Below are 230,686 nucleotides of genomic sequence, written 5' to 3'. Positions count from 1 at the left end.
GCTGCTGGCGGAATCTGCGGCACTTCAGGTCAGCTACTACAACCAATTGGAAAACGGAGATTTTGAGACACCGGCTGCGACACGAAGCACCGGTTATCAGCCGTATTATTTCAATGGAACCCCGGGGCTGATATGGAAAACTACTGCCTCGGATGCGCAGATCGAATATGTCAGTGCTGCCACAGATAAGTATGACAAAAATACAGGAAAGACACATGCGCGGCAGTCCCTGGATTGGCATAACGTAGAGGCAGCAGCCAGTGAAACACAGTTTGCAGAATTGAATGCAAACGAACCAGGTGCGCTGTATCAGGATGTATTGACCACACCGGGGGCGAAGCTGTACTGGCAGCTGTATCATCGGGGGCGTGGAACAACAGCCTATGACAGCAGTCAGACAGATACGATGTATGTGTTGATCATGTCTACAAAACTGGCAAAACAGTACCATGTGGATACTCAGAGTGCCGTACAGGATGTCATAGCAAATGTACGGAGCAACACCGGGAAATATCCGGGAGCATCCGTAGCAACAATTACGGATGATAATGTAAAGTGGTATCGTCACACCGGGGACTATGATGTCAGCGAAAATCAGTATCTGACCCGTTTTTTCTTTGTGGCAGGCGAAACAGCCTATGACAAAAGTGGACGCAGTGATGCAAAAGCAGGAACGGTTGGTAATCATCTGGATGATGTATCGTTCAGTGAGACGCTGCCGGATCCGAATCCGGATACCGGTCATCTGCAGATCACAAAAACAATACGTGGTCTGCCGGAGGACAATGCAGCGGATTACAGTCTGCAGTTAAAAATCACTGCACCGGATCAGAAGGAGAAGCTGGTAGCATTAAATCAGTTCAGCCGTAATGAGGATGGTTCCTATTCCTGCACATACACAGAGACAAATGTGGCAGCAGGAACGTATCGTATTGAAGAAATCCTGCCTTCCGGTTTGCCGGATTATCGGGTAGATTCCACGTTTAACGGCGAAGAGGCAACGAAAGGAACTGTCACGGTGCAGGATCAGAAAACAGCCACGGCTGAGATCGTAAACACATACACCTACGATATTGTGCTGCCGCCAACCGGAATTCAGGGGACAGCAGCTCCGCTGGCTGCTGTGTTTATGATACTGTGTGGAGCAGGTACGGGATATCTGATTTTTTTCAGGCAGAGAAAATCGTTTCGCTGAAAAGAATGCGGATCAAGGATACAGATAGCATTTTGTAGGGATAATGACAGAAAAGTTGAAAAATGGAAGAAGTATCATGATGTGGAAGAGATTTTGAAAATTAGAGGAAATGAAAGGAAAGGAAACAGAATGGGCAGGCGATCCATGCGCCCGGATTCAGAAAGCCTGTGTGCGCAGTGGCGGTGGTTTCTGATCCGTTTGTTGATCCTCATCGGTATTTTATATCTGTTGTTTGGCTGTATATTTGGAATTACCACAGTCAAAAGCGAGGATATGGCGCCGCGGATCAGCGCCGGAGATCTGGTATTGTATTATCGTCTGGATAAACAACCGTTGGCGGGGGATATCATAATCTGCAACAAGAATGGGAAGCAGTATGTAGATCGCGTCATTGCGAAAGGAGGCGATTCGGTAGAAATTACAGAGGAAGGAACGGTAAAAGTGAATGGAAGTATTGTGCTGGAGCAAAATATTTTTTATGAAACACCGCAGTATGAGAGTGAGGTGAAATACCCGCTGCAACTGCAGGAAGGGGAATGTTTTGTTCTGGGAGATCACCGGGAAGGAGCAACGGACAGCCGCTATTTTGGAGCGGTGGATACACAGGAGATAAGAGGAAAAATCATTACCGTGATACGACGGAATCAGTTATAAAGGAAGGTAAGAGAATATGAACAATAAAATGATTGGATGTGTATCTGCAATGACAATGGCAGGAGTAATGGCGTTTGGCGGATTTCAGGTTCCGGCAATGGCAGCCACCGGAGGCAATGATGGTGTTGTCCGCTTCCAGAAGGTGCTGGAGATGCAAAAGGCAGCAGGCGCCAGTGTACCGGATGTGACCTATACTTATACGATTGTTCCCGGGAACGGGATTGGAGCGACAGCCACATCGCCGGAGGTCAAGCCGGGTGTCGGTACACCGATTGTTTCGGATGTATCTTACACAAATACAGATACGATCACACAGCAGGAAGTAGTAAAAACAGCAGCTATTACATTTCCGGAGGGAACTTTCCGCGCACCTGGTATTTATCGTTATGTACTGACCGAAAGTGCAAATTCAAATACCGATATCACGGATGTAGACGGCAATGTACGTTATCTGGATGTTTATGTAGTAAATGATAATGTGAATGGCGGCTGCAAAATCGATGCTTCTGTATTTACCGAGGCGGCCGTGTCTCCGACTTTTTCCGGTGATAAGCAGGCACAGTACGGAGAGAAAAATAGTGAGATCACAGATGCGTATCAGACCTATGAGCTGAGCCTGGATAAGGTTGTGGAAGGTAATATGGGTGACAAGAACCGTAAATTTAATTTTACGATCAATTTTAGTGGTCCGGCAAATACATCCTTCACCTTTGGTAATGAACTTATTACGCTGGATAGTAATGGATCTGGTTCTGTGAACCTTCAGTTGTCACATGAAGATGCAGCAGCAGAGATTACAGGTATTCCGTCCACAGTTACTTATACGGTAACAGAGAATCTGAACAGTTCTGAAGGTTATGATACCGATTTTGCCGTATCGAAAGGAACCGGTACTTCCCAGGCAGTGGCAAAAGATGAGGCAGCAAGTGATGCCGCAAAAGTAACGGCGCAGCAGCAGACTGTGACAAAAGCCGATAATGCGGTAACGGTAACCAATCGCCGTGTGGCTGCCTCTCCGACCGGTGTAATGCTGAGTATAACACCATATGCATTATCGGCAGGTCTGGCTTCTCTCCTGGGAGCACTGTTTTTCCGCAGAAAAAAATTATCTTGAAAAAAGAAACAATATCATGCAGCCGGTGGGCGAAAATGTCAGAAAAAACGGTAAGGGCAGCGAATAGTGTAGTAAGCGTTTTTACAGGCTGTCTTATGGCGGTATTATTTCTATATGGTGGCTATTCGCTATGGGATACCTGGCGCATTTACCACGGCGCTTTCGTGGATGATGAACTGATGGAACTGAAGCCGGTAAAGGGGGAGGATGCGAATCCGTCCTTACAGGATCTGCAGAACATCAATGCAGATGTCTGTGCCTGGCTGACGATTGACGATACTGGCATTGATTATCCGGTAGTCCGGGGAAAAGATGATATGGAATATATCAACAAAGATGTTTATGGAAACTTTGCCCTGTCAGGATCTATTTTCCTGAGCAGTGCCAATCAACCGGATTTTACAGATCCTTATAACCTGATTTACGGACATCATATGAGCAATGGTGCCATGTTTGGCGATGTGGTGGAATTTACGGACGAGGTGTACTTTACGGCACATGAGACCGGCACATTGTATCTGCCGGAGGAAACCAGGTCGATTACAATCTTTGCCTGCGTGGAGGCGGAAGCCACAGACAGACGAATCTATGGCTATATCGCAGAACCGGACACAACCGGGCAGATGCAGGAACTTTTGTCCTATGTGAAGGAACATGCTGTGCAGTATCGGGATATCCGGGTGACAGGGGAAGATTCCGTTGTTGCCCTGTCCACTTGTGCGGAGTCTGCCACAAACGGAAGGGTGGTGTTATTCGGAAAATTGGAGAAGGTTTCTGAATAGACAAAAAGACGAATGACCGGAAAGGAGGTGCGTGAAAAACACATGAAACAGAAGACGATGAGCCGGTCTAAGATTGTGCAGTGTGATTTTGGGAAAAAAGATGCCAGGATGAATGAAAAAATCAGTGAAAATAGAAAACGAGGTGTCCTGTTGCTGTTGCTGGTTGTGCTATTCTGGTTTGTTCTGCTGGCAGTAGTGCCAGCCATGGCAGCGGAGAAAACCTGTCTGGTATCCGTTCCGGTGTCGGTGCAGCTGACAGGAACTGCAGTCAGTGGACAGACAGAGAATACACCGGTTTTTACCGTGGTAATGGAAGCTCAAAACGAGCGGAACGAGCTTCCGTTGCCAGAGCAGAACCAGATACAGATGGGAGCGGATGGGAGCGGAACATTCGATGCCATTCTGTATACAACACCGGGGGATTATCAGTATCATATCCGCCAGCTTGCCGGTACGGATCAGAATATTGAGTATGATGTCACGGAGTATGATGTGACAGTACGTGTTCTGAATGTGGAAGGCGGTGGGCTGGAAGCTGAAGTGTGGGCATTAAAATCCGGTCAGCCCGACAAACAGAGCCGGATTGTTTTCCATAATAAATGGAAAACAGAGACAACTCCGGGAACTGTGACGGAGCCGGCACAGACTGGTGTTAAAACGACGACAATGATGCGGACACCCAAAACAGATGACATTCAGCGGCCGGCAGTATATGTTGTGATGATCATTGCCGCAGCCGGGATTGCGATTGGTGTCAGTTTATACCGTAAGTACAGAAAAAAAGAAGAACTGTAAATGCAAAGAAAAGGAAGCACTTTCCCTGACAGGCGATTACTGGCTGACAGGGCAGGTGCTTCCTTTTTCAATTTACAAAACTTTCCGGGATATGGAGAGCGCACATGCTCAATCATTTGGTTTATAGTAAAAATGTCCAAACAAACGCTCTGTTTTCACTACATTGATAAAGGCATTCGGATCAGCTTCTTTCACTACTTTCCGGACTTTTTTACTCTCTGCACTGGAGACGACAGAGTATACTACCTGTCGTTCTGTATGCTCATAAGGTCCTTCGCCATCCAGAATGGTGGCACCGTGATTGGTAGCTTTTGAGATAGCCTGATATACCTGTTCTCCATGATTGGTGACAATGAAAAATGTCTCCTGCTGGTATTTTTTGTACAGAGTGTGCAGCACCTGTGTAGATGCAAACTGGAAAAGGATGGAGTAGAGCGCCTTGTCCCATCCAAACATAAATCCTGCGGCAACCAGAATGACTGCATTCAATCCGAGAATGATATTAAAGGCATCCATTCCTTTTTTCTCAGACAGATAGATGGAGATAAAATCCGTTCCTCCGGTGGTAGAACCCGTCAGCAGACAGAGACTGATAGCAAAACCATTGATAATGCCTCCGAAAATACTGATCAGCAGGACATCAGAAGTAATAGCAATGCCTGGAATCAGGTCCGTAAGTACACTGGTCAGTACAATACACAGACAGGAGTACAGGGTAAATTTTTTCCCGATAAAGCGGAAACCGATGTAGATAGGAATGGCATTCAAGATCACATTGATCACCGTGTAGGGCAGAGCAAGTCCCAGATACATCTGTGCCCCGCGCTGGATCAACAGGGAAAGTCCTGTGGCACCGCCCGGATACAAACCTCCGGTGCGTACAAAGGATTTGATATTTAACGCCATCAGTACAGAGGCAAGGCATACGACCAGCAGTCGCTTCAAATCTTTTTTTAAATCAAATTTCAAAATAAATTCCTCCTTAATAGTGGTTCCGGCCGCCTGCATGTAGTTGGAATCTGCACAAAAGCACCCTTTTCGCTGCTTTCCACCATATGGTCGATGACATCCAGCACATGTATAGCCAGGGAAGCGTTTGTACGGCTTTCACGTTTGGTGAAAATTGCGTCTGCCATTTCGGAAGGTCCGAGTCCACGGCTGTTTTCTTCGTAAGAAAAACCATAATTCAGTATCTCAGGTGCGGGATGATCTTCAAAATTTTTCTGTGCAGGAAGAAAGATCACATTGCCTCCGAAGGTATTCGGATCGGTCAGCTTCAGGATACCCTTTTTTCCGTAGATCATAAAATGTGCCAGATCATGAATCACACTGTCACCGTTAATGGACAGGGTTCCGGTGATTTCATGTTCCATTTTTAATATCGAAAATACCTGGCTTTCATTTGGATAGGAAATCTTCTGACCGAAGGTCGGACTGTCCGGAAAGGTATTTGTGCGCTGTGGGGCAAGATTCCGGACCAGAGCGGATACTGATTCCACCGGTCCCAGCAGACTGACCAGGGCCGTCAGATGATACACGCTGTAATCATAGCAGATACCGCCGCCGGGCATACATAGAAACGGTGATACGCCGGAGAGATAATCAAGATCCCGGTTGGCACAGATGTCAAAGGATGTGACTTCACCGATCAGACCGTCATCAATGGCTTTCCGTGCAGTCTGTAAGGCAGCTCCCAGAAAGGTATCCGGTGCAGAACCAAGGTACAGCCCTTTGCTTTTTGCAAGGCATTGCAGATTCATGGCACTCTGTGCGGATAAGGTCATAGTTTTTTCTGTATACACATGCTTCCCGGCTTCCAGTGCCTGACGGATCAATATTTCGTGTGTCGGTGCCGGAGTCAGGATGACGACCATATCAATAGAAGGATCTTTTAAAATCTCTTCGTAGGTGCAGCCTTTGATCCCATACGCATCTGCCTTTGTTTTCGCGTGTTCTAAGTGGTTTGCACAGCAGGCAGTTACATTTAAATTATCAAAATGATGGATCATATTTTCCAGATAAATATCGCTGATGGCTCCACAGCCGACAACAGCTGTATTCAAGATTTGCTGTGTTGTATTCATGTCAGAAACCTCCCGGTAAAAAGTGTGTAGATTTGCAGAGATGCACAGAAGAATATGTCATGCATTGCATGACGTGCATCTCACAGCAAGAATGCCGATGGCATTCTTGAAAATAGTTGCATTTGTAAATCTATGTGTGGGTATAAGGGAATCCACAATATAATGTTTAAAAATGTTCCGGGTGCTCCCGCATATATTCCCGAAAAACTTCTAAAAACAGCGGTACTGCCGGATTGCTTATTTCGTGTTCCCAGGCAATGGCCAGATCCAGTGTATCATTGCTGCTATCCAGCAAAGTAAAGGCCAGATTATTCGCATGCATATAGCTGCGGCTGCGATAAGGCAGAATGGAAATGCCGGTGCCTGCTTCCACTGCCTGCAGCAGATTTTCATACAGATCAAACTGTTCTGTGATACGAGGATGGAAACCGATCTGTGCACACAGCTCCATGATGCGCTGGTTCATGTATCTGGCATGTTCCGGATGAAAAACGAGGAATGGTTCCGTGGAGAGTTTGTCATAATCCAGAACCATTTTCTGTAACGCAGGATGATCTTTCCGAGTAACCAGACAAAAAGCGTCGGATTGGATTTTTTTGACATCCAGAGTAGAAATCTGCTGCAGATCCGGCATCATGGAATAATAGATATCCGCATCTTGTCGGGCAGCTGTCTCGGATATCTGTAAAGCATCCTGGCGCATCAGTTTGATTTTTATATGAGGATAGCGGATGTGAAACTGATTTACTACCTCCGGAAGAAACTGGTGGGTGGGAGCAGAAAGATGGCTGATACGCAGTACGGAAGGCTGTTCTTTTGCCAGATCCAGTTTTTGTTTTGCCTGTCCCATTGCATCGAGAATGGATTTTGCATCTTCGAGAAATAATTCCCCGCTGTCTGTCAGAGTGACTTTTTTTGTGTTTCGGACAAAAAGTTCTGTATCCAATTCCTTTTCCAACATTTTGATCTGATGGCTGATGGCAGGCTGGGTCAGATAAAAATCCTGGGCAGCCCGGGAAAAATTGCGATATTTAGCTACTGCGATAAAATAGGTCAGTTGTTTCTGATCCATAAGTACCTCCACTTTGATGGCGTGATTATCTGGTTAAATCAGCGTAAATTTCATGTTTGTGATCAGTTATAAAAAATATTTATCAATAATGCAAAAATATATGAATTTCACAAAAGAAAATCTTCATGTTACAATCAATGTAACACAAAAGAGGTTAGGTGTAAACGAAAATTATGCACGAAAAATATCAGGTGTTTCCCCACCGAAGTGATTGGTTTTCGTACAAAAGCAGAGGAGGTAAATTCAATATGGCTTTTCAGGTTATGGGAGTTACTGCAGGAAGAAAAAACAGTAATTCAGAAATTTTATTAAAAGAGGCACTGCTTGTCTGTCAGGAGATGGGAGCAGAGGTCAGAATGATCAATTTAAAGGATTACAATATCATTGACTGTAACGGATGTACATCCTGCACCATGGGAATGTCTATGGGAAAATATACAGGATGTTCCCTGGATGATGCAGATGATAAAAAGAAGATTATGGATGTGATGTTGAATCAGGACGCAGTTATTTTTTCGGCACCGACGTATGATCTTATGCCGTCATCCTTATTTTTGAAATTCATGCACAGAAATCTGGCATATGAATCAGCATTTTTAACAAAAATCGGAGCGATTGAGCCGAGAGACCGTGTGGGCGCGCTGATCGCAGTGGGTGGTTCTACCCGTTCCTGGCAGTCCATGGCACTGGAGTGCATGCAGGCAACTACATTTACAAACAGCTTTAAAATCGTGGATATGTACATGGCTACGCAGGTTCCGGCACCGGGACAGGTTCTTCTGTATGATGAAAAAATTGCACGCGCAAGAGAAATTGGAAAAAATGTTATGGAAGCACTGAATACAAAACCGGAAGAGCGGAAATGGCTGGGAGATCCGGATTACGGATGGTGTCCGAACTGCCACAGCAATTCACTGTGTCTGGGCGAGCCGCAGTGGAAAGGTTTGCAATATCCGATCGAGTGTACCGTATGTGGCGCAGGCGGAGATCTGGAGCGAACCCCGGATGGTAAATGGAAATTTGTCATCGCGGCTAACGGACTGGAGCGTGACCGTACCACAGAGGAAGGCCGTGGTGTCCATTGTGATGAAATCGCCGAGACACAGGGAGGATTTTTCATGGATCCGAAGAAACGGGAAGAAGTTGCGGCAAAATTACCAAAATATAAAGAACTGAAATTCCCGGAACTGGATTAATTCGATATTATTTTTAAGAAGAGGAGAAATTATGGCATTTACACATTTATTAAGTCCGATGAAAGTCGGCAACAAAGTATACAAAAACCGTATCGTAAGCGCACCGATGGCGTTCAGTCTGGTAGCTCAGAATCCAATGGCAGCAGAAGTTTCCTATCGTAAATTGGAGGGACCGGCAAAAGGAGGCAATGCCTGTGTTATTCTTGGTGAGACAGATGTCAACTTCCGTGACGCAGTGCGTATCCCGGGCTTCAAACCATTTGATTTTGCAAAACCGGAAGAAGATATGGCGACATTCCAAGCGGTAAAAACGTATGCTGACCGTATAAAAAAACATGATTGTATTGCACTGGCTGAGCTGGTTCATTGTGGAAAAGAAAAAGTTCCGTTCAACGATCAGCAGGAAGCGATCGGACCGGTTGACTGTGTAAACTCCGCAGGTGTTCCGGTTCGTGCAATGACGAAGGATGATATGGATCGTATTGCAAATGATTTCGCAGTGGCAGCTGTTTATATGCAGAAAGCCGGATTTGACGGAATCCTCGTTCATGGCGGACATGGATTTATCTTTACACAGTACCTTTCCCCATTAATGAATACACGTACCGATGAGTACGGTGGATCTCTGGAAAACCGTGCAAAATTCCCAATTCAGATCTGCAAAGCAATCCGTGAAGCGGTTGGCCCGGATTTCCTGTTTGAACTTCGTATCGACGGAACCGATCACCAGCCGGGTGGAATCACACCGGAAGAAACCGGAGAATTCATCCAGATGGTAGAACAGTACATTACATCTGTACATGTTACCTGTGGTATTTATGAGGAATCTGTAAAATCCGGCACAGAGTCCAGTATGTTCCATGAACACGGACTGAATATCGGACCGGCTTCTATTATTAAGAAATATACATCTCTGCCGGTAGGCGCAGTCGGTGGTATCAACTCCCCGGAGCAGGTAGATCAGGCGATTGCAGATGGCAAGATTGATTTCGCAATTTTCGGACGTCAGATGCTGGCAGACCCGGATTTTGCACAGAAATGCATGAATGGTGATGAAGCACAGATCCGTCGTTGTTTAAGATGTTATAAATGTTTCCCGGGATCTCCGGAGGAAGGCTATGATGATCTGCCATTTACCAGTGAACAGCTGGCTGTATATGTAGGCCACTGTACCATTAACCCGATGGCACATCTGCCATTTGACATTGAGCAGCTTCCGGCAGCAGAAAAAGGTTCTCAGAAGGTTCTGATCGTAGGTGGCGGTATTGCAGGTATCCAGGCGGCCATCACTGCGGCAGAACGCGGACATAAAGTAACTTTGGCAGAAAAATCTGATAAACTTGGCGGATTGCTGTATTTTACAGATGTGGATATCGACAAACCGGATCTTCGCAATTTCAAAGATATGATGATCCGCGAAGTAAAACGTCATGATGTGGAAATTCTTATGAATACAGAAGTGACACCGGAATTTGTAAAAGAGTTTGCACCGGATGCAGTAATCCTTGCAACAGGTTCTGTTCCGGCATGCCCGCCGATCAAGGGTATAGAACATGCACATCAGGCGATGGCTGTATATGACGGAACCTGTGAACCGGGCAAAAAAGTAGTCATGATCGGTGGTGGTCTGGTTGGATGCGAGACAGGACTTTATCTGCAGAAAACAGGACATGAGGTAACTGTAGTAGAGATGCTTGACCGTGTGGCAAATGAGTCTTTTGGTATGTACCGCGAGGCTCTGGTATGGGAGATGGAGAAAAATGATATGACCATGCTTCCAAAAACAAAGTGTCTGGAGATTACACCAAACAGTGTAAAGATTGAAAATGCAGATGGTGTACAGGAACTTCCGGCAGATACTGTATTGTATGCACTTGGTATGAAATCTGTAGATTACAGTGCCTTGAAAGAAGCTGCCGGAGAGGCAGAGGTATTTGTTATTGGTGATGCAATCCATCCGGGAAAAGTAGACCAGTGTACGAGAACCGGCTATATTGCAGCTCTGAAAGTTGGTGCAAGTGAGGAATCTGTGGCTTATATCCAGGAGTAGATCTTGCTTGTGTAGTTGAAAAAAGAGAAATCCGGCAATTTTGTCTCGGTCGCTAGCAATCGCTTCCTGAGAAAAAATTGCCGGATTTCTCTATTTATACGGTGAAGTATATGGATTTTTCAACTGAGGATATGCTCCATTTTGCCTGCATCCTCCCCATTTACACAGTGAAGGATAGGGCTTTTTCATCCACGACGGCGCTGCGTGACAGCTAAACGCCACTTCTGCGAGTTAAAAGATGATGGAAGGTATGTAAAACTTGCAGGGAAACGGTTAGCGTGATAGGATGATTACAAAGAGAATACAGAAAATACTAGAAATTTGAAGGAATTACCACTGTGAAAAAAGCAATGAAATCCACGATGGTAGTTGCCGTTCTGGCGACAATCATATTTACAATATTATATAGGACAACAGAAAATAGTGTGATGCTGTCACTGGCTATTACAGCGGGAACCATCAGTTATCATTTTGTTATACGTTATGTGGTGGCAGGTATTTTCAATAGTGTGATGCAGAATCGGGCAGATTTGTCAAAAACATGGTATCAGCAGAGAAGATGGGAAGAAAAATTGTACAAGAAGCTGCATGTAAAGAAGTGGAAAAGTAAGATGCCAACTTATGAACCGGAAAATTTTGATCTGAGGATACATACACCGGAAGAAATTGCAGGAGCGATGTGTCAGGCGGAACTAAGCCATGAAGTAATTGTGATATTCAGTTTTCTTCCATTGCTTACAGTTCCTGCATTTGGCGCTTTCTGGGTATTCCTGATCACATCTGTGCTGTCAGCCATGATAGATTTGTCCTTTGCTATCATGCAGCGGTATAACAGACCGAGAATTATGAAATTATGTAAAAGAAGGAAGAAAAACTAGCACGATAGGAAAAAGTATCAGTGGGATTGTTGGATCTCCTTCTTTTTTTGCAAATAATTGATGAAAAAATATCAAAAACAGTGTTATAATGAAAAAAGTTTCTCAAAAACACACATAGAAAATACATAAGAGGAAGTACAAGACATTATGACATTACGAGAACTGAAAATTGGAAAAAGTGCAGTAATTAAAACCGTAGGTGGAGAAGGTGCCCTGCGTCAGCATTTTTTAGATATGGGAATGATTCCGGGAGCAGAAGTGACGGTAGTAAAGCTTGCCCCAATGGGGGATCCGATGGAACTTCAGATTCATGGATATGAACTAACTCTGCGTCTGGAGGAAGCAGATCAGATTGAGATCGATCCGATCGGAAAACGAAGCAATGAGCACCAAAGAACGGTGAAGGAACTTGGCTCAAAGCATCCGGGCATCGGTGAGACCGGAAAGTTTCATTCGAAAAAAGATGAAAATCCATTGCCGGAAGGCACAAAACTGACCTATGCGCTGGTGGGCAATCAGAACTGCGGAAAAACGACTTTGTTTAATCAGCTGACCGGATCGAATCAGCATGTAGGAAATTTTCCAGGTGTTACGGTTGACAGAAAGGATGGTTCGATCAAAGGACATCCGGAGACAGATGTGACGGATCTGCCGGGTATTTATTCCATGTCTCCGTACAGCAGTGAAGAAATCGTATCCAGGAATTTTGTGCTGGATGAAAAGCCAAAAGCAATCATTAATATTCTGGATGCGACGAATATTGAGCGAAATCTGTATCTGACGATGCAGCTTCTGGAGATGGATATCCCGATGGTAGTTGCCCTGAATATGATGGATGAAGTGATCGGAAATCAGGGCTCCATAGATGTCAACGGCATGGAAGCACTGCTTGGTGTTCCGGTGATTCCGATATCGGCAGCTAAAAATCAGGGTGTGGACGAGCTTGTCCGTCATGCATTACATATTGCAAAATATCAGGAGCGACCGCTTCGTCAGGATTTCTGTGATAAAAATGATCATAACGGATCCGTGCATCGTTGCATTCATGCAGTGATTCATCTGATTGAAGATCATGCACAGGCAGCACAGATTCCGGTGCGATTTGCGGCAACCAAAGCGATTGAGGGAGATCACCTGATCCTGGAGCAGTTAAAGCTGGATCAGAACGAGCGGGAGATGCTGGAGCATATCGTGCAGCAGATGGAGACAGAACGTGAAGTTGACCGGAGTGCAGCGATTGCTGATATGCGGTTTGATTTTATTGAACGTCTGTGTGAACAGACTGTGGTAAAACCAAAAGAGAGTAAGGAACGTATCCGGAGTGAGAAGATTGACCGGATTCTGACAGGAAAATACACGGCGATCCCGTGTTTTGTAGGAATCATGGTACTGGTGTTTTATCTGACCTTCAATGTGATCGGGGCAGGTTTGCAGACCCTGCTGGAGATGGGAATCGATAAGCTGGCTGATATCGTGGATGCGGCGATGACAGCAACCCATGTAAATGGAGCTATGCACAGTCTTGTTATTGACGGTATTTTTAACGGGGTTGGAAGTGTGCTGAGCTTTTTACCGATCATCGTGACACTGTTTTTCTTCCTGTCTCTGATGGAAGATAGTGGTTATATTGCCAGAGTGGCCTTTGTCATGGACAAATTGCTGCGCAAGATCGGACTTTCGGGTCGAAGTATTGTACCAATGCTGATCGGATTTGGTTGTACCGTTCCAGCGGTTATGGCAACACGAACCCTGACCAGTGAGCGGGATCGGAAGATGACGATTCTGTTGACTCCATTTATGAGTTGTACAGCAAAGCTGCCGATTTACTCGTTCTTTGTCAGTGCATTTTTCCCGAAACGCGGTGGCTTTATCATGGCAGGATTATATTTGCTTGGCATCGGTGTCGGAATTTTGATCTCATTCCTTTATAAAGGAACATTATTTAAAGGCGAGCCGGTTCCGTTTGTTATGGAGCTGCCGAATTACCGCCTGCCGGGGGCAAAAAATGTGACACAGCTTCTGTGGGAAAAAGCAAAAGACTTCCTGCAGCGTGCATTTTCGGTTATTTTTATTGCAACGATCGTGGTTTGGTTCCTGCAGAGTTTTGATCTGCATATGAATATGGTAACGGATTCCGCAGACAGTATTCTGGCAGCAGTGGCCGGTGTGCTGGTGCCGGTTTTCCGTCCACTTGGTATGGGCGACTGGAGGATCTGTACTTCCCTGATCAGCGGTTTTATTGCAAAAGAGAGTGTGGTATCTACGCTGGAAGTGCTGTTTGCTGGAAGTATCGGTACGGTGATCACATCCCTGACAGCAGCCTCAATACTGGTATTCAGCCTCTTGTATACACCATGTGTGGCAGCCATTGCATCAATCAAGCGGGAACTTGGAACAAAATGGGCCATCGGTGTGGTGATCTGGCAGTGTGTGATTGCATGGCTGGCAGCACTGGTGGTACACCTTATCGGTTTGATGATCGGGCTGGTTTAGAAGAATATGTCAGCTTTCGCTGACCAGAATCACGCACCAAGTCTCACGTGCGTTCGATTTGAACTGAGCAGAAAAAGGGCGTAGGTCATAGCAATATGACCTGCGTCTTTTTATTGTGTGAAAAACATATGTTTGGTATAATGAGGTTATAATTTCAGGAAAGGAACAGACAGCATATGAAGTTTTTTCATTTATCGGATCTTCACATTGGATTAAAACTGATCAATCGGGATCTGCGCGAAGATCAGGAATATATTTTTCATCAGATTGCAGAACTAGCAATACGGGAACGGCCGGATGCGCTGGTGATCGCGGGAGATATCTATGATAAAGCGGTTCCATCAGCGGAAGCTATGGAAGTGCTGGACGGATTTATTGAGGAGCTGACACGGAATCTGCCGGAACTTGTGATTATGATGATCAGCGGAAATCATGACAGTGCAGTCCGGGTCAACTGTTATCGAAGTGTGCTGGCGCGACAGAGACTTCATATGATCGGTCTGCCACCGGTTCAGCCGGAGGAGTATATTGAAAAAGTAGTTTTGCGGGATGCATATGGTTCCGTGAATTTTTACCTGCTTCCCTTTGTGAAACCATCCATGGTGAAATTGATTACCGGCACAGATGAAAAAGGAAATAATCTGTCTTATGATGAGACGTTGCGACGGATGCTTGCAAGGGAAGAGATTAATATGGCGGAGCGGAACGTGCTGGTCAGTCATCAGTTTTATCTTCCGGCAGGAAAAGAAGCAGAGGAAGTAGAACGTATGGATTCAGAAATTCGAACAGTGGGAAATATTGATGAAGTATCGGCAGAAATTTTGCACCTATTTGATTATGCGGCACTTGGACATATCCACAAGCCGATGAAACTGGGGAGTGAATGCATCCGTTATTGCGGAACAATGCTGGCGTGTTCTGTCAGTGAGGCAGGACAGCAAAAAGGTGTGATCGAAGTGGAACTCGGAGAAAAAGGAGAGGTGCAGACCCGGATACTGCCCCTGCATCCGTTGCGCCAGATCAAGGTGCTGCGGGGAACCGCAGAGGAAATACTGGCACAGGCATGTGAGGATTATGTATCCGTAACACTGACGGACACACCGGATTTTGATACCCAGGACCGGTTGCGGGCTGCATTCCCATATCTTCTGGAAATCCGCAGAGATACGTTATTACAGCGGGATTATGCAGGAGCATTGCGGGCTCAGGAAAAACTGGATCCGTATGAAGTATGCTGTTCGTTTCTGGGGGATGCTCCGGATGAAGAAAAAGCCATATTGCAGGAAATTGTCAATACTGTATTCACGGAAGGAGAGACAAAATGAAACCATTAAAATTAACGATGCAGGCATTTGGTTCTTATGTCACTCCGGGAACAATTGATTTTGAACGAACGGAGCAAAATCTGTTTTTGATCACCGGTGATACCGGTGCAGGTAAGACAACGATCTTTGATGCTATTGTATTTGCGTTGTATGGAGAAGCAAGTTCCGGAATGAATAAGAAGAATGGAAATGAGCTGCAGAGCCAGTATGCAGATCCGCAGATTTCACCTTTTGTGGAACTGACTTTTTCTGAGGGGGATGGCATCAGCCGGCAGATTTATACCGTGCGGCGTACCCCACGGCATATCCGGCCGGTAAAGCGTGGCCATGGAACAACAGAAGAGAAAGAGACGGTATCCCTCATCCTGCCGGATCAGACAGAATTTTCCCGAAACAAAAAAGAGACGGACGAAAAAATTGTAGAAATCCTGGGACTGACGAAAGGGCAGTTTATGCAGGTGGCTATGATCGCACAGGGTGAGTTTATGGAACTGCTGCGGGCAAAATCAGATGATAAAAAAGTGATTTTTCGAAAACTGTTTCATACGGAACCCTATCAGAAAATAGTGGAAGAACTGAGGATAAGATGCAAAGAAAAGGAGAAGGATATCGGAGAAATCCGAACGGTATGTCAGACCGAGGTAGGACATATCTCTGTGCCGGAAGAATATGAGCGCAGGGAGGAAATACAGGAACTGCTCATCAGGGTTGTGGATTCCAGGCGGTTTCATGCAGAGGATATGGAACTGCTGTTAGGAGAATTACAGCAGATGTGCGGGTATATACAGGCAGGACTGCTGGGAATACAGGAGGCCGCAGAAGCGGCAGAACAGGCACGCAGTCAGGCGCAGGAGCGTTTAAACAGGGCAGAGCAGCTGCAGCAGGCATATCAACAGCTTGAGGAGGCGGAAACTGTGTTGCAGCAATGCAAAGAGAACGCCGGAGAGATGCAGAGACTGGAACAGCAGATACGGACAATCCGTAATGCATGGGAGATTTTTGACTGTTTTGAACTGGTTCAGACTAATGAGAAAACCGTAGAACAGACAGAGACAGAACTGAAAAATCTGGAAGAGCGGCTGCCGGAGCTGGTACAGCGGGCTGAAGAAGGCACAAAGCTGGAAGAAAAAGCAGGAGAAGCGAATCGAAAGAAAAACAGTGTGTACAGTCGGGTATCTGAGCGGGTTGGTCAGGCTCTGAAGCAGTTTCAGAAGATGAAAGATACACAGAAAGATCTGGAAGGGCAGCAGAACGATCTGGATCAGGCAAAGCAGAATACCAAGGCGGTGCAGGAACAAAAGGAACAGCTGACGGCACAGATCGCAGACTGGAAAAAGCAGGAGATGGAGAAACAGGCTGCACCGATACAGCTTGCACGCTGGGAAAGTCAGCAGAAAAGTGTGGAGCGTCTGAATCAGGAAGTGGCAGATACAAAAGATCTGGAAGAAGCATGGAACCGTCAGAAGAAAACGGTGGTGACGACACAACAAAAATTCCGTGAGGCGAGTCTGGAATATCGGCAGGAGCAGGAACGATACGAAGCTATGCGCCAGATATTTTTCAATATGCAGGCAGGACTTATCGCAAGGGAACAGCTGAAACCGGGACAGCCCTGTCCGGTGTGCGGATCCCTGGAACACCCGGCCCCCTGTGAACTTGCGGAAGAACACAGCACACTCACCCGGGAAAAACTGGATGAGATGAGTGTTTCCGTAGAAGAACGGAGAAAGGAGCAGGAGAGCTGTGCTTCAAGCGCGGAGGCGGCACTGGAACTGGCAAATGAGAAAGAAAAGCAGCTGAAGGAAGCGTTGGAGCGGCTGTTCGGACATTTGCAGGAGCATGGATGTGAGATTCTGGAAGCAGTGGAACTGGCACTGGCAGAAGCCGTGGTACAGGATGAAATGCAGCAGTTGAAAGAACAGGAACAACAGGTAAATGCAGAGGTTGCAAAACTGAAACAGGCACAGCGTCATCTTCAGGAGGCAGAGGAAGAGACAGAGAAGCTGGAAACACAGTATAAAGCAGCACAGCAGAAAGAACAGGAAATTCATGTTGCTCTGGAAGGCAATCGTGCGGTATTAAAGCAGCTGCAGAGGGAACAGAGTTATACGTCCAGAGAAGCTGCACAGGCAGAGCTAGACCTTGCAAAAAAAGAAAAGGAACAGGCAGAACGTGCATATGAAGAAGCTTCCAAGGAGGCGAAGCGGGCGGGAAAAGCACGGAATGAAGCAAAGGCACTGCAGAAGCGTTACCGGCAAGACCTTCCGAAGCAAAAGGAACAGGCGTTACAGTGCCGGCAAAAATATGAGGCACGGATGGCTGCCTTTGGTCTGACCACGGAACAGTGGCAGGCTGTTACACAACAGTATACACGCGAAGAGGCGGATTTGTTTCAGAAAAAACTGGATGCTCATAAAGCGCAACAGGCGCAGGCACAGGGACGTTATACTTCTGCGAAGGAACAGATCGGAGCCCAGGGAAAACCGGATCTGGAAGTATTGCAGCAAAACCTGCAAGAGGCAGAACAGGTGTGGAAAAGCCGGCAGGAAGAGCGGGAGCAGTGGGGCACCTATGCCCGTGTCAACAGTGAAAGCTATGCCCGTCTGATGCCGAAAATGGAAGAACGCGCACAGATTCTGAAGGAGCATCAGCAGATCAGTGACCTGTATCAGCGGTTGTCCGGAAATATCAGCGGATTCCGTATGGACCTGGAGACTTTTGTACAGCGACAGTATCTGGAACGGATCCTGTATGCCGCCAACCGGCGTTTCCTGGAAATGTCGGCAGGACAGTTTGAATTGCGGATGTATGATCTGGATAAGGCCGGTGAGGGAAAAAATCACGGACTGGATCTGATGGTATATTCCGCTGTGACGGGAAAAGTACGGGAAGTGCGTACTTTATCCGGTGGAGAATCCTTTATGGCGGCACTGTCTCTGGCACTTGGAATGGCAGATCAGATCCAGGAGAGTTCTGCAGCGATACATCTGGATGTGATGTTTATCGATGAGGGATTCGGGTCACTGGATGAACATTCCCGCAATCAGGCGGTCCGTGTATTGCAGGAAATGGCAGGCGGCAGCAAAATGATCGGTATTATTTCCCATGTGACAGAGCTGAAGCAGGAGATTGATGACCAGCTTCTGGTCATCAAGGATGAAAGCGGAAGCCATGTGCGCTGGCAGATCAGCTGATCAATGTGGCATATGATATGACAGAACGGTCCGTTGCGGTTTTGACTTTGTATGAGCATGGATGGAAAACACCGCAGCTTCCAGGAACAGGTTGAAAAACAGCCCGATTATCGGTATGATGTAAGAAATGAGATTATAATTAATAATGATACTATGATTTTTGAGGAGGAATACAACGTGAAAGTTTTAATGTTAAATGGAAGTGCGAAAGCAAATGGAAATACCTATGCATCTTTGCTGGAAGTAGGCAGACAGCTGGAAAAAGAAGGGATTGAGTATGAAATTTTCCAGATGGGCGGGGAACCGGTCAGAGACTGTCTGGGCTGCGGTCAGTGTACAGAGAACGGCTGTGTGTTTGCAGATGACAAAGTAAATGAGTTTGTTGCAAAAGCAAAAGAAGCAGATGGGTTTGTATTTGGTACACCGGTGTATTATGCACATCCAAGTGGAAGAGTGATGTCCTTCCTGGACCGGGCATTTTACAGCAGCGGAAGTGCTGCATTCGCATTTAAACCGGGTGCATCTGTGGCAGTAGCACGCCGTGGCGGAACCACAGCATCTTTTGATGCCATGAATAAATATTTTGGAATCTGTCAGATGCCGGTAGCAGGTTCTACTTACTGGAATCAGGTGCACGGAGCTGTTCCGGGAGAAGCCTGTCAGGATGAAGAAGGTATGCAGACCATGCGGAATCTTGCGCGTAATCTGGCGTGGATGATGAAATGTTTTGCAGCAGGAAAAGCAGCCGGAGTGGAACTGCCACAGACGGAGCGGGATTATAAGACGAATTTTATCCGTTAAGCAGAACCGTATGGTTATGCTGGTAATGTAAAAGGTGGGGCATATGGCAATATTAGGAATTGATCTTGGAACAACAAACTCGTTGGGGGCTGTATATCGAAACGGGAAAGTGGAACTGATACCGAATCGTTTCGGTTCTTTTTTGACGCCAAGTGTGGTAAGTGTCATGGAGGATGGCAGCGTGGCAGTTGGTCAGATTGCAAAGGAACGTCTGATCACACATCCGAAAGATACCGCTGCTTCTTTTAAAAAGAAGATGGGAACGACACAGAACTATGTGTTGGGCGGGCGGAATTTTCTGCCGGAAGAGCTGTCTGGATTTGTGATCAGTGCTATCGTGGAAGATGCCAGAAATTATCTGCAGGAGGATGTGGAAGATGTTATTATCTCTGTGCCGGCATATTTTCATGACAAACAACGAGTGGCAACAAAACGGGCAGGGGCTCTGGCCGGTGTAATGGTAAAACGAATTATCAATGAACCAAGTGCTGCAGCACTTGCATCCTATTTTGATACCAGACAGGAACAGTTGTTTCTTGTTTTTGACTTTGGCGGAGGTACGCTGGATGTTTCTATCGTGGATTGCTTTGACACAATGGTGGAGATTCTTGCAGTTTCCGGAGATAATCATCTCGGTGGAGATGATTTTAATGAAGCCATTGCCGGTGGCTTCCTGAAAGAGCATCAATTGCAGCAGAAATATCTGAGTGAAACGGAGTATGCCATTTTATTGCGTCAGGCAGAAAAGTGTAAAATAGCATTATCTGTGCAGCCGGAAGTTAAAATGACGGCTGTGCTCGGCGGTCAGACTTATCAGAGTGTGTATACAAATGAACGTGTGATGAGAGAAAGTTCTGGCATCTGGAAACGCATGCAGTGCGTGCTTCGACATGCCCTGCAGGATGGAAGAGTGAGTCTTGAGGAGATCAATGCGGTAATTTTAGCGGGCGGATCCGGGAAAATGCCGTTGGTGCAATCTTATATGGAACAGCTGTTTGAACAGACGCCACTAGTAACCGGGTTCAGTGATCAGCTGATCGCCCGTGGGCTTGGTCTTGTCTGCGGTGTGATGGAACGAAAAGATGAGGTCAGGGATTATGTACTGACAGATATCTGTCCGTTTACGCTGGGAACCAGTGTAAATAATGATGCGGATCATCAGCATCCCTATATGAGTGCGATCATTGAGCGGAATACTGTGCTGCCCTGCTCGCGGGTGCAGCGGTACTATACGGTGTCGGATTATCAGTCAGAGGTAAAGGTTGATATCCGGCAGGGGGAGGAACCTTATGCGGAGGATAATCTGCAGCTGGGAGTGCTCAAGGTACCGATTCCGAAAAAGAAAAAAGGGGAAGAATGTATTGATATCCGTTTTACTTACGATATTAATGGTATTCTGGAAGTGGAGGTAACGGTTGTTTCCAACGGAAAGAAGGTTTCAAAAATCCTGTCACAGAATATGGATGAAAAAGAAATTAAAAAGCGGATGCAGCAGTTACAGAAACTGAAAATTCATCCAAAGGATATGACAGAAAACAGGTTGATGAAGGAACGGTTACAGGTTCTTTTTGAAGAATCACTTCCGGAGACAAGGGAGAGGATTCTCTCTTATATTGAGTATTTTGATCAGATTCTTGCCAGTCAGGATCCACGCAGGATCCGACGTTATCGGGAATTACTGGAACAGGTCATTGTTTCCCTGGAAACATATGACCCTTTCGAAGGAATGTTGGAATTCCCTGAGTGGAAGGAAGAAGATGAAGGAGAAGGCGGATCGGAATAGATAGGAAACTCGATATGCAGACAGAAGTGAAAACCAAAAGAAAGCAGAGATATATGGAGGAATAAGAAATGGATAAAGCTCAGGCCTATGCAGTTTTACGCATAGAACCGGGATGTACCCAGGAAGAAATCAAAGAAGCGTATGCAGCGCTGTCCAGACAATATCATCCAGAGGAATATCCGGAAGAATTTCAACAGATTCATGATGCATATAGAATGCTGCGCAGACAGGAACAACGGCAGCATACAATACACCCGGTTACTGTTACAGGAACAAAAGAAGCAGATTCACAATCAGCGGATATTAATGCATTAGAGGAAACAGAGTTACAACCGGTTGAGGTCAACGTGACAGAGGAAGCTGATCCGGAAACAAGTTCCGGCGTGTCTGCAGAACAGGAACTGGAAGAACAAACAGAAAATCCAGAGCAATCGGAAGCTGTTCCACAGTATGATTTTGATGAAGTGATAGAAGAAGAACAGCGTGAGGAAGAGCAGAAACAGATTTATTTTATCCAGAAAGCATTGATAGAAATGGAAATGCTGCTGAAACCACAATATTGCAATAAGGTGAAACTGTTTCAGGAATATTTTCGAAAAGCAGAGTACCAGGAGATCCTGAAACAGCCGGTATATATGGGAATGTTTGCAGAACTTTTGGAAAATAGCCGGCTTAAGCCGGTAATTTACGATCATATCATTGATTATTACCGGTTTCGCGGTCTGAATCCGGAAGATATGTATGAAGGAGCAGCAAAGCTTTATCGTGTACTGGATGAAAAACGTGGTATGAAGAAAAAGAAAACAGGAACATTGCAGACCGTTATATTGGTCGGAGCGGTGGCAGGAGTTCGTGCAGGAACACGTTCTGTATCATCTGATTCCGGCGCAGGAAAGCTGTTTGGCTTTCTGGCTGTGCTGGTAATTGTGATCGCATTGATGTTTCTGCTGTATCGCCAGCTGTATAAGAATCATTCCGGTCTGTTTGCACAGGCAATCACTGCGGTGCTTCTGACAGTTTCACAGTTTATTGTGTTGATGGGAGATTTCTATGCACCGTTGATGGGGACGGATGCGGGAACCGGTCTGGCTGTGATTTTGTTTTTGCTGGGTGGTGTCTGGATAATTGGTGTTGGGATTGCTGCGGTTGTAAAAAAACTGCTGTTTTTGAAAAAATAGTTAAAAATGTTTCAATGAAAGGGCGTGTGAAAAACGGAAAGTTTTTCATGCACCCTTTTTATCTTTTCGAAACAGATAAAGCTCAATACAAATGCAAATAAACTGACAATACTTAGTAAAATAAAAAAATGACAGAAAAGTATTGACAAATAAGTGGAGATGCGTTACTATAATCTCAACAAAAGAACTAAGAAACAGAGGTACAGACCAATGAAATGAGAATGGAAAATTCATAATTTAAGAACAGGAGGTACAGTCCAAAAGGAACATAAACAATAAATTTATAATCTGAGAAAGTTGAAGGTGTAGACAATGAAATTACTGGAAATTCATTAAAAGCCCGGTCGGAAGAAAAATTATCGATCGGGCTTAAATTTTGTCTTTTTACACATCTGCAAGAATCATTGCAAAATATCCCCATTCCCAATACAGGGATTCAAAACTGTTTTCCAGATACTCATAAATATCATCATCATCATAGCCGGTCATGCGCGTCAGAATGACAATGGCATCACGGATATCGTTGCATGTCAGGGTATGCTCACCGGAAAGCAGCCAGGACAGAAAAATGCTGTATCGAATGGCTGCGTATTCCATTCCAATCCATTGCAGATGGATCAGCATGCCGTTCAGATCATTGTCCGGAAGCAGAAGATCTGCGAAAATTTCATTGGACAGAAATGCCCGCAGCAGAGGTGCGTGCTTGTCCCAGTGCGCTCGGAACAGTTTCCATTTTTGAGACAGATCAGCCGGATAACTATTTGTGGAAATGTTGCCGGCAAGATCCAGAAGCGGTGTCAGAAATTCCTCATAAAGACCTTCTTTCTGGTAATTGACAGCCAGATCTTGTAGCAGTTCATTACATTCATACAGCATGTCTTCCGTAGAAAACTTCATGTTAGTAATGGCAGCCGAAAGTTGTGTCTGGGTTTCGGTGGAAAAGTAGTCTGCCAGTAAGATCCCGGACAGAGCAGTTGTCGGAAGTTCAGACAATATATAAAAGCTTTCCAATAATGACAGCTCCGGGCTGTAATCCGGACATTGTACAATCTGAAGAATGTGATCCCGTACTTGAAACAGAATCTGTTCTTCCGGGGAAAGCGTGACAATCTCAGAAATTTTTGGAAACAGAAGTTGTGGCTGCATCTGCCAGAGATCCAGAACCGCAGGGCAGCCAGGCATCAGAGAGGCTTCTGTATGGGTGGCGAAATGGTGATATTCGCGCGGAAACATTGTGCAGGTTTCAGAAAGAATGTCATCTCCGTGATGCAGAACAAGACGGCAGAGTTTATTTTTGCATAGAAAAGGACATTTTTTCTCCTCATTCAGAGTAATCATATGCTGGTGTTCTCTGAGAGATGTGTAATCAGACAGCACTTTGTGCAGGTATGGCATATCATTTGGGGGTGTTGTATGGCACCAGCGGTCATAGGTCGTGTCATCAACGCCAATGTTCCATTCCTGACAGCAGGTGATGGGACATTTGTCTGCAATGCAGATAAAATTTTTATAATAGCTCGGGTAATATGTTTTCATAATCAGTAAACTCTTTCTAAATAACTGTCTGTATTGTAACATAATAATACACAAAAATGTATCTGAAAAAGGAGGAGGCACTCATATTAAAACAGGTGATTTTCTGAGCTAAGACCTTATGATATAAGGAATTTCCAGGTTTTGTGCAATTTGTACAGGCAGGAAAAAAGTGGAAAAATCAGGATTGACAGCGCACAGACTGCTCACTATACTGAGGATACATCAAAATCACAGGCATGAAACATTCTGTTTTCTATCTGCCTGTACGGATATTCTATCTGTTATATATATCCGATCTGCATCCATGAATGCAGATAATTCTTTAATCTGGCCGGTTTGGCAGCAACAACCCATTTTTGATGAAGTGAAAAACGGAGGAAAATGCGAATGTCCGCTTTACTATCAGGATAACTGGATCGTATTTTCGAAACCGAAGGAACGAGGTGAACACATATGTAATTATAACTGACATAAATAAAAGTAAAAATCGCATATAAGAGCGGAAAGAAATGAAGATTTGACATTCTGTATCGACGAAAAAAGGAGAGACAGAATAAAAACAGAAAGAAAAAGAGGAACTAGAATGAAGAAAAAACAGTTAACGATTATGCTTGGAGCCATGACCCTTGCACTGCTTCTGGGTACTGCTCCAGTGGTACAGAATGTGGCAGCGGCGGGACTTCCTGTCTCAATCAGCCAGAAAGCAAAGCAGGATGCACTGGAGCATGCTGATATTATTGACAGTCTGAAAAAAGGATCTGTTGCTATCCGAAAATATGATATGACAGCAGCACAGGCAGCAGGAGATTATTCGGAGGATATGTATGTGGCAACAGGAGAAAAAGATACGGTGGCTGAACAGAAATTGGCAGATTATGCCATGGAAGGTGTGCAGTTTTCCTGTCTGAGAGTAGGTAATATTGAGACACACAGTGTTCAGAAAGGAACAGAGACATCCGTGGAACTGATCTATGAGATTCCGGAAAAACTGGCAGATATTTTGAAGCTGATGAAGGGAAATGCGGTTGATATGAGCAAACAGGGGGAGGCATATCCCTGCCACAATACCGGTGTGTTGCATTATACCGGACAGCAGATTTCAGATGCACTGGAAGCTATTTTAAAAGCGGATGAAGTAGCTGCGAAAAATGCGTTAGAACACTATTTGTATGATTATGGGACATTGGATGCCACTACAGATCAAAAGGCAGCTTCCGGTGTTTGTAACCTGCCAAAGACAGATAAAAACGGTTATACCCATTTGGACAATCTGGAACTCGGTCTGTATCTGTTTGTGGAAACAGAAGTGCCGGAACAGGTGACCGACACGGTTAATCCATGGTTTGTGCAGCTTCCATTTACCAGTGCAGATGGAGATATGTGGCAGTATGATATGAATGTTTATCCTAAAAACCAAAGTGGGAATCCGACCCTGGACAAAAGTGTCAGAAACGCATACAGCAATACATTATCTGTAAATGAACAGGTGCCTTCCGGGACAGATAAAAATACAAGCGTCCACGCAGGAGAAGCGTATATAGCTGGAAATGATTCTGAGGCATTGATCGTATACAACCGGGAAGCGCAGAGTGCGGATCTGACAGATGCTGCTTATGTGGCAAACCGTGGAGGTTATACAGCAGATGGAGTGACAGCAGGCAAAGACGGCAGTGGATACAGTACGGATTATATGTACCGGGATACGACTACGGCATCTGAAGGAGATCTGCTGGATTATATTCTGGTCTCTAAATTGCCGCATATTACGTCAGAAGCTACATTCCTGAGTGAATATACATTTCAGGATACATTATCCGGAGGAATTACATACAACAAAGATGTGAAAATTGCATTTTATGACAATGCCATGGATGCAAATGCAAATAATACGAAAAATGCAAAGGTACTGTGGAATCTGAATTCAGGGGATTATACACAGCATTATGTGGATGTGACCGTTACGAACCCGGATACGGGAGTACAGAATGCAGATGGTTCCACACGGTTGGCGGTAGCACTGACAGAAGATGGTTTGCGGGCAGTGAACGGTGTGGATGCAGCAGGAAAACAGATAGAAAGCCTGTCGGATTACTATATGGTTGTGTACTATACAGCGACGGTTAAGTCCGATGCATCAGTTGTACTTGGAGATGAAGGAAATCCAAATCATGTAAATCTGGTCTGGAGTCGTACTTCAGATGGATATTATAACATGCTGGAGGATCAGAATTATGTATATACATACGGCCTGGATCTGACCAAGACCTTTTCCGACCAGAAAGGAAAGTTTGAGCATGTAAAATTCAAACTGTACAACAGTACAGATGGTTATTATGTCATGGCAGAAAAATCAACAACAGAGGATGGTGTGTATTACGTTGTCGGAAAGACAGTCAATGAGGAGCAGGCCACTGAATTTATACCAAATGCAGACAGCGGGAAACTGCTTGTAAATGGGGCAGAAGCAGACAGCTATCAATTGACAGAGATTGCCACGGATAAGGGATATCATCTGCTCAAAGATCAGATTAAAATCGATATTTCCGCGACAGATCGTGATATTATCGCATCGGTTGCCGGGGTGACCGGAATGGATGCAGCAGCAGTTGAGGCTGTTGTGAATCATTATCAGGGTGGAATTTATGATGAAAATGGAAATCTGGTTACTGCGCAGCGGGATGAATTGACAGGGGCTATGGCTGGAGGACCGGCATTGGAATCTGCCAATGGAAGAACGATCGGAAAGACAGATCTGTATGTCGGAACGATTCAGAATGCATTTGCAAAAATAGATGATAAGGATGCGCTTATGACAGATCAGAATCAGGCGGTATTACTTACTGTGAACAATACAAAAGAATTTTTGCTTCCGCAGACCGGTGGAAAAGGGCTTTATCTGATAACAATTGTGGGTGTTATTTCAGTGGCAGGCGGCTGCTATCTTGTAACACGAAAAAGAGAAAAAGCAAAGATGTAAATTATAAATAATTTATGAAAAAAATAATCAGAATCCTGCCGATTATTATCGGAAGCATGATGTTGCTGTATCCGTGGATTGGAAACTGGCTTTATGATCATGCAGTTCGTTCACAGGCAGCCGGATATGAAAAGGTACTTATAGAGAAATCGGAAACGGAACTTCAAAACTGCATTCTGGCAGCACAGAATTATAATGAAGAACTGAAAAAACGTCAGAACGTGATGATCTATCCACCACAGGAGCAGTCTTTGAATCATGAAGCTTATGAAGCAGTATTGTGTATGAATGCGGAAGGTCTCATGGGATTTATTGAGATTCCTCAGATTCATATATATCTGCCGATTTATCATGGGACATCAGAGCATGTTTTGCAACTGGGAGCCGGGCATCTGGAAGGTTCTTCACTTCCAATTGGCGGTCTTGGTACGAAAGCAGTGATTTCTGCACATACAGGAATGAATGCAGCACCGATGTTTAGTGATCTGTCAGAATTGCAGCCGGGGGATGAATTTTTTCTTCATGTACTGAAACAGAAGCTGGTGTATGAAGTATGTGATATAGAAGTGGTTTTACCGGAAGAAACGCAGATACTGGGAGCAGAACCGGATCGGGATCTGGTAACGCTGCTGACCTGTACACCATACGGACAAAATACGCACCGGCTTCTTGTAACGGGTCAGCGAATTGCAGACGATGCGCAGACAGACGTAGCGCATAAAGCAGATAACAGACAGCGCAGAGGATGGAAATCCCAGTGGATGACGAGTTATGCAAAGGCAGTCTGTTTCAGTGTAGGGATACTGTTTGTTCTATACTGTGTATGCAGGGTTGTTCATATCGTTCAGATACGGAAGAGAAAGAATATGATGTGCGGTCAGAAGTAACAGAATTCAGAAACGAGCAATCAAGATGAAGTACAAAAGAATATTGGAAAAGAAAGAGATGCGGAAAAAAATAGTCGGCTGGATTGTGATTTCCATGGGAGTCGGGATGCTTATCCTGCCGGACTATGAAAATTGGAAAGCAGATTGTCAGGAACAAGCACGGATACTTGCTTTTTTACAGAAAAATACTCCGGAAGATTGTTCGAATGGTATGCAGGAAGAGGAGATTACAAGAAAAAATCAAAGCAGTGAAGCGGAACCTATTGTACCGGAGGAAACTTCGGAAAACCAAGGCGGAATATTCCCACGTGATGAAACTGTTAGAATAGAAATCCTTGCGTATAATGAAAAACTGGCTTCCGGTGGTCAGCGGGAAGTTTTTACTGCAGAAAATATTACAAAGGCACCGGCATTTCTGAATAGATATTGTGACGATATGTTTGGCTATATAGAAATTCCAAAAATAGACTGCAGAATATCGCTGTATCTGGGGAGTTCTGATCAGCATATGGATTTGGGGGCCGCAGTGCTTGGCGGCACCTCACTTCCAGTGGGCGGACAGAATACAAACTGTGTAATTGCCGGGCATCGCGGCTGGAAACATCGTGCATATTTTAAACGGATAGAAGAACTTGAGCCAGGGGATGAGGTTCTGGTGACAAATCCGTGGCAGTGTCTACACTACCGGGTGGCATATACGGAGATTATTTTGCCGACAGACAGTGAGAAATTGGAGATACAAGATGGAAACGATATGATAACATTGCTGACCTGTCATCCGTATCGTTCCGGTGGAAAATACCGGTATATAGTGTATTGTTTCCGTTCAGACGGTGAACAGAAGCTGTCGTCGGAACTGCCGGGAACAGGGAATGAACAGAATCTGCTGCGAAGGGAAGAGATGCAGACAGCTAAAGACAGTGGGGAAGATCTCACTTCTGTTGCAGACATTGGGCGGGAGAGTGCTTTTCGACGAGCTGGAAAAATGCTGGTATTCATTTTGTTGATTGTACTTTGTATGTGGAAGGGGAGGCCTGTTTTTCAGAAATGCAGATACAGGACAGAGCAGGAGCATATGGAGAGGAAAAAAGGAGGATATTTTGCACAGCAAAAGAAGGATAAAAAGAGATAAAAAGAATTGTGTTCAGCCGGAGGCATATGGCAGGATAGTGAAAGTTAGATGGGGATATCTGATACTTTTGGGTATTTTATTTTCGCTGGAGGTGGCAGCATTTTCGGCAAATGCCCAGGAATTGCAACCCGAGCGTATGCAGGCTATTAAGAAGGCGGACAATCAGGCCTCTGTCAACTGGAAACTGGTTTCACAGGAAATTAATGAAAAAAACGAATATGTGTATGATGGAGATAAGACAGATGATACCATGTCAGACCGGGTATTGCCGAAAATCAGTGATGGAAGCTGGGGATATGTCATGAATGGAAAAGTACAGGAAACAGCATCTGTCAATGCAGCAAATCTTGCAGGCTGGTGGCATGTAAAGAACGGCTGGGTGGACTGGTCGGATGGAATTTTGGAGACTGCTGATGGATGGCACAAGTATGTGGGTGGAAAACAGGAAGTAACAGCAAATGAGACAGTGGAAAGCAATCCCGGGGGATGGTTTTTTTTAAAAGATGGTACCGTCGACTTTTTCTATACAGGTCTTGCACAGAACGAGAATGGAATTTTCTGGATGAAAGCAGGGGGCTTTGATACAGAAATGACAGGTGTTGTTCCTGATACGATCGGAGTAACAAAGGACGGTTCTGGATGGCTTTATTTACATGGTGGTATTTTTGATGCAAATGCGGATACCATTGCTGCAAACGAAGCAGGATGGTGGAAAATCCGGAATGGTCTGGTGGACTTTTCCTACACAGGTCTGGCATATAATGAGACCGGATGGTATTACCTGCAAAATGGTCTGGTAGACTTTGGATATTGCGGAGCTGTCCAAAATGAGTTTGGAATCTGGTACGTGGAAAACGGGCGTGTCGATATGGCGTATGATGGAAGGGCTTATGGATACTATTTTTCAGGTGGAAAAGCGCAATAAGGAGAGAAAAATATAATGAAGACAAAAGGAAAAAGTATATTTTTTATTTGTCTGGCTATGATTGTCAGCAGCGTTATACTGTTTTCGGTGATATACTCGGGACAAATGGTTTCAGCAGCACAGCGGGTAGAAACGTATAAAGACAATGGGGAAGATGAATCTGAGATGACTCAGGAAAGCATACAAAGTCAGGAGAAAACGGTCAGGGAACAGGCAGAATATATGGAGGAGCTGGAGGAAGAACAGAATATTGCACATTCAGAAATACTGGAAGTGATGGGGGTGCGAAATGCGCTGGCAGTAAAAATGAATACGATAGAACGGGCATTGCAGACAATGACACTGACCAAAAGCCCACAGAAGATGTTTGCGGCTTATTACGCAGATGGAACATTCAACGGTCAGGAATCAGTGTTATATCTGAATCAGGAGGTGGTGTGGTGCCTGGAACCTTCCGAACTGGTCGGAAATGTCGGAAAAGGAGTTACATATGCATTGGCAGATCCGGGGGATGCGGCGCAGTGGCTGCAGAATAGATACGGGTGGAGTTGGAACAAAATTAATAATCTGGCAAAAGCTGTGTGTTTTGCAAAGCAGTATTTTGGAGATCATGGTCTGTGTGGATATGCATTGGTACAAGATCTGATCTGGTCTGAGATTCAGCCCTATGAAGATGCAGGTGAAACAGGGTATTATCTTCTGACGAACGGTGCAGGGAATACTACATATCAGTGTGAGCATCTGAATACAAGAGAAAAAGTGAATGAGGCGATCCAGGCAGTCTGGCAGCAGTTCTATGCGTATAATACATTGCCATCTTATCAGGGGAAAACTATTTCAGTGATGCCGGGTCAGACCTGCTGGATTCCGGATACAAATGGCGTGACAGATAAAACAAGTTTCATTGTTCCGGATGGTGTACAGGTGATACCTGGATGGCATGAGAATCATGGCGGTATCTGGCTGAAGGCTGATGAGAGCCTTGCGGGACGTACCGTAACAGTGAATCTGTATAAAAATGAAATTCCGGCAGGATCAGAGGGGATATTGGTGTATGGAGCTACGGATAAGAAGCGGCAGTCAGTGGGAATGTGGTCTGGTGCAATATCACCAACTTATGGAAGTTTTCGGATTATCTGCGAACGGGATGCTTATTTGAATGCAAGGTATGAGGCCAGAGATGCAGTGGCACCTTCCATTGATCTTCATATTCAAAAAACGGATGCCCAGACAGGAAAAAATCTGGCAGGAGCTGTCTTTGAAATATCTATGGATGGTCAGAAAGTGGCATCTGTTGTGACAGATACAGAAGGAAAAGCAGCTTATCATTGGAGAGGAGAAGTGTTGTATACTTCTTATTATGAAAGTGTACAGCCAGTCAATATGTTTTCTGACTGGAAAAGTGCATATGAAGCTGCGCGTCGTGATGTGAAGCAGCAGGTACAGGATGCTGTGACACAGTTGAAATCTGCAACTACTCATATTTGGCGGGTGGAAGAAGTGCAGGCACCGGAGGGATATGCCAGAAATGAAGAAGTCTGGGAACAGACATTTGATCTGAATACACTGGCAGTGGAAGTTCAGTATACAAATGTGCCGGAAAATGGTTATCTCAAATTGCAGAAAGTATCCGGAAATCCGGAAATAACAAAGCATAATCCATGCTATAGCCTGGAAGGAGCAGAGTATGGGGTATATCAGTGTCTGGAGGATGCGCAGAAGGATGTGGGAAGAATCGTGACATTAAAAACAGATGCAACAGGTGCATCCGATATGCAGACAATATGTGCGGGAATTTACTATATAAAAGAAGTAACTGCATCATTAGGGTATCAGTACTGTGCGGAGCAGACAGAAATCGGACTTCCCGAAGGAATCCATCGTGTAACAGTGAAAAGTGAGGAGACAACCGAAGTGAGGTGTGTGGAAGAACCGGCAGGAAAAACGCTGCTGTTGAACTTGCAAAAATATGAACAGGAGCATGGAATGACGGTAGGTCCGGGAACAGCTTCTTTGCAGGGTGCAGTGTTTGCACTGGAATATTATGCAACGACAGATCCTTTGCATGATAATATGCCGCCCGTCCGCACCTGGTACTATCAGACAGATAATAATGGACAGATCTACAGTACAGGGGAAGCGTATCTGGTGCCGGAACTGACAGAAAGTGATGGCAGTGTGTTATGGTCGGATGAACTATACAGAGAAGAAAATGGAAACGTGTTTTATCCAATTGGTACCTATCGTATACGAGAGATTTCTGCACCAAAATATTTTAAATTAGAAGGGAATATGCATTTTGTTGAAAATACTGACGTCTGCCCGGATGTAAAGACAGGATTAGACGCGGTGCTGCGTCAGCCGTATTCCGGAGCATCAGCAGAATTATATGCAATGGGGAAAAAATCCCATGGGGAGATTTTGATACAGAATCTGTCTGTCCATGCTTATGACAAATTGCACTATGGTTCTATTACTCTGTATAAAACAACTGCGGACGGAAAGAAGCGACCACTGTCCGGCGTTGAATTTCATATGACTGGCCAGACAGATCAGGATACCTATACAGCAGTCTCAGACGAAAATGGCAAAGTAGTATGGGATCACCTTGCACCACAAGTGTATGTGATTACAGAGGTGAAAACCGCAGAAGGGAAAAATCTGTTGCAGGACAGTATCGAGGTAAAACTGCCGATGGAGATGAACCTTGAAGATCTGGTTAAAAACGGACAAAAGGAAGAGGATGCCGTTTATGATGTTATGACCGGAAAATACTGTTTTTATGATCTGACGTATCGCATAGGAAATACAGCGATTCTGGAAATGCCGTTTACCGGCAGAAGAGGGTGGAAAGTTTATGGAGTTCTTATTTGTGGATTAGTGCTACTGGCAGCAGGCATAGTCTTCCAAAGACACAAATCAATTTAAGTAATCAATTTAAGTTAATTTTATCTGGAAAAATTATTGGAAAAATGGTTGACGTGATGCGGATACTTGTGCTATATTAGATGAGCGATGGAAGTAGGTCTTTTTTTTATGCCTAAAATTGAATGTACATGATTTTTCATGGACACACAGTTGCAAAGAAATTTAATGGAGGTGGAAAGTTGTGCGCGTAAAGATTACATTGGCATGCACAGAGTGCAAACAGCGTAATTACAACCTGACTAAGGATAAGAAAGCTCATCCTGAAAGAATGGAAGTAAACAAATATTGCAAATTCTGTAGAAAGCATACATTACACAAAGAAACCAAATAATCCGGCGATGCAAAGGATGTGACAAAATGGAAGAAACCAAAAAGAATGATGTTCAGAAAAAGAACTGGTTCGCTGGTCTGAAATCTGAATTCCAGAAAATTGTCTGGCTGGACAAAAAGTCACTTGGGAAACAGACCGTAGCAGTACTTGTCGTTTCCGTGATCCTGGGTGCGATTATTGCAGTACTGGATCTTGGTATTCAGTATGGCATTGATTTCCTTGTAAATCTGTAGGAAGGCAAAGGTGAGTTTTTATGGCTGAGGCGAACTGGTATGTGGTTCATACTTATTCCGGATATGAGAATAAGGTAAAAGCAGACATTGAGAAAACAATTGAAAACAGACATCTGGAGGATGAGATCCTTGAGGTTCGTATCCCGATGCAGGATGTTGTTGAAATGAAGAACGGTGCGAAGAAGCAGGTTCAGAAAAAAATGTTTCCTGGATATGTGCTCATCAATATGGTAATGAATGACGATACATGGTATGTTGTCAGAAATACCAGAGGTGTTACCGGGTTCGTAGGTCCGGGGTCGAAGCCGGTGCCACTCACGGAAGCTGAGATGAGACCGTTGGGAATCAAAGAGGAAAATGTGGTAGTTGACTTCAAAGAAGGCGATATGGTAACGATCATTGGTGGCGTATGGAAAGACACTGTAGGTGTGATCCAGAGCATGAATGAGAGTAAACAGATCGTAACTATCAATGTAGAGCTTTTCGGTCGCGAAACACCGGTAGAAATAAGTTTCGCAGAAGTGAAGAAAATGTAAGCGTAAGTAAAGGAACGATTACGAAAAATTCAAAGGAGGCAATCTCAAATGGCAAAAAAAGTAGAAGGATATATCAAACTGCAGATTCCTGCTGGTAAAGCTACACCGGCTCCTCCAGTTGGTCCTGCACTTGGACAGCACGGCGTAAACATCGTAGAGTTTACAAAACAGTTCAACGCAAAGACAGCTGATCAGGGTGATCTGATCATTCCTGTAGTTATTACAGTATATGCAGACAGAAGTTTCAGCTTCGTTACAAAGACTCCGCCAGCACCGGTTCTGATTAAGAAAGCATGCGGAATCAAATCTGGTTCAGGCGTACCGAACAAAACTAAAGTTGCTACTATCACAAAAGCTCAGATTAAAGAAATCGCAGAGCTGAAAATGCCAGACTTAAATGCAGCATCCTTAGAGAGTGCTATGAGCATGATCGAAGGTACAGCAAGAAGTATGGGTGTTACTGTAGCTGAGGACTAATTAACAAATATAAGTGGGAGGGTCCTCTCCCGATACAACCACAGGAGGTTATAATTCATGAAAAGAGGAAAAAGATATGTCGATGGAGCGAAAAAAGTCGACAGAACAGTTCAGTATGAGAGTGCAGATGCAATCAAACTTGTAAAAGAAAACGCTACAGCAAAGTTTGACGAGACCATCGAGCTTCACATCCGTACAGGTTGTGATGGACGTCACGCTGAGCAGCAGATCCGTGGTGCTGTTGTACTGCCGCACGGAACAGGTAAAACCGTTCGTGTTCTGGTATTTGCAAAAGGCACAAAAGTAGATGAGGCTCAGGCAGCAGGTGCTGATTTCGTTGGTGGAGAGGAATTGATTCCGAAGATCCAGAACGAAGGATGGCTTGATTTTGATGTAGTAGTAGCTACACCGGATATGATGGGTGTTGTTGGACGTCTTGGTCGTGTACTTGGACCGAAAGGATTAATGCCAAACCCAAAAGCTGGTACAGTAACTATGGATGTTACAAAAGCTGTTAACGATATTAAAGCAGGTAAGATTGAGTACAGACTGGACAAAACAAATATTATCCATGTGCCAATTGGAAAAGCATCCTTTACAGAAGAGCAATTAGCGGACAACTTCCAGATCCTTATGGATGCCATCATCAAAGCAAGACCAAGCGCATTAAAAGGTCAGTATCTGAAGAGCGTAACAATGACTTCAACAATGGGACCTGGTGTTAAATTAAACACTGCTAAATATGTGTAAAAAGTTTTGAATTGTTGTTGACATCACGTTAATACAATGATATAATCACACCGTTGTGTGAAAACATGACGGTGTGTAATCGAAAGATTACAAAATTGCCGAAGACAGCAGGTGCCATTGTGGCGTAAACGCAGAACCTGCCGAGGGAATTTACAAAACATGATATGTTTATGTAAAATGATGATTCTCTCTCTGTCTGCATGGCAGGGGGATTTTTTTATGTAGCATGGAAAGTGATTACTTCCTATGTGAATGGATTCCCGTTTTCGTCTGAGGAAACAAAATTTAAGAAGGAGGTGCACGATTCGTGGCAAAAGTAGAACTGAAACAGCCTATCGTTCAGGAAATCGCAGATCAGATTGATGGTGCACAGTCTGTTGTAGTTGTAGACTACCGTGGACTTACCGTATCTGAGGACACACAGTTACGTAAAGAATTAAGAGAAGCTGGTGTTTCTTATAAAGTATATAAGAATACATTAATGAATTTCGCATTCAAAGGCACTGATTTTGAAGCACTTGCACCGGTTCTTGAAGGACCAAACGCAATTGCAATCTCAAAAGAAGATGCAACAGCTCCGGCAAGAATTCTTGCAAAATTTGCTAAAACAGCTCCGGCACTTGAGATTAAAGCTGGTGTTGTAGAAGGCGATTATTATGATGCAGCAGGAATGCAGACAATCGCAAGCGTTCCGTCCAGACAGGATCTTCTTTCTAAATTACTTGGAAGCATCCAGTCTCCGATCACAAACTTCGCTCGCGTTATCAATCAGATCGCAGAGCAGGGTGGCACTGCAAACTGCGAGCCAGCAGCTGCTGAAGAAACAGCAGAAGAAGCTCCGGCAGCAGAAGAAGCACCGGCAGAATAATCCGGTCACTAAGTTGCATCAGGCAGCTTAAAATATGAAAACAAAAAAAGATGAAAATATCGAAAATTGGAGGTAAAGAATAATGGCAAAATTAACAACCGCAGAATTTATTGAAGCGATTAAAGAGTTAACTGTTTTAGAGTTAAATGATCTTGTAAAAGCATGTGAAGAAGAGTTTGGCGTATCTGCAGCAGCAGGCGTTGTAGTTGCAGCAGCAGGCGGAGACGCAGCAGGCGCAGCTGAGGAGAAAACAGAGTTCGACGTTGAGTTAACAGAGGTTGGCCCGAACAAAGTTAAAGTTATCAAAGTTGTTCGTGAGTTAACAGGTTTAGGCTTAAAAGAAGCTAAAGCTGTTGTTGACGAGGCTCCGAAGATGGTTAAAGAGGGTGCTGATAAAGCAGAAGCTGAAGACATCAAAGCTAAACTTGAGGCTGAAGGCGCTAAAGTTACTCTTAAATAATTTTATAAAAATTATTCGCACCAACCGGGAAACCGGTTGGTGTTTTTTTTGCCCGAAAAGTAAAAATAATCCTTGACTAGAAAAAGGGCATGTGCTATTATGGTAAATGCACTATTGTGGTTTGATGGGGCTTTGTGCGCCCTTTTCAGGGATAGAAAAAGAAAACGAGAGGTGAAGCGTCAATGGAGAAAAACAGGATACGTCCGGTCATAAACGGAAAAAGTTTGCGTATGAGTTATTCGAGACAAAAAGAGGTTCTGGAAATGCCAAACCTGATTGAGGTTCAGAAGAATTCCTACAATTGGTTTTTGGAAGAAGGACTCAAAGAAGTGTTTGCGGATATTTCGCCGATTGCTGATTACAGTGGACATCTGAGTCTGGAATTTACAGACTTTACATTGTGCGAAAAGGATGTAAAATATTCCATTCCAGAGTGTAAAGAGCGTGATGCGACATATGCAGCTCCTTTAAAAGTAAAGGTAAGACTTTATAATAAAGAAGCAGACGAGATCAACGAACATGAAATCTTCATGGGTGATCTGCCGCTGATGACAGAGACAGGTACATTTGTAATTAACGGTGCTGAGCGTGTTATTGTAAGTCAGCTTGTTCGTTCCCCGGGTATTTATTATGGAATCGCCCATGATAAAATTGGAAAAGAATTGTATTCCTGCACTGTTATTCCGAACCGTGGTGCATGGTTGGAATATGAGACAGACTCTAATGATGTCTTCTATGTTCGTGTTGACCGTACCCGTAAAGTGCCGATCACAGTTCTGATCCGTGCACTTGGTATTGGTACAAATCAGGAAATTATTGATCTTTTTGGTGAGGAACCAAAGATTATTGCAAGTTTTGGAAAAGACGTTGCTACAAATTATCAGGAAGGTCTTTTGGAATTATATAAGAAAATCCGTCCGGGTGAGCCGCTTTCTGTAGAAAGTGCAGAGAGTCTCATCATGGCTATGTTCTTCGACCCGAGAAGATATGATCTGGCAAAGGTTGGAAGATATAAATTTAATAAAAAATTAATGCTGAAAAACCGCATCAACGGACATGTACTGGCAGAGGATGTTGTGGATCCGAGTACAGGTGAAGTGCTGGCAGAAGCAGGTCAGAAAGTTGACCGTGAACTGGCAGATACAATCCAGAATGCGGCAGTTCCGTATGTCTGGATTCAGACAGAAGAGCGTAACGCAAAAGTTCTGTCCAATATGATGGTTGATCTGCGCCATTATGTAGATGTGGATCCGAAAGAAGTCGGTGTTACAGAGCTGGTTTATTATCCAGTGCTGGCACAGATTCTGGAAGAAAATGCAGAATTGGAAGAAATCAAGGATGCAATCCGCAGAAACATCCATGATCTGATTCCGAAACATATTACAAAAGAAGATATTATTGCTTCTATTAATTATAATATGCATCTTGAGTATGGCATTGGTAATGATGACGATATTGATCACCTTGGAAATCGTCGTATCCGTGCGGTAGGTGAGCTGCTTCAGAACCAGTATAGAATTGGTCTTTCCCGTCTGGAGAGAGTAGTTCGTGAAAGAATGACTACTCAGGATCTTGAGACAATCACACCACAGAGTCTGATCAATATCAAACCGGTTACAGCTGCTGTCAAAGAATTCTTTGGTTCTTCCCAGCTGTCACAGTTTATGGATCAGAACAACCCTCTTGGTGAGCTGACTCACAAACGTCGTCTGTCTGCATTGGGACCAGGTGGTTTGTCCAGAGACCGTGCAGGATTCGAGGTTCGAGATATTCACTATTCTCATTATGGAAGAATGTGTCCGGTAGAGACTCCTGAGGGACCGAACATCGGTCTGATCAACTCTCTTGCATCTTATGCAAGAATTAATGAGTATGGTTTTGTTGAGGCACCATATCGTAAAATTGATAAAACAGATCCTAAGAACCCGCGTGTAACAGATGATGTTGTATACATGACAGCGGATGAAGAGGATAATTACCATGTAGCACAGGCGAATGAGAAACTGGATGAAAATGGATACTTTGTTCGTAATTCTGTATCTGGTCGTTACAGAGAAGAAACACAGGAGTACGACAAGACATTATTTGATTACATGGATGTATCTCCGCAGATGGTATTCTCGGTTGCTACCGCACTGATCCCGTTCCTTGAGAACGACGATGCGAACCGTGCATTAATGGGAGCAAACATGCAGCGTCAGGCTGTACCGCTTCTGACTACAGAGGCACCGGTTGTCGGTACAGGTATGGAGCCGAAGGCTGCTGTCGATTCCGGCGTTTGTGTTGTTGCAAAACGCGCCGGCGTGATTGAACGTGCATGCTCCAATGAAATTACAATCAAATACGACGATGATGGAAGCAAAGAGACCATTAAACTGACAAAATTCTCTCGAAGCAACCAGTCTAACTGCTATAACCAGAGACCAATTGTGTTTAAAGGAAACCATGTAGAGGCTGGACAGGTTATTGCTGATGGTCCGTCTACTTCAAACGGAGAACTTGGTCTTGGTAAGAATCCGTTGATTGGATTTATGACATGGGAAGGCTATAACTACGAGGATGCTGTACTGTTAAGTGAGCGTCTGGTTCAGGATGATGTTTACACATCTATCCATATTGAAGAGTATGAGGCTGAAGCTCGTGATACAAAACTCGGACCGGAAGAAATTACAAGAGACGTTCCGGGTGTCGGTGACGATGCACTGAAAGATCTGGATGAGAGAGGTATTATCCGTATCGGTGCCGAGGTTCGTGCCGGTGATATTCTGGTTGGTAAAGTGACTCCGAAAGGAGAGACTGAACTGACAGCTGAAGAGAGACTGCTTCGTGCAATTTTTGGTGAAAAAGCCAGAGAAGTACGTGATACTTCCTTAAAGGTACCACATGGTGAGTACGGTATCGTTGTAGATGCAAAAGTATTTACCCGAGAGAATGGTGATGAGTTATCACCGGGTGTGAACCAGGCTGTTCGTATTTACATCGCTCAGAAGAGAAAAATTTCTGTTGGTGATAAGATGGCTGGCCGTCATGGTAATAAGGGTGTCGTTTCCCGTGTACTTCCGGTAGAAGATATGCCATTCCTGCCGAATGGACGTCCACTGGATATCGTATTAAATCCGCTGGGTGTACCTTCCCGAATGAATATCGGACAGGTGCTGGAGATCCATCTGAGTCTTGCAGCAAAAGCACTTGGATTTAATGTTGCAACACCAATTTTTGCCGGTGCAAAAGAGACTGATATCATGGATACTCTGGATCTGGCAAATGATTATGTCAACTTAACATGGGAAGAGTTCAAAGAGAAACATGAGCAAGAACTGCTTCCGGAAGTTCTTGATTACCTGTATGAAAACAGAGAACATCGTGAACTCTGGAAAGGTGTTCCGATTTCTCGTGATGGAAAAGTAAGACTGCGTGATGGACGTACCGGTGAGTATTTTGACAGCCCGGTAACTATCGGACACATGCATTACCTGAAACTGCATCATTTGGTAGACGACAAGATCCATGCACGTTCTACTGGTCCTTACTCTCTTGTTACACAGCAGCCTCTGGGTGGTAAAGCTCAGTTCGGTGGACAGCGTTTTGGAGAGATGGAGGTATGGGCACTTGAGGCTTACGGTGCAGCATACACACTGCAGGAAATCCTGACAGTAAAATCCGATGATGTTATTGGCCGTGTAAAAACTTACGAAGCAATTATCAAAGGTGATAATATTCCTGAACCGGGTATTCCTGAGTCCTTCAAGGTATTGTTGAAAGAGTTACAGTCTCTTGGTCTGGATGTGACTCTGGAAGACGAAAATGGTGAGGAAGTAAAACTGCTTGAAACAAGCGAATATGGAAATACAGACCTGAATGCTATTATTTCCGGAGATAGAAACTTCAATTATGAAGAAAAAGAATCTTTTGGAGCAATGGGCTTCTCAAAACAGGAATTTAATGAAAATGAAGAACTGGTTGATGTAGAAGAAAATCAGGATGATTCCGATACAGATGATTTTATGGATGCATTTGACGATAGCATTCTTGATGAAGAATAAGAGGAAGGAGCGTTGTAAATGCCAGAAACAAACAATAAAGAAGTCGGCACAAACATAGCGTTCGATGCCATCCGCATCGGATTGGCTTCACCGGAAAAAATATTGGAATGGTCCCGGGGCGAAGTAAAAAAACCGGAAACCATTAATTATAGAACTTTAAAACCAGAAAAAGACGGTTTGTTCTGTGAACGTATTTTTGGACCGAGCAAAGATTGGGAATGCCACTGCGGTAAATATAAAAAAATCCGTTACAAAGGCGTTGTCTGCGATCGATGCGGAGTTGAGATTACAAAATCCAATGTTCGTAGAGAGCGTATGGGACATATTGAGCTGGCTGCTCCGGTATCTCATATCTGGTACTTTAAAGGTATTCCTAGCCGTATGGGATTAATCCTTGATATTTCTCCTCGTACGTTGGAGAAAGTTCTGTATTTTGCTTCTTACATCGTTCTGGATAAAGGCGAGACAGACCTGCAGTATAAGCAGGTTCTGTCCGAGGCGGAATATCAGGAAGCATACGAGAAATACGGAAATACATTCCGTGTGGGTATGGGAGCTGAATCTATCAAAGAACTTCTGGAAGCAATTGATCTGGAGAAAGATTCTGTAGAACTGAAAGCTGCATTAAAGACTGCTACAGGTCAGAAACGTGCAAGAATCATTAAAAGACTGGAAGTTGTAGAAGCATTCCGCGAGTCTGGCAACAGACCGGAGTGGATGATCATGACAGTTATTCCGGTTATTCCACCAGATTTACGTCCGATGGTACAGTTGGATGGTGGACGTTTTGCGACATCCGATCTGAACGATTTGTATCGTCGAATCATCAATCGTAACAACCGTCTGAGAAGACTGTTAGAACTCGGTGCACCGGATATTATTGTGCGCAACGAGAAACGTATGCTTCAGGAAGCTGTTGATGCACTGATCGATAATGGTCGTCGTGGAAGACCTGTTACCGGTCCTGGAAACAGAGCATTAAAATCTCTGTCTGATATGCTGAAAGGTAAATCCGGACGTTTCCGTCAGAACCTGCTCGGTAAACGAGTTGATTATTCCGGACGTTCCGTTATCGTAGTTGGACCGGAATTAAAGATTTATCAGTGCGGTTTGCCGAAAGAGATGGCAATCGAGTTGTTCAAACCATTTGTAATGAAAGAACTGGTTGCAAACGGAACAGCACATAATATTAAGAGCGCTAAGAAAATGGTAGAGAAACTTCAGACAGAAGTATGGGACGTTCTGGAAGAAGTTATCAAAGAGCATCCGGTTATGCTGAACCGTGCTCCTACACTGCACAGACTTGGTATTCAGGCATTTGAACCGATTCTGGTAGAGGGTAAAGCAATTAAACTGCATCCGCTCGTTTGTACCGCATACAATGCCGATTTCGATGGTGATCAGATGGCTGTTCATCTTCCGCTTTCTGTGGAAGCGCAGGCAGAGTGCCGGTTTATGTTACTGTCACCAAACAACCTGTTAAAACCGTCCGATGGAGGTCCGGTAGCCGTTCCTTCTCAGGATATGGTACTTGGTATTTATTATCTGACTCAGGAGAGACCAGATTCTCTTGGTGAGGGACATTACTTCAAAAACTTGAACGAAGCAATTCTTGCATATGAGAATGGCTATGTAAAATTACACTCCAGAATCCATGTACGTGTAACAAAGAAAATGGCAGATGGAACAGAAAAGACCGGAACGGTTGAGTCCACATTGGGACGTTTCATTTTTAATGAGATTCTTCCACAGGATCTTGGTTTTGTGGACAGAAGCATTCCGGAGAATGATCTGGTTCTGGAAGTTGATTTCCATGTAGGTAAAAAAGGATTGAAACAGATCCTTGAGAAAGTTATCAACATTCATGGTGCTACCACAACCGCTGAGGTTCTGGATGACATCAAAGCAATGGGTTATAAATACTCCACAAGAGCTGCTATGACCGTATCCATTTCCGATATGACCGTACCGGCGAAGAAGCCGGCACTGATCAAACAGGCTCAGGATACTGTGGATCTGATTACAAAGAACTATAAGCGCGGACTTATTACAGAAGAAGAACGTTACAAAGAGGTTGTTGAGACTTGGAAAGAAACCGATGATGAGCTTACACATGAGCTGTTATCCGGACTTGATAAATACAACAACATCTTCATGATGGCTGATTCCGGAGCCCGTGGTTCTGATAAACAGATCAAACAGCTGGCTGGTATGCGTGGTTTGATGGCCGACACAACTGGTAAGACAATTGAGTTGCCGATCAAATCAAACTTCCGTGAGGGACTGGATGTATTGGAGTACTTTATGTCTGCACATGGAGCTCGTAAAGGTATGTCCGATACAGCACTTCGTACTGCCGATTCCGGATACCTGACCAGACGTCTGGTTGATGTATCACAGGATCTGATCATTCGTGAGACAGATTGCTGTACAGACAGAAGTGAGATTGCAGGAATGTATGTAAGTGCATTCATGGATGGAAAAGAGGAAATCGAAAGCCTTCAGGAGCGTATCACAGGACGTTTTGCCTGCGAAGATATCTGCGATGCAGATGGAAACGTATTGGTGGCAGCAAATCATATGATTACACCGAAACGTGCAGCTCTGGTTATGAGTAAAGGTGTAGATGAGAACGGAGAACCGCTTGAAAAAGTTAAAATCCGTACAATCCTTACCTGCCGTTCCAAAGTCGGTGTTTGTGCAAAATGCTATGGCGCAAATATGGCAACCGGTCAGGCCGTACAGGTTGGTGAGGCAGTAGGTATCATTGCTGCTCAGTCAATCGGTGAGCCGGGTACACAGCTTACGATGCGTACATTCCACTCCGGTGGTGTTGCAGGTGATGATATTACACAGGGTCTTCCTCGTGTTGAGGAGCTTTTTGAGGCAAGAAAACCGAAAGGACTTGCCATTATCACAGAGTTTGCCGGTGTTGCTAATATCAAAGATACAAAGAAGAAACGTGAGATCATCGTTACAAGCCCGGAAACAGGTGAGACAAAAGCATACCTTATTCCTTACGGTTCCAGAATCAAGATCACAGACGGTGCTTTCCTTGAGGCTGGTGATGAACTTACTGAAGGTAGCGTAAATCCACACGATATCCTGAAAATCAAAGGTGTTCGTGCAGTTCAGGATTACATGCTTCAGGAAGTTCAGCGTGTATATCGTCTGCAGGGTGTAGAAATCAATGATAAGCACGTTGAGGTTATTGTTCGTCAGATGTTGAAGAAGATCCGTATTGAGAATAACGGAGACTCTGATTTCCTGCCGGGAACAATGGTTGATTTCCTTGAATATGAGGAAGAAAATGAAAAGTTAGCTGCAGAGGGAAAAGAGCCGGCAGAAGGAAAACAGGTACTGCTTGGTATTACCAAAGCTTCCCTGGCTACCAACTCATTCCTGTCAGCTGCATCCTTCCAGGAGACAACAAAAGTTCTGACAGAGGCAGCAATCAAAGGTAAGATTGATCCATTGATCGGTCTGAAAGAGAATGTAATCATCGGTAAACTGATTCCGGCCGGAACAGGAATGAAGAGATATCGTTCCATTCATCTGGATTCCGATATTGATGAGAATGCAGAACTTGATGTAGACGATTTAATGGGTGAAGATATTTTCACTGAAGAAGATGTGGAAATCAATGAGACAGATTTAGATTCTGATAACGATGTTACTGATGAGATTCCTGTGGAAGAAACAGTGACAGAAGAGTAAGCAGAACAAAAATAATACTATATAGAAGAAGCGGTGTCGGTGATGACACCGTTTTTTCTGTCTTTCTGATAGAAAAATACGTGAATTGTATATGTTTATGTATAAAAACAGAAAAAATGGTAAAATTTAAAAAAGATGCTTGACAAGTGCGAAGTCAGTCACTATACTATTTTAGTGTGCATAAAAGTGCACAGGAAACTTTTTTACAAAATATACAGGAGGTGAATAGAATGCCAACATTTAATCAGTTAGTAAGAAAAGGTCGTCAGACAACTGCAAAAAAATCTACAGCACCTGCATTACAGAAAGGTTACAACTCTTTACAGAAGAGACCTACAGATGCATCTTCTCCGCAGAAGAGAGGTGTTTGTACAGCAGTTAAGACTGCAACCCCGAAAAAACCTAACTCAGCTCTTAGAAAAATTGCCAGAGTTCGTCTTTCTAACGGAATCGAAGTAACAAGCTATATTCCGGGTGAAGGTCATAACTTACAGGAGCATAGTGTTGTTCTGATCCGTGGTGGTCGTGTAAAAGACTTACCAGGTACAAGATACCATATCATCAGAGGAACACTGGATACAGCAGGCGTTGCAAACAGACGTCAGGCTCGTTCCAAATACGGCGCTAAGAGACCGAAAGCAGGCAAATAGGACCTGTAAAAGACCAATAGTATCACAAACAGAACTATTGTAAGTGTTGGAATTCTTTTTATCGACGATAACAGATAAAGATAGATGTTCCCAGCATGAACACATTAGAAAGACACATGTGAGTACCGTTGAATTAATCGATTAAGAAACTGCTGTGAAAGACAGCAAGCCAAGACCATGATTAAGGAGGGAAGTACCGTGCCACGTAAAGGACATAATCAGAAAAGAGAAGTTTTAGCAGATCCTATGTACAATAACGTAGTAGTTACAAAGCTTATCAACAACATCATGTTAGATGGTAAGAAAGGTGTAGCTCAGAAAATTGTATACGGAGCTTTTGATCGTGTTGCAGAGAAAACCGGAAGACCGGCTCTCGAAGTATTCGAAGAGGCTATGAACAATGTTATGCCTGTACTTGAAGTAAAGGCTAGACGTATCGGTGGTGCAACATATCAGGTGCCGATCGAAGTAAGACCGGACAGACGTCAGACACTTGGACTGCGTTGGTTAACAATGTTCTCCAGAAAAAGAGGAGAAAAAACAATGGCAGACAGACTGGCAAATGAGATTATGGATGCAGCTAACAATACAGGCGCATCTGTAAAACGTAAAGAAGACATGCACAAGATGGCAGAAGCAAACAAAGCATTCTCCCATTTCAGATTCTAAGAGGAGGAAATCACCATGGCAGGAAGAGAATATCCGCTTGAGAGAACCAGAAATATTGGTATCATGGCTCATATTGATGCAGGTAAAACTACATTAACAGAGCGTATCCTTTATTACACTGGTATTAACTATAAAATTGGTGATACTCACGAAGGTACTGCTACCATGGACTGGATGGAGCAGGAGCAGGAGAGAGGTATCACAATTACTTCAGCTGCTACAACATGTCACTGGACACCGCAGAAAGAAAATAAACCTGCACCGGGTGCGAAAGAGTACCGTATCAACATCATTGATACTCCAGGTCACGTTGACTTTACAGTAGAAGTAGAGCGTTCCCTTCGTGTACTGGATGGCGCCGTTGGTGTCTTCTGTGCAAAGGGTGGTGTAGAGCCTCAGTCAGAGAACGTATGGCGTCAGGCAGACACATACAATGTACCACGTATGGCATTCATCAATAAGATGGATATCCTTGGTGCAAACTTCTACGGAGCAGTAGACCAGATCCGTGAGCGTTTAGGTAAAAACGCAATCTGCTTACAGCTTCCAATCGGAAAAGAAGATGACTTCAAAGGAATCATCGACTTATTCGAGATGCAGGCTTATATCTACAACGATGAGAAAGGTGAAGACATCAGCATTGAGCCGATTCCGGAAGATATGCAGGATGAGGCAGAGCTTTACCATGACGAGTTAGTAGAGAAAATCTGCGAGTTAGATGATGATCTGACAATGATGTATCTGGAAGGCGAAGAGCCGTCCGTTGAGCAGTTAAAAGCTGTTTTAAGAAAAGCTACATGTGAGTGTACAGCTGTACCGGTTTGCTGTGGTACTGCTTACAGAAACAAAGGTGTACAGAAACTGTTAGATGCTGTCGTAGAATTTATGCCGGCACCGACAGATATTCCAGCTATCAAGGGTGTTGACCTGGATGGTAATGAGATTGAGAGACATTCATCTGATGATGAGCCGTTCTCCGCTCTTGCATTCAAGATCATGACAGACCCGTTCGTTGGAAAACTTGCATTCTTCCGTGTATACTCCGGTACAATGAATTCCGGTTCTTACGTACTGAATGCAACAAAAGATAAAAAAGAGCGTGTTGGACGTATCCTTCAGATGCACGCTAACAAGAGAACTGAGCTGGACAAAGTTTACTCAGGTGATATCGCAGCAGCAGTTGGATTTAAGATCACTACAACAGGTGATACAATCTGTGACGAGCAGCATCCTGTAATCTTAGAGTCCATGGAGTTCCCAGAGCCAGTTATCGAGCTTGCTATCGAGCCGAAGACAAAAGCTGGACAGGGCAAGATGGGTGAAGCTCTTGCAAAACTTGCAGAGGAAGATCCTACTTTCCGTGCTCATACAAACACTGAGACAGGCCAGACAATCATCGCCGGAATGGGTGAGTTACATCTGGAAATCATCGTTGATCGTCTGCTTCGTGAGTTCAAAGTAGAGGCAAACGTTGGTGCTCCTCAGGTTGCTTACAAAGAGACATTTACAAAACCTGTTGATCAGGAATACAAATATGCAAAACAGTCCGGTGGACGTGGTCAGTACGGACACTGTAAAGTTAAATTCGAGCCGATGGATGCAAACGGTGAAGAGACATTCAAGTTTGAGTCCGCAGTTGTTGGTGGTGCCATTCCGAAAGAGTACATCCCGGCAGTTGGAGAAGGTATTGAAGAAGCAGCTAAGGCTGGTATCATTGCTGGATTCCCGGTTGTAGGTGTTAAAGCTACAGTTTACGACGGATCTTATCATGAGGTCGATTCCTCTGAGATGGCATTCCATATTGCCGGATCTATGTGTTTCAAAGAGGCTATGCAGAAAGCAAGCCCGGTTCTTCTTGAGCCGATCATGAAAGTAGAAGTTACTATGCCGGAAGAGTACATGGGTGACGTAATCGGTGATATTAACTCTCGTCGTGGACGTATCGAAGGTATGGATGACCTTGGCGGTGGAAAGATCGTTAGAGGTTATGTACCGCTGGCAGAGATGTTTGGATACTCTACAGACTTACGTTCCAAAACACAGGGACGTGGTAACTACTCAATGTTCTTCGAGAAATATGAGCCGGTTCCGAAGTCTGTACAGGATAAAATTATTTCCGCAAAAGCAAAATAAAACTTGAAATACTTTGACCTTTTTAATATAATCGAAGTATCGAGTGATAAGATTCAATTAAGAATTATGAATGCCGAAGGCATACAATTTTAAGGAGGACGCAAAAATGGCAAAAGCTAAATTTGACAGAAGCAAACCACATTGTAATATTGGTACAATTGGACACGTTGACCACGGTAAAACAACTTTAACAGCTGCTATCACTAAAGTATTAGCTGAGAGAGTAGAAGGAAACGAGAAAGTAGATTTCGAGAATATCGATAAAGCTCCGGAAGAGAGAGAGCGTGGTATCACAATTTCTACAGCTCACGTTGAGTATCAGACAGCAAAACGTCACTATGCACACGTTGACTGCCCAGGCCATGCTGATTATGTTAAAAACATGATCACTGGTGCTGCTCAGATGGATGGTGCTATCCTTGTAGTAGCTGCTACAGACGGTGTTATGGCTCAGACAAAAGAGCACATCCTTCTTTCCCGTCAGGTAGGTGTACCTTACATCGTTGTATTCATGAACAAATGTGATATGGTAGATGATGAGGAGCTGCTTGAGTTAGTAGAGATGGAAATCACAGAAGTTCTGGAAGAGTATGACTTCACAGACTGCCCGATCATCAAAGGTTCTGCTTTAAAAGCTCTGGAAGATCCGATGGGCGAGTGGGGCGATAAGATCATGGAACTCATGGATACAGTTGATGAGTATATTCCGGATCCGCAGCGTGCAACAGATCAGCCATTCCTTATGCCAGTAGAGGATGTATTCACAATCACAGGTCGTGGTACAGTTGCTACAGGTAGAGTAGAGCGTGGTACTCTTCACATCAACGAGGAAGTTGAAATCGTTGGTATCAAAGAGGAGATCCAGAAAACAACTGTTACTGGTATCGAGATGTTCCGTAAACTGTTAGACGAGGCTCAGGCTGGTGATAACATCGGTGCATTACTTCGTGGTATTAAGAGAGAGGACATCGAAAGAGGTCAGGTTCTTACAAAACCAGGTACAGTAACATGCCATACAAAATTCACAGCTCAGGTTTACGTACTGACAAAAGATGAGGGTGGTCGTCATACACCGTTCTTCAACAACTATCGTCCGCAGTTCTACTTCAGAACAACTGACGTAACAGGTGTTTGCAACCTTCCAGAAGGCACAGAGATGTGCATGCCTGGCGATAACGTAGAGATGACAATCGAGCTCATCCACCCAATCGCTATGGAGCAGGGTCTTACATTCGCTATCCGTGAAGGTGGACGTACTGTAGGATCAGGACGTGTTGCTACAATCATCGAGTAATCACGAATAAGCATAAATTAAGGACTTCCAGAAATGGGAGTCCTTTTTTTGATACGAAAATGATACTAATTTTTTACAATAAAATGATTTAAACGTTCAGTAGTTTATTGACAGTTACTTGGGTAAAGAGCATAGATGCTTTGAAACATCAGTTATTAGAATAGAAATAATACATATTGTTACTGCTTAATAATAAGCGAGATAGCATTTTTAGAATGCGTATGTTAGAATATAAATGATGATAAGAAATAGGAAATTAAAAAGATAAAAAAACAGTGTATTGGGTTACAATATAGAGGGCAGGTATATTTCTGTGGAGGGGGGACAAAAATTTGAAAAAGAGAATGGTGGCAATTTTATTATGTGTAGCAATGGCTGTAGTTAGTCTGACAGCATGTGGAAATTCAGATAAAGCAAACGATAAAGATAATGTATCTGCGGGATCAATTAGTGAAACAGATACTTCAAATAATACAAATAGTCCCAAAGCGGAACAAAAGGAAGATCAGATAGATTACATTCAGGCGGAGTATCGAATCATAGATGCAAAAGAATTGTATGTAACTGCAGATAACTTGGAAGCAACAACGGATTCCGATGGTAATGAGACATATATTAATACAGAAAATTACACAAATCAGAATGTGTGTGACGATAGAGATAAAGAAACAGTGTTGCAGCAATTGATGGCTTCACTATGCGGTATTGCAGGTGCCATTGATTTAGATACTGCCAGAAATGAAGGAGTATTCGATAATGTAACTGAAGATGGTGCAATGGAGCCGGTAGCATTTGTTGGCGCACCATGTATAGATGAGAATGGAACTGCATTAGGTGATACAGCACCAGTATTTCGAAAAGTATTTGACGATGAGATTTTGAATGATCTTTTTGCTTATAAGCCGGATTACGAGCTTGTAGAGGTAGACGGCGAGGATGAAAAATGGTATAAATTTACATGGAGTCTGGAGACAACCTATGAAAGTATTTATGCGGAATCTTATTTGCAGGAACTTGCTGGTAAAAAATCTGCGCTTCAAACTGCTGTGAAAGAGGCAAACAATGGCAGCGATACGATTGAATTAACCGTGTCTCCTGAGACTGTGGCAAAATGTCTGGATAAATATAATCTGGATGAGGGTTACTGGTTTGTATTTAATGGTCTGGAAGATTATAATGCGGCTTCCTGGAATTATGATGTGATGTATAACGGTGTTCGTTATACATCAACCGTGACAAATGATGATGTAAAAATCATGTTGGAGATAAATGGTGAGCCACAGACGGTCATTATGCAACAGTGGTATACAGACCTGTTGTTAGACAAAAATCCAGAGCTGACGACAAAGGAAGAAGCGTTCTTTGGCAGTGAAAAATATCAAAGTATTGCGTATTCTGAAGGAAGAATGCTGAAACTGGAACAGAACTCAAAAGCTGCATTTGAAGCTTGTGGATTTAAGATAGATGAGTACAGATAAAAAAGGAAGGATCATATTATGACACAACAGAAGCTGATTGCCAGTATCGAGCAATATCAGCCATATAACGTGCAGGAAGAAATGGATAAATCGCTCATTCTGGAGTGGATAAAAAATAATAACAACGCATTTTTGCGTGAAAATACCGTGGCACATATGACAGCATCTGCTTGGGTGGTAAATAATGTCAGAAGCAAAGTGCTGATGGTTTATCATAATATTTATAATTCCTGGTCATGGTTAGGCGATCATGCAGATGGTGAGACAGATCTGTTATCCGTGGCAATTCGCGAAGTAAAAGAAGAGGCTGGTATTTCTAATGTGCTTCCAGTGTCTGAGGATATTTTTTCTTTAGAATCGCTTACGGTAGACGGGCATTGGAAAAATGGAAAATACGTATCAAGTCACCTGCATTTTAATGTGACATATTTATTGGAAGCTGATTCAGAAGAAGCAGTTTCGATAAAGGCAGATGAAAATAGTGGTGTGGCATGGTTTGCACCGGAAGAGGCATTGGCAAAATCTACGGAGCCGTGGTTCGTGGAACATGTATATACGAAACTGATAGAGAAAGCCAAGCAACTGTATTTATAAGAAATAAGAAAGTAGTGAAAGTATGTTACAAATCTCTGTTTTGCATATAGCATAATATTTCTGTACTTCAATATAATTGCAATTGTAACAAACGAAAAATGTATGCTGACCAAAAAGTAGTTTTGGAAAAACAGATAGAAAAGAGGATAAGTATGAACGAATTATATGAATTGATTGAGCAAAAAATAAAGGAGTCAGGTTATCCAAGAGAGATTTCCGGGGAAGCGGTATACAATGATATCTGTGATCAGATTGAGGGCAAGGAGAATGGCATATATCTCCTTTTATCAAAATTTGAGGAAGATGTGATTTTTGAATACCATATTACAATCCGTGACGAGGATTTTAATCTTGGAATCCTGACAATGCGCACCCCGGAAGGCACATTTGAAGTAGATTTTGATGCATAAAACTTTATGTTATAAATACTGCTTTGCATCAGACGTAAGAAGCGCAGAGCAAAATGATTATTTTAATTTATAAAAATAAAATGCAGATTAGTGAAAAATATTCTGCAGGAAATTATTATATGAGCAAGCAGCAAAAGCGGGTTGCAAATGTCTGTTTTGCTAAAGGGAAAAATTCAAACGTAGTTTTGAAATAGTAGGAGGAACTATGGATATCAAAGAACAAATTCATGTATTATCAGAAGAGATGATTGAAAACTTAGGAAAGCTGGTAGCGGTTGATTCCCAACTTGGCACACCGGAAGAAGGGAAGCCATTTGGAGAAGGACCGGCTGAAGTGCTCAGTGTAGGATTAAAAATAGCAGAAGAACTCGGTTTTCACACCGTAAATCTGGACAACTATTGTGGTTATGCGGAAATGGGCGAAGGGGAAGAAATCGTAGGAATCGCAGGACATTTGGACATCGTGCCGGTTGGTGGAGATTGGAGTTATGATCCTTTTGTGTTGACACGTAAGGGGGATTATGTGTATGGTCGTGGAACGACAGATGATAAAGGTCCGGTGATCGAGGCTCTTTATGCGATGAAGCTGCTCCGAGATTCCGGTGTGAAGCTGAATAAACGAGTACGTCTGATCATGGGATGCAATGAGGAGACCGGTTCTAAATGCATGGAACATTACAACAAAGTTGAGGAGGAGTTATCCTGTGGATTTACACCGGATGCGAATTTCCCATGTATCCATGGTGAAAAGGGCCATATGTCCATGATGGCATATTCCAAACATACCAAAATTATTTCTATGAATGGCGGCTTTGTATCCAATGCGGTGTGCGATAGTTGTACAACCGTGATCCCGGCAGACATCGGTCTGAAAGAAAAATTGGAAGCAGCATTTGCTGATACAAAGCTTCAGGAGTATCAAGTAACGGAAGAGAATGGTCAGATTGAAATTTATGCAAAAGGTGTTCCGGCGCATGCCAGTACACCGGCACTTGGTATCAATGCAGCTGGTGTGACATTTGAGTGTCTGGAAAAAGCCGGATTTGAAGATGATTTTGTAAAATTCTATAATACACACCTTGGAACTTCCTGTGATGGAGCCGGAGTTGGTTTGAAATGTGAGGATGCCTACGGCAACCTGACGTTCTGTAATGGAATTGTAAAAACAGAGGATGGTGTGATTTCCTGTAGCATTGACATTCGAGTGCCGGTTACTTTAAAAGAGGCAGATGTACGCAAAATGTGTGAGGGAAGACTGGAAGATGAAAATGGCCGAATTGAGATAGAAGAAATCGGTGATCCGCTGTTTTTCCCGCGGGAATCCCCACTGGTAGAAGCGCTGTACAAAGCATATGTGGATGTGACAGGGGATACAGAGCATGAACCGATGGTGATCGGTGGTGGAACCTATGCAAAATCTCTGAAAAATATCATTGCGTTTGGACCGGAAAAACTGGATATAGATTATCATATTCACAGCGCTGACGAATTTATTCTGGTATCTGAAATGGAAGAAGCGGTTCTGATTTATATGGAAGCTATTAAAAATCTGCTGGCAATTTGAGCATGGTTTTGCACCGGCCAAACGAAGTGTAGATGTGCAGTGATTGTGAGAAGCGTAAGCTGACATACGCTTCCCGGAATCACGCTCCAAGTTTCATGTGTGTTTGACTTAAAGAACCAGTAGCAAAGAGGATTGCGAATGAACGCTTTTACGGAACAATTAGAACTGTTTGATGATTATGTAAACTTGTGCCAATGACAGAATATTTTGAAAGTTAAAGAAAAATTAAGTTTTCTCCTTTGTAAAATCTAAGTTGTATTTTCTATAATGTAGATGATTTATAAGAAAAATACAATTTCAGCCTAAGATTTCTTCCATTATTACAGGTGATGAGGAAAAGTGAAAGAAAATAATCGCTGTTGGGAAGAAGCTTTGTCTGTACATTTTTAGAAATCTGAAAGGGGAAACAGGGGATGAGAGCTTTTATTTTAGTAATACTGTCCTTGCTTTTGGGCATATCTGGCAGTCGACAGCTGGCAAATCAGTTCAGTACGGCGAATATGTCACAGACTTTACAGGTTGCACTGGCGCAGGGGGTAATGATTGAAAATATAGATACGCATGGTGGCTTTCATGGAGATGGACAGTCGTTGACAGTCTGGAAGTTTGATGATAATTCTATATTAGAACAGATTTTGACAGATCCTGACTGGAAAGAATTGCCAATGACGGACAACTTAGAAGCATTGCTTTACGGCGTAGTTTATGATACCGGGTTATCTATAACAGAAATTGGTCCATGTGTTGATTTTTCTGAGGAGCAGCTGCCGCAGATTCAGAACGGTTATTATTATTTTGTGGATCGCCAGGCTGAATCAGAAATGCAGCACAGCGATGCACAGATCATGGAGCGGGCATCCCTTAATTTTTCAATTGCGCTTTATGATGTGGATACGGATACCTTATATTATATCGAAGTGGATACATGATATCCGCTTTCATGCAGTAAGCAGGAACAGGCACAGGGCAATTATTCTGTGCCTGTTTTTTTGCGTTATTTCCGTTGAGAAGATGCCCACTTCTGCAAGTGGAAAGTAATAACATATTAAAAGTATGGAATAAGAATTATTTGCCAAGCCGGGATAAAATGTAGTACAGTAGAACAAGACGAAGTTCCGCATAACGGATGTGAGAAGACGCCCACTCTATAGTGGGTGAGCAACAAACTGATAAGAAATACAAAAGAAGAAGGGAAATATTAACATGGGATATCTGGGAGCGATTAACGAAACATCCTATCTGGCTGTTCCAAATGCACCTGTTTATCGAAAAATTATGAGGTGTTTTTATCGTGAATATGAGAAGATGCATTTCCAATTGTATAAAGAAGATGTGCTGAAAATGGTAAAACAGGATGAAGCGTTTCAGAATTATTCAATGGAAGCGTTGATACCGGATCTGGAAGCATTGGTCAAATGGAAAAATCTGACACCGATTCAGGATCCGGGAAAAGTATATACGATAGCGGATTATAAGAATAAACAGTATCGATATACGATGTCGGAATATGCGGTTGAGATTGAACGTCTGACGGTGCGACTGGAAAATCTCTTTCTTGAATCCGGAAATCTGTCAACAAACTTTTTTATAAGGTTGGAGAAAAGTTTGGAAGATATGGAGCAGATGTCGTATGCCAGCTTGAAAGAAATAAATGAATGGTGGGGACTTTTGCAGGAAGATTTCAAACGTCTGAATCAGAATTATCAGGATTATCTGAGAGATTTCTATTCCGGGAAGGCAGACCGCCTGATGAAATCCGTGGAGTTCGTTGTTCATAAAGATAAATTTATCAAGTATCTGAATGAATTTGTGCAGGAATTGCAGCATCATTCCAAACATATGGAACAGCTTCTGTCTAAAAATATGGCATTGATGGAGTCGGATATTTTGGAGAAAGTAATTGCAAGCGAGATGGATATTCCACATGCAATGCTGGTGGCACATGGAAATGCAGAACCAAGTATCCGGGAAAATGTTGTGGGAAAATGGAATTCCCTGAAAAACTGGTTCCTTGATTCACCGGATCGTGAGTGCGAATGTAAAAAAGTTTTGAAAATAACAAACGATATTATCCGAAATCTGATCCGGAATGCAGCTCTGATTGTACAGATGCAGAACTGGGGAATCAGTCGAAAGGATGATTATCGTAAGTTCCTGGAACTTTTTTTAAAATGTGATGAACTGGAAGAGGCACATTGTCTGTCAGCACATGTGTTTGGTGTACAGAAAATAGAGCATTTTAAGGTGAATGAGCCGCGGGAAGAAGACCGTATTAATCAGAGTGTTTATGAGGAAATGCCGGTAGAATTTTTACTGAAACCTCATACGCGAAATTACCGGGAGAAAAAAAGCAGAAATGGTTTTACAGATAAATCTGTGGAAAAAATGATGCAGAGAAAGCAGTATCTGGATCAGGCAGAGAAGCAAAAAGAAATTGTAATGCATTATATAAAGAATGGAAAAATTGATTTCTCAGAAATTGAGGATGTGATTTCAGCAGATACAAGAACCGTTTTTCTGCAGTGGATCACACTGGCAAACATGAGTTCTCAAAAGAGAGGAAGTACAGAGTATGGTCAGCAGTATCATTTATGTCGTAAAAAGGGATCCTGTGTTTTGAAATGTGAGGATGGGGATCTGACGATGCCTGAATTTATACTGGAGTTTGAAGAGTCATGAATGAAGTGAGAACGTTATTTGAAAATTTTTGGATCTGTAAAGACAGTGATAAAGAAACTTATTATAGAGTGAAGCGAGATATCCCGAATTTTCAGAAATTTATCAGAGAACAGTTAGGATGGAAACTGGCCCACACAGAAAGTCTGCTGAAACTGGAAAAAATTCCGGCCCATGCAGAAGCGTTTATGGGAATTGAAGAATTTACAGATTTAAAAGATTACTGTATTTTGTGTGTACTTCTGATGTACCTGGAAGATAAGGCAGAAGGAGAACAGTTTTTATTATCGGAATTGATAGATTATGTGGAGACACAGTTGAAAGCATATATGGAAGTTGACTGGACTTCATTTACTCAGAGAAAATCGCTGGTGCGGGTGCTGCAATTTATGGAAAAACTGCAAATGCTGCGGGTATATGAAGGAAAAAGTGAAGGCTTCAGTGTGCAGGCCGGTCAGGAAGTGCTGTATGAAAATACCGGTTATTCCCAATATTTTGCAACCAGTTTCCCGGTAGATATATCCGGCTATACATCCTGGGAGGATTTTGAAAAAAGTGATTTTGAAGAGTTTGAGGAAAGCAGGGGAACGGCCCGGATTAACAGAGTATATCGGCAGCTGGCCGTATGTCCGGCGTTGTACTGGGATAAAAACGATGATGCGGATGCGTTATATCTGAAAAATCAGAGACAGTGGGTGGCAAAATATCTGGCTGAAAATATGGGTGGTCATTTAGATATTTATAAAAATGCAGCATTTCTGTGCCTGGAGGCGGATGACTGTTATGGTGTTGTGCATCCAAGAGATGCCATGCTTCCGGAAGTAGTGCTTCTGGTGTGTGCGGAAATCCAGAAAGGGATGGAAGCAGGGAAAATAAAAAAAACGGAGAATGAATGCATTGTAATGGGGAACGCCATGTTTACGGATCTGCTGCGATTTTGCAGGGAAAAGTGGAGACAGGGCTGGAGTAAGGAATACCGGGAAATGGATGAGAAAAAATTTATAGATACGGTATATTTGTATATGAGTCATTGGATGTTGCTGAAAAAGGAAGGAACAAACGTGATTCTTTTACCGGCAACTGGCAGACAGACCGGATATTATCCAGGAGATTTTGTGGAAAAACAGTAATAAGATTCTCGGATTTTTTAAATGAAAGCTTCTGAGAGCAGATGTACATGACAGGAGAAGAAAAATGACAGATCGTTGGAAAATGCATCGTATCGGTTTCGTGAATTTCTGGTTATACGATGAGGAAGAATTTGAATTTGAAGATGGAAAGTTGCTGCTTCGAGGGCAGAATGGATCGGGAAAGTCTATTACAACCCAGAGCTTTATTCCTTTTGTGCTGGATGGAGACCGGACACCGAGCCGTCTGGATCCTTTTGGATCCAGTGACCGGAGGATGGAATATTATTTTCTAGGGGAAGAAGGAAGAGAAGAATCCACGGGATATCTGTTTTTGGAATTTAAAAAAGAAGAATCAGAAGAATATCGCACGATTGGTATCGGTCAGCGGGCCAAACGTGGAAAATCGATGGATTTCTGGGGATTTGTCATACTGGATGGAAGAAGAATCGGGTATGATCTGTGGTTATACAAAGAAGTAGGATCTGCAAAGATACCGTTGGATAAGAGGGAACTGAGGGCAGAGCTTGGCGAACAAAATTTTTATACAGACAGTCAGAGTGAGTATAAGAAACATGTCAATCAGTATGTCTTTGGCTTTCGAAAGGCAGAACAGTACGAGCAGTATATAAAATTACTGGTAAAGGTACGTGCTCCGAAGCTTTCCAAAGAATTTAAACCGACGAAGGTGTATGAGATTTTGAATGATTCCCTGCAGACATTGACGGACGAGGATCTGCGGGCTATGGTTGATGCCATGGAGAAAATGGATGAGATTCAAGATAGTCTGGATATGCTGAACAGAGCATTTTCAGATGTAAAGATCATACGAAATGAATACACCAGATACAATCAATTTATGCTTGCAAAGAAGGCACAGGTTTATCTGAAACGGAAACAGAATGTGGATGTGCTGCGTGGAGAACTGGATGCAGAGGAAGCACAGCAGAACCGGCGGGAAGAAGAACAGCGTACATGCAGTCAGCGACGGAATCAGTTAGAGGACGAAAAAAATTTGTTGCTGACGGAACGAAACGGATTGATGGATACAGATCTGGAGCAGATGGATCAGAAACTTGAGACAGCCAGAATACAGAGAGATGCGGCCCGTGAAGACGAAAGACACTGGGAAGAAAAAATTCAGGAATGCAAAGAACAGATTTTTGCAGGGGAACAGCAGCTGAAAGATATTCAGGGAAAACTGGAAGAAAAGCAGCAGAAGCTGACAGAACAAAAGGCAGCATTACAGGAAGAGCAGGAAACGCTTCAGTGGGAGCGGCACAGTCATGTGATTCGGTTGATGGAGCAGGAAAATATTGCGGCCGCAGATGAACTGATGAACAGTCTTGATGTCTTCAAACGCCTGCTGGATGTATGCCGGAAGACATTGCGGGAGTATGCGGAGATTATTCAAAGATATGATGAGGCTGCCAGACAGTCAGAAATCAGTAAAAAGCAAAAAATTGACGGGGAACAGAAACTTGATCTGGCACAGCAAAATGTTGTTCAGTGTATCGAAGCGTGGACTACAGATATTTTCGCAGCAGAGAAAAATGCAGAGGAATGGCATCCGGAGCATAAAGTATTGGAAATTGTTGAAAGTAAGATCAAAGAGTATCAGAGTGTGGAAGATGCAGGTGAAATACAGGAAATCCTGCGTAATGATTATGAGCAGCAGCGGCAGCAGCTGGCAGATATCAGACAAAAATATGGTTATGAACAGAAGCGGCAGCGGCAGGAACTGGCAGAAGTACAGCAGGAACTGGAAAACATCCGGAAACAGGAAGAGCTGGAGCCGGATCGGGATGATGCCTGTGTCCGTTCCCGCATTTCTTTGCAAAAAATTGGAATTGAGGCGGTTCCATTTTATAAAACAGTGGAATTTGCAGACGGATTAGAAGAAGAGGCGAGTGCAAGGCTGGAGGCACAACTGGAAAAAACAGGAATGCTGGATGCCCTGGTTGTGGCGGAACATGATTATGAGGTATTGATTCAGAAATGTCCGGAATTTTTGGATACGGTACTGTACGCAAAAAGAGCGGGAACTTCAGATTTCGCAAAGCTTGTGGTAAACAGAAATATTTCAAAATCATTGCAGGAATCGGTGGAGCGTATTCTGAGTAATATTCATGAAATCAAAAATACGGAAAGTGGAATTTATCTCGGAACGGACGGTTGTTTTCGCCAGGGGATTTTGAGTGGAAAAGCAGATAAAACAGGATCTGCCGAGTTTGTAGGCGTGCTTGCACGAAAACAGCGCAAGGAGGCAAAAATACTTGAACTGAAGAATCATATTGTAACACTGGAAGCTGCCATCCGTGAAATTTCAGAGAAATATCAAAAGGTGCAGGACAGAATGGAACTGCTCTGGCAGGAGTACCAGAATCTGCCGGGATTTTCAGCGTTAAATACTGCACTCCGTGAGGAGAAAGAATGTAATCTGGTATTAGAACATCTGAGCCGGGCATATGCAGAGGCAGATAAACGGGCGCAGATTTTAAGTCAGAAGAAAAACCAGAAGTATCAGATGGTATTGAAACAGTGTGCGGCATTTCCGTACAGCCGGACGCAGGAGGCTTATGAGGAAGCGGCAGAGTGCGTCGTGACTTACCGTGATATCTGTCAGGAGGCAAAACAGACAATCATACAGATTCATAATGCACGAGAGCAGTATCGTGACCGGGAAGAGCGGATTGTCCTGGCGGAACAAAATATAGATGAAGCTTTTGTGCAGAAGCGAAAACAAGCCGCAAGAGTAGATCAGTATACGGTTCAGATTCAGCAGATTGAAGAGTATATGAACAGTCCGGAGATTATCCAGAAAGCTGCCAGACTGAAGACAATCAGAGAAAAGTTAAATAGTATTGAGACAGAGCGGGAAAAACTTGGACAGAGGTTGGCCGTTCTTCAGAATAAGATGCAATCTTATATGGATACGATACCGGGGAAAAAGGAGCAGCTTCGCAACCTTATTCTGGAAGAGACGTGTTTGAAATCCTATTTTGAGGAAGAACTTTCTTTGAAACTGGTATTGGAAGCGGGGAATGGAACGATATCAGAATGTGCGGAAAAAGCGGTTCGTCTGTGGCGGGAAAGTGACAGAAACCGTGAAGCAGGAGATATGCTGCAGGCTTTATACCAGGTGTATCAGCGACATAATGGCAGCCTGACCAATTATGGTACATCGTTGGAGGAATGTTTTGGTGACATTAATACGGAAAACACCGTGACGGATGCAATTCGGAAACGCGTGAGAGTCGCTTCCGTATGGAATGGTAAAAAGGTATATCTGGAAGAATTTTATCGTATTCTGAAGTCTGCAATTGAAGAAACTGAGTTGCTGATACAGGCAAAAGACAGGGAATTGTTTGAAGATATTCTGTCACAGACCATCAGCCAGCAGTTGACAGACCGGATTGCAGAAAGTAAAAAATGGGTGACAGACATGTCTGTGTTGATGAAGCAGATGGACACATCCATGGGGCTGCATTTTTCCCTTGAATGGAAACCACGTAAGGCCGAAAATGATGCAGAACTGGATACATCTGAATTGGAGCAGATATTGCTCCGGGATCGGGAACTTCTGACAACAGATGATATTGAAAAAGTAGCTGCTCATTTCAGAAGTAAAATCCGAACAGAAAAGCAGAAAGTGGAAGAAGCCGATGGCATGATCAATTATATGGATCTGGTTCGTGATGCGCTGGATTATCGCAAATGGTTTGAATTCCAGATGTTTTACCGGAAAACAGAGGAGTCGAGGAAAAATCTTACCAATGCAGCATTTAACCGGTTCAGTGGTGGTGAGAAAGCCATGGCGATGTATGTTCCGCTGTTTGCGGCAGTAAATGCCCAGTATCAGAAGGCAGAGTATAAAGATCATCCACGGATGATCGCACTGGATGAGGCGTTTGCCGGTGTAGATGACAAAAATATCAGCAGTATGTTTGAACTGGTACATAAACTTGATTTTGATTATATTATGAATTCTCAGGCATTGTGGGGATGTTATGAAACAGTCAATAGATTGAAAATAGCAGAACTGGTAAGACCACAGAACTCGAAAGTGGTTTCAGTGATTCACTATACCTGGAATGGACATGAGAGGATATTGGATGTGCAGTAAGGAAAAGACTTGTGCGGAATATCTTAGGAGTAAGCCGGAACTGGAACGATGCATCAGACAGTTAAAAAAGAAATGGTTATCCTTTGGAAAAGTAACAGGAAACATTATCCTTAAAAATGCGTCGGAACAAGAGCGGCAGGCGGTAGGAGGTATTCTTGGGAAAAGATTCTATGAAAAGGATATCCGTTTTTCCTGTTCTGATTTTGAGCATGCGTTGCAGAAATCCTGTTACGGACCGGTTGAGATAAAAGGGGTACTGGAAGAATATTTTCAGGAAACACTGGTTACAAATCAGGAAAAGACAGTGAGAAAAGAAGAAAAAAAACACCGTTTTCTGATGGCGATAAGAGAATATATGGCAGAGATTTCAGATGAAAAATCGCTTGTGTATTTATGGAGTCTGAAACTGGAATCGGACAGAGTATATGGATATCAATTGCTGATGAAAGAATATTATAATGATCCGGATCAGGCATTGTTGTTAATGCAGCAAGTGGGCAGAGGATGGACGGTATTGGAGCGGTATCAAAAATCAGGAGAAATGTATCCATTGGCTGTATTTGCAGCAGAGGTGACCGGAAATCCGCATTTTTTTGACCGAAACACAGTTGCGGGACAGCTGCTCATGCATCTGATCTGTTATGCGTCAGGAGCGGATCTGCCGGAAAATGCACATCATTGGAGAGAACGGCTGGAGGCGGTGTGTATCGTTTCAGATAACCTTTCTTCTATGATACATGCCTATGGCTTACATTTGCGCACAGGAAAACAATGGCATCCGGCATATGAGGCTTTTTGTCAGTTAAAGCAACCCTGCGTAGTCACAATGGAAAACCTGCAGGGGATAACGGGAGCATCCGCAGAACATAACCGGGCCTATATTGTGGAAAATGAAATGGTATTCAGCTATCTGATCAGTCAAATGGAAGATGAAGAAGTTACCTTGTTATGTACTTCGGGACAGCCACGGACGGCAGCGTTAAAATTGATCTCGCTGCTTCTGGCGGAAGGGACAGAGCTATTTTACAGCGGAGATATTGACCCGGATGGCGTGCGGATTGCTGAAAGGCTGTGGAAAAAATTTGATGGCAGGATTCATTTATGGAGAATGGAAGCGTCAGATTATAAAGCGTGCCTTTCGAAAGAAACTTTTGGACCGATCGGAAATTCCAAGCTGGATGGTCTGGAGCATCCGCAGTTGAAAATAACAGCAAAAGTGATGAAAAATAGAGGACTATGCGGATATCAGGAAAATATTTTGCAAGACTTGCTGACAGATATCAAACAAAGCGATAAAGTAAAATAGAAAGAGGAAGAGAAATATGGACGATTTTTTATACATTTTGAAGCTGCAGCTGGAAGGTCGGCTGAGTGATGAGCAGATTACGGATCAGATGCATATTTATGAGGATTATATTCAGGAACAGCTGGCAGGCGGCAAGACAATGGAACAGGTTATGCGCAAACTTGGAGATCCGGAAAAAGTTGCGGATATGATCGTAGAACATTATGAGAAGCTGGAAAGACAGCAACAGCGGGAAAACATTGGGAATATGACCGCAGATGAGATTAATGCCAATGTACAAAATCCGGAACATGGATTTCATGCAGAATTTATCGAAAATGAAGGATGGGATGTCCGGATTGGAAAACTAAAACTAAATACATGGTACGGAACACTGATTATTTTAGGAGCAGTTCTTGGTATTTCTATTCTGATATCAGAAATCATGCATTAAAATCGAAAAAAATATCTGGTGGTTTATATGATGAAATGTCATGAGGTTGGGGTCAAAAGATGCCATACGAATTGTTCCGTACTTCGTACTCTCACAATTCTACCCAATATTCGCATATCGTGGAATAAAATTGTTAATAAAATAACAAAATGAAAAATAAAATGACCAATGGGAAACATTGGTCATTTTAAGGGGAGTATAAATAATTAATAAGGGGTATAATTGAAAAGAATATTGAAGGGAAGATTCTTTTCAATTTGAATTATATAGCATTTGATAAGAAATTGCAAATAATTTAACAAACTTTTTCTGCGAAATTCACTTAAATTTCAGGCAAATTTTTCCATGAATAGAAAAAGAAAAAGTTAGCATACTACACCTGTAAAAACAAAACAGGAGGAATCATACAATGGCAAAAAAATATATGTCTGAAAATGATTACAAAAATGCTGACTACACAAATGGATACGCCAAAAATGAGGCAGATAAGGCAACTGACAAGGGGCAGAATAAGGCTCAGAATAAATCTCAGAACAAGAACAGTACGAATTATTCCGAAAACTGTGGCAAGAATTCTTCTAATGCAAACAGGAACTGCCGTTAGTCAGGACAAGGTACAAACTGCTGAAAAAAGGCATATGATAAAATAACCGAAGGCGGTTAGAAAGCAGAGAAAAGGCGGGCTGCATGACGGTCTGCCTTTTTTTCGTTCATTGACGAAAATAAATCGAGTTTTATAGCATAAAAATAGAAAGGGGAAAGGAGATATGGGATTATGTCTGATCAGCTCGAAAGAAATCAGTGAATATCGGCGCAGGTGGAATGCCATGCTAGTCGATCTGCGGAATCCAAAGGCTTACCGCCAGTGGCATATACCGGAAGCACAGAATGTGCCATTGGAGGAACTGGAATTATTTATGGAGCAGGTTCCAAAAAGCAGACTGGTGATTTTTTACTGCCAGTATGGTAATACAAGCATTCAGGAAGGATGCCGGTATGTAAAACGTGGATACCGGATCTGTTCAGTCGCAGGCGGTATCGATGCGTATCGTGCGTGTGAACTGCAACTGTACAAGGGGAAAGTATTACACGAGGAGAAGAGTTATATTGACAGCATAAATAAGAAACGATTATAATATTTACAAATAACAAAAGATAGCAGGAGAAAAGTGATGGAATTACAGCAATTTATTTCGCCCTGTCATTTCGGTATGGAGGCAATTCTTAAACGGGAAATTTATGATCTGGGATATGATATTGTCAAAGTAGAAGATGGCAGGGTTACATATGAAGGTGACATGGAGACAATCTGCCGGGCAAATATTCATTTGCGGACAACGGAGCGTGTACTTTTAAAGGTTGGAGAGTTCCATGCAGAGACTTTTGATGAATTATTTGAAGCAGTAAAAGCAATTCCATGGGAGAATTATCTGCCGGTGGATGCAAAGTTCTGGGTGACAAAGGCATCTTCCGTAAAAAGCAAGCTGTTTAGTCCATCTGATATTCAGTCTATTGTAAAAAAAGCAATTGTAGAACGATTGAAGCAGCACTACGGTGTGAATTGGTTTGAAGAGACAGGTTCTTCTTACCCGTTGCGTGTATTTTTGAATAAAGATGAAGTGACCATCGGAATTGATTCTTCCGGAGAATCTCTGCATAAGCGTGGATATCGTGTGTTGAGCAGCAAAGCACCGATCACAGAAACACTGGCAGCAGCTATGATCATGCTGACACCATGGAAAGCTGACCGCATTCTGGTGGACCCGTTTTGCGGAAGTGGAACGATTCCTATCGAGGCGGCGATGATCGCTGCAAATATCGCACCGGGCATGTCACGGACATTTCTGGCTCAGACATGGAACAATCTGGTTCCGATGCAGCTGTGGAATGACAGCTTTGAGGAAGCAAAAGAGCTGGTAACTACTGATATTGAGACAAATATCCAGGGATATGACATTGACGGGGAGATTATCCGTGCAGCCCGTGACAATGCAAAGCGTGCCGGTGTGGATCATCTGATCCATTTTCAACAGCGTCCGGTAAGTGAATTGAAGAATCCGAAAAAATATGGTTTTGTCATTACCAATCCGCCTTATGGCGAGCGTTTAGAGGAAAAGGAAGCACTGCCGAAGCTGTATCGTGAGATTGGGGAAGCATTTGCCGGTCTGGACAGCTGGTCAGAATATCTGATTACTTCTTATGAAGATACGGAACGTTGTATTGGTAAGAAAGCAGACAAGAAACGGAAAATTTATAATGGTATGCTGCGGACAAATCTGTATCAGTACATTGGTCCGAAACCGCCAAAGAAGAAACGGCCGGAAGCGTAGAAAATAATTGCTTTTTTGCGTGTGAAAAAAGGGATGAACACGGCATGATACATAAGTTACGACAGAAAAGAAGGACAGGCAGAATGAAACAGAGAATTATATTTGCAACAGGAAATAAAAATAAGATACGTGAAATCCATGAAATTCTGGGAGATCTTGGCTGGGAAATCCTTTCTATGAAAGAAGCCGGCATTGATCTGGATATCGTGGAAGATGGAACAACCTTTGAAGAAAATGCATTGATCAAAGCAAAAGCAGTGGCAGCACAGTGCAATGATATTGTACTGGCGGATGATTCCGGACTGGAGATTGATTATTTGAACAAAGAGCCGGGCATCTATTCCGCTCGCTATGCAGGGGAAGATACTTCTTATGACATTAAGAATCAGATGCTTCTGGATCGCCTGCAAGGCGTACCGAGGGAAAAACGTACCGCACGTTTTGTCTGTGCCATTGCAGCTGTTGTTCCGGGACATGAGCCGATTGTAGTACGTGGAACCATTGAAGGGTATATCGGAGATAAACCGGCGGGAGAAAATGGATTTGGCTATGATCCGATTTTTTATGTACCGGATCTGAACTGCTCTACAGCGGAATTATCACCGGAAGAGAAAAATGCAAGAAGTCATCGTGGTAACGCTCTTCGGGCGATGCGTGAGGAATTAAAGCAGTATATATCAGATGTGAGATGACTCTCCCCTTTGCAGATGGTGAGCAACAAGAATGCCGAGGGCATTCTTGAATAGATTGAGCAAAAGTTGTAGAATGGAGCATATATGAAAGTTTTGATTGTGAGTGATACACATGGAAGACATGCAGGGATTGAGGAGGCTATCCAGCGGGAATTTCCGTTTCAGCGTCTGATCCATCTGGGTGATGCAGAAGGATACGAAGATTATATTGCTGATTTAGCAGAATGCCCGATTGATATTGTTTCCGGAAACAATGACTTCTTTTCTGATCTGCCGGATGAAAAAATCGTATTTATCGATGATTTCCGCGCATTGATCACGCATGGTCATATGTATGGTGTATCCATGGGGTATCAGCGTATTTGGGAAGAGGGACTTGAACGGGGCGTGGATGCAGTGATGTTTGGACATACTCATCGGCCGATGTTAGAGGAAGATGAGGATCTTATCTTGCTGAATCCGGGAAGCCTGTCTTATCCGCGACAAAAAGGACGGCAGCGTTCTTATATTGTTATGGAAAAAGAAAACGGGAAAAAGCCGACATTCGAGATCCGTTATCTGGATGAATAGCAGATAATATTGGTCCATAGATACTGTCAAAAACGATAATTATTAACTTGAGTTTTGTAAATTTTTTTGAAATACTTTGATTTTTATATGTCTAAAATACCCGCAAAGCCGCAAAATAAAGGCTTTGTGGGTGTGAAAAAAGTTTTTTAAAAAAAATAAAAAAAGTTGTTGACAAAATACGATGTTTGCCATATAATAATTCTTGCGTCGCGGGTAATACAGAAGCGGATGCGAAAGAAAAATACGGGGTGTGGCTCAGCTTGGCTAGAGCGCCTGGTTTGGGACCAGGAGGTCGCAGGTTCGAATCCTGTCACCCCGACTTATATGCGGGTGTAGTTCAATGGTAGAACACCAGCCTTCCAAGCTGGATACGTGGGTTCGATTCCCATCACCCGCTCTGTTATGAAAAATCTCATAACAATGTGTGTTCGTAGCTCAGCTGGATAGAGCAACGGCCTTCTAAGCCGTGGGTCGGGGGTTCGAATCCCTTCGAGCACATTGTCAGGAGTTTTGCCTGATACCCAAAGAAATTTGGACATGGTGGGTATAGCGCAGTTGGTTAGCGCGCCAGATTGTGGCTCTGGAGGCCAAGGGTTCGAATCCCTTTATCCACCTTAAAATTACTCCTGCTTGGTTGTAAATAATGGGCTATCGCCAAGCGGTAAGGCACAGCACTTTGACTGCTGCATTCGCTGGTTCGAATCCAGCTAGCCCAGTTCAATAAATTCATATGGGTGTGTAGCTCAGTTGGTAGAGCACTTGACTTTTAATCAAGTTGTCCCGGGTTCGAACCCCGGCACGCTCACTCTTAAAGAACGCAGTAGCGTTCTTTTTTTGTGCCGAGGTTCGAACCAAGGTTCGGTCTACGCTCCGCTTCGGTCGGCGCTAAACAGAGGTCTCCCAGACCTCTAGCGCCCCGGCACGCTCACTTAAAGCCAGTAAACTCAAGGGTTTGCTGGTTTTTTCTTTTCTGAAAAACGTGTTTTTACACAAAACTTTCCACATTTTCCCACAAGGAATATCAAATGTGAAACGACTGAATTTTTTGGAAAATTTTTCCATATATTTTCACAATTTCCTATATTCTTCGCCGAGTACATAAAGAATACAAAGCGATTTGTTATGAAAGAGAAAGAAAAGATAGGAAGGGGGCGTGTATTATGTAAAAAAAGCAAGTGGGGATAACTCAATTTGGATTAGTCTCAATGTTAGATTACTACGCCGAAAGGAGTGTTACTTGTTAAGTTGATTGAACCGCGTGAACCGAACGGTACGCACGATGGTGTGAGAGGTCGGGGATTTATTAAATCCCCTCCTATTCGATTTTTTCTTTTTCTCAGCGCAGATATCAAAAAAAATGGTACTTTTTTCTAAAAAAGTTGCCTTTAGGGAAGGAGAGAAGTGTGAGAAAATGGCATCAGGTGAAGTGGAATTGGAATGACATTTTCGGAAGAAACGGTTAGGGCAGAAGGATCTGAAAACAGAATGCGAATAAAGGAGGAACAGGGAAATGAGTAAATTTAAATATGTACTCAGTATAGTGGTACTGAGCATGGTATTGAGTGTGACAGGATGCGGTGCTTCAAACGGAAATCAGCATGCAGACAGTTCTGTAGCAGCGGAGGAATCTTCTCCTGCAGAGACTACACAGAAAGCAGATAATAGTCAAACTGATGCACCTGCGGATCAGGAAGAGGAGAAAGAACCTTCTCACGATCTGACCGGAGCAGATGCAGAAGGTTATATACATGATGCTTCTTATGAGACGAGAGCAAATGCGGCGGCCGGCAGCTTGGAGCAGCCTTACGGGCGATACCGACTGAAGGATGCGGATGGTGTTTTTTATTATTTTGACGGTGAGGGTACCTGTTATTACGTGCAGAAGGGAACCTATTCTTTTTCCCATGATGCCAGCACGGATGGTACGGATGAGGATATGATATCCATGCAATTTGATGTGCAGGAGAATCCTACGAATTACATTATTGATGAAGAAGATGGTCAGCTGATGATCCGGACCACCTATTCCGGAAAAGAGGCAGAGACGCAGGTGGCAATGAATCTAATGGATGGAACAGATGGGATTGCTGCAATGGAACCGTTTGAGGGGATTTATACAGTGTATGGTTCTGATGTATACCGTTATGAGTTTCATGCAGATGGAAGTTTTTATCTGATTCTGGAAGAAAATTATAGCCTGGATGGAAACAAAGTGACTTTAAATGCCTTTGAACGTGAATTCAGCTATGAATATGCAGAAAATGGCGGAAATCTGGAATTGTCCGGAGATGGCACGACAATCGCGACACTGATTCCGATGGATTTGTAAATGGAAGAACGGGTAGACAAACTATTTAGAAAAGAAACAAAAGGATAAAACATGTGTTTAAAATGTGAAAAAACACAAAAAATGGTACTTTTATCCCAAAAAGTTTCATTGTCTACTCGTTCTATAACATGTATGATGAATGCACCAGTTAATCACTAGAGAAGTGGAGGAGGAAAATATGAAAAGCAGAAGTATGAAAAAATTCATGCGAAAAGCAGTATCCGCAGTCAGCGCGGTAGCAATGGCGATTATGCTGGCAGCTCCGGCAGTGTCAACGCAGGCATTTGCCGCAGATGGAAAAGCTGCAAACAGTGTAACTTACATTGGTAAGAATACCATCAAAACTTATGATGGAAAGTCATTAACTTATGATAGCAGTGTAACGTTCACAACCAAAAACAGTGATGGAAGTTACTCCGAACTTTCACTTGCTGATGCAAAAACTGCTGTAAAGGACGGACAGGAAGTAAAAGTTTACACCAAAGCTCATGCAGAAGGCTATGGTTCTGTATGGTCAGAGAGTTATGATTACACAAACTACCGTACCGGTGTTCAGATCGGTGAGGACAGTGACGTGGCAATCGGAACCGAAGGCGTTGGTGGTAAATTAACAGGAACATTGCTGGAGGATTTCAACCTTGTTTCCACATCGAAAAACTTTAACCCGATCGTAGTCAACAAATCTGACGCAACCATCAAAGGAGCAACCATTGTTGCAGGTAATGCAGATGGCAAGGATAATTCTGAGGGAAGAAATGACATTAATGACTTCGTAGGTTATGGTACAGCCGTTAATATTTACGGTGATTCTGTAACAACAGGCGGTGGTGCTGATGCAAACGGCCAGATGGGTGGAACGACAGAGACAAATGCTACATATAAAACAATCATTGATATGACAGAGGGCGGCTCCATTACAACTTATGGTGTAGCGAGACCGGCAGTAGCGGTAGACAATGGTGGTGACGTTATCATCAAAGGTGATGGAAACGACAAGACACAGGAAATCTCCGTAAACGGCGGTACTCTTTACGATGGATTTAAAAATACAGCAGATACTGTAAAAATGGTATCACCGCCATGGGTACTTGGAGTTGTAGGAAACTCCCGTGCAACCAACATGCTTGGCAAAGGATCTACGATGGTAGTTCAGGATGCAGACGTATATGCTAAGAGCTGGGGTGCATTATCCACAGATTCCGGAAGCAATCCGTTCCTGTATGCCATCAACAGTAACATCAGCATGGATACTACATCGGATGATGCAAGTGGTTATGGTACATATGCAATTGGTAACGCACAGGAATATTTCCTTGGATCTACGTTCAATGTACCGACTTACCTGACGATTGCAGCAAACGGTGATAACAACAACATCACACTGGGTGCTACAAAGAAAGGTCAGAAAATCACAACACAGAAAGCAGTATGGAAAGACAATGTACAGTCTATCATTGACTATGGTACAGTTACCGCATCTGAGACAAGAGAAACCGTTGTAAACTCCGAGAACTTTGGTGTAGATATCTGGGGTCAGGCCACTGTTAATGTAAATGATGCAACAGAGTTCCATACAACATCGGCAGCGTTTCTGATCAAGAGTGCATCTTCTGTTGTAAATATCAGCAAAGATGCAACCATTGATGCTTCTATTGATGCAAATGCAAAAGCAGAGAGCAAATTAAACGGAACATCTTATGGTGTTGTATACCAGATCATTGATAACGAAGATTCAGCAGCAGCCGGAATCTCCTTCCCGGAAGGCTATGCAGGACCTGTGTTCAGTGACGCTGAGTATTCTGAGGCAGAAGGCTGGTTAGAAGCAAGTACAGCATCCGGTGATCAGGGTGGACAGCAGCCGGGCGGAGCACCAGGCGGAGACATGGGTGAAGCACCGGACGGACAGCCAGGCGGAGCACCGGACGGACAGCCAGGCGGAGCACCGGATGGAGCACCGGGTGGAGCGGCTCAGAAAACTACATCTGTATTAAATATCTCTGACGATGATCTGAAAGGTAACATCTACAATGGATCTGGTTACTATGGGGATGGTCAGGAACTGACAGTCAACATTAAAAATGGTGCATCTATAACAGGTGCGATCAGTGCAACAACCATCAAACATACAACAGATGGTGGTAAGACGCAGAATACATCGATCAAAGAAGCTGATTATGATCAGATTGGTCATGTAATGAATAAACCTTCCTACAACGGTTCTAACGATGTAATCGTAAATGTAGAAAAAGGTGGTACATGGGTAGCTGATGGTACCTCTATCATCACAAAACTGACCATTGCAGATGGTGCAAGTGTTGCATATGGTACAGCTGTCGACGCAGATGGACAGGCAATTCAGCTGAAAGCAGGAAATACTTATGAGAATATCACAGTAACTGCAGCAACAAGCGGAACAACTGTAAAGAGTATCAGCAACAGCAATCTGATTACAACAGCAGACGGAAGCAAGATCGCATATGACAGCAACATCACTTTCACAATGAAAGACGGCAACGGATATAAAGAACTTTCACTTTCCGACGCAAAGACAGCTGTTAAAGCGAAAAAAGCAGTAAAAGTTTACACATTATCCCATAAAGAAGGCTACGGTTCTGTATGGAACAGCAACTATACCTACACAGATTATCGTACAGGTATCCAGATCGGTGAGAACAGCGGTGCTGCAATCGGAACAGCGGGTGTTGGTGGTAAATTAACAGGAAACACATTATCTGATCTGGTATTAACATCCACATCAAAGAACTTCAACCCGGTTGTTGTAAACAAAGCAGACGCAACACTGGATAATCCGGTGATCGTAGTTGGTAATGCAAACGGCAAAAATAACTCTGACGGTAGTGCAGATGTCAACGACTTCGTTGGATACGGTACTGCAGTTAATATTTACGGTGATTCTGTAACAACTGGCGGTGGTGCTGATGCAAACGGCCAGATGGGTGGAACAACCAATACAAATGCAACTTATAAGACAGATATTGATCTTTCCAATGGAGGATCCATCACAACTTATGGTGTAGCAAGACCGGCTGTAGCAGTAGATAACGGTGGTGATGTTCTCATCAAGGGTGATGGCAATTCCAAAACACAGGAAATCTCTGTAAACGGTGGTACACTGTACGATGGATTTAAGAATACAGCGGATACAGTTAAGATGGTATCTCCGCCATGGGTACTTGGTGTTGTAGGAAACTCCCGTGCAACCAATATGCTTGGTAAAGGATCTACTATGATCGTTCAGGATTCTGATGTATATGCTAAGAGCTGGGGCACATTATCCACAGACTCCGGAAGCAATCCATATCTGTATGCAATTAACAGTAACATCACTATGGATACTACATCCAAGGATGCAAGTGGATACGGTACATATGCAATCGGTAACGCCCAGGAATATTTCCTTGGATCAACCTTTGACGTACCTACTTACCTGACCATCGCAGCAAACGGCGATAACAATACTATCACAATGGGTGCTACAACAAAAGGGCAGGAGATCACAACACAGAAAGCTGTATGGAAAGACAATACACAGTCCATCATCGATTACAATAAAGTAACAGCATCTGAGACAAGAGAAACCGTTATCAATTCCGAAAACTTCGGTGTAGATATCTGGGGGCAGGCTACTGTTAATGTAAACGATGCTACAACAATGAATACAAAATCAGCAGCATTCCTGATTAAGAGCGCAGACTCTACGGTAAATCTTGGTGCAGACGTTACTGTAAATGCAGCAACAGATGTAAATGCTCAGGCAGAGAAAGAACTCAACGGAACAGAGAACGGTGTTGTTTACCAGATCATCGATAACGAAGATGCAGCAGCAAAAGGTATTTCCTTCCCGGAAGGATATGCAGGTCCTGTATTCAGCGATGCTGAGTATTCTGAGGCAGAAGGCTGGATGAGTGAGGCAAACAAATCTGAGAGAACAAATACTTCTGTATTAAACATCGCAGATAAAGATCTGCAGGGTAATATTTACAACGGATCCGGTTACTACGGAGCAGCGAACAAGCTGACGGTTAACATCGAGGATGGCGCTTCCGTAACAGGTGCAATCAGTGCTACAACCATCAAACATACAACGGATGGCGGCAAGACACAGAACACATCGATCAAAGAAGCTGATTACAACCAGATCGGTCATGTAATGAACACACCTTACTACAACGGCGGCAACGATGTAGTTGTAAACGTAGAAAAAGGTGGTACATGGGTAGCTGATGGTACCTCTATCATCACAAAACTGACCATTGCAGACGGCGCAACTGTAACATACGGTTCCGCAAAAGATGCAAACGGCAAAGCAATCAAACTGGAAGCCGGCAAAACATACGAGAACATTACAGTATCTGATCAGCCGGATGAGACTCCTGCATACACAGGACTTGCTCAGGCAGAAGATGGTACATGGTACTACTACCTTGAGGGTGAAATTGCTTACGGTATCTCCGGACTTGCTCAGAATGAGTACGGCTGGTGGTATGTAGAAAACGGTAAAGTTGATTTCACACACAACGGACTTGTACAGAACCAGTATGGCTGGTGGTATGTACAGAACGGTCAGATCAACTTCGGTTACACAGGACTCGTAGCAAATGAGTATGGCTGGTGGTATGTACAGAACGGTCAGATCAACTTCAACTACACAGGACTTGCTCAGAACGAGTACGGTTGGTGGTATGTAGAAGGTGGTAAGATTAACTTCAACTACAACAGTCTTGCTGCAAATGAGTATGGCTGGTGGAAGATTGACGGAGGAAAAGTAAACTTTGACTTTACAGGTGCTGTTGAGTACAACTCAGCTTACTATACCGTAGTAAATGGTAAGGTTGTTTTCTAAGTAAATCAGCAAAAGCTTTACCCCATAAATAATGAAAGAACCGCTCAACGATCAGAAATGATCGCTGGGCGGTTTTTGCAATACACAAAAGCCTGACATTTTGCCCCAAAATAGCTTCAAGGGCATTAGGATATGCGGACAAAAAGGTAGAATCGGTTTCTGTGAGGGGGGAGAATAATTAGTTCAATTTATTCTGAAGATTTTGTATATTTGAGGTTTAGGCGTTCCTGTCGTTAAGGTATTCTGCAAGGCTGTAATACAGCTCTCCATCTCTTCCACGTGTTGGTTTTGCAGCCGTCATGGAATTTAAAATCGCTTCCTGTTCGGCTTCTGCTGCAGCGAGAAAAGCCCGGTTGATCACATGCTCCGGAATTGCTGATAGTTGAAGGAGTTCCTCCTCGCAACCGGACGGGATCCGGTTTGCTGTTGTAAAGCCGATCATGACTTCTCCGCTTCCATGTCCTGTATAACCGCCGGTTCGTGCAATGCCAACCCCTGTTCTTTTCAGAATCCGTTTGAGCTGACGGCTTGTCAATGGGAGATCGGTAGCCAGAATGCTCATGATGGAACCCTTGTCTTCTTCAGATGCAGCCATATCATCCTTTTCCTGCTTCCATTCCAGAATTTTTGGCCCGACAGCTTCTCCATTCAGTATAAAATCTTCGGTTGCACCAAAGTTTGACTGAACCAGAACGCCGATGGTGTATTCCTTTTCACCGATACAGATCACACGTGATGCAGATCCGATTCCACCCTTCATGCCATAGCAGATGGTACCGGCACCGGCACCTACATCCCCTTCTTCAAACTCCTCGGAAGCAGCTGCAAAAGCCTGTCGAACTTCTTTTTCACCAACTGCACGTTTCTGGATCTGGTTGATCCGGCAATCATTGCACTCACCAACGACAGGATTGATGCTCATAGGTTCCAGCCCATCGCTCTGGCACTGTTCGATCACGATATCGACAAGTGCATCCCAAACCTTTCCAACATTTAATGTATTTGTAAGGGCAATCGGTGTTTCAAGGGTTCCAAGCTCTTCTACCTGTACCAGACCGGCACTTTTCCCAAATCCATTGTGGACATAGGCCGCAGCCGTATAGTGATTTGCAAATGCATTGCCCGGTCCAGGGACGATCACGGTCACACCGGTATGATTTCCTTCCGTGTTCACAGTACAGTGTCCTACCAGTACACCAGGTACATCCGTAATCGCATTTCTTTTTCCTGTTTTCACTCTTCCGGGTACAATTCCAAAGTCGCGAATCCGTTTTTTTCTCACGTTGTTTTCCTCCTTGAATTTTGGCACCTATTTCTAATGATTGTATTGTTACTGTTCACACGCGCCATTCGCAAAACGTCCTTTCAGGACTTCTCCGTAGCTACGCTACTACTTTTGCTCATAAAAAGGCGCTCCCTTCATCATTATGTATTCAAATATTTCCTCATGCAAGCATGATCAATATTTGAATACATATGATGAGTGAACTGTAACATTATATTCTACGTCAGTCCATGATTTTTCCATCAATACTTATTGTTACAACCTGCCATGGTATGAATTTTCCACTGTTTTGCAGCGCTTTTTTTGCAGCCATCTCCAGTCCGCCACAGCAAGGAACTTCCATTCTTACAATTGTCACACTTTGAATGTTATTATTTTGAATAATCTCGGTCAGTTTCTCACTATAATCCACCTGATCTAATTTTGGACAACCAATTAAAGTTACTTTATTTCGAATAAAATCCTGATGAAAGCTGGCATAAGCGTAAGCAGTACAATCGGCTGCGATTAATAGCTTTGCGCCGTTAAAATATGGTGCATGAACAGGAGCCAGTTTAATCTGTACCGGCCAGTTCTGAAGCTTTGATACGGAATCTGCGGTTGAAGATGGTTTTACAGGATCAGGTGTTTCTCTTCGCTGAATCTGCATGATTTTAGATCCCGGACAGCCGGCGTGAGAGGAGATTGCCTGTTTTTTGGCAAATATTTTTTTCAGTGCTTCTTTCACGGCTTCTTCATCATATTCAGGGGCTTCTCTTTCTTCAAAAGAAATGGCACCTGTGGGACATTCCGGGAGGCAATCACCCAGTCCGTCACAGAAATGTTCTCTCACCAATTCTGCTTTCCCGTCAATGATATCAATAGCACCTTCGTGGCAGGCATCTGCGCAGGCACCGCAGCCGTTACATTTTTCTTTATCAATTCTGATAATCTTTCTTATCATTTTTTTCCTCCATCAATAGCATTTAACTTTTGTTTCTGTTAGAATTATAGTATGATAAATACAACTTGTATGTTTGATTTCCAACAGGGAGGAACGATTTTGGAAAAATATTTACCTATTCTAAGAAACAGTCCATTTTTTAAAGGTCTTACTGATAACGAGATATTATCTATATTGCATTGTGTAAATGCAACAGTAATTTTAAAAAAACGAGATTCATATATTTTCAGAGCAGGAGATTCTACCGAGGTAATGGGACTTGTGGTGTCAGGCTGTGTCCTTGTTATGCAGGAAGATCTCTGGGGACATCGGAATATTTTGGCAAAATGTCACGCCGGTGATTTTTTTGGAGAACCATATGCAGCAAGCCCGGGAGCGGTTTTAAATATCAGTGTGGTGGCAAATGAGGATTGTGAGATTATTTTGTTTAATATCCAGAGACTTCTGGTTACTTGTCCAACTGCATGTGAGCATCATCAGAAGTTAATTCGTAATCTGGTCAGTGTCCTGGCAAATAAAATATTGATCCTGAACGATAAAATCACGCATGTTGGGAAGCGAACAACAAGAGATAAATTATTATCATATCTGTCAGCAGAATCTATCAAACATTCGTCGTTATCTTTTGATATTCCTTTTGACCGGCAGCAGCTGGCAGATTACCTTTGTATTGATCGTGCAGCAATGTCTACGGAGATATCAAAGTTACAAAAAGAGGGCTTTATAAAAACAAATCGAAATCATTTTGAATTAACTGTTTCTAATGATGCGGATTTGATGCGAATCCAAAAATAGGAATGTGATATATATTGCGGAAAAGACAAAATTAATTAGAAGGCTATTATATGTGCAGGAGGAAACTTTAAATGATAAATAAAATACATTTGGCAATGATTCAATTATATAAAGGGGACGCAAAGAGAATTCAACATTTTTGTAAGGTGCATAGCTATGCAAAATTGATAGCGGAAACGGAAAAGGTAGATAAGAAATGTTTGTTTACCATTGAAGCGGCAGCTTTGACACACGATATTGGAATTCATTTCTGTGAAGAAAAATATGGAAATTGTAATGGAAAATTACAGGAACAAGAAGGTCCTGCAATAGCAGAAAGGCTGCTTGAAACATTGGGGGTTGAGCAAGATATTTCTGATCGTGTTCAGTATTTGATCGCACATCATCATACATATAATAATATTAATGAAATTGATTATCAGATATTGGTAGAGGCTGATTTTCTGGTAAACATTATGGAGGATGGCTTATCGAAAGAAGCAGCTTTAAAAGCTTATCATAGTATTTTTAAAACAGCATGTGGAAAAACAATTTGCAGGGAGATGTTTAATATTTGACATAACAATAGCCTTAGAAAAGAAATGATGTTTAATAATCTGGTTTTGGAAGAAATCGTATATAGATAATACCTTGCCGTACTTCATTTTCGATGGAGTCCGGCGATCTGTATCCAGAAGGTGTATTTCCTTTGACAGCAAAAACACAGCAATCAAGCTTAAATACCATTAATATTTTTGCCAATAAATTTTTCGAGTATATATGGAAGGAAAATAAAATGCTAATAAATGTTTTTGAAGGTATACTGATTCCATTTGTTGGAACAACGCTAGGTGCGACATGCGTGTTTTGTATGAAAAAAACACTTAGCAAGTCAGTGCAACGTGCACTTGCAGGGTTTGCTGCAGGTATAATGGTTGCTGCTTCAATCTGGAGTCTTCTGATTCCGGCAATTAAACAATCTGAGAATATGAAAACTTTATCATTTATTCCGGCAGTTGTTGGCTTCTGGATTGGTATATTGTTTTTACTTGCACTTGATCATTTGATACCGCATCTTCATGTTGGATGTGATCAGGCAGAGGGACCGAAAAGCAAATTTGGTCGTACTACGATGATGGTGTTGGCAGTTACATTACATAACATCCCTGAAGGCATGGCGGTTGGTGTAATGTATGCAGGTTTTCTTTCTGAAAATGCACAGATTACAGCAACAAGTGCACTTGCTTTATCACTTGGAATTGCTATCCAGAATTTTCCAGAAGGAGCGATTATATCCATGCCGCTTAGGGCAGAGGGTGAAAGTAAGAGAAAGGCATTTCTGGGAGGTGTACTCTCAGGAGTGGTTGAACCGATTGGAGCAGTATTGACGATTCTTGCTGCACAGCTGGTAATTCCGGCATTACCATATTTACTGAGTTTTGCAGCAGGAGCCATGTTATATGTCGTGGTTGAAGAACTAATTCCGGAAATGTCTCAAGGACAGAACTCGAATATCGGTACGCTTTTCTTTTCACTTGGATTTAGTTTGATGATGATCCTGGATGTGGCACTGGGGTAAGAGGAGCTTCTTGTATAATTCAAATATAAGGAATTCCGAGAAAGAAGGTTGAGAAAAAAATACCTCAGAGTAAAATAAGATTACTGACTTTGGACGGTTAGTAAAAAATCTTGAGACTGTAATTAATTCTGTGTAAACTCTAAAAGAGCTATATATCCTCTTGGATTGATGTTAAAATAAATATCAATTCAGGAGGATTTTTTTATGGCACGAAGAAGAAAAATGGATCCAGAACGCAAAGCGTTCATCAACAGCTTGTTGGAACACTATCAACCAAAGGATGCTCAGGATATCCAGGACATGCTGAAAGACCTGTTAGGCGAAACGCTGCAAGGTATGTTAGAAGCTGAAATGGATGATCACCTTGGATATTCCAAGTATGACTACAAGAACAAAGAGACAGACGATAGCCGTAATGGTTATAGTCCTAAAACTGTCACCTCTTCAATGGGAACGATCGATCTGGATATACCACGAGATCGAAAGGGAGAGTTTGAACCGCAGATTGTGAAAAAGAATCAGACAGATATCTCAAACATTGAAGATCAGGTACTTTCTATGTATGCAAAAGGAATGACGACAAGAGATATCTCCGCTCATCTCAAAGATGTTTATGGTGTGGATGCATCCGCAGAAATGATATCACATATGACAGATCGGATCCTTCCTATCGCAAAAGAATGGCAAAACCGGCCGCTGGAAAGAAAATATGCCATTGTTTTTATGGATGCGGTACATTTCCATGTTCGGGAGGACAATCGAACGGTAAAAAAGGCAGTTTACGTTGCTATAGGTGTTAAACTGAACGGAAAACGTGAGGTCCTCGGCATGTGGGTAGGAGGAAATGAAAGTGCAAAATACTGGTTGTCCGTCCTCAACGAGATAAAAAACCGAGGTGTAGAGGATATCATGATCGTATCTGTGGATGGATTGACCGGATTCGGGGATGCGATTCATGCAGTATTCCCACAGGCGGAGATCCAAAGGTGTATTGTGCATCAGATTCGTTATTCTACAAAATTTATCTCTTACAAAGATTTAAAACCATTTATGGCGGATTTAAAGCTGGTTTACAAAGCTGATACAGAAGATCTTGCACTCACAGCCTTGGAAGATCTGGAAGAAAAATGGGGCAAAAAATACCCTGCTTCCATTGGATCCTGGAGAAATAACTGGACACAATTATCCACATATTTTAAATATCCATCTGAGATACGTAAATTAATATACACTACAAATTCCATCGAAAATTTTAACCGCCAGCTACGCAAGGTTACGAAATCCAAGACTATTTTTCCGACCGATGATGCACTTTTCAAGATGCTCTATCTGGCAATGATGGATGCCACAAAAAAATGGACCGGAAAGGCTTGGGACTGGGGTCTGACACTGGATCAGTTATGCATCTATTTTGGGGATCGGATCCAGCCAGAGGATATCGATTAAGCACAGATTCAATCGCATATCAAGGGTAAATAAACGCCCGATTTTCTCGGGCGCCCTTGACATGCAATAGAATCCATGCTACTAAATAAACAACAGGCTGAACAGCAAAGTATGCCATTCAGCCCATTACATTATATTTTTGTATTCTATAAATCTATGATTTTATCATCAATCTGAGAGGTTTACACAGAATAATTTACACTACCAAAATCTTATTAAACAGTGAGGTACTTGAATATCTGAATCAGGTACGTATCCGATCAGCATGCGACCTTCTGTGCAATACGGATCGCAGTATCTCCGACATTGCTTTCGATACCGGATTTCATAACCTTTCAAATTTCAATCGACAGTTTCGCACCAAGGTAGGATGTTCTCCTCAGACTTACCGAAAAGAATCCGTTCTTTCCTGATAGATCCAGTAAGTGATCATCAACATGATCCAGGCGCCGATCCAGGCAGATACTTCTGCCAGAGCAACACCACGAAAAGCCAGATATGGAGTCAGCAGCTTTACCATGACCACTCGAAGAGACACTTCCAGGACTCCTGAAAGCATCGGAACAAACGTATGTCCCATGCCCTGACACCCGTTGCGGAACACAAACAGCCATCCCAGAGGAAACAGACAGATGCCTGTAACCGCCAGAAAATCTCTTGTGTAAGAAATAATCGACGTATCATTCAACATGAAAGAAGTCAGAAACTCAGGAATACACAGCAACATCAAAGCCAGTGGAATATTTATCAGGATCGTCAGGATAACTCCTTCCCGGATACCGGTACGTATCCGCTCCTTTTTTCCGGCACCATAATTCTGTCCCACAAAAGTAAGAAGTGCCAGGCCCACTGTATTTGCCGGCTGTTCAAAAAGACTGAGGATCTTGGTGCATGCCGCATAGGCAGCCACATAGCTTGTTCCCATATTGTTGACAAATGTCTGCAATACCATTCCACCCACTGCAGTGACAGAATTCATAACGGCAACAGGCAGACCTTTCAATGTCAGTCTTTTGATGATTACACTCTGTGGTTTCCAGTCCGTTTTTTTCGGGATCAGATTTTTTTCCCTTCCTATGTAGTAACAGCAGTAAAGCGCAGACAGAACCTGTGCCAGAACAGTGGCTAACGCTGCGCCAAAAACACCCATATGCAGCGGAAAAACGAATAACAGATCCATCAGAACATTAGCAATGGCGGAAATTATCATTGCAACCAGAGGCACCCGGCTGTTTCCGACGGAACGCAGAAGTGTCATGGCAAAATTATTAAAAATTGTAATGGTGGTTCCCGCAAGAATTGTTCCGAAATATTGCAGTGTTTCCGTCATCAGATCTTCCGGTGTATGGAGAAATGTAAATAATTGCCGCATGAAGGCCAGACTTACCACTGTGATCACAATCCCAATAGCCAGACAGATCCAGACAGACATTGCCAGCTCCTTACGAAGTTTTTCATAATTGCCACTTCCAAAAGACTGAGAAATACAGATTCCCAATCCTCCTGTCAGCCCAATTGCGAAACCAATGATCAGAAAATGTACGGAACTGGTATTTCCGACTGCTGCAAGTGCCGTATCGCCAATTCCTTTTCCCACCACCATAGAGTCTGCAAAGCTGTATAACTGCTGAAACAGATTTCCTGCCAGGATCGGCAGAAAAAACTGTACCAGTAAACGCATGCAGTTTCCCTGCGTCATATCATTTGTCGTGTTCTTACCCATTATGTTACCTCCTGATGTCTAAACGGTACTCTCCAAATACTGTCTGCTTTTAGCCAGTATTTTACTACTGAAATACTTCCTGTACCCTTTCCTCAAAACGGGAAGAACGTTCTCGTGCAATTTCCTGCACCTGCGCTAAAAGACGGTCAAAACGATCTTTTACAACCTCTTCCGGCACCTGATTCTCTTTTGCCGCTGCAGGTGTTCCGCTTCTTTTGGAATAAATAAAGGTAAATGCGCTGTCATATCCCACTTTTCCGACTACATCCATGGTCTCTAGAAAGTCTTCTCGGGTGCAAGATGACCTACATTGGAGCTTTCTTTTTTTGTTTTCTACTAGTACTTCTCCGAAAGCACGCATATGTTCGCCTCATTTCTTTTTGATTTTTCTATATGCATTATAACCCGAATAAAATCAAAAACCAAGAAAAATCTCCATATCGGAGATAATACGACCAAGATGTCGCTTAACTATCTCCAATGCGGAGATATATACTAAGCATACAGAAATTGATAAGACAATTAACAAAACAGAGAGAAGGTGGTGGAGTTAATGGGAGACAGGACAATTCTTCACAGCGATATGAATTCATTTTATGCAAGTGTGGAAATGCTGCATCATCCGGAATTTGCCGGAATGCCCCTTGCAGTTGGCGGTGATCCGGAAGCCAGGCATGGAATTGTGTTGACAGCAAATTATATTGCAAAGCAAAAAGGTGTAAAGACCGGAATGGCATTATGGCAGGCAAAACAGATTTGTCCGGAAATCATTTTTGTGCCACCACGAATGGACTTGTATTTGAGATTTTCACAGATGGCAAGGCATAGATAACTGAATACAATAAAGAGATGAAAGGCTGGAAGTTGATCCGGAAGCTGCAAAAGTTGTGAAAATGATTTTTCAGATGGCAGTAGAGGGAACAAGTTTTGCAGATATTACAAGGGAATTGAACAGACAGGCGATTGCCACTTGTGATGAGCAGAAATTATCAAGAGGGGATCAGGTGCAGTTCCAGAGGTTTGACACGATCAAAAAGAAACACTGGAGTGCTACGACAGTAGCGGCAATTGTCCGGGATGAGATTTATATTGGAACCAGAATCTGGGGCAAAACACGTTGCAGCAACGTTTAAAGTATGGCGAGAAAGACTTGATTTTGTAGGATTTTCTAGATAGAAACAAATAATTTACACCTTATTTATACCTTTGGAAGATCGAATCGGAATAATTAAAAAAGTTGTCATAATTCAGTTGGTCAAAAAATAATACTACACTCAAAATCAATTAAAAAATCAATCGTAAAAAAATACGATTGATTTTTGGCGCATTTTTGCATATAATATAATCATTATGGTTGGAAAGGGAACGATTACTATGCGTGAAACAAGAATATTAGAATTCAAGGAAACGATTACGAATACTTTTTTGAAAACAGTTAGTGCCTTTTCGAATTACAATGGTGGAACAATTCTTTTTGGGGTTGATGATAATGGAAAAGTGAAAGGATTGCCAGATGTAAAACAGGCCTGTCTGGATATCGAAAATAAAATCAATGACAGTATATTACCTCAACCAAACTATACACTTGAAATACAGAACAATGACCAGACGATAAAACTTACTGTAAAAAGTGGTCTTCAAAAACCGTATTTATATAAATCAAAAGCATACAAACGAAATGATACAGCAACGATAGAGGTAGATACATTGGAATTTTCAAGGCTTGTATTAGATGGAAAAAATATTAGCTTCGAAGAATTACCTTGTAAAGAGCAGGAGCTATCTTTTGAAATTTTACAGTGTAAACTGAAAGAAAATATTTACATTGAAACTTTCAATCAAGATACTTTAAAGACATTGAACCTGTATGACAATATAAATGGTTATAATAATGCAGCGGGACTTTTGGCAGATAAAAATCATTTTTCAGGAATTGATATTGTTAAGTTCGGTGAGAATATCAGTATTATTCAAAAAAGAGTAACGTTTGAACATATATCGGTTTTAGAAATATATGAAAAAGCACTTGCTGTATTTAGAGATTATTACCAATATGAAGTAATACAGGGGGCTGACAGAAAGATGGTAGAGAAAATACCGGAAGCAGCTTTCAGAGAAGCAATTGCAAATGCTTTGATTCATAGGGTATGGGATATTAATTCACACATCAGAGTTTCTATGTTTGATGATAGAATAGAAGTGGTGTCTCCTGGTGGATTGCCGGCTGGAATAACGGCAGAAGAATATTTATCAGGTAAACTATCTATTTTAAGAAATAGAAATCTTGCAAATGTATTTTACAGATTGGGATTAGTAGAGATATTTGGAACAGGAATTACACGAATCAAACAACTATATGCAGAGAGTTTGATAAAACCAGAATTTGAAGTGTCAGAAAATGCTATAAAAATTGTACTACCGATATTTGAAACGAATGTCAATTTAACCGAAGACGAAAAAGTGATTTACAAATTTTTAAGTAAGACGATGCTGAAACCAATAAGTGAAATTGCACCATATGTCCCATTTGGCAAATCAAAAACAACACAATTACTGAAAGCTATGGAGAAAAAGGGTGTGATTGCAGTTGAAGGAAAAGGCAGAGGAACAAAATATATCATTAAGTGATTGAGAACATAGCGGGTTCAAATCACACAATCTTTCAATAACACAAGGAGAAAATCATATGATAAAAATTTTATTTTTATGCCACGGCAGTGTTTAAGGGACGGGGCAAAAGTCTTGATTTTATTGGGGTTCTTGGATGGAAACGTAGAATTTACACCTTATTTACACCTTTGGAAGATCGGATCGGTATAGTTAGAATAGGAAGGCGTGAGATGAATCTTACGTCTTTTTTCTTGGAGTTTATGTAAGCATATATTACTTGAAAAATCAAATAATATATGATAAATTATAAATGTGACGTAAAAAGAGTCACGCTTATAAAAAGGTGATTAATATGAAAGAATTTTTGGAAAAAACATTACGGCAAAATGTAATAATGACGGAGAATAAAGAGGTGTATAAAAAGCTCCCGTTAGCATATCGTGGAAGATATGATATTTTTACGGTAGAGACGAATGGTGTATTATGGATGGCTATTCATCCCAAAGATAATGTCGGACTTGTTATGTTACGTAGAGACAGAGCTGGCGTGGAAAAAATGACAGGATTAAATTGTGCAATATTTCTTGATCGAACAACATTTTATATAAAAGAAAAGATGATGGAAGAAGGAATTCCTTTTGTAATAGAAGGAAAGCAGGTATTTCTTCCATTTATTGGATATTTGTTGAGTAAGGAAAATGAAAGAGAATTGGCACCAGTTTATCTGATTTCATTTTTGACGCAAAAAATGCTTCTGATGGCTATTTATGAACGATGGAATGAAGTGAAAGTATCTGATGCAGCAAAACGAATAGGAGTGTCAACAAAATCTGCAAGCCGGTGTTTTGATGAACTGGAATATTTAAATATTGATGTGTTGGGCATGAAAGGTAAATCAAGAGTAATAAATATTCCGAATGACCGAAAACAAGTATGGCAGCAAATTGAAAATGTATTAAGAAATCCGGTGATTCGAAGATTTGTTCTGAGAGAAGATATGAAACTAGAAAAGAAAGCAGGTATTTCTGCTTTGTGTGAGTATTCTCTTTTGTCAGATAATGTTTATCCTACTTATGCAGTAACAAAGAAAGAGTTGAAAGATAGTGCAGTGAAAGTGGAAAAACAAGTGAGTGAATTGGAAGAAATTGGCTGTGTTGTTTTGGAACTGGGATATTTTATTGATTTTTTAGGAAAAGGATTTCAAGATCCTTTGAGCGTAGTATTGTCACTTACAGGAGAAGAGCAAGAAGAGGAACGGGTAGATATTTCTATTAATGAGATGTTGGAGGAATATGTATGGTCAAAGGATTAGATACATTTCAGAAGTACTTTGCAGATTATGAAGAACAGTATGTTTTAATAGGTGGCGCAGCCTGTGATATTCTATTTGAAAGCAATGAAGTAAATTTCAGGGCTACAAGAGATCTGGATATGGTTTTGATTGTTGAAGCACTAACTCCGGAGTTTGGAGAAAAATTTTGGGAGTTTATCGTTGATGGAAAATATAGAAACAAAGCGACAAACGGTAGCAATCCTCAATTTTATAGATTTGATAAGCCAGAAGACGATAACTTTCCGAAAATGATTGAATTGTTTTGTAGAAGTGATTTTAAATTAAAAAATGCAAAAGGAATTACTCCAATTCATATTGATGATGAAGTCTCCAGTTTGTCGGCGATTCTTTTGAATGATGATTACTATAAGGCACTTCTCAATGGGAAAGAAGTGAGAAATGGACTTTCTGTTCTAAGACCGGAATATATCATTCTTTTTAAAGCAAAAGCGTATCTTGATTTGCAAAAGCGAAAAGATTTAGGTGAAAAAGTGGATTCCAGTGACATAAAGAAGCATAAAAAAGATATTTTGCGTATTGCTTCGGAGCTTATGCTTGAAAAAGTAGAAGAATTACCTATAGCAGTAGATGCCGATATACATAGCTTTATTGACTTGTTGGAACAAGAACCATTTGATCAAAATTCATTGAAAAGATATGGGCTAAAAAATGAGAATGTTGTAGAATTGTTGAAGCGAGTATTCGGGTAAAAATATGGTGTGGTATGTAGTTGATATGTAACCTATTTTTACACCTTTTGAGGACAGCCTTATGCGAAAATAAACCAACTTATGCCAGAAAGCAAAAATTTACAAAGGCTTACAAAGCCCGAAAAACCAAGAAAAACTAAGAAATGCGAGGTTATACAACAATGATAAAAATACTATTTATATGCCACGGCAATACACTGGCAACTCTCTAAAAAGTCTTGATTTATCGGGGAAAGGGAAGCTTCACAGTTCTGTTTTAGACCAGGTTTAGACCATTTGAAATGTGTAGAAAATAACGAAAAAAACATGCAGATGGGGAGCCTTGTTGCAAATATACTCATATAGAAAATTACACAACGGAGATAACTCATGAGAGAAAAAATCATCCGGTGATGTGTGGAAATGTAGTAAGCGTCCAATAAGAGGGTGTATCGAAATTTCTGGCTGTTGCATGTAAACTATTGATTAGAGTTTTGGGAGTTGACTCTAAAAACTCTAAATCTAATCTAAGGAGCAGGCTTATGGATCTTTCTTCTTTGACTCCAGACAAACAGGTGAAACTTCAATACTGGCTGGATGTAATACGGCAATGCAGGGCCTCAGGACTGACAAATCAGATCTGGTGTGAACAACACGATATCTCTTTGAAAAGTTATTATTACTGGCTTTCCAAAATTCGAAAGCTTGCCCTGGAAGAACTGCCCCGCAAGAAAAACGGCATCCACATGTGTACAGACCAACAGTCAACTGCTTTAACGGAATCCCCGGCTGAGTTTGCGGAGCTTTCACTTCCGGACAGAAACATTTCCCGTTCCACTCCTGCAGCCATACTTCATATCGGATCCATAACAGTGGAACTTTATGAAGGCACATCTGCCCAGATGCTGGAAAACATTCTGAAAGCCGTGCAGTCATGTTAGGAGATCTTTCCCATGTGGAGAAAATCTATATCCGATGCGGCTACACCGATATGAGGAAGCAGCTCAATGGCTTGCTGGATATCATCCAGTACAACTTCAAACTGGATCCTTACAGCAATTCCTTATTCCTGTTCTGTGGAAAGAGGGCTGACCGGATCAAAGCAGTCCATTACGAGGGAGACGGTTTCTGCCTTTTATACAAACGGTACGAAAACGGACGTCTCCAATGGCCGCGGACCGGCGAAGAAGCAAAACAGATTTCTGATCAGCAGCTGCGCTGGCTTCTGGAAGGTTTGAACCCGGAGCAGCCAAAGGCGGTTCAGAAATGGCTCCCGCATAAATCTGAAAATACTGAAAATCCTTAGAAATGCTGTGAAATCTGACGATTCTATGGTATAATAATCCTATCGAAGCGAAAGGGTTTTCAGGTTATGTCAGCTACGGAACAGGAGTATAAAAATCATATCAAAGAACTGGAACAGCAGGTCCGGCTCCTGAAAGAGCAGGTTGATTTCCTGACCCGTAAACTTTATGGAACAAAATCCGAGAAGACATCTACTCTCGAAATCGAGGGGCAGATGTCTCTTTTTAATGAAATCGAAACCTGTGCGGATCCTGATGCACACGAACCGGAGCTTGTTGAGATAGAGAAGCACCTACGTAAAAGGAAGTACACCGGTCAGCGAGAAGAACTGGTAAAAAATCTCCCTCACAGCAAAGTACTCCATACCATAGATGAAAGGGAACAGATATGCGATAACTGCGGGAGTACGATGGTGAAAGTAGGGGAAGAATTCGTCCGCACAGAAGTACAGTTTATCCCTGCAAAACTCAAGGTGATTGACCATTACCAGGAAACGTATGAATGCAGGTCATGCCGGAAAAACGGAACTCCTTATATGGAGAAGGCTCCGGTGCCATATCCTCCCGTCCTGCATTCTCTGGCATCTGCATCTACCATCACCTGGCTCATCCACCAGAAGTTTGAATTAAGCATCCCGCTGTACAGACAGGAAAAAGAATGGGAGGCTTTGGGATTACGTTTAAGCAGAGCGACTATGTCAAACTGGCTTCTGGTTGTCTATCGGGACTGGCTTGTACACATCGTCCACCGTCTGAAGCTGGAACTTCTGAAACAGAGATACCTTCATATCGATGAAACACATGTACAGGTGCTGAAAGAACCGGGACGGAAAAATACGTCCGATTCCTATATGTGGGTTTACTGCAGCATCAGAGATGCTGTAAATCCCATCCGCTACTTCGAGTACCAGCCGGGACGAAGCGGGAAATATCCGGAAGCGTTTCTGAGGGAATATGAAGGTTATATCCATACAGACGCTTACTCCGGATACAATGCAGTTTCAGGAGTAAAAAGATGTCTTTGCTATACGCATCTGCGCCGGGCTTTCGTGGATGCGCTCCCAAAAGACATCCATAATTCGGAAGCATCAAAACCTGCGGAAGCAATCCTCCGTCTGAATCAACTCTTTAACATAGAGTCAGAGTTGGAGGCGCTCCCTCCTGATCAGAAGAAAAAAGAACGTCTTATCCGCGAGAAACCGCTTCTCGAGGCTTTTTGGTCATGGGCAGAAAAAAGTGCCATCGGAGAGCTGCCGAAATCCAAACTTTCAAAAGCTTTTCATTACGCCTTAAATAACCGTGAAGGTTTTTGGAATTATCTGGAAGACGGGAATTGTTCCATCAGTAATTCGCTTGCGGAAAACTGTATCCGTCCCTTTGTGATCGGCAGAAAGAACTGGCTGTTCTCCGGCAGTCCGAAAGGGGCGGAAGCCAGTGCAGGAATCTATACACTGGTAGAGACAGCGAAAGCGAATGGGCTTGCCCCGATGAAATATATAAAATATATCCTGTCCGACATGCCGGGGAGTGCTTTTCTTGAACATCCTGAATATCTGGATGATTATCTGCCTTGGAATCCTCTTGTAAAAGAATTCTGTCGATAACCGTTGACCTTTTAGTATAAAAGGCTGACGGTTATTTTTCTATACACTGTTTTATTTGACGCTTACGAAATGTATCCATATGTCACCGGATTTTTCGCGTTCTACGAGCGATGCCGGACGGAATCAATACAGCTGTTGGGAGCTTGCTCACATAAGGCTGTTATTGATGACTGGCCGATAGCGCGACAGCGCGTAATGAGCATGTAGCGTAGCGGAATGCGAATGCATCGCTTAGTTTATTTGATCGCGTTTCATGGCTTCATCGATTGCTCTATTGATAAAGGCCGTGGCACTTTCACCCATCTTTTCTGCGTGGTCCTTAATGATGGCACGCTTCTCTGGGGTGACACGAACCTTAATTTCAACGAAACGGTCATTATATTTTTTGTTCGCTCTTCTGCGAGCTTCGGTTAAGCCCTTATAGGAACCATTTTTCTCTTCACTCATGACAGCCTCCAGGATGTGTATTGGCAGATATGCCTGTAAAGAGTATAGCACAGATTGATACATAAGACTATGTAAGATTTTCAAAAAATAACATTTGATTGGAAAAGGAGACAAGCTTATGAAAAATCAGAAGATTAGAAGCATGAAGGTTCACGAACAGAGCGGATATAACTACAAGGCAACACCTACCATCATTCTCAAAGGTCAATGGCTCAAGGAAATGGGATTTGAGATCGGTGACTACATCACTGTCAGCTGTGAGGAAGGGAAGCTGATTATTACTCCGGATGCAGAAAAGGCTGCAATGGCAAAGGCAGAAGCAGAATTCATGGAGAAGGGAATGAAGAAGCTTCAGAAGCGTTTTCAGGCGGAAAAGGAACAGCTCCATGCGCAGTTTGTGGCTGAGAGAAATACAGAATATAACGGAAGAGAGGTGCAGTGATTATGGGAAAGATTATTGTCATCGGTTCACAAAAAGGTGGCGTGGGTAAAACCACGACCACACATAACCTGGCCTATTCTTTGAAGGAGTTGGGCAAGAAGGTATTGACGGTAGATTTTGATAGCCAGGCAAATCTGACTACCTGCTACGGAGTAGAAGATACTGGAGCACTGGAATATACGATTGGTCATCTGATGATGGATCAGATGGAAGAAGAGGTGCCAGAGAGCTTTGAGGATTATATCCAGAGTAGAGAGGGCGTAGACTATATTCCATCATCCATTTATCTGTCTGTGGTGGATGCAAAGCTTAGAACAGAAATGGGTGCAGAGAGGATGCTGGCAGAGGTTCTGGAACCGTTGAAGAGTAGATACGATTACATATTGATTGATACCTGTCCGTCCTTGGGAATGCTTACCATCAATGCATTGGCTGCGGCAGATGAGGTGATTATTACGGTAAATCCTCAGCTTCTGGCGATGATGGGGTTGGAGGATTTTCTAAGAACAGTGGCAAAGATTAAAAAGCGAATCAATCAGAAGTTGGAGGTCGCAGGCATTCTCTTAACTATGTGTGAGAGCAGAACCACTCTTTGTAAGGTTTTGACAGAGGAAGTGACCGGAAGCTTCCAGGGAAAAATTAAAGTATTTGATACAAGGATACCGGCAACAGTCAAGGTGGGAGAGAGCATTTACTACAATATGCCGATTGCTCAGTATAGCAAAAAGGCATCTGCAGGAATTGCATATAGAAAATTTGCAAAGGAGATAATCGCGTATGAAGACTAATTCAAAGAGAAAAGTATTTGGTGATGCAGTAGATCTGCTGATGGGAGATATGGAAGAAGTAACAATGCCAAGAGGTGTCCAGATGGTGCCGGTGAAGAGTATTCATCCTTTTCACGACCATCCATTTCATCTGTATGAGGGAGAACGCCTGGAAGATATGATTGCCAGTGTAAAGGAACACGGAGTGCTCAATCCGGTTATTGTACAGAAGCTTGATACCGGTTATGAAATGCTTTCCGGGCATAATCGTTGGAATGCTGCTAAGCTGGCAGGAATTAAGGAAATACCGGCAATAGTGAAGACCGATTTATCTGAGGAAGAGGCCTATGTGTATGTAATCGAAACGAATCTGATGCAAAGGTCATTTTCGGATTTGGCAATATCGGAGAAGGCAGCAGTGCTGAAGGCAAGGTATGAAAAGGGTTCCTGTCAGGGAAAGAGAAATGATATCTTGAATGAGATTGCAAGATTAGAGGGAAAGTCCTCAGATGTAACTTCTGGTCACTGTGACCAGAAGTTGACTACCCGGGATGCCATTGGCAAGGAATATGAATTGTCCGGTAGCTCTGTGGGGAGATTACTTAAGCTGAATGACCTGATAAAACCCTTCAAGGATATGGTGGATAGAGGTGCCCTCTATACGAAGGTGGCATTACAATTGGCTTTCCTTCCGGAGAATGAGCAGACGATGGTATATGAGATTATTAAGGAGAAGAAAACTAAAATCACCATTGAGATGGTGATGAAGCTTAGGAGTCATTCCGGCGCTCTGACAGAGGCAATGGTAAAACGATATTTAAGTACAGAGCCTATCAAAAAGAAATGCTATAAGGTTCCTGCAAGAATTGTGGAGAAATATTTTGAGGGAATGGATCCGAACAAGGTGGACTCAATTGTAGAACATGCGTTGGAAGCCTGGTTCAGTAAGGAGGATGCGAATGTTCGAACAGAAGAGCCTTGATAAGATTGATGGAGATTACTTCAATATCATAATTGCTGATAGTCAGGATGTGACGATACAGAGCAGGAATACCGGTCATTACTGGTACCTGCACTGTGCCGGATATCCTACAGAGGAAGCTTTGGTCATATTCCATAAGCATCGCTTTAAGGATGGATATCACGAGCACGGACACGCAAGGAGTCTGAGACAGGCGATTAAGAGTATCGTGAGACACGATGATTATCAGTTGAATGTAAGAAAGTGCGTATAACATAAAAGGCAGCGGTATCTTCAAAGTGAGGATACCGCTGTTTTCAGGTTAAGTAGGAAGCTTATTCACCGAAATAGAGTTTCTTTGCAAGAGTCTGTGCTGCTTTGATGTCAGCATATCCCTGGGATTTACCAAGACCTAATTCATCAAGAATCTGTCCTTTGGTGTAATCTTCGCAGATAAGGTCGAGAATACGACCATACTTTGGATTGATTTCGTGGATCTTTTTTAAGAGATCCTGAATAATCATACGGAGCATAACGGTTTCTTCAAGATTCTCCGGTGATGCAGGTTCAAAGCCTTTGTCATCTTCCGATACTGCTTCGTCCATAAACTGATCAAGAGAGAGAACATCATCTGACTTAAAAGATGCAAAGTGTTCTCTGACATCAGCATTGAACTGTTTAAGGGCAGCAGGCTTATCCTTAATTTTTACAGGAGCAAATGCTACCAGAACCTTGTTAGGTCCGATATGCCAGGTCTCAAGGTTATCCTGGCACATATTGAAGTGTTTCACCATTTCCCAGTCCACGCGGATTGGTACAAGGCATTCTCCCGGCTGAATTGGGAGATTGTTGTAACTGCGACGATTGTCGTAGTTGTGGTTGTCATTGGTTGACTGCTGATTTTCAGTACTTGTCTGTACATTTTCATTGATTTCCATATCGTGCGGCCTCCAGTGTCCGCTGAATGCGGAACGAAGGCTTCGATATGAAATTCAGATAAGCATCGATTGTCTTATTCATGGCACGTCTCCGTTCCGTAAAATAAGCAATCAGGCTTCTTAGCCCCTGATGCGGTTAATGGGTTCATCACGCCACAACTCTAAGAAGATGCTGGCCAAGCAGTTGTTTTGTGATGTCCTTACAGAGAAAAGAAAATATTCATGTACGCAGAGAAAATATCGATTTTTCTCCTAATGTGTGATATAATGAAATATCATGGTGAAATTCTCTTCTTTTCTCATTTGGAACACTTTTATTGTAGAAAAAAATAAGGGAAAAATCGTTTGGGACGAGTTGGTTGAAAGTTGAGGATGAGTTGCAAATTTGGGAGGTGAAAGCATTGTCAGAATTGGTTTTTGCAACCTATTTAAAAGAACTGAAAAATGCATGGGCAGAAGAAATAGCAGATCCGGATTTGATTAATCTACTATATGATGCTGTTTCTGAACCTATGGAGTTGGTGAACAAAGAAAATGGCACTATCACGACCGAAAAATCTGCAGCTAGTAAGATTATGAATCGTCAAAAAGATGGAAATGCGCTAAAAGTTATACGAACTAATGCCAATAAGGATAAAGTGCGCTCCTCCATTGAACAATATTTCGAGAAAAATGTGGTAAAGAGATTACACAGTGACTGTATAGATGATTTGATTTCTAATCTGAAGAAGATAATCGAGGGAGATTCGTCGATATCGGAAACAAAAAAGGAAGAATTATTAAAGAATGCTTCTAGGAATAAACTTGCAGCGTTTTTGGGATTTACTTATCTGTATTCGTTGACAAGAGATAATGTTTTGAAAGAAATCAGAATAAAAACAACACAGGAAATTGAAGATTATAAAAGACATCCATTAAGAGAAATACCTACTCCGCCAGAAGTAATAGAAGAAGAACGGAAATATGCAGATGCCTTGATGGCTGTATATGGTCAGGCAGAGGGCATTCCGAATTTTGATGAATCAATGCTTGCGGGATTTCCGAAGCATCAGCAGCATTTTTCAGACCAACGAGGTTACTATTTTGCGGCAGAAGCTGTAAGACGAGGAACGCGCGACATATACAGTGATGAAAGTCAGTTCGATGTATTGAAGAATGAGACTTATGAAGGTGTAAAGGAAGTTTGGGAAGAAGAATACAAAAGTGGATATGCACGATTGCGCAAAGTGATGTCGCAGGCATCTGCTACGAGAGTTGATAAGTGTTGGTTAAGCAGAGATACTGATTGGGTAGGAAATCCACAGAAGAAAGGTGTGTGCCATTTCCTTGTTAAAGAAGGGAAATTGGACGGATGGGTACGAGACGATGATGAACAGACTATTTAATACTGTGTTTGAAAACTCGCTAAGAATGCTTCTTCTTTTGAATTTATACGAGATGCCTCAAACATTGGATATGTTATATGCAGTTGATTTTATGACACAGTACGGAAAAACCTTTGGTATTACAAATGAAGAGTTGAATGGAAGCAATCCATTCAAATTCAGTGAGTTTACCGGTCGAAGAGATTTGGTGAAGGAGAGTCTACGGCAGTTAGTATTAAAAGGATTAGTGCAACCAGTCGAAACAAGTAAGGGAATGTCGTACGTGATTTCATCTGAGGGAGAAGAGTATTGTGCTATGTTGGATAGCGAGTTTGCAATGAAATATAAAGAATATGCAAGCAAAACAATTGCGATGATTGGGAATAAATCTGAAAGGCAAATTATAAGTCAGATAAATAAGTTGTCGACATGCATCGTCGGAAATAATTGATACTGTTAAACAGTATTATGGATTAGCTTTGTTCAATCTGCAGAAATACGATATGGCATCGGATATTCTTAAAGGGCTTTACCAAAAAAATAGGAAAGAAAATATTCTTTTATATTCTATTTTTGCAGAGATGAAATGTATAAACTATGCATGGCGCGAAGGCCACTACGAGAATAGAGATAGGCTTATTGAACTAATTAAACAGCTTGATACTCTTAATGATAATAAACAGTACAAGAGTAATGGTAATCTTGTCGCAATGTTGTATCTTGAAACGGAATATAACCTAGGTGTCTATGAGAAAGAATATCTTGAAAATGCCATCGAAAGATATCAGTATTTCTCTGATGAAGTTAAAAATGAAGAGGTAATAAACTATCTGTACGCTCTTTGTTTAGAATTGAATGGTAATATTGAGACAGCAGAAAACATTTATGCAGGACTTGATTGGAGAAGCGATGCAAACATTGCTTGTAGATATTTGATTTGTAAATTATCAAGAAATGATTATGCTGAAGCCGTCAAGGTATATAAAGAATACAATTCTTCTGAGATAAATACAAAGTTAAAGAGCCTTTATCTTACAGCAGTGTACTATGATGATACAGATAACTACTTGGATAGCCTGGTATTTCTTTACGGAGGATTTTGCAAGCTGGAGTCTGAGTTTCAATGCGATGGCTACATCACCATCAGTATTTTTTATCATAGCAGCCACGTCTTTTTTGCCGAGGGATTCAGCTTCAATACCATGATCAGAGAGCCATTGTTTCATCTGAACTACGGAGTTTGGATTATCGAGGTTAGTGATATTCTGCATGGATATCATAAGCTCTGACTTGGACTTTTCATCGAATGCGATAGCATTTTTTACCACATCCATATCCAGCATAATTCCATGGTCGTTGATTTCCTGGTCGAGGTGATATTCATCCCAAATGAAGTCAGGAACCGGGAATTTTGATAATCTTTGTTTGATAGCCATTTCCACTTCTACATCACGTTTATTGTAGGCTTTGAAGTCTTCCCATTTATCGGGAGCATGTTCTAGGAGGTTTCTGGTTCTGCCACCATTTATTTTTGTCGGTTTACAAGGGCAGCAGAAGTATTTGATGAGGTCTTTGCCTTCCTTCATTTTTTGATCCTGCAATTTAAGAACTGCACCGACTCCTTCAAGCGAGAGTGGTAAGCCCATATAGGCTGACCATATCATGGTACACTTCCATGAGGATGGATTCAGATATTTGGAAGCAGGATCTTCGGGAATACGATAGCCCTTGAAGTGTTCAGGGTGATGTCGTTTTAACCAATTGGATAAACAGATTCTTTCAAAATTGGCATTGAAAGCCCATTTTGTAACAGTATCATCAGATAAGGCTACAAGGATATCATCAGGAATAGTATCGCCGCAGGCCAGATCAAATACCTGTACTTCACCGCCATCTATGGATACACCGAACAGTAATATTTCAAAATTATCAGACTCAGCGTACTTGTAAGCTCCGCATTTGGAGATATCTACATCGCTATAGGTTTCTAAATCAATTGACATTTCTTTTATCATAATCTCATTACGTTACAAAAAGGGCAGCAGCACCGGGGGAGTACTGCCGCCTTGATATTAGTTTCCTTTTGGGGGCTGTTCTTTTGGCTGGAACCATTTTGCTTTTGGGAAAAGCCAGTGAAGGAAACGTTTTGCAACACCCAGGAACCACTTCCATATCGCAGCAAGTCCCATTAACCAGAAGCCAGCTAAAAAGCCTAAAAGGGATCCGCGGATAATAGCATCTAATATTTCATTAATAGAATCCATAGTCATAATATTTTACCTACTTTCTTTGATTGTCACAGGCGGCAGCAGTATTACCACCGCCTGCTTGGTTGTCGTTGTTACGTTTGATTAGTCAAGGAAATCTTCTTCATCAAAAGCAAAGTCATCTTCAGCTCTGGACTTGCCGCCAAGAGGTTCACCGTCTCGAAGCTTCTGGAGATTATTGAGACCGCAAGCAATTCCCTTGTTGCCGTTGCTGTTAAAAGCGTAGAGATTGATGGAAGCTCTGCCGTAGACACCGGAATATACTTCGGATCTCTCAAGAATAGGCTGACGGTCTGCATCCACGATGCCAGGTGCAGAAGCACTGTTCGCATTAATGAAATATGCATTTGCATAAGCTGGATCGTCAGGTCTCTCTAAATCACCATCACGAAGAGGTGTTTTAAGGATAGAGAGTGTAGGAACGGTTTTGCCATTTCCTTTAAGCTTGCTCTGACCTTCCTCATAAGCTGCTTCGATAGCGGCTTTAATCTTGTTAACGGTTACGGTGTCCGACTTGGGAATGATGAGGGAGACACTGTACTTCGGTGCACCTCCGTTGATGCTCTTTGCATCCCATACATTCGCATAGCTCCAACGTGTATTAACTCCTGTGATTACCTTTGTAGGGTTCTGAATCTTTGCCATAATATTGGCCCTCCTTTATTTGTCTTGTGGTATAAGTCCACGGAATCATTCCGTGCGTTGCACTTTCATGATTCCTACGTAAATTTGCAATCCGCCTTATTAGGTTACTTGCTCATTTCCGTTGTCGTCTCTAATGCTTAAACAGATATGTCTACGAGCAGCCAATCTGCTTTAAGCATTGAGACTGGACTTATACGCTAAAATCATCTTGTGCTGTATTCATTGCCGGTCTTTTATCAGATTCCGGTACCAATGTTGGTTTACCTGGTGGCTTATATACAAGCTCACCTAATAGCTCTTCGAATTTCTTCTTTCCGAGCATTGTGCTCATGGCAGTGATGCCAAGAAGCTTTTTCTCATACGGGTCGTAGCCCGCGTCTTTTACTTTGAATGCCACAGCGGCTTCATCAGTAAATTTTCTATTGGATTTTCCTTCTACGATTTTCCAACCATCGAAGTGAACACCGGACTGGGCCTGCTGTAAGGCAAATTCTTTGATGTCATTTCCCCAGAAAATCATTTCATCCACCTTTGCTAAGATTGCGCCGATTTCAATGTTATCCAGGGTGGCTGGCATGTCAAAGTCATATTTTGCAAGCTCCAGATTGTACGCTGCACGCTTTCGGCAAGTGGCTTTTACCTTACAGAACTGGCAGTGGTCACCAGCTTTGAATTCACCTTCGCCTATATAGGCAAACTGCATTGGCCAGGCCGCAAACTGCAGCTACCCGAACCGGGTGACGGTGAGTACGCCGGAGCAGCTTCGGGAGGCGGTGAAGGCAGATCATGTTTGCGCAGAGTACAAAGGAAATTATCGAGGTATTGGTAATTTCATTCGTTCAGATGTGATTATCATGGATATTGATAATGACCATTCAGAGGAACCGGCAGAGTGGATTACAGCTGAGAAGCTGGAGGGAATATTCCCTGATATGGAATATATGCTTGCTTCCAGTAGACATCATCTGCTTCCAAAGGAGGGAAAGTCGGCCAGACCGAGATATCACATCTATTTTCCTATTTCAGAGATTACAGATGCAGAAGTGTACGGAAATCTAAAGAAGGCATTACAGAAGGAGTATCCCTTCTTTGATGGAAATGCTTTAGACGCAGCAAGATTTATCTTCGGTGCTGATTGTGAAGAAGTACTGGTACATGATGGCTGGATGACGATTGATGAAGAAATTGATGTCAGTCAGGTAGCTGAGGAAGAAGATTTTGATTCCGAGGATTCGGAGAGCGCATCTGGTGGGCAGATTCTGGAAGGTAGCAGAAATAATACTATGAGCCGTTTTGCCGGGCGTGTGCTGAAACGCTATGGAATTACGGAAAAAGCACACGAGGCATTCTTAGAACATGCAAAGAAATGTGATCCGCCGCTACCGGAGTCGGAGCTTAAGACTATCTGGAACAGCGCAGTGAAGTTCTTCAAGAAAAGTATTGTGAATCAGGAAGGGTATGTGCCGCCTGATGAATATAATGCAGATTTTGAAAGTGCTTCATTGAAACCTGAAGATTATTCGGATATCGGACAGGCAAAGGTGTTGGTTCGAGAGTATGGAAATGAATTGAAATATACCAGTGCTACAGACTTTTTAAGATTCGATGGCGAATGTTGGAGAGAAGATAAGCAGATGGCGATTGGTGCTGTTGAGGAATTCTTGGATCTGCAGCTTCAGGATGCTATGGATGAAGTGGCAAGAGTTGAGAAGGCTTTGGAGGATGCAGGTGTACCGAAGGAATCTATCCAGGCTGGTCCGAAGGAGCTTTTAAAAGAGGTGGATGGAAAGCTTATTCCTTTGGTTTATATGCTGATGGGAGCCCAGACTTATTTGAAATTTGTGCAGAAGAGACGCGATTACAAATATATCGTGTCTGCAGCAAATACGGCAAAGCCGATGATTGCTATCTCCGTGTCTGATTTGGATAAAAACGAGAATCTGATTAACACACCTTATGCAACCTATGACCTTCGAAAAGGGCTTGCAGGGGACCTGCCGCATAATCCTGAGGATCTGATTACAAAGATTACTGCGTGTTCTCCGGGAGAGGATGGGAAACAGATATGGCTGGATGCCTTGAATCTTTTCTTCTGCAAGGATCAGAAACTGATTGATTATGTGCAGGAGACGGTTGGCATGGCTGCAATCGGTAAGGTTTATCAAGAGCACATGATTATTGCTTATGGTGGCGGTGCCAATGGTAAGAGTACCTTCTGGAATACCATTTTCAGAGTACTTGGAAATTATGCAGGAAAGCTTTCAGCGGAAGCCTTGACCATGAATTGCAAGCGAAATGTGAAGCCGGAGATGGCAGAGCTTAAGGGGAAACGTCTTATCATTTCTTCGGAAATGGAGGAAGGTATGAGATTGAATACCGCTGTGGTGAAGCAGCTTTGCTCTACGGATGAGATTCAGGCAGAGAAGAAGTATAAGGATCCGTTTTCCTTTGTACCGTCACATACATTGGTTCTCTATCTAGAAAAATTGAAACAAAAAAGAATAAAGATTGAAAATGATACAACTTTAGAGGAAGAGAATGTTGATTTGCCAGGAATGGCAAGTATATTTACAGAATTAATGCTTACTAATAAGGAGAGTGATGAATTAAAAAATATAAGAAAAATATTGGTTGATTGGAAGAATTCGATAACAAAGTCAAAATACAGGTATAAAGTAATGGAATGGAATATTAATCAAGCAACCAATAAAAATGGAACAAATAAACTTCCGAACTTGTTAATGAAAGAGATTATAATCCAAAATCCTGATATACTTATTCTTACAGAATTTTCATTTTGTGAAAATGCATCGGAGTTTTTTAAAAAAGTATTTGATGAGAGAAATTACGATTACTATCCTAAAGAAAAGACAAAAAACACAAAAAATAAGCAGAATGAGATACTAATAGCATGGCGAAGAGAATTATTTGATCTGTGCCTTGACAAGTGTATGTATTCTGTTGTCACTTTCGAAAATAACAAACCCAATTTTTTGTTGGTGGATTTAATTGAAAAGAAAACCAGACAGGAATTAGTTGTTGCTGGCGTTAGAATTACAATGGCGGAGAATATTCCTGTAAAAGGAACGGAAGACGAAAAAAAGAAAGCATATCAGAAACAAGCAAATAAGAGATATAAACAAATGCAATATGTATACAAACAATTGGAAAAGTTTGCTAGAGTAATTATGGGCGGTGATTTTAATAATTATCGAAGAAGAACAGAGTTAAAAGACTGGAATATTGGTAGAATATTATGTGATAATCAAGAATATAAAATTTATACTCCTAAAGGTCAAAGTATTAAAGAAAAAAAATCAATAAGAGGAGAAGAATATGAATTTGCAGAAGATCATTTTGTGACAAAAAATTGTGAAATAGATAATGAAGTCTATGATAGGTGTTTCGTGTTTAGGGATGAAAAGTATATAAATGGAGAAGACTTGTCGGATTGGAATTATTTATCGGGATATCCTGATCATGCAATTCTTATAGCAGATTTGCTATTATGATTGTCATAAAATTCTTTAGTAGTAACCCCATCCCGTTTTACTACCATTTCTACTACTAACAGGTAGTAATAACTTGCAAAACTATGCTCTGATTTGCCACAGTCTGCATTTTACGAGCAAATTACAAAACACCCGAAAACCCTTGCAAAACAGGGCATTTCAGGGCAAATCAAGGAGAATTATAACTATGATTAAAGTACTTTTTGTTTGCCACGGCAGTGTTTAAGAGCCGGGGAAAAAGCCTTGATTTTATTGGGTTTCTTGAGTGGAAGGTAAGCGTCAAATAAAACAGTGTATAGAAAAATAACCGTCAGCCTTTTATACTAAAAGGTCAACGGTTATCGACAGAATTCTTTTACAAGAGGATTCCAAGGCAGATAATCATCCAGATATTCAGGATGTTCAAGAAAAGCACTCCCCGGCATGTCGGACAGGATATATTTTATATATTTCATCGGGGCAAGCCCATTCGCTTTCGCTGTCTCTACCAGTGTATAGATTCCTGCACTGGCTTCCGCCCCTTTCGGACTGCCGGAGAACAGCCAGTTCTTTCTGCCGATCACAAAGGGACGGATACAGTTTTCCGCAAGCGAATTACTGATGGAACAATTCCCGTCTTCCAGATAATTCCAAAAACCTTCACGGTTATTTAAGGCGTAATGAAAAGCTTTTGAAAGTTTGGATTTCGGCAGCTCTCCGATGGCACTTTTTTCTGCCCATGACCAAAAAGCCTCGAGAAGCGGTTTCTCGCGGATAAGACGTTCTTTTTTCTTCTGATCAGGAGGGAGCGCCTCCAACTCTGACTCTATGTTAAAGAGTTGATTCAGACGGAGGATTGCTTCCGCAGGTTTTGATGCTTCCGAATTATGGATGTCTTTTGGGAGCGCATCCACGAAAGCCCGGCGCAGATGCGTATAGCAAAGACATCTTTTTACTCCTGAAACTGCATTGTATCCGGAGTAAGCGTCTGTATGGATATAACCTTCATATTCCCTCAGAAACGCTTCCGGATATTTCCCGCTTCGTCCCGGCTGGTACTCGAAGTAGCGGATGGGATTTACAGCATCTCTGATGCTGCAGTAAACCCACATATAGGAATCGGACGTATTTTTCCGTCCCGGTTCTTTCAGCACCTGTACATGTGTTTCATCGATATGAAGGTATCTCTGTTTCAGAAGTTCCAGCTTCAGACGGTGGACGATGTGTACAAGCCAGTCCCGATAGACAACCAGAAGCCAGTTTGACATAGTCGCTCTGCTTAAACGTAATCCCAAAGCCTCCCATTCTTTTTCCTGTCTGTACAGCGGGATGCTTAATTCAAACTTCTGGTGGATGAGCCAGGTGATGGTAGATGCAGATGCCAGAGAATGCAGGACGGGAGGATATGGCACCGGAGCCTTCTCCATATAAGGAGTTCCGTTTTTCCGGCATGACCTGCATTCATACGTTTCCTGGTAATGGTCAATCACCTTGAGTTTTGCAGGGATAAACTGTACTTCTGTGCGGACGAATTCTTCCCCTACTTTCACCATCGTACTCCCGCAGTTATCGCATATCTGTTCCCTTTCATCTATGGTATGGAGTACTTTGCTGTGAGGGAGATTTTTTACCAGTTCTTCTCGCTGACCGGTGTACTTCCTTTTACGTAGGTGCTTCTCTATCTCAACAAGCTCCGGTTCGTGTGCATCAGGATCCGCACAGGTTTCGATTTCATTAAAAAGAGACATCTGCCCCTCGATTTCGAGAGTAGATGTCTTCTCGGATTTTGTTCCATAAAGTTTACGGGTCAGGAAATCAACCTGCTCTTTCAGGAGCCGGACCTGCTGTTCCAGTTCTTTGATATGATTTTTATACTCCTGTTCCGTAGCTGACATAACCTGAAAACCCTTTCGCTTCGATAGGATTATTATACCATAGAATCGTCAGATTTCACAGCATTTCTAAGGATTTTCAGTATTTTCAGATTTATGCGGGAGCCATTTCTGAACCGCCTTTGGCTGCTCCGGGTTCAAACCTTCCAGAAGCCAGCGCAGCTGCTGATCAGAAATCTGTTTTGCTTCTTCGCCGGTCCGCGGCCATTGGAGACGTCCGTTTTCGTACCGTTTGTATAAAAGGCAGAAACCGTCTCCCTCGTAATGGACTGCTTTGATCCGGTCAGCCCTCTTTCCACAGAACAGGAATAAGGAATTGCTGTAAGGATCCAGTTTGAAGTTGTACTGGATGATATCCAGCAAGCCATTGAGCTGCTTCCTCATATCGGTGTAGCCGCATCGGATATAGATTTTCTCCACATGGGAAAGATCTCCTAACATGACTGCACGGCTTTCAGAATGTTTTCCAGCATCTGGGCAGATGTGCCTTCATAAAGTTCCACTGTTATGGATCCGATATGAAGTATGGCTGCAGGAGTGGAACGGGAAATGTTTCTGTCCGGAAGTGAAAGCTCCGCAAACTCAGCCGGGGATTCCGTTAAAGCAGTTGACTGTTGGTCTGTACACATGTGGATGCCGTTTTTCTTGCGGGGCAGTTCTTCCAGGGCAAGCTTTCGAATTTTGGAAAGCCAGTAATAATAACTTTTCAAAGAGATATCGTGTTGTTCACACCAGATCTGATTTGTCAGTCCTGAGGCCCTGCATTGCCGTATTACATCCAGCCAGTATTGAAGTTTCACCTGTTTGTCTGGAGTCAAAGAAGAAAGATCCATAAGCCTGCTCCTTAGATTAGATTTAGAGTTTTTAGAGTCAACTCCCAAAACTCTAATCAATAGTTTACATGCAACAGCCAGAAATTTCGATACACCCTCTTATTGGACGCTTACAGTGGAAGTATAGAATTTACACCTTATTTACACCTTTGGAAGATCGGATCGGAATAGTTGAAATAATAATAGATAAAGGCGTGGGAGAAAAATCCTACGCTTTTTGCATATAATCACACAATTTGAACGCAGAATAAGCATTCCCCCGCTTCAAGTGCGTAGAACACTAAGCGGTGGGTAAGGGGGATGCTTATGTCAGTGGGAGTTAAAAGCTCCCACTGACAGGTCGCAAAGCGACTGCGTTCATGAGCAAGTAGCGAAAGCGGATTGCGAATGTCCGCTTTACCGAAAAAATCCTCATGATCATGAGGGAAAATGAAAGAAATTTGGAATGAGTAATAACACAAGCTGTGTACCTTTTTTGCCCCATTAGATCCATTAAGATAAAGTTAGTAAAAATTCGTAGTGGAGGAATGATAAATGTGGAATGATACAAAAGGTGAGCAGGACAATCTTTGTTTGGCACTTATAAATCCAAGGCTATGTAAAAAGTTAAGTATTAAGGTTGCAGTAGAGCAGCATGATACGAAGACAAGTCAGATGGTATTTTGGCAATACTTCAAGATCAATATCGTGCAACGCTACCTGGAATACACAGTTTGTTTTTGTCGAATAGTCTACTGGTTTGTATTCCTCATCTCGAAATTTTCCCGGTGGGTCATAGAAACTGATTACTGCTGCATTTTGTGGAAAATTGCCTCTTAATAATTCTTCAATAGATTTTCTTGAATAAATAGATATTTTCAACTTTTTCACTCCTATCTGTGCTTGATAAATAATAGGATATATGATTGCATGGGGCAAAAATAGTTCATTGCTTCTGAGCATATAAAAACAGTGCCGAAACACTGTTTTTTACTTTGTATATTCTATTAGTAAATTATTTGCATATTAAAGGTCTGATTTCACTCAATCTATTTTCTAACGTCGTTTTCAAGTTAAGTATATCATATGGCTCTAGTTCTTCTGAATTTATAACTTCTTTATTCTCTTCATCATCGTCTTTAAAAGTCTTTATAAATGACTCTGGTCCTCTATTAATAGTTTTAACAAATTTCGTAACTTCCTTTTCAATCTCCATCTTCCGTATCTCCTTTCACAACTCTCACAAGCTCTCCCCAAACTTTCACCATCGCATAGGTATCCAGCTCACAGTACTTCAACAAATTATGCCTTGCCTTTTTCTGCTCCTCCGCAGGCATATCTTTTATCCTCGGAAATATCGTCATTGCCTCTGATCCATTATGCACACCTTCTAGATTATGATAATTCAATTCCGGATCATTCGGGAATATCGCTGGCAGGACACTTTTAATTGAAAATGATCCTCCCATCGCCCGGTTATAATAATGGCCTGCCTGAAATGGATCCAGTAAATCTTTGATATTATCTCTGATATTTAATAAATGCTCAGCTAAATCCGGGAACATTCCCGCCAATTCTTTAATTCTGCTGCATTCAAACGACTTATTGTACGCTGTTACACATACATTCATCGGAATATCCCTACACAAAGCTTCCGCAATTGCCCGCAATGGATTTTCTCCTGATTCTGCAAGGAATTCTTTACGAAACGTATTTCCAAGAAGCAGATGATCTTGCAGAATTTATCTTTACTGCGAAAAAGGCAGGAAAAGATATTATCTGTCAATGTGAATATGGTGAAAGCAGAAGTTCAGGGTGCGCAGCAGCTATCCATGAATACTTCTATAAAGACGGTATCAAGATATTTGCTGATTATAGATATTATCCGAATCAGATGGTGTACCATAAGGTGTACGATGCACTTGAGAGATATGGAATTGAAAATGATGTGATAAGAGAAAGCGGTGAATAGATTTATATGACGATAGAATTAAAACAAGAGATTTTGGATTTAATTGAATCACCGGAATTGTATGCATATTTAATGAAGTATACAGAACGACTGAAGTTGAGAGACTATGTAGAAATTATTGCTGGAGCACCAGTCAGTCTGAAAAGAAAACTGGGATTGTTACATAAACTTAGAGCAACAACGGATTTAAAGCAGAGGGATATGGAATATATGAAATTATGCTGTGAGTGTATGAATCAGGCAGTAAGATATTTAACGATGGAAAGCCGAACAATTTTTCTTATACAACTGATGGGTTATGACGATGATAATAAAAGGCTTCATACGATGAATACTATGCAGATGCAGTATGACAAGGCAACGCTTCATTCGGGAAATATGTATCAGATTTTTACATATGTTAAGAATCAAGATGTGAAGAATACAGGTAATGTATCTGGGATGTTGTTATATGCAAAAACAGAGGAAGCAATCACACCAGATTGCAGTTTTGTGATGGGCGGAAATAAGATTAGTGTAAAAACATTGGATTTGAATAAAGAGTTTAAATTAATTGCAGCTCAGTTAGATAAGATTGTTGAAGAGTATTTTCGAAAGATGTAGTTAGACTTATAGAATGGAAAGTGTTGGGAATATTTATAATTTAGAAAGTTGGTGGAAAGCTTGGATATAAAACAATTAATCGGTGAAGCAACCGAATATGACAAAAAGCTATCTTTGGAAGCGAAGAAACCAGCGTCTAAGCCAGTTGGCGAAGTATCTGGAAATCAACGATGTTCTGGACAAATTTCCCTCCAAGATGTCTGGGGGGCAGCGCCAGCGTGTAGCGGCAGCAAGGGCACTAATCCTGAACCCCAGAATGATTCTTGCCGACGAGCCTACCGGTGCTTTGGATTCCAAGAATGCAAGAAACATTATGGAAAAACTGTCCGGATTGAACTGCGACGAACAGGCAACGATCTTGATGGTGACCCATGATTCTAATGCTGCCAGCTTTTGCAAGCGTATTCTGTTCATCCAGGACGGTGTGATCTTCCATGAGCTTCGCCGTGGAGATGAAAGCCGACAGGAGTTCTACGGACGCATCTTGAAGGTGATGGCGCAACTGGGAGGGGGGAGTTCCAATGTTCTCTAATCTGATTTTTCGAAACTGTCGCCGCAGCCGAAAGGAAAACGGCCTGTTTTTCAGCTCCCTGGTGATTTCTATTATTGCCTTTTATATGATTCTTTCCATCTCCACCCAGGATGTAATGATTTTTTTGCAGAAAATGGAGAGCGATGCAGTGAACAGTCTCCTGCTTCTAATTCCTGTGTTTTACGGAGTGACCTTGGGTATTCTTTTCTTCTTGATTTACTTCGCCTGCAAGTATCAATTTGAGCGCAGACGCCACGAGTTTGGTGTCTATCTGATGTTGGGAATGCGCAGAAGCAAACTGTTTTGTATGCTTTTGGCGGAGGATTTGTTAAGCAGTATTCTGGCGCTGCTCATTGGCTTACCTACGGCTGTAGTGCTTTCGGAAATCGTTAGTCTTGTCACCGCTAAGCTTGTGGGTATGGGGATCATCGGCCATCATTTTTCTTTGTCTTGGTCTGCAATAAAATGGACACTGGCAGGATTCTTGGGTATTAAACTGCTGGCACTTCTGATTTTGAGCGGAAAGATCAGCCGACAGGAGATTGGAACTTTATTATCCCAGCCGACGAACCGCTCCCAAAAGCAAATGCCCTCTGTTATCTATGGGCTGGCTGCTGTATGCGGAAGTGTGATGTTGGCAGTGGCTTACTGCATGGCGATTCAGGGAATTGCATGGACGAAGGTAAGTATGATGGGGCTGACTTTACTGTTGGGTTCGGCTGGTACGATGCTGCTGTTCTATGGAATGCGGGCACTGATTGCACTGATTGTTAAAAAAGGCAAGGGAAATAAGCAGCTTCATGTATTTACCTTCCGTCAAATTCAGGAGAATGTCATTCATCAGTCAAGCTCCATGGCAATCAGCTCTCTGCTGATTCTGGCAGCACTGTGTTGCTTTGGTGCAGGCGTGGGAATCGCAGGAACGAACAATCTATCCACTGGCCATGTAATCGACTATACCTTTGAAGATCATACCGTTGAAGATTCGGCGCAGGTTCTTCCAAATATACAGGCAGTCCTGAAAGAAAACGGTTTGGAAAATCAGTTTTCTGAGCTTTTTGAAATGAAGGTTGGGCATATTCGCACCACAGAAGATTATGAGAATGCCTACAGCATGGACGCTGTTATGGACTCTCTTCGGAGCCTGCCCCAGTCGGAAGATCGGGATGTCCTTCTGGACAATCTTGGTTATGCCACATCCCCGTATTTGATTTGTCTGTCGGACTATAATCGTTTACTGGAATTGTCCGGCAGGCCTGTCATTAAATTAAGTGAAGATGAAGCCGCTGTTTATATAGGTTTCGACTTTACTACTGTAAATCGTACCGCAATGCTGAACGGCATACTTACTGAACAGCCTGAAACGGAACTGGTTGGCAGTCCGATTTATCTTACTGGAGAGGTTCAGTCTGTAAATTTGATTACGGATCGTTCTATTACTTTGTCCTTTGCATTGATTCTTCCAGATGAAGCCTTCCTCTATCATACCCAAGGAATGTATGATACGTATGTGAATGCGGTACTCAGTGAGCAGGCTATGGAAGGAAATAGCCTTATGACTGCCTATTCTGGTCTGAACGAGGAGCTGGACGAAATAGGTATCGAATATGAAAGCTATCTTCAGAACATGGGACGCCAGCTTTTCTATACCGTAGCATCCAGCTATATTACCCTCTATCTGGCGATTGTGTTCCTGGTGGTTGCCAACACCATTGTGGGTGTTCAGTTCCTGATGAGCCAGCAGAAAACCGGGCGTAGATACCAGACCCTGATCCACCTGGGAGCCACTTACGAAAGCCTTTGCCAGTCTGCCGGAAAGCAGATTGCGTGGTTTATGGGACTTCCTGTATTGGTTGCAGCTGTCAGCAGTCTGTTTGGAGTCAGAGCGTTGTTTACAGGGATACTCTCGTCCCGAACCCGTGGGACAGTGTCTGAAATGCTACTTGTATCTACTGCTATGATTTTGCTGCTTTGCGTGATAGAATATATTTATATGAGAGTGGTCAAGCACTCCAGTGATCGGTATTTGCTGACACTGATGCAGTCGCAGAGAGAAGAATAATTGGGAAGGAGGTGCTGTCGTGAAAAGAATTGCTGTTGTGGAAGATGAAGTCTATATGCGGGAAGAACTCTGCAATATGCTCCAAAAGGACGGGTATCTTGTGGAGGCAATCACCGAGTTTGAAGATGCCGCTCGGCTCTTGGCAGCCCTCCGCCCTGACCTTGTGATCTTAGACCTGAATTTGCCGGAGATCAGTGGCTTTCAAATCTGCCAGGAGCTAAAGAATAAAACCGCTATCCCCGTCCTGGTGCTGACTTCCAGAGACCAGGTAAAGGATGAACTGCAAGCGTTCCAGTTGGGTGCAGATGAATATTTGACGAAGCCGTGCAGAAAAGACCGGCTTCTTGCCAGGGTATCCAATATTCTCAAAAGGTATGAAGGCCGTACCAACCTCATAGAGGGATTGGATTTCTTGTTGGATCAGCAGACTTACACACTTTATATTCATAACACCTCTGTGGTGCTTCCCAAAAATCAGGGAAAACTGTTGGTTGCTCTTTTGGCCAGTGGTGATGCTCTGGTCACGACGGAGCAGCTTTGCTTAGCACTATGGGGAACCACAGAATACATAGACGAAAATGCCTTGCAGGTTAACCTGACCCGGTTGAAAAAGACGATGTCCGGTCTGGAGATGAAGCAACGAATCGTTGCGGTTCGTGGGATGGGCTATCGTTTGGAAGCGGAGGTATCTCCATGAAGCAGTTTTGGCGCATAATAGAACGGTACTACCCTTGGCTGCTGTTGCTGCTGGGGGTGGATTGCTTTTGTTTTATCATTCTTTGGATTTCTGACATTCAGGCATTTCAGACCTTGATTGAGTTAGTGGTTCTGACAAGCATCCTTCTGTTTTCAGCGATCCTGTTTGTACTAAACAAGCGGGAGACCACCCGCCGGGAGCTGTTCCGGGATTTCCTCAGTGATCCTACCATCTGCAACGAGGAAAGGCTGCTCAGTGTCATCAGCCGGGAAGAAGGAGAATCTATCCGGCTTCTGGCCTCAGTTTTACAGGAACACAAAAATGAGAGCAGCAGTATGGCAGATGCCCTACGGGACTATGAAGAATATGTGGAAGGCTGGGCACATGAAGCGAAAACGCCCCTGTCGTTGCTGACCATGCTTTTGGATAACCGAATCGACGAAATATCGCCTTCCCTGCAAGCTAAGTTGGATTATGTCCGTATTACAGTATTGTCATTTTGACAATTTTGTATTACTTACGAGTAGCAGACTTGATGGAGATAACGTCCCCATACCCACGTGAAAATATAATTGCTGGCAATTATATTTTAGCAGATATGCAGGCATATCTGGATAAGCGTCACAGACAACAAAATAAGGAAATTTTGATAAGGCATTCACCTGGAATAGGTGAGTGTTTTTTTGTTTTTAAGTATTCAATTAACCGAAAAAATAAAAAAATTTTCCTCAGGGGGCTGTAAAAATGCCTCTCAGCGTTTCGTATTGTGTAAGGGTGTTTTTGACAGGAAAAAATAAAAATTTTTTCATCAAGAGGCTGTATTTATGCCTTTCATCTTTTGTATAAGTGTAAGAACATTTTTTAGCCGGCATAAAAATGATTTTTACAACAGTTAGAAACAGAAATGAGGCGAGAAAAGAATAAAATATGAATACATGAAGGAGTCTGAGCAGATGCTTCAGTACTTCCAGTTTCCGAAATTTTTGCTAAAGTTGCGAATTTCTCAAACTGCAAAATTTCTTTATATGGTTTTGTATGACCGGGCGCGGATATCGAGAAAGAATAGCTGGATAGATAAGTATGGAAATGTTATCTGATTTTTCCGATAGATGAATTGTCTGTTCAAATCGACAAATGCAAATCTTCTGTAAAAACAGCATTGAAGGAATTAGATGATGAGGGATTATTGGTTCGTAGATCCGGTGGATTTTCAAAACCCAATCATTTATATGTAAAAATTCCATCTGATGAGATAGGTTTACAGCCGGTTGACGATAAGGCGGTTGAAAAGATGGTTACAACAGAGTCGGAAAAGCAACCTTCATCTGGTCGTAAAAATGGCTGTACAGGAGTCGGAAATGTGGCACCTAGTAAAGTAACTGAGAAATATAAAAGTAATAAATATCATGAAGTAAATTATTGCTATGGGGAAGGAGAGAGTTTGTGATGAGAGAAGAAGATACCGTATGTGTAGGCAGTGATGGTTTGCAATATTGCAAAGTCTGTGGGGAAGCGAAAGAAGCATTTTTTCCTAAGGGTGACTTTATGGGGATGAAGAAACATTCCAGGCAATGTGCTTGTGACAGAAAAGCGTATGAAGAAGAACAAAAATATTTTAAAGACAAAGAGCACCGGGAATTAGTCAGCAGAAATACGAGCATCTGTTTTGACGAGAGCAGAATGGAAGAGTGGACATTTGAGAATGCAGATATGTCAGATGCGGTAATGCATAAGGCAAAAAAATATGTTGATAACTGGGAGAAAATGAAAAGAAACCATATAGGTTGTTTGTTCTGGGGACCGGTTGGGACTGGGAAAAGTTATGTTGCCGGGTGTATTGCCAATGATCTTCTTAAACGAGAAGTAACGGTAAAGATGACAAATTTCAATACCATTATTGATGATATATTTCCGCTGGTAGACAAAACGGAATATATCAATGCATTGGCTTCGTATCAGCTTTTGATTATTGATGATCTTGGAGTGGAACGAAATTCAGAATATGCATTAGAAATTATTTTCAGTGTCATAGATCGTAGGATCCGTTCAGGACGACCATTGATCATTACGACTAATCTTCCACTGAAAGAAATAAAAAGCGAGACCATGTTGGATAAGAGGCGTATCTATGACCGTATTTTAGAAATGTGTACGCCAATGTATGTTGGAGGCACAAGCAAACGAGAAGCGATTGCAAGTATGAAAATGGAGAAAGCGAAAACCTTGTTGAATACCAACAGAGGGGAGGAGAAATGCGAATGAATCATACAGAAAAAACAATACCTGTTTGGAAGAAATATTCTTTAAATGTTTCCGAAGCAGCTGAATATTACGGAATCGGAGAAAAGAGATTAAGACAGATTGCAGGTGAAAATGAAGGAGCAGATTTTATTTTGGAAGTTGGTTCGCACATCCGATTCAAAAGAAAATTATTTGAAGATTATCTGGATACAGCCAGCACAGTTTAAGTGACAGAATAGAAAAAATAGTAATGAAAATAATGTTCATTTTATCTTAGCGAAGGGAAGGTCTTGTGGTATAATGAATAAACCGAGACGGTCTTCCAAGTTAAATGAACATTTGATGAAGGAGACTAAAAGATTATGAGTGAAAAAAGGAGAGATCATAGAGGACGTATATTACACAATGGAGAAATACAGTTATCTGATGGCAGATATCGATTTAAGTATGTCGATGAGATGGGAAAGGAGCGCTGCGTATATAGCTGGCGCTTAGACCATAACGATGCAACTCCGAAAGGAAAGCGCCGTACTTTGTCGCTTCGGGAGATGGAGAAGAAAATCCAGGCGGACCATTTCGAGCAGATTGCAACAAATGGCGGAAATATGACGGTACTGGAATTGGTTGAAAAGTATACATCAACAAAAACCGGTGTCAGACCTACTACAGTTGCAGGATACGGAACAGTTATCAATTTATTGAAGAAAGATCCATTTGGAAAAAGAAGGATTGATACGGTTCGGATTTCGGATGCAAAATGTTGGCTGATACATCTTCAGCAGGTAGAAAAGAAAAGCTATAGTTCCATCCATTCGATCCGAGGCGTTCTTCGTCCGGCATTTCAGTTGGCGGTGGATGATGACCTGATCAGGAAAAATCCATTTCAGTTTCAGCTAATGGAAGTGGTCGTGAATGACAGTGTGACAAGAGAGGCAATCAGCAGAGCGGAGGAGCGTAAGTTTTTACAATTTGTAAAGGATGATGCACATTTCAGTAAATACTATGAAGGTATTTATATATTGTTTAAGACGGGGCTTCGCATCTCAGAATTCTGCGGGCTGACGATTTCTGATATTGATTTCAAGGAGCATACGATCAACATCGATCATCAATTGCAGAAAAAATCAAAAATCGGATATTATATTCAAGAGACTAAAACAACCAGCGGAACGAGAAAGATACCTATGACTGCAGATGTAGAGGAATGTTTTCGGAAAATAATAGAAAAACGAAACCCGCCCAAAGCAGAGCCTATGGTAGATGGAAAAAGTGGATTCTTACACTTTGATAAAAATGAAAGTATCTGCTATTCCCTGCACTGGGAGCATTATTTCCAACATATCGTTCAGAAGTATAATAATACTTATAAAGTACAGATGCCTGTCATTACACCGCATGTATGTCGGCATACCTATTGCTCAAATATGGCAAAATCCGGAATGAATCCAAAAGCATTGCAATATTTGATGGGCCACTCAGACATCAGCGTAACGCTGAATACATATACGCACGTAAATCTTGAGGATGCCAGGGAAGAAGTTGCCCGGATTCAGGTTGTGTAATTACGATTTTTAATTGAAAATAGCAAGGTGTAAAATAGAAAAACATACACCTTATTTTACACCTTTTGCTGACGATATTATGCGAAAATAAACTAGGTTATGCCAGAAAGCAAAAATTTACAAAGGCTTACAAAGCCCGAAAAACCAAGAAAAACTAAGAAATGCGAGGTTATGCAACAATGATAAAAGTACTCTTTATCTGCCACGGCAATATCTGCCGTTCCCCAATGGCAGAATTTGTTATGAAGGATTTAGTAAAAAAAGCTGGCCTGTCAGATCAGTTTGAGATTGCGTCTGCTGCAACCAGTCGGGAAGAAATTGGAAATCCTGTTCATCGTGGAACCAAAAACAAATTAAAACAATATGGTATTTCCACGGATGGAAAATGTGCGATTCAGATGACGAGCGAGGATTATCGTGCTTATGATTACATCATTGCTATGGAGCGATACAACCTTCGGAATATGGAGCGGTTTGTCCATGGAGATCCAGCGCATAAAGTACATCTGTTGTTGGATTTTACGGATCGTGGGGGAGATATTGCGGATCCGTGGTACACAGGAAATTTTGATGAGACTTATGATGATGTGCTGGAAGGCTGTCGGGGATTATTGCAGTATATCCGGGAGCATGTACTGCAATAGTTGATAGTTGAGTTTTTTATAGACAGTGTCTTTAAAAACATTTATACTTTAAAGTCATAAATACTTTAAAGTGATAAATATGTTGATATCCAAATCATACAAATGGAAATTGCCTAAGAAGAAATGAGGTTGAAATAATGTATTATGTACCGGATGGCACAGAAGTGTGCGGATTTTATGAATGTGAAGAATGTGGAAATCGATTTTTGTCTTTGAAGATCGGACCGAAGTTGGTGTGTCCATATTGTGGGGAAGAACCGGATATGGAAATCGGCCCGGATGAAGAGATGCCGGTGGCAAAGGAAACAGCTAAATTGCTGGAAATGGTGGAAGGTACGGAAAATGTGGAACGAATGGATGCATTGCTTTCACTGGCGGTAACCGGTGGGGATTATGAGTGGATCTGACCATAGAATTCTGATTGGAGCAGGGAAGATTTACAGCGATATATCACAGAGAAAAGAGATATAAGTAAGACAGGAGAGCGGACAGAAATGTTTTTTATGATGGGAATCACGGATGGCCGGAAAGAATTGAATTACAGTCAGACGGAAATCTGCAGTGTCTGCGGATGCTATGGGCGTTATCAGGTATTTATGACCTATACCGTTCTATCACTGTTTTTTATTCCATGTTTCAAGTGGAATCGGCATTATTATGTACAGACAAGCTGCTGTAATACGTTATATGAACTTGACAGGGAAGTTGGCAGACGGATAGAACGGGGCGAGAATGTACGGATTTTGGCGGAACATTTGCAAAAGCTGGGAAGTGGAAGAAGTAGTTATACCGACTATAAACGATGCCTGAACTGTGGATATGAAACGACAGAAGATTTTGTGTTTTGTCCCAAATGCGGTGCAAGGCTTTGAACGCTTTACGAGTAAATCGCGAAATCGGATTGTGAATGTCCGTTTTACAAAATGAAGGAAGTCCCCGGTTATATTACAGTCAGTAATACGCAGCGGGGACTTTTTTCAGTCAGGAGGAATGATATGTGGAAAATTAAGCAGATTGCAGAGGCAGATTTTGGCTGTGAGGAACGGATGCCGGGAGAAAAATTAAAATGCCTAGTAATCCTGGAAGATGAAAGTGGTAATGTGCATTGCCTGGAAACAGAAGATGAATGGCTGACGGAACAGGGACTGAATGAGGGCAGTGAATGGAAAGACTGAACGAAATTTTGACGTCTGCTTTACTCAGCAATCTGTTTTCCGGTCACATCCAGATGATATTTTTCCCGGTAGATGAGCTCTGAGATAGGGACAAGCTGATACCCTTTTTCCTGAAGCTGTGTCAGCAGGTTATCCAGTGCATCTGCCGTATATTTTGCCCCGTTATGGCACAGGATGATGGCACCGCCATCAAGGTGTTTGCTGTCGCAGATACGGGAGATGATATCATCAACGCCATAATCTTTCCAGTCAAGGCTGTCGATGGACCACTGAATTGGATAATAGCCACAGGAGAGCACACCGGTGATGACCTCGTTATCATAGTCGCCATAAGGCGGCCGGAAGAGGAACATTTCATAGCCGGTGAGCTCTTTTACTTTTTTATGGACAGACATGATTTCATCCCGAATCTCCGTGTCGGAGAGTTGGCTCATATTTTTGTGGTTCTGACTATGATTGCCAAGATCGTGTCCGGCTTCATAGATTGCCCGGACATCATCCGGGTAAGATTCTACCCAGCCGCCGGTCATGAAAAACGTGGCATGTACGTTGTGTTTGGCCAGAATTTCCAGAATACGTGAGGTATCGTCATTGCCCCAGGCGGCATCAAAGGAAATGGAAATCTTTGGTTCCTGTGTGTCTACGCAGTAGATGGGAAGTTCTTTTCCGTTGACAGTATTGCTGACGGAAATCGTACCGTTGGTCATTTGAAAATAAATTGTTACGGCAAGGATACAGATAACCGTTGCCGGCAGCAGAATGGACAGGTGTTTTTTTTCCTTCATGGGTTCTCCTTTTTTATTTCTCAGAGATACGATTATTACAATATATATGCTCCAAAAATACTTTTATTAATGCCACTGGAAAAATGTGTATTGTCCGGGAAAAAGTACAGTAAGAAATGTGTAAAAAATAACAATAATAGTTGACTTTCTGTTTAATAATAGTATAATCGAAATCGTGACAAAAGTTTAGTGACAGTCAACATTTTGTTAAGCATTCAGAATCTGACAACGTCATGGAATGAATGGAATCACAGCAATAATGAAAATATAAAAATCTTTTGACAGAAATGGAAGCGAGAGAGATGGAGCCGAATTATGTGAACAGCAGAATCGGAGAAAAAATTAAAGATCTGAGAAATAAAAATGGCCTGACCCAGCAGGAACTGGCAGACCGGGCGGAACTGACCAAAGGATATATATCCCAGCTGGAGCGTGGCCAGGTGGCACCTTCCGTGGTGACACTGCTGGATTTGATTGAGTGTCTCGGAACGACACCTTCTGAATTTTTCAAAGAGACGGAAGAGGAACATGTCGTATATTCCGAAGGTGCTTTTTTTGAGAAAATTGATGAAGTGGGCAACAGTATCCAATGGATCGTGCCCAATGCACAGCAGAATCAGATGGAACCACTTCTGGTAGTTGTACAGCCGAAGGAGCAGCTGCAGGAAGATAAACCACATGAGGGGGAAGAATTCGGATATGTGATTTCCGGGCGGATCCGACTGCATCTGGGAGACAAAAGCTATGTGGTAAAATCCGGTGAGAGTTTTTATTTCCGTGCGAATCGGAATCATTTTATTGAAAATACAGGCAGCCGTCCGGCAAAATTTGTCTGGGTGAGCACACCACCGACATTTTAGCCCGATGAAGTAAATAGGATGAGTGGGGTGCGAATATCCGCCGGCCCCGGATAGTGTGAGCAGAAATTTGAAAAACATATGAGGAGAAAAAGGGATGGAACAGGCAATCTTGAATTTACAGCATCTGACAAAATCTTTTGATGGGAAAAAGATTCTGGATGATCTGAGCATTGACATAGGAAGAAATGAATTTGTGACCCTGCTGGGTCCTTCCGGCTGTGGCAAGACTACCACATTGCGTATCATTGGTGGTTTTGCGACACCGGATGAGGGAAAGGTTATTTTTGAAGGTAAGGATATTACGAATCTGTCTCCAGATAAGCGTCATATCAACACTGTATTTCAGAAATATTCGCTGTTTTCCCATATGAGTGTCGGGGAAAATATTGCATTTGGACTGAAATTGAAGAAAAAGAGTAAATCATATATTCAGGATAAGATCAGATATGCATTGAAACTTGTGGATTTGGAAGGGTTTGAAGACCGACATCCGATGTCTCTGTCCGGTGGACAGCAGCAGCGTATCGCCATTGCCCGTGCGATTGTAAATGAGCCGGAAGTGCTGCTTTTGGATGAGCCGTTGGGAGCATTGGATCTGAAGCTGCGTCAAGACATGCAGCAGGAGCTGATTAAGATAAAAAATGAACTGGGTATTACTTTTATTTTTGTAACTCACGATCAGGAAGAAGCACTGACCATGTCTGACCGGATCATTGTTATGAACCAGGGGTTGATCCAGCAGGTGGGTACGCCTGTAGATATTTACAACGAACCGCAAAATGCGTTTGTAGCTGATTTTATTGGTGAGAGTAATATCATTGACGGTGTGATGCCTAAGGATTGTCTGGTGGAAATCCTCGGATGTCCGTTCCCGTGTGTAGATACTGGATTTGCACCGAATGAAAACGTCGATGTAGTCATCCGACCGGAAGATATGGAATTCCTTGAAAAAGGGAAAGGTATGATGGATGGTGTTGTTACTTCGATTCTGTTTAAGGGTGTGCATTATGAAATGAAGGTGCAGGCGAATGGTTATGAGTGGCTGGCGCACAGCACCATTGCTTATCATCCGGGGACGGAGATTGGTCTGTATGTGAAGCCGGAAAATATTCAGATTATGCACAAACCGGTGTCTGCTGCACAGGAGGTAATCAAAAAGAATGAATAAGAGAAGTTTGTTGGCAACACCGTATATCGTCTGGATCATCGGATTTACAGTGCTGCCGATCCTGATGATCGTATTTTATGCTCTGGGAGATGGAAACGGTGGATTTACCCTGTCTAACATTCTGGCAATTTTCGAACCGGTGCATCTGAAATCATTGTTGCTTGCACTGTGGCTGGCTTTACTGTGTACAGTGGTCTGTCTTTTGCTGGCCTATCCGCTGGCTGTGATACTGCGGAAATTGAACATCGGAAAAAAAGGATTGATGGCTATTATCGTGATTCTTCCGATGTGGGTAAACTTTGTACTGCGTATTATGGCCTGGCAGTTGTTGTTGTCCAGAAACGGAATTATTAATGCAATCCTTGGGGTATTGGGTCTGCCGGGACAGGATCTGGCGAATTCCAATGTGGCGATTGTTATTGGTATGGTTTATGATTATCTGCCGTTTATGATTCTGCCGGTATACAATGCGGTGATGGAACTGAATGAGGATGTCATCGAGGCAGCCCGCGATCTGGGTGCACCGTTGTCCGCAGTTTTGACCAAAATCATGATTCCACTTACCATGCCGGGCATTATCAGTGGAATTACCATGGTGTTTGTTCCGTCGCTGACCACGTTCGCTATTCCGGATATTCTTGGAGGTGGCAAGATCATGTTGATTGGAAATATCATTGAACAGGAATTTTCCACCAGCATGAATTGGAATCTCGGTTCCGGTCTGTCTATCGCACTGATGATTTTTGTACTCATCAGTATGATGTTTACGGTGAAAAATGACGGAGGAAAGGAGAGCAGCGTATGGTAAAGCGTTTTTTTATGAAATTTTATTTGGTACTGATCATTGCGTTTCTGTACATTCCGATTGCAGTGCTGGTGGTTCTCTCCTTTAATGCATCCCGATCCCGGGTTGTCTGGGGCGGATTTACACTGAAATGGTATCAGATTTTGTTACATAACAGTGATGTAGTCGCGGCATTACAGAACACACTGACGATTGGTTTCGCTTCAGCAGCCATAGCTACAGGCATCGGCCTGTTGGCCGCCATCGGCATTGATGCTATGAAAAAACGGAGTTATTCCCTGACACTTGGAATAGGAAACATTCCGATGTTGAATGCAGATATCGTGACCGGTATTGCGCTGATGCTCTGGTTTTCCAGATTTACAAGTCTGGGTTATGTCAGCATCCTGCTGGCACATGTAACATTCAATATTCCATATGTGATCCTGAGCATCCTGCCGAAACTCCAGCAGATGGATATGAGTGTGTATGAAGCGGCACGTGATCTTGGAGCAAACAGTGTCACGGCGTTTTTCCGGGTAGTATTCCCAATGATCTTTCCGTCTGTTGTCAGTGGATTCTTTATGGCTCTGACCATGTCCATGGATGATTTTGTAGTCACCTATTTCACAAAAGGTGCAGGAATCAACACATTATCTACTATGATCTACGGTGAGTTGAAGCGTGGAATCAAACCGGAAATGTATGCGTTATCGACACTGATCTTTGCTGTGGTGCTGGTGGTTCTGCTTCTGGCAAATTTTGTGCCGGAGATTCGTCAGAAACAGCTGAAAAAGGCAGCAATGTAAAGGGAAGGTGACAGCATGAAAATAAAAAAATGGAAAAGGCGGGTGGCGATGGCGCTGTGTGTTGCCATGACCGGAATTTTAGTTGGCTGTGGTGCCACCGGAGAAGAGGAAAGCTCCGTGGATATGTCCGAAGCCGGCGGAAAAAATACTATTGTTGTATTAAATTATGGTGAATATATCGATACGTCAGTATTAAAGCAGTTTCAGAAAGAGACTGGTATCAAGGTACTTTATGAGGAAGCAACGACGCCGGAGGAAATGTATTCCAAATATAAGGCAAGTACGATTCCTTACGATCTGATCTGTTCTTCTGATTATATGGTGGAGCGGTTGATCGAGGAAGGCGAGACAGAAGAGATTGATTTCAGCCAGATGCAGTACATCGATAATATCGGAGACCTGTATTGGGAGATGTCAAAATCCTATGACCCGGAACTCAAGTACAGTATCCCGTATTTTTGGGGAACAGTAGGTATCCTGTATAATACAAATATGGTAGATGAAGAGATTACCAGCTGGGATAGTCTGTTTAACGGCAAATATGCCAGGGAAATCATTATGCAGAACAGTATCCGGGATGCTTATATGTGTGCATTAAAATACAAAGGATATTCACTGAATACCACAAATCATAAGGAACTGCAGGTAGCACAGAATATGTTGCTTGAGCAGAAACCAGATGTGGAAGCATACTTTGTGGACGAAGTCCGTGAAGAGATGGTGGCCGGAAATGCAGCGTTGGCAGTTTGCTATTCCGGAGAGGCATATCTGGCCAATGAGTATGATGAAGACCTGGAATATGTCGTTCCGGAAGAGGGATCCAATGTATGGTTTGATTCTTGGATGATGATGAAAAAAGGAGAAAACCATGAAGGAGCACTGAAGTTTTTGGATTTCCTCTGCAGGGAAGATATCGCTATGAAGAATTTCGAAGAAATTTATTATCCGACACCGAATACGGCAGTATATGATCAGCTGGATGAGGAGACAAAAGAGGATCCGCTAATTTTCCCGAGTGAAGCGACACTTGAAAAATGCGAGGTATACAAAGCACTGGATGCGGACACCACCGCATATTACAGTCAGCTTTGGAAAGAACTGAAAACAAGTTAGATTCAAGTCGAACGCACGTGAGACTTGGTGCGTGATTCTGGTCAGCGAAAGCTGACATATTCTTCTCAGAATCACTGCACTCTACACTTTGAGGCTGCTGTACCAAAACTGTGCTGAAGTTTGATACAACAGCCTTCTTTTTGCCCTTGTGGAAATGTCCGGATTGGGTTATAATAGGAACGCTTACGAAATAGAAATGAACGAATCAGCAATTTTTTATCTGACAGGAAATTGCAGCGAATTTTTCATCAGATAAAAGCGCTTTGTGCAGATAATGCACACTCGCAGAAGAAAAAAAGCAGATGCTGGATCGTAAAGAATAGACAGAAAGAGGTAGAGTTATGGCTAAAGTCAGAACAAGATTTGCACCGAGCCCGACAGGCCGTATGCATGTTGGAAATCTGCGCACTGCTTTGTACACGTATCTGATTGCAAAGCATGAGGGCGGAGAGTTTATACTTAGAATTGAAGATACGGATCAGGAGCGTTTTGTGGAAGAAGCGCTTGGAATTATTTACCGTACCCTGGAAAAAACAGGTCTGATCCATGATGAGGGACCGGACAAAGATGGCGGATATGGTCCATATATTCAGAGCGAGCGCTGCAAGAGCGGGTTGTATATGGAATATGCAAAACAGCTGATCGAAAAAGGCGAGGCATATTACTGCTTCTGTGATAAAGAACGCCTGGATTCTTTAAAACAGAATATCAACGGAAAAGAAATCAGTGTCTATGACAAACACTGTCTGCATCTTTCCAAAGAAGAGATTGAGGCAAATCTGGCTGCCGGGAAACCATATGTTATCCGTGCCAATGTACCGAATGAAGGCGAGACAACTTTCCATGACGAGATTTACGGAGATATCACACAGCCGAACTCTGAGTTGGATGATATGATCCTGATCAAATCCGACGGATATCCGACTTATAACTTTGCAAATGTAGTAGACGATCATCTGATGCACATTACGCATGTTGTCCGTGGTAATGAGTATTTATCGTCTGCACCGAAATATACCAGATTGTATCATGCATTCGGATGGGAAGAACCGAAATATATACACTGTCCACTGATCACAAATGAGGAACATCAGAAACTGAGCAAACGAAGCGGACATTCTTCTTACGAGGATCTGATCGAACAGGGATTTTTATCTGAGGCAGTGGTAAACTTTGTCGCTTTACTTGGCTGGAGTCCGGTAGATAACCGTGAGATTTTCTCTCTGGAAGAACTGGTAGAGAATTTTGATTACCATCACATCAGCAAATCTCCGGCTGTTTTCGATATGGTAAAACTGAAATGGATGAACGGCGAGTATATCAAAGCGATGGATTTTGATGCTTTTTATGAGTTGGCAGAGCCATACATCAAAGAAGTGATACACCGCGACTGCGATTACAAGAAGATTGCGCAGATGGTGAAGACACGTATCGAGATTTTCCCGGATATCAAAGAGCATATTGATTTCTTTGAAGCAGTCCCGGAATATGATATCGCCATGTATACACATAAAAAGATGAAAACAACTGCCGAGACATCTCTGGCAGTTTTGAAAGATGTCCTTCCATTGATGGAGGCTCAGGAAGATTACAGCAATGACGCACTGTATGCAATGCTCAGCAGTTATGTAAAAGAAAATGGATATAAGAATGGTTATGTTATGTGGCCGATCCGTACCGCACTTTCCGGAAAACAGATGACACCGGGTGGCGCAACGGAGTTGATGGAAGTTCTTGGAAAAGAAGAATCCATTGCGCGTATCAAAGCAGCTATTGAAAAACTGGCAGCGGAAGCATAATAACGAGTCAGACAGAACGTACATCAGGGGAGGGAAGAGTACCTGATCGGACAGCACTCTTGCCCTCTCTTTTTGTGCGTAAAATATGAGGATGAAGAGCACAATTTGTAGTTATAATCATGCAGTTGCAAGATATAGCTGATGCAGGCTGAAGATCCCCCGGTAATTGTGCAAAGTGCTATTTTTATATTTTTATATTTTGAAAATTAAGCGGAAAAAGTGTTGGATTCAGGCTATGTTCCTGCTAATCTGAAAAAGTCAAGACATAGATTGAAAATTGTGGATATTGTAGGAAAATAACTATATATAGGATTTGCAATTGAAAAACCATACTAGATATTGTACAATGTTCAAGAACGGTTCTCGGAACCAATTGTAAAAAGTGGAACTGTCTGACAGCATTTGACATGGCTGCTGCAGGGAAAAGCAGACGTGTTACGGGCAGTGATTGATTTGAGATAGAGAAGAAAGGGCGAGTGGAATGAAGATTATTAAGCGAAGCGGGTCAGAATCGCAGTTTGATATGGAGAAGATTATTTCTGCAGTTATCAGAGCAAATGACAGTGTGGCAGAAACAGAGCGTATGAGTAAAGAGCAGATTGCGGTTATCGCAGCCAACATGCGTACCATCTGCGAAGGCATGAACCGAGCACTGAGTGTGGAAGAAATCCAGGATCTGGTAGAAAATCAGATCATGAATCAGAGAGCTTTTTCTGTGGCGCGTAATTATATCACTTATCGGTATAAAAGAGCACTGGTGCGTAAATCCAATTCAACAGATGAACAGATTTTAAGTCTGCTTGAGTTTGACAATGAGGAAGTAAAACAGGAAAATTCTAATAAAAATCCGGCAGTTAACAGTGTGCAGCGTGACTATATGGCAGGCGAGGTCAGCAAGGACATTACAAAACGATTCCTGCTTCCGTCGGATATCGTAGAGGCACATGAGAAAGGGCTGATCCATTTCCATGATGCAGACTATTTTGCACAGCATATGCATAACTGCTGCCTGGTAAATCTGGATGATATGCTGGAGAACGGAACTGTGATCAGCGAGACAATGATCGAGAAACCGCACAGCTTTTCCACTGCATGTAATGTGGCTACCCAGGCGGTTGCCCAGATCGCAAGTTCCCAGTATGGCGGTCAGAGTATTTCCCTGTCCCATCTGGTTCCGTTTGTACAGGTCAGTCGTGAAAAATACCGGAAAGAAGTTGCTTACGAGTTTGCGCAGAGCGGTATTGAGGCAGATGAGGAAACAATCAATAAAGTAGCAGAACTTCGTGTACAGAAAGAAGTAAAACAGGGCGTTCAGATGATTCAGTATCAGGTGATCACATTGATGACTACCAATGGTCAGGCCCCGTTTATTACAATTTTTATGTATCTGAATGAAGTACCGGAAGGTCGTACCAGAGATGATCTGGCTATGGTGATCGAAGAAGTATTAAAGCAGCGTATCCAGGGTATAAAAAATGAAAAAGGTGTCTATATCACACCTGCATTCCCGAAGCTGATCTATGTACTGGAGGAAGATAATATCCATGAGGATAGCAAATACTGGTATCTGACCAGATTGGCAGCAGAATGTACCGCAAAGAGAATGGTACCGGATTATATTTCCGAGAAGATCATGTTTGAGAATAAAGTGGATAAAAACGGTGAAGGACATTGTTATCCATGTATGGGATGCCGTTCTTTCCTGACTCCTTATGTAGATCCGGTGACAAATGAGCCAAAATATTACGGACGTTTCAACCAGGGCGTTGTAACGGTCAATCTGGTAGATGTCGCTTGTTCATCCCAGGGAGATATGGACAAATTCTGGAAAATCTTTGATGAGAGACTGGAACTTTGTCACCGTGCACTGGTGTGCCGTCATGAGCGTCTGGAGGGAACACCTTCTGATGTGGCTCCGATCCTGTGGCAGCATGGCGCACTTGCCCGTCTGAAAAAAGGCGAGACTATTGATAAACTGCTTCATGATGGTTATTCTACGATCTCTCTCGGATATGCGGGATTGTGTGAATGTGTCCGCTATATGACAGGTAAATCCCACACAGATCCGAGTGCGACACCGTTTGCACTGAAAGTAATGCAGCATATGAATGATGCCTGCAGCGAGTGGAAGACAGAGCACAACGTAGATTTTAGTCTGTATGGCACCCCGCTGGAGTCCACAACTTATAAATTTGCAAAATGTTTGCAGAAACGTTTTGGACTGATTCCGGGTGTGACAGATAAAAACTATATTACAAACAGTTATCATGTTCATGTAACAGAGAATATCGATGCTTTTGAAAAATTAAAATTTGAGGCTCAGTTCCAGAAACTGTCTCCGGGTGGAGCCATCAGTTATGTGGAAGTACCGAATATGCAGCAGAACCTGGATGCAGTACTTTCCGTAATGCAGTACATTTATGATAACATCATGTATGCAGAACTGAATACCAAAAGTGATTTCTGTCAGGTATGCGGATATACCGGTGAAATTCAGATTGTAGAGGAAGATGGCAAATTGATTTGGGAATGCCCAAATTGCGGAAATCATGATCAGGATAAGATGAATGTGGCACGCCGTACTTGCGGTTACATCGGCACGCAGTTCTGGAATCAGGGAAGAACGCAGGAAATCAAAGAGAGAGTGCTTCATCTGTAGGATTATTTAAACCCAAAAAAATCTACAAACCCAAAAAACCCAAAAATTTTTTTCGGGGATTTGTACCACCAAAAAAATTATTCAATAAATGCGTTGAAAATTAATTGCATTGAAAAAAGAGACCATTATAGAATTACTGTTTTTGACAGTTTCGTAATGGTCTTTCTTAAAAGGAGGGGGCTTATGAATAAGGGGAAAAAGGCAATAAAAGTAGTGATTGCTATATTGATTGCAGCAGTTGCATTTGGATATGGGGGGTATACAACGATGCGTCCGGGGGTATATGTGGGAGATGATTTTTTCTATGAAAAAAGCAGCTCAAGGTATGAACAAGATGCATCTAATTATATAGAGCAGACATCGGATCATGAATTTACAGTTGTTTCTCACGATAAAAAACAGGAAATTTCCTATGAGATAGAAAAGGAACAGATTACATTTTATTTTCCGGATCAGACTGTATCAGGAAGCTGGGATACAGATCAGAAAGAATTGTATGATAATGGAGTGCCGGTACTCCAGAACGGAAACATGGAATTTTCCGAAGATGGTGTGAATATTAGTCAAGATATGGATGCGGAGCGTTACAGCTACGCATTGTGCAGGATTATCTATGATAACAAGGAAACAATTTCCACATGGTATATGAATATTCTTGGACTGTTTTTGTATATACTTGGAATTATCTGTGCGATATATCCGGAAGAATGCTATTTTTTCCTGAAAAAGTGGCAGTTTAAAAACGGTGAGTTGTCCGATCTTGGACGGCTGTGGCAGCAGGTCGGTGGCGGTATAATTGCGGCAATGGGTATATTTATCATGAGTGGTATGGCAATGTTACTTGCAAAATAAAATGCCATAAAAGGTTGTATTGTATTATAATAGAAAATAATATGATTTTCACGTGGAGGAATGACAAATGATATTACCTAAAGATCCGGTAATGCTTTTAAGCGTAGTAAATACAGAACTGAGAGATCGATATCCGTCATTAGAAGAGCTGGCAAAGGCTTATGGTGTGACGGAACAGGAAATCACAGACCAGCTGGCACTGATTAAGTATGAATATCAACCAGAGACAAATCAGTTTCATTAAGAAGAAATAGTCTGGATTCATTGCTGAGAAAGAAGGTGGAATATGTATTATTGTAATATAAAAAAATCTGATATAGCAGATGGTCCCGGTGTACGTGTGACATTGTTTGTATCTGGATGTACGCATCATTGCGAGGAATGTTTTCAGCCGGAGACATGGAATTTTACATATGGACAACCGTTTACAAAAGAAGTGGAAGAAGAATTGATGGAAGCGTTGCGGCCGGGGTATGTGGCAGGATTGACTTTACTTGGCGGAGAACCCTTTGAGCCAGAGCATCAGTATGTGTTGCTTTCGCTTTTACAAAGAGTGCGCCGCGAATTCCCCCAAAAAACAATATGGGCTTACAGTGGCTATGTATACGAAGAATTATCCGGGAAAGAAATTGGAACCGGAAGAGCACGCTGTGAAGTGACAGATGCGGTCTTATCCTGTGTGGATGTTCTGGTAGACGGAGAATTTATGAAAGATAAAAAAAATATCAGTCTGCAGTTTCGCGGATCAGAGAATCAGCGCCTGATCGATCTGAGAAAGACCGAAGAAGCCGGTGAAATCGTATGGTGGAAGCAGAAATAAATCTGTGTATCGATATCTATAAGGACAACATTGGGTCAAAAATAAGGGTTTCCGGATTATGAAAAATCCTCGGAAACCCTTATTTTATGCGGATAACAGGACTTGAACCTGCACGGTCTCCCACCAGAACCTAAATCTGGCGCGTCTGCCAATTCCGCCATATCCGCTAAGAAGTGAACGCGCTGTGGCGCGTCTGTCTACCATTGAACATTAGCAGTTCAATGGTCATGAATTCCGCCATATCCGCTAAGAAGTGAACGCGCTGTGGCGCGTCTGTCTACCATTGAACATTAGCAGTTCAATGGTCATGAATTCCGCCATATCCGCTAAGAAGTGAACGCGCTGTGGCGCGTCTGTCTACCATTGAACATTAGCAGTTCAATGGTCATGAATTCCGCCATATCCGCTAAGAAGTGAACGCGCTGTGGCGCGTCTGTCTACCATTGAACATTAGCAGTTCAATGGTCATGAATTCCACCATATCCGCTAAGAGGTGAACGCGCTGTGGCGCGTTACCCGGTATACCCGAAAACGGATATAATTAATCACAAGACGCATTATACCGAAAAGAAGATAAAAAATCAACTGTAAGAATGCATAATCTATATAAGAAAATACCACTACTTCTTGCAGCAGGCAGTTATAGGGTGATAAATTTGTTACTATTTGTATATTTTACTTGTGATTTACAATGATTTTTCTTATATTTTACCTATTTTTGTGAAAATCCGTTTATTATAAAGACAAATTGATATTTTACTGTTAAAATAGATTCGTATGTAAAAATATATTTACAATTTCTTTACGAATCTTACGGAGGATAAATATATGTCTATAGTAGAAGCGTTTTCATTATTAGGAGGCGTTGGATTATTTCTTTTTGGTATGACAATTATGTCGGCTGGTTTGAAAAATGCCTGTGGTGATAAACTCCAGACCATTTTGGAGCATGCAACTAAAAACAAATTGATTGCCATTGTTGTTGGACTTGGCATGACGGTACTGGTTCAGAGTTCTTCTGCAACAGACGTTATGGTAATCGGATTTGTAAATTCGGGTCTGATGAATCTCGGACAGGCGATCGGTGTTATCATGGGTGCCAATATCGGTACGACAATTACCGCACAGATCACTGCGTTTAATATCAGTACATTTACACCATTACTGCTTTTTGCAGGTGCCATCATGTACCTGTTTATGAAAAACAATTTTGTAAAGCACGTTGGTTCTGTTATCATGGGCTTTGGTATGTTATTCCAGGGTATTACGATGATGAAAGTTGCAATTCAGCCATTGTCTCAGAGTGAAGGATTTGTTTCATTCCTTTCTACATTGAATAATCCGGCACTGGCTATTTTGTTTGGTATCGCATTTACCGCATTACTGCAGAGCTCTTCTTCTTCAACGGTTATTTTTCAGGCTTTTGCTATTCAGGGGCTGCTCAGCTATAACGTAGCGGTTTATCTGGTAATTGGTGCAGCAATCGGTTCTGTTACGCCGAACCTGCTGGCAAGTCTGACTGCAAACAGAAATGGTAAGAGAGCAGCAATCCTGAATCTGTTGTTTAACGTATTTCGTGCAGGAATCCTGATTGCATTGATCAATATCTTCCCAATCATCCTGACGGGTATTCAGAGTCTGTCACCGAATGATATCGGACGACAGCTGGCAAATACACATACAATTTTTGCAATTATTGCGGTATTGGTCGAGTTGCCGTTTACCGGAAAATTAATCTGGCTGGCTGAGAAGATCGTGCCAGTGTTACCGGAGGAAAATCAGCAGATGGAAGATCGTTCCCTTGTTTATATGACACAGCTGACCAAAGTACCGGCTCCGGTTGCTCTTCGTCAGACTCAACGTGAAATTACGCGTATGGGACATATCGCTGCAGACAACCTGCAACGTGCCCTTGACTGTTTCTTCCATTATAATTCAGCAAAGGCAGCATCGGTGCGTTCTCATGAGGAAAGCGTCAACATCCTGAATCATCTGATCGCGGATGCTATGGTAGATCTCAGATCTTTGGACCTGTCACCGGAAAATATGCGGCGCGTGTCTATGATGACAATTGCGGTTACTGATATTGAACGCTTATCTGATCATGCGGAAAATATTGTAGAGTACATTGAACAGATGAACACAAAGAAAGCAGAAATGTCAGATGCAGCAAGAAAAGAATTGATAGATATGTCCAAAGATGCAATGGATGCTGTGTATATGGCATTGGACATTTTTGAAAAGGATGATTACAATAAGTTGGATCAGATTGAGATTCTGGAACAGCATGTGGATGATCATGAAAAGGATCTTATCAATAATCATATTGAACGTATTATGAATTCTTTGTGTAATCCACTCAGTGCAGTTATTTTTTCTGATCTTGTTACCGATCTGGAACGCTGTTCTGATCATGCTATCAACCTGGCATATGCATTAAAAGAGCGTCCGTCTGAAATGGATGCACCGAAAATAATATAAAATCTTGTTTGTCTTGTTGTTGGCTGAAATTTAATTTTTAATACGAAAATGAAGCATCCTGTCAGGACGCTAGACGCTCACTATCCTCGTTTCACGTCGTTTTCATCGCGCTCGTTCCCACGCCTGAAAAAGAGGTCGTTCCCACTCGCGCAAAAACTCGTGAAACTCGGTCGTTTGCTTAATCGCTTTCCCTGACAGGATGCTTCATTTTTTGTATTTACACAATGAAATAATCAGCCATTCACACGACGCACTGCGTGCCACACATGCATATAAGCTGATAGCATAGTCTTTGTTGTGTTGCATGTGCAGAACTACACCCTCATTTTTTTAATAATAAAAACAGTTAATCGCTGACTTTAGCTTCAGTGTCATTCTTTGCTCTATATAAATTTGCGCATGCGACATAACGAATATTATGTCATCAGCTTGTGTGCATGCGTGGCATACGGTGCCGTCAAGTAAATGGGGCAAATCCGGAAGAAAAATCCAAGACAAGACGGTAGGTTGATTTTCGTTACCGCAGCGAGCATAGCCCGCCTCCGTGAGTGTGTCTGAGCACGCTGTATTTGCGTGCGAGTTCGCGGGAGGAGGCGGAGATAAGCGGCGCAGCGGAGGTAGAAAATCATCCGTGTCTGTCTGGATTTCTGCTTCCGGATTTGCCCTTTACACAGACAAACAAGAATTTAATTATTGTATTTCCGTACCAGTTTCTGTATATCTTCATTTTTACCGATAACCAGCAGGTGTTCATCTTCTTTGAAACGATAATCCGCTGGCGGCATTGCCTGAATGCCATCTTTTGTCTGAATAGCAACGATATTGGTGTGATATTTATTGCGGATATCCATTTGAACAATTGTATTCCCAATCCATTCCGGCAATGGTGCCAATTCGTAGATAGAAAAATCTTCACTTAGTTCAAAATAATCAAACACGTTGTCGGAACTGTATTGTACGGCACATTTTTCCGCGATATCCCGATCGGGGTAGATAATCTTGTCAGCACCGTTTCGTAGCAGAAATTTTGCATGTACATCTCTGGTAGCTTTGCTGACCACGTATTTTGCACCAAGTTCTTTTAGCAGACAGGTGATTTCCAGACTGCTCTGAAAATTTGTGCCTACGCAGACAATACATTTATCAAAATTTCCGACTCCAAGGCTTTTTAACACTTCTTCTTTGGTACAGTCCCCAATTTTTGCATCGGTGACATAAGGAAGCAGAGGTTCCAACAGTTCTTCGTTTTGATCAATGATCATAACCTCGTTTCCGAGTTTTGCAAGGTTCCGGCACAGATGGCTGCCGAAACGTCCCATACCGATAATTAAAAATGATTTCATAATAAAAATCCTTTCTGTAAAAAATAAGTTTATGCAAGTATATTCTGTTTAACCGATACTGATATGCTCTTTTGGCTGTCGTACATGTGCCAGGCGTTTTTTGTCCGTAAAGGACATTGCGAAGGAAAGACTTCCTACGCGGCCAAGATACATGAGCAGTATCAGGATGACTTTTGCACCGGGTACAAGATTCGGTGTGATACCGGTGCTCATGCCGACTGTGCTGACAGCGGATACTACGTCAAATACGATCACCGTGAGATCCAGATCCTGCTGCATGGAGATCAGAAAAGTTGCAGCCACGGCCAGCAGCATATGGGTGGTAAATACAGCGGCAGCTTTGGAAACCGCTTCATCCTCCAGACGGCGCTTGAAAATATTGACACCATCCGTGCGGGTCAGCATAGAACGCAGGTAAAGAATCAGAACTGTGATAGTGGTCACTTTGGCTCCGCCCGCTGTGGAACCCGGACAGCCACCGATAAACATCAGTATGATGGTAAGGAGCTGGCTGCTCTGACTGAGACTGGCAATATCCGTAGTGTTAAAACCTGCGGTTCGTGGTGTGACTGCACAAAATAATGCATTTAAAATGGCCTGAGGTGTGTTCATATCTGCAAACAGTGCATGACGTTCCAGGATCAGGAACAGGATGGACGGACCGATGATCAGAATCAGTGATGTAATCAGTACGATTTTCGTATGCAGCGCATATTTTCGTATGTGCAGCTTATGCTCTTTCAGATCACCCCATACAAAAAATCCGATACCTCCAATGAAAATGAGTGCCATCAGTGTGATGCAGACAATCCAGTTTGTGTTGTATCCGATAAAGGAGGACATGCCAAAAGCCCCCATCAGATCAAAACCGGCATTACAGAATGCCGAGATGGAATGGAAAATACCATAGTAAAGCGCCTGTGAAAATGGCATATCCCGGAGAAAACAGAGGGTGAGAATAAGGGCTCCAATGCCTTCAAAAAGTAAGGTACCCTGTAAAATCAACCGTGCCAGACGAACAATGCCGCCGGTGTTTACGACATTGACACTTTCCTTTAAGAGTCCGCGTTGCCGCAAGGTGATCTTCTTTCGCAAGAACATGGAAAATCCGAATCCAAAGGTAATAAAACCAAGTCCGCCAATCTGGATCAGAGTAATAATGATGATCTGACCAAAAAGCGACCAGTGTAAATAAGTATTTGTAACGACCAGACCGGTGACGCAGGTAGCACTGGTAGATGTAAAAAGTGCAGTGAGAAAATCGGTCCAGGTTCCGGCTCTGCTTGCCAGCGGAGTCATAAGGAGCAATGTCCCGATAAGGATAATGCAAAAGAACCCCAGAGCGATCATTTGCATTTGTGAGATATTATTTCGTAGTTTTGTAAACATGTTGTTCCTCCTGTAATCAAGTTAGTATATCATGATTCTGAGAAATATGCTATACTGAACATAGCCTTGAAATTGGCGATGATACATATTTGTTTAAACGCAGAATGAGCATTTCCACGCTTTTGGTGTATAGAGCACTAAGTGGTGGGGAAGAAAGGGGGAAACTATATGGCAGGATTCTGTTTTTGGCTTGTGATTTTAATTTTTATTATATTCAGTGTAAGAAAAGGGAGAAAATCATCAAACCGTTCTGAACAGCCGCCGGTACATCCGCAGAGACCGGAACGGAAATCGGCCAGTCCGCACAGGTCGTATTCCTCACAGTCACATGCAGAAAAACCACAGACATCCGCTGGAAAGAAGAACTATGGAAGTGAAAAAAGCAGTTCCGTGGCAAAAACGACCGGAAACGAAAGAAAGAATAAAGAAGCACGGAAACAGAGAGAAGCGGATCTGCAGGCTGTATTTGATGAAAATCAGATTGTGGCTGCTGCCAAAGTAAATACCAGAGAAGTGGAACTGGATAATGACCGGGATGCAGAGGAGGAACACCTTATGGATGCGGTATATGACGCCATGATAAAAGGTCCACACAACAGCATGGACTTTCAGCGGGACTTTATTGCCGAAGGCATGGATATGCTGAATTCCTTTGATCTGTAAGAATGATTGATCGTATAGGTTTCTAAAATCACTTCAACCGTTTTGCTATTCAGACATTGTATCAGTGTGTATTGTGGATAAGATAGATAAAACTGTAAATTTGGGGAGAAAAGAGGGAATCGTAAAATGGCACAGGGAAATCCGTTACCGGGAGAAAAATATTTACATTTTAAAAATAAATTGTATCAGGTGATCGCAGTGGCAAAACATTCAGAAACCATGGAACCATATGTGGTATATCAGGCATTGTATGGAGATTTCGGCGTGTATATCCGTCCATATGATATGTTTGTCAGTGAAGTGGATCACGAAAAATATCCGGAGGTAACGCAGAAATATCGATTTGCATATGTAGATCATACAAAGAATGAGACGCTTCGAACGGAGCGTGCAGAACATAAGAAAATGCCGGTAAATCAGAATGTGGAACAACAGGAAAACGTGCCGGATGTAACTGCCGCTGTTTCGACGGCAGAACTTCAGGAACAGAATATGGTTCAGAGAGAATCAGATGTGGAAGAACAGATCGATCCATGGCTGCTCCGGTTTCTGGATACGGATACGATGGAGGAAAAATATCAGATTGTCTGTGATATCAAGAACGATATCACAGATCGGCTGATTGATGATCTGGCAGTGGCAGTGGATGTGGTCATTCCGGAGGGAAAATTATCCGACCGCTATGAACAGCTGAAATACTGCATCCGGACCAGACAGAAATATGAGCAGACATCTCTCTGGAGAAAATAATTTCGGATTGGAGCTTTATGGGCAAAAAGGTAACAATGGGATATCACTGGTTATCTTCCGGCTGATATCCGTAGCGGCTCATATAACTGTTGTGATATTTGCCGGAATAGGTGACATCTTTTGCAAACCATTCCGGGGGCGTAAAGGCGTTGGCTTCCTCTTCAGAAGGAAATTCGACTTCTGCCAGAATAAGAGGCGCGAGATCACCTTCAAAAATATCAAGCTCAATGGTATAAGAATCCAACGGAATACAGTAGCGCTTTTTGGTGATGAGCAGTCCATCTGTTTTTTTGCGCAGGTGAGCATAGCTTTCAGCGGTCAGTGGAAGATTGTATTCTTCCCGGGTCATGAGTCCGCCGGATTTGTAAGTGAGAAAGTAGGAATCATCTTGTTTGCGGATGCGCACGACAGGATTGGTACACAGATAACCCTGTTCGATTTGGAGGCATGGGTATTGTTCCAGATGTTCCGGTAACTGCCGGATTAAAAATTTACGTTCGATTTCCATAAAGTAAAATCTCCTTCTGCAATTCGTATGGTATCTTTTGACCTCAACATCTTTATATCGAATAGAGGGAAGGATTGTGGGCGTGCAAAGCACGGAGCAATCCGTGTGATCAGGATTTGGGCGTTTTGATATCCAAATCTTATATCAACAATTATATCGTAATGGGAGCAGAAAATTCAAGGTTTGAAGAGCAAGTAGCGAAAGCGGATTGCGAATGTCCGCTTTACTTCATGTTGCGAATGGCGTGCGTGAATTGTAACGAATATTATGTAGAAAGGATAGATGATCATGAGTAAAATAGCTGTATTATGTAATGATGGAGTAGAAGAAATTGAATGCCTTACAGTAGTGGATTTTTGCAGAAGAGCCGGAATTGAGGTGTTGACGGTATCTGTAACCGGAAAACGACAGATTATGGGAGCACACCAGATCTGTTTTCATGCGGATGAAGTGTATAATGATATGAATTTTGAGGAATTTGACGGTATCGTGTATCCGGGTGGACCGGGCACAGGGGTACTTGGTGAAAAACCGGGTGTCAAAGAACTGGCTCAGAAATTTTTAAACAGTGGCAAAATGTTGGCAGCAATCTGTGCTGCACCGGGTATGATTTCTGAGACTGGTATTTTAAAAGAAAAACACGCTACCGGTTATCCAGGATGCAATCCGCAGGGCGGTGCAATCTGGAGTGAGGATACAGCAGTGACAGATGGCAATCTGATCACCGGTAAAGGGCCGGGAGCTGCGGCAGAATTCTCCATTGCGATCATCCGTTATCTTGAAGGAGATGCCAAAGCAGATGCAATCCGTACTTCTACGATGATGCCGTAATGCACATTTCGTGCAAACGTGCATTTGTGCGAAAAAAAGTCAAACAACGGAAGAAAAAGAATTTTTTTCCAGTTATAAAAAATACATCTTCGTTCATACTAGGAACAAGACAGAACACTTCAAATCGGATACTTTTGTTGAAGTGAAATTGGATTGCGAATGTCCGCTTTACGGTACGTGAGATTCGATTCAACAAAATTACCGGAAGAAGAACGCCTGTCTTTACTATAGAGAAAAAATCACGGAGGTGTAACAACATGAGTAATTCTAACAGCTCAAACAAAGTGTCAGTTCCGGAGGCAAAAGAAGCAATGAACCGTTTTAAACAGGAAGTGGCATCCGAACTTGGTGTACCTTTAAAAGAGGGCTACAACGGTGATCTGACTTCCCGCCAGGCAGGATCCATCGGTGGTGAAATGGTGAAAAAGATGATCATGAAACAGGAAGAGCAGATGTCCAACAAATAAGGACTGCATTTCTGAGAAGATCAGAGAGAAAATCATGGACGAAATAGAATCAGGCACAAAGTTTTGCAGGTGTTCATGAGCAAGTGGCGAAAGCGAATTGCGAATGTCCGATTTGCCGGTAAAACGAGACAGACTTTATCTGCATTCTGCCTGAAGATATCAGAACATGAAAAATGAAAAAGGAGCAGCTGCAAAAAGGCAGCTGCTTCTTTTTTTGTCAGAATGTTTGTTCTTTCGAAACGAAAACATTTCTATTGTTACAATAATATACCACTGAATCAATATTCTGTCAATTCAAAAGTTGAGATTTTTGAAGTAAAAAAATGAAACGAAAATTTGTGCATTTTTACGTCAAAACAACAATTGACAATTTGGCTGTCTGGGGATATTATAATGACAACAGCTGTTGAAACAAAAGGAATTAACTTTTAAAGCAACAATCGAAAACAACAATAAAAAGAAAATATTTTTATTGTTGCAAAAGTGAAAAAACGGGAATAACATGTAGAAAGGAGCTTTTATTATGAAAGCAAAAGGAGTAAGATTACACGCAGCAAATGATCTGAGATTGGAAGAGTTTGAACTTCCGGAAATCACGGATGATGAGATTCTGGTGAAGGTAGTATCCGACAGTATCTGTATGTCGACTTACAAATGTGCGATCCTCGGAATTATGTTATGCTCCGGTATCTGCTGTTGTAACACAGTCCAGTGCTATTCTCGGAAGAGATGGATGCCTGAACTTTTTCGCAGGTCCGACAGACAAAAAATTCAGTGCAGAGATGAATTTTTACGATGTACATTATAATTCTACTCATGTAATGGGAACTACAGGCGGAAATACCGCAGACATGATCGAGTCTCTGGAGCTGACGGCAGCAAAACGCATCAACCCGGCTGTTATGGTTACACATATCGGGGGTCTGGATGCGGCAGCAGAGACAACACTGAACCTTCCGAAGATCCCGGGTGGAAAGAAATTAATTTATACACATTTAATTGCAAACTTTATCACAGAAAAATAAGAACTGTCAGAGTTTTTCGATCCCGTCAGGATCCTGGATTCTGACGGAGAGGAGAAAATTATGGATACAATGGAAATGCGCAGAAATGCAATTGCGGAACTGGTGAATAAACATGGAACCGTAAGTTTTGCACAGATTAAAGAACAGTTTCCGCAGGTGTCTGAAATGACACTTCGTACCGATCTGAAAGCACTGGATGCGGCAAAAGAGATCGTAAGGATACACGGAGGCGCGAAGTCCGTACAGCTGGTGATCGGAACGGACGATTATCTGACCCGGCGTGCGGTACGCAACATACAGTCCAAGCAGGAGATTGCAAAAAAAGCAGTGCAGCTGGTTCTTCCGGATACCGTGATTTTTCTGGATTCCGGAAGCACCACCACAGAACTGGCACGGATTTTCCCGGATCAGTCCAATCTGATCTATACCACAGGACTCTCCTGTGCCACAGAACTTGCAAATCTCACAAAACCGGTCATCATGCTGCCAGGTGGACAGCTGAATCGTTACAGCATCAGTATGTACGGTATCTCAGCCATCCGGGAACTGGAGCAGGTGAACTTTCATCAGACATTTTTAGGGGTAACAGGGTATTCGATGAAAGCAGGGTTTACCTGTGGAAACAATGAGGAGGCCATGTTGAAACGGACCGCTATTGAGCAGGCAGAGCAGGTGGTTGTCCTGATGGATTCCTCCAAAACAGAGGTGAAGAGTACATATACGATCTGCGGGCTGGCGGATGTGGATGTGATCATATCCGACGGTCAGCTGCCGGAAGATTTTCTGGTGGAATGTGAGACTCATCATATCACAGTGTATTAAAAGATAAGATTTCTGCATATTCCCATTGTTCCCTGTTTATATGGAGACAAAAGTGGGAGGTATATTGTGAAAAACAAAGTACAGAAATTCGGTAAGTTCCTGTCAGAAATGGTAATGCCGAATATAGGAGCGTTGATCGCATTTGGTTTTCTGGCTGCAATGATTATGGGACCGTTGGCAGGTTTTTGTATTAAAAAATTTGATCAGCTGATGGATGGTCATATGCCGGTCGGATTTGAAATGCTGATCAACAACTTTTCAGCAGGTATCATCGGAATGTTGCTGGCAATCCTGGGGTATGTGGTTGTAGGTCCGGTGATGAGTGGCATTCTGACTGTTCTGGCAGCTGGTGTCAATATTCTGGTAAGCCACAGCCTGCTTCCGCTGGTTACAATCTTTATTGAGCCGGCAAAGGTATTGTTCCTGAACAATGCGATCAATCATGGAATTTTCACTCCGCTGGCAACAGCACAGGCAGCAGAAGCAGGAAAATCCATTATGTATATGCTGGAGCCGAACCCGGGCCCTGGTCTTGGTGTGTTGCTGGCATATATGTTCTTTTGCAAAGATAAAAAGACAAAACAGTCCGCACCGGGTGCTGTGATCATCCATGTACTTGGTGGTATTCATGAGATTTATTTCCCGTATATCCTGATGAATCCGCTGGTGATCATTGCTCCGATCGTCGGAAATATGGCAGCTGTTTTCTGGTTTAACCTGACAGACTGCGGTCTGGTAGGACCGGCTTCGCCGGGATCCATTATTGCATACTTAATGATGACTCCGGGACCGGATATCTGGAAAGTATTAGTGGGTGTTGCTATCGCAACCGGTATTTCTTTTGGTATTGCATCACCGATTGTAAAAATAGCAGGCGGAAAGAACAGTCTGGAGGAGGCAATTCAGGCAGTCGGGGAACTGTTGCATCAGCTTGGTTATGTAGATGAGACTTACGTGGATGCGATGCAGGAACGTGAAAAGTTGATTACTACTTACATGGGAATGGGTGTAGCCATCCCACATGGGACCAGTCAGGCAAAAGGTACTGTAAAGAAGACAGGTATTGTATTTCTGCAGTATCCGCAGGGAGTTGATTTCGGAGATGAAAAGGCACAGCTTGTCTTTGGTATTGCCGGAATCGGAGAGGAGCATTTGAATCTTCTGGCAAAAATCTGTGAAGCACTGGAGGATGAGGAAGTGCTTGAACGCAGAATAAGCATTCCCCCGCTTCAAGTGCGTAGAGCACTAAGCGGTGGGTAAGGGGGATGCTTATGTCAGTGGGAGTTAAAAGCTCCCACTGACAGGTCGCAAAGCGACTGCGTTCATGAGCAAGTAGAGAAAGCGGATTGCGAATGTCCGCTTTACAAAATGAAGACGACAGATGACATTGACTGGATAATGGAATGGTTGTCATAAGGGTTTCTTTTGGAGACTTGGCTGAAAATTTAAGATTATTAATTAATACGAAAACGTAGCATCTTTTCTCATTCGCTAGACGTTCGCTACCCTTGTTTTGCTCCGGTTTTATCGTGCTCGTTCCCGCGCCTGAAAAAGAGGGCGCTCCCACTTGCACAAAACTCGCAAAACGCGGTCGCTCACTTAATCGCTCATCGAGAAAAGATGCTACGTTTTCAGCTTTTTTCTTTCACGTCAAAAAAATTACGCAAGATGCCCGTTCAGCCATGTGAGAAGATCCGCATAGACTACATCGCGGTCTGTCTCGTTTAAAATTTCATGGCGATCGCCGGGATAAAGTTTGATCTGTACATCCTGAATGCCGGCAGCTTTATATTGCTGGCAGACTTGCGTCACACTTTTTCCATTGTTCCCGACCGGATCGTCTCCACCGGCGACGAAAAACAGTGGGAGATTTTTAGGAATCTGCTGAATATGAGCAGGATTCTGTATGTACTGGATGCCGCGGAACATCTGGTAATAGCCGTTGACTGTGAAACGGAAGGTGGACCATGGATGATGAATGCAGGTGTTGATGATAGCCTCATCTTTGGTCAGCCAGTCACTTGGTGTGCGTGCCGGTTCAAATTGTTTGTTGTAGCCGCCAAACGCCATGTTGTCCACAAAAGCACTGCGGTATGTCCAGCCACGGAACAGTGCGATCGTGCGACAGATCAGTTTTCCTATATGCAGGATGATACCAGGCTGGGAGCCGGTTCCCATGATGATAGCGCCTGACAGACCATCAGCATGCATCTGGATGTATTGCCGGGTCAGGAAAGACCCCATGCTGTGCCCAAGGAAAAAATAGGGAAGATCCGGATATTTTTTCTGTGTCATGGTGCGCAGGGTATGGATATCTGCGATGACACATTCGTTGCCATTTGGATGTGCAAAGTATCCGTGCTGATCGTCTGTGATGACGGATGCACCGTGGCCGAGGTGATCATTGGCGACCACATAGTAGCCCTGATCAGCTGCGTGTTGTGCAAAATCATCGTATCGATCTGCATAATCTACCATGCCGTGGCAGATTTGCAAAACTGCTTTCGGAGAGTCTTCCGGTTCCCAGATAATTGCATGGATCTTGGTTTTTCCGTCAGATGACGGATAAGTGATATCGTGTTTCATAATGTATGATGCCTCCGGGTTATTTTGGGTAAAGTAATATGTGTGGGATTCAAGTCAGTGTAAACTGGTACTTATTTCAGAATGATTGTGCACGTTATCCCACTGGGTGTCTATTATTTGTCTGGTGCAATAAGGATCTTCAACTGGGAAGCGCGGTCTTTGCGGCCCAGGCCCTGTTCCTGACAGTTATCCAGTGAGACAATGTCGGTTACCATGCCAGGGAAAGCGATTTTTCCGGCAGCCAGCATCTGCAGATACATTTCGACTTCTTCCTGCAGATATACAAAGGAGGACTGGAAATCAATCTCAAAGATCTGTGCTGTTCCCAGTGTAAAGGTGATCGGCTGCTGTACGGTACCGATGAGCATCACCTGTCCGCCCGGTTTTACCGCTTTCAGTACACAGGTTTCCACGGATGCCGGATGGCCGGAGCACTCGTATACGATATCTGCACCTACGTCGGAACCAAGGATCTCACGGATGGATGCGGCGATGTCCGGTTCCGTGGCGGAATTCAGGAAATAGTCTGCACCATAAGCGAGAGCAGCTTCTTTTTTTCTGTCTGTAACATCCAGGGCGATGATCTTGTTGGCACCACCGGCTTTTAAAAACTGAACGGCAGAGAGGCCCACAGGTCCCATGCCGGATACCACAACGGAGTCACCAAGTTTGAACCGGGACATGCGGATGCCGTGAAGTGCTACACAGATTACATCAAAAAGTACCGCATCTTCCATTTTTACATTTTCCGGAACAGGAATGATCATGGTGTGTGCCACATCTTCGATCAGCAGATATTCTGCGTAACCGCCATCTGGCATTCCGATACCGGCAGTTCGCGGAAATCCGTGGATACAGATGTTTGTTTTGCCTTCCTTACATGGAGAGCAGTTTTCTTTGCAGTGCGCAGGCGGTCCGCATAACACACGCTGGCCGACCTGGAAATCTGTGACACCTTCTCCGAGTTTTACAATGGTTCCGGAGTTCTCATGCCCGAGAATCTTTGGCAGTGGTGTCGGTGTCTGTCCGAGCTTGTAAAATTCAATATCTGTTCCGCAGATCCCCACATAATCAATTTTGACAAGCATCTGTCCGGGACCCGGTTCCGGAACCGGTCTGTCCTCAATACGAATGTCTTCTTTCCCATATAATACAGCTGTTCTCATGATAAAAATCTCCTTAAAAAATACTCTGATAATTATTATAATATATGGAAAAAGATAAGGTTGCAAGAGACAAATACGGTGAGTGGTTACAATTCTGTTTGTCAGGAAAAATTGACGAACGGCGGCAGATATGCTATACTTTTTGACAGAAAAAAAGCAAAAAGGAGCTTACAAAAATATGAGTCAGGCAAAAGTTGATCGATATAAAGAAGAGAAGAAAAACAGAAAACAGACCATCAAGAAAGAGAAAAGAAACCGTGTGCTGGGACGTACGTTAGGTGTAGTCATTGCAGCAGCGATCGTATGCTGGATCGGATTTTCCGGATATTCCTATTATCAGGAGAAAAAGCCGATGACAAAGACAGAACTCAGTATGACAGCTCTGAACGAATATATGAGCAATCTGTCCAGTACAGACAGTGCCACAGAGTAACCGTTCGGAAAAGTAATCAGAAGGCAGAAGGTTATTATAATAAAGACAGAACCCCCATCGGAAGCGTGATGCTTTGCCGGTGGGGTTTTTGCGTTTGCAGAAAAATGTGAGATTGGGATGGAAGACATATAATGTATACATTTGTACGCTGATTGTGCGATACCGGTTATTCTCCGGTGTCGACAGCTGCTTTTTGCAGGGCATCTTCCACCGCATGCAGCAGCATGGATGCTGTGTATTGGTTTTCTTCAGAATAGGAAATATTGTCCACAGACTGTGTTTTGCAGATCTGCTCACTGATATTGTCCATGGAGGACTGCATCAGCGGATACATGGTTGTTACCGTATCATTCAGATTTACAAAAGACACCGAGTTGATATGGTTTTCGTCAACCACTACCTGAACATCCAGATTCTGTCCCTCAAACTGAATGGAAGACGTGTATACACCGGCTTTGTACTTGGGCTGCCCGGTGTCTGTTTTATTATGTCGGGATGGGCCAAACATGTAGACCAGCAGAAAGATAAGTACAATACCAAGAATAATAAAAATGGTTGTATAGATGACTTCTTTCATATGAAGCACTACAATTCTTGTTTTTGATCGCATTTTACAGTTTCCCCCTCATACCATACTTTGTATATCATATGCAGTAAAATGGAAAATATGCTGTTATTATTCATGTGGGGGAAATACACTTTTCATTTCAGTGGAAATAAAAAATGTAAAAAAATAAAAAAAGTGCTTGACTTTTGGGACTGGCTGCGGTATGATATCACTTGTCTTGAGGCGAACAGCAAAAGACAATATGATATGCGCGAGTGGCTCAGTTGGTGGAGCGCGACCTTGCCAAGGTCGAGGCCGCGGGTTCGAGTCCCGTCTCGCGCTTTTTTCGTGCAAAGGATATCCGTAAGGATATCCTTTTTGCATGAAATGAGCCCTGCCGGGCTCAAACAGAATTCAGAAAATTCAGTTCGAGGTCTCAGAGGACCTAAAGTCCTCTTCGGTCGGTGCTAACCATTGGTCCCCCGGACCAATAGCACCGTCTCGCGCTTTTTATGCAAAGGGATATCCGTAAGGATATCCTTTTTTTTTGCATGAAAAAAGCACGAAACGGGATAAATGTTGTATGCAGTATTTTTTTGGTTACTACTTTATGAATCGTATTTTTTTTGCTATACTATTACGAATACGAGAAAAATAGATGATGTTCAATAGATGTCAGATGTTTTTGCTTTATAGAGCGAAGTTTGAACGCAGAATAAGCATTCCCCGCTTCAAGTGCGTAGAGCACTAAGCGGTGGGTAAGGGGGATGCTTATGTCAGGGGAAGTTAAAAGCTCCCACTGACAGGTCGCAAAGCGACTGCGTTCATGAGCAAGTAGCGAAAGCGGATTGCGAATGTCCGCTTTACTAGAAATAGATAATCGGAGGACGCATATGAGTTACGCAGATCATATTTTTATCAATATGTGTAAAGATATTATTGAAAACGGAACCAGTACGGAAGGAGAAAAGGTACGGCCGAAATGGGAGGACGGAACCAGTGCTTATACGATCAAACAGTTTGGTGTGGTAAATCGTTATGATCTGTCCAAAGAGTTTCCGGCGTTGACGCTTCGGAGAACGGCCATCAAGAGCTGTACAGACGAGATGCTCTGGATCTGGCAGCAGAAGTCTAACAATATTAATGACCTTCACAGTCATGTGTGGGATGAATGGGCGGATGAGACAGGTTCCATCGGAAAGGCATATGGTTATCAGATGGGCGTAAAGCATCAGTATAAGGAAGGAATGATGGATCAGGTGGATCGTGTGATCTACGATCTGAAGAATAATCCTTACAGTCGGCGTATAATGACTAATATTTATGTACATGCGGATCTGCATGAGATGCATCTGTATCCGTGTGCATACAGTATGACTTTTAATGTGACAAAGAAGCCGGGACAGGATAAGCTGGTGCTGAATGCAATCTTAAATCAGCGCTCCCAGGATATTCTGGCAGCAAATAACTGGAATGTGTGTCAGTATGCGGTGCTTATGCATATGCTGGCTCAGGTATGTGATATGCAGGTGGGAGAACTGGTGCATGTCATTGCGGATGCCCATATTTATGACAGACATATTCCACTGGTGAAGGAACTGATTTCCCGTGAGCCGCTTCCGGCACCGACATTCTGGCTGAATCCGGAAGTGAAAGATTTTTACCGGTTTACGAGAGATGATGTGCGTCTGGATAATTACCAGACCGGTCCGCAGATCACCAATATACCAATTGCGGTTTAACAGTTCACTCATCACATGTATTCAGACAATGATCATGCTTGCATGAGGAATTGGCTGGATGCATAGTGATGAAGGGAGCACCTTATTATTGTTGTTTTATACTCTGTTTCGCCTTCTTGAACAACTGTTCAAGAAGTATCGCTCGCAAAGCGAGCTCTTTTGCGAATGGCGCGTGTGAATTGTATGAAATGTTAATTATAGAAGAAAGAGAGATGTGAGAAATGAATTTAATTGCGGCAGTAGATAAAAACTGGGCCATCGGCAGAAACAATAAGCTTCTGGTGAGTATTCCGGATGATATGAAATTTTTCCGCGAGACAACGACCGGGAAAGTGGTTGTAATGGGACGTAAGACACTGGAGAGCTTTCCGGGAAAGAAACCATTGAAAAATCGTGTGAATATTGTGCTGACAGGCGATCGCAGTTATCAGGCTGACGGTGCAGTCATTGTACATGATATGGAGGAATTGCACGAAGAGCTGAAAAAATATCCGAGCGAGGATATCTATGTCATCGGCGGCGAGAGCATTTACAAGCAGCTTCTGGATGAGTGCGACGTTGCACACATTACGAAGATCGATTTTGCTTACGAGGCAGATGCCTGGTTTCCGAATCTGGATGAGAAAGAGGCGTGGGTGGTTACCGCAGACAGTGAGGAACAGACCTATTTCGATCTGGAATATCATTTCTATAAATATGAAAAGAAGGCATAACGGATGAGCAATTTTTTATTTAGTATCAATGTAACGATACCGATTTTTCTCGTTATGGTGATTGGATATTTCCTGCGTCAGATTGGTATGTTGAATGAAAATTTCGTTACGGTGGCAAATAAGTTTAATTTTAAAGTGACGTTACCGTTTTTGCTTTTTCGTGATCTGTCAACCGTTAATATCCAGGAAGTATTTGATCTGAAGTATGTGCTGTTTTGTGCAATCGCTACTTCTGTCTGCTTCTGGAGTGTGTATGGTCTGACGAAGATTTTTATGAAAGATAGATCCATGACCGGTGCTTTTGTTCAGGCATCCTTCCGCAGCAGTGCGGCGGTTATGGGACTGGCATTTATCCAGAATATTTACGGGCAATCCACAATGGGCTCACTGATGATCATTGGTGCAGTTCCGTTGTATAACATATATTCCGTGCTTGTATTGACTTTTGAAGGGGATTACCCGGAGAATGAGCGTGATACAGGCAGAATCAAGCAGGCTGGTATCAACATCCTGAAGAACCCGATTATCATCGGCATAGTCCTTGGTCTGATCGTGGCATTATTACATAATCCACTGCCGGAACTGGTAAATTCGACCGTAAACAATGTGGCAAAGATGGCAACCCCACTTGCATTGATCGGACTTGGCGCGGGATTTGAAGGAAAAAAGGCACTGGCCAAAATCAAACCTACCCTCTGGGCTGCTTTTATTAAGCTGATTGCCCAGGCAGCAATTTTTATTCCGATTGCAGCTGCTCTTGGTTTCAGGGGCGAAAAAATGGTTGCTCTCGTAGTCATGCTGGCAGCACCGGCGACCCCGAGCTGTTATATCATGGCGAAAAATATGCATAACGACGGTGTGCTGACGGCAAGTATCGTGGTGGCTACGACGCTGCTGGCTTCTGTAACGCTGACGGGATGGATCTTTTTGCTGCGCACGTTAGGGTGGATTTAAAAGGAGAGAGTTGAATGGATATAACAGGAAAAAAATTATTTGTAAAAGCACTTCTTGAAGAAGGTGTAGATACTGTATTTGCCTATCCGGGCGGAACGGTAACAGATTTGTTTGATGAATTATATCTGAATGGTAAGATTGATCTTGTATTGCCGAGACATGAGCAGGCTCTGGTGCATGAAGCCGAAGGTTATGCCCGTGAGACCGGTAAAACCGGCGTATGCCTCGTAACAAGCGGACCCGGTGCGACAAATACTGTCACAGCCATTGCAGATGCTTTTTACGATAGTATCCCGCTGGTTGTGTTTACCGGGCAGGTACCGTTAAATCTCATTGGCAATGATGCGTTCCAGGAAGTGGATATCGTAGGTATGACGCGCGGTATTACAAAATATAGTGTAACGGTCCGCGACCGCAAAGATCTTGGAAGAACGATCAAGATGGCATTTCATATTGCAAAAACCGGAAAACCGGGTCCGGTCCTGATCGATCTGCCAAAGGATATCCAGACTGCAACCGGTCCGGCAGAATATCCGGATCATGTGGAAATCCGTGGTTATAAAATTAATGAAGGTGTTCATCTTGGACAGCTGAAAAAAGCAACAAAATTACTGAAGGTAGCACGCCGTCCGCTGATCCTTGCCGGCGGTGGTGTTAATATCGCAGGTGCCAGTGAACTGCTGGAGCAGGTGGTAAATATTACACATGTTCCGGTTGTTACGACTGTTATGGGAAAAGGCGCAATTCCTACAGATAACCCCTATTATGTGGGAAGCAGCGGCATGCATGGCCGTTATGCGGCAAATATTGCAGTCAGCAAATGTGATGTGCTCTTTTCCATCGGAACCCGTTTCAACGACCGTATCACAGGTGACCTGAATGAATTTGCACCAAAAGCGAAGATTATTCATGTGGATATCGATGCGGCAGCCATTTCCCGTAACGTTGTGGTAGATGTGCCGATCGTAGCCGATGCAAAAGTTGCCCTGCAGCAGATGCTGGAATGGGTGGAACCGAAGGATACGGAGGAATGGGTAAAACAGATTGCAGCCTGGGATCATGAAAATCCGCTGGAGATGCGCCGGGATAAAGGCATGACACCGCAGATGATCATGGAAGGTTTAAATCAGGTTTATGATGAAGTTACCTATGTTACTGATGTAGGTCAGCACCAGATGTGGGCCAGCCAGTATCTGGATGTAAATAAAAATAAAAGGATGATCACTTCCGGTGGCCTTGGAACAATGGGATTTGGTTTTCCGGCAGCACTTGGTGCAAAAATGGGACACCGGGACAGAGATGTCGTATGTATTACCGGTGACGGTGGATTTCAGATGAATATGCAGGAGATGGCAACTGCTGTGGTACAGCAGACCCCGATCACTGTATGTCTGCTCAATAACTATTACCTTGGCATGGTGCGACAGATGCAGCAGCTGTTCTATGGAAAACGTTATTCCGCAACTTGTCTGCGTCGTCGCAAAGGCTGTCCGGAGCATTGCAAGGGACCAAATGAAAAATGCCCGCCATATGTACCGGATTTTATGAAATGGGCAGAGAGTTACGGTGCACATGGCATCCGTGTTACAAAGGAAGAGGATATTATCCCGGCTTTGGAGGCCGCAAAACAGAATACGGATGCACCGACTGTTATTGAATTCATGGTCGCAACTGAGGAAATTGTACTTCCAATGGTTCCGGGTGGAAACCCAATGAACAATATGATTCTGAAAAGCAAATAGGGGAGGAGAAAATCAATGAAAGATAGATGGATTGCATTATATGTAGAAAATCAGGTTGGTGTTCTCGCAAAAATCTCCGGTTTGTTTGCAGGAAAATCTTATAACCTGAAAAGTCTGACCGTAGGTACGACAGAGGAGGAGGATACGTCCAGAATCACGATCAGTACCATGTGCGATGACATTACTTTTGAACAGATCAAGAAACAGCTGAACCGTATGGTAGAGGTCATCAAAGTCATGGATCTGACCAATGTGCCGATCCATATGAAGGAGATCATGTTTGCAAAGGTAAAAAAACTGAGCAACACGGATAAGGCAGAAGTATTCCGTATCGCGCAGGTGTTTCATGTGGAGACTGCAGATATCGGCGTGGACAGTGTATTGTTGGAGTGCAAGCTCACAGAACGCAGAAACAATGAGCTGATCGAACTGTTAAAACAACGGTTTCAGAGTGTGGAAATCGTGCGTGGCGGTGCGGTAGCCATCGAATCAATTGCTACTTCCTGCAGATAACAGATTAGAAAACAAGCCAGGATGCAGGGATGTGAGATGAATTATCGGGTGAAAAATAATTCATCTTATTCCGAGAAAACATGAAAAAAATACAACTGTTTTGAAAAAAAGAACTGGAAATACTATACGAATTGCTGTATAACAGTACATATAGAAAAAAGAACTAAATGCAGGAACTAAATGTGGAAACTGCAAAATAGATAAGAAAGAAGGACCTCACAGTGGAAAAGAAGAATATCGATTGGGAAAATCTGGACTTTGGATATCGTCAGACAGACAAACGTTTTGTTGCAAATTATAAAGATGGCGCATGGGATGAAGGAACGCTGACTGAGGACGCTAACATCGTATTAAACGAGTGTGCAGGCGTATTACAGTATGCACAGACCGTTTTTGAAGGATTAAAAGCTTATACAACCGTAGACGGAAAAGTAGTAATCTTCCGCCCGGATCTGAATGCATCCCGTATGGCAGATTCTGCAAGAAGACTGGAAATGCCTGTTTATCCGGAAGATAAATTTATTGAGGCAGTAGAAAAAACAGTAAAAGCAAACTTTGCATATGTGCCACCATATGGTACAGGTGCAACACTTTATATCCGTCCGTATATGTTCGGAAGCAGCCCTGTTATTGGTGTGAAGCCGGCGCAGGAGTATCAGTTCCGTGTACTGACAACACCGGTAGGACCATACTTCAAAGGCGGAGTAAAACCGTTAACGATCCGTGTTACAGATTTTGACCGTGCAGCTCCTCACGGAACAGGTCATATCAAAGCCGGATTAAACTATGCCATGAGTTTACATGCAATCGTAACAGCACATGAAGAAGGCTATGCAGAAAACATGTATCTGGATGCTGCAACCCGTACAAAAGTAGAGGAGACAGGCGGAGCCAACTTCTTATTTGTTACAAAAGATAACAAGATCGTAACACCGAAGTCTGACAGTATCCTTCCTTCTATCACACGCCGTTCCCTGATGTATGTAGCAGAGCATTACCTGGGACTGGAAGTAGAGCAGAGAGAAGTATACCTGGATGAAGTTCCGAACTTTGTAGAGTGCGGTCTGTGCGGTACTGCAGCTGTTATTTCTCCGATTGGAAAGATTGTGGATCATGGTCGTGAAATCTGCTTTGCAAGCGGTATGGATGAGATGGGACCGGTTCTGTCCAAGCTGCGTGAGACATTGGTTGATATCCAGGAAGGCAGGATTGAAGCTCCGGAAGGATGGATTCATGTAATTGAGTAATCAAAAAGTGACTGCGTTCATGAGCAAATAGCGAAAGCGGATTGCGAATGTCCGATTTACATAAAATGATGTGAAAAAAGAGATTTTCCTGTGGTTTTATAAGCTACAGGAAAATCTCTTTTATACTGTATAAGATGATGCCAGAATTGTGGGAGTACGAAGTACGGAACAATTCGTATGGCATCTTTTGACCCCAGATCTTGATTACACGGATTGCTCCGTAGTTTCGGATTCTGCCGAAGTTTCCGGAAGTCTTACGTAAATTTTTTCAATCCGGTGTTTGTTTTTCGTCCGAACCTGCAGAAAAATACCATCCGGTGTGGTGATGGACTCCCGGATTTTCGGCAGATGGTCTAAGAGACCGATCATGTAGCCGCCGATGGAATCGTAGTCGTCAGATTCCAGATGCAGATTCAGTTCATCGCTGAAGTCCGCCAGATTCATGGAACCTTCTACCAGATATTCATGATCCGAAATTTTCTGGATCGGATCCTCTTCATCGTAGTCATATTCATCGCGGATTTCTCCAACGATTTCTTCAATCAGGTCTTCCAGTGTCAGCAGTCCGGCAGTTGTGCCGTATTCGTCCAGAACGATGGCAATATTGATGGAAGAATTACGCATTTCCACCAGAAGATCTGCGGTATGCTTGTGTTCATATGTGAAATATGGTTCCCGCATCAGTTCACGGACAGAAAAATGTTCCCTGTCACAGAGCAGCAGATCTTTGATATTTAAAATACCGATGACATCATCGGTGGTTTCCTCATAAACAGGAAGACGTGTAAAACGGTCTTCACGGAAAATGTCCAGAATCTCATCGTAAGTGTTGTCCACTTGAGCGAAGGTCATATCAATCCGAGGAATCATAACTTCTTTTGCCAGAGCATCACCAAAATCGAATACATTGTTGATCATTTCTTTTTCTTCTGATTCGATGACACCGGATTCATGGCTGACATCCACGATGGTCCGCAGTTCACTTTCTGTCATGGCCTGTCTGCCCTCAGATGCTTTGACACCCATAAGGCGGAGTACCAGCATGGCAAGGTGATTGATGATGAAGATGACAGGAGTCAGCACTTTCATCAGAAGCCAGATGATATTGCAGAATCGCAGGGAAATTTTCTCTGCGCGCAGGGTTGCCATGGTTTTCGGGGAAATCTCACCGAAGATCAGGATCAGCACTGTCAGAATTCCGGTTGCGATTCCGGCACCGGCGTTGCCGAAGATACGGAGGGCAAGTGCTGTAGCCAGGGAAGATGCCGTCAGGTTGACAACATTATTACCAATCAGGATTGCACTCAGCATTTTCGCAGAATCATCGGTGACCTGAAGCACCCGGGCGGCACGCTTGTTCCCTTCTTCTGCCAGAGATCGCATGCGGATCCGGTTTACCGTGGTCAGTGCCGTTTCCGATGAGGAAAAGAATGCTGACAGAGCCAGCAGAATGACCAGTACGATTAATTGTATTGTGGAGCTTATGTCCAAAAATAATTCACCTCTCTAAATAAATATGTTGTCTGTAAGCACAGCATGATGGAAGATATTCCGTAAATTTTGCTGTTGGATTACAATTTTTATTCTATATATTACAGGAAAAGAATAGGATTTTCAAGCTATTGTTGCGAAAAAAAGAGGTTCTATTTTTGAAATTTTCAGAATATATAACTATATGTCCGATGTGAAAACAACCAGGGGACTAAGAAAGCAGCGGAAGTGGATTGCGAATGTCCGCTTTACATCATAGAGGGAGGAAGAGATATGGAACATGCAGAAGGAAATAGGAAAATTGTATTGAAAGTATTAAGCACATTGCTGATTATGTACATTCTGACGGGAGTGGCATTATTTGTGCTGGCATTTTTACTTTATAAAATGGAACTGACGGAAAATATTGTCACCATTGGAATTACAGCAATCTATGTGGTGTCGGGTCTGCTTGGCGGCATTATCATAGGAAAGAGAATGAAGACCCGGCGTTTTCTGTGGGGGATTATTATGGGAGCGGCGTATTTCCTGGTGTTGCTGATCGGATCAGCACTGCTGAACCGTGGGCTGACATCGGATATGCTGCATATCGGGCTGACACTGGTGATGTGCATGGGAGCCGGGATGATCGGGGGAATGGTCAGTTGATCCTTTTGAACGGTTACAAAAAAATACTTTCTTTATAGTGGAAAATATGATATACTTCTGACATATGTAAGAAGAAAGGAGATTTCGGAAGATGAAACACGTAAAAACATTAAATACAAAAAGATTACAGAACACAGTAAAAAAAGGCGGATGTGGTGAGTGCCAGACATCCTGCCAGTCTGCTTGCAAAACTTCCTGTACAGTAGGAAATCAGAGCTGCGAGCACAAATAAGAAGAACAAAACAGCAATTACTATTACAAAAGGCCGTATGCCTAAGGCATGCGGTCATTTGCACGTTTAGAGGAAAATGAAAACAGCAGCTTTTTACGCTGATTTTTAATATAGAAATAGAAAGAGAGGAACTGCATTTGGTTCACCAGTATAAAAATAATGGTTATAACATTGTTCTTGATGTAAACAGTGGTGCGATTCATGTAGTAGATGATGTTTCCTATGATGTGATCGCTTTGTACGAAGATCATACACCGGAGGAGATTGTAGCAGAACTGTCCGGCACATACAGTGAAGCTGAGGTGAAAGAAGCCTGTGAAGAAGTAGCTTCCCTGGTAAAAGACGGAGAACTGTTTACAAAAGATGAATACGAAAATTATATTATGGACTTCAAGAAACGTCCGACTGTAGTCAAAGCTTTGTGCCTGCACATTGCACATGACTGCAACCTTGCCTGTCGCTACTGCTTTGCAGAAGAAGGCGAATATCATGGGCACAGAGAGCTGATGAGTTATGAGGTTGGAAAGAAAGCATTGGATTTCCTGATCGCAAACTCCGGAAGCCGCCGCAATCTGGAAGTGGATTTCTTTGGTGGCGAACCTCTGATGAACTGGCAGGTTGTCAAAGATCTGGTAAAATATGGAAGAGAGCAGGAAAAGCTGCATGACAAAAACTTCCGTTTCACGCTGACAACAAACGGTGTATTACTGAATGATGAAGTAATGGAATTTGCAAACAAAGAGATGGGGAATGTTGTACTCAGTATTGATGGAAGAAAAGAAATCCACGATCATATGAGACCATTCCGCAACGGAAAAGGAAGCTATGATCTGATCGTGCCGAAATTCCAGCAGTTTGCAGAGAGCCGTAATCAGGACAAGTATTATGTCCGCGGTACATTTACGCATTACAATCTGGATTTTGCAGATGATGTTCTTCATCTGGCTGATCTGGGCTTCAAACAGATTTCTGTGGAGCCGGTAGTTGCAGAAGATTCTGAGGAGTACGCACTCCGGGAAGAAGATCTGCCAAAGCTCTTTGCAGAGTATGACAAGCTTGCCGCTGAAATGGTAGAAAGAAAAAAATCCGGAAAGGATTTCAATTTCTTTCATTTTATGATAGATTTAGAGGGTGGCCCGTGTGTTGCAAAGAGATTATCCGGCTGTGGATCAGGTACTGAGTATCTGGCTGTTACACCGTGGGGTGATTTCTATCCGTGCCATCAGTTTGTTGGAAATGAAGAGTTCCTGATGGGAAATGTCTGGGATGGCGTAAAACGTACGGATATCCGGGATGAATTCAAATGCTGTAATGTTTATGCAAAAGAAAAATGCAGAAACTGTTTTGCAAGATTCTACTGCAGCGGCGGATGTGCAGCAAACTCCTATCATTTCCATGGAAATATTAATGATGCATATGATATTGGCTGTGAATTGCAGAAAAAGCGGATTGAGTGTGCAATCATGATAAAAGCGGCGGAAGCTGAAATGGAGGTAGAAGGATGAAAAAAAAGAAAGGAGTCGTAGTCTTTCTGGTAATGATCATTGCGATGTTACTGCTTGGCTACTATTCTTATGGTATTGTAAAGGGTACCGCAGCAAAGGACAATGAGAAAGGAATCAAGCTAGGACTTGACCTTGCCGGTGGTGTCAGCATTACATATCAGGTAAAAGGTGACGAGACACCGTCTGCTGAGGATATGAAAGATACTGTATACAAACTGCAGAAACGTGTAGAGACTTACAGTACAGAGGCAGAGGTTTATCAGGTAGGTGATAACCGAATTTCCGTGGAAATTCCGGGTGTATCTGATGCAAATTCAATTTTGGAAGAACTTGGAACACCGGGTACTTTGGAATTTAAGACCACAGAGGGCGAGACATTCATGACCGGTGAGATGGTGGCTGATGCACAGGCTGCTACAGACACAAGCAAAACATCTTCCAGTAAATATGTGGTTCAGTTAAAACTGACCAGTGAAGGTGCTAAGATTTTTTCTGAAAAAACAGGCGAATATCTGAATAAGGTACTTCCGATTTACTATGATGGGGAGTGTATCAGTTATCCGACGGTACAGAACCAGATCACAAACGGCGAGGCTGTCATCAGCGGTATGAAGAGCTACGAGGATGCAGAAGCACTTGCTTCCCAGATCCGAAGTGGTGCGCTGAAACTGGAACTCGAAGAGTTACAGTCTGAAGTTGTAGGGGCAAAACTTGGTTCCCAGGCTATTAAGACAAGTATTATCGCAGCAATTATCGGTCTGCTGATCATCATTGCGTTTATGTTGATCGCATACCGTATCCCGGGACTTGCGGCATCAATCGCGCTGCTGATCTACACTGGTATCGTGCTTGCAATTTTACATCTGTATCACATTACACTGACCCTGCCGGGTATCGCTGGTATTATCCTGTCCATAGGTATGGCAGTGGATGCAAATGTTATTATCTTTGCACGTATCCGTGAGGAGATTGCAGCAGGACATTCCGTAGCACAGTCAATTGACATTGGATTTAAGAAAGCATTTTCCGCAATCTTTGACGGAAACATTACTACATTGATTGCAGCAGCTGTACTTGGTCTGCGTGGATCCGGTACTGTAAAAGGATTTGCTGCCACACTGGCAATCGGTATCGTATTCTCCATGTTTACCGCACTGGTAATCTCCAGATGGCTGGTAAAAGCACTGTATGGACTTGGCTTCCAGGATAAAAAATTCTACGGTGAGAAGAAAGAGCGCAAGAGCATCAACTTCCTTGGAAAACGAGGATTGTTCTTTGGTATTTCTCTGGCAGTGATCGTAGCCGGATTTGTAGGCATGGGTGCTCACAAAGCAGGCAACGGACAGCCACTGAATTTCAGTATGGAGTTTAAGGGCGGTACAGCAACAACTGTTGCATTTGATAAAGATTACACGATCGAGGAGATCGATGAGCAGATCGTACCTTATATAGAAGAAGTAACCGGTGATGCAAATGTTCAGACACAGAAAGTTGCAGACAGCAATTCCATCATTATCAAGACCAGAACACTGAATCTGGATGAGCGTGAAAAACTGGCAACTGCAATGGAAGACAACTTCGGTGTTCAGGAGAACGATATCACATCTACAAACATCAGCTCCACGATCAGTAGTGAGATGAGAAGTGATGCTATCGTAGCTGTGATTATTGCGACGATCTGTATGCTGATCTACATCTGGTTCCGGTTCAAAGATATCCGTTTTGCAAGCAGTGCGGTTATTGCACTGGTACATGATGTACTTGTTGTTTTAGCATTTTATGCATTATCTCAGACCTCTGTGGGCAGCACATTTATTGCCTGCATGCTGACGCTGGTTGGTTACTCTATCAATGCGACGATCGTTATCTTTGACCGTATCCGTGAGAATCTGGCACTGGAGAGCGGACGCAGAGATACTGATCTGAAAGAAGTAGTAAATAAGAGTATCACACAGACACTGTCACGAAGCATCAATACTTCCCTGACAACATTTATCATGGTATTTGTGCTGTTTATTCTCGGTGTATCTTCCATCCGTGAATTTGCAGGACCTCTGATGGTAGGTGTTATCTGCGGTGGATATTCTTCTGTATGCATCACAGGTGCACTGTGGTATGTATTTAAGACAAGATTTTCTAAAAAGAAAAAATAAGAAACGCGTTAATCGTAAGTTTTTTGTTTCTCTCTGGCAGAAATGAAATAAAAGAAGACAGTAGTTGTAGAAATGCCGCTACTGTCTTCTTTTATTTTGCGTTCATGAGTAAATAGCAAAAGCGGATTGCGAATATCAGCTTTACAACCTAGCATTTTACTAGAAAATATAGTATGATATGCAGCAGTTGGTTAATGCTATCTTGCAGGATGATTATTTTTTTGCTAAGATAGGAAAGCTTAATATAATAAGATTTACTTATTTATGAAACGGAGGGTGTGACATGCAGGCATATGTGGAATATTTTCAGACACATGGACAGGAATATGTGCATATGATCTGGCAACATCTGTATCTGAGTCTTCTGGCAGTGGGAATCGCAGCTGCGGTAGGTATTCCATGCGGCATTCTGAGCCTGCGTGCTCCGAGGATAAAGAAGATTCTGACTACAGGATTCAGTGTCTTGCGTATTATTCCGAGTCTGGCAGTGCTTGTTATTCTGATTCCGATCATGGGAGTGGGGGTGAAACCGGCACTGGCAGCATTGGTGATTCTGGCAATCCCACCAATTCTGATACAGACAACGCTGGCATTTTCACAGGTTCCAGATTTTCTGCTGGAAGTGGCAGATGCCATGGGCATGGATAAAAAGAGAAAATTCCGGCAGGTGGAAGTGCCGCTGGCGATGCCTGGTATTATCAGTGGCATCCGTATGGCGATGTCAGAGGTTATCGCAAGTGCTACATTGGCGGCTTATATTGGCGCCGGAGGGCTGGGAATTCTGATTTTCAACGGAATCAATCTGCTGAAAACCGAGTATCTGGTGATCGGTGGAGGAACAGTGGCTGTCATTACTATGCTGTGCAGCATGGCACTTGGGGCAGTTGAGAAAAAAATAAGTCGGGCACTTTAAAAAGCAAATAAAGGAAGTCTGATATTGATAGAAAGTTGAGAGCATTACAGGAGGAAAAAAGAAATGAAGAAAAAAGTATTGGCAGTAATACTTGCAGTTGTATCAGTCGCAGCACTTGCGGCATGTGGAAGTAACGGAGCAGCAGAACCGAAGGCAGATGGAAGTGCAGCTACCGAAAAAAGCAGTAGTACAAGTGCAGATACTACGATTAAAATCGGAGCAAAAAGTTTTTCAGAGAGTAAGATCCTGGGTGAGTTATATGCACTTGCCCTGGAAGATGCCGGATATAAAGTGGAACGTGAATTTGAAGTATCCGACAACCTGATCCATCAGGCAGTGTGTGACGGTCAGATTGATATGTATCCGGAGTACACCGGTACTTCATTACTGACGATTCTGGATCAGCCGATGGAGACAGATCCACAGATCACTTATGACAAAGTAAAAGAAATGTATGCAGAAAAATTCAATCTGGATGTGTTGGATATGTGTGAGGCAAGTAACGGAAATGGTCTGAGCATGCGTGCGGATGTGGCTGAGAAATATGGAATCAAGAGCATTTCGGATCTTCAGGCAAATGCAGATAAAATTCGTTTTGGCGGCACATCGGATACCTTTGAACGTGAAGATGGACTTCCGGGACTGGAACAGACTTATGGTACGTTCAAGTTTAAATCCAAAAACACCTTTGACAATTCACTGAAATATCAGGCAATGGCAAATGATGAAGTGGACTGTGTACCGGCTTACACCACAGATGCACAGTTGAGCAGCGATGAGTTTGTTCTGCTGGATGATGACAAACATTTCTGGCCTCCGTACAACATTATACCGGTTGTCCGCCAGGAACTGATCGATGCACATCCGGATGTGGCTGAGATCATTAATAAGATCAGTGCAGCAATTGATACGGAGACTATGACAAAGCTGAATGCACAGGTGGATATCGATAAAGAAGAGTATGAAGATGTGGCAGCAGATTTCTACGCGACGCTGAAGTAGAAATCGCAAAAGGAAATAATCAAGCAGAAGAATATGTCAGCTTACGCTGACCAGAATCACGCACCAAGTCTCACGTGCGTTCGACTTGAAAGAAAAATCTGTTGGGAAAGAAGTGCAGGAGGAAAAGAAGGATGAGCATTGCAGTAGAATTTCTGGATGTGGTAAAACAGTTTCCGGGTGCAGTGGAGCCGGCAGTGGATCATGTGAGTTTTCAGATTCAGGAGCAGGAAATGATCACCATACTGGGGACATCCGGCTGTGGGAAAACCACATTGATGAAGATGGTGAACCGCCTCTATGAGCCTACATCCGGAGAAATTCGAATATTCGGAGAAAATATAGGGCAGACGGATGCGGTGGCACTGCGCAGAAAGATTGGCTATGTTATTCAGCAGGTCGGTTTGTTCCCACATATGACCGTAGAAAAAAATATTGCAGTGGTACCGGAAATCCTCGGTTGGGATTCTGCACAGATACATGACCGGGTAACGGAACTGCTGGAACTGGTAAATCTGGATCCAAAGCAGTATCGCGGCCGGTATCCGTCCCAGCTTTCCGGTGGACAGCAGCAGCGTGTGGGGCTGGCCAGGGCACTGGCTGCAAAGCCGTCGCTTATGCTGTTGGATGAGCCATTTGGTGCCATTGATGCGATCAATCGAACCAAGCTGCAGGACGAATTGATGAAAATCCATAAACGTGCAGGTCTGACCTGTATGTTCGTCACTCATGATGTGACGGAGGCGTTGAAGCTTGGCACCCGGATCATGATCATGAATCAGGGGAAAATTCAGCAGTTTGACACAGCAAAAAATATTCTGGAGTATCCGGCAAATGCGTATGTGGCATCCTTGCTGCAGTCGGTACAGGAAGGATTAAATTTTTTCAGATGACACGTTTTATCACATATACAACGAGACATTATGACAAGTTAATACAGGCAGTTCTGGAGCATTTTGAAATTGTGGGTCTTACCCTTGTAATCTCTATTGCGCTGGCATTTATGATCGCCATGCTTGTAATGGAACATAAGCGGATCACGGCATGGATCACGCGGGTATTCAGTATGATCTATGCAATTCCAAGCCTTGCACTGTTTGCACTGCTGCTTCCGGTGACGGGGCTTGGCATGCAGACAGCAGTGCTGGTGCTGGTGATTTATAATCAGTTTATTCTGATCCAGAGTTTTACCGATGGGTTTACCTCTGTTGATGCAGGGGTTCTGGAGGCAGCAGCCGGTATGGGGATGACAAAAGGGCAGATTTTCCGGAAGGTGCGGCTTCCGCTGGCACTGGATACGATGATCGCAGGCGTTCACATTTCTATTATATCTACAATCGGGATTGCGACAATTGCTTCTACGGTAGGCGCAGGTGGTCTTGGTACAATCCTATTTGACGGGATGCGCACCCAGAATGTGGTAAAGATTGTCTGGGGAACGTTTTTGTCCGTAGTCATGGTTTTGGGGGTCAACGGTATTCTGAAACTGATAGAAAAACGTCTGAAGAAGAAACTGTATCAGGAATAGGTTCCGGAGAAAAAGAAAGACTGATGGACAGCAGAGGACAAACCTCTTTGTGGAAAAAGTGATGGAGTAGAAACAAAATGATAAGAGAGTATTTAAAAGAACATATTTTGATTACAGATGGTGCCATGGGTACCTATTATGACAGAAAAAAATCAGAAAATGGCCGGATTGCGGAGGAAGCGAATCTGCTGGAGCCGGAACTGATCACCCGGATCCATGAAGAATATCTGGAACAAGGAGCCAGACTGATCCGTACGAATACCTTTGCGGCAAATCATGCTATGGCACTGGGTAGAGGTGTCCGTGACCGCAGGGAACAGGATGCTTATGTAAAACATGTGATCCGCGCGGCGTGGAAACTGGCGCAGAAAGCAGCAGAAAACCGTCCGGAGGAAATTTTTGTCGCAGCAGATATCGGACCGGCGGCGGAAAATTTGTTTAGTGAATATGAGACAGATCCGGCAGCGGAATATCGTTTTCTGGCAGATTGTTTTCTGGAGTGCGGTGCACAGATTTTTAACTTTGAGACATTTTCAGATATTAAATATGTGGCAAAAACAGCCCGATATATCAAAGAAAAATGCCCGGAAGCGTTTGTGATGGTTTCTTTTGCAGCAAATCGTAACGGTTATACTACGCAGGGAATCAGCATCAGCCGACTGTTTGCCGAGGCGGCGCAGACACCGGAAATCGACAGCTACGGATGCAACTGTCTGCTGGGGGCAGCCCACATGTACAAGCTGATCAAAGCACAGAACCTTGCCGGGGACAAGTTTATCCAGGTATTACCAAACAGTGGATATCAGCAGATTGTCCGTGGACAGGCAGGCCATGCAGATGGTGTACACTATTTTGCTGATAAAATGGAACAGATGGTAGAATTGGGTGTAAATATCATTGGCGGATGCTGCGGAACCACACCAAAGCATATCCGGATGCTGTGTGAGAAACTGGCAGGAAAAGCACCATATGAAAAGCTTCCGGTAGTGGAAAAAGGCGGGGAAGATGCTGTTTCCCAGACCCGTAACAATCCATTCATGGCGAAATTGCAGCGGGGAGAAAAAGTGATTGCCGTAGAACTGGATCCTCCTTTTAACCAGGATGCTCAAAAGTTGATGGAAGGTGCATTTCAGTTGAAACAAAGCGGTGTAGATATCATTACCATCGCAGATTCACCACTGGCGAGAGCCCGCGCAGATTCTGTACTGCTGGCTGCAAAAGTCAGTGCTATGGTGGATATTCCGGTGATGCCGCATATCGCCTGCCGTGACAGAAACCGTATCAGTATGCACTCCACATTATTGGGTGCACATATCAATGGAATCCGGAATCTGATGATCGTCACCGGTGATCCCGTGCCTTCCGGTGAACGGGACAACACAAAGAGCGTGTTTGATTTTAATTCGATTCGTTTTATGGAATATGTAAAAGAACTGAATCAGGAGATTTTCCTGCAGGATGCATTTTCTTATGGTGGTGCTCTGAATCAGAATCAGGCAAATGAAGATCAGGTCATGAAGCGGATGCAGAAGAAAATCGATGCAGGACTTTCCTGGTTTATGACCCAGCCGATCTATTCTGATGAGGAAGTAGAAAAACTGGGCAGAATGAAACAGGAGTTGAACACAAAGATTTTATGTGGTATTATGCCGTTAGTCAGCTATCGCAATGCGATGTTTATCAAGAACGAAATGCCGGGCATTCAGGTGCCGGATGAGATCGTGGCACAATATCGGCCGGATATGAGCCGGGCAGAGGCAGAGGATGTTGCAGTCCGTATTTCTCTTTCCATCATGGAAAAGCTGGAAGAGGTAGCCGATGGATTTTATTTTATGACACCATTTAACCGTGTATCTCTGATCACCAGGATCATTCATGCGCGGAAACCGCAATAGGAGAGTTGGAATGAAAAAGGAAGAACTGTATAGATTATTAGAGAATGGACCTGTATATCTGGATGGAGCTACAGGAAGCAATCTGCAAAAAGCCGGTATGCCTACAGGTGTGTGCCCGGAACAGTGGATTCTGGATCATCCGGATGTGATCCTGGATCTTCAGAAACGTTATATAGAAGCAGGTACGCAGATTTTATACGCACCGACATTTTCCGGAAACCGTATCAAACTGGAAGAGTATGGACTGGCAGATAAAATTGTAGAGATCAATACAAAACTGGTGCAGCTGTGCCGGGAAGCAGCGGGTGAGAAAGGACTGGTATGTGGTGATATGACCATGACCGGTGAAAGCCTGGAGCCGATGGGCGATCTGGAACTGGAAGAACTTATTGATATTTACAAAGAACAGGCGAAAATCCTGTATGAAGCAGGCGTTGACCTCTTTGTAGTAGAGACTATGATGAGCCTTGCTGAGACCAGAGCCGCTGTTCTGGCGATCAAAGAGACCTGTGACCTGCCGATCATGGTATCCATGACCTTTGATGAAAAAGGAAAGACATTATATGGAAATACACCGGAAGGATGCATGGTTGTGCTGCAGAGCCTCGGAGCAGATGTCGTAGGTATCAACTGTTCTACCGGTCCTGAGCGGATGGCAGATATGGTACGACAGATGAAACCGTATGCAAACGTGCCGATTCTGGCAAAACCGAATGCAGGCCTGCCGCAGATGGTAGATGGTGAGACTGTTTATGATATGGGACCGGAAGAGTTCGCATCTTTTGGTCCGATGTTGATGGAAGCCGGTGCGGCAGTGCTCGGCGGATGTTGCGGAACGACACCGGAGCACATAGCCTCTCTGGTTGCGGCAACGAAGAATATGAAGCCGGTTCCGGTGATGCAGGAGCGCAAACGTGTCTTGGCTTCGGAGCGCCAGATACAGGAGATAGATATCAACGGTCCGTTTCTTGTAATCGGTGAGCGCATTAATCCGACCGGAAAGAAAGAACTGCAGGAATCACTGCGCCAGGGAAGCATGGAGATTGTCTGTGACATGGCAGAAGAACAGGAAGAGATGGGAGCACATATTCTGGATATCAATATGGGAATGAATGGTATTGATGAGAAGGAAATGATGCTGGAGGCCATCGAGGAAGTGACCATGACCACAAGCCTTCCACTCTGCTTCGACTCCAGTCATGTAGATATCATAGAGGCAGCTCTGCGCCGTTATCCGGGACGTGCCCTGATCAATTCCATTTCACTGGAAAAAGAAAAATTTGAAAAGCTGCTTCCAATTGCTAAAAAATATGGAGCGATGTTTATTTTACTTCCGCTGTCCGATGCAGGACTGCCGAAGGATATCAACGAAAAGAAAGAAATTATACATACGATCCTCGCTCGTGCATTAGAACTTGGCATGCACAAAGAGGATATTGTGGTGGACGGACTGGTAGCCACCGTAGGTGCAAACAAAAATGCAGCGCTGGAGACATTAGAAACCATTTGTTACTGTAAAAATGAGCTGGGTCTGGCAACTGTCGGTGGATTATCCAATATTTCTTTCGGATTACCGAACCGTGCCTTTGTCAATGCAGCATTTGTTACTATGGCTTTACAGAGCGGTCTGACTATGGCCATTGCAAATCCGTCCAGTGACATTATGATGAACCTGGCAGCAGCCAGTGATTTACTGTTAAACAAAGCTGGTGCGGATCTGAATTACATCAACCGCATGGCAGAGTTTGATGCAAAAAAAAAACTGAATCTGTAAAATCAGCGAAGGCATCGCTACAGAACGCAGGCGGAAATACACAGAAACCTGCGGCAGCAGAAAAAAACAGATGCAGTGAGAACAAGAATGTTTCCATGAATGCTGCGGCATCTCACAGCACAATCTACAAGGCGGTGCTGAACGGTTCCATGAAGAGCATTCTGGATGAAGTAAAAGCCGGTCTGGCACAGGGCATGGAACCTGGTATGATTGTCAGCGATGAGCTGATTCCTGCCATCAATGAAGTGGGGGATCTCTTTGAACAGCAGAAATACTTCCTGCCACAGCTGATTGCCAGTGCGGAAACCATGAAGAAAGCCATTGAGTATCTGGAACCAATGCTGTCTTCCGGGGATGAGACCGGTCCGAAAGTGACCATTGTGATTGCTACCGTAGAAGGAGATATTCACGATATCGGAAAAAATCTGGTGGCACTTATGCTGAAAAATTATGGATTTCGTGTAGTGGATCTGGGTAAAGATGTACCGAAGGAAGACATCGTGCAGGCAGCCATCGATGAAAAGGCAGATATTATTGCACTGTCTGCTTTGATGACAACTACAATGATGCGGATGAAAGATGTAGTGGAGCTGGTAAAAGAAAAACAGCTGAAAACCAAAGTTATCATCGGAGGTGCGGTTATCACACAGAGTTATGCAGACGAAATCGGAGCCGATGGATATTCGAAAGATGCGGCCGATGCCGTACGGCTGGTGCAGCGGTTGCTCGGACTTTCATTATAATAAAGAATAAGCTGGAAATGAAATCCAGACAGACACGGCGGTGAGAGATGTTCACTCCGGTGACGAAAATCAGACGATCGTCTTGTCCTGGATTTTGTTTCCAGCTTTGTTTTATAAAAAATCAGATGATACGCAAGCGTTCAATAGTGCCTTAAAACAGTCCGTTGTTGTGTACCGGCACGATATCCTGTACATTATGTTCTACCACATCCCAGTGCTCAGCCAGTTTACCATCTTCGATACGGTAAATATCACATACTTTATTGATTGCACCGTTTTCCAGTGTGCATTTGAAGAATACATATACGATATCTCCATCCTCACCGATATGAATGATATCCATATGTGGTTTCAGACTGAAGAAAAATTTGGTGAATTCTACAAAGCCTTCTTTTCCGCTCGGAGCAGTCGGATTGTGCTGGATGTAATTGTCTTTCATATAATTGTCTAAATTGGAGATATCCCAGTTGTTAAATACTTCATCATAAAATTTCAATACAAGTTCTTTGTTTGTCATAGTCGTGTTTCCTTTCTGAATTGATTTTATGTTTATATGATAAACGAAAAATGTTGAATTGAAAAGCGTTGTTTGTTGAAAACTGTGAGAACCACAGAATAATTATTTTCGACAAATGTTGAATACAACAATGATTATAGAAGTGCAGAGAAAATCCAAAACACCTCTTTACTTCAAAACTTTAATATGTTAAAATTTTGCACAGAGAAAAGCAAATGCTGGAAAGCAGATGTAATAGGTATTTGGTTACAGAAGGAGTATAAAATGAGCAAAAAAATCAGAACAGAGGCCGTGGATCACCTGTTTGAAGCTATCCTGTGCCTGAAAGATAAAGAGGAGTGTTATACCTTTTTTGAAGATGTTTGTACCATCAATGAAATTTTATCACTGTCACAGCGTTTTGAAGTGGCACATATGCTGCGGGAGCAGAAGACTTATCTGGATATCGCGGAGAAGACCGGTGCATCCACAGCGACGATCAGCCGTGTCAACCGTTCCCTGAATTATGGCAATGACGGTTATGATATGGTGTTTGCCAGAATGAAAGGGCAGGAAGGTGAGCAGTAGCATAAAAGTGGAGCGTCAGCTTCACGATATGCGAATATTGGGTAGAATTGTGGGAGTACGAAGTACGGAACAATTCGTAAGGCATCTTTTGACCCCAACATCAAGATAACGGTAAAAGAAAAAAGGAAGCACAGAAGGATTCCCGTATATGGGAATCAGCTGCGTTTCCTTTTTGTGTTTTTCGGCGGCTCCGGTTTTTTCATGGAGTCGATGATTTTCTCAATCAGAAGCTTTTTTGTATAGACATCAAAATTCAGAAGGCAGATGAAAGTGAACTTCTGCAAAAAGTCTGCATCTTTTTCACTGAGATTTTCCAGATCTGCAAAAGCAGATTCGCTGATGATATATTCTTCCTGGATGATTTCTTTTAAACGCTCTACCTGATGGGATTCCAGACAGAAGATACCGTCATAAATCTCCTCCAGTGTCGGGGAAGATTTTTTGCCGAAATAGCGGTCGGTCAGCGGATTCAGGACATTCTGGATATCACTGATACTGAGGACACTTTTAAAATAGTAGATAAACACCAGGGTTAAAATATGCTCTTTGGAATATTTTTTCTTTTCCGGCGGCGGGAGCAGATTATTTTTTACATAATTGTTGACCATGGTTTTGGTCAGAATTGGATCTTCCTCATGCCGTTTTGTAGGATACAGTTCTTTTTCCATGAATGTTATGACCTGATCCATATATAGATTGATATCCGGAAGCGCTTCCAGTTTTGCATGGTCAATTCGTGACAGACTGTCCAGTATGCTGTTTAATAAATCGTTTGTATTGATTGTCATGCGAACTATCTCCAGTCATTCGTGATTTATGTTTTGTAATGTTTAAAGGATATTATATAGTATTGAAAACCGAATGGCAAGCCAATGTTGTTGACGGGATCAGGCACCTTATGCTATGATAGCACAAGGTTAGAAAATATGTTCGATAAAAGATAGCAGTCAGAAAATGAAACAGATAGAAACAGATAGAAGAAATAAATGGAGGAAGCATGGGCAGATATGATTTGCTGAATACACAGCAGCAGGAAGCGGTTTTTCAGACAGAAGGACCGGTGCTGGTACTGGCAGGAGCCGGTTCCGGAAAGACGAGGGTTTTGACGCACAGAACCGCTTATCTGATAGAGGAAAAAGGGGTGAATCCATATCATATTATGGCAATTACCTTTACAAATAAAGCAGCAGCAGAGATGCGGGAACGTATCGACAATCTGGTGGGATTCGGTTCGGAGAGTATCTGGGTATCTACCTTTCACTCCAGCTGTGTGCGGATTCTTCGTCGGTATATTGACCGTCTGGGCTATGACAACCGGTTTACGATTTATGATGCAGATGATCAGAAGACGGTGATGAAGGATGTGTGCAAGCGGCTTCAGATTGATACGAAGCAGACGAAAGAACGTGCGTTGCTGAATGTGATTTCTTCCGCAAAAAATGAATTGATCTCTCCGGAGGAGTTTACCATGCGGGCAGCCGGTGATTATGCAAAACAGAAGCAGGCACAGGTTTACCGGGAATATCAGCAGACGCTGAAAAAAAACAATGCACTTGATTTTGACGATCTCATCATGAAATGTGTGGAATTGTTTAAAAATGATCCGGAAGTGTTGGATTCTTATCAGGAGCGTCTGCGCTATATCATGGTAGATGAGTATCAGGATACAAATACGGCGCAGTTTGAACTGGTGCGGCTGCTGGCAGCCAAGTACCGTAACCTTTGTGTGGTAGGTGATGATGATCAGTCAATCTACAAATTCCGTGGAGCCAATATCCACAATATTCTCAATTTTGAGCAGTATTTCCCGGATGCAAAAGTCATTAAGCTGGAGGAAAACTACCGTTCTACACAGAATATTCTGGATGCTGCCAATGCAGTGATCAAAAATAACGTGGGCAGAAAAGCAAAGGCGCTCTGGACGCAGCAGGATGCCGGTGACAAGATTGACTGTAAGGATTTTGATACAGCATACGATGAGGCAGAGTACATTGCCCATAGCATCAATTCATTTGTGCGCAAAGGGGTATTTTCTTATGGAGACAGTGCCGTACTGTACCGGACCAATGCACAGTCACGTTTGTTAGAGGAGCGGTTTGTCCGGGAGAATATTCCGTATAAAATCGTGGGTGGTGTAAACTTCTATGCAAGAAAAGAAATTAAAGATTTACTGTGTTATCTGAAAACGATCGACAATGCACAGGATGATCTGGCAGTGAAACGGATCATCAATGTACCGAAACGGGGAATCGGTGCAACGACCATAGCCAAAGTACAGGACTATGCAGATGAGAACGGAATGAGTTTTTATGCCGCGCTGAGACAGGCGGAAGAGATATCGACGCTGAGCAAAGCTACTGCGACCAAGATTCGTCCTTTTGTGACTTTTATTCAGATGCTGCGCAGCAAGCTGCCCTATATCAGTGTGGAACAACTCATGGATGAGATTATTGAAGATACCGGTTATGTGGCAGAACTGGATGCGGAAGGTACAGATGAAGCCCGTGCCCGAATTGAAAATATCGATGAGCTGATCAGCAAGATCGTGGCCTATGAGGAATCTGTGGAACAGCCGACATTGAGCGGATTCCTTGAGGAAGTGGCATTAATTGCAGATATTGATAATCTGGAAGAGGACAGTGATTATGTGGTGCTGATGACACTGCACAGCGCAAAGGGACTGGAGTTCCCGAATGTTTATCTGGCAGGTATGGAAGACGGGTTGTTCCCAAGTTATATGACGATTACTTCTGATGACCCGACCGAAGTGGAAGAAGAGAGACGTCTGTGTTATGTGGGAATTACAAGAGCCAGAGAACATCTGACTCTGACCAGCGCACGGATGCGTATGGCCAGGGGAGAGACACAGTATCACAAAGTCTCCCGTTTTGTGAAAGAAATCCCGAAGAGCCTGTTGAACGGCATGGTGCGGGAGGAACGGCCAAGAAAAGAAGAACCGATCAAAGATTTTGGGAATGTAAAGCAGAATTTCAGTCGGAAACCATACGGCGGCGGTTCCTCTGCACCGGCAGGGGGTATGCCTTATTATAAATCTTTCAGCCTGGGACAGAAAAAAACGCAGCAGTTTGGTGGTGGGACAAAGCTTGGCAGACTGACGTATGCGGAAGGTGACCGGGTGCGTCATGTGAAGTTTGGAGAAGGTCTGGTAAAGCAGATTGTTTCCGGTGGAAGAGACTACGAAGTTACTGTGGATTTTGATGATTTTGGCACAAAGAAAATGTTTGCATCGTTTGCAAAACTTCAGAAGTTATGATATAATCGCCTATAACAATGAACAATACGGAGCAGAAAATTCAGATTTGTAAAATAATATTGTGAACGCAGGTCGCAAAGCGACTGTGTTCATGTAGCGAAAGTGGATTGCGAATGTCCGCTTTACCAGCGTTTTGTATTGTGAAATGTGAAGTAGAAGGAATGTATTAAGAAGGAGTGAATGACATGAACAATGATTTGATCAGTGTTGCAAAATTAACAGAGTTATTTTCCAAAAAAATTGATGAGGAAAGAAAGACAAAATTACTTTGGATTCTTGCCATTGTTGGAGCAGTTGCAGCGGTAGTCGTAGCAGCACATTATATTTATAAGTTCTTTGCTCCTGATTATATGGATGACTTTGAAGATGAATTCGAAGATGAGTTTGATGATGACTTCTTTGATGACGAGGATGATGAATACGAAGAGGAAGACTAATCTGCATCAGCGGAATGTAATTTGATGCAAGGATGATCCGTATTGGAACGCCCACTCACAGAATGCGAGTGGGCGTTTTTTGCCTGACTTCAGAGTTGAGATGTTTGTGTATGAAAAATAAAGAAAGCATTGTGAGGAGAAAGATTTGAAAAAAGGACAGATGTGTGAAGGCATTGTAGAAAAAGTCAAGTTCCCGAATAAGGGAATTGTAAAAGTAGAGGACAGTGAAGTAACGGTAAAAAATACTATTCCGGGACAGAAAGTTTCTTTTGTCATCAATAAAAAGCGAAAAGGAAAAGCAGAGGGACGTCTGCTGGAGATTCTGGAAAAGTCAGAACTGGAGAATGCAGAAGCTAACTGCCCGCATTATGGTGTCTGCGGCGGATGTAATTATCAGACACTGCCGTATGAAGAACAGTTAAAACTGAAAGCCGGACAGGTGCTGGAACTGATGAAAGCAGTGGTACCAAATGCGGAGGATATTTTTGAGGGAATCCGAAAAAGTCCGCAGCAGTTTGGTTACCGAAATAAAATGGAATATACGTTTGGTGATGAAGTAAAGGATGGTCCGCTGGCACTTGGTATGCACAAGCGGGGAAGTTTCTATGACATTGTAACTGTGGATGAATGTCGGATTGTGGATGATGACTACCGCAAGATCCTGGGTGCAACGGTAGCATATTTCAGAGCACAGGATATTCCATTTTACCATCGGATGCGCCATGAAGGATATCTGCGTCATCTGCTGGTGCGAAAAGCAGTAAAGACAGAGGAAATCTTGATCGATCTGATCACGACTACACAGGAGATTTGTGCAGGGGAGAGCTGTGTGAATGAAACAGCACTTTTAGATGGCTGGAAAGAACAGCTTCTGGCACTGGAACTGGATGGAAGTATTGCCGGCATTTTGCATACAAAAAATGACAGCGTGGCAGACGCAGTGAAAAATGAAGGAACAGAAATTTTATATGGTCAGGATTATTTCTATGAGGAATTGCTTGGGTTAAAGTTTCGAATCTCTCCGTTTTCCTTTTTCCAGACCAACTCTCTGGGCGCAGAGGTATTATATCAGACTGCCCGTGAATATATCGGAGACAGTCTGGATGAAAAATCGGAGAAGACGGTATATGATCTGTACAGCGGAACCGGAACAATCGCACAGATTCTGTCGCCTGCGGCAAAACATGTGATCGGAGTGGAAATCGTGGAGGAAGCCGTAGAAGCTGCGAAAGAAAATGCACAGTTAAATCAGCTGGAGAACTGTGATTTTATTGCCGGTGATGTCTTGAAAGTTCTGGATTACATCGAAGAAAAGCCAGATTTTATTGTGTTGGATCCTCCACGGGAAGGAATTCATCCAAAGGCACTGGAGAAGATCATCCGTTATGGTGTGGATCGTATGATTTATATTTCCTGTAAACCGACCAGCCTACAGCGGGATCTGGAGGTTTTACAGGCACAGGGATATGTGGTGGAACGGATTTGCTGTGTGGATATGTTTCCAGGAACGGTGCATGTGGAGACGGTTGTTCTTTTGTCCCAACAAAAACCAGATGACACGATAGAGATTGACTTAGACCTGGACGAGCTGGATGCCACCAGTGCCGAGTTGAAAGCAACCTATCAGGAAATCAAAGATTATGTGCTGAAAGAATTTGGCTTGAAGGTTTCAAATTTATATATTTCTCAGGTAAAACGCAAATGTGGAATTGAAGTGGGAGAAAACTATAATCTGCCAAAGACAGAAAATCCCAAAGTGCCACAGTGTCCGAAAGAGAAAGAAGATGCTATCAAGGCTGCCCTGAAATATTTTGCGATGATTTAAGGATATCGCTGATTTCAAGGAGGAATAACACATGAAAAGCACATTTGAAAAAATGGGTGGAACCTACACACTTGGCGCAGACGGAATTTACTATCCGAATCTTGTCAGTACAGATGAAGAACCGCATTATGGGAAATATGGAATGATGCGAAAGACATATCTTAAAGAGCATCGTCCGGCAATGTATTCACTGTATATGTTGGAAGACAGACTGACAGAACATCTGAATGCTGTAGACAACGAAGCACAGGAGAGGATGGGTATTCTGGTGCGTCAGATGATGGAGAGGCAGAGCATTACGGAAGAATTGAAAGCTCGTGACCAGATGGCATGGGTCAGAGCAGTAAATGGTATTCGTAATATGGCAGAAGAGATTGTGTTAAATGAATTGATTTACAGGTAAACAAAGAGCTGAACAGGTAGGAAGAAAAATCCTATTTGTTCAGCTTTTGTGTTTATAAGAGTTCTAAGAAGAATCGAATTACAATTCCATATCAGGTGACTTTTTCTAAGTTCCGGAAGGCTGGTTTTTTCCGTCATAGTCATAAGTTGCCGATTTAATTATTCCATAGTATGCCTTAAAAAATATTCGAAGATAACTTTATAGAAATAATCATGATGGGGAGATTATTTGATGAATTTTGTGTTAATATTCTGCAATTCTACTGCTGGTCGATTGATTTATGCGTACTCCCATTATAATATGTGTGCAGGAGGTGGATGTATGTATCAAATTAGTAATGAAAAATTTGGTTTATTTGTAACCGAATTAAGAAAGGAAAAGAATTTAACTCAAAAGGATTTGGCTGAAAAATTATATGTATCAGATAAAACAGTTAGTAAATGGGAACGTGGAGTTTCCCATAGTTAAAGATACCACACCAAATATGATGAACCCACGCTTATACACTACCAGCTATAATAAACCGCAAGGACAGCAATTTGATACTGCTGTCCTTGCTTTTATAAAATTGCAGTACACAGAAAAAAGCTGTAAAATGATAAATATATTTGTCCTTGTAACATTTCACGGACATTTGCCTGTTATACTATCTGCAAAAAGCAAAGGAAGTGAGGATATGAAGCAGATTTTAATTGTCGAGGACGACAGTTTTTTGAATAAGATGTTGGCCTATAACCTGACCGCAGACGGCTACGGCGTGACTTCTGCCCTAAATGCCAGAACCGCAGCCGACGCCATCCGCCAGCGGGAATTTGATTTAGTGCTGCTGGACATCAACCTGCCGGACGGGAACGGCTTTGAGCTGTGCAAGCTAATAAAGCCTCAGCACCCGGACACCATCGTAATATTCCTGACCGCCAACGATCAGGAGAGCGACCAGATACGGGGCTATGAGGTGGGCGCGGTGGACTACATCACAAAGCCCTTTGTGATTGGGGCCTTGCAGCGGAAAATCAAAGCCATGTTCGCCATGCTGGAACACCACAAACCGGCCAAGGACATTTACGACGACGGGCGGTTGTTTCTGGACTTCTCGGAGCAGACGGCTTCCTTAAACGGCAAGCCCCTGACTCTATCCCCGATGGAGTACAAAATGCTGAACCTGTTTCGTAAAAATCCCCGGCAAGTGCTGACCCGTGGGCAGCTTTTGGAAAAGCTGTGGGATATAGACGAGCGGTTTGTGGACGAACACACCCTGACAACCTCCATCAGCCGTATTCGCAGCAAGATTGAAGCCGACGGCGGCGCACCCTACATCAAGACCGTTTACGGCATGGGGTATCAATGGACGGGAGGCGAGGCAAAATGAAGTTTCAAAACCTCTCGGTAAAGCGGCTGTTTGGCCGGGTGGCAATGGAGCTTGCCCTCTCCATGTCCGGGATCACCATAGCTCTTTTTCTTGTGACAAAACAGATTGCGGTGCTGCTGACAGGCGGGGCGCTGCTGCTGTGCGCCATTGTAGGGATTTTTGTACTGACGCAGGCGTTTGGAAAGCGACTGTCGCAGTTTACCACTGACCTGTGCCAGACCTTAGACCACATGATCGCCGGAAATGAAGCACCCCAGCGGCCAGAGGACAGCGAAACCCAGCTCGCCAGAATCGGGCACCGGCTGGCGAGACTTTACCAGATCATGCAGGAGAACCGCCGCCGGGTGGACGAGGAACGGCAGGAGTTACAGACCCTTGTATCGGATATTTCCCATCAGGTAAAAACGCCGGTAAGCAATCTGAAAATGGCGACGGACACCCTGCTGGAAAAGCCTATGACCGAGGCGGAGCGTACCGATTTTATCCGTGGAATCCGCACCCAGACAGATAAACTGGACTTTCTCTTTCAGGCTCTTGTGAAAACCTCACGGTTGGAAACGGGCGTAATCCAGTTGAATAAGAAACCGGTCTGCCTCTTTGATACCGTGGCGCAAGCCATGAGTGGGATCGTGTATGCAGCGGAAAAAAAGAAAATCGCTGTATCTGTGGACTGCCCGGAGAATTTGACCTTTTCCCATGACAGCAAGTGGACATCCGAAGCCCTCTTTAACCTGTTGGACAATGCGGTGAAGTATACTCCGGCAGGTGGAAAAATTACGGTGTCGGTGATACCGTGGGAAATGTATGTGGAGATCAAAGTAGCCGATACCGGCAAGGGCATTTCCGAAAGCAATCAGGCTGCCATCTTCCGGCGCTTTTATCGTGAGGAAGAAGTACACGAACAGCAGGGCGTGGGCATTGGCCTGTATCTGACCCGCGAGATCGTAACACGGCAGGGCGGCTACATCAAAGTGGTTTCTGAGCCGGGCAAGGGTTCAGAATTTTCCATTATGCTGCCGACAAAATAGAATGCGGCGGACGGCCATTTCCGGCTGCCCGCCGTAAATTTTTTTGAAATGTCCGAGCGTTGTAACATTTCACCTCGATTTTCAATGAAATTTTTTGGCCGCTGTAACATTTCGCGGACATTTAGGTTTTACAATACCCTTATCAAATATGGAGGTGATACAACTATGACATGGCATTTTGAAAATGACACCAGCGCCATTACAAAGAAGCTGGCGCAAAGAAGCTTCAAAGCCAACAAATTACGAAATATTGTTGCTGTAATAGCAATCGTTTTAACATCAATGCTTTTTACTTCTGTAACGACTTTATGTGTTGGAGCGATCCAGTCTATACAGACAACTATTTTGCAAATTAGGGGAACCAGCCCGTCCACTGGCACATCTGTAAATTGGATTGCCATAATAGCAGCCCTGTTTTTTATTATGATTTTTGTAATAACGGGCTATTTGCTCATTCGCAATATTTTTGAGATTTCTGTTGTTCAAGAAATAAAGAAATATGGCTTATTAAGAACAATCGGAACAACGGAGAAGCAAATCAAGCGAATTGTTTATAAGCAAGCATTTTGGCTGTCTATAATTGGTATATCTATTGGGTTGATTTTAGGATATATAGTAGGAATACTTATGCTTCCGTGGATTCTTAATTTTATGAAAGACGAGTATCACAATCTTTCTGTGAACTTGAGTTTTAATCCTATTATTTTTGTCGTTGCCGGGATATTTAGTGCGATTACTGTTTGGGTGAGCATAAAGAAACCATTCAAAATTGCAGCTACGATTTCGCCCATTGAGGCAACTAGATACTATGAAAAAGACAATTATCATAGTGCCAACAAGAATCGTCTTTCGTTTAAGAATAGAATAACAGAAATGGCATGGAGAAATTTAAGAAGAAATTCAAAGCGTACCATATTTATCGTCTTATCCATGATACTCTGCATTATTCTCCTAAACAGTGCAATCGCAATCGGAAATAGTGTTGATGTTAAAAAATATGTATCTTCTGTTACCTCATTTGATTTTGTTGTGGCAAGCCCAAACACATTTTCTAATGTGCAAGGTTTTCGATTTAAAGATGATTCTGTTAGTAATGAAATCATATCTGATATTGAAAATAATATTCCTGTGCTGAACGGAAGTCGAATTTATAAAAACACTTTGGATGATGTCAGTGTTACTTATGATTATGGTAGTTTGGTCACGGAAGTATTAGACGAATACACAGAAGATAATCACCTTATACGAAGTGGTATGGTTGATGGCAGAACTTATCCAGTAAAACTCGGTGTTGATTATCGACCTCTTTGCAATATTTACGGGGTAGAAAAATCAATACTTCCTAAATTGAATTTCATTGAGGGAGAAACAGATATACAGCAACTAACCTCATATTTGGAAAGTGGAAACTATGTTATAGAAATTTCAGCGATCAACCCAAATGAATCTCCTGAATTTCTTTGTCCGCTCAATCAGGAAGTTACCATTTACAAAGATGGATTGCCTTATAAAACGGTTTCGGTAATTGCGCGTGCAGTGGTTGATTTTTCATTGGTAGAATCTCCGGGTAAGAATGTTGGCTACACTGATGTTGGCGGCGATTGTCCTATTTTCTATATGAGTAATGAGATGTTTGTGGAATTGTATAACAATCCAGCCATAATGAGTTATGTGTTTGATGTGGAAAAAGAACACTTTTTGCCAGCGACCGAGTACATCAATTCTTTGCCTACCGTTGAATACGCATCGTCTGAAACATTGGCACAAACTATGAATGGATTAAAACAAACTATTTTTATCATAGGTGGCCTTATTGGGTTTCTATTAGGAAGTATCGGGCTTGTGAATTTTTCCAACATCATTATAACGAGCATTATAAACCGGCAACGGGAATTTGCTACATTAGAGAGCATCGGAATGACGAAAAAACAAATTAACAAATTGACCGTATTGGAGGGATTGTTTTACGCATTTCTGATTTGTGTAATGGGTTTACCTCTCTCTCTTATTGTTGCAAATACAATTCTTCCTACTTTCTTTAATCAACCTGACTTATGGCTGTTTACAATACAGCCTACGATTTTCCCGTTGATATTAGAGGGAATTGTTATTTGCGTTGTGGCGATTATAGTTCCTCATGTTTCGTTTCGCTATTTTAGAAAAACAAGTATTGTAGCTCGATTAAGGGTAGTTGAATAATAATTTTGAAATGTCCGAGCGTTGTAACATTTCACCCCGATTTTCAATGAAATTTTTTGGCCGCTGTAACATTTCGCGGACATTTGGGTTTTACAATAGCCTTATCAACAAAAGCGAGGAGGCGACGCAATGGAACTGACCCCGACATTGATTTTGAATCTGGCGCTGCTGATCGTCCCGCCCGCTGTCCTTGTGCTGGTGTTCCGGCAATGGCTGGCCCGGCACATCCGCTGGACGGTTGCCTTGACTGCTCTCTGTGATGTTCTCCTGTTTTGGGATGAACTGTTCTACTATGAGAGCTTCGGCCTGTTCGCTGGGCTGATTCTGGTACAGTTGGCGGCCACCGGCGCGGCAGCGTTCCGCATTTACAACAAACAAAGAAAGGATTGAATTTTATGAGTATTTTACAGACTATCGACCTGAAAAAGTATTACGGCACAGAGCCGAACATTACCCGCGCCCTTGACGGTGTGAACTTCTCCGTGGAGGACGGCGAGTTTGTGGCCGTTGTGGGAACATCCGGCAGCGGCAAGTCCACCCTGCTTCACATGATGGGCGGGCTGGACACTCCCACCAGCGGAACCGTGATCGTCCGGGGCGAAGAACTGGCAAAGAAGAACGATGAACAGCTTACCATCTTTCGCCGCCGCAACATCGGCTTTATCTTCCAGAACTATAACCTTGTTCCTATTCTGAATGTGTATGAGAACATCGTCCTGCCGGTGGAGCTGGACGGGGACACGGTGGATCAGAAGTTTTTGGACGAAATTGTTCACCTACTGGGGCTGGAAGATAAACTGAAAAATATGCCGAACAATCTATCCGGCGGACAGCAGCAGCGTGTGGCGATTGCCCGCGCTCTGATTACCAAACCGGCTATTGTGCTGGCCGATGAGCCAACCGGTAACCTTGACAGCAAGACCAGCGCCGAGGTGCTGGGACTTATCAAGCGCACCAGCGCGGAGTTCCGGCAAACCGTTGTAATGATTACCCACAATGACGACATAGCCCGCCTTGCAGATCGGATTGTCCGCATTGAGGATGGCAGGATTGTGGAATAAGGAGGTGGCAAGCTATGACATGGCCTTTTGAAAATGATACCAGTGACATTGAAAAGAAGCTGGCAAAGCGCAGTTTGCATCGTGAACGGCAGCGTAATTTATTTGCAATCATTGCTCTTGTGCTAACTGCATTTATGATAACTGCGACATTCAGTATTGGTTTTAGTTACTTTGAAACCTACCAAATGCAACAAATTCGGTTAATGGGAACTACCGCTGATGTCGGAATCACAAATGTAACAGAAAATCAGTTGGTTGAAATTTCAAAATCAAACCTTGTCCTTGACGTAGGTATACAGCAGCGTTTAGGCAGTGTTGATACAGAGCAACTGCAAAATGCGAGATTAGGTATAGTTTGGATAGATGATACCGAGTGGGAACACCACCGTCTTCCTACTATATCAGGTGTTGTAGGAAATTACCCATCAAGTAAAAACGAAATTATGCTACCTACATGGGTGCTTGAACAGATGGGCATTTCTGATCCGCAAATAGGGATGGAGATTGTGTTGTCATACCAAATTGGCGATAGCTATGATTATGTCACGGACACCTTTTTGCTGTCGGGCTACTATACGGACTACATTCCAATGCGCACAAATAATCGTGGTTATGTTTATGTTTCATCCGCTTTTAAGGATAGCTTAAATGTATCACTGGATAATAGTGTTACGGCAATGATCCGTTTTCAAGGCAATGATAATGCTGACAAAAACTGTGAAAGATTGCGGCGTGAGATTGACTTTACAGAAGGGCAAACATTTGAAATTGTACCATTAGAACAGGCAAATGGTGGAACTATTATTTTAGCTGTAATAATTTTAGCAGTTTTTATATCCTTTAGCGGCTATCTGCTGATTTATAATATTCTTTATGTCTCTGTCATAAAAGATGTGCAATTCTATGGCCGTCTTAAAACGATTGGAACGACTCAAAGGCAGATAAAGAGAATTATCTATAAGCAGGCAATCAGAATCTCTTGTATTGGTATTCCGATTGGTCTGTTACTTGGTGCGGTTGTTTCCTTTGGCATTGTTCCTTACTTCCTGAATATGATGTATTCAACAAATTCTGATGTGGGAACAAAAGTATCTTTTTCGCCGTTTATTTTCATAGGAGCGGCCATATTTACGTTCATTACCGTTATGATTGCAAGCATGAAGCCCGCCAAAATTGCCGGAAGTGTTTCACCAATAGCAGCACTCCAATATACAGCAGCCAGCACAAAGAGCAGCGCCAGAAATTGTAGCAAAATGAAGTTGTCCAGAATGGCATGGAACAATGTCTTTCGTAATGCTAAGAGTACAACCCTTGTTTTTGCATCGCTTTTTTTCGGCCTTTCCTTGTTCCTTGTCGTCACAGGGCTATTACATGGTTTAAGCCCGGAGAATTATGTGAGCCAATGGGGAGTAAGCGATTTTGCACTCACATATAGTATCCACGAAAGAGAAGATTTAATTTCCAGCGAAATGGTTTCAGAGATTGGTCAGCTTGACGGCATTGAGAATTTGAGGTTGACCTATGCACCTTATCCTCAAGTAGCAGTAGATGTTGTATATGACGATGCTGTATTTCACGAGTTTCTTGCGTCATTAGACGGAGTAAACGGCATTGATTTTTCTGATCCGGCAAAATTAGAAAATTATCAGCAAAACTTTTTTAGCGGGGTTTTTGGAATTGACAGTGCATATTTGGAAGAAATCAATAAAACCTTAAACTTGCCTATTGACACGTCTGCCTTTGAACAAGGAAAGGTTGTGCTGCTGTCCAAAACAGTAGAAGACCTTATTCAGCCGGGGCAGGAAATAACAATCCAGACGCAGAACGGACAGCATTCCTTTATTGTAGCGAACGGTTATTTGAATGAAGGGTTTCGAGCAGGAGGAGGCAATGAGAGAGGGACGGCTCCTGATTTGTATATTAGTCAAACAGCTTTGAAAGAACTCTTTCCGCAATATAGAGTGTTCCGCGTGGCCTTTGATACGGATGGTCAACATGACGAAAGTATACTGCAAGAATTAAAGCAAATCACCGCATCACAAGCTAACATTGATATTATATCCCGATATGAACGGCGAGAAGAAATGCAGGAATATCTCATTACAGCAAAGGTTTTAGGAACAGGGTTGTCCGTGATCCTGCTGCTTGTTGGTGTCATGAACTTTGTCAATACAATGGTTGTCAATGTAAATACTCGGCGCTATGAATTAGCTGTTCTTGAAAGCATTGGAATGACAAAGCGACAAATCAAACGAATGCTATTTATGGAAGGTTTCTATTATTGGGGCGTTTCCCTTTCCCTTGCAGTCACCATTGGAACAGCAATCTTCATCTTGCTATATATGATTTTTAGTAAAGTGGCCTATTATGCTGTTTTCTCCTATCCATTTATCCCGCTGGTGCTGGTGTCTGGACTGGTGTTGCTAATCTGCCTTATTGTGCCTATATGGGTCTACAAAACTGACGTTAACCTTCCAGTTGTGGAGCGATTGCGGTTGACAGAGTGAGTTTAATCAAATAGCAAAACATCCTTAGATCAATCATATCGAAGCGGAGCAGATTTTAGCTGCTCCGCTTCTTTAGTATTTTTCAAAAAATTCTTTTGAAATGTCCGAGCTTTGTAACAATTCAGCCTGTTTTTCTGTCGAAATCAAAGGCACCTCGGACATTTATAGTTCTTCCAAAAGTTTGATGATAATATTACCATTCATGGAAGAAGCAATCTGTTATTGCAATAATGCGAAATTGACGATAGAAAGTTTTTCATATCTCGGTCAGCTCAACAATTACATTACTCTGCTGATACAGCCAGTCCGTAAATTCTTTCGGGCTGGCTGTTCCTGTTTTTACAGCCTTTTTTCTCTGTAAGGCTTCTTTCTTAAAGTCGGAAAAGGAAGCCTGTATTTTTTCCAGACGGTCAGCCGGAAAGCCTGCGGTATTTTTTACCCGGTTTATTTTGTTGCGCCAGTTCTGGCATTCATTTTTATAAAGCAGGTCATAGTTATTTTCTCTTGACCTCTCGTCAAATTCCCGCTTGTTTTGAAGCGCCTGTGCTTTTCGGCACTTGTCGCTGCACAGCTCATACCGCTGGCTCTTTGCCAGAAAATATTTTCCACAGACCTTGCACCGCCGGAAGCAAAGCCCCCAGTCATTCAGCCTGTTCAGATAATAGGTAATCAACGGGTAGAGGGACGCATAGGCAGACACACATTCTTCTGTGCGCCGGTTGTCCGGGAACCAGAGGTCAAGCCGGGTATCTTCTGACGGTGCGCCTTTGAAATAAAGGCTGCCAGCTTGAAATTGTTTCGGTTTTCCTGTCTCCCTGTCAAAGCTCATGGTTTCGTTTTGGAATACCCCGGTCAGTCTGCTCATTTTATCCATGAAGCGGTCACAGGCAGCGTTACGGTCACGGGGTTCTCTGGCAAGCAGATAGCTGTTCCAGATACGGAACGCCACATACATTTTCAGAGGGTCGTTGCTAAGATATTTCTCCCAAAGAAATTCGCTTGCCGCCTGCTCCAGCTCCGGCTGTTTCCATCGGTTGGAGTGGAGAGCTTGCCGCAGCGGAGAAAGCCCGTATAAGTTCCAGTCTCTGTCCGTGTCACGCTCAAAGTTTATCAAAAAAGTTCCCAGTGGGCGTGTCATATCACAAAGCACCTCTGCGTTTTGGCTCCCGTTCAGACGGAAGCGGATCTGCTGTTCTTCCCCAATCAAAATCCGCTCTTTCATTTTCTTCCTGTCCAGCGTCAGGACAAACAAAATCCTCTCAAAACATGGCTCATGCCGTATAAACTGATTCTCCATCCCTATCCCCTGCCTTTGTTTATGGTAATTATATAATTCAGTTATATCCGTTACACTCATGGTATCGCAGAATCATTGTTTTGTCAAGGATAGTACGCTATGATGATTGCGGTTGGTAATTTCGTACCGCACAGTACCTTGACAAGTGAATGACCGTCCAAAAGGGATATGACCGGCAGGAGAAGTGACGCATTCGGCGCACCAATGCAGGGAAACACCGCAGGAATGGGGCAGGAAAACGGCTTTTGGGGAGAACGGCAACAGGAAGCATTTTAACCTATTTGATTTATGGGAGGAACAGAATGAACGATAAAAAGAGATTGAACAGCTACGAGGATTTACCGCTGGTTCTGGATGTGGCGGACATTCAGCGGATTATGGGAATTTCAAGAGCGAGCGCCTATGAGCTGGTACACACACCCGGCTTTCCAGCGTTCCGCAGGGGCAGACTTATCAAGGTCAGCAAAATTGCTTTCTTTGAATGGATGGCAAAAGGCTCCGAAACCGTACCGGGAAGCGACAAATAAGCGTGAGGTATCATTCCCTGACTTGCAATACTGCCGCACTTTCCAAAGGGGCATACAGAGGGAAAAAAACTTAAAAATGATACCGAGACGCTACATCAAAACAGCCTATCTGCGTACATCAGATAGAAACGGAGAAAGGAGCCGGTTATGGCAAGAATGAGTAACAAGCGGCGGTTGGAATGGTCTTTCTTCTTAAATGACCGCAGCCGTATCACTTACAACGAACTGTGCCGGAAATGCCAGCACGAATGTAAACAGAGCTTCCGGGCGGTTGTGGTTGACTGCCCGAAGTATCTTTCCAAGCGTTCCAAGAAAAAGGACAAGACTGCCGGAAACGGCAAAATCCCTTAGGAACTAAGGGCGCACTTCTATACATAGTCTAAAGACCATGTATCGTGCGTCCTGCGGAGCTTACCTCTGCCGCTGATAAAATCAGCAATCCGAGGTCTGCGTTCGCTTCGCTCCGACAAGGTGGCTACACCCCCTTGCGCCGCTAAAGCGGCTATCCCCTGTGTACCCGCCGCAAAGAGAAATCCGCTCTGCGGTTTTCCCTTTTCATCGGGTTTTATAGAAGCACTGACACACGGACTGTCTGCGGATGGTCTTTCTTTATCTTATCAGCAAAGGATGTGAGAACATGGAAAAATCTTTGGAACAGTTGAAGCAGGAATATGAAAAAACCACTGTCCTGCTGGAACAGGAAAAACGGAAAATGCAGCGTTTGAAAAACCGGCAGGCGTATCTGGAAAGCGGTTCCCGGAAACAGAGGACGCACCGGCTGATTACCCGTGGGGCAGCTATTGAGAGCATTGCACCACAGACAAAGGAGCTATCCGAAGCGGAATTTTATTCCCTCATGGAAAGCATTTTGAATCTGCCGCAGGCGGAGCATTTCATCCGGTCTGCCACAGAGAACCACGCCCGTATTTCCGGGCAGGAGAAAGGCGGTGACTAAGGATAGCACTTTATCATTTTTCAATCGCACAGATCAAGCGCAGCGCCGGTCAGAGCGCCATTGCCAGCGCAGCCTACCGAGCCGGGGAGCGTCTTTACAGCAGCTACTATGGAGAAGTCAGCGATTACACCAAAAAGGGCGGCGTGATTGCTTCGGAAATCATGCTGCCGCCCCATGCGCCGGAAATATATCTTGACCGGGCGACCCTCTGGAATGCTGTGGAGAGCTGCGAGAAACATCCAAAAGCACAGCTTGCCTATTCCTTTGATATTGCCATGCAGAATGAATTGACACTGGAAGAAAACATGGAACTGGCGAGGAAGTTCGTGCAGGAGCAGTTTGTGGCAAAAGGCATGATTGCCGACCTTGCTTTTCACAGCCCGGAGAAAGAGGACGGCGGCATCCCTAACCCGCATTTCCATGTGATGACAACCATGCGCCCTTTGAACCCGGATGGCACATGGGGGCAAAAACAGCGGCGGGAATATCTTCTTGATGAAGATGGAAACCGAATCCGGGATAAAAACGGCGATTATATGTTTAACGCTGTCCATACAACAGACTGGCATGAGCCGGAAACGCTGGAACACTGGCGGGAGCAGTGGGCGGCTGCCGTTAATACAAAATTTGAGGAAAAAGGGCTGGATGTGCGTATCGACCACCGTTCCTATGTGCGGCAGGGGCTTGACCTGATACCTACTGTCCACGAGGGAGCTAATGTCCGGCAGATGGAAGCAAAGGGCATCCGCACCGAGAAAGGGGAATTGAACCGCTGGATTAAAGCCACCAACCGGCTCATGCAGGATGTGAGGAAGAAGATCAAAGCCCTGTTTGTCTGGATGGCAGAGGTAAAAGAAGAACTTTCCAAACCCCAGACACCGAGCCTTGCCGACCTGCTGATCGCTTATTACAACCAGCGCAACGCAGGGGCATGGAGCAATAAAGCCAGAACCGGAAACTTAAAGCAGTTTGCCGAAGCCGTCAATTATCTGACGGAAAACAAGCTGCTCACATTAGAGGATTTGCAGGAGCGTCTTTCCTCTGTCAGTGAAGAATTTGAAGCATTAAGCGGCTCCATGAAAAAGAAATCTGCCAGGATAAAGGAATTGCAGGAATTGATACGGGAGGGCGAGAATTACCAGCGGCTAAAACCTGTCCATACGGAATTGAACAATATCAAGTTTAAGAAACAGAGGGAGAAATTTGAAACATCACACGATGCGGAGTTACGGCTGTTTTATGCCGCCCGCCGTATTCTGAAAGAAAAACTGGACGGAAAACCCATTGCCCTGAAAGCATGGAAACAGGAATACGCACAGTTAAAAACAGAGTATGCCGAACTGTCTCCGCAGCACAAGCCACTCCGGGAGGAAGTGATACGGCTGCGGCAGGTGCAGAACGCCGTAGATACCGCACTGCGCCGGAGAGAGCAGCCACAGGAAGTACAGAGAAAGAAACACGAGATGGAGCTATGACATAACCGGCAGCTTTACCGTTACCGGCATTTTTATGGAGGGAGCATTTGAATGTATTTGAAGCGGTGAAACAGTCTGTTACCACCCGGCAGGCTGCTTCATTCTATGGAATCCGGGTGGGAAGAAACGGCATGGTCTGCTGTCCATTCCACAATGACCGCACGCCCAGCATGAAAGTGGACAGCCGCTTTTACTGCTTCGGCTGCGGGGCTTCCGGGGATGTGATCGACTTTGCCGCTTTGCTGCATGGATTGGGGAAACGGGAAGCTGCGGTCAGGCTTGCGGAGGACTTCGGCGTTTCCTATGAGAAATCCGGCAATGCGCCGCCAGATTGGAAGCGTCACAACAGGTCACAGCCCCGACAAAAATCAGCGGAGCAGAAATTTCAGGAAACGGAACGGTATTGTTTCCGGGTGCTATGCGATTATCTGCGCCTGCTGGAGCATTGGAAAACAGCATACTCCCCACAGCCGCAGGATGACATCTGGCATCCTCTTTTTGTGGAAGCGTTGCAGAGGATAAGCTACACAGAATACCTTTTGGATATTTTGTTATACGGAGAAATAGAAGAAAAAGCGGCATTGATCGCCGCACAGGGAAAGGAGGTGTTGCGGCTTGAACAGCGAATTTCAGAGCTTGCCGCCGGAAACGCAGGAAGCGGTCAAAAGGACGATGGACACAATGGAACCGGCGCAGACACCGGCAGAAATCCGGGAAACATTAGAGGGGACGCAGAAAGGCGGCGTGAAGAACAGCATCCGAAACTGCCTGACGGTGTTCCAGCGTGACCCTCTGTTTCGCGGGGCGCTGCGCCTGAACCTTTTGACGGAGCAGATTGACATTGTGAAGCCGCTGGGCTGGGAGCGCACCAGTACCACGCTGACCGACATGGACATGAACTACCTGCTTTTGTATCTGGAAGAAAATTACGGGCTTACCAGCGAGAAAAAGGTGCAGAGCGCCATCAAGATTGTTGCCAATGAAAACCGCTACCATCCAGTCAGGGATTACCTGAACAGCCTGCAATGGGACGGCACAGAGCGCATCCGTTACGCCCTGCATCACTTTCTGGGAGCCGATACGGACGAATACACCTATGAAGCCTTGAAACTGTTCCTGATGGGAGCCATCCGGCGGGTATTCAGACCGGGGAGCAAGTTTGAGGTCATGCTCTGTCTGGTTGGTGGTCAGGGAGCCGGGAAATCTACCTTTTTCCGGCTGCTGGCAGGCAGGGACGAATGGTTTTCAGACGATTTGAAAAAGCTGGACGATGAAAATGTGTACCGCAAGCTGCAAGGGCATTGGATTATCGAGATGTCGGAGATGATTGCCACAGCCAACGCCAAGAGTATTGAGGAAATCAAGTCATTCTTAAGCCGCCAGAAAGAAACCTACAAAGTGCCGTATGAGACACATCCGGCAGACCGGCTGCGGCAATGTGTATTTGGAGGGACGACCAACCGGCAGGACTTTTTGCCCCGTGATCGCACCGGCAACCGGCGCTTTCTCCCCGTGACGGTGTACCCGGAACGGGCGGAGGTTCACATACTGGACGATGAAGCGGCGGCGAGGGCGTATATCGAACAGATGTGGGCGGAAGCCATGACGGTTTATCGCAGTGGGAAGTATAAGCTGTCATTCAGCATGGAAATGAACCGATACCTGAACGCCCACCAGCAGGACTTTATGCAGGAGGACACACAGGCTGGCATGATCTACGCCTATTTGGAGGACTACACCGGCGACAGGGTATGCTCCAAACAGCTTTATGAGGAAGCACTGGGAAACTTAAATTCCCCGGCAGACTGGGAGACACGGGCAATCTGCGAGATTATGAATACCGGCATTGCGGGCGGCATCATACAGGGCTGGGCAGCCTACAAAAGCCCGAAGCGGTATAAGAAATACGGTTCTCAAAAAGGCTGGGAGCGTGTCAACCAAGCTCCGCCGGAGGGGGACGGTTTTCAGGAAATCACGGAAGAAGAAGCCCGGCAAATGGAACTTCCATTCTGAAAAGCCACCGGTTGACAGTTTGGTTGACGCTTTGGTTGACAGCCGGTTGACGGGGAAAAGCCTGATATTTGGGGCATTTCTCTCCTTTGTCAACCATGTCAACCAAGAAATCAAAGAAAAAGTAAAAAGTAATAATAGAGCGCCTATGGATTGTTTTCAAAGTCTTTTCTGCCGGTTGACACGGTTTGGTTGACACGGAGACAGTCTGCGGCTGTACACCTGTCTGACATTCCCTTGTCGGGCATATTTCATTTATGGAGGTAACTGCCTATGGCAAAAAGCAAAAACGAGAGCAATAACAAAAACAGCGGCACCCTGCTTACCGAAAAAGACGGCACCCAGTATTTTGTCATGGGGAAAGTCCGTATCAAGGTATCGGAGCATTTCGCACAGGATGGGAAGCCGCTTGACAGCCTGCTGGAAGATGTGATCCAGCACGCTGCCGCCGCTTCCTGAAAAAATACGGAATAACGACTGTCAATCAGCCCACGCTTATGATATACTTGTACCAGCGAGTATTGTATAAGCGTGGGTTGTTTCTTTTAGAAGGAGGATTTTTAACCGTGAAACAACCATACAATACAACGATTTATAACACTGCACTATATTTGAGATTGAGCCGTGACGATGAATTACAGGGGGAAAGCGGCAGTATCCAGACCCAGCGCATGATGCTTAGACAGTATGCCGCAGAGCATGGGCTGACCGTTGTAGACGAGTACATTGACGACGGATGGAGTGGGACAAATTTCGAGCGTCCAAGCTTCCAAAGGATGATTGATGACATCGAGGACGGGAAAATCAACTGCGTTGTCACAAAGGACTTATCCCGTCTGGGAAGAAACTATATCCTGACCGGTCAGTACACGGAAATCTATTTCCCCAGCAAGGGAGTACGCTACATTGCCATCAATGACAATGTGGACACCATCAACGGAGAAAGCGAGCTTGCACCGTTCTTAAACATCCTGAATGAAATGCACGCCCGACAGACCAGCAAAAAGGTCAAGGCTGCCATGCACACAAGATTTGCCAATGGCGCACACTATGGAGCCTATGCACCGCTGGGCTATGTAAAAGACCCGGACAAAAAAGGTCATCTTCTGATCGACCCGGAAACACGCTGGATTGTAGAGAAGATTTTTGACCTTGCTGTACACGGGCGTGGAGCCGCCAGCATTACACGGATTCTGGTGGAGGAAAAAGTACCTACCCCCGGCTGGCTGAACTATGAAAGATACGGGACTTTCGCCAATATCTACGCCGGTGCGCCCGCAGAAAAAGCCTATGCGTGGACGATAGCACAGGTCAAGAGCATTTTGAAAGAGGAAACCTACATCGGTCACAGCATTCACAACAAGCAGAGCAACATTTCATTCAAGAACAAGAAAAAGGTGCGGAAGCCGCAGGAAGAATGGTATCGTGTGGAAAATACCCACGAAGCCATCATTTCTGAAGAAGTGTTCCAAAAAGTTCAGGAGCTGATTGCAAGCAGACGCAGGAAACGCAGAAACGGTACGACACAGATTTTCGCAGGATTGATAAAATGTGCAGACTGCGGATGGTCTTTAGCCTATGGGGAAAACAAGCAGAATAAGAACCCATACGGGTACTACCATTGCAGCAAGAACGGGCAGGGATTACGCCAGTGTTCCATGCACTATATCCGCTATGATGTACTGTATGCCTATGTGCTTGCAAGACTGCAATACTGGTCTATGCTGGCACAGAAAGACGAGGACAAGCTGCTGAAACGCCTGCTCAATGCCAGCGACAGGGAAAGAAACTCTGCGAAGAAAAAGCAGGCTGCGGAGCTGAAAAAGGCAGAGAAGCGTAAAGCCGAGGTTGACGGGCTGTTTGCTAAAATGTATGAGGACTGGTCTGCCGGACGCATAACCGAGTATAACTTCAATATGCTGTCCGAGAAGTACCAGAACGAGCAAAAGGAGCTTGAAACAAAAATAAGACAGCTTCACGAAACGATGGAAGCCGCCGTACAGACCGCAGCGGACGCTGAAAAGTGGATTGCCCTGATGAAACAGTATGTCAACCCTGTGGCGCTGACCGCCGAACTTCTGAACACTCTAATTGAAAAAATAACCGTCCACGAAGCTGTCAAGGGCGAGGATGGAAGTCGTGAGCAGGAAGTAGAAATCTACTACCGCTTTATCGGCAAAATCGATTGACCTTTCTTTTTTACCCAACAATATCTTTAATTAAGGGAAACGGGTCTTAGTATGCCTAATGTCGTATTACTCATACCAATAGCTGATATATTAGATGTTACCGTTACAGAATTGTTACGTGGAGAAAAAATAGATACACAGAAAAATATTGATACAAAAGAAGTCGAGGAATTGGTAGTAGGCTCTCTCGATATGGCTGTTAGGAATTCTATTCATCAGCATAGAAAAAACTGGATATTAGCATATTTGCTATGTTTTTTAATGTCTATTACAGAAATTATTATGTTAGTTGCATCTGGGAATTCAATAGCAGAGATGAAAGGTGATATATTGCTGGTTACAGGGTTAATGCTTTTATTTGGTGCATGGTTTTGTTTCTTTGCCAAAGACATGTTACCAACATATTATGATGCCAACAAGATAAATTATGTTTCACAAGGAATTTTTAGAATACATCTAGTGGGTTTATCCTTTAACAATGGAAATTGGATGTACATCTGTACAACTTTAAAAATTTGGACACTTGCAACGGTTGTTCTATATCCTCTTGCAGGTATTATAATAATCAATTGTCTCAATATAGCTTTATGGGATATTTTAAATAAAATTTTCTTAATTATGATATTAGGTGGTATGGTAGTTTCGATTTACATTATCGGGAAAAAATACGAATAATTAAATTACCTGCTATCGTTGTGGATATTACTAATTTACAACATTCTTCATGGGAAATAAGGAATGATGCAGAAGAGATTGTGTTAAGCGAATTAGCGTACATTTAAAACGTGGAAAGCTCCTTCGGGAGCTTTTTGCTGGTTATCAAGCCTGCAAATAAAAAGTCAAGGCTAAATTGAAGAACATTGAAAATTTTATACAGGTTGAAAATTAGGTATCAAAATAAGACCACCACACCAGTGCTGGCCTGAAAATATTAGTGGATAATTAAGATTCTGGAAGAGATGAAAGATATTCTTTCACTCGTCCGTAGTAGATTCTTAGAAACTTGTTGGCACCTGCAGTCATATAGACATAGTAAGGCTTGCCTTGAGCACGTTTCTTATCTAAGAACTGATAAACAGGATCATCTTGCGGATGCGTTTTAATCAGGACATCCATTACCTGAAATAAAGTCTTTCTAAGATCAGAGGAGCCTCGTTTGGAAGTTGGAACACTTTTTTGTTCATAACTTCCCGATTCATTAACACCGGGATCTACACCGGCAAATGCAGTAATAGCACTTTTGTGAGTGAAACGGGAAACATCTCCGATCTCAGCTATCAACTGAGGACCAAGTGAAGTTCCAACCCCTTTCATAGCCATAACGACAGGATATTCCGGGAGTTTGGATGCAGTTTCATTCATGAGAGTGCGTAGTGACTCAACAGTTGTAGAGGCACTATTAAGCTGGTCTACAGCCTGCTTAATAATAAGCTTTGTAATGGCATCCTTTGAAAGTACAGGAACAAGTTCCTTTGCTTTTCCATAGATTTCCTCAGCTTTGGATTGGCTGAAGTTGTACTTCTTACGTTTGCACCAGTTTTGATAATGGTCGATAAAGGAATTCAGGGACATTTTACGGACACAGTCTACATGCCAGTATGTAGATGCAAAATCAACCCATTTCTGGCTGCCGTCACTGCGTGCAGGACTGTCAAAGTAAGTATTGACACCAGGATAGGTTTGGTCAAGGATGCCGATAAGATTATTTTTCATAGCCGTCTTGTGTTTTATGTAAAAGCCGAACTGACGGTTCATGGTTTTGAGCTGATTGCGTAATTCATCCATAACATTATACTGTTTAAGATTTTGCCATTTGTCAAGAGTATATCGGGCAATCTTAACAGCATCTGCTTTATCAGATTTCACTTTACGAAGAGAATCATTATCAAAGTCTTTGATAAGTTTTGGGTTAATGGCACTGACGAAAAGATTTGCCTCTGAAAGCTGATGAGCGAGGACTTCATAATAACGCCCTGTGTGCTCCATCACGATTCGGGACTCACCTTCAACAGAGTTGATGAGTTCTACAAGTGAATTGATACCACTGGCTGTGTGTTTGATTTCGAAAGGTGCGGAAACAATTTCACCGAAAGGTCGCATGATAGCAACCATACTCTTACCTTTTGAAACATCGATACCTACTGCGTTCATAAATTGTCACTCCTTAAGATTATTGCAATGGATAAGTACCAGTTTTACTCATTGCCTATTCAATCTACTGTGGTGTGACGCGAATGCACCTATGGCGATTCAACCTGCATAAAACGAACGCTGCGAATGAGGAGCTGGTTATCAGTCTTAATTACGGACGCGGAGTCCAAGAAAGTATTCGATATACCGATTGCTCCATCATTATACAGCTTAAGCAACAAGATGGATAATTCCTTACTGGCTGTAAGGGATATTAACCATAAATATATTGTAGTAGAAAGTATATAGAAAATGCATTAATCATATGGTATGATTTGAACAGAAGATAGAATCTTATGAAGTAAGAAGAATATTTTGGAGGAACGTAACTTAGAAGTTACAGAATTAAGTTAATCGTGCCATATGGCTTGATTATAAACGCAAAGATAAAAACGCAACGTACATCTTTGATGTGCCAGAGCCGGTAGGTAGCCCGGCCGTCCTATATAAATAGGGTAAGTAACCTGCCCCTCCGGGTTGTCCATTCTTTGTTCAATCAATTTTAGGAGGGATTCTTATGGACAAAGTAAATGGAAAGCTGACAGTATTTTTTGAAGAGCCGTTTTGGGTGGGAATCTTTGAACGCATCGAAGATGGTAAATTATCTGTGGCAAAGGTAACATTTGGTGCAGAGCCAAAAGATTATGAAGTACAGGAATATATTCAAAAGTGCTATTTCAGTTTGAAATTCAGTCCGGTTGTTGAAACTGTTGTAAAGGATATCAAAAGAAATCCGAAACGGATGCAGCGGGAAGCAAAGAAACAGATGCTGGAAATAGGCATTGGTACAAAATCGCAACAGGCGTTGAAATTACAGCAGGAACAGAACAAGCAGGAACGCAAAGAGAAAAGACGCAAGAAAAAAGAGGCAGAAGAGCAGCGAATGTTTGAACTGAAACAGCGACAGAAAAGAGAAAAGCGTAAGGGACATTAAAGTCCCTTGGGCTTTTACTCAAATCGAAAAGTGTTGAATAAAGCTTTCGGGAGGTGTTTCTATGAAGAAAAAAGTACTTGCAATTATGTTAGTTGCCATGTCAATAATGTTGATTTCGGCGTGTGGAAAAAAAGAAAATCTGTACGAAATTCCTGATCTATCGCAGTATAAGACAGATTATGTAGGAGATTCTTCGAATGTTATAAATATTGTAAGCGGTCAAGAGTATCCGGAGGGATACTCATATGATAGTATAGAGATACAGTCTGAAACAGAGCCTTATGGATTAACAGTTTTTCTAAAAGATGAGCCGTCTGCAGTCAAGCTTGAAGATGAATTGCAGGTTAATGCAGATATGACATTTGATTTGATTGGTAATTTGGGAACAATTGATTATAAAACAGCAGATAGCAAAGAAATTATTGTATCATATGAACGGTGATATATTTTTAGTCAACTTTTAGACAATTTGAAGAGCAGAATATAAAAAGGCGTATGGAAGTTTTGGGTAGTGTAAAATAGTTTGTGTTTTTGGTAAAAAATAACTCCTTTTTGGTAAGAATTCAGATATGACAATTCTTATCGAAAAGGAGTATTTTTTATGGCACTTACAAAGGAACAAATTCGACAGATCATCTCAGGAAACAACATTAATAGCGTTGCAGATATATACACGCTTCTGAAAGACAGTTTCAAGGATATCCTGCAGGAACTGATGGAGGCAGAACTGGATGCAACTCTTGGCTACGAGAAAAACCATAAGGGAGATCTACAGACAAACAATAAAAGAAATGGTCATTCTACAAAAAACTTAAAGAGTCAATACGGTGAATTTCAAATCGACGTACCAAGAGACCGTAACGGTGAGTTTGAACCAAAACTCATCCCTAAATACCAGAGAGATATTTCCGGGATTGAGGAAAAAGTGATATCTTTATATGCCCGTGGTATGAGTACACGTGACATCCACGACCAGCTCAAGGATCTTTATGGAATTGAGCTGTCAGCTGAAATGGTCAGCAAGATCACAGACAAGATACTTCCTCAGGTTAAGGAATGGCAGTCCCGTCCTCTGAACCCGGTTTATCCGTTTGTCTTTATGGACTGTATTCATTATAAAGTACGTGAGGATGGCAGAATCCTGAGTCGTGCTGCGTATGTAGTTCTTGGCGTTACAGTGGAGGGATACAAAGATATCCTCAGCATCACAGTAGGCGCAAATGAAACCAGTAAGTTCTGGCTTGGAATGCTTAATGATCTTAAGAACCGCGGAGTAAAAGATGTCCTTTTCTTCTGCGTGGATGGTCTTCCGGGTTTTAAAGAAGCTATTCAGGCAGTTTATCCGCAGGCAGAGATCCAGAGATGTGTGATCCATATGCTACGCAATTCTTTCAAATATGTAAATTATAATGATCTGAAAAAGTTTTCCTCGGATTTCAAAGAAGTGTACAATGCTCCGAACGAAACAGCCGCTTTAACAGAGCTGGAGAACATGAAAGAAAAATGGGGGAAGAAATATCCGTACGCGATCAGTAACTGGGAAAATAATTGGGAAGATGTAAGTTCCTTTTTCCAGTTTTCTAATGATATCAGACGCATTATGTACACGACAAATATCATAGAAGGATTGAACCGCCAGTATCGGAAAGTCACGAAAACGAAAAGCGTATTCCCAAGCGATTCTGCATTGGAAAAGATGCTGTATCTTGCCAGCGAGAACGTAGTCAAAAAGTGGACGCAGAGATACCGGAACTGGGATCAGGTATTGAATCAGCTGATAGTCCTTTACGGAGAACGGCTCACTGCTTATCTGTAAGAGAAAAGAAAAGCAGGAATGGGGAAGCTCTTTTAAGCCCCTCATTCCTGCTCTCTGTCTATTCCTTCGGCATTTATATTATTGCCAGAAATTTCCGATCCTATTCCAGAGGTCGGGTGTGGGCAGAGCCCACAAAAGGCAATAATCATGATGCCTTACTTGTCATGCAAAAAAATCGAAAATGATGTATATAATTTTCCTACATGGCAATACTGTAAGTACAAAGATATATTCGACAGCCGCATAATCATTAATTCGACAGCAAAGTTTTACATATCTATTTCTTATCAGAAAGATTTACTTTCCATAGACACAAGAATTTTTACACCCTCAAGTTTTGATTTCCATACGCCTTTTTGAAAGGAGTTTATTTTTGAACAAGAGATTTGTAAGAGTATATTATCTACTCGAAGATGATTACAATTCCATATCATAGGACTTTTTCTTAGCCCAAGCAGGCTGATTTCGCCGCATCTCCTGTTTCCTCTGACATTCAAGTTCCCAGGCACGATGGGAGAAGACATCAGGATCTTCAACATTCAGATAATCCACTTCATTGGCGGCAATATCACGGCGGTGATAGTCATAATACTTACCAAAAGTACCTTTGAGCTGCTCGATCAGCTTATCCCGGAAATCAGGACGTATCTGGATTCTGGTGTCCAGTAATTCTGTATACTGTTCAGGTTCAGGACGAAATTTTTCTTCCCGGAAAGCGGCAGCATCTTTTTCAAGCTGTTTTTTGAGCGAGATGTCCTGAGAATCCAGGATATCAAGATTGTTATTCATCTGGCCGTATTTCTTGGATAGATTCGTCATATCTTTATCGGTAGAGCATTGTGCCTGGAAGATTAGCTGCTCTTTCCTTGATTTCAGTTCTTCAATTTCTTCGGTAACAGTGGTAAGCTGCTGATTCAATTTTATATGCTGGATGGGATTCAAAATACTGGTTTTCTCTTTTTTCACATTCAGTTCTTTCCGCTCTGTAACTTTAGCTTTGAGTTTCTTTTTAACGGTGTTGTATTTATTCAGTATTGGATTAAAATGATTCATCCAGTCATGGATCACTTCTTTTTGCATCTCATTGTGGAGCAAATGATATTGTGTAAAAATCATGTGATTTCGGATTGCTTCCAAGGTTTCTGCAATTATTGGAATAGACTTTTCTACAGCTTCAGCCAGTTTTGCTACTTTTGCTTTTAATTCTCGGAGCATTTTGTTATCCGCACGAATCTGACGGTTGATTTCACAGCGGTCTGCTATCATGCCTTTCTTTTCCATATTCTGGGCAATGTAGCCTTCATGGATGGTTGGCTGTTCGGTGATTCCCTGAGCTGCAAAGCTGCGGTGATCAATGGCGGCATTTATCTGATTACGTGCAAGCATTTTATTTACGGCATCTGCCCAGTTTGCTCTCCAGATATGGAGTTGTTCATCACTGTTCCATTGTTCGGAAATAGGATTCTGTCTGCCATATCGGCTGCTCTTGGGGTGTTTATCAATCCGTTCATATCCTTTTTCCTGTGCGGCAGAGGAAGTCAGATATTCTTTCTTTTTCCCAACTTTATAGCGATATTGCTTTTCCCATCCCTGTTTCTGAGCAGTTTTAAATTCAGAAGCAGTAAATCCTTTTTCTTCTCCATCTTTGATACAGAGATATTCTTTTTCGGTTTTATACTGCCATGTTCCATTTTCATTTAGTGGTCGGACAGTAAGAAGAATGTGTGCATGGGGATTGTGACCATCTGTATCGTGAATGGCAAAATCAGCACACATTCCCATATCTACAAAATTCTTTTGAATAAAATTTTGAAGAAGAGAAATATTGCTGTCTTTATCCAACTCAACGGGGAGTGCGACAACAAATTCTCTTGCAAGTCGGCTGTCTTTGGTCTTTTCGTTTTCTTCCACAGCATTCCAGAGTTGTTCCCGGTCATTCCATTCCAATGGAGCCATTGAAGGAAGCATCACCTCCTGATAGATCAGCCCCTGCTTTCTGGTATAGTCATGCTGGATGCCGTCATAATCATTGTACATGCGGCTACAGCTCATATAAGCAGAAGCAGCAACAGCAGACCGACCGGAACCACGGCTGACGACTTTGGCTTGCATATGATAAATTGCCATATCTGGCACCTCCTTTCGATGTTGCCTGCAACAGCGGATAAAGCCCTCGGCAGAGCGCACGAGCCCCGAAGGGGATACCACTGCCTGATTTATCAGGTGGTGAGTAAGTGCGCCCTTCGGGAGTAGAACTTGTGCGTTTACATTCCCCGTAACCGGATCATCAGCTCCCGTTTTAGGGAATCTAAATCCATTTCTTTAATATGGGGAACAATACTTTCCAGAATTGCTCCTTCCTGGACTAATCGGTGTGTTCTGGCATCACGCTCTTTTTTCCGATTTCTTGCTTCAGCTTCTTCCTGACGGTGCTTTGCCTGTAAAAGTGCCTTTTCTTCTGGTGTTATTGTCCTTTTATCTGCCATATCTGGCACCTCCTTTTTATGCCCGTATCCGGGCAATTTTGGTTTCAAAATCTTCTGGTCTAGTACTATAGTTTCGGATAACTGACAGTGGCATATTTCTGGTGATGAATATGAAAAGAAAGTAGCACCACTGCCAGTGAGAAATAACTATTGAGTTATACTCCGTTGTTTCAATTCTGGTTCAAATCAGGATTGCTTAGCAGGATTTTCTTCGCCTCTTTCAAATTGGCGGAAGCGTTGTCCTGACGGATATTCCGGTTATTGATACGGACAGGAATACATCTCTCTAGAATGCGGTCATAAATTCGTTTGTGTGCGATATCAGCGGCGTTATTCAGCTCTGATAAAGTGAGATTGGTCGTTATGATCAGGGGCTTTTTACTGCGGTAACGGCTGTCAATCACATTGAATACCTGTTCCAGTGCAAAGTCAGAGTTCCGCTCAATTCCGAGATCATCAATAATCAGAAGACTGTAGCGGTTTAAGCTGTTGATGAACTGGTTTCTGTCTTCAAAATGCATTCCGGTAAGGGTATTCAGAATCCGGGAAAAGTTGGTCATCAGTACAGGAACGCCTTTTTCCAGAAGGGCATTGGCAATGCAGCCTGCAAAAAAAGATTTTCCAGTACCTACATCACCCCAGATGAGAAATCCGGAAGCGTTTGCTTTCATCTCTTCCCAGTTACTTACATAATTGTGTGCCAGTTTTATTTCCGGATTGATGCCGTTATCCCTGGCAAAAGTGTAGTCATAGAGTGCTTTGTCCTGTAAGCCGCTGGTTTTAAGATGCTCTATTTCCATTTGTTTTTCATGAAGTTTTCTCTGGGCCTCTTCCTGCTCAAAGATTTCCTGCTGGCATTTACAGCGGATGGAAGGAATAAGAACCTTTCCCTGTAATTCATGCCGGCATTGTCTTGGCGTATTGCATTTGGAACAGTAGATCAGGTGGTCTGTTTCGTTAAAATATTCATCAGGCTGAATCTCTCTGTTTGGTGTTATAGCGGTTGCTTTTTCTGTAAATCTTGTCATAGTGTTTCGTATTCCTCACTTTCGTAATTCCTTTGCCGGGAAGCAGGATGATCCTGTCTTGCCCAACTGATGATGGTAGCTGCATGGTTCTGATATTGCTTTCCGGTAGAAGCCATATAACCGGATAAGCGTTCAATATAATCCTTCCAGTCAGGGATTGTCTGCCGGATATCTTCAAGCTCTTTTTCTGACAGAAAAACATTTTGAAATTTTCCATAGGGTGAGAGTGGCTCCTTACTCCCTCTTTTTTCTAAATTGTTCTTTTTTATCTCTTTCTTATTACCAGACAGTTTTCTGTCTGTATCAGGGAAAGAATCCTGTCTGTCAATAGGACAGTTTTCTGTCTGTCTTAGGGAAAGAAATCTGTCTGTATAGTGGATGGTTTCTTTTGGGAGTTTTACATAAATCCGATTGGGCTGTCCGGGTCCCTGCCGTTTTCGGAAGATAAGCTCCTGTTTTTCCAGTACTGCCAGAGCAGTTTTAACCGTCATCTGGCTTTTATGGAGAACTTCTGCCAGTGCTTCAATTGTAAAGTAAATGAACACATGACCATTGATATCTGACCAGCCCTCATTTTTCTGGGAAAGCCTTGCCCGGTCGAGCAGGATAATATAAAGCATTTTGGCAGTTTCGTTTATTTCCATGTCCAGAAGAAAACGGGGAAACATCATATAAGATGGCAGGTTGGTGTCTGCTGTCAGAAAGTCCGTCATGTGTTCACCTCCAATCAGTTATTCTCCAAGAAAATCCCAGTCTACATCACTATCTGGCTGTGAATTTTCAGGTGTTGGAAAGGACGCCCTGATTTGGGGCTCCCTTTGCGCCATGCCTGCAGTCAGTCCGGAAAGAAAAAGTGGCAATGCCTGTTTCAGACTGTTTTCCACTGCATCTACAATCTGTTTCACAAAAAGTTCTTCCCGTTCTCTTGTTTCCAGATAAGGATCAGCCTGTGTGCGGTAGTAGCGGTCAAAATAATCTACCAGTGCAAGAGAGATTACCTGACTGTAAGATTTAAAATCCTGCCTGTCCATTGTCTGTAAATATTCCCAGGCTCTCCGCTGCTGTTCTTTGCCCAGATTAAAGCGCAGGTTGGTGTTGCGGATATTGTTCTGCATGGTTTATCCCCTCCTTTTCAGGCTCATATAAGCCAGAGATTCGTAACCTTTGGCGGTGGCGCAGATGTCATCAATGATGGTGACTCGTGATTTGTCATACGTTCCGAAGTTACGGATCAGGCATCCACCGCCGCCAACTACATACAGGCGCATCAGGTCAGGATTGTATTCATATTTGCGGAGCGTGGAAAAAAGTTCTGCCACATACTGTCTGGCAATAGAACTGATACAATCCAGATATGGTGCTGAAATGTCAGCTGTTCCAAACCGCAGAATCTGTTCTACTGTGGATTCTTCAATTTTCACTCCGAATTTGTCCAGAACAGCGTTCTTTGCGGCAATCATGCACTGGTTTACACCAAGTTTTTCTGTCCAGCATCGGCTCTCCTGCGCTTTCTTATTGTTGACATACAGAATGTTCATGGTTCCGTTTCCGATATCTGCAAGGAGATTGGTTCCCTTGAAATTTCCTAGTTGGTTTACGATAGCCGGATACCCCTGTGGGTAAAGGCTGCATCCCACAAAGCGGAGATGATACTCTTTGCCGTTAAAAAGGTAATGGACTTCTGGATTCTGGAGCAGATAGGAACGAAAAGCTTCTCTTTGATTTCTGATCCATGTGAGAGGAAGTCCGGCAGCCAGATGAACATCTGCTTCACGGATGGAAAAGACATTCAGTTCCCTTGCAATAGCCATTAGTGTCAGAAGATAATATTCTTCGTCCATAGCTTTATCCGGGATAAATTCTTTGTGTCCTTCGCCGATCCGGTAGTAAATGCCGTTGTATTCCAGAATATTCCCGGTGAAGATCGGTTCAGTTTCATAGGCTTTGATGCCGGTTGGGGTGACGGTGTTTGCTGTTTTCATATTGCCGTAGCCATGATCTACAGCAATGATTTTTGTGTTTCTGAGTTCTCGCATAAAAAATACCTCCGTTTTCGTATTGATTGATTCAGCAGGTCGTACCGGTGTGGTACTGCTCTGCTGTGGGATAAGCATACGAAAATCGGAGGAAAAAGGCATTGAGGGGAAATTGAGCTGGAATTGAGAAAAAATAAACTTTTTATTGATAAATAAGTTTAGATACTAACTCTTTTGTCGTTTTGGTTGTTAATTATATTAAAAGTAGAAATATTTTGATAATGAAAGTGTGGGAGAGAAAATGAACAAAAGAAGATACAGCAATCGTAGAAGAAAGAATATTTTACGAGTATTCATTCTTTTAATGACTATCATAATAACCGTTGTAATGTGGAGAACAATAAAAATCGATGTGCAGGTTGGAGAATTAACATTACCGAAAATTTCGCAGTCAGAAAAGTCCTTTGCAGACACTTCGGGTGAATGGAATCTTATTTTGGTCGATCGAAATCATTATATTCCAAATAATTATCAAGTAGAATTGACAGAATTATCGAATGGTAAAAAAGTAGATTCACGGATTTATCCAGAATTACAACAAATGTTTAATGATGCAAGAGCTGAGGGGCTGGCACTGTTTGTTAGAGAAGGATATCGAACAACAGAAGAACAACAAAAAATTATGGACGAGAAAATCAATGAATATGAAAAACAAGGATATTCTGCGAAAGAAGCAAAAAAAAGAGCCGAGAAATATGTTGCAATTCCCGATACAAGCGAACACCAATTAGGACTGAGTGTTGATATTAATGCGGATACCGACAAATGTTCTTCTGAAAAAGTATATCAATGGTTAGACGAAAATGCATATAAATATGGGTTTGTAAAACGTTACCCGGAAGATAAAACGGATATAACAGGAATTAGTAATGAACCATGGCATTACCGTTATGTTGGAACGACTGTCGCTAAAATAATGAAAGAAGAAAATTTATGTTTGGAAGAATATTTAGAAAAATATAAATAAAAACAAAAGAAAATCCTAACTTTTTTTATAGTAGGATTGTTATATTATTTAGAAAACAGAGGGAGGCAAATTTGCGAATGGAATACAAAACTGATTCTTTGTTAGTACATCTAGCAAGAGCAGGAGATGAAGATGCGTGTGAAAAACTGGTCAAAAAATATTACTCAAGTATATATCAATATTGTTTGCTACATATCAATGATCCCTATGAGGCAGAGGATTTGACACAAGAAGTGTTTACACGTTTCTTTTCCAATTTATATAGATATAAAGAATATGGAAAAGTTAAGAATTATCTTTATACAATTGCCGGAAATACCGTTAAAAATTATTACAAAAAGAAAAAAGATATTCCATCAGAGGAACTGCTAAAATCAGAGGACTGTAGTAAAAATCATGTAGAAGAGCTAGGAGTCCGATTAACTATTGAACAGGCAGTGAGAAAGTTACCGGAAGAAATTAGAGAAACGGCAGTTTTATATTTTTTTCAGGAATTGAAGCAAAGAGAAATTGCAGAATTACTTCATATCAAACTTTCTCTTGTAAAATATCGAATCGGAAGGGCAAAAGAACTTTTAATGAAAGAGTTGGAGGTGAAAAAAGATGAAGAATTATAAGCAACAAATAAAGGAATATAAAGAGGAGATTGAAGAAAAGTATGTAAGGATTGAAGCAGAAAACAGAACAGTAAAAGTATGTCAGAATATTTTGTCAGAGTCAATTTTATCGAAACAATCGCATAGAACATCTTATTTTGAATTTTTGTATGAGCAGACAAAATTCATAAAAAAAAGATGGTGGATTTTACAAGGTTGTGTTCTTATGTGTCTATGGATATGGTTGAGTAATTATACGTCAGACATAAAAGATATGATGAGGATTATGGGAATATCTGCCACCATATTTGTGGTTCTGATTGTCCCGGAAATTTGGAAAAACAGAAGAAATGGTGCGATTGAGATTGAGCAGGCGTCTTATTACACACTGCGTCAGATTTGTACAGCAAGAATGTTAATGTTTGGAGTAGTGGATCTGGTGATCGTTATGGTGTTTTTGGCAATTACATATCAAACAACAATACTCTCGTTAAGTGATTTGGTGGTTAATTTTTTGCTTCCGGTAAATGTTTCATGTTGTATATGTTTTCGTGTATTGTACAGCAGATGGGAAAAATCAGAATATATAGCAGTGCTTTCCTGTCTGGTATGGGTTGGTTTATGGATGATGATTGTTGCAAATGATGTTATTTATCAGAAAATTGTAACTCCGGTATGGGTGGCTATGCTGATATTGACTTTTGTATATTTTATTTTTTGTGTTCAGAAGTCATTGGTATTTGATGAAAAAATTTTGGAGGATTACACGTATGAAATTAGAATTTAAAAATGTAACAAAACAATACGGAGAAGTAAATGCTGTTAATAAAGTGAATTGTGTTATGGAAAAAGGAATTTATGGACTGCTTGGAGTAAATGGAGCAGGAAAGACCACATTAATGCGTATGCTTTGTACGATTGTTCAACCATCAGAAGGACAAATATTATGGAATGGTAAAGATATATGGAAACTAGGAGGTGAATACCGAGAAGTTCTGGGATATTTACCACAGGATTTTGGATATTATCCAGATTTGACCGTATATGATTATATGATGTACATTTCTTCTATAAAAGGGTTAAAAATTGCGTTTGCCAGAAAAAAAGTGAAGCAATTATTAAATCAAGTAGGAATGGAAAAATTCAGTAAAAGAAAAATGAAGAATTTGTCTGGAGGAATGGTTAGACGTGTAGGAATAGCACAGGCGATGTTAAACGATCCGCAAATTCTTGTCCTGGACGAACCTACCGCTGGATTAGACCCGAATGAAAGAATACGTTTTCGTAATTTAATTAGTGAATTGTCGGAAGAGCGTTTGGTGCTTTTGTCTACACATATTGTATCGGATATTGAATACATTGCGAATAATATTATGTTAATGAAAGATGGAGAACTTTTTTATGCAGGTACTGCGGAAGATTTAGTATCTTCTATGAAAGAAAAGGTATGGCAATGTAATGTTTCGAGAAATATGATAGACAAATATATGAATGAATATTTGGTTGGAAATATAAAAACAACAAAAACCGGAGCAGAGCTTAGAATTATTTCAATAGAAAAGCCAACAGAAGATGCTGTGGCTGTAGAAAAAAATCTGGAAGATGCATTTCTATTTTATTTTGGAGAAAAATCGGAGGAAAAACAAGATGCTTAAATTAGAATTAAAACGAATTTTTTCAAAGAAAATTAATGTATTTGCAATCGGATTGGCATTGATACTTGCTGTCATTTTTAGCGGATTTGCAGTTACAAGTAATCGTTATGTGGATGAGAATGGAAATGCTAGTACTGGAATTATGGCAACAAGAAAACTTACAGATAACAGACGAGCATGGAAAGGTACATTGACAGAAGATGAACTTGGAAAAGTTATAGAACAAAATAAAAATGCGATGACACAATCCTCAGAAGAAAATGCGATTTATGGAACGACATTACAACCGATAGATGATATTAGGGGTTTTATAATATCGGTATTAACACCGGATGCAGAATATGATGAAAGTGTTCTAAATCAAATTACAGAAGAAAATATACAAGAGTTCTATGACACTTATCATAAAAATATGGAAAAGATGGCAGAAGAATATGGAAAGACTTCTGTTCAGAAAAAATACTTGGAAAAGAAATATAATGAAATAAAATTACCAGTAGAATACGAATCTTATAGTTCGTGGGATACTATGATTATGTATGTAGAAACGTATTCTATTATTCTGGCAATCATAGTTGGTTTTATTTGTGCTGGAATATTTGCAGATGATTTTCAGACAAAAGCAGATGCAGTATTTTTCTCTACAAAGTATGGACGTACAAAAGCTGTTAAAACAAAAATACTGGCAGGAATAGCTACGACAGTTATGATTTATTGTATGGGAATTATATTACTTAGTGTGATTTGTTTTGGAATTATGGGAACCAGTGGTATGAATACACCTTATCAAATGTATCAGGCATATAGTATTTACATTATGTCATATGGACAATACTATTTGTTGACAGTTGTATGTGGATTTATAGCCAGTATGTTGGCGGCTGTGGTGTCTATGTTAGTAGCGGCTAAAATGCATACAATTAGTGTCGCTGTTTGCATACCGTTCTTTTTATATTGCTTATTGCCATTTATAGGACGGGCATTTTCTGGGTATACAACGCTTTTTAATTTGATACCAACAATTTTGACAAATGTACAGGCAAGTGTAAAAGTCCCACTTATTTATCAGATTGGGAATTGTGTATTTCGACAAATTCCGCTTGTAATGGTAATGTATACAGTGATGGCAATAGCCTTACTGCCTTTTATTTATAAGAGTTTTCGCAGATACGGAAATAAGTAAAAATTGTATTCATACTCATGAAAAACAAAGTAAGTAAAATATTTTCTGGAAAAATCAAAGCATAATTTAAAGATTTACGGCGGGCAAGTTGCCCGCCGTAAATTATGCTTATTTTGTTAAAAGACTGGATAGATTTTTTCCAATGTAAAATCCAATCGGTGGATATAACTCCTGAGATAGACTAAGTAAGGTAGTTAAAGATATTACAGTTGTGAGATAGGAGAATGAAAAAAATGAGCTGTTACGAAAATTTGGTAATGAAAACACAAATGAACTATTCCAGACACTATAGTACCTATGCATCCGGCGGTACTGCTGTAGTGTTGAGCAAACAAAAACCACTTCCTTATGAGGAACAGATTCAGGAATTTGTTCGCAGAGTGCAGGAGGCAGATTGTATCATAGTAGGCGGAGCATCCGGTTTATCAGCAGCTGGAGGTGGTGACTTTTATTATAGTGATACCCCTTCTTTTCGTGAGCATTTTGGAAAATTTGCAGATAAGTATGGATTCAAAGGTGCTTTTAGCGGAATGATGCATCGGTTTTCTACAAGAAATGAACACTGGGGATATGTGGCAACCTTTTTAAATACTACACAAAATGCTCCTATCAGAGAGCCATATCTGGATTTGGATAGAATTTTGCAGGGAAAGGATTTTCATATCTTAACGACTAATCAGGATACACAGTTTGTAAAGATTTATCCGGAAGAAAAGGTCAGTGAGATTCAGGGAGATCATCGTTTCTTCCAGTGTTCCCAGTGTTGTCAGGATGAAACATGGGATGCCGTACAACCTGTGGCAGATATGATTGCGGCTATGGGAGAGGGAACAATGGTGCCGGATGAACTGATTCCTCGCTGCCCTCATTGTGGTGAGGAAATGTTTCCGTGGGTAAGAGGATATGGGAATTTTCTGCAAGGGAAAAAATACGAAGAAGAATATGAGAAAATCTCAAAATACATTCAAAAGAACAAAGATAGAAAAATTCTCTTTATAGAACTTGGAGTAGGGCGCATGACACCGATGTTTATACAGGAACCGTTTTGGGAACTGACAAACAGCTTGAAAGATGCATATTATATCTCCGTAAATTCAGAATATCAGTTTTTGCCGGAATTCATTGAAGATAAGGGGATTGCTATTTTGGGAGATATAGGAACAGTGTTAAAAGATTTGCAGAAAGCAAAAGAGGAAAGTGCATTTGTATAGGATACTTGTTCTTGATATTCCACTTGATGGAGAAACATTAGAATATTGATTGATAAAAAACTGCACTCAGGGATATTGTGGGTGCAGTTTTGCATTTAGGTCTGATTTATCTTCAGATTCAGAATATGTATTTGAACGAAAAATAAAATAGTTATTCAGGTAAAAGATGCTCAGTTTGGCAGTTTTTTATAATAATGAGAATTATTACTATTTTTATTGACAACAGGATGATAGTGGTATATAATCCTTATTAAGAACTAATCCTAATAAGGAGGACTAATGACAAGTAGGAGAAATACTATTCAAAAAGATCTTGTAAGAAATACCGTATACGAAATGAGAAGACACGTTACGGCAAATGAAGTGTATGAATTTATAAAAGAAGCATATCCAAGAATTGGAAAAGGAACTGTATATAGAAATCTTGATATATTGGTAGAGGAAGGTGCATTAAGAAAGGTTGAAGTTCCGGATGGACCGAACCGATTTGATTTTACATTGAAAAATCATTACCATGTAAGATGTATAAAGTGCGGTGAAGTTTTTGATGTGGATATGGATCAAATACCGGATTTGCTGGAAAGAATTCATAACACTCATGGAATTGAATTTGTGGATTATGATATTTCATTTAAAGGCATTTGCCCGAAATGCAGGGAGAAGGTAAAGGAGGAACAGCATGGATAGAAAAGCAATGTATAAGTTGAGTTATGGACTGTTTATATTGACCGCTAAAGAAGCAGAAAAAGATAACGGATGCATCATTAATACAGCCATTCAGGCAGCTTCGGAACCAAACCAGTTAAGTATCTGTGTAAATAAGGCAAATTATACGCATGATATGATTCAAAGAACCGGAAAATTTACTGTATCAGTCTTAAGTCAGAAGGCACAATTTGAATTGGTCAAACATTTTGGCTTCCAATCAGGAAGAGATACCAATAAGTTTGAAGCATTTGAGCAGTGTGCCAGGGGCACAAATGGTATTTATTATATTACAGAAGGTACAAATGCATACATTTCTGTGACAGTTACTAAAACAGAGGACTTGGGTTCACATACGATGTTTATCGGTGAGATAACCGATATGGAAGTTTTAAGCAATGTTCCTTCAGTAACATATGATTATTATCAGAATAATATTAAGCCTAAGCCACAGGAGGTTGGAAAAACAGAGGACAGTCAGACAATATGGCGTTGCAGAATTTGCGGATATGAATATGTAGGCGAGGAATTACCAGATGACTTTATATGTCCTTTGTGCAAGCACCCGGCATCAGATTTTGAAAAAGTAGTAAAGAAAACAGAGGTAAAAGAGATGGTAGCAAACAAATATGCAGGAACACAGACAGAGAAGAATTTACAGGAGGCATTTGCAGGGGAATCACAGGCAAGAAATAAGTATACCTATTTTGCTTCTGTAGCAAAAAAGGAAGGTTACGAGCAGATGTCAGCATTGTTTTTAAAGACTGCAGATAATGAGAAAGAACATGCAAAGATGTGGTTCAAGGAATTAGCAGGAATTGGTGATACAAAGGAAAACCTGGCGGCAGCGGCAGAAGGCGAAAATTATGAGTGGACAGATATGTATGAAGGCTTTGCTAAAACAGCTGAGGAAGAAGGATTCCCTGAGCTTGCAGCAAAATTCAGGGCAGTAGGTGAGATTGAGAAGCACCATGAGGAAAGATATCGAGCACTTCTTAAGAATATTGAAACTGCACAGGTATTTGAAAAGAGCGAAATTAAGGTATGGGAATGCCGTAACTGCGGACATATTGTAGTAGGAACTAAGGCGCCTGAAGTATGTCCGGTATGTAATCATCCACAGAGCTATTTTGAAGTACATGAAGAGAATTATTAAGGAGATGAGATTATTACGAAGAAGAAAGTGATTAATTCAAAAAAAGCAGTAATGATAGGCTGTGGCTTTGTTGGTTCTGCATCGGTATTTGCTCTGATGCAGAGTGGCTTGTTTACAGAGATTGTCCTTATCGATGCAGATAAGAACAAGGCAGAAGGAGAAGCGATGGATATCAGTCATGGTATTCCATTTGCGAGTCCGATGAAAATATATGCCGGAGATTATGATGATGTGGCTGATGCTGCAATTGTTGTCATATCTGCCGGAGCGGGACAGAAACCGGGAGAGACAAGGCTTGATCTCGTAAATAAAAATGTAGCAATATTTAAGTCAATTATTCCTGAAATAGCAAAGAGAAATTTTGCAGGTATCATGCTTGTAGTCGCGAATCCGGTAGATATTCTGACTCAGGTAGCCATAAAGTTATCAGGACTTCCAGAAAACAGGGTTATTGGATCAGGTACTGTGTTAGATAGTGCCAGATTAAGATATAAGCTTGGCGAGCATTTATCTGTGGACAGCAGGAGTGTTCATGCATTTATAGTAGGTGAGCATGGAGACAGCGAAGTTGTAGCATGGTCATCAGCCAATGTATCTGGTGTTCCATTAAGTGAAATGTGTGAAATGCGTGGACATTACAAGCACAAGGAAAACACGGCAGAAATAGCTACAGCAGTCAAGAACAGTGCTTATGAGATTATAAATAAAAAGCATGCTACATATTATGGAATTGCAATGTCTGTAAAAAGAATCTGCGAAGTGATTATGAGAGATGAAAAATCAATACTTCCTGTATCACACATGATTCATGGAGTATATGATATTGACGGAGTATCGTTAAGTATGCCAGCTATTGTAGGTGCAGATGGTATTGAGTCTGATATACCTATTAATTTAAGCGGCGAGGAAGCGTTAAAGCTTAAGGAATCTGCAGATTCATTGAAAAAGATTATGGAGATAATTGAATTATAAATTTTACACATGGAAGGAGAAAAAGGCATGGAAGTAAGGTATTATATTTGTAAGCATTGTGGAAACATTGTTGAAAAGGTAAAGGATAAGGGTGTACCTGTAATTTGTTGCGGAGAACCTATGCAGGAATTAAAAGCCGGAGTGACAGATGCTGCTGTCGAGAAGCATGTACCTGTATATACGATAGAAGGCAGTCATGTTCATGTTGTGGTCGGAGAGACAAAACATCCAATGCTTGAAGAACATTTCATTGAGTGGATTACATTAAATACAAACCAGGGAATATACAGAAAACAGTTAAATCCAGGGCAGGAGCCGGTAGCAGATTTTTGTCTTTGCGATGGTGAACAGGTAGAAGAAGTATATGCATATTGTAACCTGCATGGATTATGGAAATGCTAAAAGCATTTATACATATTAAGGTTACAGAACAACACAAATATAACAGTAATATAGGCTGTGTATTAATATATTTACAAGGAGGAATAACGAATGAAATACGTATGTGATGCTTGCGGATGGGAATACGATGAGGAGAAGGGCTATCCAGAAGGTGGTATTGCACCTGGTACAAAGTGGGAGGATATTCCAGAAGATTTTGAATGTCCGTTATGCTTTGTAGGAAAAGACCAGTTCTCAGAAGCATAAATGTATTATGATACAGCTGCTGATGAAGAAGCTGCCAGAAAACAGTTAAAGACTGCTACCGAAAAATGGTCAGGACAATATCCGAGCGCCATGAACCGCTGGCATGATAACTGGGATGCAATAGAAATAAAAAACATTATTGCTAACGTGTATATAAGAACAAAGGAGTGAATTACATGATGTATAATCCACAACTTGATACATTTATCTGTGTTGTAGAAGCTGGAAGTTTTAGTAAAGCGGCAGAAGAATTATATATAAGTGCACCTGCGGTTATTAAACAGATAAATTCTTTGGAAAACAGCTTAAATTTGCAATTATTTGAAAGAACACACAGAGGTCTTATTATTACGGAAGCTGGTAAATCGCTTTATCAGGATGCAAAATATCTGATTCAATATTCAAAAGAATCGTTGATACGGGCGCAGGAAGCAATGAATCATAATGAAGAAATCATTCGTGTTGGAATATCTCCGATGACGCCACCGGAAGTTTTTGTGGAACTTTGGCCTAAGATACAGAAAATATATCCGGAGATGAAGTTTAGATTGATTACATTTGAAAATACACCAGAGAATGCAAGAGAGATACTGGCTAATATGGGAAAGAATATTGATGTGATAGCTGGAATCTTTGATGAAACAATGCTTGAACTCAGATGCTGTGATGGCACTGAGATTTCAAGAGAACCATTTTGTGTGGCGGTATCAATTCATTACAGGCTGGCAAAAAAAGAAAAAATTACACTTGATGATCTGGCTGGAGAAAATCTTATGCTCATGCAAAGAGGATGGAGTTATTATGGCGATATACTAAGGGATGATATGATGAAAAATCATCCTGAAATCAATATTGTAGACTTTAATCTGTACAATGTAGAAGCATTTAACCGATGCGAAAACAATAATGAGGTATTACTGGCATTCAAGAGCTGGGAAAGTGTTCATCCACTGATCAGAATCATTCCAGTAGAGTGGGATTATACTATGCCGTTTGGAATTCTTCATTCGAAAAAACCGTCCATTAAGGTTAAGCGGCTGATAAATGCTATTAACAAGGTAAAATAAAAATTGAATACATGCGAGTAGAAACCTAAAGGTTAATACTGAATAACAAAACGAGACTTCTAATGGAGTCTCGTTTTGTTATACTTTAGCTGAAGTGAAAATGGAGGATACTATATGCAGATAAAGAGGATAGCTCTTGGAGGAATCATCATGACTGTTATCATGTTCACGCCAACCTATGCCTGTGTCGGAACAAGTGACGGAATTGCATCATACAGAAGTATGGAAAAATATATTTCCCAGGAGACAGATAGGAGATTATCTGATTATGAGGATGCATTTTGTATTTTATGATTATGAAAAGGGGATCTTTCCTTTTCTGCTGGATTATCTGTCAGTAATGATATTGATAGCATTTATTGGATATTATAGTGGAGTGTTTCTAAAGAAAACAGGTAAGAGAAAACGAAAAGGTTCATACTGAAAGAAGGTGGTGTATTTATGGAAAAGCGGAAATTAGTACTTACAATTATTGGAGTTGTTATTTTAGCAATGGTAATCATGGTATATATCTACTTTTCAAAACCTGGCAGGGATGAAAAGAAGAATCAACAAACTATAAACCAGGTACAGACCGTACAGCAGAAGACAGATGAGAAAAAAGAAAATACAGAAAAAAATACATCCGGAGATGAATTGGAAAATGTTACGCTGGGAAGCGAAGAATACTATGGATCAGAACCTTTTAAAGAGGCATACCAGCAGATACATGAGCTTTACAAAGAACAGGGATTATCGGAATCAGAGATTGATAAACTGGTGGTACTGGATGTAAAAGATAAAGATTACATGGAAATATTCAGGTAGAAGATCATCGGATAAAACTTCCGAAGCTGAAGTGGATCCGTATGAAAAAGCATCGGGATATTCCGGCAGAATATTGCCTGAAATCCGTAACAATAAGTATGGAACCATCCGGAAAGTATTATGCAAGTCTATTATATGAAAAATCTGACTGTGAAAACCAAGCAGAAGAATTTGATTATGAAGACGCAAAGATACTTGGAATTGATTATGCAATGCATGGAATGGCTGTGTTTTCTGAAGATATACAGAAGGAAAATGAAGGATATTTCAGAAAAAGTGAGGAGCGGCTGACAAGAGAACAGAGAAAGTTATCCCATTGCGTGAAAGGAAGTAATAATTATTACCGACAGAAAAAACGTGTTGCATTATGTCATGAAAAAATCCGAAACCAGAGGAAAGATTTTCAGCATAAACTGAGTCATGAAATAGCAGAGGCATATGATGTTGTTGCAGTAGAAGATATTGACATGAAAGCAATGAGCCAGTGTATGCATTTTGGAAAAAGTGTCATGGATAACGGTTACGGAAAGTTTCGGGAATTGCTGGAATATAAACTGACATGGAGAGGAAAGAAATTGGTACGTGTAGACCGTTTTTTTCCTTCCAGTAAAAAATGCTGTAAATGTGGCAATATAAAGAAAGAACTGAAACTTTCGGACAGAGTATATCTTTGCACATGTGGAAATCGGATAGACCGGGATCTGAATGCGGCAATCAATATACGTGAAGAAGCACGTCGTATGTTGTTAGCAGGATAGATGGGAAGTGTCTGTATCCAGACAATGAAAATATCCCATAACTGGGTAAAATGAATCGCGGGGCACGCGAGGATAGCTTGTAGATACTTGGCTCAGTAGAGCCATTGAGCAAGAAGCCCCCACTTCAAAATCTGTGATTTAAGTGGTGGGAGCATGTCACTTGTAAAATTTATGGGGAACTAACATCAGCTTATTGACATAAATTTAAAAATAAGTATAATAATAGTTGAGTAATTGTTCAACTATTATTATTTGGAGGTGGATATATGTCAAAAACGTCTTATATTTGTAATTGCGATGTAATTCATGAGGATATTGTGAATGATGTGAAATCCAAGATGCAGCCAAAAGATGATTATATCCAGTTGGCTTCTTTGTTTAAGCTATTTGGAGATGGAACTAGAGTACAAATCTTACACGCTCTAGAACAGAGTGAGATGTGTGTATGTGATCTTGCAGTGCTACTGGGGGTAACAAAATCTGCAATTTCGCATCAGTTAAAGGCATTACGCCTAGCGAATCTGGTAAAATTCCGTAAAGAAGCACAGATAGTTTACTACTCGCTGGCAGATGATCATGTGAAAGAGATTATTGACAAGGGATTTGAGCATCTTTGGCAGAAATAATATTTTTTAATATTATAGTTGAGTAATTGAACAATTAAACAAATCATAAGGAGATTATCATGAAACGCATATTTCTATTAAAAGGGTTGGACTGTCCAAATTGTTCCGCAAAAATTGAAAAAGAAGTCGGAGAGTTGGATGGAGTGCAATCCTCAGTGGTAAATCTGATGAAGCAGACGCTTACAATCAATGTTACTCAGACAGCCGCAGATACGATAGCCAGTCAGATTGAAACGATTGTTCATAGTCATGAGCCAGATGTGGAAGTTCAGGAAGAAACCGTTATGAATGTTACAAAGAGTTATTCGTTAAAAGGATTGGATTGTCCGAATTGTTCTGCAAAAATTGAAAAAGAAGTCGGAGAATTGGATGGAGTACAATCCTCAGTTGTAAATTTGATGAAGCAGACGCTGACAATCAATGTTGCTCCAGTTGCCGCAAATACAATAGCCAGTCAGATTGAAACGATTGTCCACAGCCATGAGCCAGATGTAGAAGTTTCCGAAATTGCACAGGAATACTATATACCTGCAAAAAAACAGGATACCAATACATCCTATAACAATGAGGACAAGAAGTTGACAGTTCGTTTAGCGATTGGTGCAGCAATCTATGCTATTGGTATGGCATTGACTGTTTTTGCGAAAGTGCCACTGCCTATCGAGTTAGCTTTTCTCATTGTTTCTTATGTTATTCTTGGTGGAGATGTTGTATGGCAGGCTGTGAGGAACATTTCAAAGGGGCGTGTATTTGATGAACATTTTTTGATGAGTGTTTCTACGATTGGGGCTTTTGTCATTGGTGAATATCCAGAAGCAGTTGCTGTTATGCTATTCTATCAGGTAGGTGAATTTTTTCAGTCATTGGCTGTTAAGCGTTCCAGAAAATCTATATCAGACTTAATGGATATACGTCCAGATTCTGCTACAGTAAGAAGAAATGGGGAATTGATTACCATATCTCCAGAAAATATCTCCATTGGTGAGATTATTATTGTAAAGCCTGGTGAAAAAATTCCATTAGACGGTGTGGTATTGGATGGAGATTCTATGCTGGATACAAGGGCCTTAACAGGAGAATCAGTTCCGAGAAGTGTTCATAAAGGAGACGAAGCACTTTCCGGTTGTATGAACCAGACGGGTGTCTTAATGATTAAGACAACGAAAGCATTTGGTGAATCTACCGCTTCAAAGATTATTGATCTTGTGGAGAATGCGTCCAGTAGAAAAGCACCAACAGAAAATTTCATTACTACATTTGCACGTTATTACACTCCTGTTGTTGTAATCTTAGCAGCTATTCTGGCAATTCTGCCACCGATCCTTCTTGGTGGAGGTTGGACAGAGTGGATTCGCAGAGGATTTGTTTTCCTTGTGGTATCTTGCCCATGTGCATTGGTCATTTCAATCCCGCTGACTTTCTTCGGAGGGATTGGTGCGGCATCTAAACGAGGTGTTCTTGTAAAAGGAAGTAATTATTTAGAGGCGCTTAATAATGTCAGCATTATTGTGTTCGATAAAACCGGAACACTTACAAAAGGTGTTTTCAATGTGACGGATATTCTGCCGGCAAATGGATTTTCAAAAGAACAGGTTCTGGAGTATGCGGCCCAGGCAGAGAGCTTTTCTAACCATCCTATTGCAAAATCCATTCTCTCTGCTTATGGAAAAGAAATTGACCAATCAGTTATCTCTGATTACAAGGAAATTTCCGGATATGGAATCAGTGCCATGGCAGGAAAGAAGAAAGTTTATGCTGGCAATACGAAACTTATGGATTCAGAGCATGTGGAGTACACAGCCTGTGAAAAAGTTGGTACAAAGGTTTATGTAGCAGTAGATGGTCAATATGCCGGATGCATTTTGATAACAGATGAAGTGAAGCCGGACAGTAAAAAAGCAATTTCTGACCTGAAACATATCGGCGTGGAAAAAACAGTCATGCTTACCGGTGATGATGAAAAAATTGGGAAGTCCGTTGCAGAAGAATTGCAGTTGGATGAATATTATGCACAGCTGCTTCCTGACCAAAAAGTGGAAAAGGTTGAGCTTTTAGACAGTAAAAAGAGACCGGGAAGCAAATTGGCTTTTGTTGGTGATGGTATCAATGACGCTCCTGTCCTTGCCCGTGCAGATGTTGGTATTGCAATGGGTGGGCTTGGTTCGGATGCGGCCATTGAAGCAGCAGATGTAGTTCTGATGACAGATGAACCGTCTAAGCTGGTGGACGCGATTGAAGTAGCAAAAGCGACAAAACAGATTGTCATGCAGAATATAGTGATTGCTCTTGGGATTAAGAGTGTGTTCCTGATTCTTGGCGCTCTTGGTATTGCGGGAATGTGGGAAGCTGTATTTGGTGATGTAGGCGTTACCATAATTGCTGTTTTGAACGCAATGAGAATTTTGAAAAAATAGGAAATGAGGTGGGAATGTGAAACGAAAACTGATTCTGTTAGTTGTTACGATTGCTTTTCTTGTAGGTTTTGGTGTCATTTTACATTCACCGCCTTCTATGATTGATGCAGTCACAGGAGCAACACCGAAGTCAAAAAATGCGGCTCAAGCCTCCGCACAGTTGGAAGGCTCTTATGTTCTCGGTATTAATATGATGTCAGATGGTCTCGACAACGAGAACACCCGGAATAAATTAAAAGAATTGGCACTGGACGATTCGGAAACAAATGAAACAGATCTCATGAAAACGGACATTAGTTTTCGGTTATATGTATCTGAGACGGATTATCCGCTTGTCAGTTATGCTAAGAAACTCTGTGACAGGTTGAAACAGGCCGGTTTTTCCGTAGATCTGAAAGAGTACAGTAACACAATGATGCTATCAAGAGTGGTAAGTGGAAAGTATGATGTATTCCTGGCATCGGATGATTTTATTGACGTTACAACGCTAACACAGATGGACTATATGATCATGGACAGCGAAGAAATGAGGTGAGCGGGAATTTATGAGAAAATGGAATACGATTTTGTCTGTTTTAATGCTTCTCATTTTTATGATTCATGGAATCATGGGCAGCTTTATGCTGAACGGAGTTGGAAGTAGCGCAGGGAAACTTCTTGCATGGATTGGTGTTGGTTTTCTTGTTGTGCATACGGTGATTGGTGTCATCCTGACAGTTCAGAGTTTACAGACAGCGAAGCAATCCGGAAAAATGTATCTGAAACAGAACGCCATATTCTGGGCGAGACGAGCCAGTGGGCTGGCAATACTGATCCTGCTGTTCTTCCATATTGGCTTGTTTGGAAAGGTGCAGAATGGGACATATATTTTGTTCCCTTTTACAACGGTAAAGATGGTAACTCAGCTTTTGTTCGTGGCGGCAATCTTTGTTCATATTTTTATCAATATCCGCCCATTGCTCGTATCGCTGGGAATCATCAGTTATAAAGAACGAAGGGGTGATATTTATTTGATTCTTTCGGTGCTCCTTCTGTTTATAGCGGGCGCAGTTATTTTCTATTATATTGGGTGGCAATATCTATGAGTAAGACAATTATTATTATAGGCGCTGGACTGGCAGGACTTTCAGCGGCTTTGCAGGCAGCGGAAAATGGATGCAATGTAAAACTGGTTTCCTCCTTTCCATCAGAGCGGGCGCAGTCTGTTATGGCGGAGGGCGGTATCAACGCAGCTTTGAATACAAAAGATGAAAACGACAGTCCCGAAGAACATTTCACAGATACAATAAAGGCGGCTTGCGGTCTGGCAGACCCAAATGCAGTTTGGGGAATGACACAGGCAGCACCGGAGCTGGTGCACTGGCTGTTAAAACTTGGAGTTCAATTTAACATGAGCGGCTATGATGATGTGGATCTGCGGAATTTTGGCGGGCAGAAAAAGAAAAGGACTGCTTTTGCGCAGAGCGATACCGGGAAGCAGATCATGACAGCTATGATAGACGCTGTTCGCAGGAAAGAAGCATCTGGTATGGTAGAACGGTTCAGCCATCATTCTTTCCTAACACTTCGTCTGTGTGACAATATTTGTTGTGGCTGCGTAATCAGGGATGAATACAGTCAGGAGACTGTGGAATTACCGGGGGATGCGGTTATTGTTGCCACCGGTGGTATGCACGGATTGTTTGGAAATACAACGGGTTCGCTGAGCAATACAGGAGAAGTCACTGCAGAATTGTTCCGGCTTGGTGTTCCTCTGGCAAATGGCGAGATGATCCAGTATCATCCGACAACTGTGAAATGTGGTGGAAAACGCATGCTCATCAGCGAGGCGGCCAGAGGGGAAGGTGGCAGGTTGTTTGCCATGAAAGATGGAAAACAATGGTATTTCATGGAGGAAAAATACCCGGAGCTTGGAAATCTGATGCCACGAGATATTACCGCCAGAGAGATATGGAAGGTCAGCCATGAATCAGAGGTATTTCTTAACATGACGGAAATATCGGAGGAGATTATTTCAAATAAGCTATCTGGTCTGGCAGACGATTGTATGACCTATCTGCATAAAGATATACGAAAGGAACCGGTGTCTGTTTTACCGGGAATTCACTATTTTATGGGAGGCATTCTGGTGGATGAGCAGCACAGAACGTCGATTCAGAATCTTTACGCTGCCGGAGAATGCTGTGCCCAATATCATGGTGCCAACCGTCTTGGTGGAAATTCTCTGTTAGGAGCGTTATACGGAGGACGTGTTGCGGCAAAATCAGCATGCGAACAGGCAGATGTAGTAGATCTATCTTGTGCGACACAGATAGATTTTCCACCAGCGTCTCAAATTTCAGAAATAAAGCAATTAAACAAAGTGATGCAGGAGACTATGGGCGTTGTCAGAAATGAGAATACGTTGTTAAATGGGATTCAAACGGTACAAGCGCTGACAGGAAATCTTCCATTGCTTGGCATGGCAGTTCTAAAGAGTGCTCTTGCAAGAAAAGAAAGCCGTGGTGCACACTGGCGGGAGGATTATCCGAAGAGCAATGACGATGATTACCTTAAAACAACGGTAGCCAGATTTGATGGAAAGCAGATACAGATTTCCTTTGTACCTGTTCCAGAAAGGCGGTGATTCACTTGGTATATAAAATAAGAATCAGGCGGCAGGAGAGTCAGAAATCAGACAGTTATTGGCAGGAATTTGAGTATGACGGAAGCAAAAACAGCTCTGTTGCCACTGTTCTAAAGGAATTGAACAGTAGAACCCCTTTGAAAGATAACTCAGGAAATATAGTTACTCCCATTAGCTGGGAATGTAGCTGTATGGTGCGAAAATGTGGGGCTTGCGCCATGCTGATTAACGAACGTCCGAGGTTGGCATGCTCTACATTTCTACATACGTTAAAAGGTTCTACAATCATCTTGGAACCTTTAAGCAAATTTCCGCTTGTAAGAGATTTGACCGTTGACCGGTCAAATCTGTTTGAAAATTTGAAAAAACTGAACCTTTGGCTTGAAAGTGAAGCTTATATGAGTTCGTGGACACATGAACCGAGATACCAGTCGGCACGCTGTCTGATGTGTGGCTGTTGCCTTGAAGTGTGTCCTAACTTCTCTGCAAATGGGACTTTCGCAGGCACTGTTGCTGCAGTCAACGCATTTCGGATTCTGAATGAAGAACAGGAAAGCACTCATTTGAATGAGATTTCTGCTGAATATAAGAAGAGATTTTTTGAAGGATGCGGGAAGTCGTTATCTTGTCATGATATTTGTCCGATTGGTCTGCCTGTGGAAGAACTGCTTGTAAGGTCGAATGCAGCGGCTGTTTGGGGCAAATAAAATGGATGATAAAAGCTATAATGAATGTATGAAGAGAATCAAAAACTTGAGGAATTTGTAAGAATGAAAAGGATGAAGAAATGACGGTTCAACAATTAAAATATATTTTGAAGGTAGCAGAAGTTGGCTCTATTACCGAAGCGGCAAAACTGCTTTTTATATCACAGCCAAGTCTGTCCAATTCCATCAAAGAAACGGAAAAAGAGGCTGGTATCACTATTTTTCTCCGCAGTAGAATCGGAATTACTCTGACAAATGATGGTGCTGAATTTCTCGGTTATGCTCGTCAGGTGATACAGCAGATGGAACTGCTGGAGGATCGATATGTTACAAATCTTCCGGGGAAAGTGACATTTGGGGTATCTTCTCAGCACTATACTTTTACGGAAAACGCTTTTGTGGAGTTAGTTAAGCGTTTTGGACAAGAACGATACGCTTTTTATTATAATGAAACCGGAACACATCAGATATTGGATGATGTGAAAAATCGTGTCTGTGATTTAGGCATCCTTTATTTATCGCATGAAAACGAAGTCGTCATGCGGAAAGTGATAGAGGAAAACCATCTGGTGTTTACCGAGCTGTTTTCAGCAAAGCCTCATGTTTTTTTGCAAAAAGATCACCCATTGGTATCGAAAAAAGTAGTTTCCGTCCATGACCTTGCACCTTATCCACGGCTAAACTTTGTACAGGGAGAATATGAATCTGTCTATTTCTCAGAGGAATTATTCAGCTCTATCCCGGTGGATAAGGAAATTCGGGTCAATGATAGAGGGGCTATTGTCAACTTCATACTCGGACTGAATGCCTATACTATTTCAAGTGGCATTTTCCCGAAATATTTGAACGGAGAAAATATCATCTCCGTTCCGCTTGCAGAAAATGAAACAATGCATATTGGATATGTGCTGAATGAAAATCAGAAATTAAGTGAGCTTGGAAAAAGCTATCTGGAAGAATTACGGAAATATGCTCCAGCCAATCCATAGTCATAGGCTATGGATAATCATATAAAATAGGTGTTATGTATGTACCACTGTTTGCTGATATAATAATAGCAGAAAGGTGGTTGATGATTATGCCTATGGCGGTACTGAGCAATTTTCTGATTTATTGCGTTATAAATGCCTTTACTCCGGGGCCGGGAAATATTCTGGCATTAAATACCGTAACAAATTATGGATATAAAAAAGGAAAGCCGCTGTTCTTTGGAATTTTTGCAGGCTACTATGTAGTACAAATCTTATGCGCAATTTTCGTATATGGGGTTAATTCTTTGCTTCCAAATGTAATGGAAGTGATGAAGTACATCGGAGCAGCCTATATCCTGTGGCTTGCGATTCATATTGTTTTCAGTAAGCCGTCAACAGAAAACGCAGAGCAATCGGCATCGTTTCTGAAAGGCTTCATGCTGCAATTTGTCAATGTGAAGATCTATATGTTCGGAGTTACCGCACTAACGGGTTATGTTGTAGGATATATGTCCTCTTTTCCGGCTTTGCTGTTTTTGGAGCTGGTTATTGCAACAATCGGAACGATCGCAACCTGTACTTGGATTGGCTTGGGCGTACTGATTCAGAAGTTTTATCTGCGGCATTTCCGTGTTATTAACATTATCCTTGCACTAACATTACTGGAGTGTATTTGGGGAATGTTAAGATAATTGTTGCTTTGAGAGCAATTCTAATTAACAAATCAAATGAATGCTAGGTGGTCGGACAATCCCATAGTGCTGTAGAAACCACTGCATAAATTCTTTGTGTCCTTCGCCGATCCGGTAGTAAATGCCGTTGTATTCCAGAATATTCCCGGTGAAGATTGGTTCAGTTTCATAGGCTTTGATGCCGGTTGGGGTGACGGTGTTTGCTGTTTTCATATTGCCATAGCCATGATCTACAGCAATGATTTTGGTGTTTCTGAGTTCTCGCATAAAAAATGCCTCCGTTTTCGTATTGATTGATTCAGCAGGTCGTACCGGTGTGGTACTGCTTTGCTGTGGGATAAGCATACGAAAATCGGAGGATAAAGGCATTGAGGGGAAATTGAGTTGGAATTGAGTGAATGTTTGGAAAGTTGTAAAATTGAATTTCCATTTTGGCAAAGAATTACCACAGTAATTATGATGAGATAACGTGAATGAAAAATATAGTGAGTGGGTATTCGGTAAATTTGATTCTTAAAAGTAGTATTTCTGAATGCAGCAAATTTTTATTATAGAACATTACTTTACAAGAAGAATAAAAAAGCATATAATTCTTTTGTAAACTATTTAATAAAAGAGGGTGAGGAAACGGAAAATAAAGATAAAAAAAATATAACAAGAAAAAAAATAATTAATTATGTTCTAAACAATCATGTTACATCCAAGGCGGGAATCGCAAAAGAGTTAAACTTGAGTATGCCGACTGTGTTAGCAAATGTGAATGACTTGTTAGAAAAAAGGGTGTTGGAAGAAACTGGGGAATATGCTTCGACCGGTGGACGGAAGGCAAAAAGTATAGGGATTAATAAGTCATACTGTCATGCAATGGGAATTTTGATTACAGCGAATCATATAGAAATGGTATTAGTAAATCTTGGAGATGAGATTATAAAAAAAGATCGCATCCGTTTAAAATTTACAGTAGAATTATCCTATTGTACAGAGGTGGCACAAAAGGTCAAAACTTTTCTTGAAGGCGAATTAGCGAAGGATACGCTACTTGGGATTGGAGTGGCGATTCCGGGAATTATTGATCAGAAAGAACGGATCGTTTTAAAATCCCATGCTTTAGGTATAGAGAATTATAGTCTGCGTTTTTTAGAGCAGGCTCTGGAAATTCCAGTATATTTTGAAAATGATGCTAATGCTGCAATGCTTGCAGAAAAAAAGCAAAAGTATCCAAATGCGATATATCTGTCTTTGAACCATACCTTAGGAGGCGCATTCTGCATAGATGGAAAGCTGTTTCGAGGGCAGAACCAGAAAGCAGGGGAGTTTGGTCACATGATACTCGTTCCCGGTGGAAGAAAGTGTTATTGTGGTAAATCAGGATGTGCGGATGCATATTGTGCTGCAAGTGTACTGACAAAAGATAACAGGCAGTCACTGGATGCATTTATGAAAAAAATTGAAAGTGGTGATGAAAAAAATTTGCAGACATGGAATGAGTATCTGGATCATCTTGCTGTTTTGATATCAAATCTGCGGATGGCATATGATATGGATATCATACTAGGAGGTGATGTGGGAGGGGTATTGTCAGATTATATGATACCACTGGGAGAAAAAGTGATGGCATATAATGGCTTTGAACATGATGTTTCATACTTGAAAAATTGTACGTATAAGAAAGAATCGTCGGCTGTTGGAGCCGCGAAATACTTTTTTACAAAATATATGGTAGAATTGTAAATTTTTTGAACGCAGATAAGCAGTCCACCGCATCTGGTGCGTAGGGCATTAGGCGTTGGGTAAAGGGATGTTTAGTCTGTTAGAGTTAAAAGCTCCCACTGACAGGTTGCAAAGCGAATGCAGATGTCCGCTTTATATGTGTGAAAAACGAGAAGTTGTGTAAAATTAGAAAAAGATATTATAGTAAAAAACGGAAAGAAAACAGTAACTACGGTTTCCTTTCCGTTTTTGCGTGTTGATTGTGAAAAATACACAAAAAATGTATTTTGAAATTATGAAATATATAAAATTATGAAAAAATATATTGACAAATCGTGTTTACAGGACAATAATGTAATTACTTTAATAAAACATTTTATAAAACATGAAATAAAACAATATAAAAAAGGAGGAAACAATTATGTTACAGCAGGTAATGACAAATCCAGGAGAAATTATTTTCAGAGAGGTTCCGGTTCCGGAGGTGAAGGAAAACCAGGTGTTGGTAAAGATTATGAATATTGGTGTCTGTGGATCAGATATTCATGTTTATCATGGAAAACATCCGTTTACAAAATATCCGGTAACACAGGGACATGAGGTTTCAGGTGAGATCACAGAACTTGGAAAAAATGTCACAGAGTTTCATGTTGGACAGAAGGTGACGATAGAGCCGCAGGTATATTGTGGACACTGCTATCCATGCCGTCATGGAAAGTATAATCTTTGTGAGGAATTAAAAGTAATGGGATTTCAGACGACAGGAACAGCATCTGAGTTTTTTGCAGTGGATGCATCGAAAGTAACACCGATTCCAGAAGATATGTCCTATGAAGAAGGAGCTATGATCGAACCTCTTGCGGTGGCAGTTCATGGTGCAAAACAGATGGGCGATGTGGCTGGCATGAATATTGCAGTCCTTGGCGCAGGACCGATCGGAAATCTCGTGGCACAGGCAGCAAAAGGAATGGGGGCAGCGAAAGTGATGATCACAGATATCAGTGATCTTAGACTGGAAAAGGCAAAAGAATGTGGAATTGATGTGTGTGTGAATACCAAAAATAAAGACTTCGGTGAGGCAATGATCGAAGCATTTGGAGCGGATAAGGCGGATGTAATCTACGACTGTGCCGGAAACAATATCACAATGGGACAGGCAATTAAATATGCAAGAAAAGGAAGCACGATCGTACTGGTGGCTGTTTTTGCAGGAATGGCAGAAGTAGATCTTGCAGTGGCAAATGACCACGAACTTGACATTAAGAGCACGATGATGTACCGCCATGATGATTATATAGATGGAATCAGACTGGTAAATGAGGGCAAAGTGCATTTGAAACCGCTTATCTCAAAGACATTTGCTTTTAAAGATTATCTGAAGGCATACCAGTATATTGATGATAACCGTGAGACAACGATGAAAGTAATTATCAACGTCAGTGAAAAGTAAGGAGTTCATATGGGAAGCGAAAACAAAAATGGGAAAGTACCGTTGATCAGTAAGATTGCATATGGGTTTGGTGATGTTGGATGTAATTTCAGCTGGATGTTCGTCAGTAATTTTCTGATGATATTCTATACAGACGTGTTTGGAATCAGTATGGCGGCTGTGTCAGCACTTATGCTTTTTTCAAGATTCTGGGATGCAATCAATGACCCAATCGTCGGGGGACTTACGGATAAAACAAAATCGAGATGGGGACGGTACCGTCCATGGTTGTTAGTAGCGGCACCAATTACAGCGATTCTTCTTGTCATGACATTCTGGGCAAGACCTGACTGGCCGCAGAATGGAAAAATCATTTATATGGTAATTACATATTGTCTGCTGGTTTTGGGGTATACCTGTGTGAATATTCCATATGGAACCTTGTGTGGTGCTATGACCCAGAATATTGATGAACGTGCAAAAATAAATACATCCCGTTCGGTTGCGGCGATGATTGCAATTGGTGTGTTAAATATTATCACAGTTCCACTGCTCAGCAAATTCGGCAGTCACAGTGCAAAGACAGGATATCTGACGGTTGCGGTCATATATGGATGTATTTTTACAGCCTGTCATTTCTTCTGCTTTGCGAAGACGAAAGAGGCAGTGATTACTCCGGAAAAACAAAAAATTTCTGTAAAGGTACAGTTGAAAGCAGTCATGCAGAACAGACCATATCTTCTTGCATTGGCAGGACAGATATTATTTGGATTAACATTATATGGCAGAAACGCAGATATTCTGTATTATTTTACATATGTGGAAGGGAACGCCTCCTACTACACAACTTATTCGATGTGCATCATTATTCCTTCTATCATCGGGGCAGCCTGTTTTCAACCATTATTCCGCAAGTTGAATAACAAAGGAAGAGTAGCATCTCTCTTTGCTTTATTTACAGGAATTTCTATGTTGTCTATGTTTTTTTTCAATGCCAAAGAATCACCAGCTATTTTTTATGCATTATCTGGGCTGACACAGTTCTTTTTCTCTGGATTTAATACCGCAATCTATGCAATTATTCCGGACTGTGTGGAATATGGGGAGTGGAAAACAGGACTTAGAAATGACGGGTTTCAGTATGCGTTTATTTCACTTGGAAATAAAATCGGAATGGCAGTTGGAACAGCACTTTTAGCAGGATTACTTGGAAAATATGGTTATATTGCAAATCAGACACAAAATGTAATTGTACTTTCAATTATGAAACATGGATTTACGACGATTCCAGGTGTATTTTGGATTGTGACTGCGGTTGTATTATTTTTCTACCGGTTAAATAAAAAACGTTATAACGAGATTGTGGAGGAACTGAAAAATGGAAGAAAAAGTTGATATCGTGGCATTGGGAGAATTGTTGATTGATTTTACGGAAGCAGGACACAGTCAGGATGGAAGAAAATTGTTCGAACAGAATCCCGGCGGTGCTCCGGCAAATCTTCTAACTGTTGCAAGCCACTTTGGGTATCATACATCTTTTATTGGAAAAGTTGGAAACGATATGCATGGTAAATTTTTAAAGAAGACATTGCAAAAGGAAGGAATTAATACGGATGCTATTGTTGAAGACCCGGGTTATTTTACAACGTTGGCATTTGTGGAAATCGGTGAAAATGGAGAAAGAAATTTTTCTTTTGCAAGAAAACCGGGTGCAGATACACAGTTAAAAAAAGAAGAACTGGATCAGACGTTAATTTCCGGATGCAGAATTTTTCATTTTGGATCATTATCGCTGACAGACGAACCGGCAGAAAGCGCAACGATCGAAGCAGTAAAAATGGCAAAAGAAGCGGGTGTACTTATTTCCTACGACCCGAATTACCGTCCATCCCTGTGGAAAAGTAAAGAGTGTGCAGTGAAAAAAATGAAATCTGTTGTAGAACTGGTAGATGTCATGAAGGTATCGGATGAAGAGAGTATTCTCCTGACAGGGGCAAAAAGTTATGAGCAGGCTGCAGAAGAAATTCTTGCTATGGGACCGAAGTTGGTTGCCGTTACATTGGGAGAACGGGGCGTTCTTATGGCAACAAAAAGCAGAAAAGAAATCATCAAAGCATTTCAGGTACATGCAGTCGATACGACTGGTGCAGGTGATTCATTCTGGGGAGGTGTATTATGCAGTATCCTTTCTATGAATAAGAATGTTGAAAAAATGGAATGGGAAGAAATCAAAAAGTGTGCTGTTTTGGGAAATGCAGTTGCAGGATTGTGTGTGCAAAAGAGAGGTGGAATCCCTGCAATTCCGACGAAAGAAGCAGTGCTTGAATTTATGCAGAAATAATGAACGTATATGAACAAAATCGGGGCTGTAAAAACTCCCCTATTTTTAACAAGAGCTAGCAAGAATTCTCCTCTACAGGTGGGAGATGAATTGCAAAATAAATACAGCAAATACAGACAGAACACTTGTTCTATCTAAAGGGATATAGTATAATATAATCAGTCGAAACGATGGAAAGCGAGGCTGATCATATGGAAAAAATAACTCATAACATAGCTTACCGTTTTCGTATATATCCAAACCGAGAACAGGAAGTTCTGCTCGCAAAAACATTTGGCTGCTGTCGTTTTTTATATAATCAGATGTTGAATGATAAGATACGGGAATATGAAGCATCGAAAAAAATGCTGCGAAATACACCGGCGATGTATAAAAAAGCATATCCGTTTTTGAAAGAAGTGGATTCCCTGGCACTTGCAAATGTGCAGCTGCATCTGGAAAAGGCATATAAGAATTTTTTCAGGGATCCAAAGATTGGCTTTCCAAAATTCAAATCAAAACACAGGAGCCGAAAAAGTTATACGACAAATGTGGTCAATGGAAATATTCAGGTAGAAGATTATCGGATAAAACTTCCGAAGTTGAAGTGGATCCGTATGAAAAAACATCGTGATATTCCAGAAAAATATTGCCTGAAATCCGTAACAATAAGTATGGAACCATCCGGAAAGTATTATGCAAGTCTATTATATGAAAAATCTGACTGTGAAAACCAAGCAGAAGAATTTGATTATGAAGACGCAAAGATACTTGGAATTGATTATGCAATGCATGGAATGGCTGTGTTTTCTGAAGATATACAGAAGGAAAATGAAGGATATTTCAGAAAAAGTGAGGAGCGGCTGGCAAGGGAACAGAGAAAGTTATCCCATTGCGTGAAAGGAAGCAATAATTATTACCGACAGAAAAAACGTGTTGCATTATGTCATGAAAAAATCCGAAACCAGAGGAAAGATTTTCTGCATAAACTGAGTCATGAAATAGCAGAGGCATATGATGTTGTTGCAGTAGAAGATATTGACATGAAAGCAATGAGCCAGTGTATGCATTTTGGAAAAAGTGTCATGGATAACGGTTACGGAAAGTTTCGGGAATTGCTGGAATATAAGCTGACATGGAGAGGAAAGAAATTGGTACGTGTAGACCGTTTTTTCCCTTCTAGTAAAAAATGCTGTAAATGTGGCAATATAAAGAAAGAACTGAAACTTTCGGACAGAGTATATCTTTGTACATGTGGAAATCGGATAGACCGGGATCTGAATGCGGCAATCAATATACGTGAAGAAGCACGTCGTATGTTGTTAGCAGGATAGATGGGAAGTGTCTGTATCCAGACAATGAAAATATCCCATAACTGGGTAAAAATGAATCGCGGGGCACGCGAGGATAGCTTGTAGATACTTGGCTCAGTAGAGCCATTGAGCAAGAAGCCCCCACTTCAAAATCTGTGATTTAAGTGGTGGGAGCATGTCACCAAGGATATAAGCAGGAAAACTTTCAATATTGCTTTATGGTCATCTTTGTAATCAAGAAGATACCAATCATATTGGTATAAAAATCAATGTTGTTGTGTTTTTGTAGTGTATTCTGCAAATATCGTTCTCATCGTATAGAAGCTCCGAATCATTCAATTGACCATTGCATGATTAGGTAAGCGGACAATAGTTTCGAGCCAATCATTTATAAGTCGCCAATGGTGGGCGGGCAAACAACTGTAAACAATAAATCTAGTTGTTGACAGTGCATGAATGAACTGATAAAATTAAATAATCAGCAAAAAGCTGTCTCAAAGATGCAATGAGTAATGCAGCAGTAATGCTTATGAAATCTTTGAGACAGCTTTTTTCGGTAGAAAGGGGAATGAAATGAAAAAGAGACTTACAAAAGTACTTGCACTGGGTCTGACAGCGGTTATGATCATTGGAACTCCATTATCAGCAGTGGCAGCAGAAATAACACCAACAGACGTATCGGTGACAAGTGAAGCAACAGAAGATGAACAGGCTGTAACGGATGAAACTGCTGAGGAAACAACTGCATGTGAAAACTCAGATAGTACAGAGCAGACAGATGATGCGGCTGATGTTGCAGAAGTACAGGAAGCGCAGCCGGAAGAAAATACAGCGGCAGCAAAAAATGAAGCAGATCCGGATGCAGATTCTGAGGAGAATTTCGCAGATGTTCAGAATGAAGCTCAGCCGGAGATCGCAGCACAGACTGCCGATGACGGAATTGCTGTAATGGCGTTGTCAAATGGTTACAATCCGATGGATTTAAACGGACTGGTGCAGCTGAATGACGGCAATTGGTACTACATGGAAAACGGAGAGGTGAGTGATAACGCCGATGGAACCGTAAAGCCGGCAGGAGGAAGCTGGTGGTATGTAAGGAATTATAAGATTGATTTCTCTTATAATGGATTTGGTACCAACGGGGATCAAAAATGGTATGTAGAGAACGGCCAGGTACAGTTCGGTTATACTGGAATTGCAAGTGGATACAATAAATATGGAACTAAGGAGACATATTATGTGACAAACGGACGTGTAGATAAGGACTTTACAGGCATCTGCTATGGAACCATAGATGGTGTCGATGGCTGGTACAATTTTCGTGAAGGATGTTTGGGTTACGGCTGGGATGTAGTCGAATATAACGGAGCCTGGTGGTATGTTGGTGATAACAGCAGAATTGATTTTTCCTATACGGGAATCGGGTATAATGAAGCCGGAAGCTGGTATATCAGAAATGGTCAGGTTGATTTTTCTTATACTGGAATGATCGAAGGATGGCATACAGATGATTTCAGATGCCCATATCAGTATTACTTTGTAAATGGAAAACTGAATGAAGGCTTGAATGGCGTCTTCTATACAACGGTAAATGGTGTACTGGGCTGGTATGGATATTCACAAGGAGCACTTGCAACAGCCTGGGAATTCGGCGACGGCGAAGACTATGGTACCGTTTTGTCAAACGATAGTGGCTGGTGGTACATAGATCCTCGTACCGGAATGGTTGATTTTTCTTATACCGGACTGGCGAGAAATGAGTTCCCAGGGGATGACTGGTATCATTACTGGTATGTGGAAAATGGTCAGATAAACTTTAATTATAACGGTTTTGTTACATACACAAGCAGATATAATGAACCGGCTGTTTGCTATATTACAGGTGGTCAGGCAGATGCCAATGTAAATGGTGTGTACCAGTTAACCGTAAATGGAAAGACAGACTGGTACGGATTCTGGAGAGGAATGACAGACTATAATGAAGTGCAAATGAATCCGAACGATGGCAGCTGGTGGTATGTTGGTAACGATGGGGTGATTGATTTTTCCTATACCGGAATCGCTTACCGACATGACCAGGAGGGATATTCACTGGATTCCTGGTATGTGAAGAATGGCCGGGTAGATTTCTCTTATAACGGATGGTATAAGTATGTTTCTGACAGTTACAGCAGTTCTTATACTTATTATTATGTGGAAAACGGCAGAGTGCGTTCTGATATTTCCGGACTGATTCAGACTACCATCGATGGTAAAAATGCATGGTGGAACATAGAAGATGGAAAGATTTATACCACGGAATATGAGTATGCTTACCAGAACCACAAGCTGGTATATTATAACGGAGACTGGTGGGCTGTAAGTAACAGTCAGGTAGATTTCGGTTATACAGGATTTGTATATTATGACGATGTATGCTGGTATGTGGAAAATGGCCGTGTAAACTTTACTAAAACAGGATTTGTAGACTTTGATGGTTATGGAGCCTACGAGTATATCCAGAATGGTCAGCATGATTCTGATTTCAACGGACTGGTATATGCAGAACTGGGGGGAAAGACCAGCTGGTGGCAGGTACAGCATGGCAGATGCTATCATTATGATGGAACATGGTATTATGAACCGGGTAACTATGCAGCAAATGCAAGCGGTCTGTGGGCTATTATAAATGGCGAAGCTGCGTTCAATGTGAATGGTGTGTATACAGTGTCACGCGGTTATGATATGGATATGGGTGTACCTTCTACTACCATAAATTATACCTATGAAGTAGTAAATGGCCTGGTAACTGATATGCAGGTAGTTGTTCAGCAATAGCTGCAAATAAAAGATATAGTTGTTGACAGTGAATATGTGAACTGATAAGTTCAGACCGAGCGTACGTGAGACTTGGTGTTTGATTCTGGTCAGCGTAAGCTGAAATTATCAGCAAGGGGCTGTCCTGGAATGATCATAAGCAATGCGAAAGTGATGCTTATGATATTCCAGGGCAGTTTTTTTTTCTTTCATTCATTTGTGAAACAAGTAGGTTCATTGCCTCATATGCTATTTTGTCTATCTGCTGTCCAATCGTGGTGATTGGTACGATTGCTTCCGAGGCAATCGGTGAATCATCAAATCCTACGATACGATATTCGTCCGGGAGACAACCGTATTCACGCATGAGAAGGTTGAGGAGAATGTTGGCATGAGTATCGTTTGCCATAAAGATTCCTTTTCTCATGTTGGGATATTTTTTTTGATAATTGAAATAAGGCTACCGCAATCCCACTGGCTTTAGACGGTGGGTTAAGGTAGCAAAAAATCAGAAATTATTGTATACTCATGGCATGGGAACAGAAGTCAAAATTACTACAAAACAAAGAAAAAGATAGCATTATGCCATGAAAAAATAACAAATACCAGAAAAGATTATCTGCACAAGATGTCCCATGAGATTATCAGCGAAAACCAAGTGATAGTTTCGGAAGATTTGCAGATAAAAAACATGGTAAAAATCATCATTTGGCAAAGTCTATAAGTGATGTATCATGGTATGAGTTTACAAGACAGTTAGAATATAAGGCAAAGTGGAATGGCAGAAAACCATTGGCTTTAGACAATGGGTAGTTCACTTTGCCGGTGTTACAACAGTAGCCCGAGTTTCAAAATATGAACGCAGAATAAGCATTCCCCCGCTTCAAGTGCGTAGAGCACTAAGCGGTGGGTAAGGGGGATGCTTATGTCAGTGGGAGTCAAAAGCTCCCACTGACAGGTCGCAAAGCGACTGCGTTCATGAGCAAGTAGCGAAAGTGGATTGCGAATGTCCGCTTTACTTGTGCGAGAATGGAGATGAAGTGGACTTTGTATTTGTTCCTCGCAGAATGCATTTCTTTGATTGCGAAACAGAGGAAGCGATTGTATTGTAGAAAGGAGCTTATATGGATAAATTAAGAAAAGCTAATATATATATTGATGAGAATCGTATACTGAGAGAGAAGCTGCCGGTATTCCATGTTACACCACCTTGTGGATGGATGAATGATCCGAATGGTTTTTCGGCTTATCAGGGAAAGGTACATTTGTTTTATCAGTTTCATCCATATAGTGAAGTATGGGGACCGATGCACTGGGGACACTATGAAACAAAGGATTTTATCAAATGGACAGAATTACCGGTTGCGCTTGCCCCTGACCAAACTTACGATGAAGCAGGATGTTTTTCCGGGTCTGGAATCGAGACAGAAAACGGTCATCTTTTAGTTTATACAGGAGTTATGGAAAAAGAAGCAGACAAAGAGAAAGTGACATATCAGAATCAGTGTCTTGCGCTGGGAGATGGAAAAAAATATACCAAGTTAGAACAAAATCCCGTAATAACAGGAGAAATGTTACCGGAACATTTTAGCAGAGAACATTTCAGAGATCCTAAGATTTGGAAAGAAAACGATGGATACTATATGGTAGTGGGGAATAAAACAGACCAAGGTGTTCCTCAGGTTGTGTTATTTCACTCTGAAGATGCGATAAAATGGAATTATGTATCTGTTTTGGCAAGTGACAGAGATGGGACGCTCGGAACAATGTGGGAATGTCCGGATTTCTTTTGCTTAGATGAAGAATATATTTTAATTACCTCGCCACAGGATTTATGTGCGACAGAAGAATTTCATAATGGAAATAATTCGGTGTATTATATGGGAAAATATGATAAGAAGCAGCATGTATTTCATTATGAAAGAGTGTATTCTCTGGATGATGGTTTTGATTTCTATGCACCTCAGACTATGCTGGCACCAGATGGAAGACGTATCATGATTGGATGGATGCAGTCATGGGATTCTAATATACGTCCGGCAGATCAGAAGTGGTCTTGTATGATGACTATACCAAGAGAATTACATATTGAGCAGGGAAGAATATTACAGAACCCGGTCAGGGAAATAGAGAACTATCATAGAAATGCTGTTTGCTATCAGAATAAGGAAATTAGTGGTAACTGTCAAATGGAAGATATCCATGGACGAGTGCTTGATATGACGGTGGAAATTGTTCTTGGAGATTTTCATCAGTTTACAATTTCTTTTGCCCAGAATGAACGATACCATACAGACTTTACGATACAAAAAGATAGTAAGATGATAGAAATGAACCGTACATATTCAGGAATGGTTCGTGATGCGGCTGCAATCAGAAAATCAAAGATAAAAACGTCTACAGATAAATTGCAGCTTCGTTTAATATTAGATAAATATTCTGCAGAAATATTCCTGAATGATGGACAACAGGTGTTCAGCTCTACATTTTACACACCACTGGAGGCTGACGGAATTCGTTTTATTTGTGACGGTAAAGCAGTTGTTAATATTGAAAAATACGAAATTGTAGTTGATTAGAGAGGTGATTGTATGAAAACGTTCGATGTTGTGGCATTAGGGGAATTATTGGTGGATTTTACGGAAAATGGGATAAGTGCACAGGGAAATCCGATGTTGGAGGCAAATCCTGGTGGAGCTCCCTGCAATGTATTGTCGATGTTACAAAACCAAGGAAACAACGCAAGATTTGCTCGAAAAATCTGAAAATGCTTTTTTAACGCCGCCCTTCTTTTGTGATTATAATAGTGATGATTCAAAAATGAGTGAGGTTTTGGCAGCAATTCAAAAATACAAAGCAGAGTGAGACTCTCTTGCGCTCATTAATCATAGATGACAGTTTTCGGCGTTGACAGTAGAATGTGGAACTGATAAAATAAAATTATCAGCAAAGAAGCTGTCTCGAAGATGTAATAGTAACGTGTGACAGTAGTGCTATTACATCTTTGGGACGGCTTTTTTTTGTAGAAAAGGAGAGTAAGAAAATGAAAAAACGATTAGCAAAAGTGCTTGCACTGGGACTGACCGCAGCAATGGTTGCCGGGGCACCGTTATCTGCCATGGCATCTGAAGTAAATGCGGCAGATCAGGCAGGAGAAACATCTGTTGTCGCAGAAAGTGCAGATTCAGCAGATGAGACAGACGTGGATGATGGTATTGCATCACAGGATCAGAATGATGCGTCACAGAATCCGGTGGTTAACGGTGTGGATCCGATGTCCTTAGATGGCGTTATCCAGCTGGATGATGGAAACTGGTATTATTTTAATCATGGAAAATGGCAGTATGTTAACGGTCTGTATCCAAACAGTGCCGGATGGTGGTATGTTGAAGACGGACAAGTTGATTTTTCACATGAAGGCATGGAATCTTACGGCGGCTCTGAATGGTATGTAAAGAATGGTCAAATCCAGTTTGACTACAACGGTCCACTTGCCATGACAATCACAGATGAAGGGTCAGATGAAACACATCAGACTCTTTATTATATCAGTAATGGACGGGTAGATACCGGATTTACCGGTCTGGCACAGGCAACACTGAACGGAGAAGATGGATGGTTCTATTTCCAGAATGGTATGTGGGATCAATATCCGGATACCAGCCTGGCAGAGTATGGCGGATCCTGGTGGTACATTGCAGAGGGCGGAAAGATTGACTTCAATTACAATGGTACTGCTTATTTCAATGATGTTGAATGGTATGTCGAAGGCGGAAGAGTTGATTTTAGTTTTACCGGAAGAGCAGAAGGCGATCAGTCGGTTGCTGATGGGATGGAAGTTCCGTTCCAGACTTATTTTGTAAACGGTATGCAGCAGATGGACCTGACCGGTGTATATTATACCGAAGTGAAAGGAAACTATGGATGGTACGGTTTTTACAAGGGTCAGCTGGCAAGCAGAGACTGGTACTATGGACCGACGATCGGTTATGTACTTTCCAATGCAAGTGGATGGTGGTACATTAATCCGGAAACCGGTCTGGTAGATTTTAATTATACCGGTCTGGCTGAAAATGACTATGGCATCTGGTATATGAACAACGGACAGATTGATTTCGGTTATACCGGATTTGTAAAACAGCGTCCATACAAACTTGATTTTGGATATGATTACTATGATCTGTATGCAGTAACCGGTGGAAAAGTAGATTGTAACTATGATGGTATCCTCTGGACAACCATTGATGGTGTACCAGGCTGGTATGGATTTGTAGACGGTTGTCTGACATCTGATCAGGCTCTTATGAAAAAAGACGATGGTACCTGGTGGTATGTCGGTGAAAACGGAATGGTAGATTTTACTTATACAGGCAGAGCACAAACAGCGTATGGTGAGTATTATATAAGAAACGGACAGATTGATTTTGGCTTTAACGGCACGCTGCAGGAGATGAGCGGTACGTATAAGTGCTATCAGAATGGAAAAATGCTGGAATGGGATTTCAATGGTCTGGTAGAGACTACCGTCGATGATGAATATGGCTGGTATTATGTAAAAAATGGTTACATCATGCATGATCATAATAATGACAAGAATGAGAATCCCTGGTATGAACTTGTTTCCAATGATGCAGGCTGGTGGGCTGTTTCCAATGGAAAGGTAGATTTTTCCTATACCGGATTTGTCTATGACAATGTAAATGAAACCAATGGTGCATGGTATGTAAGAAACGGACAGATTGATTTTGGCGCAAACGGATTTATCAAGGATCCGGCTTCTGATATTTACTATTATTATGTGGTTAACGGATATGTAAATCATGAACTGTATACGGTTGCACAGGGAACCATCAATGGCGAAACTGCATGGTGGTGCGTTGAAGGAGGCGGATGCGTTCCAAATGCTTTTACAGGTACTGCAGAGTATGGCGGCAAAGTATGGTATTATGATAATTCCAAGATTGATTTCAGCAAGAGTGGTACTTATGAGCATAGCCAAGGATTAATGCGGAATGATTCCACATATGTTTCAATCCATTATATGTATGAAGTAGTAAATGGTCAGGTTATTACCATGACAGTTCATGTTGCTGAGGGGGATCAGCTACAACAATAATGGTGCGGGCGTTTCTGTACGGATAACTGTAAGTAAAGGGCTGTCCTGGAACGATCATAAGCAATGTGACAGTGATGTTTATGATATTCCGGGGACAGCTTTTTTGTTTGATAGGAAATTACGATGAATTTCCTATCAAACAAAAAACGCTCCGCGAGGATGCGACCAGATGCATGTGGAATATGTCTGCTAAAGCAGACTGCATCTGGCGCGCAA

The 230,686-nt window shown here is 42.4% G+C and carries 212 protein-coding genes, 8 tRNA genes, 9 pseudogenes and 1 other annotated feature (1 of these 230 only partly in view); of the genes and pseudogenes, 187 read left to right on the top strand and 42 right to left on the bottom strand.

The annotated features are described in order from the left end of the window. The 5 genes from ACIRUQ_RS11030 to ACIRUQ_RS11010 form a co-directional block, all read left to right on the top strand. A protein-coding gene (locus ACIRUQ_RS11030) for a hypothetical protein (RefSeq protein WP_055290295.1) crosses the window boundary here: on the top strand, positions 1-1,195 show its 3' portion. It extends 704 nt beyond the left edge of the window; 1,195 of the gene's 1,899 nt are visible here — the last part of the coding sequence; its start codon lies beyond the left edge, outside the window; the stop codon is at positions 1,193-1,195. 129 nt (positions 1,196-1,324) lie between these two features. Continuing rightward, positions 1,325-1,849: a signal peptidase I gene (gene lepB / locus ACIRUQ_RS11025; protein ID WP_022035475.1), complete on the top strand. Its 525-nt coding sequence runs from the start codon at positions 1,325-1,327 to the stop codon at positions 1,847-1,849. Between the two features lie 16 nt (positions 1,850-1,865). After that, positions 1,866-2,963 (top strand): Spy0128 family protein, encoded by a 1,098-nt coding sequence (locus tag ACIRUQ_RS11020; protein ID WP_055290296.1) that lies wholly within the window; start codon positions 1,866-1,868, stop codon positions 2,961-2,963. A gap of 95 nt (positions 2,964-3,058) precedes the next feature. Further along, positions 3,059-3,745 (top strand): class B sortase, encoded by a 687-nt coding sequence (srtB, locus tag ACIRUQ_RS11015; protein WP_404856490.1) that lies wholly within the window; start codon positions 3,059-3,061, stop codon positions 3,743-3,745. 42 nt (positions 3,746-3,787) lie between these two features. After that, complete coding sequence (locus ACIRUQ_RS11010; RefSeq protein WP_172679890.1) at positions 3,788-4,540, top strand: Spy0128 family protein; 753 nt, start codon at positions 3,788-3,790, stop codon at positions 4,538-4,540. 108 nt (positions 4,541-4,648) lie between these two features. Here the strand turns inward: ACIRUQ_RS11010 and ACIRUQ_RS11005 are convergent, their stop codons facing one another. The 3 genes from ACIRUQ_RS11005 to ACIRUQ_RS10995 form a co-directional block, all read right to left on the bottom strand. After that, on the bottom strand, positions 4,649-5,509 hold the full coding sequence (locus tag ACIRUQ_RS11005) for a YitT family protein (RefSeq protein ID WP_021740527.1): 861 nt from the start codon (positions 5,507-5,509) through the stop codon (positions 4,649-4,651). Beyond that, entirely contained in the window at positions 5,506-6,624 is a 1,119-nt protein-coding gene (locus ACIRUQ_RS11000) for a Gfo/Idh/MocA family protein (RefSeq protein WP_055290299.1), read from the bottom strand. Before ACIRUQ_RS11000 ends, ACIRUQ_RS11005 begins: the two co-directional genes overlap by 4 nt. Positions 6,625-6,790: 166 nt before the next feature. Continuing rightward, complete coding sequence (locus ACIRUQ_RS10995; protein ID WP_055290300.1) at positions 6,791-7,696, bottom strand: LysR family transcriptional regulator; 906 nt, start codon at positions 7,694-7,696, stop codon at positions 6,791-6,793. 248 nt (positions 7,697-7,944) lie between these two features. Here ACIRUQ_RS10995 and ACIRUQ_RS10990 point away from each other — a divergent pair, with 248 nt between their 5' ends. From ACIRUQ_RS10990 to ACIRUQ_RS10950, 9 genes are all read left to right on the top strand, one after another. Further along, positions 7,945-8,892, top strand: a complete 948-nt coding sequence (locus ACIRUQ_RS10990) for a flavodoxin family protein (RefSeq protein ID WP_021740523.1) — start codon at positions 7,945-7,947, stop codon at positions 8,890-8,892. A 31-nt stretch (positions 8,893-8,923) separates the two neighbouring features. After that, complete coding sequence (locus tag ACIRUQ_RS10985) at positions 8,924-10,942, top strand: FAD-dependent oxidoreductase (protein WP_022035470.1); 2,019 nt, start codon at positions 8,924-8,926, stop codon at positions 10,940-10,942. 338 nt (positions 10,943-11,280) lie between these two features. Then, complete coding sequence (locus ACIRUQ_RS10980) at positions 11,281-11,820, top strand: hypothetical protein (RefSeq protein ID WP_242853606.1); 540 nt, start codon at positions 11,281-11,283, stop codon at positions 11,818-11,820. A 147-nt stretch (positions 11,821-11,967) separates the two neighbouring features. Further along, positions 11,968-14,313: a ferrous iron transport protein B gene (gene feoB / locus ACIRUQ_RS10975; RefSeq protein ID WP_021740519.1), complete on the top strand. Its 2,346-nt coding sequence runs from the start codon at positions 11,968-11,970 to the stop codon at positions 14,311-14,313. 176 nt (positions 14,314-14,489) lie between these two features. After that, positions 14,490-15,638: an exonuclease SbcCD subunit D gene (locus ACIRUQ_RS10970; protein ID WP_055290301.1), complete on the top strand. Its 1,149-nt coding sequence runs from the start codon at positions 14,490-14,492 to the stop codon at positions 15,636-15,638. Beyond that, positions 15,635-18,832: an AAA family ATPase gene (locus ACIRUQ_RS10965; RefSeq protein WP_055290302.1), complete on the top strand. Its 3,198-nt coding sequence runs from the start codon at positions 15,635-15,637 to the stop codon at positions 18,830-18,832. The genes ACIRUQ_RS10970 and ACIRUQ_RS10965 overlap by 4 nt, the downstream gene beginning before the upstream one ends. A gap of 177 nt (positions 18,833-19,009) precedes the next feature. Beyond that, complete coding sequence (locus ACIRUQ_RS10960; protein WP_044964779.1) at positions 19,010-19,633, top strand: flavodoxin family protein; 624 nt, start codon at positions 19,010-19,012, stop codon at positions 19,631-19,633. 43 nt (positions 19,634-19,676) lie between these two features. Next, positions 19,677-21,416: an Hsp70 family protein gene (locus tag ACIRUQ_RS10955; protein WP_070103965.1), complete on the top strand. Its 1,740-nt coding sequence runs from the start codon at positions 19,677-19,679 to the stop codon at positions 21,414-21,416. Between the two features lie 68 nt (positions 21,417-21,484). Beyond that, the gene (locus ACIRUQ_RS10950; RefSeq protein ID WP_055290303.1) at positions 21,485-22,594 is read left to right on the top strand and encodes a DnaJ domain-containing protein; all 1,110 of its coding nucleotides are present in this window, start codon (positions 21,485-21,487) and stop codon (positions 22,592-22,594) included. A 384-nt stretch (positions 22,595-22,978) separates the two neighbouring features. On the opposite strand, the gene fliB is transcribed toward ACIRUQ_RS10950, so the two are convergent. After that, positions 22,979-24,130, bottom strand: a complete 1,152-nt coding sequence (gene fliB / locus ACIRUQ_RS10945; protein WP_055290304.1) for a flagellin lysine-N-methylase — start codon at positions 24,128-24,130, stop codon at positions 22,979-22,981. Between the two features lie 583 nt (positions 24,131-24,713). Here fliB and ACIRUQ_RS10940 point away from each other — a divergent pair. The 40 genes from ACIRUQ_RS10940 to ACIRUQ_RS10745 all read left to right on the top strand — a co-directional run bounded on the left by ACIRUQ_RS10940 (position 24,714) and on the right by ACIRUQ_RS10745 (position 67,251). Continuing rightward, the gene (locus ACIRUQ_RS10940) at positions 24,714-27,107 is read left to right on the top strand and encodes a SpaA isopeptide-forming pilin-related protein (protein WP_055290305.1); all 2,394 of its coding nucleotides are present in this window, start codon (positions 24,714-24,716) and stop codon (positions 27,105-27,107) included. 14 nt (positions 27,108-27,121) lie between these two features. Next, positions 27,122-27,994: a class C sortase gene (locus ACIRUQ_RS10935; RefSeq protein ID WP_055290306.1), complete on the top strand. Its 873-nt coding sequence runs from the start codon at positions 27,122-27,124 to the stop codon at positions 27,992-27,994. Between the two features lie 25 nt (positions 27,995-28,019). Continuing rightward, positions 28,020-29,126 (top strand): class C sortase, encoded by a 1,107-nt coding sequence (locus ACIRUQ_RS10930; RefSeq protein ID WP_055290307.1) that lies wholly within the window; start codon positions 28,020-28,022, stop codon positions 29,124-29,126. Between the two features lie 37 nt (positions 29,127-29,163). Next, complete coding sequence (locus ACIRUQ_RS10925; RefSeq protein WP_055290308.1) at positions 29,164-30,051, top strand: hypothetical protein; 888 nt, start codon at positions 29,164-29,166, stop codon at positions 30,049-30,051. Between the two features lie 15 nt (positions 30,052-30,066). Continuing rightward, positions 30,067-32,979, top strand: a complete 2,913-nt coding sequence (locus ACIRUQ_RS10920; RefSeq protein ID WP_055290309.1) for a collagen binding domain-containing protein — start codon at positions 30,067-30,069, stop codon at positions 32,977-32,979. A gap of 181 nt (positions 32,980-33,160) precedes the next feature. Then, a complete protein-coding gene (gene rpmG, locus ACIRUQ_RS10915; RefSeq protein WP_021740506.1) occupies positions 33,161-33,310 on the top strand; it encodes a 50S ribosomal protein L33 in 150 nt (49 codons plus the stop codon). Positions 33,311-33,336: 26 nt separating this feature from the next. After that, the gene (secE, locus tag ACIRUQ_RS10910) at positions 33,337-33,543 is read left to right on the top strand and encodes a preprotein translocase subunit SecE (RefSeq protein WP_055290310.1); all 207 of its coding nucleotides are present in this window, start codon (positions 33,337-33,339) and stop codon (positions 33,541-33,543) included. A 20-nt stretch (positions 33,544-33,563) separates the two neighbouring features. Beyond that, a complete protein-coding gene (nusG, locus tag ACIRUQ_RS10905; RefSeq protein WP_021740504.1) occupies positions 33,564-34,079 on the top strand; it encodes a transcription termination/antitermination protein NusG in 516 nt (171 codons plus the stop codon). Between the two features lie 48 nt (positions 34,080-34,127). Beyond that, positions 34,128-34,556 (top strand): 50S ribosomal protein L11, encoded by a 429-nt coding sequence (gene rplK, locus ACIRUQ_RS10900; RefSeq protein ID WP_021740503.1) that lies wholly within the window; start codon positions 34,128-34,130, stop codon positions 34,554-34,556. Between the two features lie 57 nt (positions 34,557-34,613). Next, positions 34,614-35,306 carry a 50S ribosomal protein L1 gene (gene rplA, locus ACIRUQ_RS10895; protein ID WP_055290311.1) on the top strand — a complete coding sequence of 231 codons (693 nt, stop codon included), beginning with the start codon at positions 34,614-34,616 and terminating at the stop codon, positions 35,304-35,306. 80 nt (positions 35,307-35,386) lie between these two features. Then, positions 35,387-35,533 (top strand) — a sequence feature (ribosomal protein L10 leader region). A gap of 80 nt (positions 35,534-35,613) precedes the next feature. Then, positions 35,614-36,174 (top strand): 50S ribosomal protein L10, encoded by a 561-nt coding sequence (rplJ, locus tag ACIRUQ_RS10890; RefSeq protein ID WP_055290312.1) that lies wholly within the window; start codon positions 35,614-35,616, stop codon positions 36,172-36,174. Between the two features lie 82 nt (positions 36,175-36,256). Then, positions 36,257-36,634, top strand: a complete 378-nt coding sequence (gene rplL, locus ACIRUQ_RS10885) for a 50S ribosomal protein L7/L12 (RefSeq protein WP_021740500.1) — start codon at positions 36,257-36,259, stop codon at positions 36,632-36,634. A 182-nt stretch (positions 36,635-36,816) separates the two neighbouring features. After that, complete coding sequence (locus tag ACIRUQ_RS10880; protein ID WP_404856489.1) at positions 36,817-40,677, top strand: DNA-directed RNA polymerase subunit beta; 3,861 nt, start codon at positions 36,817-36,819, stop codon at positions 40,675-40,677. 18 nt (positions 40,678-40,695) lie between these two features. Beyond that, entirely contained in the window at positions 40,696-44,394 is a 3,699-nt protein-coding gene (gene rpoC / locus ACIRUQ_RS10875) for a DNA-directed RNA polymerase subunit beta' (protein ID WP_055290313.1), read from the top strand. 230 nt (positions 44,395-44,624) lie between these two features. Further along, positions 44,625-45,044, top strand: coding sequence for a 30S ribosomal protein S12 (gene rpsL, locus ACIRUQ_RS10870; RefSeq protein ID WP_022035453.1), 420 nt, complete (start codon positions 44,625-44,627; stop codon positions 45,042-45,044). A gap of 198 nt (positions 45,045-45,242) precedes the next feature. Next, positions 45,243-45,713: a 30S ribosomal protein S7 gene (rpsG, locus tag ACIRUQ_RS10865; RefSeq protein ID WP_022035452.1), complete on the top strand. Its 471-nt coding sequence runs from the start codon at positions 45,243-45,245 to the stop codon at positions 45,711-45,713. A gap of 15 nt (positions 45,714-45,728) precedes the next feature. Continuing rightward, entirely contained in the window at positions 45,729-47,846 is a 2,118-nt protein-coding gene (fusA, locus tag ACIRUQ_RS10860; RefSeq protein ID WP_055290314.1) for an elongation factor G, read from the top strand. 106 nt (positions 47,847-47,952) lie between these two features. Beyond that, entirely contained in the window at positions 47,953-49,140 is a 1,188-nt protein-coding gene (tuf, locus tag ACIRUQ_RS10855; protein WP_044964739.1) for an elongation factor Tu, read from the top strand. Positions 49,141-49,472: 332 nt separating this feature from the next. After that, entirely contained in the window at positions 49,473-50,618 is a 1,146-nt protein-coding gene (locus tag ACIRUQ_RS10850) for a hypothetical protein (RefSeq protein ID WP_156330972.1), read from the top strand. A gap of 18 nt (positions 50,619-50,636) precedes the next feature. Further along, on the top strand, positions 50,637-51,212 hold the full coding sequence (locus tag ACIRUQ_RS10845) for an NUDIX hydrolase (protein ID WP_055290316.1): 576 nt from the start codon (positions 50,637-50,639) through the stop codon (positions 51,210-51,212). A 152-nt stretch (positions 51,213-51,364) separates the two neighbouring features. Then, positions 51,365-51,622: a hypothetical protein gene (locus tag ACIRUQ_RS10840; RefSeq protein ID WP_022035446.1), complete on the top strand. Its 258-nt coding sequence runs from the start codon at positions 51,365-51,367 to the stop codon at positions 51,620-51,622. Between the two features lie 53 nt (positions 51,623-51,675). Further along, the gene (locus ACIRUQ_RS10835; RefSeq protein WP_154301419.1) at positions 51,676-51,816 is read left to right on the top strand and encodes a hypothetical protein; all 141 of its coding nucleotides are present in this window, start codon (positions 51,676-51,678) and stop codon (positions 51,814-51,816) included. 11 nt (positions 51,817-51,827) lie between these two features. After that, positions 51,828-53,186, top strand: a complete 1,359-nt coding sequence (locus ACIRUQ_RS10830; RefSeq protein ID WP_172679892.1) for a M20 family metallopeptidase — start codon at positions 51,828-51,830, stop codon at positions 53,184-53,186. A gap of 413 nt (positions 53,187-53,599) precedes the next feature. Further along, positions 53,600-54,115: a hypothetical protein gene (locus tag ACIRUQ_RS10825; protein ID WP_021740475.1), complete on the top strand. Its 516-nt coding sequence runs from the start codon at positions 53,600-53,602 to the stop codon at positions 54,113-54,115. Between the two features lie 274 nt (positions 54,116-54,389). Beyond that, a complete protein-coding gene (locus ACIRUQ_RS10820; protein ID WP_055290317.1) occupies positions 54,390-55,865 on the top strand; it encodes a TIGR02677 family protein in 1,476 nt (491 codons plus the stop codon). Continuing rightward, positions 55,862-56,992, top strand: a complete 1,131-nt coding sequence (locus ACIRUQ_RS10815) for a TIGR02678 family protein (RefSeq protein WP_055290318.1) — start codon at positions 55,862-55,864, stop codon at positions 56,990-56,992. The genes ACIRUQ_RS10820 and ACIRUQ_RS10815 overlap by 4 nt, the downstream gene beginning before the upstream one ends. A gap of 64 nt (positions 56,993-57,056) precedes the next feature. Beyond that, positions 57,057-61,115, top strand: a complete 4,059-nt coding sequence (locus tag ACIRUQ_RS10810; RefSeq protein WP_055290319.1) for a TIGR02680 family protein — start codon at positions 57,057-57,059, stop codon at positions 61,113-61,115. Further along, positions 61,105-62,421 carry a TIGR02679 domain-containing protein gene (locus ACIRUQ_RS10805; RefSeq protein ID WP_055290320.1) on the top strand — a complete coding sequence of 439 codons (1,317 nt, stop codon included), beginning with the start codon at positions 61,105-61,107 and terminating at the stop codon, positions 62,419-62,421. Before ACIRUQ_RS10810 ends, ACIRUQ_RS10805 begins: the two co-directional genes overlap by 11 nt. Positions 62,422-62,437: 16 nt before the next feature. Beyond that, positions 62,438-62,854 (top strand): HAAS signaling domain-containing protein, encoded by a 417-nt coding sequence (locus ACIRUQ_RS10800; RefSeq protein WP_021740474.1) that lies wholly within the window; start codon positions 62,438-62,440, stop codon positions 62,852-62,854. A gap of 409 nt (positions 62,855-63,263) precedes the next feature. Next, positions 63,264-63,458, top strand: coding sequence for a hypothetical protein (locus ACIRUQ_RS10795; RefSeq protein WP_021740473.1), 195 nt, complete (start codon positions 63,264-63,266; stop codon positions 63,456-63,458). A gap of 163 nt (positions 63,459-63,621) precedes the next feature. Continuing rightward, positions 63,622-63,990, top strand: coding sequence for a rhodanese-like domain-containing protein (locus tag ACIRUQ_RS10790; RefSeq protein WP_021740471.1), 369 nt, complete (start codon positions 63,622-63,624; stop codon positions 63,988-63,990). A 36-nt stretch (positions 63,991-64,026) separates the two neighbouring features. Beyond that, positions 64,027-65,184, top strand: a complete 1,158-nt coding sequence (locus tag ACIRUQ_RS10785) for a class I SAM-dependent RNA methyltransferase (protein WP_021740470.1) — start codon at positions 64,027-64,029, stop codon at positions 65,182-65,184. Between the two features lie 83 nt (positions 65,185-65,267). After that, positions 65,268-65,876 (top strand): XTP/dITP diphosphatase, encoded by a 609-nt coding sequence (locus tag ACIRUQ_RS10780; protein WP_044964730.1) that lies wholly within the window; start codon positions 65,268-65,270, stop codon positions 65,874-65,876. Positions 65,877-65,960: 84 nt separating this feature from the next. Then, positions 65,961-66,446, top strand: coding sequence for a metallophosphoesterase (locus ACIRUQ_RS10775; protein WP_021740468.1), 486 nt, complete (start codon positions 65,961-65,963; stop codon positions 66,444-66,446). 244 nt (positions 66,447-66,690) lie between these two features. Continuing rightward, positions 66,691-66,765: transfer RNA gene (locus ACIRUQ_RS10770), tRNA-Pro, on the top strand. 7 nt (positions 66,766-66,772) lie between these two features. Continuing rightward, positions 66,773-66,843 (top strand) — tRNA-Gly (locus ACIRUQ_RS10765). Between the two features lie 27 nt (positions 66,844-66,870). After that, positions 66,871-66,944: transfer RNA gene (locus ACIRUQ_RS10760), tRNA-Arg, on the top strand. A 42-nt stretch (positions 66,945-66,986) separates the two neighbouring features. After that, positions 66,987-67,060: transfer RNA gene (locus ACIRUQ_RS10755), tRNA-His, on the top strand. A gap of 30 nt (positions 67,061-67,090) precedes the next feature. Further along, positions 67,091-67,162 (top strand) — tRNA-Gln (locus tag ACIRUQ_RS10750). Positions 67,163-67,178: 16 nt separating this feature from the next. Beyond that, positions 67,179-67,251 (top strand) — tRNA-Lys (locus ACIRUQ_RS10745). Between the two features lie 80 nt (positions 67,252-67,331). Here the strand turns inward: ACIRUQ_RS10745 and ACIRUQ_RS10740 are convergent. Next, entirely contained in the window at positions 67,332-67,508 is a 177-nt protein-coding gene (locus ACIRUQ_RS10740; RefSeq protein WP_021740467.1) for a hypothetical protein, read from the bottom strand. Positions 67,509-67,956: 448 nt separating this feature from the next. On the opposite strand from ACIRUQ_RS10740, the gene ACIRUQ_RS10735 reads away from it, so the two are divergent. Beyond that, a complete protein-coding gene (locus tag ACIRUQ_RS10735) occupies positions 67,957-68,775 on the top strand; it encodes a hypothetical protein (RefSeq protein WP_021740465.1) in 819 nt (272 codons plus the stop codon). 178 nt (positions 68,776-68,953) lie between these two features. Beyond that, positions 68,954-73,639 carry a hypothetical protein gene (locus ACIRUQ_RS10730; RefSeq protein ID WP_055290321.1) on the top strand — a complete coding sequence of 1,562 codons (4,686 nt, stop codon included), beginning with the start codon at positions 68,954-68,956 and terminating at the stop codon, positions 73,637-73,639. Between the two features lie 217 nt (positions 73,640-73,856). Here ACIRUQ_RS10730 and ACIRUQ_RS10725 read toward each other — a convergent pair whose 3' ends face one another. After that, positions 73,857-74,921 carry a P1 family peptidase gene (locus tag ACIRUQ_RS10725; RefSeq protein WP_044964725.1) on the bottom strand — a complete coding sequence of 355 codons (1,065 nt, stop codon included), beginning with the start codon at positions 74,919-74,921 and terminating at the stop codon, positions 73,857-73,859. A 226-nt stretch (positions 74,922-75,147) separates the two neighbouring features. Continuing rightward, positions 75,148-75,867 (bottom strand): 4Fe-4S binding protein, encoded by a 720-nt coding sequence (locus tag ACIRUQ_RS10720; protein WP_055290322.1) that lies wholly within the window; start codon positions 75,865-75,867, stop codon positions 75,148-75,150. A 252-nt stretch (positions 75,868-76,119) separates the two neighbouring features. Between ACIRUQ_RS10720 and ACIRUQ_RS10715 the strand changes: the two genes are divergently transcribed. The 5 genes from ACIRUQ_RS10715 to ACIRUQ_RS10695 all read left to right on the top strand — a co-directional run bounded on the left by ACIRUQ_RS10715 (position 76,120) and on the right by ACIRUQ_RS10695 (position 80,079). Beyond that, a complete protein-coding gene (locus ACIRUQ_RS10715) occupies positions 76,120-76,662 on the top strand; it encodes a Crp/Fnr family transcriptional regulator (RefSeq protein ID WP_404856488.1) in 543 nt (180 codons plus the stop codon). A 71-nt stretch (positions 76,663-76,733) separates the two neighbouring features. Next, entirely contained in the window at positions 76,734-77,219 is a 486-nt protein-coding gene (locus ACIRUQ_RS10710; RefSeq protein ID WP_021740459.1) for an HD domain-containing protein, read from the top strand. Positions 77,220-77,437: 218 nt separating this feature from the next. After that, on the top strand, positions 77,438-78,220 hold the full coding sequence (locus tag ACIRUQ_RS10705) for a ZIP family metal transporter (RefSeq protein ID WP_044964764.1): 783 nt from the start codon (positions 77,438-77,440) through the stop codon (positions 78,218-78,220). Between the two features lie 222 nt (positions 78,221-78,442). Next, the gene (locus tag ACIRUQ_RS10700) at positions 78,443-79,666 is read left to right on the top strand and encodes an IS256 family transposase (protein WP_404856553.1); all 1,224 of its coding nucleotides are present in this window, start codon (positions 78,443-78,445) and stop codon (positions 79,664-79,666) included. 152 nt (positions 79,667-79,818) lie between these two features. Then, a complete protein-coding gene (locus ACIRUQ_RS10695) occupies positions 79,819-80,079 on the top strand; it encodes a helix-turn-helix domain-containing protein (protein ID WP_082432937.1) in 261 nt (86 codons plus the stop codon). Here the strand turns inward: ACIRUQ_RS10695 and ACIRUQ_RS10690 are convergent. Further along, on the bottom strand, positions 80,052-81,389 hold the full coding sequence (locus ACIRUQ_RS10690; protein WP_021738959.1) for an MATE family efflux transporter: 1,338 nt from the start codon (positions 81,387-81,389) through the stop codon (positions 80,052-80,054). The genes ACIRUQ_RS10695 and ACIRUQ_RS10690 overlap by 28 nt on opposite strands. 73 nt (positions 81,390-81,462) lie before the next feature. Further along, a pseudogene (locus ACIRUQ_RS10685) lies at positions 81,463-81,684 on the bottom strand (tRNA (N6-isopentenyl adenosine(37)-C2)-methylthiotransferase MiaB); the annotation flags it as partial. Between the two features lie 258 nt (positions 81,685-81,942). Here ACIRUQ_RS10685 and ACIRUQ_RS10680 point away from each other — a divergent pair. The 8 genes and pseudogenes from ACIRUQ_RS10680 to ACIRUQ_RS10645 all read left to right on the top strand — a co-directional run. Beyond that, a pseudogene (locus ACIRUQ_RS10680) lies at positions 81,943-82,209 on the top strand (DNA polymerase IV); the annotation flags it as partial. A 73-nt stretch (positions 82,210-82,282) separates the two neighbouring features. Then, entirely contained in the window at positions 82,283-82,522 is a 240-nt protein-coding gene (locus ACIRUQ_RS10675; RefSeq protein ID WP_021738962.1) for a recombinase family protein, read from the top strand. Between the two features lie 217 nt (positions 82,523-82,739). Next, entirely contained in the window at positions 82,740-84,017 is a 1,278-nt protein-coding gene (locus ACIRUQ_RS10670) for an ATP-binding protein (RefSeq protein WP_021738963.1), read from the top strand. 334 nt (positions 84,018-84,351) lie between these two features. Beyond that, positions 84,352-85,311 carry a hypothetical protein gene (locus ACIRUQ_RS10665; protein WP_021738964.1) on the top strand — a complete coding sequence of 320 codons (960 nt, stop codon included), beginning with the start codon at positions 84,352-84,354 and terminating at the stop codon, positions 85,309-85,311. Then, complete coding sequence (locus ACIRUQ_RS10660) at positions 85,296-86,042, top strand: hypothetical protein (RefSeq protein WP_055291341.1); 747 nt, start codon at positions 85,296-85,298, stop codon at positions 86,040-86,042. Before ACIRUQ_RS10665 ends, ACIRUQ_RS10660 begins: the two co-directional genes overlap by 16 nt. A gap of 521 nt (positions 86,043-86,563) precedes the next feature. After that, positions 86,564-86,962: an IS66 family insertion sequence element accessory protein TnpA gene (tnpA, locus tag ACIRUQ_RS10655; RefSeq protein WP_005422927.1), complete on the top strand. Its 399-nt coding sequence runs from the start codon at positions 86,564-86,566 to the stop codon at positions 86,960-86,962. Positions 86,963-86,976: 14 nt separating this feature from the next. Continuing rightward, positions 86,977-87,327 carry an IS66 family insertion sequence element accessory protein TnpB gene (gene tnpB / locus ACIRUQ_RS10650; RefSeq protein WP_158526524.1) on the top strand — a complete coding sequence of 117 codons (351 nt, stop codon included), beginning with the start codon at positions 86,977-86,979 and terminating at the stop codon, positions 87,325-87,327. Positions 87,328-87,393: 66 nt separating this feature from the next. Further along, positions 87,394-88,929 (top strand): IS66-like element ISRob1 family transposase, encoded by a 1,536-nt coding sequence (locus tag ACIRUQ_RS10645; protein WP_021739594.1) that lies wholly within the window; start codon positions 87,394-87,396, stop codon positions 88,927-88,929. Between the two features lie 231 nt (positions 88,930-89,160). Here ACIRUQ_RS10645 and ACIRUQ_RS10640 read toward each other — a convergent pair whose 3' ends face one another. Next, positions 89,161-89,376: a hypothetical protein gene (locus ACIRUQ_RS10640; protein ID WP_055291334.1), complete on the bottom strand. Its 216-nt coding sequence runs from the start codon at positions 89,374-89,376 to the stop codon at positions 89,161-89,163. 118 nt (positions 89,377-89,494) lie between these two features. On the opposite strand from ACIRUQ_RS10640, the gene ACIRUQ_RS10635 reads away from it, so the two are divergent. The 4 genes from ACIRUQ_RS10635 to ACIRUQ_RS10620 are packed head-to-tail and all read left to right on the top strand — an operon-like array spanning position 89,495 to position 91,820. Then, entirely contained in the window at positions 89,495-89,818 is a 324-nt protein-coding gene (locus tag ACIRUQ_RS10635) for a SymE family type I addiction module toxin (protein ID WP_055291332.1), read from the top strand. A gap of 2 nt (positions 89,819-89,820) precedes the next feature. Beyond that, positions 89,821-90,606: a ParA family protein gene (locus ACIRUQ_RS10630; protein ID WP_055291329.1), complete on the top strand. Its 786-nt coding sequence runs from the start codon at positions 89,821-89,823 to the stop codon at positions 90,604-90,606. Further along, positions 90,596-91,567, top strand: a complete 972-nt coding sequence (locus ACIRUQ_RS10625; protein ID WP_055291327.1) for a ParB N-terminal domain-containing protein — start codon at positions 90,596-90,598, stop codon at positions 91,565-91,567. Before ACIRUQ_RS10630 ends, ACIRUQ_RS10625 begins: the two co-directional genes overlap by 11 nt. Then, entirely contained in the window at positions 91,545-91,820 is a 276-nt protein-coding gene (locus tag ACIRUQ_RS10620; RefSeq protein ID WP_055291325.1) for a hypothetical protein, read from the top strand. Before ACIRUQ_RS10625 ends, ACIRUQ_RS10620 begins: the two co-directional genes overlap by 23 nt. 61 nt (positions 91,821-91,881) lie before the next feature. Here the strand turns inward: ACIRUQ_RS10620 and ACIRUQ_RS10615 are convergent, their stop codons facing one another. After that, positions 91,882-92,484 carry a hypothetical protein gene (locus tag ACIRUQ_RS10615; RefSeq protein ID WP_055291324.1) on the bottom strand — a complete coding sequence of 201 codons (603 nt, stop codon included), beginning with the start codon at positions 92,482-92,484 and terminating at the stop codon, positions 91,882-91,884. A 359-nt stretch (positions 92,485-92,843) separates the two neighbouring features. On the opposite strand from ACIRUQ_RS10615, the gene ACIRUQ_RS10610 reads away from it, so the two are divergent. Then, positions 92,844-93,869 carry an ABC-three component system protein gene (locus ACIRUQ_RS10610; RefSeq protein WP_242853646.1) on the top strand — a complete coding sequence of 342 codons (1,026 nt, stop codon included), beginning with the start codon at positions 92,844-92,846 and terminating at the stop codon, positions 93,867-93,869. After that, a complete protein-coding gene (locus tag ACIRUQ_RS10605; RefSeq protein ID WP_242853645.1) occupies positions 93,850-94,299 on the top strand; it encodes an ABC-three component system middle component 2 in 450 nt (149 codons plus the stop codon). The genes ACIRUQ_RS10610 and ACIRUQ_RS10605 overlap by 20 nt, the downstream gene beginning before the upstream one ends. 604 nt (positions 94,300-94,903) lie before the next feature. Here the strand turns inward: ACIRUQ_RS10605 and ACIRUQ_RS10600 are convergent. The 4 genes and pseudogenes from ACIRUQ_RS10600 to ACIRUQ_RS10585 form a co-directional block, all read right to left on the bottom strand. Continuing rightward, positions 94,904-95,860 (bottom strand): annotated as a pseudogene (locus ACIRUQ_RS10600) (DNA polymerase); the annotation flags it as partial. 60 nt (positions 95,861-95,920) lie between these two features. After that, the gene (locus tag ACIRUQ_RS10595; protein ID WP_055291322.1) at positions 95,921-96,118 is read right to left on the bottom strand and encodes a hypothetical protein; all 198 of its coding nucleotides are present in this window, start codon (positions 96,116-96,118) and stop codon (positions 95,921-95,923) included. A gap of 81 nt (positions 96,119-96,199) precedes the next feature. Next, on the bottom strand, positions 96,200-96,760 hold the full coding sequence (locus ACIRUQ_RS10590; RefSeq protein WP_055291320.1) for a DUF2815 family protein: 561 nt from the start codon (positions 96,758-96,760) through the stop codon (positions 96,200-96,202). 190 nt (positions 96,761-96,950) lie between these two features. Then, positions 96,951-97,463 carry a DUF2800 domain-containing protein gene (locus ACIRUQ_RS10585; protein ID WP_082432935.1) on the bottom strand — a complete coding sequence of 171 codons (513 nt, stop codon included), beginning with the start codon at positions 97,461-97,463 and terminating at the stop codon, positions 96,951-96,953. Positions 97,464-97,614: 151 nt separating this feature from the next. On the opposite strand from ACIRUQ_RS10585, the gene ACIRUQ_RS10580 reads away from it, so the two are divergent. Next, a complete protein-coding gene (locus ACIRUQ_RS10580; protein WP_404856487.1) occupies positions 97,615-100,272 on the top strand; it encodes a phage/plasmid primase, P4 family in 2,658 nt (885 codons plus the stop codon). A gap of 338 nt (positions 100,273-100,610) precedes the next feature. Here the strand turns inward: ACIRUQ_RS10580 and ACIRUQ_RS10575 are convergent, their stop codons facing one another. From ACIRUQ_RS10575 to ACIRUQ_RS10550, 6 genes are all read right to left on the bottom strand, one after another. Then, positions 100,611-102,146 carry an IS66-like element ISRob1 family transposase gene (locus ACIRUQ_RS10575; protein WP_021739594.1) on the bottom strand — a complete coding sequence of 512 codons (1,536 nt, stop codon included), beginning with the start codon at positions 102,144-102,146 and terminating at the stop codon, positions 100,611-100,613. A 66-nt stretch (positions 102,147-102,212) separates the two neighbouring features. Further along, entirely contained in the window at positions 102,213-102,563 is a 351-nt protein-coding gene (gene tnpB, locus ACIRUQ_RS10570; protein WP_158526524.1) for an IS66 family insertion sequence element accessory protein TnpB, read from the bottom strand. 14 nt (positions 102,564-102,577) lie between these two features. Next, positions 102,578-102,976, bottom strand: coding sequence for an IS66 family insertion sequence element accessory protein TnpA (gene tnpA / locus ACIRUQ_RS10565; RefSeq protein ID WP_005422927.1), 399 nt, complete (start codon positions 102,974-102,976; stop codon positions 102,578-102,580). 606 nt (positions 102,977-103,582) lie between these two features. Continuing rightward, positions 103,583-103,837 carry a hypothetical protein gene (locus ACIRUQ_RS10560; protein ID WP_404856486.1) on the bottom strand — a complete coding sequence of 85 codons (255 nt, stop codon included), beginning with the start codon at positions 103,835-103,837 and terminating at the stop codon, positions 103,583-103,585. Between the two features lie 133 nt (positions 103,838-103,970). After that, positions 103,971-104,171 (bottom strand): hypothetical protein, encoded by a 201-nt coding sequence (locus ACIRUQ_RS10555; protein WP_055290431.1) that lies wholly within the window; start codon positions 104,169-104,171, stop codon positions 103,971-103,973. Next, positions 104,161-104,604, bottom strand: a complete 444-nt coding sequence (locus tag ACIRUQ_RS10550; protein ID WP_242853616.1) for a DUF2779 domain-containing protein — start codon at positions 104,602-104,604, stop codon at positions 104,161-104,163. Before ACIRUQ_RS10550 ends, ACIRUQ_RS10555 begins: the two co-directional genes overlap by 11 nt. A gap of 20 nt (positions 104,605-104,624) precedes the next feature. On the opposite strand from ACIRUQ_RS10550, the gene ACIRUQ_RS10545 reads away from it, so the two are divergent. From ACIRUQ_RS10545 to ACIRUQ_RS10475, 15 genes and pseudogenes are all read left to right on the top strand, one after another. Further along, a complete protein-coding gene (locus tag ACIRUQ_RS10545) occupies positions 104,625-104,927 on the top strand; it encodes a hypothetical protein (protein WP_207642783.1) in 303 nt (100 codons plus the stop codon). 6 nt (positions 104,928-104,933) lie between these two features. Next, positions 104,934-105,530 (top strand): hypothetical protein, encoded by a 597-nt coding sequence (locus tag ACIRUQ_RS10540; protein WP_055290433.1) that lies wholly within the window; start codon positions 104,934-104,936, stop codon positions 105,528-105,530. 148 nt (positions 105,531-105,678) lie between these two features. Next, positions 105,679-106,062 (top strand): annotated as a pseudogene (locus ACIRUQ_RS10535) (ATP-binding cassette domain-containing protein); the annotation flags it as partial. Further along, the gene (locus tag ACIRUQ_RS10530; RefSeq protein ID WP_055290434.1) at positions 106,052-108,124 is read left to right on the top strand and encodes an ABC transporter permease; all 2,073 of its coding nucleotides are present in this window, start codon (positions 106,052-106,054) and stop codon (positions 108,122-108,124) included. The pseudogene ACIRUQ_RS10535 and the gene ACIRUQ_RS10530, both read left to right, overlap by 11 nt. Positions 108,125-108,143: 19 nt before the next feature. Next, complete coding sequence (locus ACIRUQ_RS10525; protein WP_023922618.1) at positions 108,144-108,821, top strand: response regulator transcription factor; 678 nt, start codon at positions 108,144-108,146, stop codon at positions 108,819-108,821. Next, entirely contained in the window at positions 108,818-109,324 is a 507-nt protein-coding gene (locus ACIRUQ_RS10520) for a hypothetical protein (protein WP_055290435.1), read from the top strand. The genes ACIRUQ_RS10525 and ACIRUQ_RS10520 overlap by 4 nt, the downstream gene beginning before the upstream one ends. Positions 109,325-109,756: 432 nt before the next feature. After that, on the top strand, positions 109,757-109,918 hold the full coding sequence (locus tag ACIRUQ_RS10515; RefSeq protein WP_404856485.1) for a replication initiator protein A: 162 nt from the start codon (positions 109,757-109,759) through the stop codon (positions 109,916-109,918). Positions 109,919-109,980: 62 nt separating this feature from the next. After that, on the top strand, positions 109,981-110,268 hold the full coding sequence (locus ACIRUQ_RS10510) for a hypothetical protein (RefSeq protein ID WP_242853614.1): 288 nt from the start codon (positions 109,981-109,983) through the stop codon (positions 110,266-110,268). Beyond that, positions 110,268-111,083 (top strand): ATP-binding protein, encoded by an 816-nt coding sequence (locus ACIRUQ_RS10505; protein WP_055290437.1) that lies wholly within the window; start codon positions 110,268-110,270, stop codon positions 111,081-111,083. The genes ACIRUQ_RS10510 and ACIRUQ_RS10505 overlap by 1 nt, the downstream gene beginning before the upstream one ends. Then, on the top strand, positions 111,080-111,289 hold the full coding sequence (locus tag ACIRUQ_RS10500) for an excisionase (RefSeq protein WP_004844954.1): 210 nt from the start codon (positions 111,080-111,082) through the stop codon (positions 111,287-111,289). The genes ACIRUQ_RS10505 and ACIRUQ_RS10500 overlap by 4 nt, the downstream gene beginning before the upstream one ends. A 135-nt stretch (positions 111,290-111,424) precedes the next feature. After that, positions 111,425-112,624 carry a tyrosine-type recombinase/integrase gene (locus ACIRUQ_RS10495; RefSeq protein WP_055290438.1) on the top strand — a complete coding sequence of 400 codons (1,200 nt, stop codon included), beginning with the start codon at positions 111,425-111,427 and terminating at the stop codon, positions 112,622-112,624. Between the two features lie 179 nt (positions 112,625-112,803). After that, entirely contained in the window at positions 112,804-113,268 is a 465-nt protein-coding gene (locus ACIRUQ_RS10490; RefSeq protein ID WP_055290465.1) for a low molecular weight protein-tyrosine-phosphatase, read from the top strand. A 137-nt stretch (positions 113,269-113,405) separates the two neighbouring features. After that, on the top strand, positions 113,406-113,675 hold the full coding sequence (locus ACIRUQ_RS10485) for a hypothetical protein (protein ID WP_055290439.1): 270 nt from the start codon (positions 113,406-113,408) through the stop codon (positions 113,673-113,675). Positions 113,676-113,762: 87 nt separating this feature from the next. Continuing rightward, positions 113,763-114,140: a zinc ribbon domain-containing protein gene (locus ACIRUQ_RS10480; RefSeq protein ID WP_055290440.1), complete on the top strand. Its 378-nt coding sequence runs from the start codon at positions 113,763-113,765 to the stop codon at positions 114,138-114,140. A gap of 123 nt (positions 114,141-114,263) precedes the next feature. Next, a complete protein-coding gene (locus ACIRUQ_RS10475; RefSeq protein WP_055290441.1) occupies positions 114,264-114,443 on the top strand; it encodes a hypothetical protein in 180 nt (59 codons plus the stop codon). A 20-nt stretch (positions 114,444-114,463) separates the two neighbouring features. On the opposite strand, the gene ACIRUQ_RS10470 is transcribed toward ACIRUQ_RS10475, so the two are convergent. Next, entirely contained in the window at positions 114,464-115,228 is a 765-nt protein-coding gene (locus ACIRUQ_RS10470) for a polysaccharide deacetylase family protein (RefSeq protein ID WP_021740035.1), read from the bottom strand. Positions 115,229-115,515: 287 nt separating this feature from the next. Between ACIRUQ_RS10470 and ACIRUQ_RS10465 the strand changes: the two genes are divergently transcribed. From ACIRUQ_RS10465 to nrdG, 10 genes are all read left to right on the top strand, one after another. Then, positions 115,516-116,088: a helix-turn-helix domain-containing protein gene (locus tag ACIRUQ_RS10465; protein WP_021740033.1), complete on the top strand. Its 573-nt coding sequence runs from the start codon at positions 115,516-115,518 to the stop codon at positions 116,086-116,088. A gap of 94 nt (positions 116,089-116,182) precedes the next feature. Beyond that, positions 116,183-117,256 (top strand): ABC transporter ATP-binding protein, encoded by a 1,074-nt coding sequence (locus tag ACIRUQ_RS10460; RefSeq protein ID WP_021740032.1) that lies wholly within the window; start codon positions 116,183-116,185, stop codon positions 117,254-117,256. After that, on the top strand, positions 117,249-118,064 hold the full coding sequence (locus ACIRUQ_RS10455; RefSeq protein ID WP_021740031.1) for an ABC transporter permease: 816 nt from the start codon (positions 117,249-117,251) through the stop codon (positions 118,062-118,064). The genes ACIRUQ_RS10460 and ACIRUQ_RS10455 overlap by 8 nt, the downstream gene beginning before the upstream one ends. 11 nt (positions 118,065-118,075) lie before the next feature. Beyond that, a complete protein-coding gene (locus ACIRUQ_RS10450) occupies positions 118,076-118,849 on the top strand; it encodes an ABC transporter permease (RefSeq protein ID WP_242853615.1) in 774 nt (257 codons plus the stop codon). A 15-nt stretch (positions 118,850-118,864) separates the two neighbouring features. Further along, positions 118,865-119,962 (top strand): PotD/PotF family extracellular solute-binding protein, encoded by a 1,098-nt coding sequence (locus ACIRUQ_RS10445; RefSeq protein WP_021740029.1) that lies wholly within the window; start codon positions 118,865-118,867, stop codon positions 119,960-119,962. Between the two features lie 341 nt (positions 119,963-120,303). Then, entirely contained in the window at positions 120,304-121,761 is a 1,458-nt protein-coding gene (gene gltX, locus ACIRUQ_RS10440) for a glutamate--tRNA ligase (protein ID WP_021740028.1), read from the top strand. Positions 121,762-122,242: 481 nt separating this feature from the next. Further along, positions 122,243-124,420, top strand: a complete 2,178-nt coding sequence (gene nrdD, locus ACIRUQ_RS10435; protein ID WP_055290442.1) for an anaerobic ribonucleoside-triphosphate reductase — start codon at positions 122,243-122,245, stop codon at positions 124,418-124,420. Between the two features lie 183 nt (positions 124,421-124,603). After that, positions 124,604-125,272 (top strand): hypothetical protein, encoded by a 669-nt coding sequence (locus ACIRUQ_RS10430; protein ID WP_022035679.1) that lies wholly within the window; start codon positions 124,604-124,606, stop codon positions 125,270-125,272. A 67-nt stretch (positions 125,273-125,339) separates the two neighbouring features. Beyond that, positions 125,340-125,516: a DUF4250 domain-containing protein gene (locus ACIRUQ_RS10425; RefSeq protein WP_021740025.1), complete on the top strand. Its 177-nt coding sequence runs from the start codon at positions 125,340-125,342 to the stop codon at positions 125,514-125,516. A gap of 42 nt (positions 125,517-125,558) precedes the next feature. After that, entirely contained in the window at positions 125,559-126,092 is a 534-nt protein-coding gene (nrdG, locus tag ACIRUQ_RS10420; RefSeq protein WP_021740024.1) for an anaerobic ribonucleoside-triphosphate reductase activating protein, read from the top strand. Between the two features lie 87 nt (positions 126,093-126,179). On the opposite strand, the gene ACIRUQ_RS10415 is transcribed toward nrdG, so the two are convergent. Beyond that, a tRNA-Leu gene (locus ACIRUQ_RS10415) sits at positions 126,180-126,259 on the bottom strand. 661 nt (positions 126,260-126,920) lie between these two features. On the opposite strand from ACIRUQ_RS10415, the gene ACIRUQ_RS10410 reads away from it, so the two are divergent. Then, a complete protein-coding gene (locus ACIRUQ_RS10410; RefSeq protein ID WP_055290443.1) occupies positions 126,921-128,573 on the top strand; it encodes a Na/Pi cotransporter family protein in 1,653 nt (550 codons plus the stop codon). A 686-nt stretch (positions 128,574-129,259) separates the two neighbouring features. Here ACIRUQ_RS10410 and ACIRUQ_RS10405 read toward each other — a convergent pair. After that, positions 129,260-129,916, bottom strand: coding sequence for a TrkA family potassium uptake protein (locus ACIRUQ_RS10405; RefSeq protein ID WP_055290444.1), 657 nt, complete (start codon positions 129,914-129,916; stop codon positions 129,260-129,262). 48 nt (positions 129,917-129,964) lie between these two features. Beyond that, complete coding sequence (locus tag ACIRUQ_RS10400) at positions 129,965-131,305, bottom strand: TrkH family potassium uptake protein (protein WP_055290445.1); 1,341 nt, start codon at positions 131,303-131,305, stop codon at positions 129,965-129,967. A gap of 168 nt (positions 131,306-131,473) precedes the next feature. Here ACIRUQ_RS10400 and ACIRUQ_RS10395 point away from each other — a divergent pair, with 168 nt between their 5' ends. Next, positions 131,474-131,968 carry a hypothetical protein gene (locus tag ACIRUQ_RS10395; protein WP_021737568.1) on the top strand — a complete coding sequence of 165 codons (495 nt, stop codon included), beginning with the start codon at positions 131,474-131,476 and terminating at the stop codon, positions 131,966-131,968. Between the two features lie 126 nt (positions 131,969-132,094). Beyond that, positions 132,095-132,718, top strand: coding sequence for a DUF1653 domain-containing protein (locus ACIRUQ_RS10390; RefSeq protein WP_055290446.1), 624 nt, complete (start codon positions 132,095-132,097; stop codon positions 132,716-132,718). A gap of 43 nt (positions 132,719-132,761) precedes the next feature. On the opposite strand, the gene ACIRUQ_RS10385 is transcribed toward ACIRUQ_RS10390, so the two are convergent. Further along, positions 132,762-133,226, bottom strand: coding sequence for a CYTH domain-containing protein (locus ACIRUQ_RS10385; RefSeq protein ID WP_055290447.1), 465 nt, complete (start codon positions 133,224-133,226; stop codon positions 132,762-132,764). 288 nt (positions 133,227-133,514) lie between these two features. Here ACIRUQ_RS10385 and ACIRUQ_RS10380 point away from each other — a divergent pair, with 288 nt between their 5' ends. The 5 genes and pseudogenes from ACIRUQ_RS10380 (at position 133,515) to ACIRUQ_RS10360 (ending at position 137,631) form a co-directional block, all read left to right on the top strand. After that, a complete protein-coding gene (locus ACIRUQ_RS10380) occupies positions 133,515-134,057 on the top strand; it encodes a DJ-1 family glyoxalase III (protein ID WP_022036257.1) in 543 nt (180 codons plus the stop codon). 257 nt (positions 134,058-134,314) lie between these two features. Then, positions 134,315-134,524, top strand: coding sequence for an alpha/beta-type small acid-soluble spore protein (locus tag ACIRUQ_RS10375; protein ID WP_021737575.1), 210 nt, complete (start codon positions 134,315-134,317; stop codon positions 134,522-134,524). A 677-nt stretch (positions 134,525-135,201) separates the two neighbouring features. After that, a pseudogene (locus tag ACIRUQ_RS10370) lies at positions 135,202-135,522 on the top strand (oxidoreductase); the annotation flags it as partial. 87 nt (positions 135,523-135,609) lie between these two features. After that, the gene (locus ACIRUQ_RS10365; RefSeq protein WP_055290449.1) at positions 135,610-136,371 is read left to right on the top strand and encodes a DeoR/GlpR family DNA-binding transcription regulator; all 762 of its coding nucleotides are present in this window, start codon (positions 135,610-135,612) and stop codon (positions 136,369-136,371) included. Between the two features lie 66 nt (positions 136,372-136,437). Beyond that, on the top strand, positions 136,438-137,631 hold the full coding sequence (locus ACIRUQ_RS10360; protein ID WP_055290450.1) for a PTS sugar transporter subunit IIA: 1,194 nt from the start codon (positions 136,438-136,440) through the stop codon (positions 137,629-137,631). A 399-nt stretch (positions 137,632-138,030) separates the two neighbouring features. Here ACIRUQ_RS10360 and ACIRUQ_RS10355 read toward each other — a convergent pair whose 3' ends face one another. Then, positions 138,031-138,957 (bottom strand): alpha/beta fold hydrolase, encoded by a 927-nt coding sequence (locus ACIRUQ_RS10355; protein ID WP_055290451.1) that lies wholly within the window; start codon positions 138,955-138,957, stop codon positions 138,031-138,033. Positions 138,958-139,070: 113 nt separating this feature from the next. Next, a complete protein-coding gene (locus ACIRUQ_RS10350; RefSeq protein WP_022036263.1) occupies positions 139,071-140,123 on the bottom strand; it encodes a zinc-binding dehydrogenase in 1,053 nt (350 codons plus the stop codon). A gap of 178 nt (positions 140,124-140,301) precedes the next feature. Here ACIRUQ_RS10350 and ACIRUQ_RS10345 point away from each other — a divergent pair, with 178 nt between their 5' ends. Continuing rightward, complete coding sequence (locus tag ACIRUQ_RS10345; protein ID WP_022036264.1) at positions 140,302-140,556, top strand: hypothetical protein; 255 nt, start codon at positions 140,302-140,304, stop codon at positions 140,554-140,556. A gap of 166 nt (positions 140,557-140,722) precedes the next feature. Here the strand turns inward: ACIRUQ_RS10345 and ACIRUQ_RS10340 are convergent, their stop codons facing one another. Further along, positions 140,723-141,166, bottom strand: a complete 444-nt coding sequence (locus ACIRUQ_RS10340; RefSeq protein ID WP_022036265.1) for a hypothetical protein — start codon at positions 141,164-141,166, stop codon at positions 140,723-140,725. Positions 141,167-141,372: 206 nt separating this feature from the next. Between ACIRUQ_RS10340 and ACIRUQ_RS10335 the strand changes: the two genes are divergently transcribed. The 7 genes from ACIRUQ_RS10335 to ACIRUQ_RS10305 all read left to right on the top strand — a co-directional run bounded on the left by ACIRUQ_RS10335 (position 141,373) and on the right by ACIRUQ_RS10305 (position 148,014). Beyond that, positions 141,373-141,445: transfer RNA gene (locus ACIRUQ_RS10335), tRNA-Gly, on the top strand. A gap of 551 nt (positions 141,446-141,996) precedes the next feature. Then, positions 141,997-142,845, top strand: a complete 849-nt coding sequence (gene thyA, locus ACIRUQ_RS10330) for a thymidylate synthase (protein ID WP_022036266.1) — start codon at positions 141,997-141,999, stop codon at positions 142,843-142,845. A 221-nt stretch (positions 142,846-143,066) separates the two neighbouring features. Beyond that, positions 143,067-143,558 (top strand): dihydrofolate reductase, encoded by a 492-nt coding sequence (locus tag ACIRUQ_RS10325; protein WP_021737588.1) that lies wholly within the window; start codon positions 143,067-143,069, stop codon positions 143,556-143,558. 3 nt (positions 143,559-143,561) lie between these two features. Further along, entirely contained in the window at positions 143,562-144,512 is a 951-nt protein-coding gene (locus ACIRUQ_RS10320) for an AEC family transporter (RefSeq protein ID WP_022035589.1), read from the top strand. Between the two features lie 14 nt (positions 144,513-144,526). Beyond that, on the top strand, positions 144,527-146,254 hold the full coding sequence (gene ilvB, locus ACIRUQ_RS10315; RefSeq protein ID WP_055290452.1) for a biosynthetic-type acetolactate synthase large subunit: 1,728 nt from the start codon (positions 144,527-144,529) through the stop codon (positions 146,252-146,254). 15 nt (positions 146,255-146,269) lie between these two features. After that, entirely contained in the window at positions 146,270-146,767 is a 498-nt protein-coding gene (gene ilvN / locus ACIRUQ_RS10310) for an acetolactate synthase small subunit (protein ID WP_021737591.1), read from the top strand. A gap of 221 nt (positions 146,768-146,988) precedes the next feature. Next, on the top strand, positions 146,989-148,014 hold the full coding sequence (locus ACIRUQ_RS10305) for a branched-chain amino acid aminotransferase (RefSeq protein ID WP_021737592.1): 1,026 nt from the start codon (positions 146,989-146,991) through the stop codon (positions 148,012-148,014). Between the two features lie 204 nt (positions 148,015-148,218). Here ACIRUQ_RS10305 and ACIRUQ_RS10300 read toward each other — a convergent pair whose 3' ends face one another. Further along, a complete protein-coding gene (locus ACIRUQ_RS10300) occupies positions 148,219-149,505 on the bottom strand; it encodes an HlyC/CorC family transporter (RefSeq protein WP_055290453.1) in 1,287 nt (428 codons plus the stop codon). Between the two features lie 273 nt (positions 149,506-149,778). Between ACIRUQ_RS10300 and ACIRUQ_RS10295 the strand changes: the two genes are divergently transcribed. The 11 genes from ACIRUQ_RS10295 to ACIRUQ_RS10245 all read left to right on the top strand — a co-directional run bounded on the left by ACIRUQ_RS10295 (position 149,779) and on the right by ACIRUQ_RS10245 (position 161,895). Beyond that, complete coding sequence (locus ACIRUQ_RS10295; RefSeq protein WP_022035859.1) at positions 149,779-150,153, top strand: TIGR04086 family membrane protein; 375 nt, start codon at positions 149,779-149,781, stop codon at positions 150,151-150,153. A 91-nt stretch (positions 150,154-150,244) separates the two neighbouring features. Further along, positions 150,245-150,385 carry a six-cysteine ranthipeptide SCIFF gene (gene scfA, locus ACIRUQ_RS10290; RefSeq protein ID WP_021737595.1) on the top strand — a complete coding sequence of 47 codons (141 nt, stop codon included), beginning with the start codon at positions 150,245-150,247 and terminating at the stop codon, positions 150,383-150,385. A gap of 137 nt (positions 150,386-150,522) precedes the next feature. Further along, entirely contained in the window at positions 150,523-151,890 is a 1,368-nt protein-coding gene (gene scfB / locus ACIRUQ_RS10285; protein ID WP_021737596.1) for a thioether cross-link-forming SCIFF peptide maturase, read from the top strand. Next, complete coding sequence (locus tag ACIRUQ_RS10280) at positions 151,887-154,043, top strand: protein translocase subunit SecDF (RefSeq protein ID WP_022035861.1); 2,157 nt, start codon at positions 151,887-151,889, stop codon at positions 154,041-154,043. Before scfB ends, ACIRUQ_RS10280 begins: the two co-directional genes overlap by 4 nt. 283 nt (positions 154,044-154,326) lie before the next feature. Continuing rightward, complete coding sequence (locus ACIRUQ_RS10275; protein WP_021737598.1) at positions 154,327-154,956, top strand: ABC transporter permease; 630 nt, start codon at positions 154,327-154,329, stop codon at positions 154,954-154,956. Positions 154,957-155,019: 63 nt separating this feature from the next. Then, positions 155,020-155,958, top strand: coding sequence for a glycine betaine ABC transporter substrate-binding protein (locus tag ACIRUQ_RS10270; RefSeq protein ID WP_021737599.1), 939 nt, complete (start codon positions 155,020-155,022; stop codon positions 155,956-155,958). Between the two features lie 131 nt (positions 155,959-156,089). Next, a complete protein-coding gene (locus tag ACIRUQ_RS10265) occupies positions 156,090-156,848 on the top strand; it encodes an ABC transporter ATP-binding protein (RefSeq protein WP_021737600.1) in 759 nt (252 codons plus the stop codon). Beyond that, a complete protein-coding gene (locus tag ACIRUQ_RS10260; protein WP_021737601.1) occupies positions 156,845-157,483 on the top strand; it encodes an ABC transporter permease in 639 nt (212 codons plus the stop codon). The genes ACIRUQ_RS10265 and ACIRUQ_RS10260 overlap by 4 nt, the downstream gene beginning before the upstream one ends. Before the next feature lie 77 nt (positions 157,484-157,560). Then, a complete protein-coding gene (locus tag ACIRUQ_RS10255; protein ID WP_021737602.1) occupies positions 157,561-159,378 on the top strand; it encodes a bifunctional homocysteine S-methyltransferase/methylenetetrahydrofolate reductase in 1,818 nt (605 codons plus the stop codon). Between the two features lie 10 nt (positions 159,379-159,388). Further along, positions 159,389-161,152, top strand: a complete 1,764-nt coding sequence (locus ACIRUQ_RS10250; RefSeq protein ID WP_021737603.1) for a homocysteine S-methyltransferase family protein — start codon at positions 159,389-159,391, stop codon at positions 161,150-161,152. Between the two features lie 95 nt (positions 161,153-161,247). Then, the gene (locus ACIRUQ_RS10245; RefSeq protein ID WP_022035866.1) at positions 161,248-161,895 is read left to right on the top strand and encodes a cobalamin-dependent protein; all 648 of its coding nucleotides are present in this window, start codon (positions 161,248-161,250) and stop codon (positions 161,893-161,895) included. A gap of 151 nt (positions 161,896-162,046) precedes the next feature. Here the strand turns inward: ACIRUQ_RS10245 and ACIRUQ_RS10240 are convergent, their stop codons facing one another. Beyond that, positions 162,047-162,412: an ester cyclase gene (locus ACIRUQ_RS10240; protein WP_021737605.1), complete on the bottom strand. Its 366-nt coding sequence runs from the start codon at positions 162,410-162,412 to the stop codon at positions 162,047-162,049. Positions 162,413-162,676: 264 nt separating this feature from the next. On the opposite strand from ACIRUQ_RS10240, the gene ACIRUQ_RS10235 reads away from it, so the two are divergent. Beyond that, entirely contained in the window at positions 162,677-162,979 is a 303-nt protein-coding gene (locus tag ACIRUQ_RS10235) for a YerC/YecD family TrpR-related protein (protein ID WP_022035868.1), read from the top strand. A gap of 155 nt (positions 162,980-163,134) precedes the next feature. Here ACIRUQ_RS10235 and ACIRUQ_RS10230 read toward each other — a convergent pair whose 3' ends face one another. Then, positions 163,135-163,767 carry a DUF1836 domain-containing protein gene (locus ACIRUQ_RS10230; protein WP_055290454.1) on the bottom strand — a complete coding sequence of 211 codons (633 nt, stop codon included), beginning with the start codon at positions 163,765-163,767 and terminating at the stop codon, positions 163,135-163,137. 209 nt (positions 163,768-163,976) lie between these two features. Between ACIRUQ_RS10230 and pcrA the strand changes: the two genes are divergently transcribed. The 11 genes and pseudogenes from pcrA (at position 163,977) to ACIRUQ_RS10175 (ending at position 177,082) form a co-directional block, all read left to right on the top strand. Then, the gene (gene pcrA, locus ACIRUQ_RS10225) at positions 163,977-166,253 is read left to right on the top strand and encodes a DNA helicase PcrA (RefSeq protein WP_055290455.1); all 2,277 of its coding nucleotides are present in this window, start codon (positions 163,977-163,979) and stop codon (positions 166,251-166,253) included. Between the two features lie 185 nt (positions 166,254-166,438). Beyond that, complete coding sequence (locus ACIRUQ_RS10220) at positions 166,439-166,690, top strand: hypothetical protein (RefSeq protein ID WP_022035871.1); 252 nt, start codon at positions 166,439-166,441, stop codon at positions 166,688-166,690. Positions 166,691-166,835: 145 nt separating this feature from the next. After that, positions 166,836-168,515, top strand: coding sequence for a 23S rRNA (uracil(1939)-C(5))-methyltransferase RlmD (gene rlmD, locus ACIRUQ_RS10215; protein WP_055290457.1), 1,680 nt, complete (start codon positions 166,836-166,838; stop codon positions 168,513-168,515). A gap of 31 nt (positions 168,516-168,546) precedes the next feature. Then, the gene (locus ACIRUQ_RS10210) at positions 168,547-168,918 is read left to right on the top strand and encodes a TnpV protein (RefSeq protein ID WP_008392695.1); all 372 of its coding nucleotides are present in this window, start codon (positions 168,547-168,549) and stop codon (positions 168,916-168,918) included. Between the two features lie 321 nt (positions 168,919-169,239). Continuing rightward, a pseudogene (locus tag ACIRUQ_RS10205) lies at positions 169,240-169,377 on the top strand (helix-turn-helix domain-containing protein); the annotation flags it as partial. Positions 169,378-169,594: 217 nt separating this feature from the next. Then, positions 169,595-170,287: a response regulator transcription factor gene (locus tag ACIRUQ_RS10200; protein ID WP_021632060.1), complete on the top strand. Its 693-nt coding sequence runs from the start codon at positions 169,595-169,597 to the stop codon at positions 170,285-170,287. Continuing rightward, on the top strand, positions 170,284-171,315 hold the full coding sequence (locus ACIRUQ_RS10195; protein WP_008816371.1) for a sensor histidine kinase KdpD: 1,032 nt from the start codon (positions 170,284-170,286) through the stop codon (positions 171,313-171,315). Before ACIRUQ_RS10200 ends, ACIRUQ_RS10195 begins: the two co-directional genes overlap by 4 nt. A gap of 165 nt (positions 171,316-171,480) precedes the next feature. After that, positions 171,481-173,514: an FtsX-like permease family protein gene (locus ACIRUQ_RS10190; RefSeq protein WP_055290458.1), complete on the top strand. Its 2,034-nt coding sequence runs from the start codon at positions 171,481-171,483 to the stop codon at positions 173,512-173,514. A 129-nt stretch (positions 173,515-173,643) separates the two neighbouring features. Next, positions 173,644-173,904 carry a hypothetical protein gene (locus ACIRUQ_RS10185; protein ID WP_008816373.1) on the top strand — a complete coding sequence of 87 codons (261 nt, stop codon included), beginning with the start codon at positions 173,644-173,646 and terminating at the stop codon, positions 173,902-173,904. Positions 173,905-173,909: 5 nt separating this feature from the next. Next, complete coding sequence (locus ACIRUQ_RS10180; protein ID WP_008816374.1) at positions 173,910-174,575, top strand: ABC transporter ATP-binding protein; 666 nt, start codon at positions 173,910-173,912, stop codon at positions 174,573-174,575. A gap of 14 nt (positions 174,576-174,589) precedes the next feature. Next, positions 174,590-177,082, top strand: a complete 2,493-nt coding sequence (locus ACIRUQ_RS10175; RefSeq protein ID WP_008816375.1) for an ABC transporter permease — start codon at positions 174,590-174,592, stop codon at positions 177,080-177,082. A 256-nt stretch (positions 177,083-177,338) separates the two neighbouring features. Here ACIRUQ_RS10175 and ACIRUQ_RS10170 read toward each other — a convergent pair whose 3' ends face one another. Next, entirely contained in the window at positions 177,339-178,379 is a 1,041-nt protein-coding gene (locus tag ACIRUQ_RS10170) for a DUF6076 domain-containing protein (RefSeq protein WP_008816376.1), read from the bottom strand. 302 nt (positions 178,380-178,681) lie between these two features. Between ACIRUQ_RS10170 and ACIRUQ_RS10165 the strand changes: the two genes are divergently transcribed. The 9 genes from ACIRUQ_RS10165 (at position 178,682) to ACIRUQ_RS10125 (ending at position 186,210) form a co-directional block, all read left to right on the top strand. Further along, positions 178,682-178,906 (top strand): helix-turn-helix domain-containing protein, encoded by a 225-nt coding sequence (locus ACIRUQ_RS10165; RefSeq protein ID WP_005362423.1) that lies wholly within the window; start codon positions 178,682-178,684, stop codon positions 178,904-178,906. A 147-nt stretch (positions 178,907-179,053) separates the two neighbouring features. Beyond that, positions 179,054-179,257 carry a hypothetical protein gene (locus tag ACIRUQ_RS10160; protein WP_004614949.1) on the top strand — a complete coding sequence of 68 codons (204 nt, stop codon included), beginning with the start codon at positions 179,054-179,056 and terminating at the stop codon, positions 179,255-179,257. A gap of 286 nt (positions 179,258-179,543) precedes the next feature. After that, positions 179,544-179,861 carry a DUF3847 domain-containing protein gene (locus ACIRUQ_RS10155; RefSeq protein WP_008816380.1) on the top strand — a complete coding sequence of 106 codons (318 nt, stop codon included), beginning with the start codon at positions 179,544-179,546 and terminating at the stop codon, positions 179,859-179,861. A gap of 2 nt (positions 179,862-179,863) precedes the next feature. Further along, the gene (mobQ, locus tag ACIRUQ_RS10150; protein WP_079746603.1) at positions 179,864-181,336 is read left to right on the top strand and encodes a MobQ family relaxase; all 1,473 of its coding nucleotides are present in this window, start codon (positions 179,864-179,866) and stop codon (positions 181,334-181,336) included. Between the two features lie 47 nt (positions 181,337-181,383). Then, complete coding sequence (locus ACIRUQ_RS10145) at positions 181,384-182,124, top strand: CHC2 zinc finger domain-containing protein (RefSeq protein WP_044947442.1); 741 nt, start codon at positions 181,384-181,386, stop codon at positions 182,122-182,124. Next, on the top strand, positions 182,009-183,349 hold the full coding sequence (locus ACIRUQ_RS10140; protein WP_118536010.1) for a virulence-associated E family protein: 1,341 nt from the start codon (positions 182,009-182,011) through the stop codon (positions 183,347-183,349). The genes ACIRUQ_RS10145 and ACIRUQ_RS10140 overlap by 116 nt, the downstream gene beginning before the upstream one ends. Before the next feature lie 270 nt (positions 183,350-183,619). Then, a complete protein-coding gene (locus ACIRUQ_RS10135) occupies positions 183,620-183,805 on the top strand; it encodes a hypothetical protein (RefSeq protein ID WP_004849804.1) in 186 nt (61 codons plus the stop codon). Between the two features lie 107 nt (positions 183,806-183,912). Continuing rightward, a complete protein-coding gene (locus ACIRUQ_RS10130; protein ID WP_008816383.1) occupies positions 183,913-185,535 on the top strand; it encodes a recombinase family protein in 1,623 nt (540 codons plus the stop codon). Positions 185,536-185,586: 51 nt separating this feature from the next. Beyond that, positions 185,587-186,210 carry a hypothetical protein gene (locus ACIRUQ_RS10125; RefSeq protein WP_055290459.1) on the top strand — a complete coding sequence of 208 codons (624 nt, stop codon included), beginning with the start codon at positions 185,587-185,589 and terminating at the stop codon, positions 186,208-186,210. A gap of 267 nt (positions 186,211-186,477) precedes the next feature. Here the strand turns inward: ACIRUQ_RS10125 and ACIRUQ_RS10120 are convergent, their stop codons facing one another. Beyond that, a complete protein-coding gene (locus tag ACIRUQ_RS10120) occupies positions 186,478-187,686 on the bottom strand; it encodes an IS110 family transposase (protein ID WP_055290460.1) in 1,209 nt (402 codons plus the stop codon). A 556-nt stretch (positions 187,687-188,242) separates the two neighbouring features. Here ACIRUQ_RS10120 and ACIRUQ_RS10115 point away from each other — a divergent pair. The 3 genes from ACIRUQ_RS10115 to ACIRUQ_RS10105 all read left to right on the top strand — a co-directional run bounded on the left by ACIRUQ_RS10115 (position 188,243) and on the right by ACIRUQ_RS10105 (position 190,475). Further along, positions 188,243-188,659 (top strand): YjdF family protein, encoded by a 417-nt coding sequence (locus tag ACIRUQ_RS10115; protein WP_008392697.1) that lies wholly within the window; start codon positions 188,243-188,245, stop codon positions 188,657-188,659. 61 nt (positions 188,660-188,720) lie between these two features. Next, positions 188,721-189,101, top strand: coding sequence for a DUF4825 domain-containing protein (locus tag ACIRUQ_RS10110; protein ID WP_008392698.1), 381 nt, complete (start codon positions 188,721-188,723; stop codon positions 189,099-189,101). Positions 189,102-189,260: 159 nt separating this feature from the next. Beyond that, a complete protein-coding gene (locus tag ACIRUQ_RS10105; RefSeq protein ID WP_055290461.1) occupies positions 189,261-190,475 on the top strand; it encodes an IS256 family transposase in 1,215 nt (404 codons plus the stop codon). 417 nt (positions 190,476-190,892) lie between these two features. Here the strand turns inward: ACIRUQ_RS10105 and mobQ (ACIRUQ_RS10100) are convergent, their stop codons facing one another. The 6 genes from mobQ (ACIRUQ_RS10100) to ACIRUQ_RS10075 form a co-directional block, all read right to left on the bottom strand. Beyond that, complete coding sequence (gene mobQ / locus ACIRUQ_RS10100) at positions 190,893-192,602, bottom strand: MobQ family relaxase (protein ID WP_008392699.1); 1,710 nt, start codon at positions 192,600-192,602, stop codon at positions 190,893-190,895. Positions 192,603-192,739: 137 nt separating this feature from the next. Beyond that, positions 192,740-192,961 carry a DUF3847 domain-containing protein gene (locus ACIRUQ_RS10095; protein WP_009265797.1) on the bottom strand — a complete coding sequence of 74 codons (222 nt, stop codon included), beginning with the start codon at positions 192,959-192,961 and terminating at the stop codon, positions 192,740-192,742. A 170-nt stretch (positions 192,962-193,131) separates the two neighbouring features. Continuing rightward, a complete protein-coding gene (locus ACIRUQ_RS10090) occupies positions 193,132-193,989 on the bottom strand; it encodes an ATP-binding protein (protein ID WP_055290462.1) in 858 nt (285 codons plus the stop codon). Then, the gene (locus ACIRUQ_RS10085) at positions 193,986-194,702 is read right to left on the bottom strand and encodes a replication initiator protein A (RefSeq protein ID WP_055219545.1); all 717 of its coding nucleotides are present in this window, start codon (positions 194,700-194,702) and stop codon (positions 193,986-193,988) included. The genes ACIRUQ_RS10090 and ACIRUQ_RS10085 overlap by 4 nt, the downstream gene beginning before the upstream one ends. A gap of 18 nt (positions 194,703-194,720) precedes the next feature. Continuing rightward, a complete protein-coding gene (locus ACIRUQ_RS10080) occupies positions 194,721-195,104 on the bottom strand; it encodes a hypothetical protein (RefSeq protein WP_055290463.1) in 384 nt (127 codons plus the stop codon). A 3-nt stretch (positions 195,105-195,107) separates the two neighbouring features. Continuing rightward, the gene (locus ACIRUQ_RS10075; RefSeq protein WP_024853918.1) at positions 195,108-196,025 is read right to left on the bottom strand and encodes a ParM/StbA family protein; all 918 of its coding nucleotides are present in this window, start codon (positions 196,023-196,025) and stop codon (positions 195,108-195,110) included. A gap of 241 nt (positions 196,026-196,266) precedes the next feature. Here ACIRUQ_RS10075 and ACIRUQ_RS10070 point away from each other — a divergent pair, with 241 nt between their 5' ends. From ACIRUQ_RS10070 to ACIRUQ_RS09950, 25 genes and pseudogenes are all read left to right on the top strand, one after another. Next, entirely contained in the window at positions 196,267-196,992 is a 726-nt protein-coding gene (locus ACIRUQ_RS10070) for a D-alanyl-D-alanine carboxypeptidase family protein (protein ID WP_055290464.1), read from the top strand. Between the two features lie 77 nt (positions 196,993-197,069). Further along, entirely contained in the window at positions 197,070-197,609 is a 540-nt protein-coding gene (locus tag ACIRUQ_RS10065) for an RNA polymerase sigma factor (protein ID WP_005348545.1), read from the top strand. Further along, positions 197,596-198,375, top strand: a complete 780-nt coding sequence (locus ACIRUQ_RS10060; protein ID WP_404856484.1) for a hypothetical protein — start codon at positions 197,596-197,598, stop codon at positions 198,373-198,375. Before ACIRUQ_RS10065 ends, ACIRUQ_RS10060 begins: the two co-directional genes overlap by 14 nt. Beyond that, positions 198,359-199,243 (top strand): ABC transporter ATP-binding protein, encoded by an 885-nt coding sequence (locus tag ACIRUQ_RS10055; protein WP_021739591.1) that lies wholly within the window; start codon positions 198,359-198,361, stop codon positions 199,241-199,243. The genes ACIRUQ_RS10060 and ACIRUQ_RS10055 overlap by 17 nt, the downstream gene beginning before the upstream one ends. After that, on the top strand, positions 199,236-200,426 hold the full coding sequence (locus tag ACIRUQ_RS10050) for an ABC transporter permease (RefSeq protein ID WP_021739592.1): 1,191 nt from the start codon (positions 199,236-199,238) through the stop codon (positions 200,424-200,426). The genes ACIRUQ_RS10055 and ACIRUQ_RS10050 overlap by 8 nt, the downstream gene beginning before the upstream one ends. Before the next feature lie 233 nt (positions 200,427-200,659). Further along, positions 200,660-201,637, top strand: a complete 978-nt coding sequence (locus ACIRUQ_RS10045; RefSeq protein ID WP_242831203.1) for an NAD-dependent protein deacetylase — start codon at positions 200,660-200,662, stop codon at positions 201,635-201,637. Between the two features lie 279 nt (positions 201,638-201,916). Further along, entirely contained in the window at positions 201,917-202,324 is a 408-nt protein-coding gene (locus tag ACIRUQ_RS10040) for a Fur family transcriptional regulator (RefSeq protein ID WP_021739597.1), read from the top strand. Then, a pseudogene (locus tag ACIRUQ_RS10035) lies at positions 202,317-202,721 on the top strand (flavin reductase family protein); the annotation flags it as partial. The gene ACIRUQ_RS10040 and the pseudogene ACIRUQ_RS10035, both read left to right, overlap by 8 nt. A 105-nt stretch (positions 202,722-202,826) precedes the next feature. Then, positions 202,827-203,498 carry a rubrerythrin gene (rbr, locus tag ACIRUQ_RS10030; RefSeq protein ID WP_341437035.1) on the top strand — a complete coding sequence of 224 codons (672 nt, stop codon included), beginning with the start codon at positions 202,827-202,829 and terminating at the stop codon, positions 203,496-203,498. Positions 203,499-203,525: 27 nt separating this feature from the next. Beyond that, the gene (locus ACIRUQ_RS10025) at positions 203,526-204,470 is read left to right on the top strand and encodes an L-lactate dehydrogenase (RefSeq protein WP_082432641.1); all 945 of its coding nucleotides are present in this window, start codon (positions 203,526-203,528) and stop codon (positions 204,468-204,470) included. Positions 204,471-204,497: 27 nt separating this feature from the next. Then, positions 204,498-204,872, top strand: a complete 375-nt coding sequence (locus tag ACIRUQ_RS10020; protein WP_023920586.1) for a desulfoferrodoxin family protein — start codon at positions 204,498-204,500, stop codon at positions 204,870-204,872. A gap of 90 nt (positions 204,873-204,962) precedes the next feature. Beyond that, positions 204,963-205,118 carry a rubredoxin gene (locus ACIRUQ_RS10015; protein WP_055288771.1) on the top strand — a complete coding sequence of 52 codons (156 nt, stop codon included), beginning with the start codon at positions 204,963-204,965 and terminating at the stop codon, positions 205,116-205,118. Continuing rightward, positions 205,119-205,289 (top strand): hypothetical protein, encoded by a 171-nt coding sequence (locus tag ACIRUQ_RS10010; RefSeq protein WP_156330931.1) that lies wholly within the window; start codon positions 205,119-205,121, stop codon positions 205,287-205,289. 5 nt (positions 205,290-205,294) lie between these two features. Next, positions 205,295-206,185, top strand: a complete 891-nt coding sequence (locus ACIRUQ_RS10005; protein WP_055288769.1) for a LysR family transcriptional regulator — start codon at positions 205,295-205,297, stop codon at positions 206,183-206,185. 114 nt (positions 206,186-206,299) lie between these two features. Beyond that, positions 206,300-206,479, top strand: coding sequence for a hypothetical protein (locus ACIRUQ_RS10000; protein ID WP_055288767.1), 180 nt, complete (start codon positions 206,300-206,302; stop codon positions 206,477-206,479). A 147-nt stretch (positions 206,480-206,626) separates the two neighbouring features. Next, positions 206,627-206,992, top strand: coding sequence for a hypothetical protein (locus ACIRUQ_RS09995; protein ID WP_055288765.1), 366 nt, complete (start codon positions 206,627-206,629; stop codon positions 206,990-206,992). A gap of 41 nt (positions 206,993-207,033) precedes the next feature. Continuing rightward, positions 207,034-207,750, top strand: coding sequence for an RNA-guided endonuclease InsQ/TnpB family protein (locus tag ACIRUQ_RS09990; protein WP_404856483.1), 717 nt, complete (start codon positions 207,034-207,036; stop codon positions 207,748-207,750). A gap of 266 nt (positions 207,751-208,016) precedes the next feature. After that, positions 208,017-208,376: a helix-turn-helix transcriptional regulator gene (locus ACIRUQ_RS09985; RefSeq protein WP_015512809.1), complete on the top strand. Its 360-nt coding sequence runs from the start codon at positions 208,017-208,019 to the stop codon at positions 208,374-208,376. 59 nt (positions 208,377-208,435) lie between these two features. Continuing rightward, a complete protein-coding gene (locus tag ACIRUQ_RS09980) occupies positions 208,436-210,790 on the top strand; it encodes a heavy metal translocating P-type ATPase (RefSeq protein ID WP_055291294.1) in 2,355 nt (784 codons plus the stop codon). Positions 210,791-210,806: 16 nt separating this feature from the next. After that, positions 210,807-211,325, top strand: coding sequence for a DUF6921 family protein (locus ACIRUQ_RS09975; protein ID WP_055291296.1), 519 nt, complete (start codon positions 210,807-210,809; stop codon positions 211,323-211,325). 10 nt (positions 211,326-211,335) lie between these two features. Then, positions 211,336-211,875, top strand: coding sequence for a hypothetical protein (locus ACIRUQ_RS09970; RefSeq protein WP_055291298.1), 540 nt, complete (start codon positions 211,336-211,338; stop codon positions 211,873-211,875). Beyond that, the gene (locus tag ACIRUQ_RS09965) at positions 211,872-213,416 is read left to right on the top strand and encodes an FAD-dependent oxidoreductase (protein ID WP_055291300.1); all 1,545 of its coding nucleotides are present in this window, start codon (positions 211,872-211,874) and stop codon (positions 213,414-213,416) included. The genes ACIRUQ_RS09970 and ACIRUQ_RS09965 overlap by 4 nt, the downstream gene beginning before the upstream one ends. A gap of 5 nt (positions 213,417-213,421) precedes the next feature. Further along, entirely contained in the window at positions 213,422-214,123 is a 702-nt protein-coding gene (locus ACIRUQ_RS09960; protein ID WP_055291302.1) for a succinate dehydrogenase/fumarate reductase iron-sulfur subunit, read from the top strand. 80 nt (positions 214,124-214,203) lie between these two features. Next, complete coding sequence (locus ACIRUQ_RS09955; RefSeq protein WP_055291304.1) at positions 214,204-215,112, top strand: LysR family transcriptional regulator; 909 nt, start codon at positions 214,204-214,206, stop codon at positions 215,110-215,112. Positions 215,113-215,201: 89 nt separating this feature from the next. After that, positions 215,202-215,786 carry a LysE family transporter gene (locus tag ACIRUQ_RS09950; protein ID WP_055291316.1) on the top strand — a complete coding sequence of 195 codons (585 nt, stop codon included), beginning with the start codon at positions 215,202-215,204 and terminating at the stop codon, positions 215,784-215,786. Between the two features lie 84 nt (positions 215,787-215,870). On the opposite strand, the pseudogene ACIRUQ_RS09945 reads toward ACIRUQ_RS09950, so the two are convergent. Beyond that, positions 215,871-216,155, bottom strand: a pseudogene (locus tag ACIRUQ_RS09945) (plasmid segregation actin-type ATPase ParM); the annotation flags it as partial. Positions 216,156-216,521: 366 nt separating this feature from the next. Between ACIRUQ_RS09945 and ACIRUQ_RS09940 the strand changes: the two are divergent. The 6 genes from ACIRUQ_RS09940 to ACIRUQ_RS09915 all read left to right on the top strand — a co-directional run bounded on the left by ACIRUQ_RS09940 (position 216,522) and on the right by ACIRUQ_RS09915 (position 225,375). After that, a complete protein-coding gene (locus tag ACIRUQ_RS09940; protein ID WP_082432933.1) occupies positions 216,522-217,517 on the top strand; it encodes an ROK family protein in 996 nt (331 codons plus the stop codon). A gap of 400 nt (positions 217,518-217,917) precedes the next feature. After that, complete coding sequence (locus ACIRUQ_RS09935; protein WP_055291310.1) at positions 217,918-218,946, top strand: zinc-binding dehydrogenase; 1,029 nt, start codon at positions 217,918-217,920, stop codon at positions 218,944-218,946. A gap of 9 nt (positions 218,947-218,955) precedes the next feature. After that, entirely contained in the window at positions 218,956-220,320 is a 1,365-nt protein-coding gene (locus ACIRUQ_RS09930) for an MFS transporter (RefSeq protein WP_055291312.1), read from the top strand. Next, the gene (locus tag ACIRUQ_RS09925) at positions 220,304-221,266 is read left to right on the top strand and encodes a carbohydrate kinase family protein (protein WP_055291314.1); all 963 of its coding nucleotides are present in this window, start codon (positions 220,304-220,306) and stop codon (positions 221,264-221,266) included. The genes ACIRUQ_RS09930 and ACIRUQ_RS09925 overlap by 17 nt, the downstream gene beginning before the upstream one ends. A 191-nt stretch (positions 221,267-221,457) precedes the next feature. Next, positions 221,458-222,579, top strand: coding sequence for an RNA-guided endonuclease TnpB family protein (locus ACIRUQ_RS09920; protein WP_336302686.1), 1,122 nt, complete (start codon positions 221,458-221,460; stop codon positions 222,577-222,579). A 552-nt stretch (positions 222,580-223,131) separates the two neighbouring features. Then, positions 223,132-225,375, top strand: coding sequence for a hypothetical protein (locus ACIRUQ_RS09915; protein ID WP_055290273.1), 2,244 nt, complete (start codon positions 223,132-223,134; stop codon positions 225,373-225,375). A 157-nt stretch (positions 225,376-225,532) separates the two neighbouring features. On the opposite strand, the gene ACIRUQ_RS09910 is transcribed toward ACIRUQ_RS09915, so the two are convergent. Continuing rightward, positions 225,533-225,763, bottom strand: coding sequence for a substrate-binding domain-containing protein (locus ACIRUQ_RS09910; RefSeq protein ID WP_055290272.1), 231 nt, complete (start codon positions 225,761-225,763; stop codon positions 225,533-225,535). A gap of 135 nt (positions 225,764-225,898) precedes the next feature. Here ACIRUQ_RS09910 and ACIRUQ_RS09905 point away from each other — a divergent pair. The 4 genes and pseudogenes from ACIRUQ_RS09905 to ACIRUQ_RS09890 form a co-directional block, all read left to right on the top strand. Then, positions 225,899-226,143 (top strand): annotated as a pseudogene (locus ACIRUQ_RS09905) (RNA-guided endonuclease TnpB family protein); the annotation flags it as partial. 335 nt (positions 226,144-226,478) lie between these two features. Continuing rightward, positions 226,479-227,933 (top strand): glycoside hydrolase family 32 protein, encoded by a 1,455-nt coding sequence (locus ACIRUQ_RS09900; protein WP_055290271.1) that lies wholly within the window; start codon positions 226,479-226,481, stop codon positions 227,931-227,933. Positions 227,934-227,945: 12 nt separating this feature from the next. After that, positions 227,946-228,119, top strand: coding sequence for a sugar kinase ribokinase family (locus tag ACIRUQ_RS09895; RefSeq protein ID WP_022035413.1), 174 nt, complete (start codon positions 227,946-227,948; stop codon positions 228,117-228,119). A gap of 278 nt (positions 228,120-228,397) precedes the next feature. Continuing rightward, positions 228,398-230,470, top strand: a complete 2,073-nt coding sequence (locus ACIRUQ_RS09890) for a hypothetical protein (RefSeq protein WP_055290270.1) — start codon at positions 228,398-228,400, stop codon at positions 230,468-230,470. The last annotated feature ends 216 nt before the right edge of the window (positions 230,471-230,686 follow it).

Origin of the sequence: Eubacterium ramulus (assembly GCF_045002895.1) — a bacterium.
Taxonomy (GTDB): domain Bacteria; phylum Bacillota; class Clostridia; order Lachnospirales; family Lachnospiraceae; genus Eubacterium_I; species Eubacterium_I ramulus.
Note: the sequence above shows the minus strand (reverse complement) of the source record. Positions and strands in the feature narration are given on the sequence as shown.

Coding starts and splice junctions, on each gene's coding strand:
- lepB (WP_022035475.1), top strand. CDS start 1,325: ATGGGCAGGCGATCCATGCGCCCGGATTCAGAAAGCCTGTGTGCGCAG.
- ACIRUQ_RS11020 (WP_055290296.1), top strand. CDS start 1,866: ATGAACAATAAAATGATTGGATGTGTATCTGCAATGACAATGGCAGGA.
- srtB (WP_404856490.1), top strand. CDS start 3,059: ATGGCGGTATTATTTCTATATGGTGGCTATTCGCTATGGGATACCTGG.
- ACIRUQ_RS11010 (WP_172679890.1), top strand. CDS start 3,788: ATGAAACAGAAGACGATGAGCCGGTCTAAGATTGTGCAGTGTGATTTT.
- ACIRUQ_RS11000 (WP_055290299.1), bottom strand. CDS start 6,624: ATGAATACAACACAGCAAATCTTGAATACAGCTGTTGTCGGCTGTGGA.
- ACIRUQ_RS10995 (WP_055290300.1), bottom strand. CDS start 7,696: ATGGATCAGAAACAACTGACCTATTTTATCGCAGTAGCTAAATATCGC.
- ACIRUQ_RS10990 (WP_021740523.1), top strand. CDS start 7,945: ATGGCTTTTCAGGTTATGGGAGTTACTGCAGGAAGAAAAAACAGTAAT.
- ACIRUQ_RS10985 (WP_022035470.1), top strand. CDS start 8,924: ATGGCATTTACACATTTATTAAGTCCGATGAAAGTCGGCAACAAAGTA.
- feoB (WP_021740519.1), top strand. CDS start 11,968: ATGACATTACGAGAACTGAAAATTGGAAAAAGTGCAGTAATTAAAACC.
- ACIRUQ_RS10970 (WP_055290301.1), top strand. CDS start 14,490: ATGAAGTTTTTTCATTTATCGGATCTTCACATTGGATTAAAACTGATC.
- ACIRUQ_RS10965 (WP_055290302.1), top strand. CDS start 15,635: ATGAAACCATTAAAATTAACGATGCAGGCATTTGGTTCTTATGTCACT.
- ACIRUQ_RS10955 (WP_070103965.1), top strand. CDS start 19,677: ATGGCAATATTAGGAATTGATCTTGGAACAACAAACTCGTTGGGGGCT.
- ACIRUQ_RS10950 (WP_055290303.1), top strand. CDS start 21,485: ATGGATAAAGCTCAGGCCTATGCAGTTTTACGCATAGAACCGGGATGT.
- fliB (WP_055290304.1), bottom strand. CDS start 24,130: ATGAAAACATATTACCCGAGCTATTATAAAAATTTTATCTGCATTGCA.
- ACIRUQ_RS10940 (WP_055290305.1), top strand. CDS start 24,714: ATGAAGAAAAAACAGTTAACGATTATGCTTGGAGCCATGACCCTTGCA.
- ACIRUQ_RS10935 (WP_055290306.1), top strand. CDS start 27,122: ATGAAAAAAATAATCAGAATCCTGCCGATTATTATCGGAAGCATGATG.
- ACIRUQ_RS10930 (WP_055290307.1), top strand. CDS start 28,020: ATGAAGTACAAAAGAATATTGGAAAAGAAAGAGATGCGGAAAAAAATA.
- ACIRUQ_RS10920 (WP_055290309.1), top strand. CDS start 30,067: ATGAAGACAAAAGGAAAAAGTATATTTTTTATTTGTCTGGCTATGATT.
- secE (WP_055290310.1), top strand. CDS start 33,337: ATGGAAGAAACCAAAAAGAATGATGTTCAGAAAAAGAACTGGTTCGCT.
- nusG (WP_021740504.1), top strand. CDS start 33,564: ATGGCTGAGGCGAACTGGTATGTGGTTCATACTTATTCCGGATATGAG.
- rplK (WP_021740503.1), top strand. CDS start 34,128: ATGGCAAAAAAAGTAGAAGGATATATCAAACTGCAGATTCCTGCTGGT.
- rplA (WP_055290311.1), top strand. CDS start 34,614: ATGAAAAGAGGAAAAAGATATGTCGATGGAGCGAAAAAAGTCGACAGA.
- rplL (WP_021740500.1), top strand. CDS start 36,257: ATGGCAAAATTAACAACCGCAGAATTTATTGAAGCGATTAAAGAGTTA.
- ACIRUQ_RS10880 (WP_404856489.1), top strand. CDS start 36,817: ATGGAGAAAAACAGGATACGTCCGGTCATAAACGGAAAAAGTTTGCGT.
- rpoC (WP_055290313.1), top strand. CDS start 40,696: ATGCCAGAAACAAACAATAAAGAAGTCGGCACAAACATAGCGTTCGAT.
- rpsL (WP_022035453.1), top strand. CDS start 44,625: ATGCCAACATTTAATCAGTTAGTAAGAAAAGGTCGTCAGACAACTGCA.
- fusA (WP_055290314.1), top strand. CDS start 45,729: ATGGCAGGAAGAGAATATCCGCTTGAGAGAACCAGAAATATTGGTATC.
- tuf (WP_044964739.1), top strand. CDS start 47,953: ATGGCAAAAGCTAAATTTGACAGAAGCAAACCACATTGTAATATTGGT.
- ACIRUQ_RS10845 (WP_055290316.1), top strand. CDS start 50,637: ATGACACAACAGAAGCTGATTGCCAGTATCGAGCAATATCAGCCATAT.
- ACIRUQ_RS10840 (WP_022035446.1), top strand. CDS start 51,365: ATGAACGAATTATATGAATTGATTGAGCAAAAAATAAAGGAGTCAGGT.
- ACIRUQ_RS10835 (WP_154301419.1), top strand. CDS start 51,676: ATGATTATTTTAATTTATAAAAATAAAATGCAGATTAGTGAAAAATAT.
- ACIRUQ_RS10830 (WP_172679892.1), top strand. CDS start 51,828: ATGGATATCAAAGAACAAATTCATGTATTATCAGAAGAGATGATTGAA.
- ACIRUQ_RS10825 (WP_021740475.1), top strand. CDS start 53,600: ATGAGAGCTTTTATTTTAGTAATACTGTCCTTGCTTTTGGGCATATCT.
- ACIRUQ_RS10820 (WP_055290317.1), top strand. CDS start 54,390: ATGGGATATCTGGGAGCGATTAACGAAACATCCTATCTGGCTGTTCCA.
- ACIRUQ_RS10815 (WP_055290318.1), top strand. CDS start 55,862: ATGAATGAAGTGAGAACGTTATTTGAAAATTTTTGGATCTGTAAAGAC.
- ACIRUQ_RS10810 (WP_055290319.1), top strand. CDS start 57,057: ATGACAGATCGTTGGAAAATGCATCGTATCGGTTTCGTGAATTTCTGG.
- ACIRUQ_RS10805 (WP_055290320.1), top strand. CDS start 61,105: ATGTGCAGTAAGGAAAAGACTTGTGCGGAATATCTTAGGAGTAAGCCG.
- ACIRUQ_RS10800 (WP_021740474.1), top strand. CDS start 62,438: ATGGACGATTTTTTATACATTTTGAAGCTGCAGCTGGAAGGTCGGCTG.
- ACIRUQ_RS10795 (WP_021740473.1), top strand. CDS start 63,264: ATGGCAAAAAAATATATGTCTGAAAATGATTACAAAAATGCTGACTAC.
- ACIRUQ_RS10790 (WP_021740471.1), top strand. CDS start 63,622: ATGGGATTATGTCTGATCAGCTCGAAAGAAATCAGTGAATATCGGCGC.
- ACIRUQ_RS10785 (WP_021740470.1), top strand. CDS start 64,027: ATGGAATTACAGCAATTTATTTCGCCCTGTCATTTCGGTATGGAGGCA.
- ACIRUQ_RS10780 (WP_044964730.1), top strand. CDS start 65,268: ATGAAACAGAGAATTATATTTGCAACAGGAAATAAAAATAAGATACGT.
- ACIRUQ_RS10775 (WP_021740468.1), top strand. CDS start 65,961: ATGAAAGTTTTGATTGTGAGTGATACACATGGAAGACATGCAGGGATT.
- ACIRUQ_RS10740 (WP_021740467.1), bottom strand. CDS start 67,508: ATGGAAAAATTTTCCAAAAAATTCAGTCGTTTCACATTTGATATTCCT.
- ACIRUQ_RS10735 (WP_021740465.1), top strand. CDS start 67,957: ATGAGTAAATTTAAATATGTACTCAGTATAGTGGTACTGAGCATGGTA.
- ACIRUQ_RS10730 (WP_055290321.1), top strand. CDS start 68,954: ATGAAAAGCAGAAGTATGAAAAAATTCATGCGAAAAGCAGTATCCGCA.
- ACIRUQ_RS10720 (WP_055290322.1), bottom strand. CDS start 75,867: ATGATAAGAAAGATTATCAGAATTGATAAAGAAAAATGTAACGGCTGC.
- ACIRUQ_RS10715 (WP_404856488.1), top strand. CDS start 76,120: ATGGGACTTGTGGTGTCAGGCTGTGTCCTTGTTATGCAGGAAGATCTC.
- ACIRUQ_RS10710 (WP_021740459.1), top strand. CDS start 76,734: ATGATAAATAAAATACATTTGGCAATGATTCAATTATATAAAGGGGAC.
- ACIRUQ_RS10705 (WP_044964764.1), top strand. CDS start 77,438: ATGCTAATAAATGTTTTTGAAGGTATACTGATTCCATTTGTTGGAACA.
- ACIRUQ_RS10700 (WP_404856553.1), top strand. CDS start 78,443: ATGGATCCAGAACGCAAAGCGTTCATCAACAGCTTGTTGGAACACTAT.
- ACIRUQ_RS10690 (WP_021738959.1), bottom strand. CDS start 81,389: ATGGGTAAGAACACGACAAATGATATGACGCAGGGAAACTGCATGCGT.
- ACIRUQ_RS10675 (WP_021738962.1), top strand. CDS start 82,283: ATGATTTTTCAGATGGCAGTAGAGGGAACAAGTTTTGCAGATATTACA.
- ACIRUQ_RS10670 (WP_021738963.1), top strand. CDS start 82,740: ATGGTTGGAAAGGGAACGATTACTATGCGTGAAACAAGAATATTAGAA.
- ACIRUQ_RS10665 (WP_021738964.1), top strand. CDS start 84,352: ATGAAAGAATTTTTGGAAAAAACATTACGGCAAAATGTAATAATGACG.
- ACIRUQ_RS10660 (WP_055291341.1), top strand. CDS start 85,296: ATGGTCAAAGGATTAGATACATTTCAGAAGTACTTTGCAGATTATGAA.
- tnpA (WP_005422927.1), top strand. CDS start 86,564: ATGGATCTTTCTTCTTTGACTCCAGACAAACAGGTGAAACTTCAATAC.
- ACIRUQ_RS10645 (WP_021739594.1), top strand. CDS start 87,394: ATGTCAGCTACGGAACAGGAGTATAAAAATCATATCAAAGAACTGGAA.
- ACIRUQ_RS10640 (WP_055291334.1), bottom strand. CDS start 89,376: ATGAGTGAAGAGAAAAATGGTTCCTATAAGGGCTTAACCGAAGCTCGC.
- ACIRUQ_RS10635 (WP_055291332.1), top strand. CDS start 89,495: ATGAAAAATCAGAAGATTAGAAGCATGAAGGTTCACGAACAGAGCGGA.
- ACIRUQ_RS10630 (WP_055291329.1), top strand. CDS start 89,821: ATGGGAAAGATTATTGTCATCGGTTCACAAAAAGGTGGCGTGGGTAAA.
- ACIRUQ_RS10625 (WP_055291327.1), top strand. CDS start 90,596: ATGAAGACTAATTCAAAGAGAAAAGTATTTGGTGATGCAGTAGATCTG.
- ACIRUQ_RS10620 (WP_055291325.1), top strand. CDS start 91,545: ATGTTCGAACAGAAGAGCCTTGATAAGATTGATGGAGATTACTTCAAT.
- ACIRUQ_RS10615 (WP_055291324.1), bottom strand. CDS start 92,484: ATGGAAATCAATGAAAATGTACAGACAAGTACTGAAAATCAGCAGTCA.
- ACIRUQ_RS10605 (WP_242853645.1), top strand. CDS start 93,850: ATGATGAACAGACTATTTAATACTGTGTTTGAAAACTCGCTAAGAATG.
- ACIRUQ_RS10595 (WP_055291322.1), bottom strand. CDS start 96,118: ATGACTATGGATTCTATTAATGAAATATTAGATGCTATTATCCGCGGA.
- ACIRUQ_RS10590 (WP_055291320.1), bottom strand. CDS start 96,760: ATGGCAAAGATTCAGAACCCTACAAAGGTAATCACAGGAGTTAATACA.
- ACIRUQ_RS10585 (WP_082432935.1), bottom strand. CDS start 97,463: ATGCAGTTTGCCTATATAGGCGAAGGTGAATTCAAAGCTGGTGACCAC.
- ACIRUQ_RS10580 (WP_404856487.1), top strand. CDS start 97,615: ATGGATATTGATAATGACCATTCAGAGGAACCGGCAGAGTGGATTACA.
- ACIRUQ_RS10575 (WP_021739594.1), bottom strand. CDS start 102,146: ATGTCAGCTACGGAACAGGAGTATAAAAATCATATCAAAGAACTGGAA.
- tnpA (WP_005422927.1), bottom strand. CDS start 102,976: ATGGATCTTTCTTCTTTGACTCCAGACAAACAGGTGAAACTTCAATAC.
- ACIRUQ_RS10555 (WP_055290431.1), bottom strand. CDS start 104,171: ATGGAGATTGAAAAGGAAGTTACGAAATTTGTTAAAACTATTAATAGA.
- ACIRUQ_RS10545 (WP_207642783.1), top strand. CDS start 104,625: ATGGATTTTCTCCTGATTCTGCAAGGAATTCTTTACGAAACGTATTTC.
- ACIRUQ_RS10540 (WP_055290433.1), top strand. CDS start 104,934: ATGACGATAGAATTAAAACAAGAGATTTTGGATTTAATTGAATCACCG.
- ACIRUQ_RS10530 (WP_055290434.1), top strand. CDS start 106,052: ATGTTCTCTAATCTGATTTTTCGAAACTGTCGCCGCAGCCGAAAGGAA.
- ACIRUQ_RS10520 (WP_055290435.1), top strand. CDS start 108,818: ATGAAGCAGTTTTGGCGCATAATAGAACGGTACTACCCTTGGCTGCTG.
- ACIRUQ_RS10515 (WP_404856485.1), top strand. CDS start 109,757: ATGAAGGAGTCTGAGCAGATGCTTCAGTACTTCCAGTTTCCGAAATTT.
- ACIRUQ_RS10505 (WP_055290437.1), top strand. CDS start 110,268: ATGAGAGAAGAAGATACCGTATGTGTAGGCAGTGATGGTTTGCAATAT.
- ACIRUQ_RS10500 (WP_004844954.1), top strand. CDS start 111,080: ATGAATCATACAGAAAAAACAATACCTGTTTGGAAGAAATATTCTTTA.
- ACIRUQ_RS10495 (WP_055290438.1), top strand. CDS start 111,425: ATGAGTGAAAAAAGGAGAGATCATAGAGGACGTATATTACACAATGGA.
- ACIRUQ_RS10490 (WP_055290465.1), top strand. CDS start 112,804: ATGATAAAAGTACTCTTTATCTGCCACGGCAATATCTGCCGTTCCCCA.
- ACIRUQ_RS10485 (WP_055290439.1), top strand. CDS start 113,406: ATGTATTATGTACCGGATGGCACAGAAGTGTGCGGATTTTATGAATGT.
- ACIRUQ_RS10480 (WP_055290440.1), top strand. CDS start 113,763: ATGTTTTTTATGATGGGAATCACGGATGGCCGGAAAGAATTGAATTAC.
- ACIRUQ_RS10475 (WP_055290441.1), top strand. CDS start 114,264: ATGTGGAAAATTAAGCAGATTGCAGAGGCAGATTTTGGCTGTGAGGAA.
- ACIRUQ_RS10470 (WP_021740035.1), bottom strand. CDS start 115,228: ATGAAGGAAAAAAAACACCTGTCCATTCTGCTGCCGGCAACGGTTATC.
- ACIRUQ_RS10465 (WP_021740033.1), top strand. CDS start 115,516: ATGGAAGCGAGAGAGATGGAGCCGAATTATGTGAACAGCAGAATCGGA.
- ACIRUQ_RS10460 (WP_021740032.1), top strand. CDS start 116,183: ATGGAACAGGCAATCTTGAATTTACAGCATCTGACAAAATCTTTTGAT.
- ACIRUQ_RS10455 (WP_021740031.1), top strand. CDS start 117,249: ATGAATAAGAGAAGTTTGTTGGCAACACCGTATATCGTCTGGATCATC.
- ACIRUQ_RS10450 (WP_242853615.1), top strand. CDS start 118,076: ATGAAATTTTATTTGGTACTGATCATTGCGTTTCTGTACATTCCGATT.
- ACIRUQ_RS10445 (WP_021740029.1), top strand. CDS start 118,865: ATGAAAATAAAAAAATGGAAAAGGCGGGTGGCGATGGCGCTGTGTGTT.
- gltX (WP_021740028.1), top strand. CDS start 120,304: ATGGCTAAAGTCAGAACAAGATTTGCACCGAGCCCGACAGGCCGTATG.
- nrdD (WP_055290442.1), top strand. CDS start 122,243: ATGAAGATTATTAAGCGAAGCGGGTCAGAATCGCAGTTTGATATGGAG.
- ACIRUQ_RS10430 (WP_022035679.1), top strand. CDS start 124,604: ATGAATAAGGGGAAAAAGGCAATAAAAGTAGTGATTGCTATATTGATT.
- ACIRUQ_RS10425 (WP_021740025.1), top strand. CDS start 125,340: ATGATATTACCTAAAGATCCGGTAATGCTTTTAAGCGTAGTAAATACA.
- nrdG (WP_021740024.1), top strand. CDS start 125,559: ATGTATTATTGTAATATAAAAAAATCTGATATAGCAGATGGTCCCGGT.
- ACIRUQ_RS10410 (WP_055290443.1), top strand. CDS start 126,921: ATGTCTATAGTAGAAGCGTTTTCATTATTAGGAGGCGTTGGATTATTT.
- ACIRUQ_RS10405 (WP_055290444.1), bottom strand. CDS start 129,916: ATGAAATCATTTTTAATTATCGGTATGGGACGTTTCGGCAGCCATCTG.
- ACIRUQ_RS10400 (WP_055290445.1), bottom strand. CDS start 131,305: ATGTTTACAAAACTACGAAATAATATCTCACAAATGCAAATGATCGCT.
- ACIRUQ_RS10395 (WP_021737568.1), top strand. CDS start 131,474: ATGGCAGGATTCTGTTTTTGGCTTGTGATTTTAATTTTTATTATATTC.
- ACIRUQ_RS10390 (WP_055290446.1), top strand. CDS start 132,095: ATGGCACAGGGAAATCCGTTACCGGGAGAAAAATATTTACATTTTAAA.
- ACIRUQ_RS10385 (WP_055290447.1), bottom strand. CDS start 133,226: ATGGAAATCGAACGTAAATTTTTAATCCGGCAGTTACCGGAACATCTG.
- ACIRUQ_RS10380 (WP_022036257.1), top strand. CDS start 133,515: ATGAGTAAAATAGCTGTATTATGTAATGATGGAGTAGAAGAAATTGAA.
- ACIRUQ_RS10375 (WP_021737575.1), top strand. CDS start 134,315: ATGAGTAATTCTAACAGCTCAAACAAAGTGTCAGTTCCGGAGGCAAAA.
- ACIRUQ_RS10365 (WP_055290449.1), top strand. CDS start 135,610: ATGGATACAATGGAAATGCGCAGAAATGCAATTGCGGAACTGGTGAAT.
- ACIRUQ_RS10355 (WP_055290451.1), bottom strand. CDS start 138,957: ATGAAACACGATATCACTTATCCGTCATCTGACGGAAAAACCAAGATC.
- ACIRUQ_RS10350 (WP_022036263.1), bottom strand. CDS start 140,123: ATGAGAACAGCTGTATTATATGGGAAAGAAGACATTCGTATTGAGGAC.
- ACIRUQ_RS10345 (WP_022036264.1), top strand. CDS start 140,302: ATGAGTCAGGCAAAAGTTGATCGATATAAAGAAGAGAAGAAAAACAGA.
- ACIRUQ_RS10340 (WP_022036265.1), bottom strand. CDS start 141,166: ATGCGATCAAAAACAAGAATTGTAGTGCTTCATATGAAAGAAGTCATC.
- thyA (WP_022036266.1), top strand. CDS start 141,997: ATGAGTTACGCAGATCATATTTTTATCAATATGTGTAAAGATATTATT.
- ACIRUQ_RS10325 (WP_021737588.1), top strand. CDS start 143,067: ATGAATTTAATTGCGGCAGTAGATAAAAACTGGGCCATCGGCAGAAAC.
- ACIRUQ_RS10320 (WP_022035589.1), top strand. CDS start 143,562: ATGAGCAATTTTTTATTTAGTATCAATGTAACGATACCGATTTTTCTC.
- ilvB (WP_055290452.1), top strand. CDS start 144,527: ATGGATATAACAGGAAAAAAATTATTTGTAAAAGCACTTCTTGAAGAA.
- ilvN (WP_021737591.1), top strand. CDS start 146,270: ATGAAAGATAGATGGATTGCATTATATGTAGAAAATCAGGTTGGTGTT.
- ACIRUQ_RS10295 (WP_022035859.1), top strand. CDS start 149,779: ATGGAACATGCAGAAGGAAATAGGAAAATTGTATTGAAAGTATTAAGC.
- scfA (WP_021737595.1), top strand. CDS start 150,245: ATGAAACACGTAAAAACATTAAATACAAAAAGATTACAGAACACAGTA.
- ACIRUQ_RS10280 (WP_022035861.1), top strand. CDS start 151,887: ATGAAAAAAAAGAAAGGAGTCGTAGTCTTTCTGGTAATGATCATTGCG.
- ACIRUQ_RS10275 (WP_021737598.1), top strand. CDS start 154,327: ATGCAGGCATATGTGGAATATTTTCAGACACATGGACAGGAATATGTG.
- ACIRUQ_RS10270 (WP_021737599.1), top strand. CDS start 155,020: ATGAAGAAAAAAGTATTGGCAGTAATACTTGCAGTTGTATCAGTCGCA.
- ACIRUQ_RS10265 (WP_021737600.1), top strand. CDS start 156,090: ATGAGCATTGCAGTAGAATTTCTGGATGTGGTAAAACAGTTTCCGGGT.
- ACIRUQ_RS10260 (WP_021737601.1), top strand. CDS start 156,845: ATGACACGTTTTATCACATATACAACGAGACATTATGACAAGTTAATA.
- ACIRUQ_RS10255 (WP_021737602.1), top strand. CDS start 157,561: ATGATAAGAGAGTATTTAAAAGAACATATTTTGATTACAGATGGTGCC.
- ACIRUQ_RS10250 (WP_021737603.1), top strand. CDS start 159,389: ATGAAAAAGGAAGAACTGTATAGATTATTAGAGAATGGACCTGTATAT.
- ACIRUQ_RS10245 (WP_022035866.1), top strand. CDS start 161,248: ATGAATGCTGCGGCATCTCACAGCACAATCTACAAGGCGGTGCTGAAC.
- ACIRUQ_RS10240 (WP_021737605.1), bottom strand. CDS start 162,412: ATGACAAACAAAGAACTTGTATTGAAATTTTATGATGAAGTATTTAAC.
- ACIRUQ_RS10235 (WP_022035868.1), top strand. CDS start 162,677: ATGAGCAAAAAAATCAGAACAGAGGCCGTGGATCACCTGTTTGAAGCT.
- ACIRUQ_RS10230 (WP_055290454.1), bottom strand. CDS start 163,767: ATGACAATCAATACAAACGATTTATTAAACAGCATACTGGACAGTCTG.
- pcrA (WP_055290455.1), top strand. CDS start 163,977: ATGGGCAGATATGATTTGCTGAATACACAGCAGCAGGAAGCGGTTTTT.
- ACIRUQ_RS10220 (WP_022035871.1), top strand. CDS start 166,439: ATGAACAATGATTTGATCAGTGTTGCAAAATTAACAGAGTTATTTTCC.
- ACIRUQ_RS10210 (WP_008392695.1), top strand. CDS start 168,547: ATGAAAAGCACATTTGAAAAAATGGGTGGAACCTACACACTTGGCGCA.
- ACIRUQ_RS10200 (WP_021632060.1), top strand. CDS start 169,595: ATGAAGCAGATTTTAATTGTCGAGGACGACAGTTTTTTGAATAAGATG.
- ACIRUQ_RS10195 (WP_008816371.1), top strand. CDS start 170,284: ATGAAGTTTCAAAACCTCTCGGTAAAGCGGCTGTTTGGCCGGGTGGCA.
- ACIRUQ_RS10190 (WP_055290458.1), top strand. CDS start 171,481: ATGACATGGCATTTTGAAAATGACACCAGCGCCATTACAAAGAAGCTG.
- ACIRUQ_RS10185 (WP_008816373.1), top strand. CDS start 173,644: ATGGAACTGACCCCGACATTGATTTTGAATCTGGCGCTGCTGATCGTC.
- ACIRUQ_RS10180 (WP_008816374.1), top strand. CDS start 173,910: ATGAGTATTTTACAGACTATCGACCTGAAAAAGTATTACGGCACAGAG.
- ACIRUQ_RS10175 (WP_008816375.1), top strand. CDS start 174,590: ATGACATGGCCTTTTGAAAATGATACCAGTGACATTGAAAAGAAGCTG.
- ACIRUQ_RS10170 (WP_008816376.1), bottom strand. CDS start 178,379: ATGGAGAATCAGTTTATACGGCATGAGCCATGTTTTGAGAGGATTTTG.
- ACIRUQ_RS10165 (WP_005362423.1), top strand. CDS start 178,682: ATGAACGATAAAAAGAGATTGAACAGCTACGAGGATTTACCGCTGGTT.
- ACIRUQ_RS10160 (WP_004614949.1), top strand. CDS start 179,054: ATGGCAAGAATGAGTAACAAGCGGCGGTTGGAATGGTCTTTCTTCTTA.
- ACIRUQ_RS10155 (WP_008816380.1), top strand. CDS start 179,544: ATGGAAAAATCTTTGGAACAGTTGAAGCAGGAATATGAAAAAACCACT.
- ACIRUQ_RS10140 (WP_118536010.1), top strand. CDS start 182,009: ATGGACACAATGGAACCGGCGCAGACACCGGCAGAAATCCGGGAAACA.
- ACIRUQ_RS10135 (WP_004849804.1), top strand. CDS start 183,620: ATGGCAAAAAGCAAAAACGAGAGCAATAACAAAAACAGCGGCACCCTG.
- ACIRUQ_RS10125 (WP_055290459.1), top strand. CDS start 185,587: ATGCCTAATGTCGTATTACTCATACCAATAGCTGATATATTAGATGTT.
- ACIRUQ_RS10120 (WP_055290460.1), bottom strand. CDS start 187,686: ATGAACGCAGTAGGTATCGATGTTTCAAAAGGTAAGAGTATGGTTGCT.
- ACIRUQ_RS10115 (WP_008392697.1), top strand. CDS start 188,243: ATGGACAAAGTAAATGGAAAGCTGACAGTATTTTTTGAAGAGCCGTTT.
- ACIRUQ_RS10110 (WP_008392698.1), top strand. CDS start 188,721: ATGAAGAAAAAAGTACTTGCAATTATGTTAGTTGCCATGTCAATAATG.
- ACIRUQ_RS10105 (WP_055290461.1), top strand. CDS start 189,261: ATGGCACTTACAAAGGAACAAATTCGACAGATCATCTCAGGAAACAAC.
- mobQ (WP_008392699.1), bottom strand. CDS start 192,602: ATGGCAATTTATCATATGCAAGCCAAAGTCGTCAGCCGTGGTTCCGGT.
- ACIRUQ_RS10095 (WP_009265797.1), bottom strand. CDS start 192,961: ATGGCAGATAAAAGGACAATAACACCAGAAGAAAAGGCACTTTTACAG.
- ACIRUQ_RS10090 (WP_055290462.1), bottom strand. CDS start 193,989: ATGACAAGATTTACAGAAAAAGCAACCGCTATAACACCAAACAGAGAG.
- ACIRUQ_RS10085 (WP_055219545.1), bottom strand. CDS start 194,702: ATGACGGACTTTCTGACAGCAGACACCAACCTGCCATCTTATATGATG.
- ACIRUQ_RS10080 (WP_055290463.1), bottom strand. CDS start 195,104: ATGCAGAACAATATCCGCAACACCAACCTGCGCTTTAATCTGGGCAAA.
- ACIRUQ_RS10075 (WP_024853918.1), bottom strand. CDS start 196,025: ATGCGAGAACTCAGAAACACAAAAATCATTGCTGTAGATCATGGCTAC.
- ACIRUQ_RS10070 (WP_055290464.1), top strand. CDS start 196,267: ATGAACAAAAGAAGATACAGCAATCGTAGAAGAAAGAATATTTTACGA.
- ACIRUQ_RS10065 (WP_005348545.1), top strand. CDS start 197,070: ATGGAATACAAAACTGATTCTTTGTTAGTACATCTAGCAAGAGCAGGA.
- ACIRUQ_RS10060 (WP_404856484.1), top strand. CDS start 197,596: ATGAAGAATTATAAGCAACAAATAAAGGAATATAAAGAGGAGATTGAA.
- ACIRUQ_RS10055 (WP_021739591.1), top strand. CDS start 198,359: ATGAAATTAGAATTTAAAAATGTAACAAAACAATACGGAGAAGTAAAT.
- ACIRUQ_RS10050 (WP_021739592.1), top strand. CDS start 199,236: ATGCTTAAATTAGAATTAAAACGAATTTTTTCAAAGAAAATTAATGTA.
- ACIRUQ_RS10045 (WP_242831203.1), top strand. CDS start 200,660: ATGAGCTGTTACGAAAATTTGGTAATGAAAACACAAATGAACTATTCC.
- ACIRUQ_RS10040 (WP_021739597.1), top strand. CDS start 201,917: ATGACAAGTAGGAGAAATACTATTCAAAAAGATCTTGTAAGAAATACC.
- ACIRUQ_RS10020 (WP_023920586.1), top strand. CDS start 204,498: ATGGAAGTAAGGTATTATATTTGTAAGCATTGTGGAAACATTGTTGAA.
- ACIRUQ_RS10015 (WP_055288771.1), top strand. CDS start 204,963: ATGAAATACGTATGTGATGCTTGCGGATGGGAATACGATGAGGAGAAG.
- ACIRUQ_RS10010 (WP_156330931.1), top strand. CDS start 205,119: ATGTATTATGATACAGCTGCTGATGAAGAAGCTGCCAGAAAACAGTTA.
- ACIRUQ_RS10005 (WP_055288769.1), top strand. CDS start 205,295: ATGATGTATAATCCACAACTTGATACATTTATCTGTGTTGTAGAAGCT.
- ACIRUQ_RS10000 (WP_055288767.1), top strand. CDS start 206,300: ATGCAGATAAAGAGGATAGCTCTTGGAGGAATCATCATGACTGTTATC.
- ACIRUQ_RS09995 (WP_055288765.1), top strand. CDS start 206,627: ATGGAAAAGCGGAAATTAGTACTTACAATTATTGGAGTTGTTATTTTA.
- ACIRUQ_RS09990 (WP_404856483.1), top strand. CDS start 207,034: ATGAAAAAGCATCGGGATATTCCGGCAGAATATTGCCTGAAATCCGTA.
- ACIRUQ_RS09985 (WP_015512809.1), top strand. CDS start 208,017: ATGTCAAAAACGTCTTATATTTGTAATTGCGATGTAATTCATGAGGAT.
- ACIRUQ_RS09980 (WP_055291294.1), top strand. CDS start 208,436: ATGAAACGCATATTTCTATTAAAAGGGTTGGACTGTCCAAATTGTTCC.
- ACIRUQ_RS09970 (WP_055291298.1), top strand. CDS start 211,336: ATGAGAAAATGGAATACGATTTTGTCTGTTTTAATGCTTCTCATTTTT.
- ACIRUQ_RS09965 (WP_055291300.1), top strand. CDS start 211,872: ATGAGTAAGACAATTATTATTATAGGCGCTGGACTGGCAGGACTTTCA.
- ACIRUQ_RS09955 (WP_055291304.1), top strand. CDS start 214,204: ATGACGGTTCAACAATTAAAATATATTTTGAAGGTAGCAGAAGTTGGC.
- ACIRUQ_RS09950 (WP_055291316.1), top strand. CDS start 215,202: ATGCCTATGGCGGTACTGAGCAATTTTCTGATTTATTGCGTTATAAAT.
- ACIRUQ_RS09940 (WP_082432933.1), top strand. CDS start 216,522: ATGCCGACTGTGTTAGCAAATGTGAATGACTTGTTAGAAAAAAGGGTG.
- ACIRUQ_RS09935 (WP_055291310.1), top strand. CDS start 217,918: ATGTTACAGCAGGTAATGACAAATCCAGGAGAAATTATTTTCAGAGAG.
- ACIRUQ_RS09930 (WP_055291312.1), top strand. CDS start 218,956: ATGGGAAGCGAAAACAAAAATGGGAAAGTACCGTTGATCAGTAAGATT.
- ACIRUQ_RS09925 (WP_055291314.1), top strand. CDS start 220,304: ATGGAAGAAAAAGTTGATATCGTGGCATTGGGAGAATTGTTGATTGAT.
- ACIRUQ_RS09920 (WP_336302686.1), top strand. CDS start 221,458: ATGGAAAAAATAACTCATAACATAGCTTACCGTTTTCGTATATATCCA.
- ACIRUQ_RS09915 (WP_055290273.1), top strand. CDS start 223,132: ATGAAAAAGAGACTTACAAAAGTACTTGCACTGGGTCTGACAGCGGTT.
- ACIRUQ_RS09910 (WP_055290272.1), bottom strand. CDS start 225,763: ATGGCAAACGATACTCATGCCAACATTCTCCTCAACCTTCTCATGCGT.
- ACIRUQ_RS09900 (WP_055290271.1), top strand. CDS start 226,479: ATGGATAAATTAAGAAAAGCTAATATATATATTGATGAGAATCGTATA.
- ACIRUQ_RS09895 (WP_022035413.1), top strand. CDS start 227,946: ATGAAAACGTTCGATGTTGTGGCATTAGGGGAATTATTGGTGGATTTT.
- ACIRUQ_RS09890 (WP_055290270.1), top strand. CDS start 228,398: ATGAAAAAACGATTAGCAAAAGTGCTTGCACTGGGACTGACCGCAGCA.